At 61.2% G+C, this 219,705-nt stretch carries 206 protein-coding genes, 1 other RNA gene and 3 pseudogenes (1 of these 210 running past the window's edge); 111 read left to right on the forward strand and 99 right to left on the reverse strand.

Translation table 11 applies throughout. The annotated features are described in order from the left end of the window. The 4 genes from purE to JFU58_RS11775 all read left to right on the forward strand — a co-directional run. A protein-coding gene (gene purE / locus JFU58_RS11760; RefSeq protein ID WP_003195648.1) for a 5-(carboxyamino)imidazole ribonucleotide mutase crosses the window boundary here: on the forward strand, positions 1-243 show its end. It extends 249 nt beyond the left edge of the window; 243 of the gene's 492 nt are visible here — the last part of the coding sequence; its start codon lies beyond the left edge, outside the window; it ends in the stop codon at positions 241-243. A gap of 11 nt (positions 244-254) precedes the next feature. After that, complete coding sequence (locus tag JFU58_RS11765; RefSeq protein WP_017476761.1) at positions 255-1,340, forward strand: 5-(carboxyamino)imidazole ribonucleotide synthase; 1,086 nt, start codon at positions 255-257, stop codon at positions 1,338-1,340. 104 nt (positions 1,341-1,444) lie between these two features. Then, the gene (locus tag JFU58_RS11770) at positions 1,445-1,690 is read left to right on the forward strand and encodes a GlsB/YeaQ/YmgE family stress response membrane protein (RefSeq protein ID WP_003213408.1); all 246 of its coding nucleotides are present in this window, start codon (positions 1,445-1,447) and stop codon (positions 1,688-1,690) included. Between the two features lie 78 nt (positions 1,691-1,768). Continuing rightward, positions 1,769-2,302, forward strand: coding sequence for a DUF3299 domain-containing protein (locus JFU58_RS11775; RefSeq protein ID WP_201140735.1), 534 nt, complete (start codon positions 1,769-1,771; stop codon positions 2,300-2,302). A gap of 120 nt (positions 2,303-2,422) precedes the next feature. Here the strand turns inward: JFU58_RS11775 and JFU58_RS11780 are convergent, their stop codons facing one another. Both JFU58_RS11780 and JFU58_RS11785 read right to left on the reverse strand, forming a co-directional pair. Next, complete coding sequence (locus JFU58_RS11780; RefSeq protein ID WP_201140737.1) at positions 2,423-3,322, reverse strand: D-hexose-6-phosphate mutarotase; 900 nt, start codon at positions 3,320-3,322, stop codon at positions 2,423-2,425. A 58-nt stretch (positions 3,323-3,380) separates the two neighbouring features. Continuing rightward, entirely contained in the window at positions 3,381-3,785 is a 405-nt protein-coding gene (locus JFU58_RS11785; protein ID WP_003176975.1) for an acyl-CoA thioesterase, read from the reverse strand. A 456-nt stretch (positions 3,786-4,241) separates the two neighbouring features. Here JFU58_RS11785 and JFU58_RS11790 point away from each other — a divergent pair, with 456 nt between their 5' ends. The 8 genes from JFU58_RS11790 (at position 4,242) to JFU58_RS11825 (ending at position 14,588) form a co-directional block, all read left to right on the forward strand. Continuing rightward, positions 4,242-5,531: an MFS transporter gene (locus JFU58_RS11790; RefSeq protein WP_063033811.1), complete on the forward strand. Its 1,290-nt coding sequence runs from the start codon at positions 4,242-4,244 to the stop codon at positions 5,529-5,531. A 330-nt stretch (positions 5,532-5,861) separates the two neighbouring features. After that, positions 5,862-6,851, forward strand: a complete 990-nt coding sequence (locus JFU58_RS11795; protein ID WP_003213401.1) for a phosphate ABC transporter substrate-binding protein PstS — start codon at positions 5,862-5,864, stop codon at positions 6,849-6,851. A gap of 178 nt (positions 6,852-7,029) precedes the next feature. Continuing rightward, complete coding sequence (locus JFU58_RS11800) at positions 7,030-9,315, forward strand: ABC transporter permease subunit (RefSeq protein ID WP_201140739.1); 2,286 nt, start codon at positions 7,030-7,032, stop codon at positions 9,313-9,315. Positions 9,316-9,330: 15 nt separating this feature from the next. After that, on the forward strand, positions 9,331-11,001 hold the full coding sequence (pstA, locus tag JFU58_RS11805) for a phosphate ABC transporter permease PstA (protein WP_017476755.1): 1,671 nt from the start codon (positions 9,331-9,333) through the stop codon (positions 10,999-11,001). Positions 11,002-11,176: 175 nt separating this feature from the next. After that, positions 11,177-12,010 (forward strand): phosphate ABC transporter ATP-binding protein PstB, encoded by an 834-nt coding sequence (gene pstB, locus JFU58_RS11810; protein ID WP_017476754.1) that lies wholly within the window; start codon positions 11,177-11,179, stop codon positions 12,008-12,010. Between the two features lie 72 nt (positions 12,011-12,082). Continuing rightward, positions 12,083-12,844 (forward strand): phosphate signaling complex protein PhoU, encoded by a 762-nt coding sequence (gene phoU, locus JFU58_RS11815; protein WP_063033814.1) that lies wholly within the window; start codon positions 12,083-12,085, stop codon positions 12,842-12,844. 124 nt (positions 12,845-12,968) lie between these two features. After that, positions 12,969-13,868 (forward strand): response regulator, encoded by a 900-nt coding sequence (locus JFU58_RS11820; protein ID WP_201140741.1) that lies wholly within the window; start codon positions 12,969-12,971, stop codon positions 13,866-13,868. A gap of 69 nt (positions 13,869-13,937) precedes the next feature. After that, positions 13,938-14,588, forward strand: a complete 651-nt coding sequence (locus JFU58_RS11825; protein WP_201140743.1) for a M23 family metallopeptidase — start codon at positions 13,938-13,940, stop codon at positions 14,586-14,588. Between the two features lie 3 nt (positions 14,589-14,591). Here JFU58_RS11825 and JFU58_RS11830 read toward each other — a convergent pair whose 3' ends face one another. The 3 genes from JFU58_RS11830 to phoB all read right to left on the reverse strand — a co-directional run bounded on the left by JFU58_RS11830 (position 14,592) and on the right by phoB (position 18,112). Beyond that, a complete protein-coding gene (locus JFU58_RS11830) occupies positions 14,592-15,932 on the reverse strand; it encodes a hemolysin family protein (RefSeq protein WP_003213385.1) in 1,341 nt (446 codons plus the stop codon). 124 nt (positions 15,933-16,056) lie between these two features. Further along, complete coding sequence (gene phoR, locus JFU58_RS11835) at positions 16,057-17,379, reverse strand: phosphate regulon sensor histidine kinase PhoR (protein ID WP_063033817.1); 1,323 nt, start codon at positions 17,377-17,379, stop codon at positions 16,057-16,059. Positions 17,380-17,422: 43 nt separating this feature from the next. Further along, a complete protein-coding gene (gene phoB, locus JFU58_RS11840; RefSeq protein WP_003195617.1) occupies positions 17,423-18,112 on the reverse strand; it encodes a phosphate regulon transcriptional regulator PhoB in 690 nt (229 codons plus the stop codon). 152 nt (positions 18,113-18,264) lie between these two features. On the opposite strand from phoB, the gene JFU58_RS11845 reads away from it, so the two are divergent. Further along, complete coding sequence (locus JFU58_RS11845) at positions 18,265-18,645, forward strand: COG4315 family predicted lipoprotein (RefSeq protein ID WP_063033818.1); 381 nt, start codon at positions 18,265-18,267, stop codon at positions 18,643-18,645. 32 nt (positions 18,646-18,677) lie between these two features. On the opposite strand, the gene ubiA is transcribed toward JFU58_RS11845, so the two are convergent. Next, positions 18,678-19,568, reverse strand: coding sequence for a 4-hydroxybenzoate octaprenyltransferase (ubiA, locus tag JFU58_RS11850; protein WP_063033819.1), 891 nt, complete (start codon positions 19,566-19,568; stop codon positions 18,678-18,680). Further along, complete coding sequence (locus JFU58_RS11855) at positions 19,568-20,131, reverse strand: chorismate--pyruvate lyase family protein (protein WP_063033820.1); 564 nt, start codon at positions 20,129-20,131, stop codon at positions 19,568-19,570. Before JFU58_RS11855 ends, ubiA begins: the two co-directional genes overlap by 1 nt. A gap of 196 nt (positions 20,132-20,327) precedes the next feature. On the opposite strand from JFU58_RS11855, the gene JFU58_RS11860 reads away from it, so the two are divergent. The 3 genes from JFU58_RS11860 (at position 20,328) to JFU58_RS11870 (ending at position 22,159) form a co-directional block, all read left to right on the forward strand. Then, positions 20,328-20,495 carry a rubredoxin gene (locus tag JFU58_RS11860; RefSeq protein ID WP_017476746.1) on the forward strand — a complete coding sequence of 56 codons (168 nt, stop codon included), beginning with the start codon at positions 20,328-20,330 and terminating at the stop codon, positions 20,493-20,495. Between the two features lie 48 nt (positions 20,496-20,543). Beyond that, complete coding sequence (locus JFU58_RS11865; RefSeq protein ID WP_201140745.1) at positions 20,544-21,692, forward strand: NAD(P)/FAD-dependent oxidoreductase; 1,149 nt, start codon at positions 20,544-20,546, stop codon at positions 21,690-21,692. 191 nt (positions 21,693-21,883) lie between these two features. Then, on the forward strand, positions 21,884-22,159 hold the full coding sequence (locus tag JFU58_RS11870) for an HU family DNA-binding protein (RefSeq protein ID WP_003213368.1): 276 nt from the start codon (positions 21,884-21,886) through the stop codon (positions 22,157-22,159). 81 nt (positions 22,160-22,240) lie between these two features. Here JFU58_RS11870 and JFU58_RS11875 read toward each other — a convergent pair whose 3' ends face one another. The 12 genes from JFU58_RS11875 to tssA form a co-directional block, all read right to left on the reverse strand. Next, complete coding sequence (locus JFU58_RS11875; protein ID WP_063033822.1) at positions 22,241-22,810, reverse strand: hypothetical protein; 570 nt, start codon at positions 22,808-22,810, stop codon at positions 22,241-22,243. Positions 22,811-22,823: 13 nt separating this feature from the next. Continuing rightward, positions 22,824-27,218, reverse strand: a complete 4,395-nt coding sequence (locus JFU58_RS11880; RefSeq protein WP_201140747.1) for an RHS repeat-associated core domain-containing protein — start codon at positions 27,216-27,218, stop codon at positions 22,824-22,826. A 12-nt stretch (positions 27,219-27,230) separates the two neighbouring features. Next, the gene (locus JFU58_RS11885) at positions 27,231-27,665 is read right to left on the reverse strand and encodes a DcrB-related protein (RefSeq protein ID WP_063033824.1); all 435 of its coding nucleotides are present in this window, start codon (positions 27,663-27,665) and stop codon (positions 27,231-27,233) included. 15 nt (positions 27,666-27,680) lie between these two features. Beyond that, entirely contained in the window at positions 27,681-29,621 is a 1,941-nt protein-coding gene (locus JFU58_RS11890) for a type VI secretion system Vgr family protein (protein WP_063033825.1), read from the reverse strand. 158 nt (positions 29,622-29,779) lie between these two features. Further along, the gene (tssH, locus tag JFU58_RS11895; protein ID WP_201140749.1) at positions 29,780-32,452 is read right to left on the reverse strand and encodes a type VI secretion system ATPase TssH; all 2,673 of its coding nucleotides are present in this window, start codon (positions 32,450-32,452) and stop codon (positions 29,780-29,782) included. Continuing rightward, on the reverse strand, positions 32,445-33,488 hold the full coding sequence (gene tssG, locus JFU58_RS11900; protein ID WP_026077865.1) for a type VI secretion system baseplate subunit TssG: 1,044 nt from the start codon (positions 33,486-33,488) through the stop codon (positions 32,445-32,447). The genes tssH and tssG overlap by 8 nt, the downstream gene beginning before the upstream one ends. Further along, the gene (gene tssF, locus JFU58_RS11905) at positions 33,452-35,311 is read right to left on the reverse strand and encodes a type VI secretion system baseplate subunit TssF (RefSeq protein ID WP_093203629.1); all 1,860 of its coding nucleotides are present in this window, start codon (positions 35,309-35,311) and stop codon (positions 33,452-33,454) included. The genes tssG and tssF overlap by 37 nt, the downstream gene beginning before the upstream one ends. Continuing rightward, positions 35,308-35,823 (reverse strand): type VI secretion system baseplate subunit TssE, encoded by a 516-nt coding sequence (gene tssE / locus JFU58_RS11910; RefSeq protein ID WP_063034108.1) that lies wholly within the window; start codon positions 35,821-35,823, stop codon positions 35,308-35,310. Before tssE ends, tssF begins: the two co-directional genes overlap by 4 nt. 78 nt (positions 35,824-35,901) lie before the next feature. After that, the gene (locus JFU58_RS11915; protein WP_003213345.1) at positions 35,902-36,390 is read right to left on the reverse strand and encodes an Hcp family type VI secretion system effector; all 489 of its coding nucleotides are present in this window, start codon (positions 36,388-36,390) and stop codon (positions 35,902-35,904) included. A 174-nt stretch (positions 36,391-36,564) separates the two neighbouring features. Continuing rightward, complete coding sequence (gene tssC / locus JFU58_RS11920; protein WP_017476732.1) at positions 36,565-38,061, reverse strand: type VI secretion system contractile sheath large subunit; 1,497 nt, start codon at positions 38,059-38,061, stop codon at positions 36,565-36,567. Positions 38,062-38,063: 2 nt separating this feature from the next. Then, positions 38,064-38,570 (reverse strand): type VI secretion system contractile sheath small subunit, encoded by a 507-nt coding sequence (gene tssB / locus JFU58_RS11925; protein WP_010168268.1) that lies wholly within the window; start codon positions 38,568-38,570, stop codon positions 38,064-38,066. A 54-nt stretch (positions 38,571-38,624) separates the two neighbouring features. After that, positions 38,625-39,644, reverse strand: a complete 1,020-nt coding sequence (gene tssA, locus JFU58_RS11930) for a type VI secretion system protein TssA (RefSeq protein ID WP_063033829.1) — start codon at positions 39,642-39,644, stop codon at positions 38,625-38,627. Positions 39,645-40,048: 404 nt separating this feature from the next. On the opposite strand from tssA, the gene tagH reads away from it, so the two are divergent. The 13 genes from tagH to JFU58_RS11995 all read left to right on the forward strand — a co-directional run bounded on the left by tagH (position 40,049) and on the right by JFU58_RS11995 (position 57,587). Beyond that, positions 40,049-41,383, forward strand: coding sequence for a type VI secretion system-associated FHA domain protein TagH (gene tagH / locus JFU58_RS11935; protein ID WP_201140751.1), 1,335 nt, complete (start codon positions 40,049-40,051; stop codon positions 41,381-41,383). A 52-nt stretch (positions 41,384-41,435) separates the two neighbouring features. Next, on the forward strand, positions 41,436-41,942 hold the full coding sequence (gene tssJ, locus JFU58_RS11940) for a type VI secretion system lipoprotein TssJ (protein WP_063033831.1): 507 nt from the start codon (positions 41,436-41,438) through the stop codon (positions 41,940-41,942). Positions 41,943-41,956: 14 nt separating this feature from the next. Continuing rightward, complete coding sequence (gene tssK, locus JFU58_RS11945) at positions 41,957-43,291, forward strand: type VI secretion system baseplate subunit TssK (RefSeq protein WP_063033832.1); 1,335 nt, start codon at positions 41,957-41,959, stop codon at positions 43,289-43,291. 6 nt (positions 43,292-43,297) lie between these two features. Further along, positions 43,298-44,587: a DotU family type VI secretion system protein gene (locus tag JFU58_RS11950; protein ID WP_201140753.1), complete on the forward strand. Its 1,290-nt coding sequence runs from the start codon at positions 43,298-43,300 to the stop codon at positions 44,585-44,587. Next, positions 44,584-48,084 (forward strand): type VI secretion system membrane subunit TssM, encoded by a 3,501-nt coding sequence (gene tssM, locus JFU58_RS11955; protein ID WP_008439458.1) that lies wholly within the window; start codon positions 44,584-44,586, stop codon positions 48,082-48,084. The genes JFU58_RS11950 and tssM overlap by 4 nt, the downstream gene beginning before the upstream one ends. Continuing rightward, complete coding sequence (gene tagF / locus JFU58_RS11960) at positions 48,081-48,734, forward strand: type VI secretion system-associated protein TagF (RefSeq protein WP_063033835.1); 654 nt, start codon at positions 48,081-48,083, stop codon at positions 48,732-48,734. The genes tssM and tagF overlap by 4 nt, the downstream gene beginning before the upstream one ends. Continuing rightward, positions 48,735-49,454 carry a PP2C family protein-serine/threonine phosphatase gene (locus JFU58_RS11965; RefSeq protein WP_017476724.1) on the forward strand — a complete coding sequence of 240 codons (720 nt, stop codon included), beginning with the start codon at positions 48,735-48,737 and terminating at the stop codon, positions 49,452-49,454. Next, positions 49,451-52,480: a serine/threonine-protein kinase gene (locus tag JFU58_RS11970; RefSeq protein WP_201140755.1), complete on the forward strand. Its 3,030-nt coding sequence runs from the start codon at positions 49,451-49,453 to the stop codon at positions 52,478-52,480. Before JFU58_RS11965 ends, JFU58_RS11970 begins: the two co-directional genes overlap by 4 nt. Next, a complete protein-coding gene (locus JFU58_RS11975) occupies positions 52,480-53,184 on the forward strand; it encodes an ABC transporter ATP-binding protein (RefSeq protein WP_201140756.1) in 705 nt (234 codons plus the stop codon). The genes JFU58_RS11970 and JFU58_RS11975 overlap by 1 nt, the downstream gene beginning before the upstream one ends. Beyond that, entirely contained in the window at positions 53,184-54,368 is a 1,185-nt protein-coding gene (locus JFU58_RS11980; RefSeq protein WP_201140757.1) for an ABC transporter permease, read from the forward strand. The genes JFU58_RS11975 and JFU58_RS11980 overlap by 1 nt, the downstream gene beginning before the upstream one ends. Next, positions 54,361-56,073 (forward strand): formylglycine-generating enzyme family protein, encoded by a 1,713-nt coding sequence (locus tag JFU58_RS11985; protein WP_003213313.1) that lies wholly within the window; start codon positions 54,361-54,363, stop codon positions 56,071-56,073. The genes JFU58_RS11980 and JFU58_RS11985 overlap by 8 nt, the downstream gene beginning before the upstream one ends. An 84-nt stretch (positions 56,074-56,157) precedes the next feature. Further along, a complete protein-coding gene (tagQ, locus tag JFU58_RS11990; protein ID WP_093203668.1) occupies positions 56,158-57,081 on the forward strand; it encodes a type VI secretion system-associated lipoprotein TagQ in 924 nt (307 codons plus the stop codon). Positions 57,082-57,206: 125 nt separating this feature from the next. After that, a complete protein-coding gene (locus JFU58_RS11995; RefSeq protein WP_010168229.1) occupies positions 57,207-57,587 on the forward strand; it encodes a hypothetical protein in 381 nt (126 codons plus the stop codon). Positions 57,588-57,705: 118 nt separating this feature from the next. Here JFU58_RS11995 and JFU58_RS12000 read toward each other — a convergent pair whose 3' ends face one another. From JFU58_RS12000 to exbB, 9 genes are all read right to left on the reverse strand, one after another. Next, positions 57,706-59,106, reverse strand: coding sequence for an aminoacyl-tRNA deacylase and HDOD domain-containing protein (locus JFU58_RS12000; RefSeq protein ID WP_177025222.1), 1,401 nt, complete (start codon positions 59,104-59,106; stop codon positions 57,706-57,708). 78 nt (positions 59,107-59,184) lie between these two features. Continuing rightward, positions 59,185-61,260 (reverse strand): ATP-dependent DNA helicase RecG, encoded by a 2,076-nt coding sequence (gene recG, locus JFU58_RS12005; protein WP_201140758.1) that lies wholly within the window; start codon positions 61,258-61,260, stop codon positions 59,185-59,187. 8 nt (positions 61,261-61,268) lie between these two features. Then, positions 61,269-62,189, reverse strand: coding sequence for a hydrogen peroxide-inducible genes activator (locus tag JFU58_RS12010; protein WP_017476716.1), 921 nt, complete (start codon positions 62,187-62,189; stop codon positions 61,269-61,271). Between the two features lie 113 nt (positions 62,190-62,302). Beyond that, positions 62,303-62,833: an iron transporter gene (locus tag JFU58_RS12015; RefSeq protein ID WP_177069937.1), complete on the reverse strand. Its 531-nt coding sequence runs from the start codon at positions 62,831-62,833 to the stop codon at positions 62,303-62,305. Between the two features lie 20 nt (positions 62,834-62,853). Continuing rightward, complete coding sequence (locus JFU58_RS12020) at positions 62,854-63,672, reverse strand: FTR1 family iron permease (RefSeq protein ID WP_063033842.1); 819 nt, start codon at positions 63,670-63,672, stop codon at positions 62,854-62,856. 3 nt (positions 63,673-63,675) lie between these two features. Then, positions 63,676-64,011: a cupredoxin domain-containing protein gene (locus tag JFU58_RS12025; RefSeq protein ID WP_017476713.1), complete on the reverse strand. Its 336-nt coding sequence runs from the start codon at positions 64,009-64,011 to the stop codon at positions 63,676-63,678. 167 nt (positions 64,012-64,178) lie between these two features. After that, positions 64,179-64,928 carry a TonB family protein gene (locus tag JFU58_RS12030; RefSeq protein WP_003213297.1) on the reverse strand — a complete coding sequence of 250 codons (750 nt, stop codon included), beginning with the start codon at positions 64,926-64,928 and terminating at the stop codon, positions 64,179-64,181. Continuing rightward, positions 64,925-65,350 (reverse strand): TonB system transport protein ExbD, encoded by a 426-nt coding sequence (exbD, locus tag JFU58_RS12035; protein WP_017476711.1) that lies wholly within the window; start codon positions 65,348-65,350, stop codon positions 64,925-64,927. Before exbD ends, JFU58_RS12030 begins: the two co-directional genes overlap by 4 nt. Positions 65,351-65,356: 6 nt before the next feature. Further along, entirely contained in the window at positions 65,357-66,343 is a 987-nt protein-coding gene (exbB, locus tag JFU58_RS12040; RefSeq protein ID WP_177025220.1) for a tonB-system energizer ExbB, read from the reverse strand. Between the two features lie 189 nt (positions 66,344-66,532). Between exbB and JFU58_RS12045 the strand changes: the two genes are divergently transcribed. Beyond that, a complete protein-coding gene (locus tag JFU58_RS12045; RefSeq protein WP_201140759.1) occupies positions 66,533-67,384 on the forward strand; it encodes an SDR family oxidoreductase in 852 nt (283 codons plus the stop codon). Between the two features lie 43 nt (positions 67,385-67,427). Here JFU58_RS12045 and JFU58_RS12050 read toward each other — a convergent pair whose 3' ends face one another. From JFU58_RS12050 to JFU58_RS12075, 6 genes are all read right to left on the reverse strand, one after another. After that, positions 67,428-68,171, reverse strand: coding sequence for a hypothetical protein (locus JFU58_RS12050; protein ID WP_017476707.1), 744 nt, complete (start codon positions 68,169-68,171; stop codon positions 67,428-67,430). 63 nt (positions 68,172-68,234) lie between these two features. Beyond that, positions 68,235-68,615, reverse strand: coding sequence for a RidA family protein (locus JFU58_RS12055; RefSeq protein WP_003213288.1), 381 nt, complete (start codon positions 68,613-68,615; stop codon positions 68,235-68,237). Positions 68,616-68,639: 24 nt separating this feature from the next. Next, positions 68,640-70,745 (reverse strand): bifunctional GTP diphosphokinase/guanosine-3',5'-bis pyrophosphate 3'-pyrophosphohydrolase, encoded by a 2,106-nt coding sequence (gene spoT, locus JFU58_RS12060; RefSeq protein ID WP_008439435.1) that lies wholly within the window; start codon positions 70,743-70,745, stop codon positions 68,640-68,642. 60 nt (positions 70,746-70,805) lie between these two features. Beyond that, the gene (rpoZ, locus tag JFU58_RS12065; RefSeq protein ID WP_003176920.1) at positions 70,806-71,069 is read right to left on the reverse strand and encodes a DNA-directed RNA polymerase subunit omega; all 264 of its coding nucleotides are present in this window, start codon (positions 71,067-71,069) and stop codon (positions 70,806-70,808) included. A gap of 167 nt (positions 71,070-71,236) precedes the next feature. After that, complete coding sequence (gmk, locus tag JFU58_RS12070; protein WP_003213284.1) at positions 71,237-71,857, reverse strand: guanylate kinase; 621 nt, start codon at positions 71,855-71,857, stop codon at positions 71,237-71,239. 11 nt (positions 71,858-71,868) lie between these two features. Further along, on the reverse strand, positions 71,869-72,732 hold the full coding sequence (locus JFU58_RS12075; RefSeq protein WP_093203689.1) for a YicC/YloC family endoribonuclease: 864 nt from the start codon (positions 72,730-72,732) through the stop codon (positions 71,869-71,871). 217 nt (positions 72,733-72,949) lie between these two features. On the opposite strand from JFU58_RS12075, the gene rph reads away from it, so the two are divergent. Next, positions 72,950-73,672 carry a ribonuclease PH gene (gene rph / locus JFU58_RS12080; protein WP_201140760.1) on the forward strand — a complete coding sequence of 241 codons (723 nt, stop codon included), beginning with the start codon at positions 72,950-72,952 and terminating at the stop codon, positions 73,670-73,672. A gap of 22 nt (positions 73,673-73,694) precedes the next feature. After that, positions 73,695-74,063: a DUF4870 domain-containing protein gene (locus JFU58_RS12085; protein ID WP_017476705.1), complete on the forward strand. Its 369-nt coding sequence runs from the start codon at positions 73,695-73,697 to the stop codon at positions 74,061-74,063. Between the two features lie 58 nt (positions 74,064-74,121). Here the strand turns inward: JFU58_RS12085 and JFU58_RS12090 are convergent, their stop codons facing one another. Further along, positions 74,122-74,901, reverse strand: a complete 780-nt coding sequence (locus JFU58_RS12090; RefSeq protein ID WP_003176915.1) for an exodeoxyribonuclease III — start codon at positions 74,899-74,901, stop codon at positions 74,122-74,124. Positions 74,902-74,983: 82 nt separating this feature from the next. Here JFU58_RS12090 and pyrE point away from each other — a divergent pair, with 82 nt between their 5' ends. Then, entirely contained in the window at positions 74,984-75,628 is a 645-nt protein-coding gene (pyrE, locus tag JFU58_RS12095; protein WP_201140761.1) for an orotate phosphoribosyltransferase, read from the forward strand. Between the two features lie 67 nt (positions 75,629-75,695). On the opposite strand, the gene argB is transcribed toward pyrE, so the two are convergent. The 4 genes and pseudogenes from argB to coaBC form a co-directional block, all read right to left on the reverse strand. Further along, positions 75,696-76,601 (reverse strand): acetylglutamate kinase, encoded by a 906-nt coding sequence (gene argB, locus JFU58_RS12100; protein WP_003213275.1) that lies wholly within the window; start codon positions 76,599-76,601, stop codon positions 75,696-75,698. Between the two features lie 20 nt (positions 76,602-76,621). Further along, positions 76,622-78,025 (reverse strand): annotated as a pseudogene (locus JFU58_RS12105) (phosphomannomutase/phosphoglucomutase); the annotation flags it as partial. A 269-nt stretch (positions 78,026-78,294) separates the two neighbouring features. Then, positions 78,295-78,750: a dUTP diphosphatase gene (gene dut, locus JFU58_RS12110; protein ID WP_003213270.1), complete on the reverse strand. Its 456-nt coding sequence runs from the start codon at positions 78,748-78,750 to the stop codon at positions 78,295-78,297. A 5-nt stretch (positions 78,751-78,755) separates the two neighbouring features. Next, the gene (coaBC, locus tag JFU58_RS12115; RefSeq protein WP_017476702.1) at positions 78,756-79,964 is read right to left on the reverse strand and encodes a bifunctional phosphopantothenoylcysteine decarboxylase/phosphopantothenate--cysteine ligase CoaBC; all 1,209 of its coding nucleotides are present in this window, start codon (positions 79,962-79,964) and stop codon (positions 78,756-78,758) included. Positions 79,965-80,094: 130 nt separating this feature from the next. Between coaBC and radC the strand changes: the two genes are divergently transcribed. Further along, complete coding sequence (gene radC / locus JFU58_RS12120; RefSeq protein ID WP_201140764.1) at positions 80,095-80,769, forward strand: RadC family protein; 675 nt, start codon at positions 80,095-80,097, stop codon at positions 80,767-80,769. 28 nt (positions 80,770-80,797) lie between these two features. Here radC and JFU58_RS12125 read toward each other — a convergent pair whose 3' ends face one another. Then, positions 80,798-82,390 carry an ABC transporter substrate-binding protein gene (locus JFU58_RS12125; protein ID WP_063033851.1) on the reverse strand — a complete coding sequence of 531 codons (1,593 nt, stop codon included), beginning with the start codon at positions 82,388-82,390 and terminating at the stop codon, positions 80,798-80,800. Between the two features lie 458 nt (positions 82,391-82,848). Here JFU58_RS12125 and rpmB point away from each other — a divergent pair, with 458 nt between their 5' ends. Together rpmB and rpmG are read left to right on the forward strand one after the other, a co-directional pair. Beyond that, a complete protein-coding gene (rpmB, locus tag JFU58_RS12130; protein ID WP_003213263.1) occupies positions 82,849-83,082 on the forward strand; it encodes a 50S ribosomal protein L28 in 234 nt (77 codons plus the stop codon). An 11-nt stretch (positions 83,083-83,093) separates the two neighbouring features. Then, positions 83,094-83,249 carry a 50S ribosomal protein L33 gene (gene rpmG / locus JFU58_RS12135; RefSeq protein WP_003176906.1) on the forward strand — a complete coding sequence of 52 codons (156 nt, stop codon included), beginning with the start codon at positions 83,094-83,096 and terminating at the stop codon, positions 83,247-83,249. A gap of 71 nt (positions 83,250-83,320) precedes the next feature. Here rpmG and JFU58_RS12140 read toward each other — a convergent pair whose 3' ends face one another. Then, positions 83,321-83,683, reverse strand: a complete 363-nt coding sequence (locus tag JFU58_RS12140) for a cupin domain-containing protein (RefSeq protein ID WP_003213261.1) — start codon at positions 83,681-83,683, stop codon at positions 83,321-83,323. A 230-nt stretch (positions 83,684-83,913) separates the two neighbouring features. Here JFU58_RS12140 and JFU58_RS12145 point away from each other — a divergent pair, with 230 nt between their 5' ends. Both JFU58_RS12145 and JFU58_RS12150 read left to right on the forward strand, forming a co-directional pair. Next, positions 83,914-85,407 (forward strand): aldehyde dehydrogenase, encoded by a 1,494-nt coding sequence (locus JFU58_RS12145; protein WP_017476698.1) that lies wholly within the window; start codon positions 83,914-83,916, stop codon positions 85,405-85,407. Between the two features lie 156 nt (positions 85,408-85,563). Continuing rightward, positions 85,564-86,706, forward strand: coding sequence for an MFS transporter (locus JFU58_RS12150; RefSeq protein ID WP_093203702.1), 1,143 nt, complete (start codon positions 85,564-85,566; stop codon positions 86,704-86,706). 125 nt (positions 86,707-86,831) lie between these two features. On the opposite strand, the gene JFU58_RS12155 is transcribed toward JFU58_RS12150, so the two are convergent. Together JFU58_RS12155 and JFU58_RS12160 are read right to left on the reverse strand one after the other, a co-directional pair. Then, the gene (locus tag JFU58_RS12155) at positions 86,832-88,394 is read right to left on the reverse strand and encodes a phospholipase D family protein (RefSeq protein WP_063033853.1); all 1,563 of its coding nucleotides are present in this window, start codon (positions 88,392-88,394) and stop codon (positions 86,832-86,834) included. 62 nt (positions 88,395-88,456) lie between these two features. After that, complete coding sequence (locus tag JFU58_RS12160; protein WP_201140766.1) at positions 88,457-89,881, reverse strand: aminotransferase-like domain-containing protein; 1,425 nt, start codon at positions 89,879-89,881, stop codon at positions 88,457-88,459. Between the two features lie 166 nt (positions 89,882-90,047). Between JFU58_RS12160 and JFU58_RS12165 the strand changes: the two genes are divergently transcribed. After that, positions 90,048-90,284, forward strand: a complete 237-nt coding sequence (locus JFU58_RS12165; protein WP_093203711.1) for a DUF1127 domain-containing protein — start codon at positions 90,048-90,050, stop codon at positions 90,282-90,284. A 1-nt stretch (position 90,285) separates the two neighbouring features. Here JFU58_RS12165 and JFU58_RS12170 read toward each other — a convergent pair whose 3' ends face one another. Further along, the gene (locus JFU58_RS12170) at positions 90,286-91,578 is read right to left on the reverse strand and encodes an NAD(P)/FAD-dependent oxidoreductase (RefSeq protein ID WP_201140768.1); all 1,293 of its coding nucleotides are present in this window, start codon (positions 91,576-91,578) and stop codon (positions 90,286-90,288) included. Between the two features lie 115 nt (positions 91,579-91,693). Here JFU58_RS12170 and JFU58_RS12175 point away from each other — a divergent pair, with 115 nt between their 5' ends. Then, positions 91,694-92,047, forward strand: a complete 354-nt coding sequence (locus tag JFU58_RS12175) for a YkgJ family cysteine cluster protein (RefSeq protein ID WP_003208747.1) — start codon at positions 91,694-91,696, stop codon at positions 92,045-92,047. Positions 92,048-92,175: 128 nt separating this feature from the next. On the opposite strand, the gene JFU58_RS12180 is transcribed toward JFU58_RS12175, so the two are convergent. Next, positions 92,176-92,664: an Lrp/AsnC ligand binding domain-containing protein gene (locus JFU58_RS12180; RefSeq protein WP_003206849.1), complete on the reverse strand. Its 489-nt coding sequence runs from the start codon at positions 92,662-92,664 to the stop codon at positions 92,176-92,178. A 156-nt stretch (positions 92,665-92,820) separates the two neighbouring features. Between JFU58_RS12180 and dadA the strand changes: the two genes are divergently transcribed. The 6 genes from dadA (at position 92,821) to JFU58_RS12210 (ending at position 98,925) form a co-directional block, all read left to right on the forward strand. Further along, the gene (gene dadA / locus JFU58_RS12185) at positions 92,821-94,122 is read left to right on the forward strand and encodes a D-amino acid dehydrogenase (protein WP_063033857.1); all 1,302 of its coding nucleotides are present in this window, start codon (positions 92,821-92,823) and stop codon (positions 94,120-94,122) included. Then, positions 94,094-94,447, forward strand: a complete 354-nt coding sequence (locus JFU58_RS12190) for a RidA family protein (protein WP_003208752.1) — start codon at positions 94,094-94,096, stop codon at positions 94,445-94,447. The genes dadA and JFU58_RS12190 overlap by 29 nt, the downstream gene beginning before the upstream one ends. 79 nt (positions 94,448-94,526) lie before the next feature. Then, positions 94,527-95,603, forward strand: coding sequence for an alanine racemase (alr, locus tag JFU58_RS12195; protein WP_201140770.1), 1,077 nt, complete (start codon positions 94,527-94,529; stop codon positions 95,601-95,603). A gap of 116 nt (positions 95,604-95,719) precedes the next feature. Next, complete coding sequence (locus JFU58_RS12200; RefSeq protein ID WP_003208755.1) at positions 95,720-96,268, forward strand: cupin domain-containing protein; 549 nt, start codon at positions 95,720-95,722, stop codon at positions 96,266-96,268. 182 nt (positions 96,269-96,450) lie between these two features. After that, the gene (locus JFU58_RS12205) at positions 96,451-96,867 is read left to right on the forward strand and encodes a c-type cytochrome (RefSeq protein WP_003208757.1); all 417 of its coding nucleotides are present in this window, start codon (positions 96,451-96,453) and stop codon (positions 96,865-96,867) included. Between the two features lie 135 nt (positions 96,868-97,002). Then, on the forward strand, positions 97,003-98,925 hold the full coding sequence (locus JFU58_RS12210; RefSeq protein WP_201140772.1) for an acetyl-CoA hydrolase/transferase family protein: 1,923 nt from the start codon (positions 97,003-97,005) through the stop codon (positions 98,923-98,925). Positions 98,926-99,072: 147 nt separating this feature from the next. On the opposite strand, the gene JFU58_RS12215 is transcribed toward JFU58_RS12210, so the two are convergent. Next, positions 99,073-99,645 (reverse strand): xanthine phosphoribosyltransferase, encoded by a 573-nt coding sequence (locus tag JFU58_RS12215; protein ID WP_008439415.1) that lies wholly within the window; start codon positions 99,643-99,645, stop codon positions 99,073-99,075. A gap of 57 nt (positions 99,646-99,702) precedes the next feature. Then, positions 99,703-101,712 (reverse strand): DNA helicase Rep, encoded by a 2,010-nt coding sequence (gene rep, locus JFU58_RS12220; protein WP_017476688.1) that lies wholly within the window; start codon positions 101,710-101,712, stop codon positions 99,703-99,705. 267 nt (positions 101,713-101,979) lie between these two features. Here rep and JFU58_RS12225 point away from each other — a divergent pair, with 267 nt between their 5' ends. Continuing rightward, positions 101,980-103,650, forward strand: coding sequence for a putative bifunctional diguanylate cyclase/phosphodiesterase (locus JFU58_RS12225; protein ID WP_201140774.1), 1,671 nt, complete (start codon positions 101,980-101,982; stop codon positions 103,648-103,650). 43 nt (positions 103,651-103,693) lie between these two features. On the opposite strand, the gene JFU58_RS12230 is transcribed toward JFU58_RS12225, so the two are convergent. Further along, positions 103,694-105,097 carry a NorM family multidrug efflux MATE transporter gene (locus tag JFU58_RS12230; protein ID WP_093203731.1) on the reverse strand — a complete coding sequence of 468 codons (1,404 nt, stop codon included), beginning with the start codon at positions 105,095-105,097 and terminating at the stop codon, positions 103,694-103,696. A 152-nt stretch (positions 105,098-105,249) separates the two neighbouring features. On the opposite strand from JFU58_RS12230, the gene JFU58_RS12235 reads away from it, so the two are divergent. Further along, complete coding sequence (locus JFU58_RS12235) at positions 105,250-106,170, forward strand: LysR substrate-binding domain-containing protein (protein ID WP_026077860.1); 921 nt, start codon at positions 105,250-105,252, stop codon at positions 106,168-106,170. A gap of 178 nt (positions 106,171-106,348) precedes the next feature. Further along, positions 106,349-108,325 carry a methyl-accepting chemotaxis protein gene (locus JFU58_RS12240; RefSeq protein WP_177069944.1) on the forward strand — a complete coding sequence of 659 codons (1,977 nt, stop codon included), beginning with the start codon at positions 106,349-106,351 and terminating at the stop codon, positions 108,323-108,325. Positions 108,326-108,442: 117 nt separating this feature from the next. Here JFU58_RS12240 and JFU58_RS12245 read toward each other — a convergent pair whose 3' ends face one another. Beyond that, a complete protein-coding gene (locus tag JFU58_RS12245; protein WP_093203739.1) occupies positions 108,443-109,366 on the reverse strand; it encodes an ABC transporter six-transmembrane domain-containing protein in 924 nt (307 codons plus the stop codon). Positions 109,367-109,480: 114 nt separating this feature from the next. Between JFU58_RS12245 and JFU58_RS12250 the strand changes: the two genes are divergently transcribed. After that, positions 109,481-110,065: a TetR/AcrR family transcriptional regulator gene (locus JFU58_RS12250; RefSeq protein WP_093203743.1), complete on the forward strand. Its 585-nt coding sequence runs from the start codon at positions 109,481-109,483 to the stop codon at positions 110,063-110,065. On the opposite strand, the gene JFU58_RS12255 is transcribed toward JFU58_RS12250, so the two are convergent. Together JFU58_RS12255 and JFU58_RS12260 are read right to left on the reverse strand one after the other, a co-directional pair. Beyond that, positions 110,052-111,548, reverse strand: a complete 1,497-nt coding sequence (locus JFU58_RS12255; RefSeq protein ID WP_201140776.1) for a YifB family Mg chelatase-like AAA ATPase — start codon at positions 111,546-111,548, stop codon at positions 110,052-110,054. The genes JFU58_RS12250 and JFU58_RS12255 overlap by 14 nt on opposite strands. Before the next feature lie 97 nt (positions 111,549-111,645). Further along, positions 111,646-112,554, reverse strand: a complete 909-nt coding sequence (locus tag JFU58_RS12260) for a LysR family transcriptional regulator (RefSeq protein ID WP_063033866.1) — start codon at positions 112,552-112,554, stop codon at positions 111,646-111,648. Between the two features lie 234 nt (positions 112,555-112,788). Here JFU58_RS12260 and cfa point away from each other — a divergent pair, with 234 nt between their 5' ends. Then, positions 112,789-113,901, forward strand: coding sequence for a cyclopropane fatty acyl phospholipid synthase (gene cfa, locus JFU58_RS12265; RefSeq protein ID WP_081253239.1), 1,113 nt, complete (start codon positions 112,789-112,791; stop codon positions 113,899-113,901). 52 nt (positions 113,902-113,953) lie between these two features. Here the strand turns inward: cfa and JFU58_RS12270 are convergent, their stop codons facing one another. After that, positions 113,954-114,214 (reverse strand): accessory factor UbiK family protein, encoded by a 261-nt coding sequence (locus JFU58_RS12270; RefSeq protein ID WP_003208783.1) that lies wholly within the window; start codon positions 114,212-114,214, stop codon positions 113,954-113,956. A gap of 421 nt (positions 114,215-114,635) precedes the next feature. On the opposite strand from JFU58_RS12270, the gene glnK reads away from it, so the two are divergent. The 4 genes from glnK to sutA all read left to right on the forward strand — a co-directional run bounded on the left by glnK (position 114,636) and on the right by sutA (position 117,414). Next, on the forward strand, positions 114,636-114,974 hold the full coding sequence (gene glnK / locus JFU58_RS12275; protein WP_002555808.1) for a P-II family nitrogen regulator: 339 nt from the start codon (positions 114,636-114,638) through the stop codon (positions 114,972-114,974). Between the two features lie 34 nt (positions 114,975-115,008). Next, the gene (locus JFU58_RS12280; RefSeq protein ID WP_201140778.1) at positions 115,009-116,349 is read left to right on the forward strand and encodes an ammonium transporter; all 1,341 of its coding nucleotides are present in this window, start codon (positions 115,009-115,011) and stop codon (positions 116,347-116,349) included. Between the two features lie 209 nt (positions 116,350-116,558). Continuing rightward, positions 116,559-116,984, forward strand: coding sequence for a secondary thiamine-phosphate synthase enzyme YjbQ (locus JFU58_RS12285; protein WP_017476675.1), 426 nt, complete (start codon positions 116,559-116,561; stop codon positions 116,982-116,984). A 103-nt stretch (positions 116,985-117,087) separates the two neighbouring features. Next, on the forward strand, positions 117,088-117,414 hold the full coding sequence (gene sutA, locus JFU58_RS12290) for a transcriptional regulator SutA (protein ID WP_017476674.1): 327 nt from the start codon (positions 117,088-117,090) through the stop codon (positions 117,412-117,414). A gap of 186 nt (positions 117,415-117,600) precedes the next feature. On the opposite strand, the gene JFU58_RS12295 is transcribed toward sutA, so the two are convergent. The 6 genes from JFU58_RS12295 to lptM are packed head-to-tail and all read right to left on the reverse strand — an operon-like array spanning position 117,601 to position 122,178. After that, on the reverse strand, positions 117,601-118,296 hold the full coding sequence (locus tag JFU58_RS12295; protein ID WP_201140780.1) for an HAD family hydrolase: 696 nt from the start codon (positions 118,294-118,296) through the stop codon (positions 117,601-117,603). Then, on the reverse strand, positions 118,293-119,192 hold the full coding sequence (xerC, locus tag JFU58_RS12300; protein WP_201140782.1) for a tyrosine recombinase XerC: 900 nt from the start codon (positions 119,190-119,192) through the stop codon (positions 118,293-118,295). The genes JFU58_RS12295 and xerC overlap by 4 nt, the downstream gene beginning before the upstream one ends. Positions 119,193-119,194: 2 nt before the next feature. After that, a complete protein-coding gene (locus JFU58_RS12305; RefSeq protein ID WP_010168025.1) occupies positions 119,195-119,911 on the reverse strand; it encodes a DUF484 family protein in 717 nt (238 codons plus the stop codon). Positions 119,912-119,924: 13 nt separating this feature from the next. After that, positions 119,925-120,755 carry a diaminopimelate epimerase gene (dapF, locus tag JFU58_RS12310; protein WP_201140784.1) on the reverse strand — a complete coding sequence of 277 codons (831 nt, stop codon included), beginning with the start codon at positions 120,753-120,755 and terminating at the stop codon, positions 119,925-119,927. Positions 120,756-120,759: 4 nt separating this feature from the next. Further along, positions 120,760-122,007 carry a diaminopimelate decarboxylase gene (gene lysA / locus JFU58_RS12315; RefSeq protein WP_063033870.1) on the reverse strand — a complete coding sequence of 416 codons (1,248 nt, stop codon included), beginning with the start codon at positions 122,005-122,007 and terminating at the stop codon, positions 120,760-120,762. Positions 122,008-122,016: 9 nt separating this feature from the next. Next, positions 122,017-122,178: an LPS translocon maturation chaperone LptM gene (gene lptM, locus JFU58_RS12320; RefSeq protein ID WP_003208801.1), complete on the reverse strand. Its 162-nt coding sequence runs from the start codon at positions 122,176-122,178 to the stop codon at positions 122,017-122,019. Between the two features lie 239 nt (positions 122,179-122,417). Between lptM and cyaY the strand changes: the two genes are divergently transcribed. The 3 genes from cyaY (at position 122,418) to rnk (ending at position 123,513) form a co-directional block, all read left to right on the forward strand. Next, positions 122,418-122,750, forward strand: a complete 333-nt coding sequence (gene cyaY / locus JFU58_RS12325) for an iron donor protein CyaY (RefSeq protein ID WP_017476668.1) — start codon at positions 122,418-122,420, stop codon at positions 122,748-122,750. Between the two features lie 2 nt (positions 122,751-122,752). After that, positions 122,753-122,971, forward strand: coding sequence for a DUF1289 domain-containing protein (locus JFU58_RS12330; RefSeq protein WP_063033871.1), 219 nt, complete (start codon positions 122,753-122,755; stop codon positions 122,969-122,971). Between the two features lie 131 nt (positions 122,972-123,102). Continuing rightward, positions 123,103-123,513, forward strand: coding sequence for a nucleoside diphosphate kinase regulator (gene rnk / locus JFU58_RS12335; protein WP_017476667.1), 411 nt, complete (start codon positions 123,103-123,105; stop codon positions 123,511-123,513). On the opposite strand, the gene JFU58_RS12340 is transcribed toward rnk, so the two are convergent. The 3 genes from JFU58_RS12340 to JFU58_RS12350 form a co-directional block, all read right to left on the reverse strand. Next, complete coding sequence (locus JFU58_RS12340) at positions 123,510-126,350, reverse strand: class I adenylate cyclase (RefSeq protein ID WP_201140786.1); 2,841 nt, start codon at positions 126,348-126,350, stop codon at positions 123,510-123,512. The genes rnk and JFU58_RS12340 overlap by 4 nt on opposite strands. A 167-nt stretch (positions 126,351-126,517) precedes the next feature. After that, on the reverse strand, positions 126,518-126,766 hold the full coding sequence (locus tag JFU58_RS12345) for a TIGR02647 family protein (protein WP_063033873.1): 249 nt from the start codon (positions 126,764-126,766) through the stop codon (positions 126,518-126,520). A gap of 148 nt (positions 126,767-126,914) precedes the next feature. Further along, complete coding sequence (locus tag JFU58_RS12350) at positions 126,915-127,199, reverse strand: hypothetical protein (RefSeq protein WP_010168009.1); 285 nt, start codon at positions 127,197-127,199, stop codon at positions 126,915-126,917. A gap of 125 nt (positions 127,200-127,324) precedes the next feature. On the opposite strand from JFU58_RS12350, the gene JFU58_RS12355 reads away from it, so the two are divergent. Next, positions 127,325-127,984, forward strand: a complete 660-nt coding sequence (locus JFU58_RS12355; protein ID WP_177069948.1) for a glutathione S-transferase family protein — start codon at positions 127,325-127,327, stop codon at positions 127,982-127,984. A 110-nt stretch (positions 127,985-128,094) separates the two neighbouring features. Here JFU58_RS12355 and argH read toward each other — a convergent pair whose 3' ends face one another. After that, positions 128,095-129,489, reverse strand: coding sequence for an argininosuccinate lyase (gene argH, locus JFU58_RS12360; RefSeq protein WP_063033875.1), 1,395 nt, complete (start codon positions 129,487-129,489; stop codon positions 128,095-128,097). A 564-nt stretch (positions 129,490-130,053) separates the two neighbouring features. Here argH and JFU58_RS12365 point away from each other — a divergent pair. The 7 genes from JFU58_RS12365 (at position 130,054) to JFU58_RS12395 (ending at position 136,452) form a co-directional block, all read left to right on the forward strand. Further along, positions 130,054-130,800, forward strand: a complete 747-nt coding sequence (locus JFU58_RS12365) for a LytR/AlgR family response regulator transcription factor (protein WP_063033876.1) — start codon at positions 130,054-130,056, stop codon at positions 130,798-130,800. A gap of 138 nt (positions 130,801-130,938) precedes the next feature. Continuing rightward, the gene (gene hemC / locus JFU58_RS12370) at positions 130,939-131,880 is read left to right on the forward strand and encodes a hydroxymethylbilane synthase (protein WP_008439333.1); all 942 of its coding nucleotides are present in this window, start codon (positions 130,939-130,941) and stop codon (positions 131,878-131,880) included. Beyond that, positions 131,877-132,644 (forward strand): uroporphyrinogen-III synthase, encoded by a 768-nt coding sequence (locus tag JFU58_RS12375; protein WP_201140788.1) that lies wholly within the window; start codon positions 131,877-131,879, stop codon positions 132,642-132,644. Before hemC ends, JFU58_RS12375 begins: the two co-directional genes overlap by 4 nt. Before the next feature lie 18 nt (positions 132,645-132,662). Next, positions 132,663-133,781 (forward strand): uroporphyrinogen-III C-methyltransferase, encoded by a 1,119-nt coding sequence (locus JFU58_RS12380; protein ID WP_093203784.1) that lies wholly within the window; start codon positions 132,663-132,665, stop codon positions 133,779-133,781. A 5-nt stretch (positions 133,782-133,786) separates the two neighbouring features. Further along, positions 133,787-135,028, forward strand: coding sequence for a heme biosynthesis protein HemY (locus JFU58_RS12385; RefSeq protein ID WP_201140790.1), 1,242 nt, complete (start codon positions 133,787-133,789; stop codon positions 135,026-135,028). Between the two features lie 237 nt (positions 135,029-135,265). After that, positions 135,266-135,787 (forward strand): disulfide bond formation protein B, encoded by a 522-nt coding sequence (locus tag JFU58_RS12390; RefSeq protein ID WP_063033880.1) that lies wholly within the window; start codon positions 135,266-135,268, stop codon positions 135,785-135,787. A gap of 206 nt (positions 135,788-135,993) precedes the next feature. Beyond that, positions 135,994-136,452 (forward strand): Rsd/AlgQ family anti-sigma factor, encoded by a 459-nt coding sequence (locus tag JFU58_RS12395; RefSeq protein WP_008439329.1) that lies wholly within the window; start codon positions 135,994-135,996, stop codon positions 136,450-136,452. A gap of 53 nt (positions 136,453-136,505) precedes the next feature. Here JFU58_RS12395 and JFU58_RS12400 read toward each other — a convergent pair whose 3' ends face one another. Then, positions 136,506-137,171: an FKBP-type peptidyl-prolyl cis-trans isomerase gene (locus JFU58_RS12400; protein ID WP_177069952.1), complete on the reverse strand. Its 666-nt coding sequence runs from the start codon at positions 137,169-137,171 to the stop codon at positions 136,506-136,508. A 192-nt stretch (positions 137,172-137,363) separates the two neighbouring features. Here JFU58_RS12400 and JFU58_RS12405 point away from each other — a divergent pair. Then, positions 137,364-138,488, forward strand: a pseudogene (locus JFU58_RS12405) (AlgP family protein); the annotation flags it as partial. 194 nt (positions 138,489-138,682) lie between these two features. On the opposite strand, the gene JFU58_RS12410 reads toward JFU58_RS12405, so the two are convergent. Beyond that, entirely contained in the window at positions 138,683-139,144 is a 462-nt protein-coding gene (locus tag JFU58_RS12410; protein WP_201140794.1) for a TIGR02444 family protein, read from the reverse strand. Between the two features lie 50 nt (positions 139,145-139,194). Between JFU58_RS12410 and JFU58_RS12415 the strand changes: the two genes are divergently transcribed. The 3 genes from JFU58_RS12415 (at position 139,195) to JFU58_RS12425 (ending at position 142,412) form a co-directional block, all read left to right on the forward strand. After that, positions 139,195-141,105, forward strand: a complete 1,911-nt coding sequence (locus tag JFU58_RS12415; protein ID WP_201140796.1) for an ATP-binding cassette domain-containing protein — start codon at positions 139,195-139,197, stop codon at positions 141,103-141,105. Next, positions 141,105-141,668 (forward strand): mechanosensitive ion channel family protein, encoded by a 564-nt coding sequence (locus tag JFU58_RS12420; RefSeq protein ID WP_008439307.1) that lies wholly within the window; start codon positions 141,105-141,107, stop codon positions 141,666-141,668. The genes JFU58_RS12415 and JFU58_RS12420 overlap by 1 nt, the downstream gene beginning before the upstream one ends. 111 nt (positions 141,669-141,779) lie before the next feature. Beyond that, a complete protein-coding gene (locus JFU58_RS12425; RefSeq protein ID WP_003208844.1) occupies positions 141,780-142,412 on the forward strand; it encodes a LysE family transporter in 633 nt (210 codons plus the stop codon). Between the two features lie 138 nt (positions 142,413-142,550). Here JFU58_RS12425 and JFU58_RS12430 read toward each other — a convergent pair whose 3' ends face one another. The 5 genes from JFU58_RS12430 to JFU58_RS12450 all read right to left on the reverse strand — a co-directional run bounded on the left by JFU58_RS12430 (position 142,551) and on the right by JFU58_RS12450 (position 146,004). Continuing rightward, a complete protein-coding gene (locus JFU58_RS12430; RefSeq protein WP_063026324.1) occupies positions 142,551-143,294 on the reverse strand; it encodes a hypothetical protein in 744 nt (247 codons plus the stop codon). Positions 143,295-143,297: 3 nt separating this feature from the next. Continuing rightward, a complete protein-coding gene (gene lpoB / locus JFU58_RS12435) occupies positions 143,298-143,885 on the reverse strand; it encodes a penicillin-binding protein activator LpoB (protein WP_201140798.1) in 588 nt (195 codons plus the stop codon). Positions 143,886-143,920: 35 nt separating this feature from the next. Then, the gene (locus tag JFU58_RS12440) at positions 143,921-144,292 is read right to left on the reverse strand and encodes a YcfL family protein (protein WP_201140800.1); all 372 of its coding nucleotides are present in this window, start codon (positions 144,290-144,292) and stop codon (positions 143,921-143,923) included. 10 nt (positions 144,293-144,302) lie between these two features. Beyond that, positions 144,303-145,700: a COG3014 family protein gene (locus tag JFU58_RS12445; protein WP_063026326.1), complete on the reverse strand. Its 1,398-nt coding sequence runs from the start codon at positions 145,698-145,700 to the stop codon at positions 144,303-144,305. A 91-nt stretch (positions 145,701-145,791) separates the two neighbouring features. Continuing rightward, a complete protein-coding gene (locus JFU58_RS12450; protein WP_148666937.1) occupies positions 145,792-146,004 on the reverse strand; it encodes a hypothetical protein in 213 nt (70 codons plus the stop codon). 2 nt (positions 146,005-146,006) lie between these two features. Here JFU58_RS12450 and JFU58_RS12455 point away from each other — a divergent pair, with 2 nt between their 5' ends. Both JFU58_RS12455 and JFU58_RS12460 read left to right on the forward strand, forming a co-directional pair. Further along, positions 146,007-147,902, forward strand: a complete 1,896-nt coding sequence (locus JFU58_RS12455) for a cytochrome c/FTR1 family iron permease (RefSeq protein WP_201140802.1) — start codon at positions 146,007-146,009, stop codon at positions 147,900-147,902. Positions 147,903-147,904: 2 nt separating this feature from the next. Beyond that, a complete protein-coding gene (locus JFU58_RS12460) occupies positions 147,905-148,357 on the forward strand; it encodes a YaiI/YqxD family protein (protein ID WP_063026330.1) in 453 nt (150 codons plus the stop codon). Here JFU58_RS12460 and elbB read toward each other — a convergent pair. Further along, positions 148,354-149,019: an isoprenoid biosynthesis glyoxalase ElbB gene (gene elbB, locus JFU58_RS12465; RefSeq protein WP_017476644.1), complete on the reverse strand. Its 666-nt coding sequence runs from the start codon at positions 149,017-149,019 to the stop codon at positions 148,354-148,356. The two genes, JFU58_RS12460 and elbB, sit on opposite strands and share 4 nt — an antisense overlap. A 115-nt stretch (positions 149,020-149,134) precedes the next feature. Here elbB and JFU58_RS12470 point away from each other — a divergent pair, with 115 nt between their 5' ends. Continuing rightward, positions 149,135-150,370, forward strand: a complete 1,236-nt coding sequence (locus JFU58_RS12470) for a sterol desaturase family protein (protein WP_201140804.1) — start codon at positions 149,135-149,137, stop codon at positions 150,368-150,370. Here the strand turns inward: JFU58_RS12470 and JFU58_RS12475 are convergent. After that, positions 150,351-150,989: a DedA family protein gene (locus JFU58_RS12475; RefSeq protein WP_003214015.1), complete on the reverse strand. Its 639-nt coding sequence runs from the start codon at positions 150,987-150,989 to the stop codon at positions 150,351-150,353. The two genes, JFU58_RS12470 and JFU58_RS12475, sit on opposite strands and share 20 nt — an antisense overlap. Before the next feature lie 229 nt (positions 150,990-151,218). On the opposite strand from JFU58_RS12475, the gene hemB reads away from it, so the two are divergent. Beyond that, on the forward strand, positions 151,219-152,232 hold the full coding sequence (gene hemB / locus JFU58_RS12480; RefSeq protein WP_177025646.1) for a porphobilinogen synthase: 1,014 nt from the start codon (positions 151,219-151,221) through the stop codon (positions 152,230-152,232). Positions 152,233-152,250: 18 nt separating this feature from the next. Next, complete coding sequence (gene ppk1, locus JFU58_RS12485) at positions 152,251-154,479, forward strand: polyphosphate kinase 1 (RefSeq protein ID WP_063026336.1); 2,229 nt, start codon at positions 152,251-152,253, stop codon at positions 154,477-154,479. A gap of 186 nt (positions 154,480-154,665) precedes the next feature. Here ppk1 and ppx read toward each other — a convergent pair whose 3' ends face one another. Next, complete coding sequence (gene ppx / locus JFU58_RS12490; protein ID WP_063026338.1) at positions 154,666-156,168, reverse strand: exopolyphosphatase; 1,503 nt, start codon at positions 156,166-156,168, stop codon at positions 154,666-154,668. 491 nt (positions 156,169-156,659) lie between these two features. Between ppx and JFU58_RS12495 the strand changes: the two genes are divergently transcribed. The 4 genes from JFU58_RS12495 (at position 156,660) to JFU58_RS12510 (ending at position 161,152) form a co-directional block, all read left to right on the forward strand. Further along, entirely contained in the window at positions 156,660-157,313 is a 654-nt protein-coding gene (locus tag JFU58_RS12495) for a DUF1120 domain-containing protein (RefSeq protein WP_063026340.1), read from the forward strand. Between the two features lie 100 nt (positions 157,314-157,413). Then, positions 157,414-158,127, forward strand: coding sequence for a fimbria/pilus chaperone family protein (locus JFU58_RS12500; RefSeq protein WP_081253072.1), 714 nt, complete (start codon positions 157,414-157,416; stop codon positions 158,125-158,127). Between the two features lie 6 nt (positions 158,128-158,133). After that, positions 158,134-160,632, forward strand: a complete 2,499-nt coding sequence (locus JFU58_RS12505) for a fimbria/pilus outer membrane usher protein (RefSeq protein WP_242488262.1) — start codon at positions 158,134-158,136, stop codon at positions 160,630-160,632. After that, positions 160,604-161,152 carry a hypothetical protein gene (locus JFU58_RS12510; RefSeq protein ID WP_201140806.1) on the forward strand — a complete coding sequence of 183 codons (549 nt, stop codon included), beginning with the start codon at positions 160,604-160,606 and terminating at the stop codon, positions 161,150-161,152. The genes JFU58_RS12505 and JFU58_RS12510 overlap by 29 nt, the downstream gene beginning before the upstream one ends. 4 nt (positions 161,153-161,156) lie before the next feature. Here the strand turns inward: JFU58_RS12510 and JFU58_RS12515 are convergent, their stop codons facing one another. The 4 genes from JFU58_RS12515 to JFU58_RS12530 are packed head-to-tail and all read right to left on the reverse strand — an operon-like array spanning position 161,157 to position 164,003. Further along, a complete protein-coding gene (locus JFU58_RS12515; protein WP_063026347.1) occupies positions 161,157-161,894 on the reverse strand; it encodes an amino acid ABC transporter ATP-binding protein in 738 nt (245 codons plus the stop codon). After that, the gene (locus JFU58_RS12520; RefSeq protein WP_003213996.1) at positions 161,881-162,531 is read right to left on the reverse strand and encodes an amino acid ABC transporter permease; all 651 of its coding nucleotides are present in this window, start codon (positions 162,529-162,531) and stop codon (positions 161,881-161,883) included. The genes JFU58_RS12515 and JFU58_RS12520 overlap by 14 nt, the downstream gene beginning before the upstream one ends. Beyond that, on the reverse strand, positions 162,528-163,196 hold the full coding sequence (locus JFU58_RS12525; RefSeq protein ID WP_093203835.1) for an amino acid ABC transporter permease: 669 nt from the start codon (positions 163,194-163,196) through the stop codon (positions 162,528-162,530). The genes JFU58_RS12520 and JFU58_RS12525 overlap by 4 nt, the downstream gene beginning before the upstream one ends. A gap of 21 nt (positions 163,197-163,217) precedes the next feature. Continuing rightward, the gene (locus JFU58_RS12530; protein WP_201140808.1) at positions 163,218-164,003 is read right to left on the reverse strand and encodes a transporter substrate-binding domain-containing protein; all 786 of its coding nucleotides are present in this window, start codon (positions 164,001-164,003) and stop codon (positions 163,218-163,220) included. A gap of 254 nt (positions 164,004-164,257) precedes the next feature. Here JFU58_RS12530 and JFU58_RS12535 point away from each other — a divergent pair, with 254 nt between their 5' ends. The 6 genes from JFU58_RS12535 to JFU58_RS12560 all read left to right on the forward strand — a co-directional run bounded on the left by JFU58_RS12535 (position 164,258) and on the right by JFU58_RS12560 (position 171,565). Continuing rightward, on the forward strand, positions 164,258-164,953 hold the full coding sequence (locus tag JFU58_RS12535; RefSeq protein ID WP_063026349.1) for a FadR/GntR family transcriptional regulator: 696 nt from the start codon (positions 164,258-164,260) through the stop codon (positions 164,951-164,953). Positions 164,954-165,074: 121 nt separating this feature from the next. After that, positions 165,075-165,404 (forward strand): thioredoxin TrxA, encoded by a 330-nt coding sequence (trxA, locus tag JFU58_RS12540; RefSeq protein ID WP_003213989.1) that lies wholly within the window; start codon positions 165,075-165,077, stop codon positions 165,402-165,404. Between the two features lie 234 nt (positions 165,405-165,638). Beyond that, positions 165,639-166,898 carry a transcription termination factor Rho gene (gene rho / locus JFU58_RS12545; RefSeq protein ID WP_008438874.1) on the forward strand — a complete coding sequence of 420 codons (1,260 nt, stop codon included), beginning with the start codon at positions 165,639-165,641 and terminating at the stop codon, positions 166,896-166,898. A gap of 157 nt (positions 166,899-167,055) precedes the next feature. Beyond that, positions 167,056-169,041 carry an acyltransferase family protein gene (locus JFU58_RS12550; RefSeq protein ID WP_201140810.1) on the forward strand — a complete coding sequence of 662 codons (1,986 nt, stop codon included), beginning with the start codon at positions 167,056-167,058 and terminating at the stop codon, positions 169,039-169,041. Between the two features lie 89 nt (positions 169,042-169,130). Continuing rightward, positions 169,131-170,597 carry a 4-hydroxy-3-polyprenylbenzoate decarboxylase gene (ubiD, locus tag JFU58_RS12555; RefSeq protein WP_017476626.1) on the forward strand — a complete coding sequence of 489 codons (1,467 nt, stop codon included), beginning with the start codon at positions 169,131-169,133 and terminating at the stop codon, positions 170,595-170,597. Beyond that, positions 170,597-171,565, forward strand: a complete 969-nt coding sequence (locus JFU58_RS12560; RefSeq protein WP_003213981.1) for a CDP-6-deoxy-delta-3,4-glucoseen reductase — start codon at positions 170,597-170,599, stop codon at positions 171,563-171,565. The genes ubiD and JFU58_RS12560 overlap by 1 nt, the downstream gene beginning before the upstream one ends. A gap of 151 nt (positions 171,566-171,716) precedes the next feature. On the opposite strand, the gene JFU58_RS12565 is transcribed toward JFU58_RS12560, so the two are convergent. Next, entirely contained in the window at positions 171,717-172,193 is a 477-nt protein-coding gene (locus JFU58_RS12565) for a hypothetical protein (protein ID WP_063026355.1), read from the reverse strand. 329 nt (positions 172,194-172,522) lie between these two features. Here JFU58_RS12565 and JFU58_RS12570 point away from each other — a divergent pair, with 329 nt between their 5' ends. Both JFU58_RS12570 and JFU58_RS12575 read left to right on the forward strand, forming a co-directional pair. Then, positions 172,523-174,916 (forward strand): TonB-dependent receptor plug domain-containing protein, encoded by a 2,394-nt coding sequence (locus JFU58_RS12570; RefSeq protein WP_201140812.1) that lies wholly within the window; start codon positions 172,523-172,525, stop codon positions 174,914-174,916. 40 nt (positions 174,917-174,956) lie between these two features. Beyond that, on the forward strand, positions 174,957-175,610 hold the full coding sequence (locus JFU58_RS12575) for a gamma-glutamylcyclotransferase (protein WP_063026359.1): 654 nt from the start codon (positions 174,957-174,959) through the stop codon (positions 175,608-175,610). On the opposite strand, the gene glpT is transcribed toward JFU58_RS12575, so the two are convergent. The 3 genes from glpT to JFU58_RS12590 all read right to left on the reverse strand — a co-directional run bounded on the left by glpT (position 175,607) and on the right by JFU58_RS12590 (position 178,807). Continuing rightward, complete coding sequence (gene glpT, locus JFU58_RS12580) at positions 175,607-176,944, reverse strand: glycerol-3-phosphate transporter (protein ID WP_063026361.1); 1,338 nt, start codon at positions 176,942-176,944, stop codon at positions 175,607-175,609. The genes JFU58_RS12575 and glpT overlap by 4 nt on opposite strands. 196 nt (positions 176,945-177,140) lie before the next feature. Then, the gene (locus JFU58_RS12585) at positions 177,141-177,755 is read right to left on the reverse strand and encodes a flagellar basal body-associated protein FliL (protein ID WP_201140814.1); all 615 of its coding nucleotides are present in this window, start codon (positions 177,753-177,755) and stop codon (positions 177,141-177,143) included. Positions 177,756-177,829: 74 nt separating this feature from the next. Then, positions 177,830-178,807, reverse strand: coding sequence for an NADPH:quinone oxidoreductase family protein (locus tag JFU58_RS12590; protein ID WP_093203856.1), 978 nt, complete (start codon positions 178,805-178,807; stop codon positions 177,830-177,832). Positions 178,808-178,956: 149 nt separating this feature from the next. Between JFU58_RS12590 and JFU58_RS12595 the strand changes: the two genes are divergently transcribed. Continuing rightward, positions 178,957-179,364 carry a flagellar basal body-associated protein FliL gene (locus JFU58_RS12595; protein WP_063026367.1) on the forward strand — a complete coding sequence of 136 codons (408 nt, stop codon included), beginning with the start codon at positions 178,957-178,959 and terminating at the stop codon, positions 179,362-179,364. Positions 179,365-179,482: 118 nt separating this feature from the next. Here the strand turns inward: JFU58_RS12595 and JFU58_RS12600 are convergent, their stop codons facing one another. The 4 genes from JFU58_RS12600 to JFU58_RS12615 form a co-directional block, all read right to left on the reverse strand. Further along, positions 179,483-180,601, reverse strand: coding sequence for an ABC transporter permease (locus JFU58_RS12600; protein WP_201140816.1), 1,119 nt, complete (start codon positions 180,599-180,601; stop codon positions 179,483-179,485). 1 nt (position 180,602) lies between these two features. Continuing rightward, positions 180,603-183,323, reverse strand: coding sequence for a ribosome-associated ATPase/putative transporter RbbA (rbbA, locus tag JFU58_RS12605; protein ID WP_201140818.1), 2,721 nt, complete (start codon positions 183,321-183,323; stop codon positions 180,603-180,605). After that, complete coding sequence (locus JFU58_RS12610; protein ID WP_201140820.1) at positions 183,320-184,285, reverse strand: HlyD family secretion protein; 966 nt, start codon at positions 184,283-184,285, stop codon at positions 183,320-183,322. Before JFU58_RS12610 ends, rbbA begins: the two co-directional genes overlap by 4 nt. Before the next feature lie 139 nt (positions 184,286-184,424). Continuing rightward, a complete protein-coding gene (locus tag JFU58_RS12615) occupies positions 184,425-184,874 on the reverse strand; it encodes an EVE domain-containing protein (protein ID WP_063026375.1) in 450 nt (149 codons plus the stop codon). Between the two features lie 196 nt (positions 184,875-185,070). On the opposite strand from JFU58_RS12615, the gene JFU58_RS12620 reads away from it, so the two are divergent. Beyond that, a complete protein-coding gene (locus JFU58_RS12620) occupies positions 185,071-185,220 on the forward strand; it encodes a hypothetical protein (protein WP_003213959.1) in 150 nt (49 codons plus the stop codon). 7 nt (positions 185,221-185,227) lie between these two features. On the opposite strand, the gene JFU58_RS12625 is transcribed toward JFU58_RS12620, so the two are convergent. The 4 genes from JFU58_RS12625 to JFU58_RS12640 all read right to left on the reverse strand — a co-directional run bounded on the left by JFU58_RS12625 (position 185,228) and on the right by JFU58_RS12640 (position 186,646). Next, positions 185,228-185,857, reverse strand: a complete 630-nt coding sequence (locus tag JFU58_RS12625) for a 5-formyltetrahydrofolate cyclo-ligase (RefSeq protein ID WP_093203865.1) — start codon at positions 185,855-185,857, stop codon at positions 185,228-185,230. Between the two features lie 56 nt (positions 185,858-185,913). Continuing rightward, a non-coding RNA gene (gene ssrS / locus JFU58_RS12630) (6S RNA) lies at positions 185,914-186,092 on the reverse strand. Positions 186,093-186,122: 30 nt separating this feature from the next. Further along, a complete protein-coding gene (locus tag JFU58_RS12635) occupies positions 186,123-186,440 on the reverse strand; it encodes a cell division protein ZapA (protein WP_003213956.1) in 318 nt (105 codons plus the stop codon). Then, positions 186,437-186,646, reverse strand: a complete 210-nt coding sequence (locus tag JFU58_RS12640) for a TIGR02449 family protein (protein ID WP_003213954.1) — start codon at positions 186,644-186,646, stop codon at positions 186,437-186,439. Before JFU58_RS12640 ends, JFU58_RS12635 begins: the two co-directional genes overlap by 4 nt. Before the next feature lie 138 nt (positions 186,647-186,784). Here JFU58_RS12640 and JFU58_RS12645 point away from each other — a divergent pair, with 138 nt between their 5' ends. The 9 genes from JFU58_RS12645 (at position 186,785) to gcvH (ending at position 196,126) form a co-directional block, all read left to right on the forward strand. Next, entirely contained in the window at positions 186,785-187,342 is a 558-nt protein-coding gene (locus JFU58_RS12645) for a YecA/YgfB family protein (protein ID WP_003213952.1), read from the forward strand. A gap of 20 nt (positions 187,343-187,362) precedes the next feature. Then, positions 187,363-188,685: a Xaa-Pro aminopeptidase gene (gene pepP, locus JFU58_RS12650; RefSeq protein WP_017476610.1), complete on the forward strand. Its 1,323-nt coding sequence runs from the start codon at positions 187,363-187,365 to the stop codon at positions 188,683-188,685. Beyond that, positions 188,682-189,869, forward strand: coding sequence for a 2-octaprenyl-6-methoxyphenyl hydroxylase (gene ubiH, locus JFU58_RS12655; RefSeq protein ID WP_201140822.1), 1,188 nt, complete (start codon positions 188,682-188,684; stop codon positions 189,867-189,869). Before pepP ends, ubiH begins: the two co-directional genes overlap by 4 nt. Further along, positions 189,862-190,347, forward strand: a complete 486-nt coding sequence (locus tag JFU58_RS12660; RefSeq protein ID WP_063026385.1) for a DUF4442 domain-containing protein — start codon at positions 189,862-189,864, stop codon at positions 190,345-190,347. Before ubiH ends, JFU58_RS12660 begins: the two co-directional genes overlap by 8 nt. Before the next feature lie 9 nt (positions 190,348-190,356). Beyond that, entirely contained in the window at positions 190,357-191,574 is a 1,218-nt protein-coding gene (locus JFU58_RS12665) for a 2-octaprenyl-3-methyl-6-methoxy-1,4-benzoquinol hydroxylase (protein ID WP_201140843.1), read from the forward strand. Between the two features lie 96 nt (positions 191,575-191,670). Further along, on the forward strand, positions 191,671-192,675 hold the full coding sequence (locus JFU58_RS12670; protein ID WP_008438892.1) for an extracellular solute-binding protein: 1,005 nt from the start codon (positions 191,671-191,673) through the stop codon (positions 192,673-192,675). Between the two features lie 161 nt (positions 192,676-192,836). Further along, positions 192,837-194,453, forward strand: a complete 1,617-nt coding sequence (locus JFU58_RS12675; protein ID WP_063026389.1) for an ABC transporter permease — start codon at positions 192,837-192,839, stop codon at positions 194,451-194,453. Positions 194,454-194,608: 155 nt separating this feature from the next. Further along, positions 194,609-195,691, forward strand: coding sequence for a glycine cleavage system aminomethyltransferase GcvT (gene gcvT / locus JFU58_RS12680; protein WP_201140824.1), 1,083 nt, complete (start codon positions 194,609-194,611; stop codon positions 195,689-195,691). Positions 195,692-195,742: 51 nt separating this feature from the next. Then, a complete protein-coding gene (gcvH, locus tag JFU58_RS12685) occupies positions 195,743-196,126 on the forward strand; it encodes a glycine cleavage system protein GcvH (RefSeq protein WP_017476603.1) in 384 nt (127 codons plus the stop codon). Between the two features lie 39 nt (positions 196,127-196,165). Here the strand turns inward: gcvH and JFU58_RS12690 are convergent, their stop codons facing one another. The 7 genes from JFU58_RS12690 to JFU58_RS12720 all read right to left on the reverse strand — a co-directional run bounded on the left by JFU58_RS12690 (position 196,166) and on the right by JFU58_RS12720 (position 202,250). Then, entirely contained in the window at positions 196,166-197,308 is a 1,143-nt protein-coding gene (locus JFU58_RS12690) for a DegT/DnrJ/EryC1/StrS family aminotransferase (RefSeq protein ID WP_063026393.1), read from the reverse strand. 159 nt (positions 197,309-197,467) lie between these two features. Continuing rightward, positions 197,468-198,139: an outer membrane protein gene (locus tag JFU58_RS12695; protein ID WP_093203892.1), complete on the reverse strand. Its 672-nt coding sequence runs from the start codon at positions 198,137-198,139 to the stop codon at positions 197,468-197,470. Between the two features lie 160 nt (positions 198,140-198,299). Next, positions 198,300-198,617, reverse strand: coding sequence for a DUF2388 domain-containing protein (locus tag JFU58_RS12700; RefSeq protein WP_010167882.1), 318 nt, complete (start codon positions 198,615-198,617; stop codon positions 198,300-198,302). 69 nt (positions 198,618-198,686) lie between these two features. Then, positions 198,687-199,133 (reverse strand): NfeD family protein, encoded by a 447-nt coding sequence (locus JFU58_RS12705; RefSeq protein WP_017476600.1) that lies wholly within the window; start codon positions 199,131-199,133, stop codon positions 198,687-198,689. Positions 199,134-199,143: 10 nt separating this feature from the next. Continuing rightward, positions 199,144-200,064 carry an SPFH domain-containing protein gene (locus tag JFU58_RS12710; protein ID WP_003213925.1) on the reverse strand — a complete coding sequence of 307 codons (921 nt, stop codon included), beginning with the start codon at positions 200,062-200,064 and terminating at the stop codon, positions 199,144-199,146. A gap of 59 nt (positions 200,065-200,123) precedes the next feature. Continuing rightward, the gene (locus tag JFU58_RS12715; RefSeq protein ID WP_201140826.1) at positions 200,124-201,827 is read right to left on the reverse strand and encodes a GspE/PulE family protein; all 1,704 of its coding nucleotides are present in this window, start codon (positions 201,825-201,827) and stop codon (positions 200,124-200,126) included. Between the two features lie 84 nt (positions 201,828-201,911). After that, entirely contained in the window at positions 201,912-202,250 is a 339-nt protein-coding gene (locus JFU58_RS12720; protein WP_201140827.1) for a hypothetical protein, read from the reverse strand. A 127-nt stretch (positions 202,251-202,377) separates the two neighbouring features. On the opposite strand from JFU58_RS12720, the gene JFU58_RS12725 reads away from it, so the two are divergent. After that, positions 202,378-202,848: an Lrp/AsnC family transcriptional regulator gene (locus JFU58_RS12725; protein ID WP_063026401.1), complete on the forward strand. Its 471-nt coding sequence runs from the start codon at positions 202,378-202,380 to the stop codon at positions 202,846-202,848. Between the two features lie 57 nt (positions 202,849-202,905). Here JFU58_RS12725 and JFU58_RS12730 read toward each other — a convergent pair whose 3' ends face one another. Beyond that, the gene (locus JFU58_RS12730; RefSeq protein ID WP_003213918.1) at positions 202,906-204,273 is read right to left on the reverse strand and encodes a CYTH domain-containing protein; all 1,368 of its coding nucleotides are present in this window, start codon (positions 204,271-204,273) and stop codon (positions 202,906-202,908) included. A 158-nt stretch (positions 204,274-204,431) separates the two neighbouring features. Between JFU58_RS12730 and argE the strand changes: the two genes are divergently transcribed. Both argE and argA read left to right on the forward strand, forming a co-directional pair. Then, positions 204,432-205,580, forward strand: coding sequence for an acetylornithine deacetylase (argE, locus tag JFU58_RS12735; protein ID WP_026077852.1), 1,149 nt, complete (start codon positions 204,432-204,434; stop codon positions 205,578-205,580). A gap of 136 nt (positions 205,581-205,716) precedes the next feature. After that, a complete protein-coding gene (argA, locus tag JFU58_RS12740) occupies positions 205,717-207,015 on the forward strand; it encodes an amino-acid N-acetyltransferase (RefSeq protein ID WP_010167865.1) in 1,299 nt (432 codons plus the stop codon). Between the two features lie 51 nt (positions 207,016-207,066). Here the strand turns inward: argA and JFU58_RS12745 are convergent, their stop codons facing one another. Further along, a complete protein-coding gene (locus JFU58_RS12745) occupies positions 207,067-207,312 on the reverse strand; it encodes a hypothetical protein (protein ID WP_148666938.1) in 246 nt (81 codons plus the stop codon). 342 nt (positions 207,313-207,654) lie between these two features. Here JFU58_RS12745 and JFU58_RS12750 point away from each other — a divergent pair, with 342 nt between their 5' ends. The 8 genes and pseudogenes from JFU58_RS12750 to JFU58_RS12785 all read left to right on the forward strand — a co-directional run bounded on the left by JFU58_RS12750 (position 207,655) and on the right by JFU58_RS12785 (position 214,914). After that, positions 207,655-208,998: an OprD family porin gene (locus JFU58_RS12750; protein ID WP_201140829.1), complete on the forward strand. Its 1,344-nt coding sequence runs from the start codon at positions 207,655-207,657 to the stop codon at positions 208,996-208,998. 273 nt (positions 208,999-209,271) lie between these two features. Then, positions 209,272-209,910 carry a peroxiredoxin gene (locus tag JFU58_RS12755; RefSeq protein ID WP_003213910.1) on the forward strand — a complete coding sequence of 213 codons (639 nt, stop codon included), beginning with the start codon at positions 209,272-209,274 and terminating at the stop codon, positions 209,908-209,910. Positions 209,911-210,225: 315 nt separating this feature from the next. After that, a complete protein-coding gene (gene ssuE / locus JFU58_RS12760; RefSeq protein ID WP_017476595.1) occupies positions 210,226-210,819 on the forward strand; it encodes an NADPH-dependent FMN reductase in 594 nt (197 codons plus the stop codon). A 107-nt stretch (positions 210,820-210,926) separates the two neighbouring features. After that, complete coding sequence (locus tag JFU58_RS12765; protein WP_017476594.1) at positions 210,927-211,895, forward strand: sulfonate ABC transporter substrate-binding protein; 969 nt, start codon at positions 210,927-210,929, stop codon at positions 211,893-211,895. Positions 211,896-211,920: 25 nt separating this feature from the next. Further along, the gene (gene ssuD / locus JFU58_RS12770; RefSeq protein WP_010167857.1) at positions 211,921-213,069 is read left to right on the forward strand and encodes an FMNH2-dependent alkanesulfonate monooxygenase; all 1,149 of its coding nucleotides are present in this window, start codon (positions 211,921-211,923) and stop codon (positions 213,067-213,069) included. A gap of 9 nt (positions 213,070-213,078) precedes the next feature. After that, positions 213,079-213,867 (forward strand): aliphatic sulfonate ABC transporter permease SsuC, encoded by a 789-nt coding sequence (gene ssuC / locus JFU58_RS12775; RefSeq protein ID WP_010167854.1) that lies wholly within the window; start codon positions 213,079-213,081, stop codon positions 213,865-213,867. Continuing rightward, positions 213,864-214,669: pseudogene (ssuB, locus tag JFU58_RS12780) on the forward strand (aliphatic sulfonates ABC transporter ATP-binding protein). The gene ssuC and the pseudogene ssuB overlap by 4 nt, the downstream one beginning before the upstream one ends. A 29-nt stretch (positions 214,670-214,698) precedes the next feature. Beyond that, positions 214,699-214,914, forward strand: a complete 216-nt coding sequence (locus JFU58_RS12785; protein ID WP_003213899.1) for a TOBE domain-containing protein — start codon at positions 214,699-214,701, stop codon at positions 214,912-214,914. 138 nt (positions 214,915-215,052) lie between these two features. Here JFU58_RS12785 and JFU58_RS12790 read toward each other — a convergent pair whose 3' ends face one another. Both JFU58_RS12790 and JFU58_RS12795 read right to left on the reverse strand, forming a co-directional pair. Next, on the reverse strand, positions 215,053-215,691 hold the full coding sequence (locus tag JFU58_RS12790; protein WP_201140831.1) for a TetR/AcrR family transcriptional regulator: 639 nt from the start codon (positions 215,689-215,691) through the stop codon (positions 215,053-215,055). 252 nt (positions 215,692-215,943) lie between these two features. Next, positions 215,944-217,320 carry a glutamine synthetase family protein gene (locus JFU58_RS12795; protein ID WP_201140833.1) on the reverse strand — a complete coding sequence of 459 codons (1,377 nt, stop codon included), beginning with the start codon at positions 217,318-217,320 and terminating at the stop codon, positions 215,944-215,946. A 278-nt stretch (positions 217,321-217,598) separates the two neighbouring features. Between JFU58_RS12795 and JFU58_RS12800 the strand changes: the two genes are divergently transcribed. After that, positions 217,599-218,378, forward strand: a complete 780-nt coding sequence (locus JFU58_RS12800; RefSeq protein WP_201140834.1) for a gamma-glutamyl-gamma-aminobutyrate hydrolase family protein — start codon at positions 217,599-217,601, stop codon at positions 218,376-218,378. A 39-nt stretch (positions 218,379-218,417) separates the two neighbouring features. After that, on the forward strand, positions 218,418-219,705 hold a 1,288-nt coding region (locus JFU58_RS12805; RefSeq protein ID WP_201140835.1), incomplete at its 3' end, for a glutamine synthetase family protein.

Here is a 219,705-nt window from a genome sequence, read left to right on the forward strand (position 1 = left end):
CTGGGCGTTCCGGTGCAGTCGTCGATGCTCTCGGGCGTGGATTCGCTGTTGTCCATCGTGCAGATGCCCGCCGGTATTCCGGTGGCCACCCTGGCGATCGGCAAGGCCGGCGCGATCAACGCAGCCTTGCTGTCCGCCAGCATCCTCGGCGCCAAGCACCCGCAGTTCCACGCGGTGCTGAAAAAATTCCGTGCTGAACAGACAGACAGCGTCCTGGACAATCCAGACCCACGCATTGCCTGAGGTTGTTGACGATGAAAATCGGTGTAATCGGTGGCGGCCAACTGGGCCGCATGCTGGCCCTGGCGGGTACGCCGCTGGGGATGAACTTCGCTTTCCTGGACCCGGCGCCGGACGCCTGCGCGGCTGCGCTGGGTGAACATCTGCGGGCTGACTACAGCGACCCGGATCACCTGCGCCAACTGGCCGATGAAGTCGACCTGGTGACCTTCGAGTTCGAAAGTGTCCCGGCTGAAACCGTGGCCTTCCTGTCGCAGTTCGTGCCGGTGTACCCGAGCGCCGAAGCCTTGCGCATCGCTCGTGACCGCTGGTTCGAGAAGAGCATGTTCAAGGACCTGGGCATCCCGACGCCGGCCTTCGCCGACATCCAGTCCCAGGCCGACCTGGACGCTGCAGTCGCCTCCATCGGCTTGCCGGCTGTGCTGAAGACCCGCACCCTGGGTTATGACGGTAAGGGCCAGAAAGTCCTGCGCACCGCCGCCGATGTGGTCGGTACCTTCGCCGAATTGGGCAGCGTCGCCTGCCTGCTGGAAGGCTTCGTGCCGTTCACCGGTGAAGTCTCGCTGATTGCCGTGCGCGCACGGGATGGTGAAACCCGCTTCTATCCGCTGGTACACAACACCCACGACAGCGGCATCCTCAAGCTGTCCGTGGCCAGCACCGACCACCCGCTGCAAGCCCTGGCCGAAGATTATTCGAGCCGTGTGCTCAAGCAACTGGATTACGTCGGCGTGATGGCGTTCGAGTTCTTTGAAGTCGACGGTGGCCTCAAGGCCAACGAAATCGCCCCGCGCGTGCACAACTCCGGGCACTGGACCACCGAAGGCGCCGAGTGCAGCCAGTTCGAAAACCACCTGCGGGCGGTGGCGGGCTTGCCGTTAGGCTCGACGGCCAAGGTCGGTGAGAGCGCCATGCTCAACTTCATCGGCGTGGTGCCGCCGGTTGATCGCGTGATCGCGATTGATGACTGCCATCTGCATCACTACGGCAAGGCGTTCAAGGCCGGGCGCAAGGTCGGCCACGCCAACCTGCGCTGCAAGGACCGCGCGACGCTGCAAGCGCAGATCCTCAAGGTCGAAGCGCTGATCGCCGAGCAATAACCCAAGGCCGGGCGGGAACCATTGGTACCCGCCACCCTCTGATTGCAGGAAGCCAAAGTCTGACTAGGCTTTGACTTAGCTCACTTCAATCAGAGGGAAATGCCATGGGTATCATTGGAACCATCTTTATCGGTTTGATCGTCGGCCTGCTGGCGCGTTTCCTGAAACCAGGCGACGACAGCATGGGCTGGATCATGACCATCCTGCTGGGTATCGCCGGTTCGCTGGTTGCGACCTATGGTGGCCAGGCACTGGGCATCTATCAGGCGGGCCAAGGCGCAGGCTTCATTGGTGCGCTGGTGGGTGCCGTGGTGTTGCTGGTGATCTACGGTTTGCTGAAAAAGAAGTAATTTAGCGACCAAGCCCTCTGCGCTGCGCAGGCGCAGAGGGCTAGAATGCCGGCACTGTAATCCTTGCCGAGCTTCTCCATGCGCCGTCTCCTGTTATCCCTTCTTCTATGCACCGGGTTGGCCCACGCTGGCGAACTGCCGGAAACCGACTGGCTGGAACTGATGCCCAAGTCGGACCAGAAAGCCCTCGAAGAAATGCCGGAAATCGATCACAACTCCCCGGAAGCCCAAGGCACCTTCACCGAAAAGGGTGGCCTGAAGCAAAGCAAGGGGTTGCCGGCGGTGATGTATTCCACCAAGACTGTGGCTGCCATGAACGGCAAGAACATCCGCATCGGCGGCTACCCCGTGCCGCTTGAAACCGACGCGAAGGGCCGCAGTACGCTGTTCTTCCTGGTGCCTTACCCGGGCGCCTGCATCCACGTGCCGCCACCGCCGCCCAACCAGTTGGTGCTGGTGCGTTACCCCAAGGGTTTGAAGCTGGATGACATCTACACGCCGCTGTGGGTGACGGGCACGCTGAAGGTGGAAAAGGTCAACAATGACCTGGCCGATGCGGCGTATGCGCTGGATGCGGGGAAAGTGCGGGCGGTCAAAGAGTCGGATTTGTAAGCCGCGACACAATTCAAAATGTGGGAGCTGGCTTGCCTGCGATGAGGGCCTGACGGTCTGCATCTCTGTTGGCTGACACTGCGCAATCGCAGGCAAGCCAGCTCCCACATTGGAATGGGTTTACAGGGCAATACCGGCGATGCTCACGCCCAGGGTATGGCTCTCACCCGGCGCCAGTGTCACTGCATCATCCAGCACGTTCGCGGTCTCGATGCACAGCATCCCCTGCCAGCCGTCGTCGGCCATGTCGCTGAAAGCCTTGGCGCGTTCGGTCCACGGGTTCCAGATCACCGTCGAGCGCGAGCCTGTGCTGGTGAGTTGGACGCGGCGCTGCCAGTCTCTATCGACGATGTTCAGTTGCGCTGGCGTGTCGAGGTAGATGCGGTCGGTCTCGGCGGTGAAGTGCAGGAGCCCGGATTGCTGCTTGTGGGTCCAACCGTCGGCGGTGTCGATATAGGTTCGCCCGTCCAGGCCGTCGACCTGCACGTTGCGTACATCGCTGACGGCAAAGTAGCTGTGCAGTGCCTGGCTGAGGCTGACGGTCTCGGTACCACGGTTATGGCTGGTCAGGCGGATGTGCAGTTGATCATCCAGCAGGATGCTCATCTTCAGGTCAACTAGATGCGGCCAACCCGGGAAGCCGCCTTCAGGCACCGGCAGTTCCAGTTCAACCCGCAACGCCGTGCCTTCAGCTTCCACGCCAGCCAGCGTCCAGTCCGCGGTCCGTACGAAACCATGCGCCCCAGCCGGCTCGTCACCCTGGTACATCGCCTTGACGCTTTGCGGGTTGCGGTCGAACACGCCAAACCATGGCCAGCACACCGGCACGCCGGTACGAATGCCTTTGCCTTTCTTGTACACCACCTGATCGTTGGGCCAGATGATTGGCTTCTCGCCAGCGCTCTGGTAGCTGACGATATGCGCGCCTTGCTGGGCCACCACCAATTCGGCGCCGTTATGGCGGATGCGCCACGCGTTCAGCTCATCCAGTTTTACGGTTTCAACGTTGGGCGTAGACATAGGCGCGCGCTCTCAATGGCAGACAATGGGGCAATGGACCGTCAAAACGTCGCGATGTTTAACGCGCCCGTGACGGAACCGACCGGGTGCGACCGCTGCCATCAATGGCAACGAACACAAACACCGCCTCGGTGACTTTGCGCCATTCGCTGGACAGCGGGTCGTCGCTCCACACTTCGACCATCATCTGGATCGAGCTGCGGCCGATTTCCAGGGCCTGGGTATAGAAGGACAACTGCGCGCCGACGGCCACCGGCACCAGGAATGCCATGCGATCAATCGCCACGGTCGCGACGCGGCCACCGGCAACTTTGCTCGCCATGGCGGTGCCGGCCAGGTCCATCTGCGCGACCAGCCAGCCGCCGAAGATGTCGCCGAAACCGTTGGTTTCACGCGGGAGTGCGGTAATTTGCAGGGCGAGATCGCCTTGCGGGATAGGATCTTCTTGTTCGAGTTCGATCATGCCGGTGCCTCTGACCCGTGACGCTTTATGGGTATTTCAAGTGGATAGCCGTCTCTGGAAAAACGTTTCAGCACCAACATACACCGCTCGATGCGTTTCTCGTAAGGCGTACTAAAGGGAAACTCTGCCAAATCGGCTGGCGGGCAGCCAACGGCGTTTTGGCACAGCAGCCCCTCAAGGATGCGGGTCTGGCGCTTGCAATGGGCGAGTATATCGAGCCGTCGGCGCCACGACGACCTCCCGGCGCTCATTTGGTCGGTAAATAGAGGCTGTATCGCGGCTTTTTCCGGCAACTGTGCTCCTGCTCATGCTAATTGCGCTTCTGCTACGGGAATATTTCGCTTATCTGAACTGTTAACGGCCCAACGCTGTGCTTTTTCAAGCGATTTGCTATCTTGCCAAGCCTGCCGCAAGTCCCGGGCTTGCCGTCCTGACTACTATAAGAGAAGCCTTGCCATGTCCTCCGTGCCCGCAAGCAGTGCGCAACCCTCGCGCCCGCTGACCCGCAACGACTACAAAACCCTGTCGCTGTCTGCCTTGGGCGGGGCGCTGGAATTCTACGACTTCATCATTTTCGTGTTTTTCGCCACAGTGGTCGGGAAACTGTTTTTCCCTGCCGAGATGCCCGAATGGCTGCGCATGATGCAGACCTTCGGCATCTTCGCCGCCGGCTACCTGGCGCGCCCGCTGGGTGGGATCATCATGGCGCACTTCGGCGACCTGCTGGGGCGCAAGAAGATGTTCACCCTGAGCATCTTCATGATGGCCGTGCCGACCCTGATCATGGGCCTGCTGCCGACCTACGCGCAGATCGGCCTGTGGGCGCCGATCCTGTTGCTGCTGATGCGCGTGATCCAGGGCGCGGCGATTGGCGGTGAAGTGCCAGGCGCGTGGGTGTTTGTTTCCGAACATGTGCCACCCCGTCACATCGGTTATGCCTGTGGCACCCTGACCAGCGGCCTGACGGCGGGCATTCTGTTGGGTTCGCTGGTGGCCACTGCCATCAACACCCTTTATAGCCCGGAGCAGGTGTCGGATTACGCCTGGCGGATTCCGTTCCTGCTGGGTGGTGTGTTCGGCCTGTTGTCGGTGTACCTGCGTCGCTGGCTGCACGAAACGCCGATCTTCGCCGAGATGCAGCAGCGCAAGACCCTGGCGGCCGAGCTGCCATTGCGCGCCGTGTTGCGTGACCACCGTGGGGCCATCGTGTTGTCGATGCTGCTGACCTGGTTACTCTCGGCCGGTGTGGTCGTCGTTATCCTGATGACGCCGACCGTGCTGCAAACGGTCTACCACTTCAGCCCTACGGTGGCGCTGCAGGCCAATAGCCTGGCCATCGTCACCCTGAGCCTGGGGTGTATTGCCTCCGGGGCCCTGGCCGACCGATTCGGTGCCGGGCGTGTGCTGATCATCGGTTGCGCGCTGTTGCTGGCAACTTCCTGGACGCTCTATCACAGCCTGATGGCTCACCCGGACTGGCTGTTCCCGTTGTACGCCTTGACCGGCCTGTTTGTAGGCACCATCGGTGTGGTGCCCTATGTCATGGTGAAAGCGTTCCCGCCAGTGGTGCGTTTCAGTGGTTTGTCGTTCTCCTACAACGTCGCCTACGCCGTATTCGGTGGCCTGACACCCTTAGCGGTGTCGCTGCTGATGAAGGAAAGCCCGATGGGCCCCGCTTACTACGTGGCTGTCCTGTGCGTGATGGGGATGGCCGTGGGTGGGTACCTGTGGAAGCGTGGGCGCTGACACGTTTTTTGAAAACTGACGGATAACCTTGTGGCGAGGGAGCTTGCTCCCGTTGAACTGCGCAGCAGTTCCATTTTGGGGGCCGCTACTCGACCCAACGGGAGCTAGCTCCCTCGCCACAGATTTTGCCTTACAACGATTACAGATTGTTTCCACGAAATCGCTCCAGCCTCCTCGCAAGCCCCGGATTTATTGACGTTTCTCCTTCCTGTCAGCTTTTTCATAAATGCTGGCCTTTCATCTAATTGTCATATTCCAGACATAGAGTGTTCACACGGCCTACCGATACTTGGCCCCGATCCAACTATCCCTATCTGCTAGGAGCAAGGCATGAAACTGAAACGTTTGATGGCGGCAATGACTTTTGTCGCTGCTGGCGTTGCGACCGCTAACGCGGTAGCCGCTGGTGTTGACCCGGCAATTCCGGCTTACGTGAAGACCACTGGTGTGTCGGGCAACCTGTCCAGCGTTGGTTCCGATACCCTGGCAAACCTGATGACCCTGTGGGCTGAGGGTTACAAAAAGGAATACCCGAACGTCAACATCCAGATTCAGGCCGCCGGCTCCGCCACTGCACCTCCTGCGCTGACTGAAGGCACCTCCAACCTGGGCCCGATGAGCCGCAAGATGAAGGACACCGAACTGGCTGCCTTCGAGCAGAAGTACGGCTACAAGCCAACCGCTATTCCGGTTGCCGTGGATGCCCTGGCCGTGTTCGTGCACAAGGACAACCCGATCCAGCACCTGACCATGGAACAAGTCGACGCGATCTTCTCCTCGACTCGTCTGTGCGGCGCCAAAGCTGACGTCAAGACCTGGGGCGACCTGGGCGTGACCGGCGACCTGGCCAACAAGCCAGTGCAACTGTTCGGTCGTAACTCGGTATCCGGCACCTACGGCTACTTCAAGGAAGAAGCCCTGTGCAAGGGCGACTACAAACCTAACGTGAACGAACAACCTGGTTCGGCGTCGGTTGTGCAGTCCATCAGCTCCTCGCTGAACGGTATCGGTTACTCGGGCATCGGTTACAAAACCGCCAGCGTGAAGACCGTGGCCCTGGCCAAGAAAGGCAGCACTGACTTCATCGAAGACAGCGAAGAAAACGCCCTGAACGGCAAATACCCGCTGTCGCGCTTCCTCTACGTCTACGTCAACAAAGCCCCGAACAAGCCTCTGGCCCCGCTGGAAGCCGAGTTCGTGAAGCTGGTTCTGTCCAAACAGGGCCAGGAAGTTGTAGTGAAAGACGGCTACATCCCGCTGCCAGCCAAAGTTGCCGCCAAGGCACTGGCTGACCTGGGCCTGAAAGAAGGTGGCAAATAAGCCTCCGGTAAACCTGCCTTGAACCGGGGCTTACCCACGGTTCAAGGCCTGGGCGGGGTCTGTAAGACCTGGACCTCGCCTCCCATTTTTTAATCCGCTGCCAGCCCTGCTACGCGGCGGATTTCTTGCGTCACTGCATTGTCATCTTTCTGTCATACAGGATCGCTAGGGTGTGCGCATGAATGATCTGGCCAATTCCACCATGACGACGACTTCTCCCCCCAAGCGCATTGATTTCAATACGCCTGAACTGCAACGCAAGCGCCGCATGCGCGCGCTCAAGGATCGCCTGACCCGCTGGTATGTGCTGATTGGCGGCCTCGCCGTCCTGGGCGCGATCACCTTGATCTTCTTCTTCCTCGCCTATGTGGTCGCTCCGCTGTTTCACGGCGCCAACCTGACCAAGGAAGACGCCCTGGCGCCTGCCTGGCTGCAGGATGCCGGCAAACCGCTGATGATCTCCATGGAAGAACAGAACCAGGTCGCCATGCGGGTTTCCGACAAAGGCCAGGCGCTGTTCTTCAACGTTGACACGGGGGCTGAACTCAAGCGCGTTGACCTGCCGTTGCCGGCGGGTGTGACAGTCGCCTCTATTGGTGAAGATCAGCCCGGCAGCCCGCTGGTGATCCTCGGCCTGTCCAACGGGCAGTCTCTGGTGTTCCGTCACACGTATAAAGTGTCGTACCCGGACGGCAAGAAGAGCATCTCCCCAGCCGTCGAATACCCTTACGGCGAAACGCCGATCGTCCTCGACGAACAAGGCCGCTCCCTTGAGCACGTCGCCTTGAACGCGACCGACTCGACGCTGGTGGTGGCCGGTTCCAGTGGTGCCCATCTGAACGTGCTGTCCATCAGCCGTGAAGAAAACATGATGACCGAGGAAGTCACCACCGAGCAGAAGCGCATTGAACTGCCGCAAATGACCGAGCCGGTGAAAGCCATCTTCGTTGATCCACGCCAGCAGTGGCTGTACGTGATCAACGGCCGCGCCCAGGCCGACGTTTTCAGCCTGCGGGACAAGAGCCTCAACGGTCGCTACAAATTGTTGGACGACGGCGTGGCGCAAGTCACGGCCAGCACCCAATTGGTGGGCGGCATCTCGCTGATCATCGGTAACTCCAGCGGTGGCCTGGCGCAGTGGTTCATGGCCCGCGACCCGGACGGCGAACAACGCCTGAAGCAGATCCGTACCTTCCAGATGGGCACTGCGCCTATCGTTGAAATCACCGCTGAAGAACGTCGCAAAGGCTTCACCGCCCTCGACGCTTCCGGCAAGTTCGGCGTGTTCCACAGCACCGCCCACCGCACGTTGCTGGTGGACCAAGTGGTCGATGGCACCGGTATCTTCGGCATGTCGCCACGGGCCAACCGGGTGATCGTCGAAGCCGGTGGCAAGCTGCAACCGCTGCTGCTGGACAACCCGCACCCGGAAGTTTCCTGGAGCGCGCTGTGGAGCAAGGTCTGGTACGAAAACTACGACGAGCCTAAATACGTCTGGCAATCGACCGCCGCCAACACCGACTTCGAACCCAAGATGAGCCTGGCGCCCCTGACCTTCGGTACCCTGAAGGCCGCGTTCTACGCCATGCTGCTGGCCGCGCCACTGGCCGTCGCCGCTGCGATCTACACTGCCTACTTCATGGCCCCGAGCCTGCGCCGCAAGGTCAAGCCGGTGATCGAGTTGATGGAAGCGATGCCGACGGTGATCCTCGGCTTCTTCGCCGGCCTGTTCCTGGCGCCGTATGTCGAAGGGCATTTGCCGGGGATTTTCAGCCTGCTGATGCTGCTGCCGATTGGCATCCTGGTGGCCGGCTTCATCTTCAGCCGCCTGCCTGAGTCGATCCGCCTGCGGGTCCCGGATGGCTGGGAAAGCGCAATCCTGATCCCGGTGATCCTGTTTGTGGGCTGGCTCTCGCTGTACATGAGCCCGTACCTGGAAACCTGGTTCTTTGGCGGTGACATGCGCATGTGGATCTCCCACGACCTGGGCATCACCTACGACCAGCGCAACGCTCTGGTAGTCGGCCTGGCCATGGGTTTTGCGGTCATCCCGAACATCTACTCCATCGCCGAAGACGCCGTATTCAGCGTGCCGCGCGGCCTGACCCTGGGCTCCCTGGCCCTGGGCGCCACGCCATGGCAGACCATGACCCGTGTGGTGATCCTGACTGCCAGCCCGGGCATCTTCTCGGCGCTGATGATCGGCATGGGCCGCGCGGTCGGTGAAACCATGATCGTGCTGATGGCCACAGGTAACACGCCGGTGATGGAGATGAACCTGTTTGAAGGCCTGCGCACCCTGGCGGCCAACGTCGCGGTGGAAATGCCTGAATCGGAAGTGGGCGGCAGCCACTACCGCGTGCTGTTCCTCTCGGCGCTGGTGCTGCTGCTGTTCACCTTCATCATGAACACCCTCGCCGAGCTGATTCGTCAGCGTTTGCGCAAGAAATACTCGTCGCTTTAAGAAAGGTAGAAGTCTGTGAAACAGAACTCCCTGAATGGATGGTTCAAGAGCGGCGCCCCGGGCGTCTGGATCAGCGGTGGCGCGGTGTCCATCGCGGTCATCATGACCATTGGTTTGCTGGCCGTGATTGCCGTGCGTGGCCTGGGCCACTTCTGGCCGGCCGACCTGATCCAGGCCAGCTACAACGTGCCGGGCCAGGAAAATCACATCGTTGTCGGCGAAGTGGTGCAGAAAGAGGAAGTGCCTCGCGAGCGCCTGAAAAGCGCTGGCCTGCCGGTGCCAGACCAAGGGCCGGAGTTCATGACTCGCGAGCTGATCAAGGTCGGCAACCGTGACCTGAACGGCAACGACTTCACCTGGATCGTCGGCGAGTGGCTGACCAACCAGACCAAGCCGGTCGAGCTGATGGCCATCGAGCGTCGTGAGTGGGGCAATTTCTACGGCACCCTGGTCAACGTCAAGCAGGACGGCAAGGTCATCGCTGAAGGCGAAGCGGCCTGGCCGGAACTGCAAGCCCGTGTGGACCGCGTCAACAAGCTCGCGGCCCAGCTCAAGACCCTTGAGAAGTCCGACATCGGCGCCATCAACGCTGGCCTCGAACGCATCCGCCTGCACGGTCGCAAGCTGGAGCTGGAAGGCAAGCTGGACGCCACCGCCCAGGCCGACATGGACAGCGGCCGCGCCGAACTGAACAACCGCTACAAAGACATCGAAGCCCGCCTGGCGGACCTGCACACCCAGTTCAACCGCGACAGCCTCACCGCCCGCGATGCCAACGGCAAAGAAATCGAAATCGGCATCGGCAAGGTGGTGCATGCCTACCAGCCGAACGCCATGGGTTACATGACCAAGGTCGGCTTCTACTTCAGCAAGGTCTGGGAATTCCTCAGCGACGACCCGCGGGAAGCGAACACCGAAGGCGGGATTTTCCCGGCGATCTTCGGCACCGTGATGATGACCCTGATCATGGCGATGATCGTGACCCCGTTCGGCGTGCTGGCGGCGGTGTACCTGCGTGAATACGCCAAGCAGAACACCCTGACGCGGATCATCCGTATCGCTGTGAACAACCTGGCCGGTGTACCCGCCATCGTTTACGGCGTATTCGGCCTCGGCTTCTTTGTGTACGTACTGGGCGGCTCGGTCGACCGGTTGTTCTTCGCCGAAGCCTTGCCGGCACCGACCTTCGGTACGCCTGGCCTGCTCTGGGCGTCCCTGACCCTGGCGCTGCTGGCGGTACCCGTGGTGATCGTAGCCACCGAAGAAGGCCTGGCGCGGATCCCTCGCACCGTACGTGAAGGTTCTTTGGCACTGGGGGCGACCAAGGCGGAAACGCTGTGGAAGATCGTGCTGCCGATGGCCAGCCCGGCGATGATGACCGGCATGATCCTCGCCGTGGCCCGCGCCGCCGGTGAAGTGGCGCCGCTGATGCTGGTGGGTGTGGTGAAACTGGCGCCGTCGCTGCCGGTAGACGGCAACTACCCGTACCTGCACCTGGACCAGAAGATCATGCACTTGGGCTTCCATATCTATGACGTCGGCTTCCAGAGCCCCAACGTCGAGGCCGCGCGGCCGCTGGTGTACGCCACCGCGCTGCTGCTGGTGCTGGTGATCGCCACGCTCAACTTGTCGGCGGTGTGGATTCGTAACCACCTGCGCGAAAAATACAAAGCGCTGGACAGTTAAGCGGGCACCTGTGGGAGCTGGCTTGCCTGCGATGCCGGCGACTCGGTTGAACAGGTACACCGCGGTGATGCCATCGCAGGCAAGCCAGCTCCCACAGGGTTAGCGGTAGACACAGATTTTGAGTAAGCCGCTCCGGCGGTTCAACGAAACGAATTGGTAGCACAGGGAGCATCCCATGCAACATGAAACCCATTCCCACGGCATCAACATGTCGGCCCTGGGTCGCGACAAGCAGAGCCTGAGCCTGGCCCAGGAAACCGTGGCCATCGAAGTCCCTGGCCTGAGCCTTTACTACGGTGACAAGCAGGCGCTGTATGACGTCAGCATGAACATCCCGAAGCAGCGCGTGACCGCCTTCATCGGTCCGTCCGGTTGCGGCAAGTCGACCCTGCTGCGCACCTTCAACCGGATGAACGATCTGGTGGACGGCTGCCGCGTCGAGGGCGCGATCAACCTCTACGGCACCAACATCTACCGCAAGGGCGAAGACGTGGCCGAACTGCGTCGCCGGGTGGGCATGGTGTTCCAGAAGCCCAACCCGTTCCCCAAGACCATCTATGAAAACGTGGTCTACGGCCTGCGTATCCAGGGCATCAACAAGAAGCGCATCCTCGACGAAGCTGTTGAGTGGGCATTGAAAGGCGCGGCACTGTGGGACGAGGTCAAGGACCGCCTGCACGAGTCGGCCCTCGGTTTGTCCGGCGGCCAGCAGCAACGTCTGGTGATCGCCCGTACCATCGCCGTGGAGCCGGAAGTACTGCTGCTCGACGAACCCTGCTCGGCACTCGACCCCATCTCCACGCTGAAAGTCGAAGAGCTGATCTACGAACTGAAATCCAAGTTCACCATCGTCATCGTGACCCACAACATGCAACAGGCAGCGCGGGTTTCCGACTACACCGCGTTCATGTACATGGGCAAACTGGTGGAATTTGGTGACACCGATACCCTGTTCACCAACCCGGCGAAGAAGCAGACCGAAGACTACATCACCGGTCGCTATGGCTAGCAGGTAGCGGGTTGCTCACTGAACTGATGCTGCGGTCGACCGCACCTTACTGGACGTTCCAAGGACGCCAACATGATTAGCAAAGAAGGCCTTACCCATCACATCTCCGCGCAGTTCAACGCCGAGCTTGAGGAAGTGCGCAGCCACCTCCTGGCCATGGGCGGTCTGGTGGAGAAGCAAGTCAACGACGCGGTTACTGCGCTGATCGAGGCCGACTCCGGCCTGGCCCAGCAAGTGCGCGAGATCGATGACCAGATCAACCAGATGGAACGCAACATCGACGAGGAATGCCTGCGCATCCTGGCCCGCCGTCAGCCGGCGGCGTCCGACTTGCGTTTGATCATCAGCATTTCCAAGTCGGTGATCGACCTGGAGCGTATCGGCGATGAAGCCACCAAGATCGCTCGCCGCGCCATCCAGTTGTGTGAGGAAGGCGAAGCGCCGCGCGGTTACGTGGAAGTGCGCCACATCGGTGACCAGGTGCGCAACATGGTCCGCGATGCCCTCGACGCGTTTGCCCGCTTCGACGCCGAGCTGGCGTTGTCGGTGGCCCAGTACGACAAGATCATCGACCGCGAATACAAGACCGCCCTGCGCGAGCTGGCGACCTACATGATGGAAGACCCGCGCTCTATCTCGCGGGTGCTGAGCATCATCTGGGTGCTGCGTTCGCTGGAGCGCATCGGCGACCACGCGCGCAATATCTCGGAACTGGTGATCTACCTGGTCCGTGGTACCGACGTGCGGCACATGGGCCTCAAGCGCATGAAAGCAGAAGTTGAAGGCACAACCGATCAAATCCCTAATGTTCCGGGCGTTCCTGACGATAAGTAAGATTGCCCGAGAAATAAACGCCCGGCCTTTGGTCGGGCGTTTTCGTTTGTGGCGTTGGAATTTTTGGCAAAACGCCATCAGCGAAGCGTTATGCTTGCCGGGGTTTTTATAGGATGAAGGGTCGATGAGCAAAGTCAGTGTATTGGTGGTGGATGACGCCTCGTTTATTCGCGACCTGGTGAAGAAGTGCCTGCGTAACTACTTCCCGGGGATCAAGATCGAAGACGCGGTGAACGGCAAAAAGGCCCAGGCCATCCTGATGCGCGAAACCTTCGACATGGTGTTGTGCGACTGGGAAATGCCGGAAATGTCCGGCCTGGAACTGTTGACCTGGTGCCGTGAGCAGCCTCATCTCAAAGCCATGCCGTTTGTCATGGTGACCAGCCGTGGCGACAAGGAAAACGTGGTGCAGGCGATCCAGGCCGGGGTTTCCGGCTACGTCAGCAAGCCCTTCACCAACGAGCAGTTGCTAAACAAGGTCAAGCAGGCACTGAACAAGATCGGCCGCCTCGACGCGCTGATCGCCAGCGCGCCGACCAAGATGAACTCGGCGTTCGGCAACGACTCCCTGAGCGCCCTCACCGGCGGCAAGCCTGAAGCGCTCAAGCCGGCTCCGGTGGCCGCACCGAGCAAAGGCCTGCTCAACAGCCAGCCGGTGCAGGCTGCTGCGGCAGCGTCGCCAGCCGGTGGTCGTGGCCAGGGCCAGCTGCGCCTGTCCAGTGGCACCCAGCAATGTGTGATCAAAGCCCTGAGCATCAAGGAGGCGCTGCTGGTGGTGCGTCGCGGTGAAATCCTGCCTCAGGTACTGGAAAGCGCCGTGCTCGACCTGGAGCAGGGCGAAAACGCCGAGGTGGCCCGTCTTAACGGCTACCTGCACGCTGTTGTCGCCTACGAACCCAAGCCTGACAGTGACTGGCTGCAACTGACCTTCCGGTTTATCGACCAGGATGCGCAGAAGCTCGACTACATCTCGCGGCTGATCGCCCGCGGGACAGCACAGAAGCATTTTGTGCCGGGTGCGTGATAGGCCCACATAGCACTGTCATGATCCCTTGTTAGCCTGCCATTCAGTCGTCCCTGGCAGGCCAACCCGATGCTCGTGCGCTCACTGCTGTTCTGTGGACTGTTCGCCGTCGTCATGCCGGCGATGTCCATGACCCTCTACAAATCCATCGACGCTGACGGCGCTGTGGTCTTCAGCGACCGATACACGCCCGGAGCGCAGGCGTTTGTGTATCAGGAGCGGGTGATTCCCAAGCCTGTATTCCCTCTGCAGCCCGCATCCTATCGCTATCCATTACCCTGGCGCGGCGGGCCGTTCCGTCTCACCCAAGGCCCCAACGGCACCTTCAGCCACTCCGAGCTCAAAAGCCGCTATGCGATGGACATTGCCATGCCCGAAGGCACGCCGATCATTGCGGCACGCGCAGGTGTGGTGCTGAAAACCGAGAACACCCAATCCGGGCGCGGCAGCGATCCATCGGGCAATTTCGTGCGGGTACAGCACGATGACGGCACGCAGGGCGTGTACCTGCACCTCAAGCAAGGTTCGGTCAGCGTCAGGGAAGGGCAGCGAGTAGCGGTAGGCAGCCCGCTGGCACTGTCGGGCAATACCGGCAACAGCAGCGGGCCGCATCTGCATTTTGTGGTGCAGCGCACGACGGCGTTGGGGCTGGTGTCGATTCCCTATGAATTCAACCAGCCGGTGCAGGCGTTGCCCAATTTTGCATTGGGCACGCGGTAAGGCTTAATCCAGCAGCAGCACCTTGGCCAACACGATCTTCGGCCCTTTCATCTTCTTGATGATGATGCGCAGGCCTTCGACTTCCAGCACTTCTTCCTCTTCCGGCACCCGCTTCAGGGTGTCGTAGATCAGTCCGGCCAGGGTTTCGGCCTCGATGTGATCCAGGTCTACGCCCAACAGGCGCTCCACCTTGAACAGCGGCGTGTCGCCACGCACCAGCAATTTGCCCGGCTGGTAAGCGAGGATGCCGCGCTCGGCCTTGCGGTGCTCGTCCTGGATGTCGCCTACCAGCACTTCCAGCACGTCTTCCATGGTCAGGTAGCCGATGACCTTGCCGTCGGCTTCTTCCACCAGGGCGAAGTGCGCGCCGCCTTTACGGAACTGCTCGAGCAGTTGCGACAGCGGCATGTGGCGCGATACGCGCTCCAGTGGGCGGGTCAGCTCGGCCAGGTTGAACGACTCGGGAATGTGGTCCAGGGCCGCCAGTTCCAGCAGCAGGTCCTTGATGTGCAGCAGGCCGACGAACTCGTTGCGCACGGCGTCGTACACCGGGTAGCGGCTGAACTTGTGGCGACGGAACAGCGCCAGGATTTCCTTGAGCGGGGCGTTGAAGTCCAGGGTTACCAGGTCTTCCCGGGAGTTGGCCCAGTCCACCACTTCCAGTTCACCCATTTCCACGGCGGAGGCCAGTACACGCATGCCTTGGTCGCTCGGGTCCTGGCCACGGCTGGAGTGCAGGATCAGTTTCAGTTCTTCACGGCTGTAATGGTGCTCGTGGTGCGGGCCAGGCTCGCCTTGGCCGGCGATGCGCAGGATGGCGTTAGCACTGGCGTTGAGCAGGTAGATCGCCGGGTACATGGCCCAGTAGAACAGGTACAGCGGCACGGCGGTCCACAGCGACAGCAACTCGGGCTTGCGAATGGCCCAGGACTTGGGCGCCAGTTCACCGACCACGATGTGCAGGTAAGAGATGACGAAGAAGGCGGCAAAGAACGACACGCCCTTGATCACTTCCGGCGATTGCACGCCGATCGCGCCCAGCAACGGCTCGAGGATGTGCGCAAAGGCCGGTTCGCCGACCCAGCCCAGGCCCAGGGAGGCGAGGGTGATACCCAACTGGCAGGCCGACAGATACGCGTCGAGCTGGCTGTGTACGGTGCGCAGGATCTGCCCGCGCCAGCCGTTCTTGTGGGCGATGGCCTCGACCCGGGTCGAGCGCAGTTTGACCATGGCAAATTCCGCCGCAACGAAAAAGCCGTTGAGCAGTACCAGGATCAGTGCAAAAAGAATCATGCCGAAGTCGGCGAAGAGTGTCGCGAGGGTGATGCCAGGGGAAGGGTCCATGATGGGGTTTTGCGGGTTCCGTCTAATCAAAAAGGGTGAGCAGGTGGGCCTGAAAGGCAGGCGCAAGTCCGCCAATGTAGCGGCTGACGGGGCGCTTGCCTAGTGGCGGCTGCCGGGTGGAGGGTCACTCGTCCTGATGAATGACCCGTGAACGTGTCATCTGTGCCGGCGGGAAATGGCAGGTAAAGGTACTGCCATGGCCCAACACACTGCTGATTTCCAGTCGCGCGCGATGTCGCAGCAACACATGCTTGACGATGGCCAGGCCGAGCCCGGTGCCGCCGGTGTTGGAGTTGCGGCTGGAGTCGACACGGTAGAAGCGCTCGGTGAGGCGCGGCAAGTGCTTGGCGTCGATGCCCATCCCGGAGTCCTGCACACTGAGGTGCGCGCCCTGGTCGTCGGCCCACCAGCGGATGCGGATGTTGCCTTTGTCCTGGGTGTATTTGACGGCGTTGAACACCAGGTTGGAAAACGCGCTGCGCAACTCGCCCTCACTGCCTTTGAGCAGGATCGACGGGTCGGCTTCGAGGGTAATTTGCTGTTCACGCTGCCCGGACAATGCCTGGGCGTCGCTCTTGATGGTCTGCAACAGGCTTTGCACCGGTACCGGGTGGTTGTCCGAGGGGTAATCGGTGGCTTCCAGCTTGGCCAGTAACAGCAGGTCGTTGAGCAGGGTTTGCATGCGCGAGCCTTGCTGCTGCATCTGTTGCAGGGCGCGGGTCCAGCGCGGGTTCACGTCTTCAACGTTATCGAGCAGCGTTTCAAGATAACCGCAGATCACCGTCAGCGGCGTGCGCAGCTCGTGGGAGACGTTGGCGACGAAATCCTTGCGCATCTGTTCCAGCTGATGGATGCGCGTGACATCACGCACCAACATCAAATGTTCGTTATTGCCGTAGCGCGTCAGGTACAGCTGGATACGCACGCGGTCGTTGGTCGGTGACGGGATTTCCAGGGCTTCTTCGTAGTTGTCTTGCTCGAAGTATTCCTTGAAGCGTGGGTGGCGCACCAGGTTGGTCACCGGCTGGCCGCTGTCCTGGGGCGTTTTGAGGCCCAGCAGGGTTTCTGCGGCGCGGTTCCACCATTCCAGGTTGCCGTCGCTGTCGAGCATGATGACGGCGTCTTTCAGCGCGGCCGTGGACTCCTGCACCCGATCGATCACGGCTTGCAGGCGCCCGCGTACGCGTTGGTCGCGGCGCTGCAGATGGTAGATGCTGTCGAACACCTCGCCCCACAGGCCGTAACCGTCGGGTGGTGCTTCATCAGGTTTGTGCTGGCGCAGCCACTCGTGAAGGCGCAGCAATTGCTTGAGGGTCCAGCCCAGGTAGACGCCCAGGCCGACGGCCAGGCTCCAGCCGTAATAGCCGCTGACCAGGCCCACCAGCAGGCAGCCAGTGATCAACAGGAGCATGTGGCGGATCAGGGTGCCATACCAGTTTTGATTCACTTGAACACGCGTCCTTTCAGCTGTCTGTGCAGTTCAGTCTGGCTCAGCCTTTGGTTGAAAATCGGTAGCCGGTGCCGCGCACGGTTTGTACCAGATTCTCGTAAGCGTCGCCCAAGGCTTTGCGCAGGCGGCGGATATGCACGTCGACGGTGCGCTCCTCGACATACACGTTGCCGCCCCAGACCTGGTCCAGCAGTTGGCCGCGGGTGTAGGCGCGCTCCTGATGGGTCATGAAGAATTGCAGCAGGCGGTATTCCGTGGGGCCCATCTCGGCGGGTTTGCCGTCGATGGTCACACGGTGGCTGATAGGGTCCAGAATCAGGCCGTCGACTTCGATAGGCGCTTCGCCATCGGTTGGGCCGGCACGGCGCAGAACGGCTTTCAGACGGGCGACCAGTTCCCGTGGGGAAAAGGGCTTGGTGATGTAGTCATCGGCGCCGACTTCCAGGCCCTGGATCTTGTTGTCCTCTTCGCCCTTGGCGGTGAGCATGATGATCGGGATATCCCCGGTCAGCTCGTCACGCTTGAGGCGGCGGGCCAGCTCGATGCCGGAGGTGCCGGGCAGCATCCAGTCCAGCAGGATCAGGTCCGGCTTGCGGTCGACGATGATGGCATGGGCCTGCTGGGAGTTCTCCGCCTCCAGGCAGTCATAGCCGGCCATTTCCAACGCAACGGCGATCATCTCGCGAATGGGCGCTTCGTCGTCAACGATCAGAATGCTCCTGCCAACCATGCTAAATCCTCTTGTCATTTAACTGTCTTGCGCCGCATTAGATAACGGAATTATTGCAGTCGTGTGACAGTAATTTAGTCGCTTGGGCAATCCTTGCCTCTCTGGACTACGCTTTGGGTCCGAATCCTGACAACCACAAAAGGAAGGTTCCCATGACTCACAGTACTTTTTCCTGGAAAGCCCTGCTGGTAACGGCCGCGTTAACGCTGCCGACACTGGCGTTTGCGGCAGACCCGGCGATGACCAAGGACGGGATGCTGGTGGACCACAAAGGCATGACCCTCTACACCTTTGCCAAGGACGCTGATGGCAAATCCATGTGCAACGACAAGTGCGCCGCCAATTGGCCGCCATTGATGGCCGAATCCACCGACAAGCCCATGGGCAAGTGGACCGTCATCACCCGTGACGACCAGAAAAGCCAGTGGGCCTACAGCGGCAAGCCGCTCTACACCTTCGTCATGGACAAGAAGGCCGGTGACATGACCGGCGAAGGCAAAATGGACGGGGCCTGGAAGGTCGCCAAGCCCTGAGTCAACCCGCTAGCGGTGAGGGGCGTGGCCCTTCACCGAAACCCATAGTCCGCCACAATCCCGACGAAAATCGCCAACCCGGCCCAGTGGTTGTGCAAAAACGCCTTGAAGCATTTGAGGCGGTCCTTGTCCCGGGTGTACCAGAACTCCCAGGCAAAACACCCGGCCGCCGCCAGCAAACCGAGGTGGAACCAGCCCCCCAGCTCAAAACGCATGCCCGCCAGCCACAGGCAAACCAGTGCCAGGCTCTGCAACGTCAGGATGATCACCCGGTCTGCATCGCCAAACAGAATGGCGGTGGATTTGACCCCGATTTTCAAGTCATCGTCACGATCGGTCATGGCGTAATAGGTGTCGTACCCCACCGTCCATAAAAGGTTGGCGATGTATAACAGCCATGCCGCGGCTGGCAGGCTGCCCGTCTCGGCGGTGAACGCCATCGGCATGCCCCAGGAAAACGCCGCGCCCAATACCACCTGCGGGTAGTAGGTGTAGCGCTTCATGAACGGATAACTGGCCGCCAACGCAAGGCCGCCCAGGGACAGCCAGATCGTCATGGAATTGGTCAGCAATACCAGCAGGAAGCTGATGAACATCAGCACCGCGAAGAACACCAGCGCCTCTTTCGAGCTGATCTTGCCGCTCACCAGCGGCCGCTGTTCGGTGCGCTTCACGTGACCATCGACCTTGCGATCAGCCCAGTCATTGATGACGCAACCACCGGCCCGGGTGAGTATCACGCCGAGCACGAAGATCGCGATATTGAGCAGCGATGGCGAACCCTTGCCGGCAATCCACAGCGCCCACAGCGTGGGCCACAGCAGCAGATAGATGCCGATGGGCTTGTCCATGCGGGTCAACTGGATGAAGTCCCAGGCCCTCGGGTTCAAGCGATTCAGGGATTTGAGCAGGCGCTGGTACATCAGAAACGCTCCGGATGGTCGTGCACGGCTTGCCACAGGGTCGGCAGGAAGATTTCAGCCACCAGCACGCTCAGCGGCCCGCGATCAAAGCGCGAGCGGCGCGCCCACAGGTCATCGACCTGGTCCGCCACGGGCAGCCATTCCCGTGGGTAGCGGCACACCTCGATGGCCTGGCGAGTGAAGGCGTGGTCACAAAACAGCAACTCCCCCAACGACCGGCTGCCCAACTCGTCCATGTGCAAGCCGTCGCCCTGCAAGGCGCTGCGGGCGGCCACGCTGCGGGCAAACACCCACGGCTGGCCATGGCCACGCAAATACACCTCGCGCACCCAGCCGATGCTGGCGGCGGGCAAGTCCAGGGTGGCGCATTCGTCGTCACGCAGCGGTTGCCAGCCTTCGAACAGCGGCGTCACGCTGAAGCCATCGTTGGACAGGCGCGTCAGGCGCCGGGTCAGCGAACCTTCATCGAACAGCCAGTTGAGTGTCAGCGGCGCGGGCAGTGGGCTCAGAAGGCTCTGGGTCAGCCATCGGCAAGCATCGGAAAGGGCGTTTGAATGCGGCACGGAGGGTCATTATTGGCAGTTAATGAGGCGGCGAGCTTACCATGGTGCCCTGGACTTTTGCCGGAGCGCGCCAGGCCCATGCGTCGATCATGCTTGCATCTGCGCGTGCCGATCAGTACAAAACGCCCTGAGCCGCACGGCAAGGCTGGATCCATCGACCGTCGGCCAGTACGCCTGGACCCTGAGGAAGCGAGTAATGAAGAAGTGGCAATGTATCGTCTGTGGCTTGATCTACGACGAAAAAGACGGATGGCCGGATGACGGCATCGCCCCGGGCACCCTGTGGCAGGACGTCCCCGAAGACTGGCTGTGCCCGGACTGCGGCGTGGGCAAAATGGATTTCGAAATGATCGAAATCGGCTGATTGCTGATTTAAGACGCCATTAAAGAACCGTACTACAAGGAGAAAGGAATGAACGCACCTGTCGTGATCGTCGGCACGGGTTTGGCCGGTTACAACCTGGCTCGGGAGTTTCGCAAACTCGATAGCGAAACCCCGCTGTTGCTGATCACCGCAGATGACGGGCGCTCCTACTCCAAGCCCATGCTCTCCACCGGCTTTGGCAAGAACAAGGAAGCCGATGGCCTGAGCATGGCTGAACCGGGTGCCATGGCCGAGCAACTGAAGGCCGAAGTGCGCACCCACACCCGCATCAGCGGCATCGACCCGGGCCACAAGCGCTTGTGGATCGGTGAGGAAGCGGTGATCTACCGCGACCTGATCCTGGCCTGGGGCGCAGAAACTGTGCGGGTGCCGGTACAGGGCGACGCTGCCGACCTGATTTTCCCGATCAACGACCTTGAAGACTACGCACGCTTTCGTGCCGCTGCGGCCGGTAAGCGCCGGGTGCTGCTGCTGGGCGCCGGGCTGATCGGCTGCGAGTTCGCCAACGACCTGATCCTCGGCGGCTACGAGATCGACCTGGTGGCGCCGTGCGAGCAAGTCATGCCGACGCTGCTGCACCCGGCGGCGGCTGCGGCGGTGCAGGCCGGCCTTGAAGGCCTGGGGGCGCGTTTCCACCTGGGCCCGGTGCTCAATCGCCTGCAACGCACCGCTGACGGCCTGGAAGCCCACCTGTCTGATGGCGAAGTGATCCAGTGTGACCTGGTGGTGTCTGCCATCGGCCTGCGCCCGCGTGTCGATCTGGCCGCCGCTGCCGGCTTGCAGACCAACCGCGGGATTATGGTGGACCGCCACCTCAAGACCTCCCACGCCAACATCTACGCCCTGGGCGACTGCGCCGAGGTCGATGGCCTGAACCTGCTGTACGTGATGCCGCTGATGAGCTGCGCCCGCGCCCTGGCCCAGACCCTGGCGGGCAACACGACGGCCGTCAGCTACGGCCCGATGCCGGTCACGGTAAAGACCCCGATCTGCCCACTGGTCGTCTCGCCCCCGCCACGGGGTACCGAAGGCGTGTGGAGCGTCGAAGGGCAGGGCGGCGACATCAAGGCCCTGTGCCGCGACGCCAGCGGCCGCCTGCTGGGTTACGCCCTGACCGGCACAGCCGTGATGGAGAAACTGGCCCTTAACAAAGAACTTCCGCCGCTGCTGGCGTAAATGCTGGTCGTTCTGTCGGAATAAGCATCATTTTGACCGTAGAAAGGTCGCCGTGAGACTGGCGCAGGCCCCGATGGCATGCCATCCTCACTCCCGTCTGCCGCAGAGTAGAGCCTGCGGCGCCTTGGGCGCTGCTCCGAAAGAGAGCAGCACGGACATAACAACAAAAAACCGTCAAAGAGGCTTCACTTATGCGTAAACCAGAACTCGCAGCCGCTATTGCTGAAAAAGCAGACCTGACCAAAGAACAGGCCAACCGCGTACTCAACGCCGTACTCGAAGAAATCACCGGCGCGCTGCATCGCAAGGACAGCGTCACCCTGGTGGGCTTCGGCACCTTCCTGCAGCGCCACCGCGGCGCCCGCACCGGCAAAAACCCGCAAACCGGCGAGCCGGTGAAAATCAAGGCGAGCAACACCGTTGCGTTCAAGCCAGGCAAGTCGCTTAAAGACAGCGTCAATCCGTAAGTAAAGAAGCCTGCGCTACGCACATGCGAGTGTGAGCGCGGGATAAAAAATGGGCACGCCGACTGGGTCGGGTGCCCATTTTTATTTGTCGTCGAACAGTTCTTGCATGCTATGCGCTGCTTTATTTACACGTTCAAGTGCAACGTCGTTACCAACGCGCAAGTCCTCGGGTAACTCAAAGTGCCCCATACAGTCGTTCTCGTTCAGTGCATGGCGCAAATGAGCTATAACGCGGTAGATAATATGATCCATGCGCCAGCAGATAGAGGGTTCGACGCCGGAGAGTTGCTCAGGTGTTGCAGCTTGAATGTGGGCACCAATCCAGATTTTGGAGCCGAAGGCAAATTGGATGGACTCATAGTTGGAAGAAGTTTTTTTATAATCTGGATCGCTAAAGAGAATCTTCCAGCGCGGGATATCGGAAAAGCGCATGCTGCAGAAAATAGGTCTGAAGAGACGATGTGAAGTGTCTACTTCAGCGATAGAGCTGGGTATATGAGTATAAAACCGGGCGAACACCTCGACCAGATGGCCTAGCGCAGGTGGGATCAACTCAATATAACGGGCAATCACGAATCCCGGCGTCTCTGAAGCATCGACGGCAGGAATGTAGAAAAGATCGCCCGGTTTGGGTGACTTCAGGATCTTCATAGGGCGCTCTCCGTCATGAGCATGATTTGATTTTGCTGGGCTTGATTCCCAGCGCTTTGGCGGCGGCCCGATAGTGTTTGTAGTGGCTTTTTCCGCGTTTGTCCGTACGGTTTTTGTTAATAGGTTCGATCACGTTGTTCGGGAATTTACCCTTGGTTTTGTATTTTTCCCTATAAGCTTGTTCGTAACCTTTGGCTTGGCTGTAGGTCATCTTTCCGTCATGTCCTTCAAGCACTTCCAATCTAGCATTTCCGAGTCTTGTTGACCTTGCGTGCTGCCCTTCACGCGTCGCGGGCAGTTGTTCGGTATGGCCAATGTAGTAGGGTTTTTCTGCTCCGGGTTCGTAAAGCCCGTAAACATAGAATCCGGGCTTGTTCAGTGGGGTCGGTGCCCACCCCATCGGATCCAGCCAGGTGAGTGGGTTGTCTGCGTAGGCATAGAGATTGAGCCCACCTTGAAGGCCAATCGGGTCCGGCGTAGTAAACCGTCCCACATCCGGATCATAAAACCTGAACGTATTGAAATGCAGTCCGGTCTCCCTATCCAGGTATTGCCCCTGAAACCTTAGGTTCTGCTCCTCAATGTAATAAGGCTCGCGTACCTCTTCCAACGTATTGCCCCATACCCGATAAGTCGCCTGCCAAACGTTGTGCCCATCGGCCTCGGTCAGCTGTTCCGGCAGGCCATTCAGGTCATTGTGGTAGTAGCGAATCTTTTGCAGCGGTCCCATGCCGTCGATGCGGGCGAGCGGTTCGTAGCCGTTATCTTCGTAAACATAAAGGCTGGTCTGGCTGTGCTTGTGCTCCTGCAACAGGCGCAGGCCGTCCCACGTGAAGTGGGTTTCGCCTAGTGGGTACCCATCGCTGCCATGCTCGGTCTTTTCAATGCGACGGCCCAGGGGGTCATAGGTCATCCTGACCACGCTGCCGTTTTCATTGAGCACTTCAACCAATCGGCTTTCTGCGTCATAGGCGAAGCGCTGAACCCCTCGCTTGGCGCTACGTTTTTCGATCATCCGACCAAAGGCGTCGTAGCGGTAACGCTTGTCCTGATAGGTCAGCAGCTTGTTATGCACCACGAGCCCGGCACCCGGCTGCGGGCCATCCAGCAGGTTGGCTGCGGCGTCGTAGGCGAAGGTTTCGCGCTGGCCGTACAGGCTGTCCTGGCTGGCGATGATGCGGCCGGTGGCGTCGTAGTGCAGCAACTGACTGTGTTGCGCGGCGGGTTGCTGCTCAAGTTTGCCGATCAGGTTATCGGCGGGGTCGTACTCGAACCGCTTTTGCGCCGCCGCTGGCATTAACGATGGCTGACCTGTAAGGCGGCGTTGGCGTGAGCGTAGGCGGCCGCTGCGGTCGTATTCGCTGCGGGTACTAAGTTGGCCTTGGGTACGCAGCACTTCGCGGTGCAAGCGGTCTCGCTCGAAGTCGCTGATGGCCTGGCCGTCCAGGTTGACTTGGTGCAGATGGCCGCTGCCGTAATACAGGCGATTGAGCCAGCGACCGTCTGGTAGTTGGGTCTGGATCAGGTTGCCGAGTTCGTCGTAGTGGTGTTGCAGGTTGCCCGCCGAGCTCTGTTCTGCGAGCAACTGGCCGAGCGGATCGTAGGCGAAACCTAATGCCTGGGTGTTGCCTTGCAGGTCGGTGAAGGTGACGGCCGTGAGTTGGTCCACGGCATCGTAGCTGTACTCGGTGCGACCATCGTCTGTGGTTTTGGCCACCAATCGGCCGACCGCATCGCGCTCCATTTGATGGACGATAGGGGGCGGCGGTGCCTCGGGGACTAATGCCAGGCCACTGCCATAAGGCGCTGGAATGGCCGTCATCGCCGTGATGTTATCCAGCGTGTCGTAGTCGTAGCGTTTGGCACTGCCGTCGAGGTCCTGCTGTTCAACCAAGCGGTCGCCTGCATCCCACGCGAAGTGATAACGCTCGCCGTTCTCGTTGATCAGCGCCTGCAGTCGCCCGTAGCTGTCATATCCGAATTGCACCTGCCGACCATGAGTGTCGGTACGTTGGCGAATCTGGCCGCGGCGGTTGTGCTGGTAGAGCGTGGTATGCCCGGCCGGGTCGGTGTAACCCACCATTTGGCCGCTGGCGTTGCGTTGGTACTGTTGAGTTCGCCCATCTGGCAGGCGGGTTTCGAGCAAGCCTCCCCGGGCGTCGTAGCTGAATTGAGTTCGTTCACCAAGGGCGTCGGTGATGACCTGCAAATAGCCCCGCTCGTCGTAGCTGAAACGAGTTGGGTAACCCGAGCAATCTATATGCTCGACCAGTTGCCCGAATGGGCTCCAAAGCAGCTTTTTGCTTTTACCGGTGGCGTCGGTAATTTCCACGACCTGGCCGTGGTCGTCATAGCGGTAGCGAGTGACGTAGCCCAATGGATCAGTTTCGGCGATGCAGTTGCCGCGTGGGTCGTAGCGATACTGCCAGTTGTTGTCGGCGGCGTCGGTCTCCACCAGCGGCAACGCCCAATGCTCCAGCCACAACGTTGAATCGCTGCGGCCCAGCGGGTCGGTTTCGCCGATCAGGTTACCGACCTCATCGTAGCTGTATTCATAGCGGCCACCCTGCGGGTCAGTGGCGCTGAGCAACTGGCGTTCGTCGTTCCACTCGAACAGCCAGGTTTGGTCGAGGTTGTCGCTGTATCGGATGATCTGGTGCTGCGCGTTCCAATGCCGTGTGCTGACACGCTGCAAACCGTCGGTGATGCGTGTAGTACCGGTCTTCAAGTCATAGTCAAACTGGTAGGCGTCACCTTCATCGGTCCAGTGCCGGACTACGCGCCATTCCAAACCTTCAACCAAAGCCCATTCATAAAAGCAACGCAGCCCGGTGGACAGTTCATGCTCCACCATTCGCCGACCGCTGTCGTACCCGAAACGTCGCTGTATCTGCCCAGTGGCGTCGCGGACTTCAGCCAGATTGCCAGCCACGTCGTAGTCATAGCTGACCAGCACTTCACGGCGTTGATCGGGGTAGAGGCGTTCGATTCTCGTCAAGTTTCGCTGATGGCGGACCAGTTCGACTTGTACCAAATCGAACGTATCGCGCAGTCGGACCAAACGACCGGCTTCGTCGTAGTCAACGTGGATACGGTTGTCATTGCGGTCGCCGAGTTGGCTCAGACGTAGCAACGAGGCATTGGCGGGTGCAGGTTCGAAAAGGCGATATAGGCCGTCATCGCTCTCGATCAACAACTGCCCGTTGAGATGCCGCCGTACGGCAAGCCCTTCACCTGCGCTGAACACCGCGCCGCCCAAGGGAATCGAGCCCATGTCGATAGGCCGGCCCTGTTCGTCGGTATACACCAACGTTTCGCCGCCTTCGAGGTGGGGCAGGATCTCGACACAGACTTCGTAGGGCACGCGCCATCCCCTGCCGAACAGGCTGTCTGGACGCTCATCACGGCTGTTGTAGAAGCGCTGCCAGTCAATTGGCAAAATGCCGGGCAGTACAAAATCCAAATCATCGCTACCGCCCAGCACTTTCGCGCCCGTTGCAGCATGTACTGGATTAGACGAGCCCATTGCCGCGTTGGCCAGCGCGCCCATCGCACTGCTGACGGCCATCGAAGTCGCCCCACCGATCAGCATGCAAGGCAGCTTGCTAAAGAACTTGCCCTTGCCGCCCTTGAGCATCAACAGTGCTGTCACTGCCAGTCCAACGCCCGGCGTCTTGCCGCTGCGAATTTCACGCACGACCACTGAGCCGCCGCCAATGGTCACGTTGGATGAGATTAGCCCGGACGACACCACCGTTGCATCACAGGTACTGCGGTCACCGCTGCGCACAGCTGGCTGACCGTTGACCGTAACTTTTTCCGAACCCTCGGCAAGAAACTGCGGCGGCATCGGCGGATGCTTCATGCACACCACCAAATCCAGCGGCTTGGGCACGGCGCCCGGCGCCGGCGTCGCGACGGTGGGCCGCCACATCTGCGAAAAGAAGCCTGCGGCCATGTCCAGATAACTGGCTTCCGGTTCGGGTTCCGGTTTGGTTTCTTCCAGCTCGGTGCCGGCTGGTGTGACATGGGAGCTGATCGCCCCGGCGGCGCGGGCAGCGGGGATATTATTGGTGAGAGTGTTGGTGGAACCCGTGAGAATGTTCGCCTGCACCGTGGGCGGAAACAGAGCATTGCTGAAGCTGTCGCATAAATTCGTTAAGCCTTTGTCCGCCCCGCTCTTGCTCATGGCGAGGCCGACAATCGTGCCCACTACCGCGCCCAGCAGAAAGCAGCCGAGCCCGCCGGTGGCGACGGTAATGCCGGTAGCGGCAACCACCGCGGCGGTCGCCACGGCAGTGATCGCGATATTGGCCGCTATTTCCAGCACACCGCCTAGGATGTCCGCCATCATCGAGGTGTGGGAAAGCGCATCGCCCATGCGGGCCGCCCATAGCGCGTCAGACATGCAGGTAACTCATCAGGAAATGGCGTCAAACGATAGCGAGTTTTTAATGGTTGCCCAGTGCGCCGCCTCGGCATCACCGAGCATGTCCGCTTTCACATAACTCAACGCTATCATCTTGCGCGTTCCCGGCAAGACCAAGGCCAATTGGTATTGGAACACCTTGTCATTACCCTTGTTGAACTGGCTGCGCAGTTCGACACCTTCCACCTCTTGGGCGGCCCCCAAACATACGGTAACGCTCGGTTGGCAGCGTAAGTCCTGCACTTGTTTTTCCAAGCGCTTGAGCTGGTCGTCGAAGTTGCTGTGTAAGGTTTCGCCTTCGTTTAGCAAGCTGCGACTAATGATCAACGAAGTGCCCAACTCGGGGAACTTGAGGATATTGATCGACGCGTCCTGCAGCTCGCCTGCAGGCAGTTGAAACTGGAGTTCGTTGATTCGGTACGTCATGGCAAACACATCTCGTCAGGAGGTTTTGGGCGCGGGGAACACGGCTTTGATATTGGCGTCGATGCTGCCTTTGATTCCCTGGCCATCGGGCGTTGCGCCGGGGCCGTGGCCATTGTTCAGGTGCAGTACGCCCTTGGTGTTGAACTCGGCATCGCCGCTGGCATAGAAGCTGATATTCACGCCGGTCAGGTTGATTTGTCCGCTGGCATTCAGCTCCAGGATACTTTCTCCGCACACCAGGCGCAGGTTCTCACCCACTTCGATGACGTAGCTCTGGCTGATACTGTCGGTTTTGCGCTGGCCCACCAAGAGGACATCCTCCTGCTTGACGATGCGCGTTCGGTTATTACCAATCGTCACCGTCTCGTTATGCCCAATACTCTTGTTCCGGTCATGCCCCACCGAATGACTTTCATCCACCTCCACCACGATGTCCTGATTACGCTCGGCATGGATGTACAACTGCTCCAACCCCTTCTTGTCCTCCATGCGGATTTCATTGAAGTTGGCTGGCGTGCCGCCTTTGCTGGAGCGGCTTTTCATCCCGCTTTGGGTGGCGTTTTCCGGCAAGTCGTAAGGCACGGTCTGCTCGGCGTTGTACACCCGGCCGGTGATGATCGGCCGGTCCGGATCGCCTTCCAGGAAGCTCACGATCACTTCCTGGCCAATCCGTGGAATCTGCATTGAGCCCCAGTTTTTCCCGGCCCAGGACTGCGATACGCGAATCCAGCACGAGCTGTTTTCGTTGGACTGGTCGTGGCGGTCCCAATAGAAATGCACCTTGACCCGGCCATATTGGTCGGTCCAGATTTCTTCGCCCTTGGGCCCCACCACCAGCGCCGTCTGCGGACCTTTGACGATGGGCCGGTAGGTGTTGGCCAGTGGGCGGAAACTCTGTTGCGCGTCGATGCAGGTGAGGGTGCTTTCGAACTGGGCCGAAGGCGCGCCACCGCCGCTTTCGAGGCTTTCCTGGGAGATGTAGTAGCGGGCACCGACGATCAGGTATTCGCGGTTCTGGTCGCGGCGGCTGAAGCCGGTGAGGCTGAACAGGTGGCCAGAACCCAGGCCCCGTGCGTTGCCGCTGAACTCCACTTGTTCATGCAGGGTTTGCAGGGCTTCGATGCGGGTGCGGGCGTAGTGTTCGCCGTCTTCGCTTTTGACGTAGGTGCCGGGGTAGTCGTACAGCGGGTAGTCGCCGGCGGTGTGCGGGCGCGGCATGGCCGAGCGCACGTCGATGCTGGCGCTGGGGCGCTGGAAGTCGTAGTCGTTAAGCTCAAGGGAGCCGGGCTGTACTTCCTGTGCCAGGTGCCAGTTGTGCATATGGTCGCGTTCGCGCTGCTGCTCGTCCTTGGGGTAGTAAGGCACCGAGGCGTAGCCGGGCACGTTGGCGTGGGCACCGTAGGCATCGGCCAGCACCAGCACGTGGCGGTCCTGTTCGTGGCGGAAGAAGTAGTAGATGCCTTCCTGTTCCATCAGGCGACTGACGAAATCGAAGCTGGTCTCGCGGTACTGCACGCAGTATTCCCACTCGCGGTACGGCCGGCTCAGAGCGTCTTCGAAGTCGGAAAAGCCCAGGTCGCGGAACACCTGCTTGATGATCTGCGGGATGCTCAGGTTCTGGAAAATCCGGCAGTCGGAGGTGCGGCTCAGCAGCCACAACCATGGGCGCAGGGTCACCTGGTAACTGGCGAACTGGCCTTGGTCGATGTTCTGGCTGCAGCGGGCGACGATGCCGTGGAAGTGCCGCTCGCCACCGTCCGCCAGTTGCAGGTTCAGGCTCATGGGCTTGCCCAGCAACTGGTTGAGGTCGATGTTGGCGTCCAGCGAGGTCAGCTGCAGTTCAAAATTGAACAGCCGACCCAACTCTTCACCGCCGCCCATTTCATTGAGCAGCAGCACATCCGGCCCCAGGGGGCTGGTGATCTTGGCCAGGCGTGACGATTGGTTGAATAACATCGGTTAACCCGTAAATTGCGTAATAACTGTAGGAACCGGCTCCAACTGTGGGAGCGGGCTTGCTCGCGAACGCGGTGAATCAGTCACCGGATGCATCAACTGATACGCCGTCTTCGCGAGCAAGCCCGCTCCCACAGTTTTGATCGCATTCCGTCAGGTCAATCGTTGAAGTCGTAGTGCAATTCGTTATCCCGCGTGCTGATCCGCACGCCCGCCAGCGCCTTGCCTTCGAGCATGCGGGTGAGGAACTCGCGGCTCATGTCCGGCAGCAGGCTGTTGGTGAGGATGGTGTCGATCATCCGCCCACCGCTTTCGGTTTCGGTGCAGCGGGACACGATGAGGTCGACGACTTCGTCTTCGTAATCGAAGGCGACTTTGTGGGTGTTCTCCACGCGCTTTTTGATGCGGTTGAGTTGCAGGCGGGTGATCGCCTTGAGCATCTCGTCGCTCAGCGGGTAGTACGGAATGGTCACCAGGCGGCCGAGCAGCGCCGGCGGGAAAATCTCCAGCAACGGCTGGCGCAGGGCCTTGGCGATTTCCTCGGGCTCGGGGATGTTCGCCGGGTCTTTGCAGACCTGGGAAATCAGCTCGGTGCCGGCGTTGGTGGTCAGCAGGATCAAGGTGTTCTTGAAGTCGATCACCCGGCCTTCGCCGTCTTCCATCACGCCTTTGTCGAACACCTGGAAGAAGATTTCATGCACGTCCGGGTGGGCTTTTTCCACCTCGTCCAGCAGCACCACGCTGTAGGGTTTGCGCCGCACGGCTTCGGTCAGTACGCCGCCTTCGCCGTAGCCGATGTAGCCCGGTGGCGCGCCCTTGAGGGTGGACACGGTGTGGGCTTCCTGGAACTCGCTCATGTTGATGGTAATGACGTTCTGCTCACCGCCGTACATGGCCTCGGCCAGGGCCAGGGCGGTTTCGGTCTTGCCCACGCCGGAGGTGCCGGCAAGCATGAACACGCCAATCGGTTTGCTCGGGTTGTCGAGGCCGGCGCGGGAGGTCTGGATGCGCTTGGCGATCATCTGCAAGGCGTGGTCCTGGCCGATGATGCGTTTCTTCAGGTGCTGGTCGAGGTTGAGCACCGTTTCCAGTTCGTTGCGGGCCATGCGGCCCACGGGGATGCCGGTCCAGTCGGCGACCACCGAGGCCACCGCTTGGTAATCCACGGTCGGCAGGATCAGCGGGGTTTCGCCTTGCAGTGTGGAGAGGCGCTGTTGCAGGTCGACCAGTTTTGCACGCAGTTCGTCGCTCTCGTGGTTACCCGCATCACTGTCCACCACACCGGCTTTTTCGCGCAGGGTTGCACGGGTGGCGAGCAACTCATCCACCAGGGTTTTCTCTTCGGCCCAACGGGTTTCCAGGGTGGCCAGGCGCTCGCGTTCGGCGCTCAGCAGCGCTTCGCTGTTGGTCTGGCGCGCACCGATGGCGATGCCGATCGCATGCTCGCGAGCGATGATTTGCAGCTCGGTTTCCAGCGCCTCGATTCGACGGCGGCTGTCGTCGACTTCCGCCGGCACGGCGTGCAGGCTGATGGCGACGCGGGCGCAGGCGGTGTCCAGCAGGCTCACGGATTTGTCCGGCAATTGACGCGCCGGAATGTAGCGGTGGGACAGCTTCACCGACGCTTCCAAGGCTTCATCCAGGATCTGCACCTGATGGTGCTTTTCCATGGTCGAGGCCACGCCGCGCATCATCAGCAACGCCTTGTCTTCCGACGGCTCGGCCACTTGCACCACCTGGAAACGGCGGGTCAGGGCCGGGTCCTTTTCGATGTGCTTCTTGTACTCGGCCCAGGTGGTGGCGGCCACGGTACGCAAGGTGCCACGGGCGAGTGCGGGTTTAAGCAGGTTGGCCGCGTCACCGGTCCCGGCGGCGCCACCGGCACCTACCAGGGTGTGGGCTTCGTCGATAAACAGGATGATCGGTTTCGGCGAGGCCTGGACGTCTTCGATGACCTGGCGCAGGCGCTGTTCGAACTCGCCTTTCATGCTGGCGCCGGCTTGCAGCAGGCCGACATCGAGGCTGCGCAGTTCCACATCTTTCAGCGCTGGCGGCACGTCGCCGGCGACGATGCGCAGGGCGAAACCTTCGACCACGGCGGTCTTGCCGACGCCGGCTTCACCGGTAAGGATCGGGTTGTTCTGGCGGCGACGCATGAGGATGTCCACCAGTTGGCGGATCTCTTCGTCACGCCCGACGATCGGGTCGAGCTTGCCGCTGCGGGCCTGTTCGGTCAGGTCGACGGTGAAGCGCTTGAGGGCTTCCTGCTTGCCCATCGCGCTCGGGGCCATGGCGCCGCTGGCCTCGCCGGGTACGGCCCCGGCGTTGAAACCGTCGCTGGCACTCAGTGCATTTTCGGGCGAGTCGCCGACGTATTCGTCAAAGCGTTCGCTCAGGGCTTCGGCCTTGATCTTGTCGAATTCACCGGACAACCCCAACAGCGCATGGCGCAGGCTTGGCGTCTTGAGAATCCCCAGCACCAGGTAACCGGTGCGCACCTGGCTTTCGCCGAACATCAGGCTGCCATAGACCCAGCCACGCTCGACCGCTTCCTCCACATGGGATGACAGGTCGGTGATCGACGTCGAGCCACGGGGCAGGCGGTCCAGGGCTTCAGTCAGGTCACGGGCCAAGCGCGCGGGCTCGACGTTGAACTGCCGGATGATGCGGTGCAGGTCCGAGTCCTGCAGTTGCAGCAACTGGTGAAACCAGTGGGCCAGTTCCACATACGGGTTGCCCCGCAGCTTGCAGAACACGGTGGCGGCTTCGATGGCCTTGTAGGCCACGCTGTTGAGTTTGCCGAACAGTGCGGCGCGACTGATTTCACCCATGCTCTGGATTCCTTGAGGTGTTGGCGTGTTCGGCGTAATGCCGGGCCAGGATTAGGTCGTTGGCGTCATGCTCGGGTTGGCCGAGCCAGGTGTTGAAGCCCAGGCGGAACTGGCCGTTGAGTTGCAGGGCCGGCACTTCCGGTTGTTGCAGAATCAGGTTCAGGTCCCAGTCCAGTTCGTGGCCCAGGTACTCGGCGACCCACGCCACCAGCTCGTTGAAAGGCTGGCTGCCGGGCAGCATGCCCATGTAGTCATCGAGCTTCAGCGGGCCGAGGCGGATACGGAATTTGTGCTGGCGGTCCCACACGTGGCTGCCCAGGCAAAAGTCCACGCCCAGCTGGTTGGCGCTGACACTCACGCGGCTGCGCTCGGGCAGTTCCAGCCATTGGCCGACGTATTCTTCGATCTCCACCGGCAGGCCGAAGTACTCGCCAAGAATCGCTTTCAAGCCATCCGGGTAGCGGGTTTGCGCCGACAGGTGGCCGCTGTAATGCAGCTTCGCCGTGTCGGGGATCAGGCCCTGGTTGAGCAGGCTCGGTGTACCGCGACCGCTCAGTGCCGCGAGGCGCGCCGACCAGTAGTCATCGTCCGGGCGGTCATGGCTGACGGTAGGCCGCGCCTCGGCCCAGGCCCGATAAAACAGGGTCAGCAGGCGGTGGTGGAACACATCCAGGAAGCGCTTGCTGGTGCTGTCGGCGTTGTTGCGCTGGCGCTCACGCACGTACTCGGTGATGTGCAGCGGCAGCGGGCCGTTGGGGCCGCCGAGGCCGAAGAAGAACTGCTCCAGCCGTGCCGGCTGGCCTTCAGCCCCAGGTTCGACCGAGGCCAGTGTGGCCGGCGCAAAGGTACAATCGGCCTGCTGACCGAGACGCAGCGGATCATCCGCCAGGCGCAGGGAATGCCCCAGGCGTGGCAGCTCCGGCGATTCGCACTCGATACGACGCAGCGCCTGGAAGAAGTCATATTCCCAGGGCTCCTGATGCATCGCATCCAGGGTACTCACAGGGTCGGACGGCGTCCGGGCTTGGCTTTCCATCGCATGATCTCGCCGCGTTCGGTGGTACGGATCACCGTCTCGGTAAAACTGTTGATCGACACATAGCGTGCCAGGAACCGTTCAAACACCGCACCGAGCAGGAACACGCCGGTGCCGCGGAACGCGTTTTCATCAAATTCCAGAGTGATCTCAAGGCCCCGGCCAAACACGATCGGGCCGGGCATCGGCAGGCGGCGGGTCACCGCTTTGCTGCTGACTTCCCGCAGGCCTTCGATCTGCAATTGCAGGGCGGCGTCGTTGCTGTCGCCATACAGGCGCAGCAATTCGCGCAGGGCGGCGGCGCCCTGGCCTTGCTCGCTCAGCGACAGGTAGTTCAACGACAACTGGCTGATCAGGCGCCAGGCCTTGGCGTCATGGGCATGGCTGGCGCGCGGGCGACTTGGCCCGGCGACGCAACGCACGGCCAAGACCGGCGCACTGTCGGCCAGGGTGAAGTCGGTCTTGCCGTTGCCCACGCTCATGAACAACGGCAAATCGCGGTTGGTGCACAGTGCGGTAACGCCCAGTTGGCGCAGGTCATGGCGGTACGGCGCTTGCTGGGTGTCCACCAGGCTGACGAAGGTTTCGCTGCCTACATAGGTGGAGCGCGGCCCGTTGCGGCGCTGGTCGCTGGATAACACGCGAGGTTCGCGGCGCACCGTGTAGTAAGCCTGGTCACGGCCATAGCGCGACGGATCGCGTACTGCGTAGAACGGCAAGAACGGCTGCTCCGGTCCCGTGCCGTGGCCCGTGATGCCGCTCAAGGAGTGAATCTCGAAATCCATCGGCCGCGTGCGGTCGGCGATCACATGGTGTTCGTTGACCCGCTCGGACAAGTGGATTCGGTCCACGCGCTTGGGAAACAGGTTGATTGCCGGGGTGCAGAACGGCACGAATTGCGCCTTGCCGACGCTGCCTTCCAGGCTCGGATCGTGGCGGTCGAACAGCACGATCAGTTCCAGCTCCTGGCCGTCACAGCGCTTGACTGCGCGGCTCAGCTCAGCGAATTCAACGAACAGAAAACGGTGGGGCAGGGCGAAGTATTCCTGAAGCAAGCGATAGCCCTGGAATGCCCGAGGCACCACCGGCATTGCCGCATCGGCGTCGTCGAAACCCCGGGAGCGCAAGGCATCCGGCGGCAGGCGTTCCACCCAATCACCGCCGGGCTTGCGCGCGAACACCGCGCAGGCATTGCCCAGCAGTTGTTCGTAGAGGCGGAACGGTTGTTCGTCGGCACCGCTGAGGTACAGCGGCAAGTTATCCAGGGCGAGGCTGTTGAACGGCAGTTCGGCGCCGGTACGCAAGGTCAGGCGCAGGCCGGCCTTGGCCTTGGGTTCGCTGGCGGCCAACCGCCCGAGCACCGCGGACGGGTTGCCGAAGTACTCGGCCTGGGCGACCTGCAACGGCCACAGCGTCACCGGGTGCGCGGTGCGGTACTCGCAGCAGGTCTGGGTTTCGCGACCCAGCGCGGCGCGCAGGACGGTGTCGCGGGGCAGTGGAAAACCACTGGTCAGGGAGCCTTCATCGGGATCGGCCTGCAACTGCACCACGGTCATCGACGGGGTCGGCGCCAGGTAGTGCGGGTAGGCGATCTCCAGCAGGTTGTTGGTGAAGGTCGGGTACTCGGCGTCGAGCTTGAGCTGGACCCTGGCCGTGAGATACGCAAAGCCTTCGAGCAAACGCTCGACGTACGGGTCGGCGCAGTCCATGCCGGACAGGGTCAGCCGACTGGCGATCTTCGGGTATTCCTTGGCGAACTCGGCGGCGCTTTCGCGCACGTGGTGCAGTTCCTGGTTGTACAGCTCCAGCAGGCGCGGGTTCATGGGCGTCTCCGCTGGTCGGCGTTGACCACACGCACATGGCCGGATTCCAGGTCCAGGTCGGTTTGCAGCAACAGGCGCAACGGCACCGGCTGCGCCCACAGGTCGCCTTCGATCTCGAAACTCAGGGCGTTATGGTTCATCTCGCCATGGCCCACGCGTGCCTTGACCCGCAAGGTATGACGCAGGATACGCGGTTCGAAGGTGGCGATAGCTTGTCGAATCAAGGCCTCCAGGGCACTGACGTCGACACTGGAGACACTGTTGCCTGCCAGGGCAGGCAGCCCGTAATTGACCACCGAAGTACCGGCCGGTGTGTGCAGCGTGGCATCGGCGTTGAGCAGTGAAGTGGTGTTGAGCAGCCACGTCAGGTCACGCAGCACCGAGGCTTTCAATTGGCTCAGGGACAGCACGCGTTTGTCGGCGCTTTCCTTGGGATTGGTCGGGTCATCGTCGGTCAACCGGTCCAGCAGGGACGGTTGCAGGCGATCGCGGGAAGCAATTTCAGTTACCACCAAAGCAGCTCCACGGACGGGTTGCGAGAGGGACAGGGGGCTTGCAGCCGCCACTTGGGGTGGCGGCTACAGGGGCAATCAGCGTTTGGTGTTGGAGCGAATGTTCCAGCCAAACTTGATCGCGCCGCCGTCTTTGGTGCCGTCGGCTTTCTGTGGCTGGTAGTCCACCATCACCTGGGCAAAGTTCAGGGTCACGTTTTCGGTCAGGCGGTCATCGCTGCCCGAACCACCGGTGCTCAGGGAGGTAACCAGCACTTCTTCCAGGTTGATGATCATGTACTCGACCTGGCTTTCACCGCCGGCCTTGCGCACGGTCAGCGTGACCTTGTCGATGTGCTTGCCGCTGGCGCAGTGCATCATCAGGTTAGGCGAGGCCTTGTCGACGTACTTGGTCAGCGACAGGTCCTGGATGTTCACCTTGCCTGCGCCGCCACCACCGCCAACGTGCATGTTGCCGGACTGGGCCATGCCCCAGCTCCAGTTCAATACGTCGATTTCGTCCTTGTGGGCCTTGTCCATGGACTCGCCCTTGATGTCGCCGATCTTGATGAAAATATCAACAGCCATGTTTTCTCCCTGTGTGGACTCAGCCACGATATTTGGTTAACCCAAGGGCGGTGCTTTTCTGTGGGAGCCGGGCTTGCCCGCGATGGCATCACTGCGGTCTGACTGACAGACCGCGTCGCCTGCATCGCGGGCAAGCCCGGCTCCCACAAAAAGCCCGATCCCGGCGGATCTTTATTACGCGCCTTTCGCCGAAGGCAGTTTCGATACCAGGCGCAGCGACACGGTCAGCCCTTCAAGCTGGTAGTGCGGGCGCAGGTAGAACCGAGAGTTGTAGTACCCCGGGTTCCCTTCGACGTCTTCCACGATCACTTCGGCAGCCGCCAATGGGTGCTGGGCCTTGGTGGTTTCGGTGGAGTGCGCCGGGTCGCCGTCCACGTAGTTGAGGATCCAGTCCTGCAACCAGCGCTGCATCTCGTCCTTCTCTTTGAAGGAACCGATCTTGTCGCGCACGATGCACTTCAAGTAGTGAGCGAAACGGCAGGTGGCGAACAGGTACGGCAGGCGCGCGGCCAGGTTGGCGTTGGCGGTGGCGTCCGGGTCATCGTATTCGGCCGGTTTCTGCAACGACTGGGCGCCGATGAAGGCGGCAAAGTCGGTGTTTTTCTTGTGCAGCAGCGGCATGAAACCGTTCTTCGCCAGTTCCGCTTCACGGCGGTCGCTGATGGCGATTTCGGTCGGGCACTTCATGTCCACACCGCCGTCATCGGTCGGGAAGGTGTGGGCCGGGAGGTTCTCTACTTCACCGCCAGACTCCACGCCACGGATGCGCGAGCACCAGCCGAAGTGTTTGAACGAACGGTTGATGTTCACCGCCATCGCGTAGGCCGCGTTGGCCCAGGTGTATTTGGAGCTGTCGGCACCGTCGGTGTTTTCTTCGAAGGCGAAGGCTTCCACCGGGTCGGTCTTGGCGCCGTACGGCAGGCGCGCCAGGAAGCGCGGCATGGTCAGGCCGATGTAGCGCGAGTCTTCCGATTCACGCAGGGAGCGCCAGCCGGCGTATTCCGGGGTGGTGAAGATCTTGGTCAGGTCGCGCGGGTTCGACAGTTCCTGCCACGAGCCCATGCCCATTACGGTCGGCGAAGCAGCGGCAATGAACGGTGCGTGCATCGCGGCGCAGACTTTCGACAGCTCGCCCAGCAGTTCCACGTCGGGAGGCGACTGGTCGAAGTAGTAGTCGCCCACCAGGCAACCGTACGGTTCGCCGCCGAACTGGCCGTATTCTTCTTCGTACATCTTCTTGAAGATCGGGCTCTGGTCCCACGCGGTGCCCTTGAATTTCTTCAGGGTCTTGTGCAGGTCCGGCTTGGAGATGTTGAGCACGCGAATCTTCAGCTGCTCATCGCTCTCGGTGTTGTTCACCAGGTAGTGCAGGCCACGCCAGGCGCTTTCCAGTTGCTGGAAATCCTGGTGATGGATGATCTGGTTGACCTGGGCGGTGAGCTTGGCGTCGATGGCGGCGATGATCGATTCGATCGACTTGATCGCGTCGTTGGACACCAGGTCGGTCTGGGCCAGTGCCTGCTCGGCCAGGGTGCGCACGGCGGTTTCCACGGCTTCGCGAGCACGCTCGGTCTTGGGTTTGAATTCTTGCAGCAGCAGCGACGCGAACTCGCTGGTTTCTTCGGTAGCGCCCAGGTTCTGGGCGCCTTCGCGGGCGGTATTCTCGGTCATGATTACTGGTCCCCTGCCGGCTTCGGCGCGCTCGCAAGGGCCTGCAGCAATGCCGGGTCCTTGATCGCTTTCATGATGATTTCTTCAGCGCCGGTCTTGCCGTCCATGTAGGTCAGCAGGTTGGCCAGCTGCGTGCGGGCTTCGAGCAGCTTGTTCAGCGAGTCGACCTTGCGTGCCACGGCAGCGGGGCTGAAGTCGTCCATGCTTTCGAAGGTGATGTCCAGGCTCAGGTTGCCTTCGCCGGTCAGCTCGTTGGGTACGTGGAACGCGACGCGTGGCTGCATGGCCTTGAGGCGCGAGTCGAAGTTGTCGACGTCCACTTCAAGGAACTTGCGGTCGGCCACAGGCGCCAGAGGCTCCGCGGGCTTGCCGGCGAGATCGGCCATCACGCCCATGACGAAGGGCAGCTGGACCTTTTTCTCGGCGCCGTAGAGCTCGACGTCGTACTCGATCTGCACCCGAGGCGCACGGTTGCGCGCGATGAATTTCTGAGAACTTTGCTTCGCCACGTTGCTGCTCCTGGTCGCTTGAGCGACGGTGTTGTAACTGCGCGATCCGTACGCTTATTCGCTGTCCGGCCCGCGCAGATTTTCAAATTGGGACATGCCGTCGGGAATCAGGTTGCGCACGATGGCCGCAAAGTCGGCGTGCACCAGATTCTTCGCTCGGTTCAACAGCACCGGCAGCGGGCTCGAAGGCTCGTGGCGGGTGTAGTACGCAAGGATTTTGTCGAGGCTGCGCAGCACTTCATCGCGGCTCGCGATGTCCCCGGTCGGGCGTGCGGCAACGGGCGCGGCGGCGTATTCAACCGAGGGGGCATTGTCGTCACTGACAACCTCGGGCTCGCTGGCGGCGCCGCTGTGTGGGGCGTATTGGTTGAGTATCTGCACGGCCTGCTTGAGCAGTTGCCTCAAGGGGCCGAGGTCCACGCCCTGGGCGGAACCGACCTGGTCGCTGACGTATTGTTCGATGGCTTCACAGGCGGCGCGGGCGGCGTTCAGCGCGTCGTGGGTGGCCTGCAGTTGCTCGGCATCACTGTCGAGGAACGCGCCGTTGAGCTGTTCGGCGCCGAGGCTTTCGCCGGGGAAACTCTGCAGCCCGCTGGCATTCAGCGCAGCGCGCAGGCTGACGGGGCCGAAGGTACGCGAACGGGTCAGAATGGCTTCGCGCAGCAGGCGGATGTTTGCATCGCTGGTCACGCCGCTGAGGGCGTTGATGCGCACGGTGGGGTCGTTGTCGTCATCGGCATCCAGGCGCGGATGCAGGTCGGCCCAGTATTCGCGCAGCAGCGCGTTGATCAACGTGAGCGCGTCGGCAAGCCCTGCGATGCCTTGGAGGGCGAGGGCGCTTTGCAACAGGAAATGGGTGATGCGCAGGTCTTTGCTGCGTTGCAGGAGGTCGAGGCTTTGCTGCTGGATGCTGCGCCATTCCGGAGGTTCGGCAGGCAGGATCGAGTCGCCCATGCTGCGCTCGGGTTGACCCTGTGCGGCACGCTCAAGATGCAAATAATCGGCGTCATATTCCAAGTCTTCGCCACAAGGCGAAGTCGCGGAAACGGCGGCGAGCAACAGAGGCACATCCACTAAATTCGATCTCCCTATCAGCCCGTTAGATAACGGGCAACTCATGCATTAGTTGCGCGAGGAACTTTGCATGTTTTCTTGGTCATATTTAGCGCTTTGACATCGTGCTGATTTCAAAGTGCCATCATTGGTGTTCAAGAAGTTGTGCATTTTTGGTGTAGTACTTATGCCTTGTCAAGGTAAGCTATTCGCCCTCTATGACAGATGTGCGGTGCTTAACATCCTGCGCGACTGATCAGTCGAAGCAGGTGCCGAGGCAGGATTTTTGTCATACAGGCCGGTTAAGATCAGCAATTACGCGGGTTGAAGCAGGCTTTCAAGGTTTTGGAAGGATCTGTCGTGGATCCCTCGGGAGCAGTTCTCCCAGGGAACGGCCGCGCGTGAAGTATCAGCAAGGAGGCATGATGTCGCTGTGTTTGACTATCACTAGTTATCACAAGATTACCCCTGGCCAGTGCCCTGAAAAGTCCATGAATCAGGGAGCGATGGCTATTGGCCGTGGTCCCGAAAATGACTGGATACTGCCTGATCCCGAGCGCCTGGTTTCCACGCAGCATTGCGTTATTCAATACAAAGATGGTCGTTATTATTTAACCGATAACAGCACTAACGGTGTTGAGTTAGTCAACGCCGGCATCCGTTTGCGCCGTGGAAACAGTGAGCCATTGCAAGACGGTGAACTGATCCGCATCGGTGATTACGAAATCCAGGCGCGTATCGATTTCAACCTGAAAGTGACAGACACCCCGTCTTTCACTGGTGATGCCTCCAACAGTTTCGAAGCCCTGATGGGCGCCGCCGTGAAGGCCCCGACGCCACAACCGGTGATCGCGCCGCAGTTCCAGGGCGCCTCGTCGATGGACACCCTGCCGGACCTGTTCGACTTCCTCGCGCCCACCAGCGTACCGCCGGCCACCGTGCACGACCACGTACCGGCCGAGCAGCACGACTTTCGTCCGCCGACACCGCTGCCCGTGGCTGAACCGCCTGCGCCGGTGGTCTCGGGCTCAATCATTCCCGACGACTGGGATTTGTTTGGCGATGCCCCGGCACCCAAGCCTGTTGCGCCGCCGCCGCCGCCACCACCTCCTCCAACACCGATTATCGAGCCTCCCAAGGTTGAGCAGCCGCTCCCGGTGGCCGACGCCAACCAACCCGATTTGCTGCAAGCCTTCCTGCGGGGTGCCGGCCTCGATCAGTTGCGCCTGAACAAGGCCCAGGCCGAAGCCCAAATGGAAAGCATCGGCCGCAGCTACCGGTTGATGGTCGAAGGTTTGATCGACGTACTGCGTGCCCGCAGCAGCCTCAAGGGCGAGTTCCGCATGCAACAGACGGTGATTCAACCGGTGGAAAACAATCCGTTGAAATTCGCCCCCAACGCCGATGAAGCGTTACTGCTGCTCCTTCGTCACAGCAACCAGGCGTTTATGGCGCCGGACGTGGCGGTTCGCGACAGTTTCGACGATCTGCGCGCTCACCAACTGGCCGTCATGGCCGGGGTCGAAGCCGCCATCAAGCACCTGCTGACGCGCTTTGAGCCGGCGCAGCTCGAAGAGCGCATGGGCAAGCCCGGCGGGCTCTCGAGCATTTTCAACGGTTCGCGCCAGGCCCAGTACTGGCAGCAGTTCACCGAGCTCTACAGCAATATTTCCCGCGAGGCCCAGGAAGATTTCCAGGACCTGTTCGGGCGTGAGTTCAGCCGTGCCTACGAAGAGCACAGCAGCCGACAGCGTCACTAACAACGCAGTACATGGAACAACGGATAGCTAAGTACGTCATTGAGGACGCAGGATGATTCCCAGGTTTTTACTCGCAGCCGCCACCGCGCTTCTGCTGACGGCGTGTGCCAAGGATGCAGCCAAACCCGAGGCCCCCGAGGCTGAGGCAGACACCGCCGCCGTCGAACTGCATTTCCACGCCATCGCCGGGCTCAACCCCGGCGCCAATGGCCAGGCAGCCCCGGTACGGGTGCGGATTTTCGAACTGAAAAACGCCGCCACCTTCAGCCGTTCCGACTACTTCGCCTTGGCCGATCGCGCCCAGTCGACCCTCGGCCTCGACCTGCTCGACCAGGACGAAGTGGTGATCCAGCCCGGCCAGCAACTGAGCATCCAGCGCGACCTCGACCCGTCCACCCGCCAGATCGGCCTGCTGGTGGGCTATCGCGAACTGGACCGCGCCGTGTGGCGCACCGTGCTTAACGTGCCGGCGCGCCAATACACCGAATACCAGATCAGCCTCGATGTGCATGCCGTGCGTGCCGACGTCGTGGTTCCCCCATCCAGCCCTGCCCAATAAGAATCGGAGCCCCCATGTCCTGGAACAATCGCGTGGTCTGGTCGGAAGGCATGTTCATCGGAACGCAGCACTTCCAGCAGCATGACCGTTACCTGGAAAACCTGATCGATGCGCGCAGCCGCCCGTTGTCGGCAGGGGCCTGGGGCTTCTCCGAACTGTTGATTGACCAGGGTCTGCTGGCCCAGGGCAAGCTGGCGATCGTCTCGGCGCGCGGTTTGTTGCCCGACGGCACGCCGTTCAATATTCCGCAGGACGACCTGGCGCCGAGCCCCTTGAACATCGACGACCACCTGCGTGATGGCCTGGTCTACCTGGCGCTGCCCCTCAAGCGTGCCGGCGCCCGCGACACCGTCGACGAAGGCGAAGCCCTGGAAGCGGCGCGCTACGTCAGCCAGGTGCGCGAAGTGCGCGACGACAACGCCCCCTTTGAAAACCGTGCGCCGGTGGCGGTCGGTTCTCGTGCCCTGCGGCTGTTGACCGCCCAGGATGGCATCAGCGATTACGCGGCCATCGGCCTGGTGCGCATCAAGGAAAAACGCGCCGACCGCGCCCTGGTGCTGGACGACAGCTACATTCCGCCGGTCCTCGACGTGACGGCCAGCAAACCGCTGACCGCGTTTCGCAGCGAACTGCTGGGCCTGCTGCACCAGCGCGGCGAAGCGTTGGCCGGGCGCGTGGTGGCTTCGGGCGCCGGTGGTGCTTCGGAAATTGCCGACTTCATGCTGCTGCAACTGGTCAACCGCGCCCAGCCGCTGATCCAGCACCTGAGCCAGTTGAGCCCGCTGCACCCGGAGCGTTTCTTCAGTGAACTGGTGAGCCTGGCCGGCGAGTTCTCGACCTTCTCCACCACTGGCCGCCGCCCCCAGGAATACCCGCAATACCAGCACGACGACCTGGCCCTGAGCTTCACCCCGGTGATGCAGGCGCTGCGTGAAGCACTGTCGATGCTGATCGACAGCAAGGCCACGCCGATCCCGATTGTCGAGAAAGCCTACGGCGTGCACGTGGCGATGCTGGCCGACAAAACCTTGATCGACAGCGCCAGTTTCATCTTGGTGGTGCGTGCCGATGTGCCGGGCGAAACTCTGCGCGCGCGTTTCGGCCAGCAAAGCAAAGTCGGCTCGGTGGAACACATCCGCGACCTGGTCAACCTGCAACTGCCGGGCATCGGCCTGCTGCCGCTGCCGGTGGCGCCACGGCAGATTCCGTACCACGCAGGCAGCACCTATTACGAGTTGGACCGGGGCAGCGAGCACTGGCAGCAACTGAGTAATTCCGGCGGTTTTGCGTTCCACATCGCCGGCCAGTTCCCGGGGTTGAACCTGGCTTTCTGGGCCATCCGAGGATAATCCGCGATGCATCCCAATGATGATGACCGCACCCAGTTCATGCCGCGCCCGGGTGGCCGCGCACCGGAGCCTGTTCGTGCAGAGCCGGCGCCGCTGTCGATGCCCGCTGCGCCGATCCTGACCGGCAAGGCCCAGGGCCTGAACCCGCTGGAAAGCGCCGCCGGCCCGTTGCTGTCGCTGCTGACGCGCTTGCGCAACACGATTTCGCACCCGGCGCCGTCGAGCCTGCGCGCACAATTGCTGGCCTACCTGCGCCAGTTTGAAGAGCGTGCCGAGGCTGCCGGCGTGGCCCGCAATGACGTGCTGCTGGCGCGTTACGCGCTGTGCACCGCCCTCGATGAAGCTGTGCTGAGTACGCCGTGGGGCAGTGCCAGTGACTGGGGCAAGCAGAGCTTGCTGATCACCGTGCACAACGAAGCCTGGGGCGGCGAAAAGGTCTTCCAATTGCTGGATCACTGCCTGCAAAGCCCGCGGGAACGCCTGTACCTGCTGGAACTGCTGTACCTGTGCCTGTGCCTGGGTTTCGAAGGTCGCTACCGCGTGATGAACGACGGCCGTAGCCAGCTGGAAGCCTTGCGCGAGCGTACCGCGGCGGCGATTCGCAGTGCCCGTGGCGAACATGAGCGCGAGCTGTCGCCCCATTGGCGCGGCGTAACCGTGGCCCGTGATCGCCTGGCGCAGTTCATGCCGCCGTGGATCGCCGTGGCCATCGGCGTGGCATTGTTGCTGGCGTTGCTGTTCGGATTGCGGATGAAACTGGCGTCGGATGCCGAGCCGGTGTTCAAGAATATTCATGCCCTGGGCGAGATCCCGGTGCAGGCCATCGACCGTCCGGTCGCACAGCCGAAAATCATCGAGCGGCCACGCCTGGCGGGCTTCCTGGTGGATGACATCAAGGCCGGTCGCGTGGCGGTGGAAGATGCTGTCGACCGCTCCGTGGTGACCATCCGTGGCGATGAACTGTTCGCCTCGGCCAGCTCCAGCATCGTCGATGACTTCCAGCCACTGATGCTGCGCATTGCCGACGCCATCCGCAAGGTCAAGGGCCAGGTGCGGGTCACCGGCCACAGCGATAACCGCCCGATTGCGACCCTGCGGTTCCCGTCCAACTGGGCGCTGTCCGAGGCGCGGGCCAAGTCGGTGCTGGAGATTCTCGCGGCCAAGACCGGCCAGGCGGAACGCTTCAGTGCCGAGGGCCGTAGCGACACCGAGCCGGTGGCGACCAACGCCACTGCTGAAGGCCGTGCGCGCAATCGCCGGGTAGAAATCACCGTATTGGCGGAGGGGGTCGAGTGAAGGCGTTTTTCAGTTTTGTGATTCGCTGGGTGATCCCGTTGCTGGGCCTGATCGCCTTGAGCCTGATCATCTGGTTCGTGGGGCCGCTGCTCGATGTGCTGGTGCCGGAAGGACGCCGCTGGGCGCTGATCATCCTGGTGTTCGCGGTGTGGATTGCCTACCGCGTGTTCCGGATTATCCAGGCCCGCCGCCAGGCCGCCGAAGTGATGCGCAGCCTCGCCGCAGAAACCCCGCCAGACCCGGCCAGCGTTGCCACCGCCGAAGAGCTGGCGACCCTGCGCCAGCGCATGGACGAAGCCCTGGCCCTGTTGAAAAAGGCCAAGCTGGGCGGTGACGAGCGCCGCAACCTGTATGAGCTGCCGTGGTACGTGATCATCGGCCCGCCGGGTTCGGGCAAGACCACCGCGCTGGTCAATTCCGGGCTGCACTTTCCCTTGGCCGCGCAGTTGGGTGCCGGTGCTGTGCGGGGCGTGGGCGGTACGCGCAATTGCGATTGGTGGTTTACCGACCAGGCCGTATTGCTCGACACCGCCGGCCGCTACACCACCCAGGACAGCAACTCCACGGTGGATAAAGCCGCCTGGCTGGGCTTTCTCGACCTGTTGAAAAAGCAGCGTTCCCGGCGCCCGATTGACGGCGCATTTATCGCCATCAGCCTCTCGGACCTGCTGCTGGGCAGCGACGCCGAGCGCGCCGCCCATGCCGCCGCGATCCGCCTGCGCATCCAGGAGCTGTACACCCAGCTGGGCGTGCGGTTCCCGATCTACCTGATGCTCACCAAGCTCGACCTGGTACCGGGCTTCATGGAGTTCTTCGACAACCTGAGCAAGGAAGAGCGCGCCCAGGTGTGGGGCATGACCTTCGCCCTGGACGACGGCAAGAACAGCGACAGCCCGCTGGCCCATCTGCAAAGCGAGTTCGCCGGCCTGGAACAGCGCCTCAACGAGCGGCTGGTGGAGCGCCTGCAACAGGAACGCGACCCGGCGCGGCGCGACCTGATCTACGGTTTCCCGCAGCAGTTCGGCGCGTTGAAGGATTGCCTGCAAGGCTTCCTCGAAGGCGTGTTCAAACCCAACGCCTTTGAAGAGCGGGTCTTGCTGCGCGGTGTGTACTTCACCAGCGGCACCCAGGAGGGCAGCCCGATTGACCGCTTGATCGGCGCCATGGCCCAGAGCATGAACCTGGACCGCCAGCACCTGGCGCGTCAGACCGGCACCGGGCGTAGCTACTTCATCGAAAAACTGTTCACCGCCGTGGCGTTTGCCGAGCGTGGCCTGGTGGGCGTCAACCCGAAGGTCGAGCGCCGTCGCAAGTGGATTGCCCGTGGTGTGCTGGCCGCAACCGTGGCGTTGGTGCTGGTGGTCAGTACCCTGTGGTGGGTGAGTTATCGCGCCAACCAGGCCTACATCGCCCAGGTTGACCAGAAGGTCGCACCGCTGGGCCAGACCGTGCAGAACCTGAGCCCGGCGCAACGCGAAGTGCTCGCGGTATTGCCGTTGCTCAACGCCGTGAAGAACCTGGCGGGCGACTCGCCGAGCTGGTCCGAAGGCTTGGGCCTGTATCAGGGCGACATGCTTGAAGCCGAATCCGCCAGCGTCTACCGCAAGCTGTTGATTGCCGTGTTCGCGCCCCGTTTGGTGACGCGCATCGAAGAGCAACTGCACGGCGGTGGCAACTCCGACTTCCTCTACGAAGGCTTGAAGGCCTACCTGATGCTCGCTGACAGTGAGCATTACGACCCGGACTTCATCAAGGCCTGGATCGCCCTGGACTGGGACCGCAACCTGCCGCGCGACCTGCCGGCGGACCAACGCCAGGCTCTGATCGGGCACTTGCAGGCCTTGTTCGAGCGGCATCCGCCCAGCGCCCGGCTGGACCCGCGCTTGATTGACGATCTGCGCCGGCAACTGCAGCAACTGCCGGTGGCCCAGCGCGTCTACGACCGCATCAAGCGCCAGAAACTGCCGGAAGGCGTGCCGGACTTTCGCATCAACGAAGCGGCGGGCCGTGATGCCGCGCTGGTGTTCAGTCGCAAAAGTGGCAAGCCGTTGGGTGAGCCGTTGAGCGGCTTCTTCACCGCCAAGGGTTATCGCCAGGGCTTCCTGCTGACCAGCCTGAACCAGACCGGCACCCTCGCTGAAGAGCAATGGGTGCTGGGCCGCGAGCCGGCCGATCAACAGAACGTGGTCAGCCTCGCGGCGGACGTGCGTCGCCTGTACTTCCAGGACTATCAACGCCAGTGGGACGCCTTGCTGGCGGACATCGACTTTGTGCCGATCACCAGCGTGGCCCAGGCGGCCGACGTTTTGCGGGTGATTTCCGGGCCGACCTCGCCGCTGAAGAAGCTGCTGGTGGCAGTCTCCAAGGAGACCGACCTGCAGGCGGAAGAACGCTTGCTGGCCGCCAAGGGCGCGCCGGTGGAAGGTGGCGTGGACAAGCTCAAGGAACGCCTCGGCAGCCTGCTTGGCCAGGACCAGCCAACTGCGAATGCACCAGCGGCCAGTGAAGATCCGGTGACGGCGCACTTCGCCGAACTCAACAGCATCGTCAGCAAGAACGAAGGCGAACCGGCGGCCATTGATGGCCTGCTGGCGGACATGAATGCGTTGTATGTGCAGGTCAGCGCCATGGTCGGCGCCAGCGGCGATGCGTTGCTCGGCGAAGCGAAAAACCAGGCGGCGGCCGCGGCCACGCGGGTCAGCCTGAATGCCGAACGCCAGCCGCCGCTGGTGCAGGGCATGGTCAAGTCGGTGGTCAACTCCACCACCAACAGCATGATGGGCGGGGTGCGTAACCAGTTGAATGCGGCGTGGGTCAGTGAAGTGGTGAACGTGTATCGCCAGTCCCTGGCCGGGCGTTATCCGATGTCGCCTGGCAGTGCGCGGGACGCGACCCTGGATGACTTCGGGCAGTTCTTTGGGGTGGGCGGGGTGATGGACAACTACTTCCGCAAGTACCTGCAACCTTACGTCGACACCTCCACGCAAACCTGGCGCTGGCAGCCGGGCGCGGCGCAGAAACTCGGTATCGCGCCGGGTGTGCTGCAAACCTTCCAGCGCGCGGCGACCATTCGTGATGCGTTTTTCCGTGCCGGTGGCACCCAGCCGATCGTGCGCTTTGAGCTCAAGCCGGTGGCGATGGACGCGACCATCACCCAGTTCCTGTTGGACCTGGACGGCCAGCAGCTGAGCTACGACCACGGCCCGAGCCGCCCGGTTGCGATGCAGTGGCCGAATCCGGGCAGCATTGGCGTGGTGCGCATTTCCATCATGCCGCCGTCGGCCAGTGGGCGCTCCGGTGTGACACTGGATGGCCCGTGGGCGTGGTTTCGGTTGCTGGAACAATCAGACCTGACCGCCGGTAATTCGCCGGACCGTTTCAACCTACGCCTGCGGGTCGACGGCGCGAGCATCTCCTACGAGTTGCGGGCCAACAGCGCCTTCAACCCGTTCAAGAGCCGCGTGCTTAACGGCTTCAGCCTGCCGGAGCGGTTATGACCACGCTGGGCTTCTACGGCAAGTTGGCGTGCCGCGGCGACTTTGTCAGCCGTGCGCTGCCCCAGAGTTTTATCGGTCCTTGGGACAGCTGGCTGGCGTCCGGATTGCTCGCCAGCCAGACCCGCCTGGGGGCTGACTGGTTGAACGCTTACCTGGTCAGCCCGCTGTGGCGCTTTGTGTTGGCACCGGGTGTGTGCGGGCCGGACGCGGCGGTGGGCGTGGTGATGCCGAGCATCGACCGGGTGGGGCGCTATTTCCCGCTGACGGTGGCTGCGCTGTTGGATCATGACACCGACCCGGCCTCCATCATCGGCGGGCCGGATGCCTGGTTTGAGCAAGTGGAAGAGCTGCTGTTGAGCACCCTGGATGCCGGGGCCACTTTCGAAGGTTTCAGCGACGGGATTGAGTCCCTCGGTGCTCCGGCCTGCCGCCCACGCACCTTGGGTAGCCGATTTGCCGGCCTGCAACGCGTCGCTGCCACAGACCCGCAAGCGCGAATGACTGCGCTTGCCGAACAGGCCTGCGAAGGTGCAAGCCTGTGGTGGGGCCGTGGTTCGCAACAGATTTCCCCCGGTTTATTGCGGTGTCAGGGCCTGCCTGCCGCCGACGATTTTGCGCAATTTTTGCTTGGCCAAGAAGGTGTTGTGTAGATGCGGTCCACGTTCAAATCCGCCAGCAAAAGCCACGTCGGCATGGTTCGCCAAGTCAATGAAGACGCCTGCCTCGACCTGCCGGAAAACGGCCTGTGGGTGGTGGCCGACGGCATGGGCGGGCACGCAGCAGGGGATTACGTCAGCAGCCTGATTGTCGACAGCCTGCGCAGCATTCCTGTGGGCCGTTCCCTTGAGGAATACACGGCGGCATTGCGCAGCGACCTGCTGCGAGTCAACGGCGCGGTGCGCGAAGAAACCGCCAACCGTGGCGTGACCATGATGGGCAGCACCGTGGTGTTGCTTGCCACTCGCGGCTTGCGTGGCGTGTGCTTGTGGGCCGGCGACAGCCGCCTGTATCGCCTGCGGGACGGCGTGCTGGAAGGCATTTCCCGCGACCACAGCTACGTGCAGGACTTGCAGGACAGCGGCCTGCTCAGCGAAGCCGATGCCCGGGTGCATCCTCGGGCGAATATCGTCACCCGCGCGATTGGCGTGGAAGCACAGTTGGCGTTGTCGTCGGTCGACCTGTTGATCGCCCCCGGCGACAGTTATCTGCTGTGCAGCGACGGCCTGAACAAGACCGTCGAAGACCACGAGATCCGCGAAGTGCTGAGCCATGCCGAGCCGGATGAAATCGTCCGCAGCCTGGTGCACCTGGGGCTCAATCGCGGCGCGCCGGACAACATCACCGCCATTGTCGTGAAGGTGTCGACATGAACATCAGCATTCCCGGCTACGACATCGAAGGCGAAATCGGCGTTGGTGCCATGGCCAGCGTGTACCTGGCGACCCAGCGTTCCCTGGAGCGCAAGGTGGCGCTGAAGATCATGGCGGCAGCGCTGGCGGCCGACCCGAGCTTCTGCGAACGCTTCCTGCGCGAAGGCAAGACCCTGGCGCGGCTGTCCCATCCGCATACCGTGACCATCCATGACATCGGTAATGTCGGTGAGCTGTATTACATGGCCATGGAATACCTGCCCAACGGCACGCTCAAGGAGCGCATCGCCGCCGGCCTGACGCCGGAGCAGGGGCTGACGTATATCCGCCAGATCGCGTCGGCGCTGGGCTACGCCCACGCTCAGGGTCTGGTGCATCGCGATGTGAAGCCGGCGAACATTCTGTTCCGCGCGGATGGCACGGCGGTGTTGTCGGACTTTGGTATCGCCAAGTCCCTGGATGACCGCACGCAGTTCACCCAGGCCGGATTTGCCGTCGGCACGCCGAGCTACATGAGCCCGGAGCAGGCCCGGGGCCAGGAGATTGATGGGCGCGCCGACCTGTATGCGTTGGGCGTGGTGCTCTACGAAATCCTCGTGGGCAAGCTGCCTTATAACGGCACCGATGCGCTTTCCACTGCGCTGGCGCACCTGACTGAACCGCTGCCGGAGTTGCCGGTGCATCACGGGCGCTACCAGGAGGTGCTGCGCAAGCTGCTGGCCAAAGACCCGGCGGAACGCTTCCCGGATGCGGCGGCGTTGTTGCGGGCGTTGGATGAGTTGCCGAAGGAAGAGCAGGTCGAGGCGACGTTGATTCGGCCTCTGCCGATTCCGGTGGCGGTCTCGAATGACCTGGCCGGACTCACGCCGGTCTCCATCGAAATCCCGACCGACAAACCGCAGCCGCAACCGGTGCGTCAACCGGTGGTGACGCCGACGCAACACTCCGCCGTGTCCGAACAAAACCGTGGGCCGGTGCTGGCGTTGGCAGCGGTTGCCGTGGCGGTGGCGCTGGCGATTGGGGGCGCGAGTTACTGGTGGTTGAAAGATGATGCGCCCGCCGCGCCGCCGGTTGTCGAGGCGGCCAAGACCTCCACGCCGACTGCCACGCCGACTGCCACGCCGCCTGCCGCGCAACCTGTGGCGGCGCAGGCCGATGGTGGCCAGCGCCCGTTACTGATGGCTGGCAAGAAAACCCTGTTCCAGCGGGTACTGAGCAAGCCCGGCGCAAAACTGTCGAGTGACGCGGGCGGCGCGGCAGGCGAAGGTTTGCCGGCGTTTTCCGTGCTTTACGTCTACCAGCGCAAGGATGTCGACGGCAGCCCATGGCTGCGGGTTGGCGCCGCCACCGACGGGCGCAGCGACGGCTGGTTGCCGGCGGCGCAAGTCAGCGACTGGAAGCAGAGCCTTGTGCTCAAGTTCACCGAGCGTTCGGGCCGGGCGCCGGTGATGTTCCTGCGCCAATCTGCGGAAGTGGAAAAGCTGCTGGCCGATCCTGCCGCAGCGAAAAACCTGCTGCTCAAGGTGCAGAAAAACAGCGAGGACAACCAGCAAGTGCTGGCCTTGGAACCGGCCGCCAGTGCTGTGCCGCAGAACCAGTTTTACCTGCTGCCGATCTTCGACTCCAAAGAGAGCTTCGACGAAAACGGCCAGCCGGTGCAGTTGCTCAACGTTGCCTCCATCGACCCGGGCAACACGCCTAATGTCATCGCCAAGGCTGTCGGCCGAACGCCAGTGACCGATGCCAGCGCCGACGCCTTCCGCACCGCCGTGGTGCTGGTGGTCGACACCACGGTGTCGATGCAGCCCTACATCGACCAGGTTCGCGACGTGGTCCACGAGCTGCAAACCCGCATCGCCGAGCGTGGCGAGCTGGACAGTGTGAGCTTTGGGCTGGTGGGTTTTCGCAACAGCATCAAGAAAACCCCGGGCCTGGAATACGTGGCCAAGACCCTGATCACCCTCGACCAGGGCCGCGACCCGCAACGCTTCCTCGACATGGCCCGGCAGGTGAAGGCGTCCACTGTATCCAGCCACTCGTTCAACGAAGATGCGTTCGCCGGTGTGATGCAGGCGGTGGAGGGCATGGACTGGTCCGGCTACGGCGGGCGCCTGATCCTGCTGGTGACTGACGCCGGTGCGTTGCGCAAGAACGACCCGTTCGCCACCACCCAGATGAACGAAGCCGAAGTACGCCAGGCTGCATTGGGCAAGCAAATCAAGATCTACGCCCTGCACCTGCGCACCGACGCCGGCAAGAAAACCCACAGCGGCGCCGAAACCCAATACCGCACCCTCACCGCCGACGCCAACCCGCAGATCGGCGACCTGTACACGCCGGTGCCCGGTGGCGATGTGCGCAAGTTCGGCGAGCGGGTCGACGAGATCGGTACGGTGTTCGCCAACCTGGTGCATCAGGTGCGCAGCAACACGCCGCAGCCGGTGCCGCTGCTCAGTGCCGCGCCTACATTGGCGGACAAGTCTGCAGCCGTTGGCTATGCGATGCACATGGATTTCCTCGGGCGCAAAACCGCGAGCCAGGCGCCGCAACTGGTGAGCGCCTGGACTGCCGACCGCGACCTGACCAACACCGCGCTGCCGGCCTTCCAGGTGTGCGTGATGCTGACCAAATTGCAGCTCAACGATTTGCAGCAATCCTTGAAACTGATCGTCGACGCTGCGCGCAAAACCCAGACCTCACCGAAGGATTTCTTCCAGGAAATCGCCAGCGCCTCGGCCTATATGAGCCGCGATCCACAGGCCTTGAAAAAAGGCGGCAACCTGGCGGACGGCGGCATCCTTGGCGAATACCTGGAAGGCCTGCCTTATCGCAGCAAGTCGCTGAACATGACCCAGGACTTGTGGCTGTCGTTGAGCGTGGCCGAGCAGGAAGACTTTATCGACGAGCTGGATTCGAAGATCCGCCTCTACGAAACCTTCCACAATGACGTGGCGAATTGGGTCCGTTTCGGCGATGCCGAGCCGGGTGATGCGTTGTACCGCGTGCCGCTGTCGACGCTGCCGTAATGCTGAACTTGAGCGCAGTGCACAAGAGCCGGGGCGTTGGTGCCCAGCGCTATAGCCTGGTGATTCCGGGCCTGCAACTGCGTGCGGGTGAACAGTTGGCGGTGGTTGGGCCGAGCGGCTGTGGCAAGAGCACGTTGCTGGATTTGCTCGCGCTGGTATTGGCACCGGATCAGGTCGGGCAGTTCGAGCTCAACCGTGTCGACATCGCCGGACTCTGGCGCGGCAACCAGCAAAGCGCGCTGGCGGACCTGCGCAGTCGGCACCTGGGTTATGTGCTGCAAACCGGTGGCCTGCTGGGTTTTCTCGATGTGCGCGGCAACATTGCGTTGTCGCGGCAACTCCTGGGGTTGAAGGACGATGGCAGCGTGGCGCGGCTGGCCGAGCAGTTGGAGATCACGGATCAGTTGGATAAGAAGCCGGCGGCGTTGTCCGTCGGCCAGCGTCAGCGAGTCAGCTGCGCGAGGGCACTGGCCCACGGTCCGCAGCTGTTGCTGGCGGATGAACCCACCGCTGCGCTCGACCCGTTGAACGCCGAACGGGTGATGCAGGCACTGTTGGCCCAGGCCCGGAATAACGGCGCGTGCTGCGTGATCGCCACCCATGACGAACCCCTGGCCCGGGCCAGTGGCCTGCAGGTACGGCGCATCAGTTGCCGTCGCGACACCGACGGCGGCGTCACCGCGACCCTCGGGGAGGCCTGCTGATGCGTATCGCCCTGGTGGCTTCCCTGGCCTGGCAGGATTACCGCAACGACGCGTGGCTGTCGGTGTGTTCGGTGCTCGCGCTGGTGGCGGTGATCGCCCCGCTGCTGGTGTTATTTGGCCTGAAATATGGACTGGTTAGCAGTTTGACCGAACGTTTGGAAAACGACCCGGCCACCCGGGAAATTATTCCGTTGGGCGGTGGTCGATTCAGCAGTGAATTTGTCGAGCAACTGCGCCAGCGCAATGACGTGGCGTTTGCCTTGCCGCGCACCCGGCAGATTGCAGCGACGGCGCAGTTGGGCGCCGTGACGGTGGAGATGCTGCCGACCGCCGACAACGATCCATTGCTGGCCGGCATGCCGATGCCCAAGGGCCTGGATCAGATCGTGCTGAGCCAGACCGCCGCCGAGAAGCTCGGGGCGAAGGCCGGTGATTGGCTGGAGGCCAGTTTTGGTCGCCAAGTGGCGGGGCGGGTCGAGTCGCAGCGCACTCGGGTTCAAGTGCTGCACGTATTGCCGCTGGAAGCCTTCGCCCGGGATGGACTGTTTGCGCCCTTGGGCTTGCTGGAAGCGGCGGAAGATTATCGCGATGGCCGCGCGGTGCCGGCGTTTGGCTGGGACGGCGATGCGGTGGGTGTGAGCGAGCAGCGGGTATACCCGGCGTTCCGCTTGTATGCGCGGCGCCTGATGGATGTGGAACCGCTGCGGGTGTATTTCGCCGGACAGAATCTGCTGGTGTCGACCCAGGCCCAGACCATCGCCCAGGTGCAGTCGTTGAGCCGCAACCTGTCGATCGTGTTCTGGATCATCGCCGGGCTGGCGTTGGCGGGTGCGTTTGCCGCGATCTTTGCCGGTGCGCTGGCATCGGTTGCACGCAAGCGCCGGGAGTTGTCGGTGTTGCGGCTGTTGGGATTTTCCACCGCTGGGCTGTTGCTGTTCGTGGTGTTGCAGGCGCTCTACAGCGCGGGGTTTGCCGCTGTATTGAGTGGCGTGTTGTATGGCTTGGCGCAGTCAGGTCTGAATCAATTATTCGTGCAGGTGCCAGGCGAGTACGCCAGTCATCTGCTGGCGCGTCATTACGGCCTGGCCTTGGCAGCTGTCCTTGGCGTCAGCGCCGTGGCGGCGGCCTGTGGCGGTTGGCGTGTGGCGCGTATCCAGGCTTCTGAAGGAATCAGAGATGTATAAGTTACTGGGCGCCGCCATGGCGCTGACCCTGTCCTGCGTGGCCTGGGCCGATGAGGCCAGCGACAAGCTGGACAACCCCAAGCCGTTGCCGGACGACGTCAGCCTGCCGCTGCCCTGCGAAGGCAACATGGTGTTCCGCTACGCCTACGTGCTGGCCCAGGGCACCTTGGATGACCGCGAGATCAGCCTCGGCTACCCGTTCAGCGAGGGCGAGGCGGGCTACCAGCAGTCGTTTATTTCCGGTTATCGCCGGGACTTCATCAACGGCCAGTTCACCCTCAAGGACCTCCCCAAGGACTGGAACAAAGTCATCGCGCCGTTGATGCCCAAGACCGACGCCAAGACCCCGCTCAAGCCGATGCTGTACTTCATCGGCAAGTACGAAGTCACCGCGCGGCAATACGCGCAGGTCATGTCCCAGGCGCAATCCCTAGCCAGCGGCGAACCCGCCCCGGCCTGTGACGTTCCCACCGGCATGGCGGCGCGCCTGCCCAAGGTCAAGCTGTCGCGTTTTGAGGCGGAACGCTTCTCGGCGGTGTACAGCGCCTGGTTGATGAAATACCACCGCGAGCTGTTGCCGGTGAGTGGTCGCGGGGCTTCGGCGGATGACGGCGGTCTGGGTTTTGTGCGCCTGCCTACCGAAGTGGAGTGGGAGTTTGCCGCTCGCGGTGGCCAGGCGGTCAGCCGTCAGGACCTGGAAGGCCGGCTGTTCCCACGGCGCACCGAGGGCAGCGAAAGCGACGGCCCCCTCGCCGATTATGCGGTGTTCAACCAAGTCGCCGGTGGCACCGGCCAAGCGGCGCGGTTGATGCCCATCGGCACCAAACTGCCCAACCCGATCGGCATGTTCGATGTGATCGGCAACGCGGCGGAAATGGTCCAGGAATCCTTTCAACTGGTGCACGCCGGACGTCGTCAGGGCACCTATGGCGGGTTCGTGGTCAAGGGCGGCAACTACCTGGAAGGCGAGGGCACGCTGTTCACCGGCATGCGCCGCGAGTACCCGTTGTTCGCCGCTGACGGCACCGAACAAAGCAACGAGACCACCGGCTTTCGCGTGGCGATTGGCGCCTTGTCGGCGCCGCGTTCGCGCTACAAGGAGCTGTTCGCCCAGTGGCAGAAAGAAGGCCGCCTGGCCTCGCTGACCGACGCCATCGACGACGCCCAGGACCCGACCAAGCGCCTGGACAGCATCATCGCCGCCAGCGTCGACCCGCGCCTGCAAGCCGAACTCGGGCTGGTCAACGAAGAGCTCAAGCGCAACGTTTCGCTGATCGCCCAGCAGCGCGAAGAAGCGGCCGGGAACCTGATTCAGTCTGCGGCCCTGGTGGCCGAGACCATCAACAACTACAACATCCGCCTGATCAATTTGCAGAAGAGCCGCCAGCAGGCCATCGACGCCAAGGACGAAGCCAGCGCGCAGCTGTTCGCCACGGCGATCACCAATGGGCGCAGTGCGCTGGACGGCGCGGTGGCGATCTACATCGACAACCTGGCCACCGGCACGCGCTACACCGATGCGGTGATCCAGGCGCAGTTTCAACGGATCAAGGAAGAGTTGGATCGCAAGCCGGTACTGGGCAAGAGCCTGGTGACGCGTGCGACGTTATTCGTTCGCCATGTGGGCAACTACCGCAAGCAACAGCGGGCCGACCCGGCGACGATTTTGAAGGAATTGCTCGCAGCGAGCGGTCAGCGGTCTTGACCGCTGGTTGTATGGCGAGCTTGGAAGGGACTCAGGCGGCGGTGGGCCGTGCTGGGCAAGTCAAACTTAAAAGAGAACACAACGATGATTTTTTCCCGTAAGGCAGTTTCCAAGCGTCATCTGCTGTTGATTGCCGCTGGCTTCAGCACCGTGCTGACCGGTTGCGCAACGTCGCCGACCAACAAGGTCGCCTCGACCACCAAGGTCGAGTACTACCCGAACTGCTACGAGCCGGTGCAGCACCTGCGCGCTACTGATTCGGACCTGACCAAGTCAGTGGTTACCGGTGCCGCTCTGGGTGCAGCCGGTGGTGCCTTGCTGGGCGCCCTGACCGGTGACTCCGACAAGCGCGGCCGCAATGCTGCCATCGGTGCAGCGGGCGGCGCCCTGGCCGGTGGTGCTGCGGGTTACTACACCGAGCGCCAGAAGCAGATCACCGATGACAACCAGCGCATCGCGTCCTACGCCACTGACGTCAACAAGCGCGCTTCCGACATCGACCGTAGCACCGCGTACGCCAAGGCGTCCCAGCAGTGCTACCAAAGCGCATTCACCAAGCTGGTGGCTGACCGCAAGGCCAAGACCGTCAACGACGTCGAAGGTCGCAAGCGTCTGGCAGAAATCGTCTCGGGCCTGAAAGAGTCCAACGACCTGATTGTCGCGGTCAACGGCAAGGCCAGCGAAGACCTGAACAACTACACCCAGGCGTACGAGCAGGATCTGCAACAAGTGGGCGTACAACGTGCTGACGTAGTCACTGTTGCGACTGCCGATACCGCGCCGGTGGTGACGCCGACCAAAGGCAAGAAGCCGGTAAAAGTCGCGAAAAAGCCGGTACTGCCAACCGTGCCGAAAGAAGCCGTAGCCACCGAGAAAACCATCCAGACCGCCCAGACCAAGCAAGCTGAAAGCAAGCAGGTTGCCAGCGCTGGTAAAGCGCAGATCGAAGGCACTTGCCGTGATCCAAACCTGGCGGACTGGGCACCGGTTCCTTGCCCTAACGTCTAAGCCAAGTTGTTGCTATAAGCGGTAAACGCCAACCGATCTCCTGCTAAAACGGGAGATCGGTAGCGTTATTTGCACAAATCGTTAAACTGCTGCGGCCACCCAATAATTACACTGAGGCCGTGTGCATGAAATTTCGTTTTCTTCTCTGGATGCTTGGCCTGTTGATGGGCAAAGCCAGCCGCACCAACCCTGCGTTCCAGCAGCAGTTGGGTGACAAGGACCTGGCGTTCCAGCTGCAGACCCTCGACGGCAAGGTTGCCCGTCACTTCATCGTCAAAGACCAGCGCATTACCAGCCGTTCGGGTGTTCATCCCGCGCCTGCGTTCGCCATCGCCTTTAAAGACGCCGCCTACGGCTTCGCCACGATGCAGGCGAAGAACAAGCAACTGGCGTTCATGACGGGGATTCAGGACAAGTCGATCCAGATCAAGGGCAACCCGGCGCTGGTGATCTGGTTCCAGGGGTTGACCAAGTATTTGAAGCCGAAGAAAAAGCCGAAGGCTTAAGACCGAGGTGAATTCATCGCAGGCAAGCCAGCTCCCACATGTACCGCGTTTCTATAGGTAGAACTCGGTCAGTGTGGGAGCTGGCTTGCCTGCGATAGCGGTATCACAGGCGCCCGATTTATCCCTGACTGAACTGCGACGCCAACTCGCGCAACAACGTTTCCGCGTCCAGCACCTTGCTCACCACATCCTCTGCCTTGTCCCGGGCCAGCCCCAGGCGCTCAAGCAGTTCGTCCGGGATGGCTTCATCCGGTCCGGAGCCGATGCCACGGCTGCGCAACAAGCGCACGGCCAGGCACACCAGGTTCGGGTATTCCGCATATTGGCCGTCGTAGGTCGGATCGTGCTGGAAGCGCAGGGCCGTGGACAGTTCGTCCGGCATGTCCCAATAACGCATCAACCACGCACCAATCTGCTCGCGGCTGATGCCCAGCAGGTGCTGTTCGATGTAGCTGTGGCACAGGTGCGGATTGACCTCCAGGTGCCGGCAGATCAGCGAGAAATGCGGCGGGAAGACGTGGGCCAGCAACAGGTAGCCGAAGTTGTGCAGCAGGCCGGCCAGGTAGGTCAGGCCGGCTTCCGGGCGCTGGGCGCGGGGCATGGCGCGGGTCAGGCCTTCGATGACGGCGGCGGTGTAGATCGACTGGTGCCAGTACGGCGTGGCCTGTTGCGGGTGGTCCTTGGGCAGGCTCAAGGTCTTGCCCAGGGCCAGGCCCAGCGCGAGGTTGATCACCAGGTCAAAGCCCAGCACGCGAACGATGGCGTCTTCCACCGAGCGGATCTTGCCCGGCGAGGCGTAGTAGGGCGACGCAGCCCAGCTCACCACTTGGGCGGCCAGGGCTGGGTCGGTTTCGACGACGCCGGTGATGTCGTCGATGGTGGCGTTGGGGTCGACCCGCAGCTTGATGATCTTTTGCGCGGTATCGGCCAGCGGTGGAATCTCGATGGTCGCTTCCAGGCGCTGCTGGATACGGCGGGCGGTGAACGCCTGCATCGCCTGGGTGATTTCCTCGCGGTCGTCGTTGGGGCGATCGAGGTTTGGCCGGATGTTGCTCAGCGGTTCGCCGAAATGCGCGGCGCTGGCCTTGGTCAGCATGCTCTTGAAGGCCTCGCTGGAAATCTCCAGCAGCAGCCCGGCTTCGCCCGAGTGCACCAGCACGGTCGGCTCGCGCAACAGGCTTTCTTCGTACAGGCATGGGGAGCTGGTCAGCGGCGGCAGGCCGGGCAGCAGGCTCAGGCTGTGCTTGCCGAGCATGCGCTCGAGGCGCTCCGGCGATACGGCCGTGAGGCGGCGGCCGGTGAGTTCGGCCAGGCGGTTGAGGTCCAGCAGTTGGTTCTGCGGAAACAGCACCATGAGTGCACCCACGGCATCATCGAGCAGCACGGCCTGAACCTTCTGTGCCGGGTTCAGGCCAGGGCGTTCGGCAACTTCCGTGTAGCTGATAGCGAGCTTTGCAAGCAGCGTCCGAATCACCGAGGGTGCGGTCGGTGGGGCTGTGGCGAGGGCAACTTCTGACATGGCCTGAATCCAATTTCCTACAGTCATTGGAGTATAACCAGCTTGATACAAGTGAGGGTCGTCTAAGTGAGTCAGCCGTCACACTTGGCCGTATTGCTGCCCATGCCTGAGCCAGCGATCCAGCAGCGGGCTGACATGTTCAGGCCAGCGCTCGATCAACGCCTGGGCGGCATCGCGCACGGCGGGCAACAGGTCGGCATCGCGCATCAGGTCGGCGACCTTGAATTGCAGCAGGCCGGTCTGGCGGGTACCGAGCATTTCGCCGGGGCCGCGCAGTTCGAGGTCTTTTTCGGCGATCACGAAACCGTCGTTGGTCTCACGCATGATGCCCAGGCGCTGGCGGCCAATCTGCGACAGCGGCGGGTGGTACAGCAGCACACAATGGCTGGCAGCGCTGCCCCGGCCGACGCGGCCACGTAATTGGTGCAGTTGCGCCAGGCCCAGGCGCTCGGGGTTCTCGATGATCATCAGGCTGGCGTCGGGGACGTCCACGCCGACTTCGATCACCGTGGTCGCCACCAGCAATTGCAGGTTGCCGGCCTTGAACTCGGCCATCACCGCGGCCTTTTCCACCGGCTTCATGCGGCCGTGGATCAGCCCGACCTTGAGTTCGCCCAGGGCACTGGTGAGGTCTTCATAGGTGGTTTCGGCGGCCTGGCAAGTCAGCTCTTCCGACTCTTCGATCAGCGTGCACACCCAATACGCCTGGCGCCCTTCGGCACAGGCACCGCGCACCCGTTCGATCACTTCGACCCGGCGGGTATCGGTGACCAGCACCGTGTTGACTGGCGTTCGGCCCGGCGGCAGTTCGTCGAGGATTGACGTGTCGAGGTCGGCGTACGCGCTCATGGCCAGGGTGCGCGGGATCGGTGTGGCGGTCATGATCAACTGGTGCGGGCTCATGCGGCCGCCCACGCCTTTCTGGCGCAGGGCCAGGCGCTGCTGCACGCCGAAGCGGTGCTGTTCGTCGATGATCACCAGCGCGAGGTTCTTGAACTTCACTTCGTCCTGGAACAGCGCGTGGGTGCCCACCACCATCGGGGCGCCGGCGGCGATCTGTTCCAGGGCCGATACGCGGTTCTTGCCCTTGAGCTTGCCGGCCAGCCACGCGACTTCCAGGCCAAGTGGTTCGAGCCAGCGCTTGAAGGTGATGAAGTGCTGTTCGGCAAGAATCTCGGTAGGCGCCATCAGTGCAACCTGATAACCAGCTTCTAGGGCCTGCAACGCGGCGAGTGCGGCGACCACGGTTTTACCCGCGCCTACGTCGCCCTGGATCAGCCGCAGCATGGGTTCTTTCTGGCTCAGGTCGTAGGCGATTTCGTTGCCGACCCGTTGCTGGGCGCCCGTCGGTGCAAACCCCAGGTTGGCCAGATATTGAGCCGGAAGACGTGTGGCCTTGGGCATCGCCGGCGCGCGCAGGGAACGCATGCTCTCGCGCAGGCGTTGCTGGGACAGTTGGTGGGTCAGCAGTTCTTCGAACGCCAGGCGATGCTGGGCCCAGTGATGACCGAGGGCCAGCTCGTCGACATCGGCGTCGGCAGGTGGGTGATGCAGGTAACGGATCGCATCATCCAGCGGTGCGAGTTGATAGTCGCGCGCCAGTTCCTGAGGCAGCCAGTCGGGCAGGCTTTTTGGCCCGAGCATCGTCAGGGTTTGCATGCACAGCTGGCGCAGGCGCTGTTGGGTCAGGCCTTCGGTGAGCGGGTAGATCGGTGTGAGGGTGGTGTCCACTGGCGGCGGTTCGTCGCCGGTAATGGCGCGGTATTCCGGGTGGTAGATTTCCAGCCCCGACGCGCCGGGCCGGGCTTCGCCGTAGCAACGCACGCGGGTGCCACGCTTGAGGCCTTCCTTCTGGGCGTTGCTGAAGTGGTAGAAGCGCAGGCTCAGGCCGCCGGTGCCGTCTTGCAGGCGCACGACCAAGCTGCGGCGCTTGCCCATCACCACGTCGGCGCCGCTGACGGTGCCTTCAACCACGGCATCTTGCCCCGGGCGCAGTTGGCCGATGGGCACCACGCGGGTGCGGTCCTGGTAACGCAGGGGCAGGTGGAACAACACGTCCTGGAGATTTTCCAGGCCGACCTTGGCCAATTTCTCGGCCATGGCTTCCCCGACACCCTTGAGTGCCGTCACCGACACCTGCGACAGCTCAGTCATACCGTTACTTAGCTCGCAGCAGGCGGCTTGGCCACCGAACACAGGCGGATCGAGTCGGCGAGGATTTCAATCGCTTTCGGTCGCGGAAAGCTGGCCCGCCAAGCGATCGCCACGGTACGGAACGGCACCGGCGGCGTCAGTGGGCGCACCGCGATCACGCCGGGGGCGTAGTGATGGCTGTCCACCGCCGACAGCGGCAGGATCGAAATACCCAGGCCGGAAGCAACCATATGGCGAATGGTTTCCAGGGAGCTGGATTCCACGGTGGTGTGCTTGGCGCCGTCATTGCCCTTGGTCAGGGTCGGGCAGGCTTCCAGCACCTGGTCGCGGAAGCAATGGCCTTCGCCCAACAACAGCAGGCTCTTGTCGTTGAGCAGGGCGGCGTCGATGGTTTCTTTTTGCGTCCACGGGTGGGACGCCGGCATCAGCACGTAGAACGGCTCATCGTAGAGCGGCAGGGTCAGCACGTCTGCCTCGTTGAACGGCAGGGCGATGATGATCGCGTCCAGTTCGCCGTTACGCAGTTTGTCGCGCAGCACGTGGGTGAAGTTTTCTTCGATATACAGCGGCATCTGCGGCGCGACGCGGTGCAGTTGCGGAATCAAGTGCGGGAACAGGTACGGGCCGACGGTGTAGATGGCGCCGACTTTCAGCGGGGCGGTTAGCTGGTTTTTACCGGCCTGGGCCAGCTCGCGAATGCTTTGGGCCTGTTCCAGAACCTTCTGGGCCTGGGCAACGATGCCTTCGCCGACGGGCGTTAGGCGCACGGCGCTTTTGCTGCGCTCGAAAATCAGCACACCGAGTTCGTCTTCAAGCTTCTTCACACCCACCGACAGCGTCGGCTGGCTGACGTGGCAACGCTCGGCCGCGTGGCCGAAGTGCTGCTCTTGGGCGAGGGTAACGATGTAGCGTAATTCTGTAAGAGTCATAGCGGGCGTCCATGAGGTTGCGGGCCAAGCATACCGGCTGCAATCGATAGACGCACGTTATCAGACAGCATGGGGTTTACGACACCTGGTAATCAGGTATCGCATTCATGCTTTCAGCTTTGCGGGTATTTGAAGGTGAAGGTTTTGGTGAAGGGCCCCCACCATTCCGGTACGCCGGTTTCCTTGTCCACATGGTGGAAGAAGCCTTTGATTTGCGGGCTTTCATAGCGCAGCACCACGGTGTAGGTGCCGGGGCCGTCCATTTTCACGTTGTTGGCGTAGTGAGCGCCGTCTTTGGCCACCATCGGCAGCAGCGTGCCGATTTCCTTGTAGTCGGGCGAGCCTTGCTTGACCAGCGAGTAGGTGATGGTCAGGTAGGGCACCCACTCACCGTTGGACAGGCCGTACTTGTTGTCGGCGGTGGCGTGCACGTCCGTTTCAAGGTGCACCGAGTCCTTGCTCATCACCATGCCCGGTGGCATCGGGGCCATTTCGATGCCCACCAGATACGAGGAGGCGATTTCCATGTCGTTGACTTGGACGGGCCCGCCAATCGGGTATTCGCGGGCTTGGACCAGGGCGGAAGCGGCCAGGGCACTGACAAGTACCAGTGCGGTGGCCAAGGGGTTGCGCAGGTGTTTCATGGTGGGGCTCCTCGGGGACGTTAACGTGATTGCGTCGGGCGTGAATGCATCAAGCGGTTACCGAGCACCAGGAGCGCGAGGGTGACGGACCAGGCGACCAACTGGACCCCCAGCGGCCGGTCGGTGTAGCCCACCAGCGCGGTCAGTGCCCGGCCGGTAAGGCTGGCGTCGGAGACCAGCCAGGAGGTGTCCCAGAGCTGGTAGCCCCAAGCGGGAATCAGGTCGATACCGGCAAGGATCGCAGCGGCCCGGCCGGCCATGCCGGCGGCGAGCAAGGCGATCATCCAGCCGGTAATCGAGAACAGACGCTTGAGGCTGATGGCGACCAGGCCGCGGTACATCAGCCAGGACAACGCGGCCCCGGCGGCGATGCCGAGCACGCCGCCTGCCAGCATCGAAAGCGGGTCTGCCTGGCTCGACGCGGCGATGCCGTAAAGGAACAGCACGATTTCCGAGCCTTCGCGCAGCACGGCCACGGTGATGACCACGGCCAGGGCCCAGAGTGATTTTTCGCCAGTGAGTACCGCATTGCCGGCGCTGCGCAGTTGGGTTGCCAGCTCGCGACCGTGGCTGGCCATCCACAGGTTGTGCCAGCCCAGCATCACCACGGCGACCACCAGGATGGCCGCGTTAAAAATTTCCTGGCCGAAGCCTTGCAGTGCCTGGGTGATTGCGCCGGTAAACAGCGCCAAGATGCCGGCACCGAGTACGCCGGCTGCAATCCCTCCGCCGATAAACAGGCCACGCCGTGCCAGGCCCTGGGTGGCGGCCATCACGATGCCCACCACAATCCCGGCTTCCAGCACTTCTCGAAATACGATCAACAGACAGGCCAGCATGGCTTACTCCTTGGCCGCGACAGCAGTGACCGTGCCTTTGGCCTGGTCCGGGTGGTAGTCATCGAAGAAGGTGTAGGTGCCGGGATGCAACGGGCCGGCAAACACCGTGACGGTGTTGCCGGGGACGATGATTTTTTCGAATTTCATGTCGTAGCTTTCGAACTCATCGACGCTTTCGTCGTGGCTGGTGAGTTGAATGCGGAAACGCTCACCGGCCGGCACCTCGAACGTCGAGGGGCTGAAGGTGTGGTTTTGAATGACCAGGGTGACCAGCTGATCTGCCTGCGCTGCGACGGGAAAAACCAGTAGGAGGAGAGCCAGTCGGGCAAGGTTGGGCATGCCGAATGTCCGCTAATGAGAACGATTCGCGGATAATTGGCTTTGTCTTTAAATGTTACAAGTGAAGATCGTGTTAGGTGCCAGCTTGTTCAAGCCTGGTTCAGGTTGCGGGATGTGCGGGGGAGTGAGCAGCAACCGTAGGCACCCGAGGGTGCCTACGGTGAGGATTACCGGCGACGTTTTTCGATGTTGTAAACGAACGGCGCAACGATCTCGATGCTGCCGCCTTTCAACATGTCGGCCGGCGGCTTGGGCAGCGGCTGGGCGCGACGGATCATGTCGAGGGTGGCGCGGTCCAGATCGGCGTTGCCAGAGCGGCCCACCAGTTCATAGGACAGCACGTTGCCATCGGCATCCACCACGAAACGCAAGCGGTTCAGGCCTTCCTTGCCACGGGCCTGGGCGCCCGGCGGGTACTTCTTGTACTTCTGCAGGTGGCCCAGCAGGGTACTTTCCCAGGTGGCCTTGGCCGCGATCTGCTGCGGTGAAGGGCCCGGTTGTGGCTGAGCGGACTTCTCCGTAGGCGCGTTGTTCTGCGGAGTTTCGCTCGGCGGCTCTTCGGAAGGTTTTTCCTTGGGCGGATCGGGCTTCTTCTCCACAGGCTTGGGCGGCTGTGGTTTTGGCTTGGGCTTGACCGGCTTTGGCACCTGGATCGTCGGCTTCGGTGCCTCGGCCAGCTTCGGCAATGGCAGCTCTTCCACCGGAGCAGGCGGTTGTGGCGGCGTGATCACCTTCGGCGGGGCCGGAGGTGGTGGCGCCGGCATCGGTGCCAGGTCGATGACCATGGCAGCCGGAGGCAGCTGGACCATGTGTGGCGCCGACCACTGGAGCGCGATGATGATCGCGACGGCGTGGACGCCCAGCACGACGGCGAGGCTGGTGCCATAACGCGTCAGTTTGTGGCGCGTCGTGATCATTTCTTGGCTGCCGTCTCAAGTCCGACCAGGCCTACCTTGAGGTAGCCGGCTGCCCGCAGGGCATCCATCACGCTCATCAGGTCGCCGTAGTCCACGCCCTTGTCGGCCTGGAAGAAGATGGTCGTGTCTTTCTTACCCTGGGTCTTGGCGTCGAGCACCGCGCCCAGGGTTTCGGATTTGACTTCTTCTTCGCCCAGGAACAGACGCTGGTCCGCCTTGACGCTGAGGAATATCGGTTTCTCCGGCCGCGGCGCAGGTTTCGCGCTGGAAGCGGGCAGGTCGACCTTGATGTCCACAGTGGCCAGTGGTGCGGCCACCATGAAGATGATCAGCAGCACCAGCATCACGTCAATAAACGGTGTGACGTTGATTTCGTGGTTCTCGACGAGCTCGTCGTCGCCTTGATTCAAATGCAGGCCCATGGCCGATTACCCCACTTTCACCATATGCGGTTGCGAGCTGCGCTCGGTAGGCAGGTGATCGAGGTCACGGCTGACCAGCAACAGGACTTCTGCCGAAGCGTCCGACACCTGGGCCTTGTAGCCGGCGATCGAACGGGCGAAGACGTTGTAGATGACTACCGCAGGAATCGCGGCAACCAGGCCCAGTGCCGTTGCCAGCAGGGCTTCGGCGATGCCGGGAGCCACGACGGCGAGGTTGGTGGTCTGGGTTTTGGCGATGCCGATGAAGCTGTTCATGATGCCCCACACGGTACCGAACAGGCCGACGAAGGGCGCGGTGGAACCGATGGTGGCCAGCACGCCGGTGCCGTTGCTCATGTTGCGACCGCAGGCGGCAACCAGGCGCTCAAGACGGAAGCTGACACGTTCCTTGATGCCTTCTTTTTCACGGCTGTTGGCCGACAGGCGCATTTCTTCGAGTGCGTCGTGAACCAGCAGGTGCGCCAGGGTGCCTTTTTTCGCCGCGCTTTCGCTGGCTTCTTTAAGGGTGGTGGCTTTTTTCAGGTGGACGATTTCAGTACGCAGGCGACGCTTGGCGCCCAGCAGCTCGAAGCCTTTGGCGATCCAGATGGTCCAGGTGATGATCGAGGCGATGGCCAGGCCGATCATCACGATCTTCACGATGATGTCAGCGTTCTGGTACATGCCCCAGGGCGACAGGTCGTGGGCCATGCCCAGGCTGTTGTCTTCTTCCAGCACGACGCCGGAATCGTCAGCCGGTGCGCCTTCGGCGGCCAGGGCCGGGTCGGTAGCTGCCGGTGCGGCGGCTGGCGCAGCAGCGTTTTGCTCGTGGGCTGGCGCGGTCGCTGCAGGCGGGGCGGCCGGCGCGGTGTTGTCGGCGAAGGCGGCGGTCGGTGCCAGCAGAACGCTGAACAGCACTGCAGCAATCGCACGCCAGGCGCGGGATGGGCTGTGAGGCTTGGTTGGCGAAGCGGGGGATGTATTGCGTGTCATGCTGGCCGGACCTGAGATAAAAAAATGAGTGAGCGTCCTTCCAGACCGTAACGGGTCGAGGACAAATGGGCGGTTATTATTGCAAGTAATTCTTGTTAACAGAAGTAATACAGTTACTTTATTTGTCGTTTTGCTGGCCGCTGGTCATCTGCGGGGGCTAATCTTGACCTTTAAGAATGGAGTTTTGTGATGTCTGCGCCTTCTGTGGTGATTGCCGGTTGCGGCGATGTCGGTAGCCGTCTGGCCACCCAATTGCTGGCCCAGGGCTGGGAGGTTCATGGCCTGCGGCGGGATATCTCGCGCCTTCCCAAGGGCGTTATCGGGATTGCCGGCGACCTGTTCAATGAAGACTGCCCCGACACCTGGCCGGTGGGCGGAGTGGATTATCTGGTGTATTGCGCGGCGGCCACCGATCACGACGAAGCAGGCTATCGCGCCGCGTACGTGCAAGGGTTGCAGCATGTGTTGGAATGGTTGAACGACTACGGCCAGGAGCCTAAGCACTTGCTGTTTGTGTCCAGCAGCAGTGTGTATGGGCAGCAGAACGGTGAGTGGGTCGACGAAAGCTCCGAGACCAAGGCAGGCGGTTATTCCGGACAAGTGATGCTGGAAGCCGAGCAAGTGGCGTTGGATAGCGGCATTCCCGCGAGCGTGGTGCGCCTCACTGGGATCTATGGCCCGGGCCGGGAATGGCTGCTGAGCCAGGTGCGCCAGGGGTATCGCGTGGCGATTGATCCGCCTTTATATGGCAACCGGATCCACGCCGATGACGCAGCGGGCTTGCTCGCGTTTTTGCTGCAGCACGTGGAGCAGGGTGGGGTGCTGGATAAGTGCTACATCGGCGTTGACGATGCTCCGGCCCCGCTGGCCGAGGTGGTTGCCTGGTTGCGCGAATACCTGGGTGTGACCGAATGGGCCGAGAACGCCAGCGTCCGCCGTGCTGGCAGCAAACAATGCAGCAATGCCCGGGCCAAGGCGCTGGGCTGGGTGCCGCGTTATCCGAGTTATCGCGAAGGGTATGCGGCGATCCTGGAGGGTTGATCGCGGCGTGAAGAAAAAGGAGTTTAAGGGCTCCTTTTTTGCGTCACTGTTTTTCCAGCAACCACTGTCGTGGCCCGGGGGTAAACGAGGGCACCTCGTCGGCCTGGGCGGTGTTGATCGCCTGGAAAATCTCCAGTTGCTTGCCCTTGCGCGCAAAGATCCACGGGTTGCCCTGGCCGTTCAACTGCAACCAGATACTGTCGTAGCCGCCGCTCATGGAAGCGCAATCGCCCGCCAGGCACAGCGAGTACTGATCAGCACCCGGCAAGCCGGTCACCTGGCCATTGGCCTGGAACTGCACCGTCGCGCCTTCGCCATTACCGCTGCTGATTTTCCAGGTGCCGCCCATATAGGCGGCATACAGGGTGCGTTCGAAGTTGGCGCCCAGTGGCGCGCCTTCAGGGGCCGGGTCCTTGGCACGGGCGAACAGTTGCTCGGGCTCGTTATCATTGGCCCCTTGCAGCAATAGTTTGCCTTTACGCTTGAGTTCGGTGGCGGAGCCGCCGTAGAAATCGACGCTCCAGGCGCCGGATTTTTCACCCAGCAACTTGCCTTCAGCTACTTCAAAACCGTTGTAGTAGCGGGCCTGGGATGCTTTGGTGTTCACCTCCCATTCGAGGTTCGGACCGTAGCTCTGCAGGGCTTCACGCAAAGGGCCGCCCTTTGCTGCCGCGTCGATGGCGGCCTGGTTGATCCAGGTGCCGCTCACATCCAGGTCGGCGGGATTGCTGGCGCAGCCGCCGAGCAGCAGGGCGAGCAACGAAGAGGCAACGAGCGCTTTGCGCATTACGAAATCCTTCCAAGAACCAATTCGGCGCAGCCTTCCCGTGGAAGCGCTGCGCCGGATGTTTTACTCGATGACCAGAATGGCGTCCATCTCAACCTGCGCGCCCTTTGGCAGGGCGGCAACGCCGATGGCGGCGCGGGCCGGGTACGGCTGTTCGAAGTACTTGCCCATGATCTCGTTAACCTTGGCGAAGTGGCTCAGGTCGGTGAGGAAGATGTTCAGTTTGACGATGTCCTTGAACGAACCGCCCGCAGCTTCGGCAACCGACTTCAGGTTTTCAAAGACCTGGATGGTCTGGGCTTCAAAGCCTTCAACCAGCTCCATGGTTTTTGGGTCCAGTGGAATCTGGCCGGACATGTAGACGGTATTGCCCGCCTTGATCGCCTGGGAATAAGTACCGATTGCTGCTGGTGCCTTGTCGCTGGTGATAACAGTCTTGGTCATGAATGACTCCTTGTAATGGATGGGCTAGGCGCGCATGCGGGTGATGCGGATGACCCCGGTCAGGGCGCGCAGTTTCTTGATCACGCGGGCCAGGTGCACGCGGTCGTGCACGCTGACCACCAGTTGGACCACGCTGATGCGGCCATCGCGTTCGTCCATGCTGATTTTCTCGATATTGCCGTCGGCCGCATTGACGCTGCTGGCCAGCAAGGCGATCAGGCCGCGCTGGTGTTCCAGCTCGACCCGCAGCTCGACGTTGAATTCGCCGGTGACATCCTTGGCCCACGAAAGCTGGATGCATTTCTCGGGGTTGTGGCGGATTTCACTGATATTGCGGCAGTTGTCCAGGTGCACCACCATGCCTTTGCCGGCGGACAAGTGGCCGACAATCGGGTCACCCGGGATCGGCGTGCAGCACTTGGCGTAGCTGAGCACCAAGCCTTCGGTACCGCGAATCGCCAGCGGGCCTTCGGGGCTTGGCAGCTGTTCGCCTTCGCCCAGCAGGCGGCGGGCGACTACATAGGCCATGCGATTGCCCAGGCCGATGTCTTCCAGCAAGTCTTCGATCAGTTCCTGACGGTACTCGTGGAGCATCGCCTGCACGCGCTCGGCCGGGATCTTGTCCAGGGAGCTGTCGAAGCCGTTGAGTACCTTGTTCAGCAGGCGTTCGCCCAGGCTGATGGACTCGGAACGGCGTTGCAGTTTCAGGGCGTGACGTATATGGGTGCGGGCCTTGCCGGTGACCACAAAGTTGAGCCAGGCCGGGTTCGGGCGTGCGCCCGGTGCGCTGACGATCTCCACCGTGGAGCCGCTTTGCAGCGGTTCCGACAGCGGGGCCAGTCGACGATTGATCCGACAGGCTATGCAGCTGTTACCCACGTCGGTGTGCACCGCGTAGGCAAAGTCGACCGCCGTGGAGCCTTTTGGCAGCTCCATGATCCGGCCTTTTGGCGTGAACACGTAGACCTCGTCCGGGAACAGGTCGATCTTCACGCTTTCGATAAATTCCAGGGAGTTGCCGGCACGTTGCTGCATTTCCAGCACGCCCTTGACCCACTGGCGGGCGCGGGCGTGGGTGCCTTTTGGCTGCTCGTCGCCGGTGGATTTGTACAGCCAATGGGCGGCGATGCCGTTGTTGGCCATCTCTTCCATTTCGCGGGTGCGGATCTGGATCTCGATCGGCACCCCGTGCATACCGAACAGCGTGGTGTGCAGCGACTGATAGCCGTTGGCCTTGGGAATCGCGATGTAGTCCTTGAAACGACCCGGCAGGGGTTTGTACAAATTATGTACAGCGCCCAGCACGCGGTAGCACGTATCGACCTTGTCGACGATGATCCGGAACGCGTACACGTCCATGATCTCGTTGAAGGCCCGACGCTTGCCGCGCATCTTCTTGTAGATGCCGTAGATGTGTTTCTGCCGGCCGCTGACCTCGCCCTCGATCTCATCGATCGCCAGGCAATGGCTCAGGGACTCTTCGATCTTGTTGACGATTTCCTTGCGATTGCCCCGGGCGCGTTTGACCGCCTGATAAATGCGCGCGGAACGCATCGGGTGCATGGCCTTGAAGCCGAGGTCTTCGAATTCGATACGAATGGCGTGCATGCCCAGCCGGTTGGCGATGGGCGCGTAGATTTCCAGGGTTTCCTTGGCGATGCGCCGGCGTTTTTCGCCGGACAGCACCTCCAGCGTGCGCATGTTGTGCAGCCGGTCGGCCAGCTTGACCAGGATCACCCGGATGTCCCGGGCCATGGCCATGGCCATCTTCTGGAAGTTTTCTGCCTGAGCTTCGGCCTTGGTTTCGAAATTCATCTGGGTCAGTTTGCTGACCCCATCGACCAGTTCGGCCACGGTTTCGCCAAATTGCGCGCTGAGCGCTTCCTTGGCAATGCCGGTGTCTTCGATCACGTCATGCAGCATTGCGGCCATCAAACTCTGATGGTCCATGTGCATGTCGGCAAGAATGTTTGCCACGGCAAGAGGATGCGTGACATACGCCTCGCCACTGCGGCGGCGTTGGCCGTCGTGGGCTTGTTCGGCGTAGAAATACGCTCGGCGGACCAGGTTGACCTGGTCTGGGCCGAGGTAGGTCGATAAGCGATCGGCGAGGGCGTCTATGCTCGGCAAAGTATTAACTCCTGCCGTTGGCTGTGACCCCGCGCCGTGCTACGTCGACCAGGCATAGGCTTAGACGGCCTCGTTGGACTCGTCCTCGAACGCTGCAAACAGCGGTTCGTCTTCAACGATTTCGGCGTTGGCGATGAACTCGTAGCTCATCAGGCCTTCAGCGATTTCACGCAGGGCTACAACGGTAGGCTTGTCGTTTTCCCACTGGACCAGAGGCTCTTTGCCGCCAGTGGCCAGTTGACGGGCACGCTTGGTAGAGAGCATGACCAGCTCAAAGCGGTTATCCACGTGTTCTAGGCAGTCTTCAACGGTTACGCGGGCCATGGTATTCCTCGGAGCGAATGCAATATGCGCGCTGCCCGGTTGGGCGAGCGGACTGAACAGTTTAAAAAATCACCAGCGTTTAGGGAAGCGCTGATTTTTCGCAGGCCATCGCAAACGCGCTACAAGTGCCAATGTAAAGCCCTTGCAGCGGTTTTGGGAAGAGCCAATCAACCGAGCAGTTCGGCCAATAATTTGCCGAAACGCTGCTGCTGACGCTTTTGCTGGAGCTGATTGGCGCGGAAAATCGCCTTCAAGTCGTCCAGTGCGTGGGCGAAATCGTCGTTGATGATCAGGTAGTCGTAGTCGACGTAGTGGCTCATTTCACTGACGGCTTCGCGCATGCGACCTTCGATGATCTCGTCGCTGTCCTGGCCGCGGTTGGTCAGGCGCTGATGCAACGCTTCCAGCGACGGCGGCAGGATGAAGATCGAGCGGGCCTTGGGCATCAGTTGACGCACTTGCTCGGCGCCCTGCCAGTCGATTTCCAGGATCAGGTCGTGGCCTTCGTCCAGGGTCTGCTGCAGGTGGCTTTGGGAGGTGCCGTAAAGGTTGCCGAAGACTTCGGCGCGCTCCAGGAAATCACCGTGCTCGATCATCTTGACGAACTCGGTGCGCTCGACGAAGTGGTAGTGCACGCCGTTCACTTCACCCGGGCGCATGGCGCGGGTGGTGTGGGACACCGAGATACGGATCTGCTCGTCAGCGTCGGTCAGGGCTTTGACCAGGCTGCTTTTGCCCGCACCCGATGGGGCGGAAATGATGTAAAGGGTGCCGGTGCTGTGGGTCATGTCAGGGTGCCTTACTCGATATTCTGTACTTGTTCGCGCATTTGCTCGATCAGCACTTTGAGGTTGACCGCAGCCTGTGTGCTGCGCGGATCAAAGGCTTTGGAGCCCAGTGTATTGGCTTCGCGGTTGAGTTCCTGCATCAGGAAGTCCAGGCGCCGACCGGCGGCACCGGCAGACTTGAGCACGCGGCGCACTTCCAGGATGTGGGTGCTCAGGCGGTCGAGTTCTTCGGCGACGTCGCTCTTTTGCGCCAGCAGTACCATCTCCTGCTCCAGGCGCACCGGGTCCAGTTCGGCCTGCATGTCGGCGAAGCGGTCGAGGACCTTCTGGCGCTGGGTGGCAAGCATCTGCGGCACCAGTTCGCGCAGGGTCACCACGTCCTCTTCGATGGAGGTCAGGCGGTCGCTGATCAGGCGGGCCAGCTCGGCGCCTTCGCGTTCGCGACCGGCCTTGAGTTCTTTCAAGCCTTGGTTGAACAGGGCCAGGGCCTCGGCGTTCAGCGCCTGCGGATCAGTGGCGTCGGCCACCAGCACGCCGGGCCAGGCCAGAACTTCCAAAGGATTGATGGCGGCAGGCTGTTTGATCAGGCTGGCGATGGTTTCGGCGGCGGCGACCAATTGCGCGGCGCGCTCGCGATCCACCTGCAACGGCTTGCCGGTGGTTTCCTCGGTGAAGCGCAGGGTGCATTCCAGCTTGCCGCGGGAGATGCCCTGGCGCAGCGCTTCACGGACCGCGCCTTCGAGGTCGCGAAACGATTCCGGCAGGCGCAGGTGCGGCTCCAGGTAGCGGCTGTTGACCGAGCGCAATTCCCAGCTCAGGGTGCCTTGGACGCCGGCTTTTTCGACGCGGGCGAAGGCGGTCATGCTGTGCACCATGGAGGTACCTCGCGATGCAGTCCCGCAAACAGGCGGGCTGATGGGTAGATTGAAGCCGACAGGCTGCGAAGGCGCAGGATTGTAGCTCAACGGGACGGGTGGCCCCAAACAGTGGCTTCGGTGACCGGGTTTGTAACAGGATTTTTTAGAAGTGCCGATCAGGGCTGGCGGCTCTATAATGCTCGGCAGTTTTTCGTCCTCCGTACAGGTATCCCCTATGAAACGTCCAAGTGGTCGCGCTGCCGATCAGCTCCGCTCGATCCGCATCACCCGCAACTACACCAAACACGCCGAGGGATCTGTACTGGTCGAGTTTGGCGATACCAAGGTTATCTGCACCGTCAGCGTCGAAAACGGCGTGCCGCGTTTCCTCAAGGGCCAGGGCCAGGGTTGGTTGACTGCCGAATACGGCATGCTGCCGCGCGCCACTGGCGAGCGTAACCAGCGTGAAGCCAGCCGTGGCAAGCAAGGCGGGCGCACCCTGGAAATCCAGCGCCTGATCGGTCGTTCCCTGCGTGCTGCCCTGGACATGTCCAAGCTCGGCGACGTGACCCTGTATGTCGACTGCGACGTGATCCAGGCCGACGGTGGCACCCGTACTGCATCCATCACCGGCGCCATGGTTGCCCTGGTCGATGCGCTCAAAGTCATCAAGAAGCGTGGCGGCCTGAAAGGCGGCGATCCGCTCAAGCAGATGATCGCGGCTGTATCGGTAGGCATGTATCAGGGCGAGCCCGTGCTGGATCTGGACTATCTTGAAGATTCGGCTGCCGAGACCGACCTGAACGTGGTGATGACCAGCACCGGTGGTTTCATCGAAGTGCAGGGCACCGCCGAAGGCGCGCCATTCCAGCCGGCGGACCTGAATGCCATGCTGGCATTGGCCCAGAAAGGCATGACCGAGATCTTCGAACTGCAGAGCGCCGCCCTGGCCGACTGATTCAACCCCAAGGAGCTACGCCATGAGTGACAGTCAACTTCCGCTGCCGACACCGTCCAAGGAAGTTCGCCAGTGGGCGATGCTCTGTCACTTCGCGGCGTTTTTCGGCTTGATGTTCCCGTTCGGCAGCCTGCTGGGGCCTTTGATTCTCTGGCAGGTGAAGAAGGATACGGACCCGTTCATTGATGATCAGGGCAAGGAAGCGCTGAATTTCCAGATCACCGTGGGCATTGCCTGGGCGGTCTGCTTCCTGCTGGGTTTTATCGTGATCGGCTTCGTGTTGATGACCGTCCTGGTGATCGGCGCGGTGGTGATGACGATCATTGGGGGCATCAAGGCCAACAAGGGCGTGGCTTATCGTTATCCGTGGACGTTGCGGTTGATCAAATAACCACCGCCCACAAAAAAACCGACAGCGACGTCGGTTTTTTTGTGCCTGGAAAAAGACCTTAGATGGTCAATGTCCAGTCGTAGTCCACGATCAGCGGCGCGTGCTGCGAGAAGCGCGGCTGGCGTGGCAGGCGTGCGCTGCGCACAAAGCGTCGCAGGCCTGGCGTCAGCAACTGGTAGTCAAAACGCCAGCCGAGGTTGAGCATCTCGGCCTGTTCGTTATCCGGCCACCAGCTGTACTGGTCGCCTTCGCGGCTGACTTCCCGCAGGGCATCGACATAGCCCATGTTGCCGACAATCTCGTCCATCCAGGCCCGTTCCGGCGCCAGGAAACCCGGGGATTGCTGGCTGTCGCGCCAGTTCTTGATATCCAGCTTCTGTTGCGCCACGTACAGCGAGCCACAGTAAATGTACTCGCGACGTTTGCGCCGCTGTTTATCCAGATAACGGGCGAAATCGTCCATTAGCTTGAACTTCTGGTTCAAGTCTTCATCGCCATTCTGCCCTGATGGAAGCAGCAAGGTCGCGATGCTGACCTTGTCGAAATCGGCTTGCAGGTAGCGCCCGTAGCGGTCGGCTGTCTCGAAGCCGAGGCCGCTGATGACCGCCTTGGGTTGCAACCGCGAATACAAAGCCACGCCGCCTTGGGCGGGAACTTCGGCATCACAGGCATAAAGGAAGTAGCCATCCAGTTGGAAGGCTGGGTCGTCCAGTTCAAAGGCGGAGGCGCGGGTGTCCTGCAGGCAGATGACGTCGGCATTCTGGGCTTGCAGCCAACTGAGCAAACCACGCTCGACTGCAGCCTGAATACCATTGACGTTCACACTGATGATCCGCATAAATGGCCCCAAAAATCGCGTGCGTGTATGATACACGCCGTCTACCTAATTAGCTAAATCCGTGGTATCTGAGGCTTTTTTCATGCAGGCGTATCAACGCGACTTCATTCGTTTTGCCATCGATCGCGGCGTATTGCGCTTCGGTGAGTTCACCCTGAAGTCCGGGCGTACCAGCCCTTACTTCTTCAATGCCGGCCTTTTCAACTCAGGTTCTGCCCTGGCGCAGTTGGGTCGTTTTTATGCGGCCGCCATCGTTGAAAGCGGTATTTCCTTCGACGTGCTGTTCGGCCCGGCCTACAAGGGCATTCCCCTGGCCGCCGCGACTGCCGTGGCGTTGGCCGAACATCACGGGCTGGATTTGCCTTGGTGCTTCAACCGCAAGGAAGCCAAGGCCCATGGCGAAGGCGGTAGCCTGGTGGGCGCGCCGCTCAAGGGCAACGTGCTGATCATCGACGACGTGATCACTGCCGGTACGGCGATTCGCGAAGTGATGCAGATCATCGCTTCCCAGGACGGCGCCAAGGCAGCCGGCGTGCTGATCGCGCTGAACCGCCAGGAGCGTGGCAACGGTGAATTGTCGGCGATCCAGGAAGTGGAACGTGATTTCGGGATTCCGGTGGTGAGCATCGTATCCCTGAACCAGGTGCTGCAATTCCTGGAAGATGACCCGCAGCTCAAGCAGCACTTGCCAGCGGTCAAGGCCTACCGCGAGCAGTTCGGCGTTTGATCTAAACGCCGGACAAAAAAAGCCCCCGCTCAACCAGGTTGAGCGGGGGCTTTTTGTTTGCAGCGCTTTAAGGGCGCTTGCGATTGCTGATCAGCGTACCCACACCGGTGTCGGTGAAGATTTCCAGCAGGATCGCATTCGGAACCCGGCCATCCAGGATCAACGAGCTGCCAACGCCGCCTTGCACCGCTTCCAGCGCGCAGCGGATCTTCGGCAGCATGCCGCCGTAGATGGTGCCGTCGGCGATCAGGTCGTCCACTTGCTGGGTGGTCAGGCCGGTCAAGACCTTGCCTTCCTTGTCCATCAAGCCGGCGATGTTGGTGAGCAGCATCAGCTTCTCGGCCTTCAGCGCCTCAGCCACCTTGCCGGCCACCAGGTCGGCGTTGATGTTGTAGGACTCACCGTTGGCACCCACGCCGATTGGCGCGATCACCGGGATGAAATCGCCTTTCACCAGCAGGTTCAGCAGGTCGGTGTTGATGCCGATCACTTCGCCCACCTGGCCGATGTCGATGATTTCCGGCTGGGTCATCTCCGGGGTCTTGCGGGTCACGGTGAGCTTCTTCGCCCGGATCAGCTCGGCGTCCTTGCCGGTCAGGCCGATGGCGCTGCCGCCATGGCGGTTGATCAGGTTGACGATGTCTTTGTTCACCTGGCCACCCAGGACCATCTCCACCACGTCCATGGTCTGGGCGTCGGTGACACGCATGCCGTCTATGAAGTGACTCTCGATGGACAGGCGCTTGAGCAGGTCACCGATTTGCGGGCCGCCACCGTGTACCACCACCGGGTTGATCCCGACGGCTTTCATCAACACGATGTCGCGGGCAAAGCCGGTTTTCAGCTCGTCGCTTTCCATGGCATTGCCGCCGTACTTGATCACCAGCGTCTTGCCGACGTAGCGTCGAATGTAAGGCAACGCTTCGGAAAGGACCTTGGCGGTATTGGCGGCGGCTTCGCGTTCGAGGGTCATTCAGGGCTCCGGTACAAAAATCAGAACGGTAATTGGAGATCAGGGGCAACACGTTTCAACTGGGCGTGGAACACGTCCTTGATGCGCTGCAACTCAGCCTCGGAATCCGCCTCGAAACGCAGCACCAGCACCGGTGTGGTGTTGGATGCGCGAACCAGGCCCCAGCCTTTGGCGTAATCGACCCGCACGCCGTCAATGGTGGTCAGGTTGGCGCCTTCGCCCCATTGCGCATCGTGCAGTGCGTCAATGATGCTGAATTTGCTCTCTTCGGTCACATGGATATTGATCTCTGGCGTAGAAATATCATCCGGGAAGGTTGCAAACAGGTCTTCGGCGGTGGATTTTTCCTTGCTGAGGATCTCCAGCAGACGAGCGGCGCTGTAAATACCGTCGTCAAAACCGAACCAGCGTTCCTTGAAGAATACGTGACCGCTCATTTCGCCGGCCAACAGGGCGCCGGTTTCTTTCATTTTCTTTTTGATCAACGAGTGACCGGTCTTCCACATTAGCGGACGACCGCCGTATTCCTTGATCAGCGGCGTCAGGCGACGGGTGCATTTGACGTCGAAGATGATCTCGGCGCCCGGATTGCGCGCCACGACGTCACGGGCAAACAGCATCAACAGGCGGTCCGGGAACACGATATTACCGGTGTTGGTAACCACGCCGACGCGGTCGCCGTCGCCGTCGAAAGCCAGGCCCAGGTCGGCGCCGGTTTCCTTGACCTTGGCAATCAGGTCCACCAGGTTCTCAGGCTTGCCCGGGTCCGGGTGGTGGTTAGGGAAGTTGCCGTCGACCTCGCAGAACAGCGGGATCACTTCGCAATTCAGGGCTTCGATCAGTTGCGGGGCGATCACGCCGGCTGCGCCGTTGCCGCAGTCCACCACCACTTTCAGGCGGCGGGCGAGTTTGACGTCGCGGGTGATTTCGTCCGAGTAGCGCTCAAGGATTTGCACCTTGGTGATGCTGCCGGTGCCGCTGGTCAGGTCGTTGGTCTTCAGGCGGGTGTGCAGGGTCTGGATCTGTTCGTTGGCCAGGGTGTCGCCAGCGATGACGATCTTGAAGCCGTTGTAGTCCGACGGGTTGTGGCTGCCGGTGAGCATCACGCCCGACTTGCCGGCCAGCACGTTGGCCGCGTAGTACAGCGCAGGCGTCGGCACCAGGCCCACGTCGCTGACATGGCAGCCGCTATCGGCCAGGCCCTGGATCAGTTGCTCCACCAGCTCGGGGCCGGACAGGCGGCCATCACGGCCTACGGAAACATTGGGCTCGCCCTGGGCCAGGCTCTGGGAGCCAATGGCACGGCCGATCCAGTAGGCGGTCTCGGCGGTCAGGGTCTTGGGGACCACGCCACGGATGTCATAGGCGCGGAAAATGCTGTCGGGAAACGTCGGGGCGACTCGGGCTGCGTTGCTCATTGCGGGGGGAACTCCATCTGAAAGGGGCGGGGCTGGCCTCAGGGGTACTGACCGGCAGGCTCAAACTGAAGGGTAAGACGGCGTTTTTGGCATAGAGTTCGTGGTGCAAAAGTGCCATCGGCGCCGAAGCACCGCCCTTTCGCCCGCTTAATGCCCTGATTTCACTGGGGAAATCTTGCTGATAAGTTCCGCGCATTCTTCATCCTGAAAGGCCATGCGTTGGCGTCAGGCCGGGTGAGGCACCCGGCTTGTCCGGCTAAGTCATTTCAGCTTAGTCAGTGGCTGCCGGAATGTCCGAAGCCACCTGCACCGCGCTGGGTTTCGTCGAACTCTTCGACCAGCTCGAAGTGCGCCTGCACCACCGGCACAAGCACGAGCTGGGCAATGCGCTCGCCGACGGCAATGTTGAACGCGGTCTGGCCACGGTTCCAGCAGGACACCATCAACTCGCCCTGGTAGTCCGAGTCGATCAGGCCCACCAGGTTGCCGAGGACGATCCCGTGTTTGTGGCCCAGGCCGGAGCGCGGCAGGATCAGCGCCGCCAGGCCAGGGTCGCCCACGTAGATCGACAGGCCGGTCGGAATCAGAATGGTCTGGCCCGGCTCAAGCACGGTGTCCTGCTTGAGCATGGCGCGCAGGTCGAGGCCGGCGGAGCCTGGAGTGGCGTAGGCCGGCAGCGGGAATTCGTTGCCGATGCGTGGGTCGAGGATCTTGGCTTGCAAAGCGTGCATGGAAATTAAACCTGGTTCAGCCGTAGGGCGATAAAAGAGATCAGTTGGCGGGCAATCTTGCCCTTGCTGGTCTGGGCGAAAACAGTAGCGTGCAACTCGCGGTCGATCACGCTGATGGCATTTTCCTCGCTGTTGAAGCCGATGCTCGGGTTGGCGACATCGTTGGCGACAATCAGGTCGAGATTCTTGTCTTTCAATTTGCGTGCGGCATAGTCCAGCAAATGCTCGGTTTCGGCAGCGAAGCCGACGCTGAACGGGCGGTCTTCACGGGTGGCGATGGTCGCCAGAATGTCCGGGTTACGGACCATTTGCAGGAGCAGGCCGTCGCCGCTTGTAGGGTCTTTCTTGAGTTTCTGCGGTGCAACCACTTCCGGGCGGTAGTCCGCTACCGCAGCCGAGGCGATAAACAGGTCGCAGGGAATCGCCGCTTCACAGGCCGCCAGCATGTCGCGGGCGCTGACTACGTCGATTCGGGTGACACGATCCGGAGTCGGCAGATGCACCGGGCCGGTGATCAAGGTTACCCGGGCGCCTGCCTCGACCGCCGCTTCAGCCAGGGCAAAGCCCATTTTTCCTGAGCTATGGTTGGTGATGTAGCGCACCGGGTCGATGTTTTCCTGGGTCGGGCCGGCGGTAATCAGCACGTGCTTGCCGGTCAGGGCCAGGTGCTGGAAGCAGTCGGCGGCGCATTGGGCGAGGTCGGTGGCTTCGAGCATGCGGCCCAGGCCCACGTCGCCGCAGGCCTGGCTGCCGGAGGCCGGCCCGAAGACCTTGAGGCCACGGCTTTGCAGGAGTTGGGTGTTGGCCTGGGTGGCCGGGTCGCGCCACATGGCCTGGTTCATGGCCGGGGCGATGGCGACGGTGGCGTCGGTGGCCAGCACCAGGGTGGTCAGCAGGTCGTCGGCAATGCCTTGGGCCAGGCGGGCGATCAAGTCGGCGGTGGCCGGAGCGATCAGCACAAGGTCGGCCCATTTGGCCAGCTCGATGTGGCCCATGGCAGCTTCGGCTGCGGGGTCCAGCAGGTCGAGATGAACCGGGTGGCCGGACAGGGCCTGCATGGTCAGTGGGGTAATGAATTCACTGCCGCCCCGGGTCATGACCACGCGCACTTCGGCGCCCTGGTCGAGGAGCCTGCGAACCAGCTCTGCGCTCTTGTAGGCGGCAATGCCGCCGCCGACGCCGAGAACGATGCGTTTCCGATACAGACGCTGCATTGGCTTGCCTTTCCAGTTCAGTGATGGCGTTGCGATACCCCCTCCCCAGGTGAAATCGCACGCAAAAAGATGGCCTAAGATACCACAGCGTCCGCCATGCAACAGCGGCGCACATGCACACGGAGGTGCCATGAGTATTCGCGATTGGCCTGCGGCAGAGCGTCCGCGGGAGAAGCTGTTGGAGCTGGGCGCAGAGAATCTTTCCGACGCTGAATTGCTGGCGATTTTCCTGCGCACCGGGGTATCCGGTAAAAGTGCCGTGGACCTGGCGCGGCATCTGCTGGCGCAATTTGGCAGCTTGCGCGCGCTGATGGAGGCCAGGCAGACGGTGTTCAGCCAGCATCTGGGCCTGGGGCCGGCGAAGTTCGCCCAGCTTCAAGCCGTACTGGAAATGGCCCGCCGTCATTTGGCCGAGCGCCTACGCAGCGACTCGGTGCTGGAAAGTCCGGAGGCCGTGCGCGACTACCTCAAGGCGCTACTGCGCCATGAGCCTCACGAGATATTCGGCTGCCTGTTTCTCGACTCCAAACACCGGGTGCTGGGCTTCGAGAAGCTGTTTCAAGGCACCATCGACAACGCCATCGTCTACCCCCGGCAAGTGGTGAAGCGCGCGTTGGACTACGACGCTGCTGCGCTGATCCTGTGCCATAACCATCCTTCCGGCAGCGCCGAGCCCAGCATTGCTGATCGAAAACTGACCAGAGTGCTGCAAAAGGCGTTGGAGATGGTGGACGTGCGTGTGCTGGACCACATCATTGTGGGGGAGGGTGATCCGCTGTCGATGGCGGAATATGGGTGGATGTAGGGGCTGGCACGCCAGCCCCTGACAGGGTTCAGGGTTTGACGCTGACCTTGGAGTAATCCTGGCGCCCGAATGGGCTCACCTGATACCCCTCGACATTTTTGCGCGTCAGCGCAAACGCCGTCGGGTGCGCCAGTGGCAGCCACAGCGCCTGTTGCTGGATCTGCGCCTGGGCCTGCTGGTACAGCTTGCTGCGCACGCCCTGTTCGCTGGTGGTCTTGCCGGCGCTGATCAGCTTGTCCAGCGCCGGGTCGCAGTAGCGGGCGAAGTTGGTGCCGGACTTTACGGCCGCGCAGGAGAACTGCGGCGTCAGGAAGTTATCCGGGTCACCGTTATCGCCGGCCCAGCCCATGAACAGCAGGTCGTGCTCGCCGGCCTTGGCGCGGCGGATCAGTTCGCCCCATTCGATCACGCGGATTTCAGCCTGGATGCCGACCTTGGCCAGGTCCGCTTGCAGCAGTTGTGCGCCGAGGCTTGGGTTGGGGTTCAGCAGGCTGCCCGAAGGGCGGGTCCAGATGGTGGTCTTGAAGCCATCCTTGAGCCCGGCGCGATCCAGTAGCTGCTTGGCCTTGGCGATGTCCTGCGGATAGCCTGGCAAGTCCTTGGCATAGCTCCAGGTATTGGGCGGGTACGGGCCGTTGGCGGCTTCAGCGGTGCCTTCGAATACCGCCTTGAGGTAGCTGGCCTTGTCGAAGGCCAGGTTGATTGCCTGGCGAACTTCCGGTTTGTCCAGCGGCGGATGCTGGCTGTTGATGGCGACAAACGCGGTCATGAAGGCCGCTGTTTTTTCGATCTTCAGGTCGGCGTCTTTCTGTGCGGCATCGATATCCAGGGGCTTGGGCGACAAGGCGATCTGGCACTCATCGCGACGCAACCTTTGCAGGCGCACGTTGGCGTCCGGGGTGATCGCAAAGATCAGGTTATCCACCGCAGGCTTGCCGGCGAAGTAGTCCGGGTTGGCCTTGTAGCGAATCGTCGCGTCCTTCTGGAAACGCCCGAAAATAAACGGGCCGGTGCCGATAGGCTGGCTGTTGAGTTTTTCAGGTGTGCCCGCTTTGAGCAGTTTGTCGGCGTATTCTGCCGGGTAGATCGAGGCAAAGCCCATGCTCAACGCGGCGAGGAAGGTTGAATCGGCGTGGTCCAGGGTAAAGCGCACCGTCAGCGGATCGAGGGCGTCGATCTTCTTGATCAATGTGGGCAGTTGCAGCGACTGGGCGTGGGGGAAGCCGCTCTGGGCAATCTTGTGCCACGGGTTGGCCGGGTCGAGCATACGCTCGAAGCTGAAGCGCACGTCTTCGGCGGTCAGGGTACGGCTTGGGGTGAAGTATTCGGTGCGATGGAATTTCACATCCGGATGCAGCTTGAAGGTGTAGGTCAGGCCGTCCGGCGAGACGTCCCAGCTGTCCGCCAGGCTCGGGACCAGCTTGCCGCTGGTAGCGTCGAAGTCCACCAGGCGGTTCATCAATACGTCTGCCGAGGCATTGGTGGTGGTCAGCGAGTTGTATTGGACCACGTCGAAGCCTTCGGGGCTGGCTTCGGTACAGACGCTCAAGGTAGTGGCCGCCTGGGCGTGTGCAGCAATAAAAAGAGGGGCTAGCAGTAGCGGTAGGGCAGCGAGGCGCATATTCGGTTTCCTTTGCAGATCGAAGGCCCATCTGCGAGTGCAGTCTGGAAAAGTCCTACCGTAGTGGGCGGATTGACAAATGACTAGCCCATTTTTGCCTGTGCTTTTGCCTCAAATACTGTTTTGATGGCGCCTCAGGTCGTTTTGCCGAGCACTTTGCAGTGCGCGCGGGCGCTGTAAATCATTCTGTGCGACGAGCGGTTAGCTTCTATAGCAGCCCACCCTGGCAACGGTTCAGGCGTCCATGGCCTGGATTTACGCGTATAAAAGTACACGGCCTGTTGTTGCACTGGGGTCTTTCTGGTATAAAGCAGCGCTCTTTTCTAGGGGCCCGGTTCCTTCGCTAGTAGGTGTAGCCGGTAAGACCCTAAAGAAACGCGGCGCCTGGCGCCAAATGACTGAGAGATTAAGCGGCCAACCCATGCCGGGTTGGGCATGTGGTTTTAGAGGGCTGAGGCATGTCGAGAGTCTGTCAAGTTACCGGTAAGGGTCCGGTGACTGGGAATAACATTTCCCACGCAAACAACAAAACCCGTCGTCGTTTCCTGCCAAACCTGCAGCATCACCGCTTTTGGGTTGAAGAAGAGAAACGTTTTGTCCGTCTGCGCGTATCTGCCAAAGGCATGCGTGTTATCGACAAGCGCGGCATCACTGTCGTGCTGGCCGAACTGCGCCGCGACGGCAAAATCTAAGGAGCTAAATCATGCGTGAATTGATTCGAATGATCTCTAGCGCCGGTACTGGTCACTTCTACACTACCGACAAGAACAAGCGTACTACCCCGGACAAGCTCGAAAAGAAAATGTTCGACCCGCGCGTTCGCAAGCACGTGATCTACAAAGAAGGCAAAATCAAGTAATTGGTTTTCTTTCTTGTGAAAAAAAGCCCGTATCTCACGATGCGGGCTTTTTTTTGTGCCTGAAGAATTGATCAGGCCTTTTCTTCGAACACCACGTAGATCTTGCGGCAGGGTTCCAGCACTTCCCAAGTGCCGCTGAAGCCGGCCGGAATGACGAAGCGATCACCGGCCCGCAAGGTCTTGGCGTTGCCGTCGGCGTCGCGCAATACAGAGACGCCCTGCACGATCTCGCAGTACTCATGCTCTGTGTAATTGACCTTCCACTGCCCGACTTCACCTTCCCAGACCCCGGCGCTCATCTGGCCGCACGGACTGTTGTAGTGGTTGTAGACGGTTTGCTCAGGGTCGCCCTTGAGGATTTTCTCCGCGGCCGGACGGTAGCGGTCAGGCTCAGTCCTGGCCTGGCTGAAGTCGACGATATTCTGGATGTTCATGGGCGTGTCCCGTCTGGCCTGCGGTTGGAGAGCTCAAAGTCTATGTTTATTAAAATGAACATCGCAAGGGCGTTTGCTGCCGTTATGTCAAATATATTGAAACATCCATCGTCGCTGGTTTAGGGTGGCAGCTGCCTTGAGCCGAACAGCTGGCTGGCCGGGCAAGCATTCTTCGAAGGCGCTTGGGTACATCGCCCGGCCCTTGTATTCAATAAGAGGAGGACACTCGCATGACCACCCTGACCCGTGCCGACTGGGAACAACGCGCCAAGGATCTGAAGATCGAAGGCCGCGCCTACATCAATGGCGAATACACCGCCGCCGTTTCCGGCGACACGTTCGAATGCCTAAGCCCGGTCGATGGCCGTCTGCTGGCAACGGTTGCCAGCTGTGACGTCGCCGACGCCCAGCGCGCGGTTGAAAACGCCCGCGCCACCTTCAATTCCGGTGCCTGGTCGCGCCTGGCGCCAGCCAAGCGCAAAGCCACCATGATCCGTTTCGCCGGCTTGCTCAAGGCCAACGCCGAAGAGCTGGCACTCCTTGAAACCCTGGATATGGGCAAGCCGATCAGCGACTCCCTGAACATCGACGTCCCGGGCGCGGCGCAAGCCCTGAGCTGGAGCGGCGAGGCCATCGACAAGATCTACGATGAAGTCGCAGCCACTCCCCACGACCAGCTTGGCCTGGTGACCCGTGAGCCCGTCGGCGTTGTCGCGGCCATCGTGCCGTGGAACTTCCCGCTGATGATGGCCTGCTGGAAACTCGGGCCGGCGCTGTCCACCGGTAACTCGGTGATCCTCAAGCCGTCTGAAAAGTCGCCGCTGACCGCGATCCGCATCGCCGAGCTGGCGGTTGAAGCCGGTATCCCGAAAGGCGTGTTCAACGTGCTGCCGGGTTATGGCCACACCGTGGGTAACGCCCTGGCGCTGCACATGGACGTCGATACCCTGGTGTTCACCGGTTCCACCAAGATCGCCAAGCAACTGCTGATCCGGTCCGGCGAGTCGAACATGAAGCGCGTCTGGCTGGAAGCCGGCGGCAAGAGCCCGAACATCGTGTTTGCCGATGCCCCGGACCTGCAAGCCGCCGCCGAATCCGCGGCCGGCGCCATCGCCTTTAACCAGGGCGAAGTGTGCACCGCCGGTTCGCGCCTGCTGGTGGAGCGTTCGATCAAGGATAAATTCCTGCCGCTGGTGATCGAGGCCCTCAAGGCCTGGAAGCCGGGCAACCCGCTGGACCCGGCCACCACGGTTGGCGCGCTGGTGGATACCCAGCAGATGAACACCGTGCTGTCGTACATCGAAGCCGGGCATGCCGATGGCGCCAAGCTGGTGGCCGGCGGCAAGCGCACGCTGCAGGAAAGCGGTGGCACCTATGTCGAGCCAACGATTTTCGACGGCGTGACCAACGCCATGAAGATCGCCCAGGAAGAAATCTTCGGCCCGGTGCTGTCGGTGATTGCCTTCGACAGCGTGGAAGAAGCCATTGCGATCGCCAACGACACCCAATACGGCCTGGCCGCTGCGGTGTGGACGTCGAACATCTCCAAGGCGCACCTGACCGCCAAGGCACTGCGTGCCGGTAGCGTGTGGGTCAACCAGTACGATGGCGGCGACATGACTGCACCGTTCGGTGGTTTCAAGCAGTCGGGTAACGGCCGCGACAAGTCGCTGCACGCGTTCGACAAGTACACCGAGCTGAAGGCGACCTGGATCAAGTTGTAAGCTTCCAGAAACACCGCCGTAAAAAATGTGGGAGCGGGCTTGCTCGCGAATGAGGTAGCACAGTCGCCGATGTATTGACTGGTACACCGCATTCGCGAGCAAGCTCGCTCCCACACTGTTTTGTGTGATCTCCAAATCATCCACAGGAGCGTGGAAATGCGTTGGGCGACCTATTTCGCCGTGTTGGCGTCGGTCTTGAGCGTGGGCCTGGCCTTGGGCGTGAGCATGCCGCTGGTGTCCCTGCGCCTGGAAAGCTGGGGCTACGGCAGCTTCGCCATCGGCGTGATGGCGGCGATGCCGGCCTTTGGTGTGCTGTTGGGTGCCAAGGTCTCCAGCGGCCTGGCCTCGCGCCTGGGTACGGCGAACCTGATGCGCCTGTGCCTGTGGGCCGGGGCGATTTCCATCGGCTTGCTGGCGGTATTGCCCAGCTACCCGGTATGGCTGGTGCTGCGGCTGATGATCGGGGTGATCCTGACCATCGTGTTTATCCTCGGCGAAAGCTGGATCAACCAACTGGTGATCGAGCGCTGGCGCGGCCGTCTGGTGGCGCTGTACGGCTGTAGCTATGCCTTGAGCCAACTGTCAGGCCCATTGCTGCTGGGCGCGCTGGGTACGGATAACGACATTGGCTTCTGGGTGGGCGTTGGTCTGCTGACGTTCTCGCCGATCCTGCTGCTGGGCCGCACCGGTGCGCCGACTGCCGAGTCCTTCAGCGTGACCTTCGGCGACTTGCTGCGCTTCTGCCAGGGTTTGCCGGCGATTGCCTGGGCGGTGGCGTTATTCGCCGCGTTCGAGGCGATGATTCTGACGCTGTTGCCGGTGTATTGCCTGCAACAGGGCTTCACCGCCGAGATTGCCCTGGCGATGGTGAGTACGGTGGTGGTCGGTGATGCGTTGCTGCAACTGCCGATTGGCGCGCTGGCGGACTACCTGCCTCGACGCACACTGTTTCTCGGCTGCGCGCTGATGCTGCTGGCGACGAGCCTGGCAATTCCGCTGTTGCTGGATACGCTGCTGATCTGGCCGGTGTGGGTGCTGTTCGGGGCCAGCGCCGGTGGGTTGTTCACCTTGTCGCTGATCCTGATTGGCGAGCGCTACCGCGACGACGCACTGGTGCGCGCCAATGCGCATATCGCGCAGCTGTGGGGCATTGGCTGCCTGATCGGCCCACTGGTGGCTGGTGCCGGCAGCCAGTGGATCAGCGGGCATGCGTTGCCGCTGTTGATGGCAGCGGGGGCGCTGGGATTGGTGATTCTGCTGCTTCGCCAAGGTGCATTCGGCGGCGCCCAGCCGGCCTGAACTTGAAATGCGAACAACTGTGGGAGCTGGCTTGCCTGCGATAGCGGAGTGTCAGCTTGCGCATCCTGTGCCTGATACTCCGCAATCGCGGGCAAGCCCGGCTCCCACAGGGCTCTGCGCTGTTCTTAAAGCATGCGTTCCAGCCCGACGGATGTGGCAAACCAGGCATTGAACCGGCGCCACCAACTGCCCGGTTCGCGGGTCAGGGTGTGCAGTTGGCCGTTGTCTTCAGTCACCCACACCACCTGGCCATCCTGTAGTTTCGCCTGATAGCTCAACGGGGGCGCCATGCCCTCCAGTGCCAGGTTGCGCACGTGTTCCGCCAGTTCGGGACTGTCCACCAGCACCCCGACTTCGGTGTTCCACAGCACCGAGCGCGGGTCGAAGTTGAATGAGCCGATAAAGGATTTCTCCCGGTCAAAGATGATCGCCTTGCTGTGCAGGCTGGAATCCGAGCCGTGGAAAGTGCCTTTGCGGAACAGATGAGGGCCGCTGCCGCCGCCGTCTCCCGGCTGGCGGCGCAACTCGTACAGTTTCACTCCGTGCTCCAGCAATGCCTTGCGGTAGGGCGCATAGCCACCGTGGACGGCGGGCACGTCGGTAGCTTCCAGGGAATTGGTCAGCAGGCTCACCGAGACGCCGGCGTCCGCACGACCGGTCAGGTACACCAGGCCAGGCTGGCCCGGCACGAAGTAAGCCGAGATCATCATCAACTCGTGGCTCACCCCTTCCAGCTCAGGTGCCAGCTGGGTGGTCAGCAGCAGCCGTGGATCCGGATCGGCCTTGGCCAGCACCTTGCTCGGCGCATCCCACAGTGCCTGGTTCCAGGCCCAGATGAGTTCGCGGCGCCAGATGTCCATGCGCGGTTGGGTCTTGTAAGTGCGCAGGCGGTTGTACAGGGCATGGTTTTGCTGGCGAGACTCGGCAAGGGATTCTTCCAGGCGTACGCGGGCGCTGGCCAGGTCGCCTTTGGAGGCGCTGCTGACGAAATCGCCAATGGGCTTGCTCAACGCACTGTTCCAGTACTGATCGAAACTGTGGCCCAGTTGTTCGGCCACCGGGCCTACGCTGAGCATGTCGATATCGGTGAAGTTGAGGTTGGGCTCGGCGTCGAAATATTCATCCCCCAGGTTGCGGCCGCCGACGATGGCCACGCTGTTGTCCGCCAGCCACAGCTTGTTATGCATGCGACGGTGTTGCAGCGACAGGTCGAACAGCCGCGCCATGGCCCGGGTCACGCCGGTGCTGCGGCCCAGGTGCAGCGGGTTGAACAGGCGAATCTGGATCTGCGGGTGGGCGGCGAGGGTGGCGATGATCTGGTCCAGGCCGTCGCTGGTGGTGTCGTCCAGCAGGATACGCACGCGCACGCCACGGTCGGCGGCCTTGAGCAGTTCATCCACGAGCATGCGGGTGCTGATGCCGTCGTGGACGATGTAGTACTGCAAGTCGAGGCTGGTCTGGGCGTTGCGGATCAGTTCGGCGCGAGCCATGAAGGCCTCGCTGCTGTTGGGCAGCAGGCGGAAACCGGAGCGGCCTCTGTACGGCGCGGCCTGGGCCTGGATCGAGCGGCCGAAGGACGACTCGCTGGCCGGCAGCGCCTCGCTGGGCGTGCGCGGCTGGTCGATGGTTGCGCAGCCGCCCAGGGCCAGGATGCCCAGCAGGAAAAACGGTAATAGCCGTTGGGTCATCAATGACATGGGTTCCGAGTCAGGGCGATTGTCGGCATATGACGGCTATTTCCCGCAAAAGGTCAGTCCACCGCTTCGGCCAGCAACCTGATGGCGGTTGCGCCGACCTTGCGCACGGCCTCTTCAATCTGCGGCGTCGGTTTGGCAGCGTAGTTCATGCGCAAACAATTCCGGTACTTGCCGGAGGCGGAAAAGATACTTCCCACGGCAATCTGTACACCTTCATCCACTAGCAGCCGGTTGAGCTTCAGGGTGTCGAAGCCTTCCGGCAGCTCCACCCACAGCATGAAACTGCCCTGTGGACGACTGGCGCGGGTGCCGGCCGGGAAATAGCGGCTGACCCAATCGAGCATCAGGTCGCGATTACGCTGGTATTGCGTACGCATCCGCCGCAAATGCGGTTCGAAATGGCCATTTTTCAGAAACTCGGCAATCGCGATCTGCGGCTGGGTCGCGGTGGCGCCGGTGCTGATGTATTTCATGTGCAGGACGCGCTCGAGGTAACGACCGGGTGCTACCCAGCCAATCCGCAGGCCGGGCGCCAGGGTTTTCGAGAAGGAACTGCACAGTACGACGCGGCCATCTTCGTCGAAGGACTTGATAGTGCGTGGACGCGGGTAGCTGTAGGCCAGTTCGCCATACACATCGTCTTCGATGATTGCCACGTCGAAGCGCTGGGCCAGGGTCAGCAGCGCGCGTTTACGCGACTCCGGCATGATGTAGCCCAGTGGGTTGTTGCAGTTGGGGGTCAGCTGGATGACTTTGATCGGCCACTGCTCCAGCGCCAGTTCAAGCGCTTCCAGGCTGATACCCGTGAGTGGGTCGGTGGGGATTTCCAAGGCTTTCATGCCCAGGCCTTTCAGGGTCTGCATGGCGCCATGGAAGCTCGGCGAGTCGACGGCAACGATGTCGCCCGGCTCGCAGATGGCGTGGATGCTCGCGGACAGCGCTTCGTGGCAACCGGTGGTGATCACCAGATCCTGGGGCGTCAGTTGGCAGCCTGAATCGAGCATCAGGCGTGCGATCTGTTCGCGCAGCTCCAGGTTGCCGTGGATGGTGTCGTAATACAGCCCTGGCATGTCCTGGCGGCGGCTGATCCGGGCCAGGCTGCGCAACAGGGGTTTCATGGTCGGCGACAATACATCCGGCATGCCCCGACCCAACTGTATGGTGTCTTTGCGTGGCACTGCGCGGATCAGATCCAGCACCTGGTCCCACTGGGAAATCTCCACCGGGCGCTGGGCCGGGCGGCCGACGGCGGGCAGTGCGGGCAAGTCGCGGCCCACGGGTACGAAGTAGCCGGATTTGGGTTTTGGCATCGCCAGGCCGTTGTCTTCCAGCTTCCGATAGGCCTGCTGTACGGTGCTCAGGCTTACCCCGTGCTCCACACTCAAGGCCCGCACTGACGGCAATCGATCGCCCGGGCGATAGAAGCCCTGCTCAATGCGCGTGCCCAACAGTTCGGCGAGGTTGACGTATAGGGTCATGGCGATGCTTCCCGGCTACCAGTACAGATAGGCTGAAAATACAGGATTCAGCCGCCAATAGGCAGTATCTGTATGGATTTAATACTGGGTGGTTGAATCTGTCATGGTTTCGCGCACCGGCTCATCCTACGTACTCATGGCAATACGCAAATGAGGGGCAGGAAAAATGAGCGGGTTGAGCGATGTGCGGTTGGCGTTACACGGTCAGGAACTGGAAGCCGGGCAGGAGCGGCGCATGGCGGCGCGGACCACGGCCCCCGCACTCAGCTCATGGGCGTTGTTCTGGCACCGCATGCACACGCGCAAGACCTTGCTGGAGTTGACCCCTGAACAACTGCGTGACGTGGGCCTGAGTGTCGAACAGGCGCGCCAGGAAGGATTAAAACCCTTCTGGCGCGGTTGATTTAGACCAGTTCTTTCAACCGGTGCCAGAGCATTCCCAGCGCCAGCAGCGGCGAGCGCAAATGCTTGCCGCCCGGGAAGGTGATGTGTGGCACCTTCGCAAACAGATCGAACCGCCCGCTTTGCTGGCCGCTGATGGCTTCGCCCAGCAGTCTGCCTGCCAGGTGGGTGGCATTGAGGCCGTGGCCAGCATACGCCTGGGCGAAATACACATTGGGTTGGTCGGCCAGCCGGCCAATCTGCGGCAGGCGGTTGGCGCCGATGCCGATCATGCCGCCCCACTGGTAATCGATTTTCACGTTGGCCAGTTGTGGGAATACCTGCAGCATTTTCGGACGCATGTAGGCGCCGATGTCCTTCGGATCCCGTCCGGAATAATGGCAGGCACCCCCGAACAACAAGCGTCGGTCGGCGGACAGCCGGAAGTAGTCCACCGTCACCCGCTGGTCACACACCGCCATGTTCTGTGGCAGTAGCTCGGCCGCTTGGGCTTCGCTCAACGGCTCGGTGGCGATGATGTAGCTGCCGGCGGGCAGCACTTTGCCGCTCAGGTGCGGGTTGAGGCCGTTCAAATAAGCGTTGCAGCCCAGCACCAGGGTCTTGGCGCGTACATTGCCCTGAGCCGTGTGAACATTGACCTCCGGGCCGTAATCGATGCGCACCGCTTCGGAATGCTCGAACAGCTGGACGCCCAACTGTTGTGCAGCCGCTGCTTCACCGAGGGCCAGGTTCAGCGGGTGCAGGTGGCCGGAGCCCATGTCGATCATGCCGCCCACATAGCGGTTAGAGCCGATCACGCCGGGCATCTCGCTGGCTTGCAGCAGGCGTACTTCATGGCGATAACCGAGGCTTCGCAGTTCTTCGGCGTCGGCGGCCAGGTGTTCCAGGTCGCGGGGTTTGTTGGCCAGGTCGCAGTAGCCCCAGGTCAGGTCGCAGGCGATCTGCGAACGCTCGACCCGTTGGCGCACGATTTCCACGGCTTCCAGGCCCATCAGTTTCATCTGACGCACGCCCTCGGTGCCGATGACGTTGGTGAACTGATCCAGGCCGTGACCGACGCCGCGAATCAGTTGCCCGCCATTGCGCCCGCTGGCGCCCCAGGCGATCTTGCGGGCTTCCAGCAGGACCACGCTGAAACCCCGTTCTGCCAGTTCCAGGGCGGTGTTGAGCCCCGAAAAGCCGCCGCCGACCACGCACACATCGGCCACGATTTCACCTGTCAGCACCGGATAATCAGGCTGCGGGAAACTGCTGGCGGCGTAGTAGGAATTGGCGTGCCGGGCGCTGGCGGTCATGGGGAGCATCCCTGTTTGGAAAATTTGACGCAGGATACAGCGGTCGGGCGAAGCTGTCTCACCGGGGGCTTTTAGGGCAGAATCCACGCCTATTCGCCGTTCGGTCCCTGTGTCGATGAGTTGCAACAGTCAGAAAGTCAACGCGCTGCGCCGGCAGATTCCCTCGTTCGAGTGCGTCCCGGGTTGCCACGACTGCTGCGGGCCGGTGACCACGTCCCCCGAGGAAATGTCGCGCCTGCCGCGCAAGACCGCTGCCGAGCAGGAAGCGGCGATGGATGAACTCAACTGCGTGCACCTCGGCCCCAATGGCTGCACCGTGTACGACGAACGCCCGCTGATTTGCCGCCTGTTCGGCACCACGCCGACCTTGCCATGCCCCAACGACCGCCGCCCGGTGGAGTTGATCCACCCACGGGTGGAAAAGCAGATTCACGCGTACATGGCGTCGACGCGTCAGGTATTGGTCTAGCGGATGTCCCCGATCAACTAGTGTGGGAGCGGGCTTGCTCGCGAATGCGGTGGATCAGTGGATATAGGGTTGGCTGGCATGCCGACTTCGCGAGCAAGCCCGCTCCCACATTGGCCTGTGGTGCTGTCTTAATCCGGGATCGGCAGGTTCAGGCTCTCTTTCACCTCTTCCATCACGATGTAGCTCTTGGACTCCCTTACGTGGGGCAGCTTGAGCAGGATATCGCCGAGCAATTTGCGGTACGACGCCATCTCCGAGATTCGCGCCTTCACCAGGTAGTCGAAATCCCCCGACACCAGGTGGCACTCCAGCACGTGGGGTAGTTTCAGCACGGCGCGTCGGAATTCTTCAAAGGTGTCGCCGGACTTGTAGTCGAGGCTGATCTCGACAAACACCAGCAGGCTGCCCTTCAAATGCTGCGGATTGAGCCGGGCGTTGTAACCCATGATGATCCCTTCGCGCTCCAGGCGCCGGACCCGCTCGGTGCATGGCGTGGTCGACAGGCCGACCTTTTCCCCCAGCTCGGTAAACGAAATTCGCCCGTCTGCCTGCAGGATGCGCAGGATGTTGCGGTCGATCTTGTCCAGCTCCCGCTTGGTTTGAGTGTTGGTCCGCATAGGGGATGCTCCTCCGTGAAAAGGGTTTTTGCCGAGAATTGTCGCCAAATATAGGCAGTTATATAGTGAAATGCACTGGTGATTGCTTTTTATACTGCCCACATCTTTGTGCTGAACAACAAACGTCAGCGGTCAAGCCGTGATGAGGGAATAAAAATGCGCGTTCTGGTCTTGGGTAGCGGTGTCATTGGCGTGGCCAGTGCCTACTATTTGGCACGAGCTGGTTTTGAAGTGGTCGTGGTCGACCGTCAGCCGGCTGTAGCCATGGAGACCAGTTTCGCCAACGCCGGGCAGATCTCGCCGGGCTACGCCTCGCCATGGGCTGCGCCGGGTGTGCCGCTCAAGGCCATCAAATGGCTGCTGGAGCGCCACGCACCCCTGGCGATCAAGGCCACCGCCGATATCGATCAGTACCTGTGGATGGCGCAGATGCTGCGCAACTGCACCGCCAGCCGTTATGCGGTGAACAAGGAGCGCATGGTGCGCCTGTCCGAGTACAGCCGCGACTGCATCGATGAGCTGCGCGCCGAGACGGGCATTGCCTACGAAGGCCGCACCTTGGGGACCACGCAGTTGTTCCGTACCCAGGCCCAGCTGGACGGTGCCGCCAAGGACATCGCCGTGTTGAAAGAGTCTGGCGTGCCTTACGAGCTACTGGACCGCGCCGGCATTGCCCGGGTTGAACCAGCCCTGGCCAGCGTCACCGATATCCTCGCCGGTGCCCTGCGCCTGCCGAACGACCAGACCGGCGACTGTCAGATGTTTACTACCCGCCTTGCCGACATGTGCAAGCAACTGGGTGTCGAATTCCGCTTCGAGCAAGATATCCAGCGCCTGGACTACGCCGGTGACCGGATCAACGGTGTGTGGATCGACGGCAAGCTGGAAACCGCCGACCGCTACGTGCTGGCCCTCGGCAGCTACTCGCCGAAACTGCTCAAGCCACTGGGAATCAAGGCGCCGGTGTACCCGCTCAAGGGCTACTCGATGACCGTGCCGATCACCAACGCGGCGATGGCCCCGACTTCGACCATTCTCGATGAGACCTACAAGGTCGCGATCACCCGTTTCGACAACCGTATCCGCGTCGGTGGCATGGCTGAAATAGCCGGTTTTGACCTGTCGCTGAACCCGCGCCGGCGGGAAACCCTGGAGATGATCGTCAACGACCTTTATCCTCAGGGCGGCGATTTGAGCCAGGCCAGTTTCTGGACCGGCCTGCGCCCGACCACGCCAGACGGCACGCCGATTGTCGGTGCCACCCCGTTCAAGAACCTGTTCCTGAACACCGGCCACGGCACCCTCGGTTGGACCATGGCTTGTGGCTCTGGTCGCTTGCTGGCCGATTTGATGGCGAAGAAAACCCCGCAAATCAGTGCCGAAGGTCTTGATATTTCCCGTTATGGCAACCACCAGGAGTCCGCAAAACATGTCAATCCAGCGCCAGCTCACCAATGAGCGCATGAGCCAGATCGTTGTTCACAGCGGTACCGTGTATCTGGCAGGTCAGGTCGGCGACGACATGAGTGCCGGGATTGAACAGCAGACCCGCGAAACCCTCGTCAATATCGAGCGTTTGCTGGACCTGGCCGGTACCGACAAGACCAAGCTGCTGTCGGTGACCATCTACCTGAAAGACATCGACGCCGATTTCGCCGGGATGAACGCGGTATGGGACAAGTGGTTGCCAAAAGGCGTCGCGCCGGCCCGTGCCACGGTTGAAGCGAAACTCTGCGAACCGGAAATCCTGGTGGAGCTGTCGGTTGTGGCCGCTCTGCCTTAAGCAAAACTCCTCTCCCGGTTCCCGCGCAGTCAGTGGGTGCCGGTTTTTTCTTCTCACTGCCGCCTAGAAGCCTGCCGCCATGCGTCCTGCCCGTGCCCTGATCGACCTCCAAGCCCTGCGCCATAACTACCAACTGGCCCGTGAAGTCACGGGTGGGGCCAAGGCCCTCGCCGTGATCAAGGCCGATGCCTACGGCCATGGTGCCGTGCGCGTTGCCCAGGCGCTGGAAGCCGAGGCGGACGGGTTTGCCGTCGCCTGCATCGAGGAAGCGCTGGAACTGCGGGCCGCCGGGATTCGCGGGCCGGTGCTGTTGCTGGAAGGTTTTTTCGAAGCCGACGAGCTGCCGCTGATCATCGAGCATGATTTCTGGTGCGTGGTGCATTCGCTGTGGCAGCTGGATGCAATTGAACAGGCGCAGCTCAGCAAGCCGCTGACCGTTTGGCTCAAGCTTGATTCGGGCATGCACCGTGTCGGCTTGTACCCCAAGGATTATCACGACGCTTACCAGCGCCTGCTGGCCAGCGGCAAAGTCGCGAAGATCGTGCTGATGAGCCACTTCGCCCGTGCCGATGAGCTGGACAGCACCAGCAGCGAAGAGCAAGTCGCGGTGTTTGAAGCGGCGCGCCAGGGCTTGTCGGCCCAGGTCAGCCTGCGCAATTCGCCGTCGGTGCTGGGCTGGCCGAACGTGTCCAGTGACTGGGTACGCCCGGGTATCATGCTTTACGGCGCCACGCCGTTTGGCGAGGACCAGGCCATCGCCGCGCGCTTGCAGCCGGTGATGACCCTTGAGTCGAAAGTCATCTGCGTACGTGAACTGCCGGCCGGCGAGCCGGTGGGCTACGGCGCCAAGTTCATCACCCCGAAACCGATGCGCGTCGGCGTGGTTGCCATGGGTTATGCCGACGGCTACCCGCGCCACGCGCCCACCGGCACCCCAGTGCTGGTGGCCGGCCAGCGCAGTCAACTGCTGGGCCGTGTGTCGATGGACATGCTGTGTATCGACCTGACCGACGTACCTCAGGCCGGGCTCGGCTCCACCGTCGAGTTGTGGGGCAAAAACATCCTCGCCAGTGACGTTGCCACCGCCGCCGACACCATTCCCTACCAGATCTTCTGCAACCTGCGCCGGGTGCCACGGCTCTATTCCGGCGCTTGAGCGGCACCCACGAATGGCAGATCCCGGGATTTAGGCCAAAGTGTTGTAAATACTGAACGCTGTCGCCATGATAACGCTCAATTACAACAACGCCTGAATCCTAGGAGGCTCCTGCATTGGACGTCGGCGAACGACTGCAATCCATCCGTAAACTGAAAGGTCTTTCCCAGCGTGAGCTAGCCAAGCGCGCGGGCGTCACCAACAGCACCATTTCGATGATCGAAAAAAACAGTGTCAGCCCCTCCATCAGCTCCTTGCGCAAGGTGCTGGGCGGCATTCCCATGTCGATGGTGGAGTTCTTTTCCGAGGAGATCCTCCAGGAAAAACCGACCCAGATCGTCTATAAAGCCAATGAGCTGATCGATATCTCCGACGGCGCCGTCACCATGAAACTGGTGGGCCGCGCGCATCCGAGCCGGGCGATTGCGTTCCTCAACGAGATCTACCCGCCAGGTGCTGATACCGGCGAAGAGATGCTCACCCATGAGGGCGAGGAAACCGGGATTCTGGTGGAAGGCCGCCTGGAGCTGGTAGTCGGTCTTGAAACTTTTGTGCTCGAAGCCGGCGATAGCTACTACTTTGAAAGCACCAAGCCGCACCGTTTTCGTAATCCGTTCGAAGTGCCGGCGCGACTAATCAGCGCAGCCACACCCGCGAACTTTTAAGAAAAGAGGCGTCCTGCCTATGTCGCAGAGACTCCCATAGCAGCATTCCGCCCTGCTGAATCTCCCCTTGGCTAATAGGGTTGTTTCGGCGCGGCGGGCTAACCGTTATACTTTCGCCGCCTGCGAAACCGTGGCCGCAGGCGTGAATAGCCACCATTGAGGGTGAACGCGTGAACCTAATTATGAAAATGCTGGCTGCACCAGCAACCGTACTGGCCCTATGGGCTGTCAGCGCTCAAGCTGCGACCAATGATGAAATTGCCAAACGCCTTGAGCCTGTCGGCCAGGTGTGCGTCCAGGGGCAAGAGTGCAAGGGGATGGAAGTGGCAGTGGCTGCGGGCGGCGGCGGTGGCGCGAAATCGCCGGATGACGTGATCGCCAAGCACTGCAACGCTTGCCACGGTACCGGTCTGTTGGGCGCCCCGAAAATTGGTGACACCGCCGCCTGGAAAGACCGCGCGGACCACCAGGGTGGCCTCGACGGCCTGCTGGCCAAGGCCATCACCGGCCTGAATGCAATGCCACCCAAAGGCACCTGCGCCGACTGCTCGGATGCCGAGCTTAAAGGCGCGATCGAGAAGATGTCGGGTCTTAAATAAACCGATCTTCGCCAAAAAAGCCGCTGACCAGCGGCTTTTTTGTGCCCGCGATTTGCCTTTTTAGGCTGTTCTTTGCAGCAAAGACCCGGCAAGCTCGGTCCAACCCCAATTCATGGAATGTTCGGGAGAAGTCGGATGGTGCAGTTGTGTTCAATCGAGCAAGCGGTCGACGACGTACTGGCACGGCTGCCGGCGCATATTCACATGGGAATGCCCCTGGGCCTGGGCAAACCCAACCTGTTCGTCAACGCGCTGTACCGGCGTGTCGCCAAGCTGCCGGATCGGGCGCTGACCATTTACACCGCCCTGGTCCTGGGCCGCCCCACCTTGGGCGATGGCTTGCAGAAGCGCTTCCTCGAACCTTTTATCGAACGGGTTTTCGGCGACTATCCCGAGCTGGATTTCCTCGCCGCCCTGCACAAGGACAATCTGCCGGCCAACATTCACGTGCAGCAGTTCTTCATGCAGCCCGGCAGTTTGTTGCACAGCGCCTCGGCTCAGCAGGATTACGTCAGCAGCAACTACAGCCACGCCGCCCGTGATATCAACGCCGCCGGCCTGAACCTCGTTGCGCAGCTGGTGGCCAGCAGCGCCGAACACCCGGATCGCCTGAGCCTGAGCTGCAACCCCGACATCACACTCGACCTGTTGCCGATGATCGCCAAGCGCCGCGAGGCCGGTGAAACCATCCTGGTGGTGGGCCAGGTTCACAGTGATTTGCCCTACATGCCCGGCGACGCCGAACTGGGCATGGACGAATTCGACTTCCTGATCGACGAGAAGGACAGCACCACGCTGTTCTCCACGCCGAACATGCCTGTAGGTTTCCAGGACCACTTTATCGGTTTGCACGCCAGCACCCTGGTGCGCGACGGCGGCACCCTGCAGATCGGCATCGGCTCCATGGGCGACGCACTGACCGCCGCCTTGCTGGCGCGTCAGGCGGACAACGAGGCGTATCGCCTGTTGCTCACCGACCTGGATGTGTACCAATGGGCGCCGCTGATCAGCCATGAAGGCGGCGTCGCACCCTTCGCCTGTGGCCTGTACGGTTGCAGCGAAATGTTCGTCAACGGCCTGCTGGTGCTGGCCGACGCCGGGATTGTGCGGCGCAAGGTGTACCCGGACGTGGCGACTCAGGAGCGGGCTAACGCCGGCACCCTGGACGAAGCCGCACAGACCGACGGCATTTCGGTGCACGGCGGCTTCTTCCTCGGCCCGCAAAGTTTCTACGAGCGCCTGCGGGATTTGCCCCAGAGCAAGCGTCTGGAATTCAACATGACCCGCATCAGCTATATCAACGAGCTTTACGGGCAGGAAGAACTCAAGCGTTTGCAGCGCCTGGATGCGCGGTTTATCAACAGTGCATTTACGGTGACCCTGCTGGGCGCGGGCGTGGCCGACCAGTTGGAAGACGGCCGGGTGCTCAGCGGCGTTGGCGGGCAATACAACTTCGTCGCCCAGGGCCATGCGCTGGAAGGCGCGCGCTCGATCCTGATCCTGCGCAGCTGGCGCGAATCGGGGGGCGAGGTCAGTTCCAATATCGTCTGGGAATACGGCCACTGCACCATTCCCCGGCACCTGCGGGACATCGTCATCACCGAATACGGGATCGCGGATTTACGTGGGCAGACCGATGCCAAGGTAATCGAGGCGCTGCTGAATATCACCGACTCACGGTTCCAGGAAGACTTGATCGAACAGGCGCAGAAGGCCGGGAAGTTGCCGAAGGATTTCCAGCTGGATCCGCGGTTTACCGACAACACGCCGGAGCGTTTGCAGGCGATTCAGGCCCGGCATCCGAGGTTGTTCCCGGAGTACCCGTTGGGCTGTGATTTCACCGATGAAGAGCGGGATTTGCTGCGGGCGTTGAACTGGCTCAAGAGCAAATTCAAGCTGACGGAGATTCTGGAACTGGGCAAGGCGGCGCTGGATGCACCGGAGCCGGAGGCGTTTCCCGAGCATTTGGTGCGGATGGGGTTGGATAAGCCGGAGGGGTTGAAAGAGGACCTGTACCAGCGGCTGCTGCTAGCGGGCCTACAAGCCACCGCGCACTAACAAACACCACAAATCAAATGTGGGAGCTGGCTTGCCTGCGATGAGGGCCTGACAGTCGACATCTCTGTCGACTGACACTCCGCTATCGCAGGCAAGCCAGCTCCCACATTTTGAATTGTGTTCACTCGGGATTTGCAGTGCTGCAAATTACTCGATAAAGGTCACAACCCCACCCGCCAACGACTGCACCCGCGCCAGCGACTCAACCCGATAACCCTGTGCATCCAGCTCCGCACGGCCACCCTGGAACGACTTCTCGATCACAATCCCCAAACCTGCAACGGTCGCGCCGGCCTGTTTGATGATCGAAATCAGCGCCTGGGATGCCTTACCGTTAGCCAGGAAGTCATCAATGATCAGCACGCGGTCGCTGCTGGTCAGGTGGCGCGGCGAGATCGCCACGGTGCTTTCGGTTTTCTTGGTGAAGGAATACACCGTCGCCGACAGCAGGTTTTCAGTCAGGGTCAGGGACTGTTGCTTGCGCGCGAAAATCACCGGTACGCCGAGGTTCAGGCCGGTCATGATCGCCGGTGCAATGCCCGAGGCTTCGATGGTGACGATCTTGGTGATGCCCGAATCCTTGAACAACGCAGCGAATTCGTCACCGATCAGTTTCATCAGCGCCGGGTCGATCTGGTGGTTCAGAAAGGCGTCGACCTTGAGTACCTGATCGGAAAGCACGATGCCTTCTTCGCGAATTTTCTTGTGCAGTGCTTCCACGAAAGCTTCCTCTGTTGGCGCAACACGCGCCGAAAGTAGATTAAAAAGTAGTCGATTCTAGCGCTTTAACATCGCGCGTATATCCGCCAGGGCGGTATTGCCGCGAACGGCTTTGACTTCGGTTGGTGTGTCGTCGTTGCCTTCCCATGCCAGGTCATCCGGCGGCAGTTCGTCAAGGAATCGGCTGGGGGCACAATCAATGATCTCGCCGTACTGCTTGCGCTTGGCGGCAAAGGTGAAGGCCAGGGTCTGACGCGCGCGGGTAATGCCCACGTAGGCCAGGCGCCGTTCTTCTTCGATGGTGTCGGCTTCGATGCTGGAGCGGTGCGGGAGGATTTCCTCTTCCATTCCCATGATGAACACGTAGGGGAACTCCAGGCCCTTGGACGCATGTAAGGTCATCATCTGCACGCCTTCGGCGCCGTCTTCCTCTTCCTGCTGGCGTTCAAGCATGTCCCGCAGGACCAGCTTGCCGATGGCGTCCTCGACGGTCATCTCGCCTTCTTCGTCCTTCTCGAGGGTATTTTTCAACGCCTCGATCAGGAACCACACGTTGCCCATGCGGTAATCGGCGGCCTTGTCGCTGGAGCTGTTGGTGCGCAGCCAGTTCTCGTAGTCGATGTCCATGACCATACTGCGGAGGGCGCTGATCGGGTCTTCGCCGGCGCACTGCTCGCGCACCTTGTCCATGAAGCGCTTGAAGCGCGCCAGGCGATCGGTGAAGCGGGTATCGAGGTGTTCGCCCAGGCCGATTTCGTCGGTGGCGGCGTACATCGAGATCTTGCGTTCGGTGGCGTAGTTGCCGAGCTTTTCCAGGGTGGTCGAACCGATTTCCCGGCGCGGGACGTTGATTACCCGCAGGAACGCGTTGTCGTCGTCCGGGTTCACGATCAGCCGGAAGTAGGCCATCAGGTCTTTCACTTCCTGGCGTCCGAAAAAGCTGTTGCCGCCCGACAGACGATAAGGAATCTGGTGGTGCTGCAGCTTCAGCTCGATCAGCTTGGCCTGGTAGTTGCCGCGGTACAGGATCGCGAAATCGCTGTAGGGCCGGTCGGTACGCAGGTGCAGGGTGAGCAGTTCGACGGCCACGCGCTCGGCTTCGGCGTCTTCGTTGCGGCAGCGGATCACGCGGATCTCGTCGCCGTGGCCCATCTCGCTCCAGAGTTGTTTTTCAAACTCGTGGGGGTTGTTGGAGATCAGTACGTTGGCGCAACGCAGGATGCGGCTGGTGGAGCGGTAGTTCTGCTCCAGCATCACCACTTTCAGGGACGGGTAGTCGTCCTTGAGCAGCATCAGGTTTTCCGGGCGGGCACCGCGCCAGGCGTAGATCGACTGGTCGTCGTCGCCCACCACGGTGAACTGGTTGCGCTTGCCGATCAGCAGCTTCACCAGCAGGTATTGGCTGGCGTTGGTGTCCTGGTATTCGTCCACCAGCAGGTAGCGGACTTTGTTCTGCCACTTTTCGAGGATGTCGGCGTGTTCCTGGAACAGCTTCACCGGCAGCAGGATCAGGTCGTCGAAGTCCACCGCGTTGAACGCCTTGAGCGTGCGCTGGTAGTGGGTGTAGACGATGGCGGCGGTCTGTTCCTTGGGGTTGCGCGCGTTTTCCAGGGCTTCGGCGGGCAGGATCAGGTCGTTTTTCCACGAGCCGATCATGTTCTTGATCTCGTCGACGCCGTCGTCGCCCGCGTATTCCTTTTGCATGATGTCGGTCATCAGCGCCTTGACGTCAGTCTCGTCAAAGATCGAGAAGCCCGGCTTGTAGCCCAACCGCACATGCTCCTTGCGGATGATGTTCAGCCCCAGGTTGTGGAAGGTACACACGGTGAGGCCACGGCCTTCGCCACCCTTGAGCAGGGTGCCGACGCGCTCTTTCATTTCCCGCGCCGCCTTGTTGGTAAAGGTCATGGCGACGATGTACTGGGCGCGGATGCCGCAGCTCTGGATCAGGTGCGCGATCTTGCGGGTGATCACGCTGGTCTTGCCGGAACCGGCACCGGCGAGCACCAATAGAGGGCCGCCGACGTAGTTCACGGCTTCTTGCTGCCGGGGATTGAGTCGGGACATACAGAATTCAGGGAGTCATTGATCAAAAGGGCGGGCATTTTAACAGGCTGGCAAGATTCTGCTGCCTCTGAACGACAGTGTGACGTACCACTCGATCTAAATTTGCCGGTTTTGTTACTTTGCCGCAGGATGTGCAGGGCATTTAGGACTATTGTTCGGTCTAGCGCCGCACAGTGTGTATTTGATAACCCATATCATTGGTCATTATCAGGTCGCACGTCATAATGCCCGCCGCCAACGAAATTTTGCAGAGTCTAGGGAGCTAGCTTGTCTACGCCTGTCGAACCCTTGCGTTTGCTGCTACTGGCCGATGAGCCAGCGTGGGCAGCGTTATTGCGCGAGTGCCTGGCGCCGATGGGCGACGGAGCTGTGCTGATCAGCGCGCCAAACTGGGAGTCTGTGAGCAATCTGTTCGACGACGATCACAGTGCGGTGTTGTTGACCACGGCCAGTCTTCAGCCCGGCCCCGGTCGTTGCAGCTTGCCAACGGTATTGCTGTTGGAAGAGGAACCTCTGGTTTCGCCCCTTGGCGTCAGCGACTGGCTGATTCTGAATGCACTGGATGTCGATACATTGCGCCGGTGCCTGCGGCATGTGCGCGAGCGCGGTGTGCTGGAAAACACCCTGCAACGCCTGGCCGAGCAGGACCCGCTGACCGGCATCGCCAACCGCCAGGGCTTCCAGACCCTGTTGACCGCCCGCCTGGCGGAAAACGAAGGCCGTGGCGTCGCCCTCGGTCACCTCGACCTGGACAACTTCCGTCACGCCAACGATGCCCTCGGTCACCAGGCCGGTGACCGGCTGATCCTGCAAGTGGTCTCGCGGCTCAAGAGCCAATTGGAGGCCGGCGATCAACTGGCACGCCTGGGCAGCGATGAATTCGCCCTTCTGATCGACACCCGCCGTGCGCCCCAGCGCGCCGAATGGATGGCCGAACGCATCATCGAAGCTATGGCCGAACCGTATTGGGTCGATGGCGAAAGCCTGCTGATCGGCTGCAGTCTCGGCGTGGCACATGCCCGCGCCAGGGCCGGCGCCGACCCGCTGATGTGGCACGCCCATATCGCCATGCAGCAAGCCAAGAGCACCCAGGGCTGTACTTTTCATATCTTCAACGAACGCATCAACCGCAATGCCCGCAGCCTCGCCGACCTTGAAAGCGAACTGCGCCGGGCGTTGCGCCGTGACGAGCTGGAACTGCATTACCAACCCCGCCTGGACCTCGACGACGGGCATATCGTCGGCCTCGAAGCGCTGGTGCGCTGGCGCCACGGCGAGCGCGGTTTATTGCCGCCGAGCGAGTTCGTGCCCCTGGCCGAGCAGAGCGGCTTGATCGTGCCGCTGGGCTACTGGGTGATTTCCCGGGCGCTGCGCGACATGCAGGACCTGAGCGAACGCGGGATTGCGCCGTTGCACATGGCGGTCAACCTGTCGTTTCGCCAGTTCCAGGACAGCCAATTGCTCAGCACCCTCAGCCGGCTGATTGCCGAGCGTGGCGTGGAAGCCCAGTGGCTGGAATTTGAACTGACGGAAACCGCCGTGATGCGCCGCAGCGACCTGGTCAAGCAGACCATGGACGCCCTTGGCCGCCTGGGCGTGCGCTTTTCCCTGGATGACTTTGGCACCGGCTTCTCGTCGTTCGTGCACCTCAACAGCCTGCCGATTGCCTTGCTGAAGATCGACAAGAGCTTTGTCGGCGGCATGGAAGAGCGCGAAGAAAATCGCAAGTTGGTCCACGCGATGATCAACCTGGCCCACAACCTGAACCTGGAAGTAGTAGCCGAGGGCGTGGAAACCGCAGAGCAACTGGCGTTGCTGCGGTTGTTCGGCTGCGATCAGGCTCAGGGTTACCTGATCAGCAAGCCGTTGCCGCTGGCGGAACTGGTGGACTACCTGACGTTTGGTGACAGCCAGGAGTTGTTGGGCGGCGTGATCTGATGGTGTGAGCCCGATCTAAAAAATGTGGGAGCGGGTACAGCCGTTACTCAGGCTGCGCGGCTTGAAATCCGCGTTGGGTTTCAGGCTCCTGGCGAATCATCCGCTTCATCTTCCGTTCAAACGCCCAGGTCAGGCTGATTGCCGCGCACGCCAGGCCCAGCGCCAGGCCCCACCACACGCCAGTCGGCCCCCAGCCGAGGTTGAACGCCATCAACCACGCAGCCGGTGCGCCGATCAGCCAGTAGCATCCCAACCCGACCAGGAAGGTGGTCTTGGCGTCCTTGAGCCCGCGAATGCAGCCCATGGCGATGGTCTGCACACCGTCGAACAGCTCAAACCACGCGGCCACCGCCAGCAAGCTCACGGCGAGGTTGATCACGTCGCGAAACGCCGGGTCATGCTGGTCGAGGAACAAGCTGATCAACTGATGCGAGAACAACCACAGCACTGCTGCAAAGCCCAGCATCACCAATGCGCCAAAGCCGATGCCCACCCGCCCGGCCAGCCGTGCTTCCAGCAGGTTCCCGGCCCCGTAATGCTGGCCGATGCGCATAGTGATTGCGTAGGACATGCCCGCCGGGACCATGAACGCCACTGACACAATCTGCAGGGCAATCTGGTGCGCAGCCAATTGCGTACTGCCCATGGTGCCCATGCACAAAGCGGCGAACGCAAACAGCCCGACTTCCACCGCGTAGGTGCCCCCAATCGGCAGGCCCAGGCGCCACAGTTCCCGCAGGTAATGCAGGTTCGGCCGCAGCAGGCCCTTGCGCAGCGGGTAGGCGTCGTAAGCACGGTTGTATTTGATGTACCAGATCAGCGCCAGTGCCATGCAGTTGGCGACGATGGCCGTGACCAGGCCAATGCCTACCAGGCCGAGTTTCGGCAGGCCGAACATGCCTTCGATCAACGCGTGGTTGAGCAGGTAGTTGATCACTGTGCCGCAAAGGCTGATAACCATCACCGGTGTGGCCTTGCCGATGGCACTGGTGAAGCCGCGCAAGGCCATGAACGTCAGGTAGCCGGGCAGGGCGAACGGCAGGATGGTCAGGAACTGGCCGGCGGACGCGACGTTGGTTTCGGTCTGGCCGAACATCAGCAACACCGGCTTGAGGTTCCACAGCAACAAGCCGGCCACCAGCGCCATCAACCAGGCCAGCCACAACCCGGCCTGGGTCAGGCGGGTGGCGCCTTCAATATCGCCGGCGCCCTGGCGGATCGCGACCAGTGTGCCCACGGCGGCAATCACGCCGATGCAGAAAATCGACACGAACGAATAGCTCGCCGCACCCAGGCCGCCGCCGGCCAGGGCCTCGGGGCTCAGCCGCGCCATCATCAGGGTGTCGGTCAGCACCATCAGCATGTGGGCCAACTGTGAGGCAATCAACGGCCCTGACAGCCGCAGAATGGCCCAGAGTTCGGTACGTGCCGGATGCTGCATGATCATCACGCTCAAAAAGTCAGGGAAGGGTGGAAGGGTTGATTCTCGGCGCCCACAGCGCATTGCACAAAGGGATAAATCCGATGGCGCGCATGATTAAAACTCATGCCTGAGTGATTCTGGTAGGGTTTCGAGATTGCGCCGTCGGAGCTTTCGCCATGTCTCGTCGTCTTCCTCCTCTTTACGCCTTGCGGGCGTTTGAAGCGGCTTCCCGCTACAACTCGTTCACCCGGGCGGCGGAAGAGTTGTCGATTACCCAAAGTGCGGTAAGCCGGCACATTCGCACCCTGGAAGAGCACTTCGCCTGCCGCCTGTTCCAACGCAGCGGCCGCACCTTGCAGCTCACCGAGGCGGCGCGCCTGTTGCTGCCGGGCGTGCGCGAAGGCTTTGCGGCCCTGGAGCGCGCCTGCCATACATTGAATGCGGAGGACGACATCCTGCGCATGAAGGCGCCGTCCACCCTGACCATGCGTTGGCTGCTGGCACGGCTCAGTCGCTTCCGGCATTTGCAGCCGGGCAATGAAGTGCAACTGACCAGCGCCTGGATGAGTGTCGATGAGGTGGACTTCAATCAGGAGCCGTTCGATTGCGCGGTATTGCTAAGTAACGGTCATTTCCCGCCGGACTGGGAAGCCTGCTACCTGTTTCCTGAACTACTGATTCCAGTGGGCGCGCCGAACCTGTTGAGCGACGGGCCCTGGGACGTCACGCGGCTGGCCTCTGCCGAATTGCTGCACCCGACGCCGGACCGACGTGACTGGCGCTATTGGCTGGAGCGCATGGGGCTGTCATCCCAGGTATCGCTCAAGGGCGGGCAGGTGTTCGACACATTGGAGCTGGGCATGATTGCCGCCGCGCGGGGGTACGGCGTGTCCATGGGTGACTTGCTGATGGTGGCTGAAGACGTGGCCCAGGGCCGCCTGAGCCTGCCATGGCCCACCGCGGTGGCCAGTGGGGAAAATTACTATCTGGTGTGGCCAAAGACCCGGCCCGGCGGTGAGCGTTTGCGACGGCTGGGTGACTTTCTCCAGAGCGAGGTGCAGGCCATGGAATTGCCCCAGGTAGAGCGCCTCGCCTGAGCGGATTGCGCACCGGGCAGCAATCGTTTGCGTGATACCCCTGCGAATCGCTCAAGTATTCAGCCTGCCCGCCGAAGTAGGGTTGTTGGAACTACCGTTCTACAACGTTTCCCCTATTAGAATTTTGCCGAGCAGCGCTATGAGATCAGGATGATCCTGGCCTCGGCCAGGAGCCTTCATGTCTCAACCTCGCGCCCGGATCGCCTCTCAACTGGGGCTTGCCCTCGCCGTGATACTGGCTGTCGTCATCAGCGGCAGCACAGTGTTCGCCTTGCGTTCGCTGGACTCCGCCAACCTCGACACCCGCGAGGAGCATCTGGCCAGCGAGGCTCGCTTGCTGGCTGACCAACTCAATACCTTCCACAGCACCTTGCGCGAAAGTACCCAGCGTTTGAGCGGGCTGTTTGAAAAGCGCTTCAGCGCTGGCTTGAGTGTGCGGCCTGGGCAGCCGGTGACGGTAGCGGGTGTGCAGACGCCGGGCCTGTACCTGGGCGAGGAAGTGCTCAACAACAATTTCGCTGAAGTTGATGAGTTCAAGCAGATGTCGGGCGGCGTGGCGACCTTGTTCGTACGCAGCGGCGAAGACTTTGTCCGTGTCAGCACCTCCCTGACCAAGCAGGACGGCAGCCGCGCCATCGGTACGGCGCTGGATCACCAGCATCCGGCCTATCAACGTTTGCTGGGCGGGCAGGGCTACGTCGGCCGCGCGGTGCTGTTCGATCGCTCCTACATGACCCAATACAGCCCGGTGCGTGATGCCAGCGGCAAAGTGATTGCGGTGCTGTTTGTCGGCTTCGACTACACCGACGCGCAGAACGCCCAGTTCGACAACCTCAAGCGCTTCCGCATCGGCCAGACCGGCTCCCTTGCGCTGCTGGATGAGCAGAAGCATTGGCTGGTACCGCCCGCTGGCGTGCAGGCGCTGGATCAGTCGATTCCGGTCATGCTCGACCTGGCCGCCAAACCTGGAAAAGGCCGTTTCTGGAGCGACAAGAACGAAGATTTCTACAGCGTCGCGGTGCCGTTTGAAGGCGGCCCGTGGTCGGTGGTGGCGAGCATGCCGAAAGCCGAAATTCGCGCGGTGACCTGGTCGGTGGGGATTCGCCTGGCGATCGGCAGTTTGCTCGCGATGCTGCTGGCGGTGGGCGCAGCGGTCTGGCTGCTGCGCAGCAAGTTGCAGCCGTTGGGCGACCTGGTACGTCAGGCAGAAGCCCTGGGCGCCGGTGATTTGAGCGCGCGCTTGAACGTTTCCAGCCATGACGAAATCGGCCAGTTGGCCCGCAGTTTCAACCAGATGGGCGAAGCGCTGTCGACCATGGTGTCGCACATTCGCAAGGCGGCTGAAGACGTAAACAGCCGCGCCCAGGCGCTGTCGGGTTTGTCCGGCGGTGCGTACGAAGGCATGGAGCAGCAGTCCGGCGAAATCACCAGCATGGCCGGCGCGGTAGAAGAGTTCAGCGCCACCTCGCTGAACATTGCCGACAACATGGGCAACACCGAGCGCCTGGCCCAGGACAACGCCCAGCAAACCAAGATCGGCCGCACCTCGATGCAAGAAGCGTCGTCGTCCCTGGAACACATCGCCACCGCGCTGAACAGCACGGCCACGGTGATCAATACCTTGGGCCAGCGCTCCCAGGAAATTGGCGGGATCGTCGGTGTGATCACCGCGATTGCCGAACAGACCAACCTGCTGGCGCTCAACGCCGCCATCGAAGCGGCGCGGGCCGGTGAGCAAGGGCGCGGGTTTGCGGTGGTGGCGGATGAAGTACGCAACCTCGCGTCGCGTACTCGTCAGGCCACGGACGAAATTTCCGGGATGATACAGAGCATCCAGCAGGAAACCGGCAACGCCATCAGCACCATGGAACAAGGCAACGTGCTGATGCAGGAAGGCCTTGCGCGCAATGCTGACGTGGCTTCTGCGCTGGCGCGGATCGATGAGCAAAGCCGCTCGGCGGGCCAGCAGTTTGCGGCCATTACCACCGCAACCCAGGAACAGAGCAGCACCGCGACCTTGCTGAGCAGCAACTTGCAGAGCATTGCCCTGGCCAACAGCGAGCAGCGTGAAGTGGTGTCGAACCTGGCAATCACCGCCAAGGAACTGGAGACCCTGGCGGCGAGCTTGCGGCATGAGGTTGACCGGTTTCGTTGATTGACTGTTCGGGCGTCATCGCGGGCAAGCCCGCTCCCACCGTTGACCGTGCTCAATTGAAGAAACCGGTTCAATGTGGGAGCCGGGCTTGCCCGCGATAACGGACGATTCGACGCCTCAAACGTCGGATCGGTCGCCCAGCCCCGGGTCCACACGCTTGCCAATGTCCTTGAGTCGCGCCAGTTGGTCGACCATCCCTGGTGCTTCATCCAGGCTGCTGACAAAGGTCCACAGGTAAGTCATCACCGCATACACGTGGCCGGCCTTGACCGCCGGCGACAGCGCCAACTGGCTGATGGCGACCACAAACAACAGCGCGGCCAGCGTACCGATAAACAGGAACGCTGCAGCTTCGCGGTCCGACAGCCAGATCCGCAGGCGTGACAGCACCTGGTAGTGGCGCTGCAAGGTCTGCGCGCCGACCTTTTCCACCAGGCCGATTTCCTTTTCCAGGCGGTCATTCAAGCGCTCGTGCAGCTCCTGATTGCGCCGGGCGAAACGTGGCAACAAGGTTGTGCACAGCACCAGCGCCGTCAGGCAGGCCAGGCCGATCCACGGCTCGATTACCAACAGCATCACTGCTGCACCGACGATCGACACCAGCGCCGTCGCGATGATCGGCACATGTTTTTCGAAGAAATCCACAAAGTCCCGCGCCAACACCACCCGCGCCGCTGCCCTTGAGGTGCTGTGGTTTTGCAGGCGCTGGTTGAGAATCACCGGTACCGCCAGGTCCGCGTAGATACGGGTGAAGGTGCGCGTATCCAGCGCCCTTCGCGCTGCCCCGACCACCCAGAACGCCAGCACCACGGCGGCGTAGAACAGCGCGCTGCCGGCGTCGCCGCGGATAATTGAGTCCACTGCGAACCCGGCAAACAGCGGGTAGGCCAGCAGCAACGCGTTTTCCAGGGCCACCAGCGACAAGGTGCAGAACAGCTTGCCGGGGTAAGCCCTGGCGATCGCCTTGAGGGTTTGGCTGGCGGATTGTTGCCCGATCTTTTTGCTTTCTTCGATCAGGATTTGCGGTGTTACGGATGACATGGGGTGCACCAAGGGTGAGATAAGCGCTAGTATTGAGCGACTGCTCAAGTATCCTTGAGCGATCGCTCAAAAAGCAAGCGCCGTCGATCTGCCGGTGCCTGAAGGAAAAGCCTCATGTCGCGTATCGACCGTAAAGACCAGATCATCGCCGCCGCCCTGGAGCTGTTTCGCAGCAAAGGCTTCGCCGATGTCTCCACCCGCGACTTGGCGGAGCACGCCGGGCTGTCCCGCAGCCACGTCTATCATTACTTCAGCGACTGGAAAGATCTGCGCCGCGAAGCGTTTGTGCGGTTTGCCAACGAGCAACTGGACGAGGTGCGGGTGCCGCTGGAAGGTCTGTCTCCACTGAGAGCGCTCGAAGGTTTCCTGCGTGACTGCTTGCCCTCCACGGCAGATGCCGGTTGGGCGCTGTGGCTGGATGCCTGGGATGAAGCCATGCATGACGAGCCTTTGGCCCAGGCTTACCTGGTGATCAACGCCCAATGGCAAGCGATGCTCGCCGAGATCATCGAGCAAGGTGTGTCGGCCAAAGTTTTCCACTGTGAGTCGCCCAAACGCGCCGCGCGGCAGCTCTTCGCCGTCGCCATGGGCTATGCCGATGACTTGATGCTCAAACCCTCCGTTGAATCCGCTGAGGCGGTAATGGATGAGGTGATGGAAGTGGCGGGGCTGCTCCTGGCGTTGCCTAAGAAGCGCTAGCGGGCCGGTACTGCAAAGCTTCCGCCAGATGATGGCGGGCGATGGCTTCCACCTGTTCCAGGTCGGCCAGAGTGCGGGCGACCTTGAGCAAACGATGCGCCGCCCGCAGCGACAGCGTCAGCCGTTCGCACGCACTCTCCAGCCAGCCTTCATCGGCCTTCGCCAGCTTGCAGTGCTGGCGTAGCCCCGGCAGATCAAGAAAGGCATTGGCGCAGCCCTGGCGCCGTTGCTGACGCTCCCGGGCCTCGGCCACGAGGGCGGATGCACTGGCGGTATCGTCGCCTGACTGTTTGCCGGGGTTCAGCGCAGTGCTTTCCCGGGCGACGGTTACGTGCAGGTCAATCCGGTCCAACAGCGGACCCGAGAGCTTGTTGCGATAGCGCTGGATCTGCTCCGGCGTGCAGCGACAGCGCCCGCTGGGCTCGCCCACATAGCCGCAAGGGCAGGGGTTCATCGCCGCCACCAACTGAAAGCGCGCCGGGAAACTCACCCGGTCGCGGGCGCGGGCAATCACGATATGCCCGGACTCCAGCGGCTCACGCAGCACTTCCAAGACCTTGCGATCAAACTCCGGCAGTTCGTCGAGAAACAACACACCATGATGGGCGAGGGTGATTTCCCCCGGCTGCGGTTTCGAGCCGCCGCCCACCAGCGCCGGGCCTGATGCCGAATGGTGCGGCTGGCGAAACGGCCGGTGCGGCCAATGGCTCAGCGGCGCCAGGCTGACCACTGATTGAATCGCCGCCACCTCCAGCGCTTCCTGTTCACTCAAGGGCGGCAACAGCCCCGGCAGACGGCTGGCGAGCAAGGTTTTGCCCGTGCCCGGTGGCCCGCTGAGCAACAGGTTGTGGGCGCCCGCCGCAGCGATCAACAGCGCACGCTTGGCCGCCAGTTGGCCCTGTACTTCACTCAGGTCGGGATAGGGTTTATTCAGGTACATCAGGCCACTGGAAACGAAGGGCTCGATCGGGACGTGACCGTTCAGGTGCGCCACCACTTGCAGCAGATGATCCACCGCAATCACCTTCAATCCCGAGGCCAGACACGCCTCTTCGGCATTGGCCCGAGGCACTATCAAGGTGCGCCCGGCCTTGCGCGCCGCCAGCGCTGCCGGCAACACACCTTTCACCCCACGTACCTCACCGGACAGCGCCAGCTCACCGAGGCATTCCACGTTATCGAGGGTCAACGTCGGCACCTGCACACTGGCGGCGAGAATCCCCAACGCAATCGCCAAATCAAAACGCCCACCGTCCTTGGGCAGGTCGGCGGGCGCGAGGTTGAGGGTGATGCGGCGGGATGGATATTGCAGCGCGGAGTTGAGAATCGCGCTGCGTACGCGGTCTTTGCTTTCCTTGACGGCGGTCTCGGGCAGACCCACCAGCGTCAGCGACGGCAAGCCGTTGGCCATGTGCACCTCGACAGTGACGGCGGGGGCTTCAACGCCAATCTGGGCGCGGCTGTGGACGATGGCGAGGGACATGCTCGTTCCTTGAAATGAGTGGCCGCTTCCTGCGGTTTTTCAAGGGTAGTCCAGCGCTGGCGCAACGCAGCGGCGAGGTTTTACAGAACGTATCGGGCTACTGGCTGGGCGGTGGCACACACAAAAACTCCTTCGCCAACGTCAACCACGCCTGCGCCGCAAACGACAGCTTGCACTGCCGACGCCACGCCAGCATCAGCCGCCAGTTCAGGGCCGGCGACTGTATTTCCGCGATGCTGAATTGGTTGGCATCAAGGGTGTCGCAGAACGCCCGGGGCAGCAGGGTGATGCCCACACCCAGGCGTACCAGGGAGGCGATAAAGTCCCATTGGCTACTGCGCCCGCTGATACGCGGCTCAAAACCGGCCAGGGCGCAGGCGTCGAGTACGAATTGGTTCAGGGTGAAGGTGTCATCGTAAAAGATGAATTCGCAGGCTTGCAGTTCGCTCAGCTCCACCGAGCTGCGTCCCTGCCAGGGCGAATCATGGGGCGCGAGCAGGCACAGCGGCGATTCGAACAAGGGCATGGATTCGAATTCGGACCAGATATCCGCCACGCGCGGCGAGTCCAGGATGGTGCCGAACTCCAGGGTGCCTTGGCGCAGGTCCTGAATGGTGACGTTGCCGCCGCTTTCGAACAGTTTCAGTTCGATCTTCGGGTAGCGGGCGTGATATTCCGCAAAGATCGGTGCCAGTGCGAGGTGGGTAGAGGGCGACAGTCCCATGCGCAGGGCACCGCGTTCGACGTGCTGCAAGTCTTGCAGCTCCACGGTCATTTCATCGTGCAGTGCGATCATTTCCTTGGCGCGCTTGAGCACAATTTCACCGGCGTCCGTCAGGGTGAAGCGTTTTCCCATGCGGTCCAGCAGCCTCAAGCCAAGGCTCGTTTCAAGTTGCTGCACCATTTTGCTGACCGTTGGCTGGGTCAGGTGCAGCTTTACTGCGGCTTTGGTAAAGCTCTGCTGGTCCACGACTTCTACGAAATAACGAAGCGCCCTGATGTCCATTTTGCATTCCAATTTCGCATGGTTTTCATAAGATTAATTCATTATATCTTTAAAAAATGGCTGGATAAGATTTGTTACATCTGTTCCCAGCCAGCGTACCCGGTGATGCCTTGAGGGCCTTGCCAGACGCTTCCATGGCCAGATTTCTCGCAGTGTATGAATCAAAGGCAACGCTATTTCTGGAGAGCAATTGTGCTTAACAAAACGCGTCATTCTTTTTCCGGTTCTGATGAGATGTCTCAGGGAGCGCGCTTCGTTAAGGAGTTGCTGGCGCAGGCGCAGATTGAGGTAAACGGGCCGTCGGCTGCGGATATGCAACTGCACCACAGTGCTACGTTCGACCTGGCCCTGGCCAAAGGCAACCTTGGCCTTGGCGAGGACTACATGGATGGCGGTTGGGACGCCGAGGCGCTGGATGAGTTTTTCTACCGCCTCATGCGCTCTGGGGTGATCGACCAGGCCAACCCGGCCACCTTGTTGTTTCACGCGTTCAGCTCCCGCTGGCTGAATCTGCAAAACAAGAAGCGCGCCTGGCAAGTCGGCGAGGCGCACTACGACCTTGGCAATGACTTCTACGCGCGCATGCTCGACTCGCGCATGACGTACACCTGTGGCTACTGGAAAGATGCCACCACCCTGGAGCAGGCGCAGTTCGCCAAGCTGGACCTGATCTGTAAAAAGCTCGGTCTCAAGCCGGGCATGCGCGTGCTGGATATCGGCTGTGGCTGGGGCAGTTTCATGAGCCATGCGGCCGAGCACTATGGCGTGGAGTGCGTGGGTGTGACCATCTCCAAGGAGCAGGCGGAGTGGGGTCGGGCCAAGTATTCACATCTGCCGATCGAGTTTCGTCTGCAGGACTATCGGGATATCGACGAGCAATTCGACCATATCGCCAGCGTCGGCATGTTTGAGCATGTGGGGCGCAAGAACCATCGGGCGTATATGGAGGTGGCCAACCGCTGCCTGAAGGACGACGGCCTGTTCCTGTTGCACACCATCGGGAAGAACCAACGCAACAGCACGCCGGACCCGTGGATCGACAAATACATCTTTCCCAACGGTGATTTGCCCTCGATCGGGCAGATCGGCGACGCCATGGACGGGCTGTTTGTTGCCGAGGATTTGCACAACTTTGGCGCCGATTACGACAAGACACTGATGGCCTGGTGCGAAAACTTCGAACTGGCTTGGCCGGACTTCGCCGAAACCTTCGGGCGGCGTTTCTACCGGATGTGGCGCTATTACCTGCTGTCGTGTGCAGGGGCGTTTCGCGCGCGGGATATCCAGTTGTGGCAGTGGGTATTGTCGAAGAAGGGCGTTGTCGGCGGGTATCAGCGGGTGAGCTGAGGGTTACAACGGTTTAACGGGGACAGGCGAAACCTGCCCCGGTTGGGCCGCTTTATTCGGCGGCCGGCGTCAATCGCGCTTCCAGTTCCGCCACCTTGGCCTCAAGGCTTTCCAACCGCGCCCGAGTGCGCGCCAGCACCACCATCTGGCTATCAAACTCTTCCCGGCTTACCAGGTCCAGCTTGCTGAAACCGCTTTGCAGCAGCGCCTTGAACTGGCTTTCAATTTCATTGCGTGGCAGCGGCGTGTCGCTGCTGAACAGGCGGGAGGCGTGGCCGCTCAGGGCGTCGAGGAGGTCTTTGGGCGCGAGCATGGGAAATCGTCCGGAAAATCTGTTGGCCGGCAGTGTATCACGCAGCGTCTATAGTCTTTTCGCCGGCAGAGGCGCACGCTTTTCGCGCATGTGGTCGGGCGGTCACGCACCGTTTTCGTGCGTATCTTCGCGGCAACGGCGCCCGGGAGGTGGGCACAGGCGAACAAAGGACTGATTTCAGTGATTTTTACGGAGCTGGCAAGCTTTCTGCTTAGACGATCATGACCCATGCACTGATGCAGTCGCTGTGACGATGCAGTGCGCCGACGGACCAGCGGTACATGTTTCGTCACCAGTGGTTAGCGAGCGTCGCAATGGCAAATGCCAAGGCGACGAAGCGTTACAAAGCCAGGCACTGCGCTTAGACTTGAGACGGGTTTGTTTTCCTGGGGCAAGTCCACCAATTCGGGAGAGAGTTTTCATGAAGCTAGTCACTGCCATCATCAAGCCGTTCAAGTTGGACGATGTACGCGAGTCACTGTCCGAGATCGGCGTGCAGGGCATTACCGTTACTGAGGTCAAAGGCTTCGGTCGGCAGAAGGGTCACACCGAGCTGTATCGCGGCGCGGAATACGTGGTCGATTTCCTGCCAAAGGTGAAGATTGATGTCGCCATTGACGACAAGGATCTTGACCGGGTTATCGAGGCGATAACCAAGGCCGCCAACACCGGCAAGATCGGTGACGGCAAGATCTTCGTGGTCAATCTGGAACAGGCTATTCGCATCCGTACCGGCGAAACCGATACCGACGCAATCTAAGCCGCCAAACCCCAACGCCCCAGGAGAAAACAATATGACTCTGCGTAAATTCGCAGGGCTAGGAGCCCTGTTGTCCCTCGTAATGCCGGCCCTGGCCATGGCGGCGGACCCAGTACCTGCTCCAGTCCTCAATTCCGGCGACACCGCGTGGATGCTTACGTCCACCGCGCTGGTACTGTTCATGACCATTCCAGGCCTCGCGCTGTTCTACGGCGGCATGGTTCGCTCCAAAAACATTCTTTCCGTGATGATGCAGTGCTTCGCCATCACCGGCCTGATCACCATCCTGTGGTTCGTCTACGGCTACAGCATGGCGTTCGATACCACCGGTATGGAAGCAGGCGTCGTCAACCTCAACTCGTTTGTGGGTGGCTTGTCCAAACTGTTCCTTTCGGGTGTGACCCCGGCCAGCATCACCGGCCCGGCGGCGTTGTTCCCTGAAGCCGTGTTTGTGACCTTCCAGATGACCTTCGCGATCATCACCCCGGCGCTGATCGTCGGTGCGTTCGCCGAGCGTATGAAGTTCTCCGCGATGCTGATCTTCATGGGCGTCTGGTTCACCCTGGTCTACGCACCGATTGCCCACATGGTATGGGGCGGTCCGGGTTCGTTGCTGGGCGACTGGGGCGTACTGGACTTCGCTGGCGGCACCGTGGTGCACATCAACGCCGGTGTTGCCGGCCTGGTAGCGTGCCTGGTACTCGGCAAGCGTAAAGGCTTCCCAACCACCCCAATGGCACCGCACAACCTCGGTTACACCCTGGTGGGCGCGGCCATGCTGTGGGTTGGCTGGTTCGGCTTCAACGCCGGGTCCGCTGCTGCGGCCAACGGCACTGCCGGCATGGCGATGCTGGTGACCCAGATCGCTACCGCTGCGGCGGCGCTGGGCTGGATGTTCGCCGAGTGGGTCACCCACGGTAAGCCAAGCGCGCTGGGCATTGCCTCGGGTGTGGTTGCTGGCCTGGTGGCAATCACTCCAGCTGCGGGCACCGTGGGCCCGATGGGCGCCCTGGTGATCGGCCTGGCTGCCGGTGTGGTGTGCTTCTTCTGCGCCACTACCCTGAAACGCAAACTGGGCTACGACGACTCCCTGGACGCCTTCGGCGTGCACGGTATCGGCGGTATCCTCGGCGCGATCCTGACCGGCGTGTTCGCTGCACCGTCGATGGGTGGCTTCAACGCCGCTACCACTGACATCGCCGCTCAGGTCTGGATCCAGGCCAAAGGCGTCGGCTTCACCGTCATCTACACCGCCATCGTGACGTTCATCATCCTCAAGGTGCTGGACGCTGTGATGGGCCTGCGGGTGACCGAAGAAGAAGAGGCGGTTGGCCTCGACCTGGCGCAACACAACGAGCGCGGCTACAACTTGTAAGTACGCGAAAAAAAGATGCCCGGCTTGCCGGGCATTTTTTTGCCTGGGGTTTGTCTGTGGCTAAAGGTGTATGGGTTTTTTGGCGACTTTGTGATGGGATCCACACCGCACTTTTCAGCGTGCGAATGTCTTACAGGCATGTAGGCGTATTCGGCACTTTGTTTTTTCCCTGAGCGCGCTAGAATGCGCGCCGATAGGCGGAGAACTGTATGTGGCAACAGACCCTGATAACCCTGCGGGCCAAGCCCCGGGGCTTTCATCTGGTGACGGACGAGTTGCTCGCCGGCTTGCCTGAATTGAAGGCCTGTCGGGTGGGCCTGTTGCATTTGTGGCTGCAGCACACCTCGGCTTCGTTGACGGTCAACGAGAATGCCGACCCGGCGGTTCGCCGTGACTTCGAGCGTTTTTTCAATGCGCTGGTGCCGCAAGGCATGGCGGGATATGAACACAACGACGAAGGTCCGGATGATCTGCCGGCGCACTTCAAGGCCAGTCTGCTGGGCTGTCAGTTGAGTTTGCCGGTAAGGGCCGGCCGCTTGGCGATGGGGACCTGGCAAGGTGTTTATCTGGGCGAGCACCGTGATCATGGCGGTGCTCGTAAAGTCCTCGCCACCTTGCACGGTGATGGGGCATAAGCCACTGGTGATCCGGTGGATGTTGATTTTTTTCCGGCGGCCGTCGACAGGCGGCGAAGCTGGGCTATAACTAATCTGCTTTTCGCAAGTCATGAGGTAGAACATGAGCGACGATGATCTGGAAAACGACGACCTCGAAGTAGGCGACGACGACGAAACCGAAGAAGGTCTTGAGGCGGCTGCCGAAGACGTGGCTGACGACGACGGTGGCGACGATGCACCGGTCCCGGTAGCCAAGGGCAAAGCCAAGGCTGCGGTGTCGGTTGACGAACTGCCGAGCGTAGAAGCCAAGAACAAAGAGCGCGATGCGTTGGCCCGTGCGATGGAAGAGTTCCTCGCTAAAGGCGGCAAAGTGCAGGAAGTCGAGGCTAACGTGGTGGCAGATCCACCGAAGAAGCCTGATAACAAGTACGGCAGCCGGCCTATCTAAGGCTTGCTGTTTGCTTGCTGAAAAAGCCCGCCGTCGCTGCGGGCTTTTTCATGAGCGCTACAAAATGGGATTCCGTCCGTTCTCGTAGCAGCTGTCGAGCCTTGGCGAGGCTGCGTTGGCGGCCTGCCTGACACACCGCAAACGCAGCCTCGCCAAGGCTCGGCAGCTGCTACGGTAAGTTCGGGGTCACTTCCAGCGGGTCAGGAGTGCTGGCAACTCGGTCAGGCTGCGAATCTCGGCATCCGGCAACTTCTCGGCCTCCCAGGCCTTGCCCGCCGGGTTGAACCACACCGCCCGCAGCCCCGCCTGCTGCGCACCGGCTATGTCATCCCCTGGATGATCCCCGACATGCACCGCCGCGCCCGGCGCTACGCCACCGCGCTGCAAGGCCTCCTGGAACAACCGTGCATCTGGCTTGGCGATACCGATATCCTCGGCCCGCAGGGCAAAGTGAAAGTAATCCGCCAGCCCCACACGCTGCACATCGGCATTGCCGTTGGTAATCACCCCCAGCAGATAGTCGCGGCGCAGCGCTTGCAGCATCGGTTCCGCTTCGGGGAATACGGTGAGTTGATGCCGGGCGTGGATGAACGCTTCAAAGCACACGTCCGCCATCTGCGCCGCTTCCGGCAACGGGTATCCAGCTTCCTCGAAAGCATGTTGCAGCACCTTTTGACGCAACACGCTGATGCGGTATTTCAGCTCCGGATGTCGCTCCAGCACCTGTTGGCGCAGGCTGGCAAACTTCTCCAGGGGCAAGTCGCCTACCTTGGTGGCATGGGTCGCCAGCCACTCGCGCATCGACGCCTCGGCGCTGATGATGACCGGCACGTTATCCCAGAGCGTATCGTCCAGGTCGAAGGTGATCAGCTTGATGCTCATGAGTCACTGCCCTTAATGCGTTTGGCCCGTGGATGGGCGCTGTCGTACACCGTTGCCAGATGCTGGAAGTCCAGGTGGGTGTAGATCTGGGTGGTCTTGATGTCTGAGTGGCCAAGCAGTTCCTGCACTGCGCGCAGGTCCTGGGATGACTCCAGCAAGTGGCTGGCAAAGGAGTGCCTGAGCATGTGCGGGTGCAGGTTTTGCCCCAGCTCACGCTCGCCGGCGGCCTTGACCCGTACCTGAATGGCCCGGGGTCCGAGGCGGCGGCCTTGCTGGCTGATAAACACGGCGTCATCCGCCGGGTTGGCCAGGGCACGCAGGGGCAGCCACAGCAGCAGGGCTTCGCGGGCCTTCTTGCCCACCGGTAATACGCGGGTCTTGCTGCCTTTGCCGAGCACCTGCACCAGGCCATCCGCCAGGTCCAACTGATCGAGGTTGAGCCCGGTCAACTCCGACAGGCGCAGGCCCGAGGAGTAGAACAGTTCGAGGATCGCCTGGTCGCGATGAGCCAGGAAGTCGTCCTCCACGGCGCCGTCGAGCAATTGCAGGGCACGGTCGGTGTCGAGGGTCTTGGGCAGGCGGCGTTCACCCTTGGGCGGCGCCAGGCCGTTGGCCGGGTCGTGGTCGCACAGGCCTTCGCGGTTCAGGTAGTGATAGAGGCCGCGTACCGCCGACAGCAGGCGCGCCAGGCTGCGGGAGGATTGGCCTTGCTGGTGCAGGCGGGCGATCAGGCTGCGCAGACCCTGGATATCCAGGGCCTTCCAGCTGTCGATGTGTTGCTTCTCGCAGAACGCCAGGACCTTGTTCAAGTCCCGACGGTAGGCTTCCAGGGTATGCGGCGACACCTGGCGCTCGCTGCGCAGGTGAGCGCAGTAGGCGTCCAGTTGTCGTTCCATGGTTAGCGCACCGCGCGCAAGGCGGTGGTAAAGCGCGGCAGGACGCGGCCCAGCACTTCGGCGATGTAGCTCAGGAACAGCGTGCCCACCGAGCTTTTGTAGTGCTGTGGATCACGGCTGGCGATGGCCAGCACACCGTGCAAACCTTGATGACTCAGGGCGACCACGGCAGTGGAGCCGATCTGCTGGCGCTGTTCGGCGCCAAACAGGAAGTCCAGCTCATGTTCGCGCAGGGTGCCGCTGATGGTCTTGCCTTCGGACAGCAAGCCGCCAATGGCGGTCTGGGCATCGCTGCCGCTGACCCAGCGCCCTACCGGCATCGGGTTGTCGCTGAACAGGATCAGGCTGACAAAAGGCACCTGGAAGTCCTGGCGCAGGCTGTCTTCGACGGCAATAACCGCTTCTTCCAGGCTGGCGGCGTCCATCAGGGTCAAGACCAGGCGGCGGGTCTTGTCGAACAGGCGGTCGTTATCGCGGGCCACGTCCATCAGCTGCGAGAGCCGATGGCGCATCTCGATATTGCGCTCGCGCAGGATCTTCATCTGCCGCTCCACCAGCGACACGGTATCGCCGCGCTGGTGGGGAATGCGCAGGGCCGGCAGCAGCTCCTCGTGTTCTACGAAGAAGTCCGGATTAGCCTCCAGATACGCCGCAACGGCTGCGGCCTCCAGACTTTCGCTTGGGGATGCTTTCGCGGGTACTTGAGGCTTATCAGTCATTAGGTTTGCTCACTCATAGACGGACCTGTCCTTCGTAGACGCGGGTGGCCGGGCCGGTCATTTTCACCGGTTGGCCAGGGCCTGCCCATTCGATGGACAGACTTCCGCCGGGCAGGTCGATCAGCAGTGGCGAATCCATCCACCCCTGGCTGATCGCGGCAACGGCAGCGGCACAGGCGCCGGTACCGCAAGCCTGGGTTTCGCCGGCACCGCGTTCCCAGACGCGCAATAGCGCACGGGAACGGTCGATGACCTGCAGGAAACCCACGTTAACCCGCGCCGGAAAGCGCGGGTGGTTTTCGATCTTCGGCCCCAGTTCGTGAACCGGTGCGCTGTTGATGTCATCGACCCGCAGCACGGCATGGGGGTTGCCCATGGACACGGCGGCCAGGTTGACGGTCTTGCCGTCCACGTCCACGGCGTAGCTCAGCGCTTGTTCGGTGGCCTGGAACGGAATGTCCGCCGGCACCAGCCGTGGGGCGCCCATGTTGACGCCGATCTGGCCGTCGCTGCGAATATCCAGCTCGATAATGCCGCTTTTGGTCTCGACGCGAATCTGCCGCTTGGCGGTCAGGCGCTTGTCCAGCACAAAACGGGCGAAACAACGGGCACCGTTGCCGCACTGTTCCACTTCGGAGCCGTCGGAGTTGAAGATCCGGTAACGGAAATCCACTTCCGGGTTGCTCGGTGCTTCCACCAGCAACAATTGGTCGAAGCCGACACCGGTGTGCCGGTCGCCCCACAGCTTGGCGTGCTTGGGCAGGATGTGCGCGTGCTGGCTGACCAGGTCGAGAACCATGAAGTCATTGCCCAGCCCGTGCATCTTGGTAAAACGCAGCAACATGGCCTTACTCCGGCAGCAGGCTTTCGCCAGCAAACAACTCGGCTACCGTCTCGCGGCGACGCACTTCAAACGCTTGATCACCGTCCACCAGCACCTCGGCGGTACGCCCGCGGGTGTTGTAGTTGGAGCTCATGACAAACCCGTAGGCACCGGCCGAATGCACGGCCAGCAGGTCGCCTTCTTCCAGGGCCAGCTGACGTTCCTTGGCCAGGAAGTCGCCGGTCTCGCAGATCGGGCCGACCACGTCGTAGCTGCGGCCTTCGCCAGCACGTGGCTTGACGGCCGTCACATCCATCCAGGCCTGATACAGCGCCGGGCGGATCAGGTCGTTCATCGCCGCATCGACGATGGCGAAATCCTTGTGTTCGGTGTGCTTGAGGTACTCGACCTGGGTCAGCAGCACGCCAGCATTGGCGACGACGTAGCGGCCCGGCTCGAACATCAGCGTCAGGTCGCGGCCTTCGGTGCGCTCGCGCACGGCCTTGATGTAGTCGGAAACCAGCGGCGGCTCTTCATCGCGATAACGCACGCCCACGCCGCCACCGAGGTCGATGTGGTGCAGGTAGATGCCGCATTCGCCGAGGCGGTCGATCAGCGCCAGCAGGCGGTCGAGGGCGTCGAGGAACGGTGGCAGGCTGGTCAGTTGCGAGCCGATATGGCAGTCGACGCCCAATACTTCCAGGTTTGGCAGTTGGGCGGCACGGATGTACACGTCCTCGGCGTCGGCAATGGCGATGCCGAACTTGTTCTCTTTGAGACCGGTGGAAATGTACGGGTGAGTGCCGGCGTCTACGTCCGGGTTGACCCGCAGGGAGATCGGTGCGCGAACGCCCATCTCGGCGGCCACCACTTGCAGGCGCTCCAACTCGTCGGTGGACTCGACGTTGAAGCAGTGCACGCCAACTTCCAGGGCGCGGCGCATGTCTTCGCGGCTCTTGCCGACGCCGGAGAACACGATCTTGTCAGCTTTGCCGCCAGCGGCCAGCACACGCTCAAGCTCGCCCCGGGACACAATGTCGAAACCGGCGCCAAGGCGCGCCAGGACATTGAGTACACCCAGGTTGGAGTTGGCTTTTACCGCGTAGCACACCAGGCTTGGCGTGCCTTCCAGCGCGTCGGCAAAGGAGCGGTATTGCGCTTCGATGTGGGCACGGGAGTACACGTAGGTCGGGGTACCAAAGCGCTCGGCAATGGCGGACAGCGCGACACCTTCCGCGAACAGCTCGCCGTCCCGGTAGTTAAAAGCGTCCATGATGTTCCCTTAGTAGGTGTCGTGCTTGTGCGCTTTGGTTTGCGACGATTGCGCCTGTTCATTCGGGTCTTTGCTGTCATCGGGCAGATACAGCGGGCCTTTTTGACCACAGGCACTAACGAGGCAAGCGACCGCGACGAGCGCAGCAAGGGAAGAGATCAGGCGCTTCATGGCGAAATCCTTGAATATGCATTAATTGCGCCCGAGTATACCGACCACCCGCCGGATTGCCTATGCGCCGAAATACCCGTCCGGCGGGGCTTTGCCGAGTTTGTCGCGATTGCGCTTACACCAATCAGGGATAATTCACGCAGCTGCGGGTAATGAAATCGGTATCCTTTGCAATCATGATGGCGCGTCCGTATTGTGCGGCGCTTGAGCGAGACCAGACACTTTTCGAGGTTCCCACAATGAGTTTGACCGAAGCCCGTTTCCACGACCTGGTGGATTCGACCCAGCAAGCGCTGGAGGATATTTTCGACGACAGCGGCCTGGATGTGGACCTGGAGAACTCGGCCGGTGTGCTGACCGTCAAGTTTGAGAGTGGCCAGCAACTGATCTTCAGTCGCCAGGAACCGCTGCGTCAGCTGTGGCTGGCTGCGCGCTCCGGTGGCGTTCACTTCGACTACGACGAAGAAAGCGGCAAATGGCAGTGCGACAAGAGCGAAGAGTTGTTGGGCGAGATGCTCACGCGCCTGATTCATGAATATACCGGCGTCGAGCTGGACTTCGACGAGATCTGATCGTGACGCAGCCCGTACCCGTACGCCCGCCCAAGCCGCTGTTCAGCAATGTCAGCCCGGCGGTGCCGTCACCTTGTATCAGTTTATGTCGGCTGGATGAGCACAAAGTCTGCCTCGGCTGCTTTCGTCATGTAGAAGACATCCGTGAATGGCGCTCCGCCGATGATGCGCGGCGCCGCGTGATCGTCGCCCAGGCCGAGCAGCGCAAGGCCTCCGCCTGAGGCCGTCTTGTTTATTTATTGTGCTGTGGTAGTGTCCGGATACACCTCAACTCATCGAGGTCCGTGAGAACCCCGCCTTTTCCTGGCGGGGTTTTGCTTTTTTGTGCAGAAAAAAGGAGTCTGCCTGAATCATGACCGCACCTTCCATCATCCTCACCCGTCTTGACGTGCAGCGTCTTGAGCAACTGATCGACCGTGTAGGCGAGGCGTCGCCGGGCGTTGAAGCCCTGCAACACGAACTCGACCGCGCCGAAGAAGTGGTTGGCCACGATGAAGTGCCTGCAACTGTCGTGACCATGAACTCCAGCGTGCATTGCCGTGAACAAGGCAGTGGCAAGGACTATCACCTGACCCTGGTCTACCCCAAGGACGCGAACGCCGACGAAGGCAAAATCTCGATCCTGGCGCCGGTGGGCAGCGCTTTGTTGGGCCTGCAAGTCGGCCAGCACATCGACTGGCCAGCACCAGGCGGCAAAACCCTCAAGCTTGAATTGCTCGGCGTCGAAGGCCAGCCGAAAGACGGTGGTGCCTTTCCTCTCTAAACCTGGTTCAGCGCTTCATTGAGCGCCAGTTCCAGATCAGCCTTGTAGCGTAGGTACAGATTGCTCGGGCTTTGAACATCACCGAGCAGGCCGGACAGGTCCAGATCGGTGATGTAGCAGCGGTAGCGCTCGGCCTCCCGGCGTTGCCCGACGATTTGCTGGGCGACCACCGCAAACAGTTGGTCGCCAAATTCCAGCTCGGAAAACTCCCGTTGATTGCAGTACAAGGTGATCCCCACCTGGCCCGGTGCTGCCTTGCCGATAATCGCCTGCACGTCGTAGAACGGTTTATTGGCCGGGGTTTGCGGCGCTGGGCGCGGTTCGGCCCGGCGTGCGCGGCCGCTGCCTGACGGCAACAGCTGGTAATACAGGATTTGCACCGCGCAGAGTGGCTGTTGCGGGTCCAGCGGCAGCAGCGCGTCGCGCCGATAAATAATCGATTGCAGGAAGCGCTGCAGCGGCACCAGAAGGCTTTGCTCGTCGTGAAACGGCAGGCGCTGCTGCCAGAGCGCGTTGAATTCATCCAGCACGTACAGCTCGGCAACCCCTTCGTTGATCCGGTAGAACACCTGCACACAGTCGGGCAGGCCCATGGGCAGCAACAGCGCCAGGTCGTGGTCTTCGAGGGCCATGGTGTCCAGGTGCAGCGGGCTGTAGCTGGCCAGTTCTTCACTGAGGTAGGCGATCAGCGCGTCCTGGGTCGCCAGTGACACATGGTTGGCTTGGCCGGGTGTCAGTTCCATCACGTGGTAGTGCTGCTGCACCTGCACCAGGTAGCGGTGGTTTTCCTGGCTCAGCATCAGGTTTTGCGCGGTGTCGAAGATTTCTTCCACGCGCTGGGCAATGAATTGCGCACGGTTGTGGCAGAAGCAACGCACCCGCAATCGCGGCAGGTGATTGGCCGGCAGCTGGTTCAGGTAATCCCGCAGGCAGTCGAGCAGCGCGTGGGGGCCGTCGTAGCGGTTGACCATCACCTCGTTCCAGCTGTTGAGTGTGACCTGGTCCAGGGTTAGCACCAGGTTTTCCCGTACGCCGGCGTAACTCAGGGAGTCGGTGCGCTCGGTGGTCATCAGGATGTTCAGGTCGCGGTGGTGCTTGAGCGGGTCGACGCCGACGTTGATCAGCAGCAGCACTTCCTCGGGCACCGCCGAGCGCAACAGGCGTTCTTCATCGACGCTGGCCAAGGGCAGGGCGACGGTCTGTTGCAGGCTGCCCAGCAGGTTGAACAGCTCGAATTCGGTCATGTCGCTGCTGCCGGGGTGCAAGGCCAGGCGGGTGCTGCTGTCGATCACGCCGTTGCGGTGGCACCAGGTGAGCATTTCCAGCAGGTCGCGGCTGCGCTTGATCGGTGCGAAGTGCTCCCATTCCAGGGCGGTCAGGCTGCCGTTGTACAAGCCCCAATGGTGCTGACCCGGCTCTTTACGGTTGGGCGATTGCACCAGGGTCAGGGTGTCTTCGGCCAGGTCCGGGGCAATGCCGGGGTTGATGAACTCAACCTTGCCGGCCTTGCGCTCGAAGGCGGCATACAGGCGCCGGCCGAGCACATTGAGGTCGCGCTTGTTGATCAGGCTGACGGTCTGTTCGGTGCGGGCAAACTGGGTCAGGAAGCGATAGCTATAGTTCAGCTCGTTGACCAGTGCCCGGCGCTCGGAGGCCACTTGGCGGACTTTCCATTGGCTGCGGCTGTCCAGCAGGGCCAGTTGGCGCTGGTCCCAACCCCATTCATGGGCCAGGCGCTCCAGCAGCAAACGTTGCCAGCGGTCGGTGCGCTGGCCGGCCGTGAGCTTGCGGTTGACCTTCAGGTACAGGGCGCGCCGCACCAGTTCCAGGCGCTCCGGTTCGTTGCGGGCCTTGAGGTATTCCTCGATGCGGCGGTAGACCACGATGTACGGATCCAGCTCGTCGAGGTCCATCTGGTTGGCAAACACCGCCCGCTTGAAGCGCAGGCTCAGGCACTGCACCTTCGGGTGTTCGCTGGCGTAGACCTCGGTCAGTAGGAGCTTGAGTACCGACTTGTAGGGCGATTCGATGCCCTTGAACAACTGCCACAGGCCGGCGCCGATAAATTCACCCGGCGGGATGTGGGCCAGATGGCCCAGGTCGAGGGTTTCATCGGCGCGGATAAAGCGCTTGGAGATCAACGCGTGGGTGAATTCGGCGTAGCGGGTTTCTTCATACACCGGCACCAGCCACCAGATCGGCGTGCGCCCTGCCAGCCAGATGGCGGTGCGGTAGAACTCATCCAGCAGCAGGTAATGCTGGCTGGTGCCGCAGTCTTCCGAGCTCAGTTGGGTGTCGCGGTCACCCTGGATAAACCGTGTCGGCTCGATCAGGAAAAAATGCGCCTCGGCGCCCATGGTCAGAGCCCAGGTTTCCAGCAATTGGCATTTTTTTCGTAGCTCGGCCAGCTCATTCTCACTGAGATCGGCAGCGTGGCAGACCCACACGTCCATATCACTTTGATCGGCCTGGGCCAGGGTGCCCAGGCTACCCATCAGGAACAGGCCATGAATAGGGCGCGGTGGGTTGCCGTGCCGGGGCTTGTAGGAAAACGTGCGGGTCAGGCGCTGAGCTTCTGCCAACGCTTGCGCGTCGGGTTCAAAGTTCGACAGGCCGGCCGGTGTGCTGCCCGACACATAACCCGGCAGCAGCGGGTGATTGACGTGGAAAAACAGCGGCAGCAGCGTCAGTACGCTTTGCTGGCGCGGCGTCAGCCCTTCAACGGCCCGGGCCATGCGGCCCTCGTTCAGGGCCAGAAATCGCGCGCGCAACTGGGTCAGCACCTTGCGGTCGATGCCTTCGTCCAGGTCGGGGCGGATTTCGTGGGTGCGGGTCATGTCGAACTCGGTGGCTCGCAGGGCCCGACGTGGGCGGCCGTGTGGGAGTTTACAGCCAGTAGCGTAGGAGGTTTAGCGGGATTTTGTTTTTGGCGCCAGAATTTTATCCCGGGCGCAGGAATGCCCGCGGAATCCGTGAAAGAGGATCCCGTGGGCGATACGAGGTGTCAGGCGGCTTCTTTGCTGGTCGTCAGAATAGTCAGCAGGCTTTGTGCGTGTTCGGCAGCATCCCGGCCAAGGCTGGTGAGGTAGCCACCATCTGGCTGGTCGATCAGGTCTTTTTCAAACAGGCGCCGGGCAGCGGCAATGGCAGTGGGAGCGGCGGTCTGATGAACTTTCAGACCTTCCTGGGAGCTGCCCAGGTTGAAGAGTGCAAGGATTTCCAGTTCGGCAACCAACTCAGGGGTATACGACATAAGGACTCCAGACTTTCTAGGAATTTTTAGACGCTAGCAGCCATAAGGTGAACGCACTTGGGCGAGCTGTCCAGTCGGAACTCATGCAGTGTTGATGTGGGGCAGGATTGTGGCCAGCAAGCGCTTGCTGGCCAGTGCGGTGTCGGGCTTATTGCTTCTCGGGCGGCAGCTCTGGCAGGGCGCGCAAGGCAGTTTCATACCATTCGGTATTGAAGGCGCGGTCTTCTTCGAGCAGGGCGTCGATTTCGACGGCGAGCACGTGGGCCATCATTTGCAGGATGTCTTCGCGCTCGTAGCCCACCAGGGTCAGCTTGTTGAAGGTGGCCTTGGCGGCGGGCGGGTTGTCGCTTTCGATCTGGTTTTCGATCGCTTCAATCAAGGTGGTCTCGGCGAACTCTTCTTCGTCGTTGTCGATATCGGTTGGCTCGCTCATGGCAGGCTCCTGGAGGAAAGGGCGCCAGTCTACCCCCATTCACTCGGCTGATGCTGCTGGTCAGGCGTGGCATCCCGTTCTATAACCACTGCTGCCAACCCCGTACACGGCCTGGAGGCTTTGTGATGCTCAAGCTTTATGGATTTTCGGTCAGCAACTACTACAACATGGTCAAACTGGCGCTGCTGGAGAAAGGGCTGCCCTTCGAAGAGGTGCCGTTCTACGCAGGCCAGAGCCCTGAAGCCTTGGCCGTGAGCCCCCGGGGCAAGGTGCCGGTGCTGGGTGTCGAGCAAGGCTTTATCAACGAAACCAGCGTGATCCTCGAATACATCGAACAGACCCAGGGCGGGCGATCGCTGTTGCCGAGCGATCCGTTCCAGCGTGCCCAGGTGCTGGCGTTGTGCAGGGAAATCGAGTTGTACATCGAGTTGCCGGCCCGGGCGTGTTTTGCTGAGGCGTTCTTCGGGATGCCGGTACCGGAGGCGATCAAGGAGAAATCCAAGGCGGAGTTATTGCTGGGAATCGCATCGCTGGGGCGGCACGGGAAGTTCGCGCCGTATGTGGCGGGGGACAGTTTCACGATTGCGGATTTGTATTTTGTGTACAGCGTGGACCTGGCCTGTGGGGTGGCCGGGAAGCTGTTCGGGCTGGATCTGTTGGCTGAGTTGCCGGAGGCCAAGGCGTTGCTGGAACGCTTGCAGGCGTTGCCGAATGCCCAGCGGGTGGCGGCGGACAAGGAAGCGGCGATGCCGGCGTTTATGGCGATGGTTGCTGCCAAGAAATAAATCTTGGGTGTTTGTGATGACGCTTTCGCGAGCAAGCCCGCTCCCACATTTGACCGAGTGCCACCTTTGGAATGCAGTCGAATGTGGGAGCGGGCTTGCTCGCGAAGCTTTTAGCGGCTGGCGAGCAATGCCTGGCCGCGAACCACGGCAGCCTTCACCTGCGTCGGCGCAGTCCCGCCGATATGGTTACGGGCATTCACCGACCCTTCCAGGGTCAGCACCGCAAACACATCCTGCTCGATCTGGTCGCTGAACTGGCGCAGTTCTTCCAGGCTCATTTCCGCCAGGTCCTTGCCGGTGTCCACGCCGTATTTCACGGCATGGCCGACGATTTCGTGGCAGTCACGGAACGGCAGGCCGCGGCGTACCAGGTAGTCGGCCAGGTCGGTTGCGGTGGAGAAGCCACGCAGGGCCGCTTCACGCATGATGGCGTGCTTGGGCTTGATCGCCGGGATCATGTCGGCAAAGGCCCGCAGCGAGTCACGCAGGGTGTCGGCGGCGTCGAACAGCGGTTCCTTGTCTTCCTGGTTGTCCTTGTTGTAGGCCAGCGGCTGGCCTTTCATCAGGGTCAACAGGCCCATCAGCGCGCCGAATACACGGCCGCTTTTGCCACGCACCAATTCCGGTACGTCGGGGTTTTTCTTTTGCGGCATGATCGAGCTGCCGGTGCAGAAGCGGTCCGGCAGGTCGATGAACTGGAATTGCGCACTGGTCCACAGCACCAGCTCTTCGGAGAAACGCGACAAGTGCATCATCGCGATGCTGGCCGCAGCGCAGAATTCGATGGCAAAGTCACGGTCCGACACGCCGTCCAGGGAGTTGCCGCCCACGGCGTCGAAGCCCAGCAGCTGCGCGGTGTATTCGCGGTCGATCGGGTAGGTGGTGCCGGCCAGTGCGGCGCTGCCCAGGGGCATGCGGTTGGCGCGCTTGCGGCAGTCCACCAGGCGCTCGTAGTCGCGGCTGAGCATTTCGAACCAGGCCAGCAGGTGGTGGCCGAAGGTCACAGGCTGTGCGGTTTGCAGGTGGGTGAAGCCGGGCATGATGGTGCCGGACTCACGCTCTGCCTGCTCCAGCAGGCCTTTTTGCAAGCGGGTGATTTCGGCCAGGATCAGGTCGATCTCGTCCCGCAGCCACAGGCGGATATCGGTGGCCACCTGGTCGTTACGGCTGCGACCGGTGTGCAGTTTCTTGCCGGTCACACCGATGCGGTCGGTGAGGCGGGCCTCGATGTTCATGTGCACGTCTTCCAGGTCGACGCGCCAGTCGAAGGTGCCGGCTTCGATCTCGCCACGGATGGTGGTCAGGCCGTCGATGATGCTGTCGCGCTCGGCATCGGTCAGTACGCCGACCTTGGCCAGCATCGTGGCGTGGGCGATCGAGCCCATGATGTCGTGTCGGTACAGGCGCTGGTCGAAGGTGACGGAGGCGGTGAAGCGCGCGACGAAGGCGTCGACGGGTTCACTGAAGCGGCCGCCCCAGGACTGGTTGGTCTTGTCGGTGCTCATGGATTCGCTCGTGATCTGCTGGAAAGAGGGCATGAAAGTGTGGCGCCGATAATAACAGGGTTGCCCCCGGAGGCGATGATACCGGGGCGGGGCATTTTTATTTGTTTCCAAGATGGCTAAGTGCCTTGCCGCCGGCCTCGCGCAGGACGAGACTGGAGCCAGGACCGAACGGGGGTTTGAAACTAACGGTCCTTGGATAAACAAAGCGTGTTTATTGAAACGATATTTGACGATTGAGCAATATCATCTTCGCGAGCGTCTACAGTTGCACAGATAGAGCGTCGCGCTGACAGACGGTGTACTGCACCAATGCCGGGCGATGAGGTCGAACTCCAGGCTATCCATTAGAAAGGGGGTGTTCATATTGTGTATCAGCAAACCCTACGACGATGCCCGAAGGCAGCAGGCTTTGGGCGCGATTGAACAGGTCCGGGTAAATATTGGTGCCACTCTCGGGGCACTTTTTGCCGCTCGCGCTAGTCTTAGCGTGGATCGCCGTGACGGAAGTCACCGCACCTGTCTACGCTATCCTTGTGCGAGACTCACGCAGGAATCCAGCGCAATATGAATGTCCTGATCGTTGATGACGAACCCCAAGCCCGCGAGCGACTGAGCCGTTTGGTCAGTGAACTCGAGGGTTACAGTGTCCTTGAGCCGAGCGCCACCAGTGGCGAGGAAGCCTTGGCCCTTATTGACAGCCTCAAGCCGGACGTCGTGTTGCTCGACATCCGCATGCCGGGCCTTGATGGTTTGCAGGTTGCTGCCCGCCTGAGCGAGCGAGAATCGCCGCCTGCGGTGGTGCTGTGCGCCTCCCAGGATGAGTTCTCTTCCGAGGCTCTGGATGCCAGCGGCGCCAGTTTCCTGGTCAAGCCGATCAATGCCGATGCGTTGCTACGCGCCTTGAAAAAGGCCGAGCGTCCCAATCGCGTCCAACTGGCCGCCTTGACCCAGCCCGCAGCCCAGGGCGGCAACGGGCCGCGCAGCCATATCAGCGCCCGCACCCGCAAGGGCATCGAACTGATTCCCCTGGATCAGGTGGTCTATTTCATCGCCGATCACAAGTACGTGACCTTGCGTCACGAGGCCGGTGAAGTGCTGCTCGATGAGCCACTCAAGGCGTTGGAAGATGAATTTGGCGACCGCTTTGTGCGCATCCACCGCAACGCGCTGGTGGCACGTGAGCGCATCGAACGTCTGCAGCGCACGCCGCTTGGGCACTTTCAACTGTTCCTGAAGGGCCTCAATGGCGACGCCTTGATCGTCAGCCGGCGCCATGTCGCCGGTGTGCGCAAGATGATGCAGCAGCTTTAGCCCAAGGGCTGATGCGAGCTTCACCGCCCATATCCCGGTGCGACGCGGCCAGGGAGGCCCTGCACTTGCTGATTCAAATCAAAGCGCATTTGCCTGAGCTGTTATTATCTGCCGTATCTATTCAGTACGGATTGATCCATGTCCTCTCGCGAAATCCGCATCGCCACCCGTAAAAGCGCCCTGGCCTTATGGCAGGCCGAATACGTCAAAGCACGCCTCGAGCAGGCTCATCCCGGCCTGAAGGTGTCCCTGGTACCCATGGTCAGTCGCGGCGACAAGCTGCTTGATTCGCCATTGTCGAAAATCGGCGGCAAGGGCCTGTTCGTCAAGGAACTGGAAACCGCTCTGCTGGAGAACGAAGCCGACATCGCCGTGCATTCGATGAAAGACGTGCCCATGGACTTCCCCGAAGGCCTGGGCCTGTTTTGCATCTGCGAGCGCGAAGACCCGCGCGATGCTTTCGTTTCCAATACCTATGCCTCTCTTGATGAACTGCCGCTGGGCAGTGTCGTCGGCACATCCAGCCTGCGTCGCCAGGCACAGTTGCTGACCCGTCGCCCAGACCTGCAAATTCGTTTCCTGCGGGGCAACGTCAATACCCGCCTGGCCAAGCTGGATGCCGGTGAATATGACGCGATCATCCTCGCGGCAGCCGGCCTGATCCGCCTGGGTTTTGAAGACCGCATCACCTCGGCCATCAGCGTTGAAGACAGCTTGCCGGCTGGCGGGCAGGGCGCCGTGGGTATCGAATGCCGCACCGCCGACAGCGAAATTCATGCGCTGCTCAAGCCGCTGGATCACCAAGACACTGAAATTCGCGTCACCGCCGAACGCGCTCTGAACAAGCACCTCAACGGTGGCTGCCAGGTGCCGATCGCCTGTTACGCCGTGCTTGAGGGCGAAAACCTCTGGCTGCGTGGCCTGGTGGGCGACCCGAGTGGTGGGCTGCTGCTCACTGCAGAGATTCGCGGGCCGCAAAGCGAGGCGACCAGCCTGGGTATCAAAGTCGCCGAAGAACTGCTGGAAAAAGGCGCCGGTGCCATCCTGCAGGCGGTGTACGGCGAGGCCGGCCCGCAGTGACGCAATGGCGTGTGCTGCTGACGCGGCCCGCCGAGGAGTCGGCGGCCCTGGCGGCGACGTTATCTGAGGAAGGTATTTTCAGCAGCAGCCTGCCGTTGCTGGAGATCGAAGCGCTGCCCGTCACGCTTGAGCAACACGCGATCTTTCACGAGCTGGACCGTTATTGTGCGGTGATCGTGGTGAGCAAGCCGGCGGCGCGCCTGAGCGTGCAGTTGTTGGCGCAACACTGGCCGCAATCTCCGGCGTTGCCATGGTTCAGCGTCGGCGCCGCTACGGCGAAGGTGTTGGCCGACCACGGCCTTGACGTCAGTTGTCCTAAGGAAGGTGACGACAGTGAGGCCTTGCTTGAATTGGCTGCCCTGCGCGAGGCTATTGCACAGCCCGGTGCCCGGGTGCTGATCCTGCGGGGCGAGGGCGGTAGAGAGCTGCTGGCTGAGCGTTTACGCGAGCAAGGTGCTAGTGTCGACTATCTGGAGTTGTACCGCCGTTTCCTGCCGGATTACGACAGTGCGACCCTGACCCAACGCATAAACGTGGAACGCTTGAACGGCGTGGTGGTCAGCAGTGGGCAGGGTTTTTTACACCTGCAAGCCCTGGCCGGCACAGATTGGCCCCTGGTGGCACAACTGCCGTTGTTTGTGCCTAGCCCGCGAGTCGCCGAAATGGCGCGTGCCGCTGGCGCGCAAAAAGTTGTGGATTGTCGTGGCGCCAGTGCCGCGGCTTTGTTAGTGGCGTTACGGAGTTTCTCCGTTCCCACTCTCTAATACGCAAAGGATGGATACGTGAGCGAAACAGCCTTGCCTAAAGATGAAGCTCAGCCCGCGCTTGATGCGCCTGTTGAGACACCGGTCACCACCGCCCCGCGCCGTGGCAACGGCCTGGCTATCGTGGCCTTGTTACTTGGCGCAGCCGGTGTTGCAGCCGGTGGCTGGGGGATCTGGCAGGTCCGCGCACTGCAGGCGAGCAGCCAGCAACAGCTGGGCCAAGTGCAAAATCTGGACGATCAATCCCAGAGCCTCAAGCAGAGCCAGCAGCAGTTGTCTGCGCGCCTGGGGCAACTGCCGGGTGCTGACGAACTCGAAGAGCGCCGTCGGCTGGTGGCGCAATTGCAGGGCGATCAGCAGCGCTTGAGCCAGCGCCTGGAAACCGTCCTGGGCGCCAGCCGCCAGGACTGGCGCCTGGCTGAGGCCGAGCACTTGATCCGCCTGGCCAGCCTGCGTCTTTCCGCCTTGCAGGACATCAACAGCGCCCAGGCGCTGGTCCAGGGCGCTGACGAAATCCTCCGCGAACAAAGTGACCCCGGCTCGTACGCCGCCCGTGAGCAGTTGGCCAAGAGCCTCGCCGCGTTGCGCAATATCGAACAGCCCGACCGTACCGGGTTGTACCTGCAACTGGCGGCATTGCGCGATCAGGTCGTGCAACTGGCAGCCATCGCTCCGGAATACCAACTCCCGGAAGCGGCCAACGAGGGGCGTCCGACGACTGATACGGACAACCGCTGGAGCCAGTGGTGGGAGCAGATCTCGCGGTATTTCCGCATCGACTTCAACCCCGATGACAACATTCGTCCGCTGCTGGCAGGGCAAGGCCTGAACCAGGTGCGCCTGGCCCTGAGCCTGGCGCTGGAGCAGGCGCAGTGGGCGGCGCTCAATGGCGAGCCGGCGGTGTACAGCCGCTCCCTGGGCGAGGCCCGCAGCGTGTTGCAGGACAACTTCAATCAAGACAACCCGCAAAGCAAAGCCATGCTGGCGCGTATTGCCGAGCTCGAGCCCAAGGCCGTCTCGGTGGTAACGCCGGACTTGGCCGCGAGCCTGGCTGCCGTGCAGGCTTACCTTGACCGTCGCCACCTGTCTGCCGAAGAAGCCAAGGCTTCCGCTGGCAAGCCGGCGACCCAGGAGTAAGGCCGATGAAGCGCTTCTATGTGATCCTGGTGCTGGCGATTGCGATCGCCCTGGCACTGGCCGTGGGCATTTCGAAACACACCGGTTATGTGCTGATTACCTATCCCCATGTGCTGCATTACGAGTCAGGGCTGTGGTCGACGCTGGTGGCGCTGTTTGCCATCGGCCTGGCGATCTATCTGGTCAGGGTGCTGCTTAGCCTGGTGCTGACTTCGGGGGGTGTGGTCAACCCGTGGTCGCGGCGCAATCGCAGCCGTCGGGTGCAGGTCGCCATTGAACAGGGCCAGATGGACCTCGCCGAAGGGCGTTGGGCCAGTGCCGAGCGTCACTTGCACCGAGCGGCCGAAGCGGAACGCCAGCCATTGCTCTACTACCTCGGCGCCGCCCGCGCGGCTAACGAGCAGGGGCGTTATGAGGAGGCGGACGGCCTGCTGGAGCGCGCGCTTGAGCGCCAGCCACAGGCCGAACTGGCGGTGGCCTTGAGTCATGCGCAGTTGCAGATGGACCGTGGCGACACTGATGGCGCCCTGGTCACCTTGCAGGCGATGCATGAACGTCATCCGCATAACGTCCAGGTATTGCGCCAGCTACAACGGCTTTATCAACAGCGTGGTGATTGGTCTTCGGTAATCCGGCTGTTGCCGGAGCTGCGCAAGGACAAGGTGTTGCCACCCGCCGAGCTGGCCGACCTGGAGCGTCGCGCCTGGGGCGAGAACCTTACCCTGGCGGCCCAGCGCGAAGAGCAGGGCGAGGCCGGTCAGCAATCCCTTGAGCGAGCCTGGCAACAACTCACTTCCGCCCAGCGCCAGGAACCGCAACTGGTGCTGGCGTACGCCGAACAACTGCGCCAATTGGGCGCGGATGGCAAGGCTGAAGAAGTGCTGCGCGGTGCGCTCAAGCGCGAGTATGACAGCCATCTGATCAGGCTCTACGGCCTGCTGCGTGGCAGCGATTCGGCGAAGCAACTGAAGTTTGCCGAAGGCTGGCTCAAGGATCATCCAGGCGATGCCAGCCTGTTGCTGACCCTGGGACGCCTGTGCTTGCAAAACAGCCTGTGGGGCAAGGCGCGGGACTACCTGGAAAGCAGCCTGCAGGTGCAGCGCAACCCCGAAGCCTGTGCCGAGCTGGCGCGCCTGCTGGCGCAGTTGGGTGACACCGAGCGCAGCAACCAGTTATTCCAGGAAGGCCTGGGCCTGCTGGACAAGCGTCTGCTGGCGTCACCGCTGCCGGTGCCGGCACGGGTTTGACGTAGGAAACAGTGTAAGGGTTGCCTCAGGATTTTCTGGTGGCCAACCCTTCAATAGCGCCCTATAGCTGTAGTCAATACGGCTTGTAGTAAACTCCTACGTAGACGCGCGTTTAATCGCTCATCTTCTGACGGGATATCCCTACGCTCTCGCGGAATCGTCTGCTCTGGCGCGTATTGAAAGGGGTAAGGCCTTTCCTCTACCGTAACTACCTATCTCTTGCGTTGCGGATAAACAATGTCTTTGGCCCCCTCACGCTCCCTGTTCCTTCTGGCGTTCCTGGCTGGTGCGCTGACGCTGGGCGCGTCCTTTTACCTGGAATATGCCGCGCTTTTGCGGCCTTGTTTCCTGTGTCAGGTGCAACGAATTCTTGTAGCTGCCTTCACGCTGATCAACCTGGTGGCGGCGATTCATGGGCCCAAGCGGTCCGGGATCTACCTGTATTGGGCATCCAGCATGGGCTGTGCAGTGTTGGGCGCCATCACCGCCGTACGCCAGGTGCTGCTGCAAAATACGCCGCCGGAACAGCTGCCTGCCTGTTGGCCAGGCCTTCAATCCATGATCGAAAACCTGTCGCTCCGGGAGGCGTTGGCGTTGATCTTCAAGGGCACCGTCGACTGCGTGGAAATCAACTGGACGCTATTCGACTTGAGTATTCCCGAGTGGAGCCTGCTGTTCTTCGTGGCCATGCTGATCCTTGGCGTAGCGCAGTTCTCGCGGTTGCTGCTGAGCCAGCGTTTTGGCCTTGCACGGCACTGAGAGGTGCCCGCAGGTTGTAGGAAGGGATTAAACACTTGTATGAACTTTCTCTCCTGCGTACCTTGATGCCATAGTCATGCGGGCATAATCTGGCCCGCACGCGTTATTGAAACAGACTGTTCGATGCACCGTTGCCCGGTTGCCGCTTTAACCTTGAAGTGTTGCGCGGGCAGTGTGCGGCGCCCCTATAGGGAAGAGAGATCATCATGCTGGAAAGTTGTCAGAATGCTCAGGAACGCTGGGGTGGGGTGCATAAACTGATCGATGGTTGGTTGAAAGCGCGTCACGAACTGGTTCGGGCCTTTGATGCTCTCGGTGCCAAACCCGAAGCGCTAAGCGAGAACCGCAAGCCGTTGCAGGAATTCTGTGGGGTATTGGTGGATTACGTCTCGGCGGGGCACTTCGGTGTCTACGAGCAGTTGACCAAAGAGGCCGAGGCTTTCGACGATCAACGTGGCCTGGACTTGGCAGAGACGATTTACCCGCGCATCGATGTCATCACCGAGAAGCTGCTGGCGTTCAACGACCTGTGTGATGCCGGCAAGTGCGTTGCAGAAAAATTCAAAGAGCTGGGCGGTTTGCTTCACGAGCGTTTCGAACTGGAAGATTGCCTGATCGAAGTGCTGCACAACGCTCACAAGGAAGAGTTGACGGCTAAAGCCTGACCCGCCGCAACACAAAAAAACGGTGCGCATTGCGCACCGTTTTTCGTTTGGGTTCAGGCACCCGCGCCAAGCAATTCGATCTCGAATACCAGCGGCGTATAAGGTGGGATCAACTCGCCCGCACCATCAGCGCCATAGGCTTGGTCGGATGGAATCACCAGCCGCCATTTCGCGCCTACCGGCATCTGCTGCAATGCGCTGCGCCAGCCGCTGATCACACTGTCCAGGCGAAACCACTGGGGTTGTGTGCTCTTGTCGAAGACCGTCCCGTCGGGTAACCGCCCAACATAATTCACTTGCACGCGATCATCGGCCGCCGGTTTTTTTCCGCTGCCAGGGGTCAGTTCTGTCAGCAGGATGCCGTCTGCCAATTCGCGCACACCACTTTTGGATTTCTCACTGGCTAAAAACTGTTGTTCGGCAGCGAGTGCCTTTTCACTTTGTGGGGCTCGATTGTCTGGTGCGTTTTGCGCTTCATGCTGGGCAAGGATCTGTTCGATGCGTGTGTCGTCCAGAGCCAGCGGCTTACCTTGATAGGCGTGTTTGAGTCCGTCGATCAGTGCCTCGATTTGCAGGCCCGGCATCTCCTGGCGCAGTCGCTCACCCAGGCTTGCGCCCAGGCTGTAGGCCAGGTCGTGGTCATCTTTGGACAGGGATTTCTCACTCGCATTGGCCACTGAAAGCGCCACGCTCAACACTAAAAAAAGGTAACGCGACATGGGCGTTCTCCAGCCGAAAGTGCGATGGATTATGCCAGTGTGAATGCTTAAAAAGTGGCGTGGATTTTCGTTATATCAATAAGAATTTTCGTGCGGTGCAACGCAAGCCAATCGATACTGTCAACATGCCCTAGCGGCGGTAAGAGCAGAGGGCTAGTATGAGCCGCACCCACGTCAGCCAGGAGGTAAACCATGTCGGCCAAACAGAAGCCTGTAAATACCCCGTTGCATTTGCTCCAACAACTTTCGGGCAGCCTGCTCGAACATTTGGAAAGCGCCTGTTCACAAGCCTTGGCTGATGCTGAGAAGTTGCTCGCCAAGCTTGAAAAACAACGCGGCAAAGCTCAGGAAAAACTGCACAAATCCCGCACCAAACTGCAAGGTGCAGCGACCGCTGGCAAAGCCAAGGCACAAGCCAAGGCCAAGGACGCCGTCAAAGAACTTGAGGACTTGCTCGACGCCCTCAAGGATCGTCAATCCGAAACCCGCACCTACATTTCCCAACTCAAGCGTGATGCTTCCGAGAGCCTGAAACTGGCTCAGGGTGTTGGTCGTGTGAAGGAAGCTGTAGGCAAAGTGCTGAGCACCCGTGCTCCGGCCAAAGCTGTTGCAGCCAGCGCAGCGAAGAAGCCAGCCAGCAAAGCAGTCGCCGCCAAGGCACCTGCAAAAGCTGCGGCCAAGCCTGCGGCAAAAGCACCGGCTAAATCAGCTGCCAAGAAGCCAGCTGCTAAAACCGCTGCTGCAAAACCAGCCGCCAAACCAGCGGCTAAAACCGCTGCTGCAAAACCAGCTGCCAAGCCAGCCGCTAAAACCGCTGATGCAAAACCAGCTGCCAAACCAGCCGCTAAAACCGCTGCTGCAAAACCAGCTGCCAAACCACCCGCTAAAACCGCTGCTGCCAAACCAGCCGCCAAGCCTGCTGCTAAAACCGCTGCTGCAAAACCAGCTGCCAAGCCTGCTGCTAAAACCGCTGCTGCAAAACCAGCCGCCAAGCCTGCTGCTAAAACCGCTGCTGCAAAACCAGCCGCCAAGCCAGCTGCTAAAACTGCTGTTGCAAAACCAGCCGCCAAGCCTGCTGCTAAAACTGCTGCTGCAAAACCAGCCGCCAAGCCAGCTGCTAAAACTGCTGCTGCGAAACCAGCTGCCAAGCCAGCCGCTAAACCTGCTGCTGCGAAACCAGCTGCCAAGCCAGCCGCTAAACCTGCTGCTGCGAAACCAGCTGCCAAGCCAGCCGCTAAACCTGCTGCTGCAAAACCCGCTGCCAAGCCAGCCGCTAAACCTGCTGCTGCAAAACCCGCTGCCAAACCGGCCGCTAAGCCTGCTGCTGCGAAACCAGCCGCGAAGCCAGCTGCTAAACCAGCAGTCGCCAAGCCTGCACCGGCCAAACCAGCTACCCCAGCTGCAAAGCCTGCAACACCGGCCGCACCGGCTGCCAGCACCGCAGCGCCAACCGCTCCGGCCAGCAGCACGCCTGCACCGGCAGCGCCAAGCGTCACCCCAACCAGCGTTTCCTAAGTGCTGGTGACTGCGGCGCGCAGCTGATGCAGCGCGTCGTGGTCAAGGTTGGCGGCTCCGGCCGCCAGTCCTTCAAGCCATGTTTGATCTTTCACCTCGGCCATCGGCCACCCTTGCGCCACACCTTCCAGACGCGATAACAGCAGCCGTTCGGCTTCCAGCTCCAGGGCCTTGACCCGCTCCCTTAACGCTCCCAGCTCAGCATCCTGCTGCGCCAGGGCCCGCCATTGCGTGCGTACTTGTCGCAGCGGTTCAACCACCTCGGCCTGCCACGGCCCGGCGATCTGCCGCAGTGCTTGCAAACGCGCCAGTTCCGGCGCCACACCACGTTGCTCCAACCACAACCCGCATAACATCAGGCACACGTCGGCCCCTTGCGTCTGCAAGTGCAGGCACGCGTTCTCGACGCCGGGGCGGGCGTAAGTCGAAAGGGCAAAGCTCCACAGGTCAGCGCACATATTCACACCCAAGCCAGCGGCCAACGAAGCTGGTAGACTCCGCCGCCATTATGATCCGACTTCAAAGCCTAACATTACAGCGTGGCCCGCAACGTCTTCTCGAAGACGCCGAGCTGACCCTGCACGCCGGTCACAAAGCCGGCCTGATCGGTGCCAACGGCGCCGGCAAATCCACGTTGTTCGCCTTGCTGCTGGGTGAGCTGACGCCTGATTCCGGGGACTGTCTGCTGCCGGCCGACTGGCGCATTGCCCATATGCGCCAGGAGATCGACACCCTCGATCGTATTGCGATCGACTACGTGCTCGATGGCGACCTGCGCCTGCGCCAGGTGCAACACGACCTCGCCGAGGCCGAGAAAGCCCAGGACGGTGCCGCACAGGCCCGCCTGCACTCGGAACTGGACAGCGCCGACGGCTATACCGCCGACGCCCGCGCCCGCAAGATGCTGGCCGGCCTTGGCTTTACCAACGAACAGATGGACCGCCCGGTCGCCGACTTCTCCGGCGGCTGGCGCATGCGCTTGAACCTGGCCCAGGCACTGATGTGCCCCTCGGACCTGTTGCTGCTCGATGAACCGACCAACCACTTGGACCTCGATGCGATCCTGTGGCTGGAAGACTTCCTGAAAAGCTACCCGGGCACCTTGCTGCTGATTTCCCACGACCGGGACTTCCTCGACGCCGTGGTCGACAACATCGCTCACGTCGACCAGAAGAAAATCACCCTGTACCGCGGTGGCTACAGCGCCTTCGAACGCGCCCGCGCCGAACGCCTGGCCCAGCAACAGCAGGCGTACGAGAAGCAGCAGGCGCAACGCGCGCACATGGAAAGCTACATCGCCCGGTTCAAGGCCCAGGCCACCAAGGCCCGTCAGGCCCAGAGCCGGATCAAGGCCCTGGAGCGCATGGAAGAACTGTCGGCGGCCCACGTCGATTCACCGTTCGACTTTGTGTTTCGCGAGTCGGTGAAAATCTCCAGCCCGCTGCTCGACCTGTCCGACGCCCGCCTGGGTTATGGCGACAAGACCATCCTCGAGAAGGTCAAGTTGCAGCTCACCCCCGGCGCGCGGATCGGCCTGCTCGGCCCCAACGGTGCGGGCAAGTCGACCCTGATCAAAAACCTCTCGGGCGAATTGCAGCCTTTGGCCGGTCGCCTGGTACGCGGTGAGAACCTGGTGGTGGGCTATTTCGCCCAGCACCAGTTGGACTCCCTCGACGCCAAGGCCAGCCCGCTGCTGCACTTGCAGCGCCTGGCGCCGACTGAGCGCGAACAGACCCTGCGGGACTTCCTCGGTGGTTTCGACTTCCGTGGTGCGCGCATCGACGAGCCAGTACTGAATTTCTCCGGCGGCGAAAAGGCCCGCCTGGCCCTGGCGTTGATTGCCTGGGACCGGCCAAACCTGCTGCTGCTCGACGAACCGACCAACCACCTGGACCTGGAAATGCGCCTGGCGCTGACCATGGCGCTGCAGGAATTCAGCGGCGCGGTATTGGTGGTGTCTCACGATCGGCACCTGCTCAAGAGCACTACGGATAACTTCCTGCTGGTGGCTGACGGCAAGGTCGAGGAGTTCGACGGCGACCTGGAAGACTACGCCCGTTGGCTGTCGGACTACCGCCTGCGCAACGCGCCGGTCAGCAACACCCCGGTCAACCCGGACAAGACCGACAAGAAGGCCCAGCGCCAGGCCGCTGCTGCCCTGCGACAGCAGTTGGCACCGCACAAGCGTGAAGCCGACAAGCTGGAAGCCGAGTTGGGCAAGATCCACGAGAAGCTGGCGAAGATCGAAGCCAGCCTCGGTGACAGCGCCGTGTACGAGCCGGCCCGCAAGGATGAATTGCGCGACCTGCTGGCCGAACAGGCCAAGCTCAAGGTACGTGAAGCACAGTTGGAGGAGACCTGGATGGAAGCCCTCGAACTGTTGGAATCCTTGCAAGCGGAGTTGGAGGCGTTGTCCTGATGGAGGCGCTGCAACTGCCACTGCCGGCCCAATGGATCGCGCCGATCTGGGTGGCCGTACAGATTTTGCTGATCCTGCTGGCCGGCTATCTCGCTCAGCGTTTCGTCGCCAAATGCCTGAACCGCCTGGGGGAACGTTATCCGTTCCCGCCGCAGTTGCTGATGCCCCTGCGCGGCGGCCTGCGCTGGCTGATCATGGGCAGTGCGCTGATCTTTGTGCTGGAGCGCTTGGGCGTGTCCGCCACGGTGCTGTGGACGGCGTTGTCGGGCTTTGTGGCGGTGGCCGCGGTGGCGTTCTTCGCCATGTGGTCGGTGTTGTCGAACCTGCTGTGCGCCATTCTGATCTTCACCGTCGGGCCGTTCCGCTTGGGCGACGTGGTCGAGTTGGTGGACACCGTCGACAAGCCCGGCGTCAAAGGCCGGGTGGTGGCGATCAATCTGCTCTACACCACGCTGATCGAAGTGGAAGAGGCCGGTACCGGCAGTGTCATGGTGCAAGTGCCCAACAGCCTGTTCTTCCAGCGCTCGGTGCGCCGTTGGCGCGGCAGCGACGTACTGCCTTAACCTGTAGCAAGCTCCCTCGCCACAAAGGCGCACCCCAAAATTTTTGTAGCCATTTCTCGGCCAGCAGCGTTAGTTTAGAAACATTCAGCAAACTCAGCTCTGAGGTGTGTAATGGCGCTCGACACATGGCTGGCCTTTTTTCTGGCCAGTTGGATCATCAGTCTTTCTCCTGGCGCTGGCGCCATTGCCTCGATGTCCAGCGGCCTGCAATACGGTTTTCTGCGCGGTTACTGGAATGCCTTGGGCCTGCAACTGGGCCTGGCGATGCAAATCGCCGTGGTTGCTGGCGGCCTGGGTGCGATTCTCGCGGCATCTTCCACCGCGTTCTATGCGATCAAGTGGTTCGGTGTGGCGTACCTGGTGTACCTGGCCATCAAGCAATGGCGCGCACTGCCAACCGACCTGAGCGATGACGCGGCGATTCGCCCGATCGGCAAGCCGATGGCGATGATGTTCCGTGGGTTCCTGGTCAACGCCAGCAACCCCAAGGCCCTGGTGTTCATGCTGGCGGTGTTGCCACAGTTCGTGAACCCGCAGGCGCCGTTGCTGAACCAGTACCTGATCCTGGGCGCGACGATGATCTGCGTGGACATGATCGTGATGGCTGGCTACACCGGGCTGGCGTCGAAAGTGTTGCGTTTGTTGCGCACACCGAAGCAGCAGAAACGCATGAACCGTACGTTTGCTGGCTTGTTCGTTGGGGCGGCGGGGTTCCTGGCCAGCTTGCATCGCGCAACGGCGTAATTGACGAAACCGGATCAAAAATGTGGGAGCGGGCTTGCCTGCGATAGCATCACCCTGGTGTAACTGATACACCGAGGTGTCTGCATCGCAGGCAAGCCAGCTCCCACATTGGTTTTATGTCGGTAGCGTGATTTTCGTTCAGCGCAGGATCTTCGGCGCTTCATCCCGTGGCAGGTTATTGCGCAATGCAGGCTGCCCGGGTGCTTCCTGATAACCACCGCCAAGCTGCTCGGCCAACTGCCGCGCAACATCCTCGCCCAACGCCTTCGACACTTCCCGCACCACGCGAGGCCGGTTCAGGCTCACGCGCACGTCACGGTTGTTCACCAGCTTGGTGTCCTGGCCTTCGCCCATGGCGGTAAACGCCGAGGTGATCTCAAAGGTGCGGGTGTTGATCAGGCTGAAATCCGCCACCAGCGTCAGGCCCAGCACCGCCGAATAACTGTTGGTGTGGTCCAGGGCGTTGACGTCCTGGGTGAAGTCGATGTCCGACAAGGTGCCGAACAACACGTAGTCCGCGCCCTTGAAGTTACCGGCCTTGATCCGCTTGATCACGTCATACACATCGCCCTTGGCGTCAGCGGTGTAAGGCGTGCCCTGCACCAGTTGGAACTGCCGCGACTTGAGGATTTCACCCTTGATGTCGCCGCTGAACTTGCGCAGTTCGGTCTGCTCGATGTAGCTGTTGCGGCTCTCGTACTCGCTGTAGCTCGAGCCGCCGCTGGCGTTGTAGGCGCTGGCCTGGAAGTTGTTGCTGGCCGCGACCTGGTGGATGTACTCCTCCACCCGGGCCTCGTAGGCCAGGTCGGTCACCGCGATCTTCGGTGCGGCCGAGGCGCCAAAGGCGCACAGCAGGCCGATCATGCCGATCCATGCACGCATTGTTTAGCGCTCCGTGGTCTTGCGGATTTCTTTTTCGTCCATCCATTCGGCCAGGCCGCTTTCAACGTTAATCAGTTGCAGGCTGAACTTGTAGAACACGTCCTTGTAGTCCGAGCTGCGCTTGACGATGGAGCTGATTGAGCCTTCCAGACGGTATTTGGCGGCGACCATGTTGCCGGTCTTGCTGACGGTCGACTTCTTGTACAGGCCGCTCTGGTTCTGCAGCTTCAGCTGGTCGACCTGGCTTTGCATGTCGGTGTTGTCGCTGGCGAAGCGGGCGGTCCCGGTCTTCATCAGCTGGGTCTTGATCGAGGTGGTGATCTCGCGGGTATCGATGTACTCGCTGGTCTTGTTCTTCACGTCATACACCTGCACCACCGGGCGGCCCTGGAGGATGCCGGACTGGGCCAGGGAGCGGGTCATGCTTTCTGCGATCATCTGCAGGTCGGTGGAACCGAACTCGTTGGTCACCAGTTCCACGGCTTTGGTGTCGCCGTAGCTGATGTTTTTACCGCCCAGTACCGGCGAGGTGTTGGCGCAGCCGCTGGCCAGAACGGCGACCACGGCGAGGAACGAGAAGCGTGCAAACATGGGGATGTCTCTCTGAAACTGAATGAGTGGGCGGATCAAGGCGTTTTAACTTCCAGGCGGAAGTCGGCGGCCTGGGGCAGATTGGCGATGGCCGGCAGGAAGGTCGCCTGGTTGGCGTAGAGGTTCAGCACTTTCCAGGTCTCTTCGTCGCCCACCGGGAAGCCGTCGGCACCCAGCCAGGCGAAGCGGTAATACATCATCTGGTTGCTGCTGGTGATATTGCTCAACTGCACCTTGGCGGTCAGGAAACCGTTTTCCCGGGCGACGCGGATGGCGCCCACTGCGATGCCCTTGAACTTGCCCATCACCACGATTTTGTTCGCGGCGCTGCCGGGTTCCGGCGGTGGCGGGGTGGCGCAACCGGCCAGCAGGATCAGCGCCAGGGCGCCGAGGATGAAATGACGCATAGCGTGCTCCTTAAGGTTGTTTGAGAGTGGCGACGGCCTGGGGCGGATTGCTCTGCACCACATGGGCCGCAAGACCGCCGGCGAAGACCTGGTTGCCGACCACCCGCAGGGTGATCACCTGGTAGCGCTGATCGGCCTTGACCGTCACCAGCGTGCCGCCCAGGGCGTTGGGCAGGCTGACCTGGTGTTCGCCGTGCTTGAGGCGCAGGCGAGTCACCTGGGTCATGTCCGGCAGGGTGCGCCAGGTGCGGGTGTCGGCGCCTTCGGTGACGGCCGAGGCGATGCCGAGTACCAGGCCCGCCATGGGGTTGGTCTTGTTCAGGTTGTTCTGGGTGATGCCGCGGGTGACGGCGCGCACGGTGGTGCGCAGGATGATGCCCGGCATGTCATCCCGCAGGGCGCGGCGGGACATGACGGTGGTGCTGTTGAGGGCCGTGAGGTTCTGCTGCTGACCGTCGACACCGATCTGGGCGAAGGTCGCGGTGGAGGTGTCGGGCTTGATCACCGGGAACGACAGCGGGGTGATCACCAGGTGGCCGTCGATGGGGATCGGCAACGGCAGGCGAATCGAGTCGCGAGCCGGTGCCAGGCCGCTTTGCACCACGATCAGCACGTCGGTCTCGTCGGCGCCGACTTTGGACTTGTCCAGGTTGAGCAGGGCCTGTTCCAGCAGTGGGGTGTTGGGGCGCAGCTCGGCAGCCTTGCGATAACCCGGTGCGGCCAGGTCTTTTTCGCCCAGGGCTTCGTAGACGAAGCCGGCGAGGTAATGGCTGAACGCGCTCTGGTAGCTGTTTTTCAGGCCGACCACTTCCGGGGCGTCGAGGCTTTCCACCGGGTAGCCGCGCAGGTCCTTAAACTGGGTGCTGATGCCCTGGCGCTCGGCTTCGTTCTCGCTCTTGAGGTATTCCTTGTCCCGCAGGTCGGCGATCACTGCCTCGCGTTCGTGGGTTTTCTTGATCTCGGTACGGGCACCGTCGAAGTCGTTCAGCGCCAGCAGGTTCAGGGCCATCTGGGTGGTGAGCATGACTTTTTCGTAGTCGTAGCCTTCGTAGCGGCGGACCTTGTCATTGACCAGGAAGGCACCGAACTGCGCGAGGTACTTGTCGGTGTCGAACTTGACCGACTCTTCCCACTTGTAGACTTGCAGGTCGGCACTGCGCCAGGCGGTCTGGCTGCCGGTCAGGTCGCCCTTGGCCCGCAACAACTCGCCCTTTTCGAAGTAGTAGAGAAGGTCCTTGTCGTCGCCGGTGTTGTTCTTTTCAAGCAGGGTCAGCGCGCCGTCGACATTGCCGGTGGCCAACTGCTGATTGGTGGCTTGCAGCTCAGTGTCGTAGCTGCGAAACATCGAACAACCGGACAGCAAGGTGACTGCTGCGAGCGCGAGCGAGGTAAAGGCGCGAGATACCATTGAGGAGCTTCTTCCCTGAACGTAATCGGCCGAATGTGCTGGTCGGGCCGAATCACCAATGGCAGGAAGGTGTCGCAATCCTGCCAATTCCTCATAAAAAGAGGAGCCAAAATGCCATTTCGCAATAACGAAGGCGCGGCATTATAAGCTGCATTGCTGGCAAAACAATGGCCTTTTGGATCCTATTTCCAGAGAGGATGCCAGCATCCGCCCCTTGGTAATCCCAACCCAGATCACTAACACCTTGAGTCAAAACCCGTAAGGTTTGACAATGTGTTACTTCGTATTTCCATTTGAGATTCATTCATGATTGCCCCCTTCCGTTTTCTTGCCTGGCTGGTGCTGCCGGCGTTGATGTCGTGCAGTTTCAACCTGCTGGCCGCAACGGCCGAGGGCGCCCCCCAAGCCCTGCATTTACTGGACTACATCGGTGCGGACTATCCCCCGACGGTGGAGGCGGGCAAGGTTATCGATGATTCGGAATACCGCGAGCAGGTGGAGTTTCTCGGGGTCCTGCAAGGCTTGGTGGCTGAACTGCCGGAAAAGCCCGAGCGCGCCGAGTTGATAAAAGGCGTGGATGAACTGCTGGCCGCCGTAACGGCTCATCAGGACGGCGCGGTGGTTGCGCACCAAGCCCGGCAGTTGGTCGCCAAGCTGGCGGTGGCCTATGAAGTCAGCCAGGCACCAGCCATTACGCCCGACCCAACACGTGGTGCGCCGCTGTACGCCCAGAACTGTTCGGTCTGCCACGGCGCCACGGGTGCCGGCGATGGCCCCGCAGGCGTTGGCATGACCCCACCGCCCGCCAACCTTCGGGATGCTGCACGCCTCGACCGCTTGAGCCTCTACGCGATCTACAACACCCTTGGGCTGGGCGTGGAAGGCACCGACATGCCGTCGTTTGCCGATCAGCTGGACGACCGCCAGCGCTGGGACCTGGCCACCTATATTGCGGGCTTCACCGCCGACCCGGCTGCAGCGAAAAGCGAAAAGTCCTTCAACCTCGCCGACCTTGCGCGCCAGACCCCCAACGAAGTGCTGGCCGCCGAAGGCCCGGACGCAGTCGCGACGTTCCGTGCCCAGCGCGCCCAGCCGCCGCAGGTCAAGCGTGGCCCGGCGCAGTTGCTCGATTACACCGCCGCCACCCTCGACAAAAGCCTCGCCGCCTTCCGCAATGGCGAACATGAGCAGGCCTACGACCTGTCGGTAGCGGCGTACCTGGAAGGTTTCGAGCTGGTTGAAAGCTCCCTCGATAACGTCGACGCCAGCGTGCGCAAGGACACCGAAAAAGCCCTGATGGCCTACCGGCAGTCCTTGCAGGACGGGTTGCCGATCGAGCAGGTGCAGCAACGCCTGGACGTGGCCAAAGGCAAGCTCACCGAGTCGGCCGGCCTGTTGGGCAGCGATGGCTTGAGCTGGTCCCTGAGTTACATCTCCGGTTTGCTGATCCTGCTGCGCGAGGGCCTGGAGGCGATCCTGGTGTTGGCGGCGATCCTCGCGTTCCTGCGTAACACCGGCCAGCAATCGGCGGTGCGCAGCGTCAACGTCGGCTGGGGCCTGGCGCTATTGGCCGGCTTGGCCACCTGGGCGTTGGCGGCTTATGTGATTGACGTCAGCGGCGCCCAGCGCGAGTTGCTGGAAGGCTGCACGGCGCTGTTTGCCAGTGTGATGGTGCTGTGGCTCGGGGTCTGGATGCACGACCGCCGCCACGCGGCCGCCTGGCAGGACTACATCAAGAGCAGCCTGGTGGGCGGTGGCGGGCGTTTTGGCTTTGCGATGCTGGCGTTCTTCTCGGTGTACCGCGAACTGTTCGAAGTGATCCTGTTCTACGAAACCCTGTGGTTGCAGGCAGGCCCCGCCGGGCACAACGCGGTATTGGCCGGTGGTGCCACGGCGCTGGTGCTGTTGGTGGGCCTGGCCTGGGTGATTCTGCGGGGCTCGGCGAAACTGCCGCTGGCGCTGTTCTTCGGCATCAACGCGGCGTTGCTGTGTGCGCTGTCGGTGGTGTTTGCCGGGCATGGCGTCAAGGCGTTGCAGGAAGCCGGGATCTTCGGCACCCGGCCGGTGGCGTTCTTTGACTTCGACTGGCTGGGCATTCACGCCGACGCTTATTCCCTGAGTGCCCAGGCCGTGGCCATCCTGGCAATTGTGGTGCTGTACGGCCGCAGCCGGCTGGCTGAAAAGCGCCGGGTGGTGGCGTAACCATGCGCGTGTGGATCGATGCAGACGCCTGCCCGCGGGCGGCCAAGGACCAGGTGGTGAAGTTCGCCCTCAAACGCCAGTTCGAAGTGGTGCTGGTGGCCGGGCAGAGCCAGATCAAACCGAGCTTCTCGTGTGTGAAGCTGATTGTGGTGCCCAGCGGCCCGGACGCGGCCGATGACTACCTGGTGGAACACGCGGTGCCTGGCGAGCTGGTGATCTGCAGCGATGTGCCGCTGGCCGACCGCTTGGTAAAAAACGGCGTGGCGGCGCTGGACCCGCGAGGCAAGGAGTTCAGCCCGCAGAACATGAGCGAGCGGCTGGCGGTGCGTAACCTCTTCACCGATCTGCGGGAGCAGGGGCAGATGGGCGGTGGCCCGCCACCCCATGGGGACAAGGACAAACAGACGTTTGCCAACTCACTGGATCGGATCCTGACCCGATTGATGAAGGCTTAATCGTTCTGGTGGGTCAGTTCCAGCACTCGGTCCACCAGCTTGTTGATGCCTGAAGCCACTTCACTGATGCGCTTGCCCAGCATGTAGGCCGGGGTGCTCACCAGCTTGCGCGCCTTGTCTTCGACGATGTCGTCTACCGCGCATTCCTGGTGAGTGGCGCCCATCTTGTCCATGGCGGCTGCGGTGTCGGCATCGTTACCGATGGTGCACGTCACGCCGGGGCCATAGATCTTTGCCGCCAGGGCCGGCGAGATGCAGATCAGGCCGACGGGCTTGCCTGCTTCGGCAAACGCCTCGGCCAGTTCCAGCACCTGCGGGTTGACGCTGCACCCGGCGCCTTCCACGGCAAAGTTCGACAGGTTCTTCGCCGCGCCAAACCCGCCGGGCACGATCAGTGCGTCGAAATCCTCGGCGTTGGCCTCACGAATGTCCTTCACCTCGCCACGGGCAATACGCGCCGACTCCACCAGCACATTGCGCGACTCAGGCATTTCCTCGCCCGTGAGGTGATTGATCACGTGCAGTTGGGCAATGTTCGGCGCAAAACACTGCACCTCGGCGCCGCGCTGGTCCAGGCGCAGCAGGGTGATCACGCTCTCATGAACCTCAGCCCCGTCGTACACGCCACAGCCGGAAAGGATCACTGCAATCTTTTTGCTCATGGGCATTTCTCCTGATTCATGGCGTTAAATGTCTACTCATTTGTCACTCATTGCCAATGGGATATCCAGCCGCTACACCTACTCTAGATGTAACAATAATTGACCGGACTTGCCCATGGACTTCGTCCCTTACGCGGTACCGTTTTTCATTGCCTTGATCGTGGTGGAGCTGCTGGCCGACTACCGGCGCGGCCAACGCAACTACCGGGTGGCCGATGCCATCAACAGCCTCAGCACCGGCGTGTTGTCCACCACCACCGGGCTTTTGACCAAAGGCGTGGGCGTCCTCACCTATGCCTTCGCCCTCAAGCACCTGGCGATCATCGAGCTGTCGGCCCAGAGCGTCTGGACCTGGGTGTTCGCCTTTGTCTTCTACGATTTCTGCTATTACTGGCTGCACCGCATGGGCCATGAGCGCAACATCCTCTGGGCGGCCCACTCGGTGCATCACCAGAGCGAGGACTACAACCTCAGCACCGCCTTGCGCCAGACCAGCACCGGCTTTCTGCTGAGCTGGATTTTCTACTTGCCGCTGGCCGTACTCGGCGTGCCGCTGGTGGTGTTTATCAGCGTGGCATCCCTCAACCTGCTGTATCAATTCTGGGTGCACACGCGCCATGTGCCGAAGCTCGGCTGGTACGAGTGGTTCTTCGTCACGCCGTCCAATCATCGGGCCCACCATGCACAGAACGCTCTCTACATGGATCGCAACTACGGCGGCGTGTTCATTATTTGGGACCGCCTGTTTGGCTCCTTCCAGGAAGAAGACGATAACGAACCGGTGATCTTTGGCGTGACCACACCCTTGGCCAGTTGGAACCCGCTGTGGGCCAACCTGCAGTTTTATGCACAGTTGTGGAGTGATGCACGGCGTACCGAAAGTGGGTGGGACAAGCTGCGGATCTGGTTCATGCGCACCGGCTGGCGCCCGGCGGACGTGGCGGCGAAGTACCCGGTGGCCAAGCCGGACTTGAGCCAGTTCCGCAAATTCGAGGTGCCGTTGGATGGGCGCCAACAAATTTACATCGCCCTGCAGTTTGCCGTGTACGTGGGTTTTGGCAGCTATTTGATGAATTTCGGCGAGGGCTTGCCGACCGCCGCCCTGGTATTGGGCTGGAGCGCGATGGCATTGGGGTTGTTCACCCTGGGGGTGGCGCTGGAGAATCGCCCGTGGGCGTTGAAGGCTGAGCTGGTGCGCCTGGCACTGAATGTGCCTTTGGTATGGCTGGCGCCGCTGGTGGGGCTGTGGCCGGCCAGCTCGTTGGGCTGGCTGGGCCTGGTCAGTTACAGCTTGCTCAGCGGCATCGGCCTCTACTGTTGCAGAAACCGGCTTACTCGACTGGCGTCGTAGGCTTTTCGGCTTTTTCAGGTTCGCCGGCCGCCAGGCGAACCTTCTCGGCGGCACAGGCTTCGCGGGTCAGGCGGGCGTTCTTGACGCGCCGGCGGATCCACAAGCCCAGGCCCAGCACCAGCAGTGCGCCCAGTACCCACAGCTCATATTTCTTGACGCTGCCCAGCATGCCTTCCAGTACCGCGCCGAAATGGTAAGCCGCAGCCCCCAGCGCCGCGGCCCACACGGCGGCGCCGATCCCGTTCAGCAACAGGTAGCGGCCCGGCGGGTAGCCCGACAAACCAATGGCCACCGGCATCACCGTGCGCAAACCGTAGACAAAGCGGAAGCTCAGCACCCAGATGTCCGGGTGCTTGCGGATATGCTCCAGGGCCTTGTCGCCCAGCAGTTGCCAGCGCGGCTTGCGCGCCAGCAGTTTGCGGCCGTGCTTGCGCCCCAGGAAGTACCACAGCTGGTCGCCGGCGTAGCTGCCGAAAAAGGCAACGACCACCACCAGGTTGATATCCATGTATCCACGGAACGCCAGGAAGCCTGCGAGAACCAAGATGGTTTCGCCTTCGAAGAAGGTGCCGAGGAACAGCGCAAAGTAGCCGAAGTCATGCAGAAATTGTTGAAGCATGGTCTGGGTGCTGGCGAAATGAACGCGCAGCCTACGCCTTCGTGAACATTCATGAAAGTATCGAGATGTGTCACGAAGTGAGCAATTCCTACATAAACGACGAATGCGACTACAGGTCACATGCCGGTTGGCTTACGGTGCATGAGGTAACCACAACTGTAATTCCTTCGTCATAATGGCCGCTTATAACTGTCACGCTCGCCCGTCAACCCGGGCTCAGGAGTCTGCCGTGAGCTTTACCCCCGCCAACCGCCTGTTTCCCGCCACCCGTTTGCGTCGCAACCGTCGCGATGATTTTTCCCGTCGCCTGGTGCGTGAAAACGTCCTGACGGTGAATGATCTGATCCTGCCGGTGTTTGTGCTGGACGGTGAAAATCGTCGGGAAGCGGTGGCGTCGATGCCGGGTGTGGAGCGCTTGACCCTTGATTTGCTGCTCGAAGAGGCGGCGAACTGGGTTGAACTGGGGATTCCGGCGCTGGCGCTGTTCCCGGTCACGCCGTCTGAACTCAAGTCCCTGGACGCCGCCGAAGCCTGGAACCCGGACGGTATTGCCCAGCGCGCCACCCGTGCCTTGCGTGAGCGTTTTCCGGAACTGGGAGTGATCACCGACGTGGCGCTGGACCCGTTCACCACCCACGGGCAGGATGGCATTCTCGACGACGAAGGCTATGTTCAGAACGACATCACCGTTGATGCACTGGTCAAGCAGGCCTTGTCCCACGCCGCAGCGGGTGCCCAGGTGGTGGCGCCGTCAGACATGATGGACGGTCGCATCCAGGCGATTCGCGAAGCCCTCGAGCTGGCCGGCCACGTCAACGTGCGCATCATGGCTTACTCGGCCAAGTACGCCAGCGCCTATTACGGGCCGTTCCGCGATGCGGTGGGCTCGGCGCTGAACCTGGGCAAGGCCAACAAGGCCTCGTACCAGATGGACCCGGCCAACAGCCACGAAGCCCTGCACGAAGTGGCGGCGGACCTGGCTGAAGGTGCCGACATGGTCATGGTCAAGCCCGGGATGCCGTACCTCGACATCCTTTATCGGGTCAAAGATGAATTCAAGGTGCCGACTTTTGTCTATCAGGTCAGCGGTGAATACGCCATGCACATGGCCGCGATCCAGAATGGTTGGTTGAGTGAAGGGGTGATCCTTGAATCCCTGACTGCCTTTAAACGCGCGGGTGCTGATGGCATCCTGACTTACTTCGCCGCCCGCGCCGCCCAATTGCTTAGAGAGCAACACTAGCCCTCACAGGAACACTCGATGAATACCGAAGGACTCACAGAAGTTGCCGTAAAAGACGCTCACCCGGTGGTCGAACAAGTCACCGAGACCCCGCCGGAGCTGGAGCCGGCACCGCCTGCCGTGGTGGTCGAAACGCCCGCTGCCGCACCGGCGCCGGTGGTCGCGATTACCAACCTGGATGACAGCAGCCTGTACATCCATCGCGAGCTGTCACAACTGCAATTCAACATCCGCGTGCTGGAACAGGCACTGGATGAGTCCTACCCGTTGCTGGAGCGGCTGAAGTTCCTGCTGATCTTCTCCAGCAACCTGGACGAGTTCTTCGAGATTCGCGTCGCCGGCCTAAAGAAGCAGATCACCTTTGCCCGTGAACAAGCCGGCGCCGACGGCCTGCAACCGCACCAGGCCCTGGCCCGTATCAGCGAGCTGGTGCACGGCCATGTGGACCGCCAATACGCGATCCTCAACGACATCCTGCTGCCGGAACTGGAAAAGCATCAGGTCCGCTTCATCCGGCGCCGTCACTGGACCGCCAAGATCAAGACCTGGGTACGCCGCTACTTCCGCGACGAAATCTCGCCGATCATCACCCCTATCGGCCTCGACCCGACGCACCCGTTCCCGTTGCTGGTGAACAAGAGCCTGAACTTCATCGTCGAGCTGGAAGGTATCGACGCCTTCGGTCGCGATTCCGGCCTTGCGATCATCCCGGCACCGCGCTTGCTGCCACGGATCATCAAGGTACCGGAAGAGGTGGGGGGCGCTGGCGATAACTATGTATTCCTTTCGTCGATGATCCACGCCCATGCCGATGACTTGTTCCAGGGCATGAAGGTCAAGGGCTGCTACCAGTTCCGCCTGACCCGTAACGCTGACCTGGCGCTGGACTCCGAAGACGTCGAAGACTTGGCCCGCGCCCTGCGCGGCGAGCTGTTCTCCCGTCGCTACGGTGATGCGGTACGTCTGGAAGTGGCAGACACCTGCCCGAAACACCTGTCCGACTACCTGCTCAAGCAGTTCAACCTGAGCGAGACCGAGCTGTACCAGGTCAATGGCCCGGTGAACCTGACGCGCCTGTTCAGCATCACCGGCCTGGACAGCCACCCGGAGCTGCAATACACGCCGTTTACCCCGCAGATCCCGAAACTCCTGCAAAACAGCGAGAACATTTTCAGCGTGGTGAGCAAGCAGGACATCTTGCTGCTGCACCCGTTCGAGTCCTTCACGCCGGTGGTCGACCTGCTGCGTCAGGCCGCCAAGGACCCGCATGTATTGGCTGTACGTCAAACCCTGTACCGCTCCGGCGCCAACTCCGAAATCGTCGATGCGCTGGTAGATGCCGCGCGTAACGGCAAGGAAGTGACGGCGGTGATCGAACTGCGGGCGCGGTTCGACGAAGAATCCAACCTGCAACTGGCCAGCCGCCTGCAAGCGGCCGGTGCGGTGGTGATCTATGGCGTGGTCGGCTTCAAGACCCACGCCAAGATGATGCTGATCCTGCGCCGTGAAGCCGGCGAGATCGTGCGTTACGCCCACTTGGGCACCGGCAACTACCACGCCGGCAACGCCAAGCTCTACACCGACTACAGCCTGCTGACCTCCGATGACGCTTTGTGTGAAGACGTCGGCAAGCTGTTCAGCCAGTTGATCGGCATGGGCAAAACCTTGCGCATGAAGAAGCTGCTGCACGCGCCGTTCACCCTGAAGAAGGGCATGCTCGACATGATTGCCCGCGAGACCCAGTTCGCCCTCGAAGGCAAGCCGGCGCACATCATCGCCAAGTTCAACTCGCTGACCGATCCGAAGATCATCCGTGCGTTGTACAAGGCCAGCCAGTCGGGCGTACGTATCGACCTGGTGGTGCGTGGCATGTGCTGCCTGCGTCCGGGCATCGCAGGGGTCTCCCATAACATCCACGTGCGTTCGATCATCGGGCGCTTCCTGGAGCACACGCGGGTGTTCTACTTCCTCAATGGCGGCGAGGAGCAGATGTTCCTCTCCAGTGCCGACTGGATGGAGCGCAACCTCGACAAGCGTGTGGAGACTTGCTTCCCGGTGGAAGGCAAGAAACTGATCATGCGGGTGAAGAAGGAGCTGGAGAGTTACCTCACCGACAACACCCACAGCTGGAGCCTGCAGTCGGACGGGCGCTATGTGCGCAATACTCCGACCGGCAACCAGAACCCGCGCAGCGCCCAGGCGACGTTGCTGGAGAAGCTGGGCAGCCCGATTCTGACGGTGAACTAAAAGCCGACGCGGTCAAAAATGTGGGAGCGGGCTTGCTCGCGAAGGCGGTGGACCAGTCGATGAATCTGTTGACTGACACTCCGCCTTCGCGAGCAAGCCCGCTCCCACATTTGTTTTGTGGCGTTAGATTGTTCCCACGCTCTGCGTGGGAATACATCCTGTGACGCTCCGCGTCACTCACCCCTATCAGCGCACGTTCAGCGTGAACCCAACCCGCGTCAGCCACTCGGCTTCCTGGGCGAAATCCGCCTGGGTCAGCTGGTTTTCATCCAGCCAGTTTTTCGGGAATACCACGTCCAGGCTGTCGGCATTGGCCCGCAGCACCACTTGTGGCATTTCCTGGGTACCACGGATGTGGTGGAACAGGATCGCAAAACGCAGCAGCGCGCACAGGCGAATCAGCTTGATGCCTTCGTCACCGAACTCGGCAAACTTGTCCTTCGGAATGTTGCGCCGGTGGCCGCGTACCAGCAACGCGAGCATCTGTTGGTCTTCCCGGGAGAAACCCGCCAGGTCCGAGTGCTCGATCAAGTAGGCGCCGTGCTTGTGGTAATGGTAGTGGGCGATGTCCAGCCCCACTTCATGGACCTTGGCCGCCCAGCCCAGCAGTTCACGCCAGACGCCGTCTTCCAGGTCCCAATCCGCGGCGACCTGATCGAAAGCATGCAGCGCCTTGCGTTCAACCCGAGCGGCTTGCTCCAGGTCGACGTGGTAACGCTCCATCAGCGAGCTGAGGGTGCGTTCACGCACGTCTTCGTGGTGATGGCGGCCCAGCAGGTCGTACAGCACGCCTTCACGCAGGGCACCGTCGCAGTGGTCCATGCGTTGCAGTTCCAGGGCATCGAAAATCGCTTCGAGGATTGCCAAACCCGCCGGGAAAATCGTGCGGCGGTCAGGCTTGATGCCATCGAAGTCGATCTTCTCGGCATCCCCCAGCTTGAACAGCTTGCGCTTGAGCCAGGCCAGGCCTTCGGCATTGACTTCGCCAGTGCCGTGGCCGCCGGCCTTGAGGGCCAGGCCGATGGCGCGGATGGTGCCGGACGAGCCGATCGCCTCATCCCACGTCAGGCGGTGCAGGGCGTGCTCGATACTCATGATCTCCAGCCGCGCCGCCGTATACGCCTGGGCGTAGCGGGCCGGGGTGATCTTGCCGTCCTTGAAATAGCGTTGGGTGTAGCTGACGCAACCCATCTGCAGGCTTTCGCGCAGCAGCGGTTCGAAGCGCTGGCCAATGATGAATTCGGTACTGCCACCGCCGATGTCGGCCACCAGGCGCTTGCCCGGGGTGTCGGCCAGGGTGTGCGACACGCCGAGGTAGATCAGGCGCGCTTCCTCACGGCCGGAGATGACCTCTACGGGGTGGCCGAGAATCTCCTCGGCACGGCGGATGAATTCGCCGCGGTTGCGGGCTTCGCGCAGGGCGTTGGTGCCGACGATCCGCACGGCGCCAGGGGGCATGCCGTTGATCAGTTGGGCAAAGCGCTTCAGGCAATCGAGCCCGCGCTGCATGGATTCTTCATTGAGCTGACGCTCGTCGTCGATCCCGGCAGCCAGTTGCACTTTCTCGCCGAGCCGCTCAAGGATGCGGATTTCGCCGTTCTGGGCCTTGGCCACGACCATGTGAAAGCTGTTGGAGCCCAGGTCGATGGCGGCGATCAGGGACAGATTCTTGGCTTGGGATTGCGGCATGGTTAAGGGGTCTCGGTCGATAACCTCGCCATCGTGCCACGATCAACCGCTGACGCCAACGCGTAGTGCCAGAGTAATTTTTCCAGCACCGCCATGGGACCGTTGACTTGCCGTTGTAGGAAATGTTCGCTCGTCTCGTATTGCCAAGTTAATAGTTAATGTAATCCATATTTATGCAACCCAGCACTTACTGGGGTAACTGATAGGTCCTACACGTTTTCGTATTCATCCTGAACGATTTTGTACTCACTCGCACGGCGGCGCCGGAAGCTTCAAGGCAATAGCGTTGGTGGTTCATACGAGGATTGCAATTTTTTCCGGCTTTATTGTGGACTCGATATGCCGATACTTCGGTTCGGCATTTGTGCCGTGGCGGTATTTATTTATGGATCAGAACGTCATGTGGCATGAACTTGTCCGCGCGGACGGGGCAATGATCGTTTCTGTCCATCTGTAATTAGCCGTATCTCTCATTGAAAGGTAACTATCTGATGAAGAAAAATATTGCTGTATGGGTGGGCATGTTTCTAGCTGTTGCAGGTCTGAGCGCGCAAGCCGCCGATCTTCGTGTCAAGGGCACCATTGCGCCCAGCAGCTGCAGTTTCACAATCACCAACTCTGTTATTGATTACGGCGCTATCAATCCGAGTACCTTGAGCCCCACCAACTATACCAAGTTGGCCGCCAAGACCACGCCTTACGCAATCAGGTGTGCCAGCAGTGTAAAGACCAAGGTGGGTATCAAGGCCGTGGATAACCGGGCCAGCAGCCGTATCCCGAACCTGATGGTCAGCCAGTTCGGTGCGCCTTACACCGATACCTATAACTACGGTTTGGGCACTACCGCGAGAGCGCAGAAAATAGGCGGTTACGTTGTGCATCTGCGTAATTCTGTCGCTGATGGCCGGGCGGTAAACGTTCTTACCAGTAGCAACAATGGCACCAGTTGGGTGCAGGGCGGGCCGGCTTTGGGGCAAGGCGCGAATATTGCGGCATGGCACATTGGAACCAATACGCCACTCCAACTGAATACACTGGCCGGGAATCTGGAAGTTCAGGCAGTTATCAATAGAACTTCTGAGCTTGATATGACGAGTCAAATCGCTCTTGATGGTCAGGCGACTTTGGAACTGCGTTACCTCTAAGAACCATTTGAATTGGGTCGATGCAGGTTAGGGCTGGAAGTTAATTGCCAAAACCTGCGTCGACTGGTTTGTAATCTTGAGGTAATGGGAAGGTTGGTCAATGACTAAGTTGAGATTCAAAGTTCTTGCGCCTTTGTATGTTTGTTTGAGTCTGGTGTTTGCTGCTGATGTATGGGCAGATGGTATGCGTCCTGAAACAACTGTTATTGTGCTGAACGAGTCGGAGGGTGAAGTAAGCATCAACGTAACCAATACCGATAAAGGACCCGCCTTACTTCATTCGACGATCGAAGATATTCCTGAAGACCTTGAGCCGCTGGTGCTTATAACGCCGCCTGTTGCGCGAGTCGATGCAGGGGAGCAGCAGATGGTCAGGTTCCTGGCAATTGGCAAGGAGCCGCTCAAGACTCAGCGTTTGAAGCGTGTGTCTTTCGAGGGCGTTCCTCAGACGCGACCCGGTTCGGGTGCGACGATCGGTATCAGCCTTCGGCAGAATTTGCCCCTGATCCTGCACCCCAAAGGCTTGCCTCGAAATGAAGCACCCTGGGAGCTACTGACCTGGCAACTGCAGGCCAGCACGCTGATCGTGCGCAACGACAGTCCGTATGTGGTCCGACTGGGCACTGAAGTGAAGGTCAACCCGCAAAACATTCAAGCCAACCTTCCTCGCGCCTACATCTTGCCGGGCGAAGTGTTGAGGGTTGACCTGAAGAAGGCCGTACCGGACGCCACTTCAGTGACCCTCGAGCCGGCCACCATCTATGGATTTACCGTCGACAGCTACGACGCATTACTCCTAGCTAATGCGCCTTGACCGGTCATGAGAAAAGTCAAAAGAGTTCCCGGTGCAGTCAGTAAAAAGCTATCTAAAACCAAGCGTGACGATGAGCGATTCAGGCGTAATGGCCTGGTGTGTGTGGCGATCCTGTCGGGGATGACTGAGCAGGCTTACGCTGCCCAGCCCGGCACCCAGTTGCTGGGGTTCGACCTGGCGACCTTACAGGCTCGCGGCATTGACCCCGGCGTCGCTCGTTATTTCCGTAGCGCTGCGCGTTTCACCGAAGGCGTGCGGGTTGTCGGGCTGACGGTGAATGGTGACCGGGTAGGGCTGGCGGATGTGCGTTTCAATCATGAAGGCGAGTTGTGTTTCACCCGTGGTTTGCTCGACCGAGCGGGCTTGCAGGTGCCTTCCCGGGTACTGAACAAAGACGCAGCGGGTGACCAGGCTTGCCATGACTTCCTCTCTGAGTATCCCAATACGGTCGCAACGTTACGCCCGGGAAGCGAGGAAGTATTCCTGGTGGTGCCTACCCAGGCATTGCGCGAACTGCAACGCGGGTCTGGCCACTATTCCCGGGGCGGTACCGCAGGGATGCTCAACTATGACCTGCAGGGCAGTAATAGCCATTCGCGAGAGGACACCAGCCGTTATTTCTCCGCTTCGACAGAAGCAGGGTTCAACTTCGGAGACTGGATTGCGCGTAGTCGCCAGCTGTACGTCTCCAGCGACGGGCGCTCCACCACCGAGCATCTGTTTGCCTATGCGCAACGTGATTTAGTGCCGTTGGCTTCTACGTTCCAATTGGGGCAGATATCCGGCATCAGCCCGGTATTTGGCGGTGTGCAACTGTTGGGCGCACAGTTGTTTCCCGACGGGATCGCGAGCAGTTCGAGCGGCGGTGGCGTGGTGGTCGAGGGCGTAGCCGTCAGCCAATCACGGGTTGAAGTGCGTCAATCAGGCGCCCTGATTTACACCACGGTGGTGCCCGAAGGCCCCTTTTCATTGAGCAATTTACCGTTGCTCAATGGCACAAGTGACCTTCAGGTCAGCGTCATCGATACACGAGGGGCACAACGTAGCTTCGTGGTACCGGCGGCGTCTTTTCGCGCGGCGGTACCGGTAAGGGCGGGTTATACGGCTGGGCTGGGCAAGGTGCGTGATGTGGACCGCAGTGGCGCCAAAGAGCCTGTGCTCGGAATGGCCAGCGGAACCTGGGCGTTTGGCAAGAGCAGCGCCTTCAGCTCCGGGGTGCAGGGCACCGACAACTACAATTCGGTGGGCTTTGCGCTGGACACCGGCTTTGGCGAACGTTTTTCCCTGGGGCTGCGTAACAACCTTGCGCGGGACCGTAAAAAAAAGCGCCAGGGCGCGCGCAATAGCGTTTCCGTGGGAAGCACGTTGCCTGGCAACGTACAGGTTTCGCTGAGCGCCACTACTCAAACCCCAGGCTATCGTGAGGTGCTCGAAACCCTGCGTACTGCCGCCGGCGAGGCTCGGGACGCACGGTTTAAAAGTCAGTACACCGCGGGCTTCAGTTGGGCTGCACGGGAGTTTGGCGAGTTTTCGCTGGGCTATTCCCGAGCGGCTCATTTCAATAGCAGGACCACCCAAAACATCTACGGCTCTTGGAGCAAGGACTTCAGGTACGCGAACGTGGGTGTGACGGTGGACTCGCAGGTGGGTACGTCGGGTGCTACCCGCGGCGATAAGGATGGCGTCGGGTTTCGCTTGCAGGTCGCCGTTCCGCTGGGCCGCGAGCGGTCCCTCACCTCTGTTGCACGACACCAAGGTCGTCGATCCAGTATTGGTACCACGTATACCGAACGTGTGGATGAGACCCTGAACTATGAGCTTCGTGGCGAGAGAGACTTGAGGGGCGATCATGAGCAGGCTGTGGGCGGTTGGGTTAATACGTTGTCGCGTTATACCCAGGTCGGTGCGGGCATTGACCGGGATGGATCGAGTACACGCTACAGCGGGCAATTGCAGGGCGCCGTGGTGGCCCATGATCGAGGCGTGACCTTTACGCCGTACCGGGTCGAAGATACGTTCGGCGTTGCCTCGGCCGGGGATATTACGGGGGCTCGTATCAGTACTCCCCAAGGGCCTGTGTGGACCGATCGCTGGGGCATGGCGGTGCTTCCCGGGCTGCCCGCCTATCAAGTCAGCCAGCTTGAAATCGAAGGCAAGTCCTTGCCGCGGCAGGTGGATATCAAGAACGGTACGAAAGTGCTGGAGGCCGGGCGAGGTTCATTCAGCAAGGTCGACTTCGAGGTGGTTAAAGTTCGACGCGTGCTACTGAGGGCCACGGATACGACGGGCGAGCCTCTGCCTCAGGGGGCATCGGTGCTTGGCGCAGGTAATGCGTTCCTGACCAACGTGGTGGCAGACGGCATGATTTTCCTGAGCAATATCGATAGCGCGCAAACCCTCACGGTGTCATCGCCGAGCGGGGCCTCGTGCACACTCCAACTCGACCTGGCGGAGCAATCCTATGATGAGCGACCCTATGAAACCGCTTCCGCGACCTGCCGTTAAGGTAGGCGCTGCGGGCGCGCTGTTATCCGGCCTGTTGATGGTGGGGGAGGTCCATGCCGCAGAATGTCGTCTCTCGTTGAGCCGGCCAGAAGTTGATCTTGGCGCGTTACGCCAAGGTGGGCAGGTTGCTGCCCAAGGCGTACTTTTTGGTAAGCGCACGGTGCATTTGAATGTGGTGTGCCAACAAGACACGGTCATCGCCGTGCGTTTTCGAGGCGTGCCCGCTGTGGGCCAAGGCTTCAGGTTTGGCCACCAGGGGTATTTCACCCTGAGCCTCCAGCAGCCAGTGCTGAACGGCAGGCCTGTCGAGTTGGCCCCTTTGCGTCATCGGGCCGAGCGGAACAGCCAATTGTTGCCGGACCAGGCCATGGTGGTGCTGGCTGCCGGGCTGCCCGCCGTGGGTCGCGTGTTTTCAGCTCAGGTGCAGGTCGACACTTATCTCTTCAACACGGCCACCGCCGTTCGCGATAAGACCGTGTTGGAGGGCAGAGGGCGTTTTGAGCTGGTGCCTGCTGGTTGACGACTCAGTCCGGGGCCTCTGTCGAGCCAATAAAGTTGGCCAGCTCGGCGGTCTGCGGGTTGGCAAACAGCACTTTTGGATCACCCACTTCATGCACCTTGCCCTGATGCATGAACACCAGCTTGTCGCCCACTTCCCGGGCAAAACGCATCTCATGGGTGACCATGATCAGCGTCATGCCATCCTTGGCCAGTTGGCGCACCACGCTGAGCACTTCGTTGACCAGTTCCGGGTCCAGGGCCGAGGTGATTTCATCGCACAGCAACACCTTGGGTGACATGGCCAGCGCCCGGGCGATGGCCACGCGCTGCTGCTGGCCGCCGGATAACCGATCGGGGAAAGCGTCGAACTTCTCCCCCAGCCCGACCCGTTCCAGCATCTGCCGCGCCAGTTGCGCAGCCTTGGCCTTCGGCACTTTCTGCACCACTTGTGGCGCGAGCATGACGTTTTCGCCCACCGTCAGATGCGGGAACAGGTTGAACTGCTGGAACACCATGCCGACTTTCTGCCGCAAGGTGCGTAGGTCGGCACGGGCGGCGTCGAGGTATTCACCGTCGACTTCAATCACCCCGTCATTGATCGACTCCAGGCCATTGAGGGTGCGCAGCAAGGTGGATTTACCCGAGCCGCTGCGGCCGATGATCGCCACCACCTGGCCTTCTTCGACCGTCAGGTCGATGCCCTTGAGTACATGGTGATCGCCGTAATACTTATGCAGGGCAGAAATTCTAAGCAGAGGCATGCAGTCTCCTTTCCAGGTAGCGCGCACTGAGGGACAAGGGGTAGCAAAGCAGGAAGTAACCGAGCGCCACCAGGCCGTAGACCATGAAGGGCTCGAAGGTTGCGTTGGCGAGCATGCCGCCGGTCTTGGTCAGCTCGGTGAAGCCGATGATCGAGGTCACGGCAGTGCCTTTGACCACTTGCACCGAGAAGCCCACGGTCGGCGCCACGGCAATGCGAAGGGCTTGGGGCAGGATCACGTAGCGCAATTGCTCAAGCGGGTTGAGGGCCAGGCTCGCGGACGCCTCCCATTGCCCGTGGGCAATGGAGTCGACGCAGCCACGCCAGATTTCGGCCAGATAGGCGCTTGTGAACAGGGTCAAGGCAATCGCCGCCGCCAGCCAGGGCGAGATGTCCACGCCGAGCAAGGCAATGCCGAAGAACACCAGGAACAGCTGCATCAACAGCGGCGTGCCCTGGAACAGCTCGATATAGGTACGGGCGACGTTGCGCGGGAAAGCCTTGGTGCTGATGCGCATGGTCATCACCAGCAAGCCGATCACGCCGCCGCCGATAAACGCCACCAGCGATAGCAGCAAGGTCCATTGCAAGCCGGTGAGCAGGTTGCGCACGATGTCCCAGAAGGAAAAATCACTCATCGGGCGTTCCTCATGACATAGCGACGGCCGATCCAGTTCAGCAACTGGCGGATCATCAGCGCCATGCACAGGTAGACCAAGGTGGTCAGTGCATAGGTTTCAAACGCACGGAAGTTGCGTGACTGGATAAAATTGGCGGCGAAGCTCAGCTCTTCTGTGGCGATTTGCGAACAGACCGCCGAACCGAGCATCACGATGATGATCTGGCTGCTCAGGGCCGGCCAGACCTTGCCCAGTGCGGGCAATAACACCACGTGGCGGAACGCTTCGAAACGCGTCATGGCCAGCGCGGCCGCGGCCTCCAGTTGCCCCCGCGGGATCGCCTGGATCCCGGCGCGGATGATCTCCGTGGAGTACGCCCCCAGGTTGATCACCATCGCCAGCACCGCCGCCTGCCATTCGGTGATTTTCAAACCGAGGGACGGCAGGCCGAAGAAGATGAAAAACAGCTGCACCAGGAACGGCGTGTTGCGGATCAACTCGACGTACACCCCGAAGATCCAGCTGAACGGCTGGATCTTCCACGCCCGCACCACGGCGCCGACGACTCCCAGCGCCACGCCCAGTACTGCACCGATGGCGGTCAGCTCAAGGGTGAACAGCGCGCCGCGCAGCAACAGATCGGTATTGGCCAGAACCGGCACAAAGTCGAATTGATAGGCCATAGCTAACCCTCGTTACCGCGATCAGAGATCAGCCGGCAGCGGCTCTTTGAGCCACTGCATTGCGTTCTTTTCCAGGCTGCCGTCGGCTTTGGCCGCGACCAGGATCTGGTTGACCTTGTCCAGCAGCGCCGGCTCGTTCTTGTTTACGCCCACGTACACCGGCGAGTCCTTGAGCTTCACTTTCAGTGTCGGCACGCGCTTGGGATTGCGTTCGCTGATGGCCACCATCACCACGTTGCCGCTGGCGATCAGGTCCACTTGGCCCGCGAGGTAGGCGGCGATGGTCGAGTTGTTGTCTTCAAAGCGCTTGATCGTCGCCTCTTTAGGCGCAACGGCGGTCAGCTCGATGTCTTCGATGGCGCCGCGGGTCACGCTGATGGTTTTGCCCTTGAGGTCGTCAACGGTACTGATTGGCGCATCTGGCGGGCCGAACACGGCGAGGTAGAACGGCGCGTAGGCCTTGGAGAAGTCGATGACCTTCTCGCGCTCGGGGTTCTTGCCCAGGCTGGAAATCACCAGGTCGACCTTGCCGGTGGTGAGGAACGGGATGCGGTTGGTGCTGTTGACCGGGGTCAGTTCAAGCTTGACCTTGAGCTGGTCGGCCAGCAGTTTTGCGGTGTCGATGTCCAACCCGCGGGGCTTCATGTCCGGGCCGACCGAGCCGAACGGCGGGAAATCCTGAGGCACGGCCACCTTGAGGGTGCCACGGGCGACGATATCGTCCAGACCGTTGGCCTGGGCGGGCGCCTGGCTCAGCATCAGGCTGGCAAACAGGGCAGTGAGCAGGGCGCTGCAACGCTTGGTCATGGCAACTCTCCGAAAAGGACGAAAGGATTTTCTGAGTTTTGCCAGTGCACAGCCCATGCCAGTAGCGCATTAATCAGCTGGGAGGCCGGTGGCCGTTGAGTTCTGGCGGTCTTACTGGTCTGAACAGTTAAAGGGCTTTTTGCACCTTTTTCGAGCGCCTCCAAAACCTTGCGAGCCCCTTTGGGGCGTGGCTTGCCGGGCGTCACGAATAGCTTTACAACTAGCCGTTCAGTTGACTGGAAACTTGAGTTTTTATGAATTCCATCGCCCAAGGTGTACCGGAAGTGGCGCTACAGGCCATCCGCAAACTGATCGCTGACGGGGGCTTCGGGCCGGGCGATGCGTTGCCCTCCCAGCGCGATTTGGCGCTGCAATTGGGCGTGAGCCGGGCCTCATTGCGCGAAGCCTTGTCGTCCCTCAGTGCGTTGGGCGTGGTGAGTGTGCAGCCGGGCAAGGGCGTGTTCGTGCAAGCGGCGGAAGAACTCCCTGGGTTGGCCTGGCCGTTTACGGCGCAGGCGACGCCGCTGGATATCTTTCAGCTGCGCTACGCCCTGGAAGGCTTTGCGGCGGGGCTGGCGGCGGTGACGTTGACCACCGATGAGCTGGACCTTCTGGAAGATAACGTCGAGGCGATGCGCAAGGAGCTCAAGGCCGGTGACTTTGAGGCAGCGGCCCGGCTGGACTTCGAATTCCACCAGCGCATCCTGCTGGCCAGCGGTAATCAGGCGATGGTGAGCATCCTCAGTGCCAGTGCCGAGGTGTTTCTGGAGAGTCAGAAGCTACCGTTCATCCGGCCGGAGCGGGCCATGGAGACCTGGCAGGAGCACCGCAAGATCCTCCGTGCACTGGCCCGGCGCGCCAGCGGGGCTGCGCAGAAAAGCATGCAGGAACATGTGCGTAACGCGGCGTTGCGTACAGGCATCGCCTTCATCACTCCGGTAACGCCATGAGTTGGGCTATACCCAAACTCATGCGGCGCCATAGCAAGAGTCAATCAGCTGCGGCTTCCTGAACGCGGGAAGGGCGGCTATGATGGGCAACGTTTTTTTTGCTTACAACCCGGAGACATCCATGAGCAACGATCTTATCAAGCACGTCACCGACGCGACCTTTGAGGCCGAAGTACTGAAGGCCCAGGGCCCGGTGCTGGTTGACTACTGGGCTGAGTGGTGCGGTCCTTGCAAAATGATCGCTCCGGTCCTGGACGACATTGCCACCACTTACGAAGGCAAGTTGACCATTGCCAAGCTGAACATCGACGACAACCAGGAAACCCCGGCCAAGCACGGCGTGCGTGGTATTCCTACGCTGATGCTGTTCAAGAACGGCAATGTCGAGGCCACCAAGGTCGGCGCGCTGTCGAAGTCCCAGCTGCAAGCTTTCCTCGACGCCAACATCTAAGCGTCCTTAAAAAGCCCCGCAAATTGCGGGGCTTTTTCGTGAAACAGGGCTAGACGCTCTGAAATTCAGGTGGTACATTCGGCCCCGCACTGGTTTCTCCACTGCCCCCTGCAAGCCGTCGCCGACGCTCTCCTTTTCGATTAGTACGCGATCCTGTCGCCTTCTCTGCGGCGCGGCCTCATTAAGCCAAAAGCTTAATTTCCCCCCCTCCATAAATGATTACGTCATTCCTATATGAATCTGACTGAACTCAAGCAAAAGCCGATTACCGAACTGCTCGAATTGGCCGAACAGATGGGCATAGAAAATATGGCCCGTTCGCGCAAGCAGGACGTGATTTTCTCCCTGCTGAAAAAGCACGCGAAAAGCGGCGAGGAAATCTCCGGTGATGGCGTGCTGGAGATTCTCCAGGACGGCTTCGGCTTCCTCCGCTCTGCAGACGCTTCCTATCTCGCCGGCCCAGACGATATCTACGTCTCTCCGAGCCAGATCCGTCGCTTCAACTTGCGCACCGGTGACACCATCGTTGGCAAGATCCGCCCTCCAAAGGAAGGCGAGCGTTATTTCGCCCTGCTCAAGGTCGACACGATCAACTACGATCGTCCCGAGAACGCGAAAAACAAGATTCTCTTCGAGAACCTGACCCCGCTGTTCCCGACCGTGCGCATGAAGATGGAAGCCGGTAACGGTTCCACCGAAGACTTGACCGGTCGTGTCATCGACCTGTGCGCCCCGATCGGCAAAGGCCAGCGCGGCCTGATCGTGGCCCCGCCGAAAGCCGGTAAGACCATCATGCTGCAGAACATCGCAGCGAACATCGCCCGTAACAATCCTGAAGTTCACCTGATCGTGTTGCTGATCGATGAGCGTCCGGAAGAAGTAACCGAAATGCAGCGCACCGTGCGCGGCGAAGTGGTTGCCTCGACGTTCGATGAGCCACCAACCCGCCACGTGCAGGTTGCCGAAATGGTGATCGAGAAGGCCAAGCGCCTGGTCGAACACAAGAAAGACGTGGTGATCCTGCTCGACTCCATCACCCGTCTGGCCCGTGCCTACAACACCGTGATCCCAAGCTCCGGCAAGGTGCTCACCGGTGGTGTCGATGCCCACGCCCTGGAGAAACCGAAACGTTTCTTCGGCGCCGCGCGGAACATCGAAGAAGGCGGCTCGCTGACCATCATCGCCACCGCGCTGGTTGAAACCGGTTCGAAGATGGATGAAGTGATCTACGAAGAGTTCAAGGGTACCGGCAACATGGAACTGCCTTTGGACCGCCGTATCGCTGAAAAACGTGTGTTCCCGGCTATCAACATCAACCGTTCCGGCACACGTCGCGAAGAGTTGCTGACCGCCGATGACGAACTGCAGCGCATGTGGATCCTGCGCAAGCTGCTGCACCCGATGGACGAAGTGGCTGCCATCGAGTTCCTGATTGACAAGCTGAAAACCACCAAGACCAACGACGAGTTCTTCCTGTCGATGAAGCGCAAGTAACACGACGCTTCGGTCAAAAAGGATGGCGCCCCATGGGGCGCCATTTTTTTTTGTTTCTGGAAAAGGAGGTTTGGCTTTAGTGTGTGTCTGTTTAGAAACAAATTCGCGTGTGTGACTACACTCGCTGTCCATCCGATCAGGCAAATTACAAGATTTTATGACCATTCTCGCTTATCGCAGGGACATTGACGGCCTGCGTGCCATAGCTGTGCTCGCTGTTGTGCTGTTTCATTTTGGTGTACCGGGCTTTACCGGCGGCTTTGTCGGCGTCGACGTGTTTTTCGTGATCTCCGGCTACTTGATCACCTCGATCATCTGGCGCGAGCGTGAGGCCGGACGTTTCAGTTTTGTCAGCTTCTGGGCCCGTCGAGCGCGGCGCATCCTGCCGGCACTGTTCGTGATGATGCTCGGCACGCTGGTGGTGGGCTGGTTTCTGCTGGCGCCCAAGGATTACAGCGAGTTGGGGCGCTCGATACATAACCAGGTGGTGTTTATCTCCAACCTGTTTTTCATGCGCCAGGACGGTTACTTTGATGTGGCTTCCGATATCAAGCCGTTGCTGCATACCTGGTCATTATCGGTTGAAGAACAGTTCTACATCCTCTTCCCACTGCTGCTGACACTGCTGTCGAGCCGGCTCAAATATTGGCGTACGGCGCTGTTCGTGTTGCTACTGGTGTCGTTCGGCATGAGTACATGGGCGGTGGCCCACTCTCCGGAAAGAGCCTTTTTCCTGCTGCAGATGCGTGCCTGGGAGCTGTTGGCGGGCGCAATGCTGGCCGTGATACCGGTACGCGAGTACCGCGCGAGCCCGGCCTTGGCGCAGGCCGTCAGCCTTGCCGGCCTCGGCCTGATCCTGCTGGCGGTCTTCGCGTATGACCCGAGCACGCCGTTTCCCGGCGCCGCAGCGCTGTTGCCAGTGGTGGGCGTGGTCTGCCTGATTTGGGCCAACGGCCAGCAAACTACTCTGACGAGCAAGCTGCTGGGTAGCCGCTTGCTGGTGGGGATTGGCCTGATCTCCTACTCCTGGTACCTGTGGCACTGGCCGGTGTACGTGTTTGGCAAGTACGCCAGTGTCGACGGGCTGGGCACGTGGGAGCTTGGTGCACTGTTTGTATTGAGCCTGGTGCTGGGTTATGCGTCCTGGCGGTTTGTCGAGGCCCCGTTCCGTGAGCGTCGGCTGTTGGCAGGACGCAAGCAAATCCTGGTGGCGGCGGGTATCGCGTTGCTTGGGGTGGGACTGCTCGGCAAAGGCCTGGTCTTGACGAAGGGCTTGCCTTGGCGCCTGTCGCCCGAGGCGCTGCAATTTGCCCAGGCGCGCGAGTGGAGCCCGGACCTTATGGCCTGCCTGGTGGATGGTGGGAAAAATCGCCATCATGGATTTTGTCATTTCGGACCTCAGTCCGCGCCGACACGCGCGCTGGTCTGGGGCGATAGCCATGCCACGGCGCTGGTTCCGGCATTGCAAGACGGCGCGAGCAAATACGGTGTCAGCGTCACTCAGGCAGGGTATGCCGGCTGCCTGCCGTTTAATCGCAAGGAAAGCGTTCCAGGTTGCTTGAGCTTTAACCAGCGAGTCACCCAACTGCTGGGTCAGGAAACCTTTAGCGACGTAGTGCTGGCAGCGCGCTGGAGTCTTTATGTCTATGGGCAGCTCGATGGCGACACCGAGGCTTCACTGCTCAACCCGGCGACCGGTACTTATGATCGTGCTATCGCCGAGCAGCGTTTCGCCGAAAGCGTGCGCGCCCTTGTGCAGCAATTGCGCGCCAGCGGCCATCGTGTGTGGCTGGTCAAGGAAGTCCCGCTGCAGGAATTCAGTCCGCCTTACCGCCTCAGCCGGTTGGCGATGCTCGGTCGGCCCACCGACAAAGAAGGCATGCCCCTGGCTGAACACCTTCAGCGTCAGGCCTATATCAGTCAGGTATTCGAGCAAATCGCGGCGGCGGATCCCGGGGTAAAGATAATGGATCCGGCGCCCAAGCTATGCAGTGCGAATGACTGGTGTCGCGTGGAACTGGACGGTCAGTCGCTGTACACCGACGACAATCACCTCTCGGCGGTCGGTTCGCGGTATGTCGAGGCGTTCCTTGAACCGTTGTTCAAGGCCTTGCGCAATGAAACCCAGGCCTCGGCTCTTTGAGTCATTGTCGTCGGCAATGCTGCTCAATAAGCTGCCAGCGACCGTAAGAGCAGGTAGGATGTACGCCTATTTTACGGGTGGCATGGTTAATGAAATTCAAGGATCTTCGGGATTTCGTGCAGCAACTTGAGCAGCGCGGAGAGTTGAAACGTATCCAGGTGCCGATTTCCCCGGTCCTGGAGATGACTGAGATTTGCGACCGCACCTTGCGTAACAAGGGCCCGGCGCTGCTGTTCGAAAACCCGGTGGGCTTTGATATTCCGGTGCTCGGCAACCTGTTCGGCACCCCCGACCGCGTTGCGTTCGGCATGGGCGCCGAGTCCGTCAGCGAACTGCGGGAGATCGGCAAGCTGCTGGCCTTCCTCAAGGAGCCCGAGCCACCCAAGGGTCTGAAGGACGCCTGGTCGAAGCTGCCCATCTTCCGCAAGATCATCGCCATGGCCCCCAAGGTCGTAAAGGACGCGGTCTGCCAGGAAGTGGTCATCGAAGGCGATGACGTCGACCTCGGCATGCTCCCCGTGCAGACCTGTTGGCCTGGGGACGTCGGCCCGCTGATCACCTGGGGCCTGACCGTCACCAAAGGTCCGAACAAAGACCGCCAGAACCTCGGCATCTACCGTCAGCAAGTGATCGGCCGTAACAAGGTCATCATGCGCTGGCTGAGCCACCGTGGCGGCGCGCTGGATTTCCGTGAATGGTGCGAAAAACATCCCGGCAAGCCATTCCCTGTTTCGGTGGCCCTGGGCGCCGACCCGGCGACCATCCTCGGCGCCGTCACGCCAGTGCCCGACAGCCTTTCCGAGTACGCTTTCGCGGGCTTGTTGCGCGGTAACCGCACCGAGTTGGTGAAATGCCGTGGTAATGACCTGCAAGTGCCGGCCACCGCCGAAATCATCCTCGAAGGCGTGATTCACCCCGGCGAGATGGCCGATGAAGGCCCCTACGGCGACCATACCGGCTACTACAACGAAGTCGACAGTTTCCCGGTGTTCACCGTCGAGCGCATCACCCACCGGATCAAGCCGATCTACCACAGCACCTACACCGGCCGCCCGCCGGATGAGCCGGCGATCCTCGGCGTGGCGTTGAACGAAGTGTTTGTACCGATCCTGCAAAAGCAGTTTCCGGAAATCACCGACTTCTACCTGCCGCCCGAAGGCTGCTCGTACCGCATGGCCATCGTGACGATGAAGAAGTCGTACCCCGGCCACGCCAAGCGGGTAATGCTGGGTGTGTGGTCGTTTTTGCGACAGTTCATGTACACCAAGTTCGTTATTGTCACCGACGACGACATCAACGCCCGCGACTGGAACGACGTGATCTGGGCCATCACCACGCGCATGGACCCCAAGCGCGACACGGTGATGATCGATAACACGCCGATCGACTACCTCGACTTTGCCTCGCCGGTATCGGGCCTCGGCTCGAAAATGGGCCTGGATGCCACCCATAAATGGCCGGGTGAAACCACCCGCGAATGGGGCCGTGTGATCGTCAAGGACGAAGCGGTAACTGCCCGTGTGGATGCGCTCTGGAAAGAATTAGGAATAGATTGATGCGTGTAACCCTGCAGCCTTCCGGTGCGGTACTTGAACTGACGCCTGGCGAGCGGATTCTCGAAGGCGCGCGCCGCCTGGGCTACGATTGCCCTCAGGCGTGCCGCAATGGTGTGTGCCACGTATGTGCAGCGCTGCTGGTAGAGGGCCGGGTGCAACAAGCCGGTGAGGTGCGTGACCATGGCGAGTTCTATACCTGCATTGCCGAACCGCTGGAAGATTGCATTGTGTTGTGGGATGGCGTGCTGGCGCCGGGAGAGTTGCCGGTGCGCAAATTGTCTTGCCAACTGAGTGAATGTGTTGAAGTGGGCGGTGACGTGTGGCGCGTGCGCCTGCGGGCTCCCGCCGGCAAGGCTGTGCGTTACCACGCCGGGCAATACCTGATGATCGAACGGGAAAACGGCGAGAAGTCGGCGTTCTCCCTGGCCTCCGCACCCCACGCCGGGCGCGAGCTGGAACTGCACGTACTGGCCCGGGAAGACAGTGCTCGCAGCCTGCTTGAGCAGTTGCAGCGTAACCAGATGGCTCGCATCGAGATGCCGTTTGGCGACACCCACTTGGCCGAACTGCCCGACGGGCCGCTGGTGCTGATCGCCGCCGGTACCGGTATGGCGCAGATGCACAGCTTGATCGAACACTGCCGCGCCAGTGGTTTCAAGCACCCGGTGCACCTGTATTGGGGTGTACGTCGACCGGAAGACTTCTACGACATCGAGCACTGGGACCAGTGGCTGCAACTGCCCAACCTGTTCCTGCACAAAGTGGTCAGCGACCTGTGCGGGTGGGAAGGGCGCTGCGGGTTATTGCATGAAGCCGTGTGCGAAGACATCAGCGACCTCAAGGCCGTGCACGTCTACGCCAGCGGTTCACCGGCGATGATCTACGGCACCCTGGATGCGCTGGTCGAAGCCGGCATGGATGCACACCAGATGCGTGCTGACGTATTTGCCTACGCGCCCCGCCCGTAACGTGTGGCGAGGGAGCTTGGTCCCGCTGGGCTGCGCAGCAGCCCCAAAGCAGTCGCTGTGTTCTATCTGAAAGACCGCATGAACTTCAGGGGCCGCTTCGCGACCCAGCGGGAGCAAGCTCTCTCGCCACAGAAGCCCTTCAGCGGCTCAATCAGAAACGAACGCCCGTCGTCACCATCGCCGCATTGAACCCCAGCAACACCAACTCGGCGGCGACCGGCCCATAGTGAGTGCCCACCGAGGGTATGATCACTGGCGCCACCCCGAGCCCATTCAGTGGAATCTTGTCGCGGTACTTGCCGCGATAGCCCTGGATCACGCCGCCCGTCAGCTTCAAGTACACCGGGTAAGCGGTCATGTCGTAGCGTTTGCCGGCATAGGCGTAGTACGAACGCTGGCTGAACGAGTTGCGAAACGTCGCCCCGCCATACACCAGGCCTGACGCTTCATTGCGCTCCAGGCCGATCAGGTCCTGATTGTTGTTGTGGTCCTTGTCCGGCGAAAAATGCCGGGTGTAGACGCTCGTCTGGGCGTACCAGAAGCCTTTTTCGTCCTGGGGCGGCGCTTCCACCGCCAGGGCGGTGGTGGCCTGTGCCAGGAACAACAGGCTGGGAAGTCGGTATTTCATGGTGTGACCTCGATAGTCGGTTCGGTTGGCGGCTAAGTGGGTCGTGACAGGCGCCTATTTTGAAGGCTCGGCGTGCCTCCAGGCTGAACCTGCGCTGAAACTACAGGGATTGAGGCGGCCAATCCTGATGAGCGGAGCGGACCGGGCTTATGCATTCGCTTATTCTTTAAAGGTATTTAATTTGTTACATAAATATCATTAAGCTATATAACAACGGACTACCGACTTTCTGCCAATAACCAATAAATGACCGCCACCGTCCGCCACACGGATCGATCGTATGAGCTCAGAGCATTGACGTTCTGGCTTTTGATTCCAAGGGGAGCGGTATGGGGAGCAACAAGCAGCACCTGCTGTACACGGCGATTTTGTCGGCTAATTTGCTGACCGCTGTGGGATTCAGTCCAGTGGTAGCCGCTGAAACGGCCACTGGCGATGTACCCAAACTCGATACAGTCATCGTGACCGGCACTCGCGCCCAAGAGCGCACCGCCAGTGCTTCACTGTCACCCATCGATGTGATTTCCGGCGACACCTTGCGCAGCACCGGCTCAGATGAATTGGGCGCGGTACTTGCTCGTTTGATCCCGTCCATCAACTTTCCACGTCCGAGCCTGGTAGACGGCGCCGAACTGGTACGCCCGGCCCAGCTGCGCGGCCTTTCGCCGGACCAGGTATTGGTGCTGGTCAATGGCAAGCGCCGCCACACCAGCGCCTTCGTCAACCTCGGCGGCGCAGTGGGGCGCGGCTCGGCACCGGCGGATTTGAATGCCATCCCGTTGTCGGCGGTGGATCACATCGAAGTGCTGCGTGATGGCGCATCGGCCCGTTACGGCTCCGATGCGATTGCCGGGGTGATCAACGTGATCCTCAAGCATGACGACCACGGCGGCTCGATCACCAGCAAGTTTGGTGAGTACAAGAAGGGCGACGGTATCCAGCGCAATCTCAGCGGCAACACCGGTGTTGCGCTGGGCGATAACGGGTTTATCAACATCTCTGCCGAAGGCGCCGACAACGATTACACCAACCGCGCCGGCAAGGACCTGCGTCCGGGCAGCGTTGGTTCGACGACCTACGGCCAGCGGGTGTTCCGCCAGGGCGAGCCGGCCACCGACCAGGGCAAGCTGTTTCTCAACTCGGAATATTCCTTCAGCGATGCGGCCGAGTTCTATGCGTTTGGCGGCTACAGCAAGACCCGCGGCGAGACGGCGGCGTTCTACCGGGCCAGCAACGCGAGTAACAACATTCCAGCGCTCAACCCCAACGGCTACTTGCCGCTGATTCGCGGCGACGTGGAAGACACGTCCCTGGCGGTCGGTCTGCGCGGCCTGTTGGCCTATGACTGGCACTACGACGTGTCGGTGAACTACGGCAAGAACCAGTACCAGATCGGCACCGAAACCATCAACACTTCGCTGGGCCTGGCGACGCCGCGCAAGTTCGACAACGGCACCCTGGTCAATGACCAGAAGCAACTCAGCCTGGACCTGTCGCGGGAATTCAGCCTGGGCTGGTTGCCGTATCCGGTGTCGGTAGCGTTTGGTGGCGAATACCTGGACCAGGGTTATCAGATCAAGGCGGGTGACCCGGCGTCCTACTACCAGACCGGCAGTTCGGGCCTGGGCGGCTTCCGTGATTCCGACGCAGGCACCAGCACGCGCCATAACTGGGCGCAGTACCTGGACCTGGAAACCAACTTCACCGAAAAACTCAGCGCCTCGGCTGCCGTGCGTCATGAGGACTACAGTGATTTTGGTTCCAACGTCAGCGGCTCGCTCTCGGCGCGCTACGACTTCACCCCGCAAGTGGCGTTGCGCGGCAGTGTTTCCAACGGCTTCCGCGCGCCGTCCCTGGCGCAGCAGAACTTCGCCTACACCTCGTCGCAGCTGATCGGCAACACCATCCAGGAAGCCGGTACGTTCCCGGCCAACAGCCAGGTGGCGCGCCTGCTCGGTGCGGAGGACCTGAAAGCCGAGAAGTCCCGCAACTACAGCCTCGGCCTGGTGCTGGAGCCGACCGACAACCTGACCGTGACCGCCGACGTCTACCGTATCGACATCAGCGACCGCATCAGCCTGTCCTCCAACCTGGACCTGAGCAAAAACCCGGCTGCGCTGGCGTACCTGCAGGCCAACGGCGTCGGCAACATCAACTACACCACCGTGCGTTACTTCACCAACGCCACCGACACCACCACCAATGGCGTCGACCTGGTGGCCAACTATCGCTACCAGCTGGATAACGGTGTGCGCTGGAACAGCACCGTGGGCTACAACTACAACCACACCAAGGTCACCGACGTAAAAGCCAACCCGTCTGTACTGGATAGCCTGGGTGCGAGCCTGGTCCGGGTGGATCGTCGCGAACGCATCGGCCTGTTGGGCGACACCACACCCCAGCACAAGTTGAGCCTGGGTAACGACCTGAGCTTCGGCAATTGGGCGCTGCACAGTAATTTGGTGCGCTATGGTTCATTTACCAGCTACCAGGCGGACCCGGCCAACGACCAGAGCTTCAAGGCCGCTTGGTTGTTGGACCTGTCAGCCGACTACAAGCTGAAAAACTGGACCTTCACCGTTGGCGGCGACAACGTCACCGACAAGTACCCGGAAAAACTCAATGCCTACGCCAGCAGTGGTGGCAATTTGGCCTATAGCACTTTTTCGCCGTACGGTTACAGCGGCGCGTTCTATTACGGTAAAGTTGCTTACAACTGGTAACAGCTTCTCGTAACAACAAAGGAGACCTAAGCGATTTGCCATGACCGCCATTGAATCTGATCTTTTGCAATTGGCTTACCCTCCGCGGCTCGATCTGGGGCCGCAACTCACTCACGAACAGTTGATGAGCTCGATGCAAGCCACCATGGCTTTGCATAAGGGTGGGCCGGTCTGGCTATTCGCTTATGGTTCGCTGATCTGGCGGCCTGAATGTTCGTCGACACAACGCATGCGGGCGCGGGTCCATGGTTATCACCGCGGCTTGTACCTGTGGTCCCATGAGCACCGGGGCACGCCGGAAACACCGGGGTTGGTGTTTGGCCTGGATCGCGGTGGCTCGTGCAGCGGGTTTGCCTACCGCTTGCCGGAAGATCAGCTGGAGGCCTCGCTTTATGCCCTGTGGCAGCGCGAGATGCCTTACCCGTCCTACCGGCCACACTGGCTCACCTGCCGTCTTGAAGATGGCAGCCAGGTGCAGGCGTTGGGATTTGTTCTGGAACGGCACCTGCCCAGCTATGCCGGTAACTTGCCCGACATCGTGCTGAATCACGTGTTGCAAAGCGCTTGCGGGCGTTACGGGACCACTCGCGATTATGTCGAGCAGACCGTTAACGCCCTGCGTAGCCACGCCATGCCAGACAAGAATCTGGAGGCGCGGCTCAAGCGGTGTTCCAAAGGCACTGCTGGCGATTAACGCGCAGCACTGACGCTATTGGTGTGCCACAAGGTGGGGATCAGGAACGCGATTGCCAGCAGGCACGCGCCGATCAGCAGCACGAAACCACCGTCCCAACCGAAATGGTCAACGGTGTAGCCCATGGCCGCACTCGCTGCCACCGAACCACCCAGGTAACCGAACAGGCCCGTGAAGCCCGCTGCAGTACCGGCGGCTTTCTTCGGTGCCAGCTCCAGCGCCTGCAGGCCGATCAGCATCACCGGGCCGTAGATCAGGAAGCCGATGGAGAACAGCGCGATCATGTCGACCATCGGGTTGCCCGGCGGGTTGAGCCAGTAAACCAGGGTCGCGACGGTCACCAAGCCCATGAACACAATGCCCGTCAGGCCACGGTTGCCACGGAAGATCTTGTCCGACATCCAGCCGCACAGCAGTGTGCCCGGAATGCCTGCCCATTCGTAGAAGAAGTACGCCCACGAGGTTTTATCCACGTCGAAGTGCTTGGCTTCCTTGAGGTACGTCGGGGCCCAGTCCAGTACGCCGTAGCGCAGCAGGTAGACGAAGACGTTGGCGAAGGCGATGTACCACAGCATTTTGTTGCGCAGCACGTACTTGACGAAGATTTCCTTGGCGCTGAATTCGTCTTCGTGGCTGGCGTCGTAGCCTTCCGGGTAATCGTTCTTGTATTGCTCGATCGGTGGCAGGCCCACCGATTGCGGGGTGTCGCGCATGGTGATGAAGGCAAATGCCGCCACCAGCAGGGCCACGGTGGCCGGGACGTAGAACGCCGCGTGCCAGTCGTTGAACCACGCCATGCCCAGCAGGAACAGCGGGCCGATCAAGCCGCCGCCGACGTTATGCGCCACGTTCCATACGGAAACCACGCCGCCGCGTTCCTTCTGCGACCACCAGTGCACCATGGTCCGCCCACTTGGCGGCCAGCCCATGCCCTGGGCCCAACCGTTGATGAACAGCAAAATGAACATCATGGTCACGCTGGACGTTGCCCAAGGCGCGAAACCGAAAATGAACATCACCCCGGCGGACACCAGGAGGCCGAAGGGCAGGAAGTAGCGCGGGTTGGAGCGGTCGGACACCAGGCCCATGAGGAACTTGGACAGGCCGTAGGCAATTGCAATCGCCGACATCGCCAGGCCCAACTGGCCACGGGTGTAACCCTCGTCGATCAGGTACGGCATGGCCAGGGAGAAGTTCTTGCGCAGCAGGTAGTACCCGGCGTAACCGAAGAAAATACCGGCGAAGATCTGCCAGCGCAGGCGTCGGTACGTGCTGTCTATTTTTTCTTCAGGCAGGGGCGCCTGGTGTGCGGCAGGGCGGAAGAAAGCAAACATTCAAGAGCTCCAAATTTCTTGTTTTGACTGCGGATGCGAATGTTACAGTTTCGTTACCGAAAATAGCACCGCCTCTTATCTGCGGGCATAGGAATTGAGTGCAATTGCATGTTCTTTTACGAACATGTCGCTTGCAGGCAAGTGAGGGGCGCTTTCAGGTTTGGATGTGTCTGGATGTAACTAGATTGGCCAATGATCAGGGGCCGATGGCCGCCACGTCGCCCGGAAGCAGGTGTTCCTGGACTTTCTGGCTGCGGGACTCCACCAGTTGGCCCTGTTCGTCGAAGCGCAACACGATCAGCCAGTCATATACATTTTCCGGCCATTTCTTCATGCCGGTGAGCGCCGGGCCGTCACCGCCAAAGGCTTCGATCAACTTGTCGATATGCCCGTGGTGCCAGGCGATCAATACGGTCTGGGCTTGGTTGGACTTGCGCAGGGACTTCACCAGCTTGCCGACTTGGTCGTCGGAGTAGGGTGTTTCAAGCGGGAGCTGCAGGCGCTGGGCCAGCGGTGTCAGGGTCAGGCGAGGGCGGGAGCTTTCCTTGCTGTCGCTGGTAGCGATCAGCCGCTGGGGCACTACGGAGATGCCGTTCAACAGCAGCGGGTCGAAATAGCTGGCATAGGCTGCCGCCCTTTGTTCGCCTTTGGGGCTTAGCAACGGGCCTTCATCGGGTTTTTCCGCGTGGCGCACGATCAGCACCGTCACATTGCTCAGCCCACGTACATCCTGGTCTTCTTTATGGGCAAGGGCTTGGGCCGACACCACCATCAAGACCCCCAGAAACAGTGCGCGCAGCCGTGTGACCATTTTTCTTCCTGCCAATGAATAGTGCCTCGGCCGATCATGGGCCCAGGCACCCCGTGGACAAAATGAAACAATCGTCAGCGTAGCTGTACCACGACCTTGCCGACGGCCTTTCGCTGGCCGAGGTCATTAATCGCCTGCGCGGCCTGCTCCAACGGGTACACCTGGGACACCAACGGCTTCAGCTTGCCTTCCGCAAACCAGCCGAACAGTTGCTGGAAGTTGGCAGCATTGTCCTGCGGCTGGCGCTGGGCAAACGAGCCCCAGAACACACCGACCACTGCCGCGCCCTTGAGCAGCGCCAGGTTCACCGGCAACTCCGGAATGCGCCCGCTGGCAAAGCCCACCACCAGCAGCCGGCCATTCCAGGCGATGCCGCGAACGGCCTGGTCAAACAGGTCGCCGCCCACCGGGTCGTAAATCACATCCACGCCGTTGCCGCCGGTCAGGCGTTTGATTTCGTCCTTGAGGCTGGCTTCGCTGTAGTTGATCAACTCATCGGCTCCGGCCGCCTTGGCCACCGCCAGTTTGTCGGCGCTGCTGGCAGCGGCGATCACCCGGGCGCCCATGGCCTTGCCGATCTCCACTGCGGCCAGGCCGACACCGCCGGAAGCACCGAGCACCAACAAGGTTTCCCCAGGTTGCAGGTTGGCCCGCTGCTTCAATGCGTGCATCGACGTGCCGTAGGTCATGCTGAACGCGGCGGCAGTGTTGAATTCCATGCTCGGCGGGATCGGCAGCACGTTGTAGCCCGGCACGGCGACCTGCTCGGCGAAGCTGCCCCAGCCGGTCAACGCCATCACCCGGTCACCGACCTTCAGGTGGCTGACGTTCTCACCGACCTGGCTGACCACGCCCGCCGCTTCACCGCCCGGCGAAAACGGGAAGGGCGGCTTGAACTGGTATTTACCCTCGATGATCAGGGTGTCCGGGAAATTGACCCCGGCGGCATGCACGTCCAACAGGATTTCGTTCTTCTTGATCGCCGGGCTTTCGACGTCTTCCAGCACCAGGGTTTCGGCGGGGCCGAAGGCTTTGCACAGCACAGCTTTCATCGGACTATTCCTTTTGGCGTGTTGGCCGATAAGTGTAGGTGGGCAGGGCGACGGGTCAACGAGCATGCCCCGGCCTGATAAGTCGCCATAAGCTTGTGCTCAGGGCTGCTAGCGTTATGCTACTGGGCAACCGAATTGAGGAATGAATTGTGAAAGCGTGGATCCTGTTGATGCTGGCCCTGACACTGCCGACGGCAGCCCTGGCCGAAGAAGCCAAAGAAGGCGACGCGCCGAAGGTCAGCTATATCAGCCTGAGCCCGCCGTTTGTCGGTAACTACGGCCTGGATGGCACCGCGAAGCTGAAGGTATTCAAGGCGGATATCGCCCTGCGTGTCACCGGCCCTGAGGCGGCGGCCGCCGTCAAAGCCAACGATGCGTTGATTCGCAACCAGTTGGTGGCGCTGTTTACTCAGCAAACCAGCGACGCTATGAGCAGCGTTGATGGGAAGGAAAAACTGCGCCAGGAAGCCCTGAAGCAGACCCAGCAAGTAATGAACGACGAGACCGGCAAGCCGCAGGTTGAGGATTTGTTGTTCAACAACCTGATCATCCAGTAAGCCGGTCTCTTCGCGCCCTTCGCGAGCAAGCCCGCTCCCACACTTGACCGAGTTCTAACATGAGAATGCGGTTGAATGTGGGAGCGGGCTTGCTCGCGAAGAGGCCCTGACAGGCAACTCAGGAAGCCAGGCTCTTCCTGAACCGCGCCAACGCCACCGCAAAGAACAACAACCCAATCCCCGCCAGCGCCAGCAAGTCCGGCCACACCACGCTCAAGCCGGCATCGCGGAACAGAATCGCCGCACTCAAACTCACGAAGTGTGTCGACGGCGAGCCCTGCATCACCCATTGCAACCACTGCGGCATGCTGTCCAGCGGCGTGCTGCCGCCGGACAACAACAGCATCGGAATAATCACCGGGATCGCCAGCAGTCCGAACTGCGGCGTCGAGCGGGCGAGGGTGGCGAGGAAGATGCCCAAGGCGGTGCTGGCAAACAGGTACAACGCCGTCACCAGCAAAAACAACGTCAGCGACCCGGCCAGCGGCACACCGAGCAAACCTTTCACCACCACCTCCAGCGACAGCCATGTGCACAGCACCACCACCAGCATGTTGCTCCAGATTTTCGCCAGCATGATTTCCAGCGCCGTCAGTGGCAGCACCAGCAGATGGTCGAGGGTGCCGTGTTCCCGCTCACGCAGCAGCGCGGTGCCGGTCAGCACGATGGCGAGAATGGTGATGTTGTTGACGATCTGGATTACGGCGAGAAACCAGCCACCTTCCAGATTGGTATTGAACAGCGCCCGGGTGGTCAGCAGCGCAGGGCTCTTTTGGGCTGCATCAGCCTGGCCGCCATAGGTCAGCAATTCCCGCTGGAAAATCCGCCCGATATACCCGGCGCCCATGAATGCCTGGCTCATGGCCGTGGCATCGACGTTGACCTGTACCCCCGGCTGGCGCCCGGCCAACAGGTCGGCCTGGAAGTTCGCCGGCACGTTGATCACGAAGGTGTACTGGCCGCTGTCCATCACCTTGTCCAACTGGTCGTAGGGCAATGGTACCGCGGCCTGGAACTCCGGCGGTTGCAGGGCTTCGGCCAGTTGCCGGGACAGCGCGCTGTGATCCTCATCCACAAAGGCCACGCTCGCGTTGTGCACGCCGATCACCGAACCGGCGGCGGGCATATAGATGGCGACGGTGAAGGCGTAGAACAGGAACAGCAGCAACACGCTGTCGTGGCGCAGGCTGGTCAGTTCCTTGATGCCGAGGCGCAGGATATGGGCGAACTTGTGCATCTCAGGCCTCCTGCTTCTTGAGCATGATCAGGCTAAGCCCGGTGAACCCCAGGAAGAACCCGAACAGCGCCAGGCACTGCGGCCACAACTGGCGCAGGTCGAGGGCCTTGGTAAAGGTGCCCACGGCAATGTCGAGGAAGTAGCCCGCCGGGAACAGCATGCCCATCAACGCGGCGGCGCCTTCCAGGGACGAGCGCGGCACGATCAGCCCGGAGAACTGAATGGTCGGCAGACTGGTGATGATCATGGTGCCGAGGATCGCCGCGATCTGGGTGCGGGTGAACGCGGAAATCAGCAGGCCCATGCTGGTGGTGGCCAGCACATACAGCAGGCCGCCGAAGGCCAGGGTCACGCCGCTGCCTTTGAACGGCACGCCGAACAGCCAGCGGTTCATCGCCACCAGCAGCCCCAGGTTGATCAGGCTCACGGCCAGGTACGGCGCCTGCTTACCCAGCAGAAACTCCAGGCGGGTCAGCGGCGTGGCGTAGAAGTTGGTGATCGAGCCCAGTTCCTTTTCGCGCACGATCCCCAGGGCCGTAAGCATCGCCGGGATGAAGGCGAGGATCAGCGCCATCACGCCCGGGCCGATGGCGTTCACGCTGACCACGTCCTGGTTGTAGCGAAAGCGGGTTTCCAGTTTGGCGGCGGCCTGTTGGTTGAGAGGTGTGCTGTTCAGTTCGGCCAGTTGTTGGAGATTGGCTTGGTGCACGGCCTCGACATAATTGCGGCTGGTTTCCGCGCGAAACGGCATGCCGCCATCGAGCCAGGCGGCCACGGCGGGTTGGCGGCCGGCGTAGAGGTCACGGCCGAAACCCGGTGGGATTTCCAGCGCCAGTTTGATTTCCGAGCGTTGCAGGCGTTTGTGCAGCTCGTTGGAATCGGTGATCGGCGGCTGTTCGGCGAAGTAACGGGAACTGCGAAAGGATTCCAGGTAGGCGCGGCTTTGCGGCGTTTGATCCTGGTCGTAGACAGCGAAGGCGAGCTTTTCCACGTCCAGGGAAATGCCGTAGCCGAAGATCACCATCATGAAAATCGCGCCCAGCAGGGCGAAGGCCATGCGCACTTTGTCCCGTAGCAGTTCCTTGCCTTCGCGGCTGGCCACGGCCAACAGGCGGGCGAGGCTGAACCCGCGTTTGCTGACGGGCGGCGTCATGGGTTCGCTGACGGTTTCGGTGGGCGCGGTTGCCGCTTCGGGCGCACCTTGGGCCTGTTCCAGGCAGGTGACGAACGCCGCTTCCAGGGTCTCGCCGTGGAATAGCTGTTGCAGCGCGTCCGGTGTGTCGCAGGCCAGTACCTTACCCGCGTGCATCAGCGAGATCCGGTCGCAGCGCTGGGCCTCGTTCATGAAGTGCGTGGACAGGAAGATCGTCACGACCTGCTCCCGGGACAGCTCGATCAGCAATCGCCAGAAATCATCCCGCGCGGCCGGGTCGACACCCGAGGTCGGCTCATCGAGGATCAGCACTTCCGGGCGATGCAGCACCGCCACCGCCAGGGACAAACGCTGACGCAAACCCAATGGCAACTCGCCGGAAGGCTGTTCGGCAACATCGCCCAGGTCAAAACGCTCGATCAACTCATCAATGCGCTGGCCGCTTTCAGCCTTCGGCAGGTCGAACAACTGCGCATGCAACACCAGGTTCTGGCGCACGCTGAGCTCGCCGTACAGCGAGAAGCTTTGCGACATGAAACCCACGCGCTTGCGGGTCGCCAGGTCCTTGGCGTTGACCGGGTTGCCCAGCAGCGTGGCGGTACCCTCGGTGGCGGGCATCAGGCCGGTGAGGACTTTCATGGTGGTGGTCTTGCCGCAGCCGTTGGAGCCGAGGAAGCCGAAGATCTCGCCCCGGCCAATGGCGAAGCTGACCTTGTCCACCGCCGTGAAATCGCCGAAGCGCAAGGTCAGGTCGTGGGCTTCAATGGCGATGTCGGTGTTGTCGCTTTGCCGTGGCGGAATCACCAGCGGTTCGTTGTTATGGGTACTGTCGCCCTGGAAATGGGTGAAGGCTTCGTCCAGTTTGCCGCTGGGTGTCGCAGCGGCCAGTTCACTGCTCAGTCCGTCGGCGATCAGCTTGCCGCGGTCGAGCATCAGGCAGTGTTCGAACTGCTCGGCTTCCTCCATGTAGGCCGTGGCCACCAGCAGTGTCAGTTGCGGGCGTTCGCTGCGTACGGTTTCCACCAGCTCCCAGAAGCGCCGACGGGACAGCGGGTCGACGCCGGTGGTGGGTTCGTCGAGGATCAACAAATCCGGGTCGTGGATCAGTGCGCAGCACAGGCCGAGTTTCTGTTTCATGCCGCCGGAGAGTTTGCCGGCGGGGCGCTCGGCGAAGCGCGCGAGGTCGGTGGCCAGCAGCAGGTTGTGCATGCGCTGGTCGCAATCGGCTTTCGACAGGCCGAACAGCGTGGCGAAGAAGCGGATGTTCTCGCTGATGGACAGCTCGGGGTACAGGTTACCGCCCAGGCCTTGGGGCATGAAGGCGATGCGCGGGTACAGGCTGTTGCGATGGCGGCGGTCTTCGATGGAGCCGCCGAGCACGTCCAGTTGACCTTCCTGAAGCTTTTTAACCCCGGCAATCAATCCCAGCAAACTCGACTTGCCGGCGCCGTCCGGGCCGATCAGGCCGCAGCGGGTGCCCGCGGGCAGGCTGAAGGCGATGTCGATCAGCGCCTGTTGCTTGCCGTAGCGATGGTTGATCCCCGTGGCGTGCAGCGCCAGGCCGCTCATTGCAGGTTGGCCGGCCAGTCCAGGTCAGCGGTGCGCACGTAACCGGCGCCGGGCATGCCCGGTTTGGCTTGGGGCACGGCGCTCGGTTGGGTCAGGCGCAGTTTGACCCGGAACACCAGCTTCTGGCGCTCGTCGCGGGTTTCCACTTCCTTGGGGGTGAACTGCGACTTGGCCGCGACAAAGCTGATTTTCGCCGGCAGCGGTTGCTTCGGCAGGGCGTCGAGGACGATCCGCGCTTCACTGCCGACGGTCAGGGCGCCGGTTACCGAAGCGGGCAGATACAGGTTCATGTATTGGTCGTCGGGGTCTATCAGCAGCAACACTCGGCCACCGGCACCGAGCACTTCGCCGGGTTCGGCCAGGCGTAGCTGGATGATGCCGTCGATGGGCGCCCGCAGGCTGCTGTCTTCGATTTCGCTGGTGAGCTGGGCGACTTGGGCCTGGGCGGCGCCGATGGCGGCCTTCACCGAATTGACCTGGGCTTGGGCGGCGACCACGGCGGCGTTGCCGGTGTTCTGTCGGGCTTGCTGCTGGTCGATCAACTGTCCGCTGGCGAAGCCGCGTTTGTACAGTTCCTGGGTGCGCTTGAGTTCCTGGCTGGCCAGCAGTTGTTCGCTCTGGCGCAGTTGCACATTGGCTTGGGCGGCAGCGAAATTCTCTTTGGCCCGCAACACTTCGGCTTCGGCCTGGGCGCGCTGGGCTTCCAGGGTGCGGGTGTCCATGCGCGCCAGCAGTTGGCCCTTGAGCACCTTGTCGCCTTCGTCCACCCGTACCTCGGCGAGGCGCCCAGGGATCTTGGCGGCGATCTGCACTTCAGTCGATTCCAGCCGGCCATTGCCCATGCTCAAGCCTTCGGGCAGGCGGTCCTGGGTGGATTGCCAATAGCCAAAGCCGCCGGCGGCCAGGAGCAAGACAATCAATGGAATGGCGAAAAGATGGGAGGTGCGGTGGTTCGTCGACATGGGTGCATCCTGCGGCGTTAGCGTCCTAGTTTGACCGATCCTGCCCGAAGGCCCTTGATGCGGGTCAAATGAAGCGCCAGCCTAACCCGGTTGGCGCACAGATGCATGCGCCATGGGCGTGACCGCAGGGTTCTGCTGTTCAGCGCAGGCCGAGTACGGCGGCCCACTGCTCCGCGGTGACAGGCATCACCGAAAGGCGGCTGCCTTTTTGCACCAGGGGCAACTCGGCGAGGGCGGTTTGCTGTTTCAGATAGCCCAGCCCCAGGACTTTCGGGAAGGTCTCGACGTGGGCGACATTGATCGCGCTCCACGGGTTTTTTTCAGGGCTGGCCTTGGCGTCAAAGTAATGGCTGTCAGGCTCCAGCGCGGTCGGGTCCGGGTACGCCGCCTCGATGATTTTACCGATGCCGGCAATCCCTGGCTCCGGGCAGCTGGAGTGATAAAAGAAGAACTGGTCACCCACCGCCATCGCGCGCAGGAAGTTACGCGCCTGATAGTTGCGCACCCCATCCCAACGGGCTTCGCCGAGCTTTTCCAGGCCCTTGATGGACAGTTCATCGGGCTCGGATTTCATCAGCCAATAGGCCATGTTTTCGCTCCTCAAAAGTCGATTGGGAAAGTTGTCCGGCAATTTTATGACAAACCGACGGTCGGTTGACGTCAAGGTTTGCGTGTTGGTTCACGTTAACGCAGAATGCCGGGGTTTTGAGCTTGACGCAGCTGGCACGGACTACTTATGGAACGTTGCTGTCATCGTGTGCAAGATGCCTGAAGGGGGGCAATCGATGAAACGCAAACCGGATTTACTATGGATATTGGTCATTTTGTTTGGTCTTGGTGTCGTGACCACCGGCTATGCGCAGAGCTTGTGGTCGAACAAGACTGACGCACCGATTGAACTCGCACAGCAACAGCCGCAACCGTTCAAGCGCTGACCCGTCTTCAAGGCGCTGCTGATTCCAGTAGCGTCTCTGCTATATACCAATCCTTATCGGTGACTGTGCCCTCAAGCGGTACATCCCAGCTTGCCTGCGCCAATCGTTCAACCTTCTGGCATTCATGGGCCAGGCCCAATAGCGTCGGCTTGCGCCAGGATTTCCGGCGGGCCATGTAGGCCAGGCTGCGGTCATAGAAACCGCCGCCCATGCCCAGCCGTCCGCCCACGTCATCGAAGCCCACCAGCGGCAACAGCACCAGGTCCAGCGCCCAGACCTTGCGTTGCCGGCTGACATTCACCTGTGGCTCAAGGATGCGAAAACGGTTAGGGCTCAGCTTTTCGCCGGGCCGTACGCGCTGGAACACCATCTTGGTTCGCGGCCACGCGCTGAGCACCGGCAGGTACGTCGCCTTGCCGCGGCGCTGTGCAGCGCGCAGCAGCAGGCGCGGATCGATTTCACCGTCCGTCGGTAGATACAAGGAGATGTGTTTGGCCCGGCGAAACAGCGGGTGCTGGGCCAGTTGCCGATACAGGCCCAGGGCGGCCTGGCGTTGCTCGCTGGGCGTCAGGGCGCGGCGGGCTTTGCGCAGCATGCGTCGAAGTTGCGGGCGGGAAAGCGGCGCAGGTTCGGTCATGGTTTTCGGCTCATAAAACAATGCCAGTCCTAGGACTGGCATTGGATTTGGGAATCAGGCTCCCCGACAGAACCGCTGTCGACTTAGCCCTTGAACCCGAAAGTTCAAGGTGGAAGAAACAGTAGGCTTTAAGGCTTTCCGTCTAGCGGACATGCACACCAGCCCAACGTGTAACTTCCAGGGTAGTGCGAATCGGCTCAGGGACATCGCCGACTGGCAAGCACGCCAGGGAGTGGGGCGAGTATACCCGAAACCGACGCCGCAATCAGCCCTTGGGTGGCTCTGGATCGGTAGAAAGTACCAGATCAACCCGCTCCAGCAGGTCGCGCACCTGCTCGCGCGTCGAGCCGCTGGCCTGCACGTCAGGCCGTTCCTGCTTATGCAGTAAATCGTGAGTAATGTTCAGGGCGGCCATCACCGCGATGCGATCGGCGCCGATGACTTTGCCGCTGCTGCGGATTTCACGCATCTTGCCGTCCAGGTAGCGGGCAGCGCTCACCAGGTTGCTGCGTTCTTCCTGTGGGCAGATGATCGAATATTCTTTGTCGAGAATCTGCACGGTGACGCTATTGCTTGAACTCATGAGTCTTGCTCCAGGGCCTTCAGGCGCGAAATCATCGATTCGACCTTACGCCGGGCGATTTCGTTTTTTTCAATGAGGTGAGCGCGTTCCTCGCGCCAGGTCTTTTCCTGAGCTAATAGGAGTCCGTTTTGGCTCTTAAGTTGCTCGACCCGGTTAATTAGCAGCTCGAGTCTGGCCATCAGCGCTTGCAGGTCGGTGTCTTCCATTGGGTTCCACTGGATTTGTCTGATGAATGGCAACTGCTGGATAAACGATCTGACGCCCTCGATAGTCTTGGTACGTCTGCCGATGCTAGGATACAGCGCTTCATTCTAGACATTGCGCCGCCTGGCGCCTAGCTCACCATGCCTATTCAGAATTCCCCGTACGATGCTTTTTCCAAACTGCTGAGCTCCAGCGGTCATCCTTGCTCGCCTGCCGAGTTGCACGGCGTGCTGCTGGGTCGCAGTTGCACCGGTGTCGGCTTTGATGCCGACAACTGGCTGGCCGACGTCGCCGAGCTGCTGGAAACCGAGCCCACCGAGAACGTGCGCAACGCCCTCATCGGCTTGCAAGAGATGGTCAAAGGCGAGCTGACCGGTGATGACGTCACCGTCGTGTTGCTGCTGCCGACCGATGACGCGCCGCTCACCGAGCGCGCCGCAGCGCTGGGCCAATGGTGCCAAGGCTTCCTCCATGGTTTCGGCGTGAACGCCGGCGGCCTGGACCTGAGCACCGATGCCCAGGAAGTGCTGCAAGACCTGGCCGCCATCTCCCAGGTGCAAGACGCCCTGGAAGAGTCCGAAGACGGCGAAAGCGACTACATGGAAGTCATGGAATACCTGCGCGTCGCGCCGCTGCTGCTGTTCACCGAGACCCGTAAATCGGCTGAGCCCGCTGCACCCAAGCCGTCGCTGCACTAAGAAAGGAAGCCCATCTGCCCATGATCCATATCCCCAAAGCGGAATACACCCGGCGCCGCAAGGCGCTCATGGCGCAGATGGAACCCAACAGCATCGCCATCCTGCCGGCGGCTGCGGTGGCCATCCGCAACCGTGACGTCGAGCACGTCTACCGCCAGGACAGCGACTTCCAGTACCTGAGCGGCTTCCCCGAACCGGAAGCGGTCATTGTGCTGATGCCCGGCCGCCAGCACGGCGAGTACGTGCTGTTCTGCCGCGAACGCAATGCCGAGCGCGAACTGTGGGACGGCCTGCGAGCGGGCACCGAAGGCGCGATCCGCGATTTTGGCGCCGATGACGCATTCCCGATTACCGATATCGACGACATCCTGCCCGGCCTGATCGAAGGCCGCGACCGGGTGTATTCAGCCATGGGCAGCAATGCCGAATTCGACCGGCACCTGATGGAGTGGATCAACGTGATCCGCTCTAAAGCGCACCTCGGCGCCCAGCCGCCGAATGAATTTGTTGCCCTGGATCATCTGCTTCACGACATGCGCCTGTATAAATCGGCGGCAGAAGTGAAGGTGATGCGCGAGGCGGCGCGGATTTCCTGTGCGGCCCATGTGCGGGCAATGCAAGCCAGTCGCGCCGGGTTGTATGAGTTCAGCCTTGAGGCGGAGCTCGACTACGAGTTTCGCAAAGGCGGGGCGAAGATGCCGGCCTATGGCTCCATCGTCGCCTCGGGGCGCAACAGCTGCATCCTGCATTACCAGCAGAATGACGCGGTGCTCAAGGATGGCGATCTGGTACTGATTGACGCCGGTTGCGAGATCGACTGCTACGCCAGCGACATCACCCGTACCTGGCCGGTGAGCGGAAAGTTCTCTGCTGAACAAAAGGCGATTTACGAAATCGTGCTGGCTTCCCAGGAAGCCGCCTTTGCCGAAATCGCCCCGAACAAGCATTGGAACCAGGCCCATGAGGCGACGGTGCAAGTGATCACTGCCGGGCTGGTGAAGCTGGGATTGTTGCAGGGTGACGTCGACGAGCTGATCGCCAGCGAAGCCTATAAAGCCTTCTACATGCACCGCGCTGGCCACTGGCTGGGGATGGATGTGCACGATGTGGGCGAATACAAGGTAGGCGGTGAGTGGCGGGTGCTGGAAGTCGGCATGGCGCTGACCGTGGAGCCGGGGATTTACGTGTCGCCGGACAACCAGAACGTGGCGAAGAAATGGCGTGGCATTGGCGTACGCATCGAGGACGACGTGGTGGTGACCAAGCAAGGCTGTGAAATTCTGACCGGTGGCGTGCCCAAGTCCGTCGCCGAGATCGAAGCGCTGATGGCGGGTGCCCGATGAGCCGGGTCAATCTGGCGATTATCGGCGGCGGCCTGGTGGGCGCCAGCCTCGCGTTGGCGTTGCAGGCCGGGGCCAAGGCCCGTGGCTGGAAGATCGTGCTGATCGAGCCGTTTGCCCCCGGCGACAGTTACCAGCCGAGCTATGACGCGCGTTCTTCGGCACTGTCTTTTGGCGCGCGGCAGATTTATCAACGGTTGGGCGTCTGGCAGGAAATCTCCCGTCGCGCCGAGCCGATCAAGCAGATTCATGTGTCGGACCGTGGCCGCTTCTCCACTGCGCGCCTGTCGGCGATGGAAGAAGGCGTGCCCGCCCTCGGCTACGTGGTGGAAAACGCCTGGCTGGGCCAATGCCTGTGGCAAGGCCTGGACAAGGAGGTGGTCAGTTGGCGCTGCCCGGCGGAAGTCACCCGCATGGAGCCGCTTGCCGATGGCTACCGCCTGACCCTCAATGACGAAACCGTGCTGGAGTGCGACCTCGCGGTGCTGGCCGATGGCGGCCGTTCCGGCTTGCGCGAACAACTGGGCATCGGCGTTAAAAAGCGGCCGTACAACCAGAGTGCGCTGATCGCCAACATCACCCCAAGCGAAGCCCACAACGGCGAGGCGTTCGAGCGGTTCACCGAAGAAGGGCCGATGGCCTTGCTGCCGTTGCCGGACAACCGTTGCGCGCTGGTCTGGACCCGCATCGGCATGGACGCCAAGCGCCTGGCCGAGCTGGACGAGCGCAGCTTCCTGAGTGAGTTGCAGGGCGTGTTCGGTTACCGCCTGGGTACCCTCAAGCAGGTCGGCGCACGTCACTTGTACCCGCTGACCCTTGTGGAAGCCGAAGAGCAAGTGCGCTCCCATCTGGCGGTGCTCGGTAATGCCGCCCACAGCCTGCACCCGATTGCCGGTCAGGGCTTCAACCTGTCCCTGCGGGATGCCTACGCGCTCGCCGAGGCGCTGCTGGCCGGGCCTGCGATCCCTGGCGACCTGGCGACACTGCAGGCGTACCGCGAGCGTCAGCGCATGGACCAGAAACTCACCGTCGGCTTCTCCGACCAAGTCACCCGTCTGTTTGGCAGTGCGCAACCGTTGGTAGCGCTGGGCCGCAACATGGGGTTGTTGGGTCTGGACCTGCTGCCGCCGGCCAAGCGCTGGTTCGCGCGTCAGGCCATGGGCCTGGGCACTCGTCCCGATGCGTGAGTGGCTGACCCAACGCCTGGGCAAGGCGCGGCTGTTGCGCTGGATCATGACCTTGTACCCGCCGTACCTCGGGGCCGGAGTCCGGGTGTTGCACATCGGCAGCGATTTTCGCGAGGTCAAGGTGCGCATGGGCCTGGGCTGGTACAACCGCAATTACGTCGGCACGCAGTTTGGCGGCAGCCTGTATTCGATGGTCGACCCGTTCTACATGCTGATGCTGATGGAGAATCTGGGGCGCGATTACATTGTCTGGGACAAGGCTGCGGCCATCGATTTCATCTCGCCGGGCAAAGGCCCGGTGTTTGCCGAATTTTCCATCGACCAAGGGTTGCTGGACGAGATTCGCCAGCACACCGCCGGCGGCGAGAAATACTTGCCGCAGCTCAAGGTGCAGATTCATGACGGCTCCGGCACCCTGGTGGCGCGGGTCGACAAAACCCTTTACGTGCGGCGCAAGCCGCAAGCGAGACAGGCTTAAAGCATGGACATGCGCGCAGATGTGCTGATTGTCGGGGCCGGAATGGTCGGAAGCGCCCTGGCGCTGGCGTTGCAGGGCAGTGGCCTGCAGGTGCTGCTGCTGGACGGCAGCCCGCTGAGCGTCAAACCGTTCGACCCTCATGTTGCGTTCGAGCCGCGGGTCAGCGCTTTGTCGGCCGCCAGCCAGCGTATCCTCGAGCGCCTTGGCGTGTGGGACGGCATCGTCGAGCGGCGTGCCAGCCCTTACAGCGAGATGCAGGTATGGGACGGCAGCGGCACCGGGCAGATCCACTTCTCGGCAGCCAGTGTGCATGCCGAGGTGCTGGGGCATATCGTCGAAAACCGTGTGGTTCAGGATGCGTTGCTCGATCGGCTGCACGACTGCGACCTCGGCCTGCTGGCGAATGCGCGCCTGGAGCAGATGCGCCGCTCCGGCGATGACTGGCTGCTGACCCTGGCCGATGGCCGCACCTTGCGCGCGCCGCTGGTGGTCGCGGCGGACGGTGCCAACTCTGCCGTGCGCCGCCTGACCGGCACCACCACCCGTGAGTGGGATTATTTGCACAACGCCATCGTCACCAGTGTGCGCAGCAGTCAGTCGCATCAGCGCACGGCGTGGCAGCGTTTTACCGACAACGGCCCGCTGGCGTTCCTGCCGCTGGTGCGGGACGGGCAGGAAGACTGGTGCTCGATCGTCTGGTCGACCACCCCGAGTGAGTCCGAGCGCTTGATGGCACTGGACGATGAAAGCTTCTGCCGTGAACTGGAACTCGCCTTCGAAGGGCGCTTGGGCACAGTATTAAGCGCTGATCCACGGGTGTGCGTGCCGTTGCGTCAGCGCCATGCCAAACGTTACGTGGCAGAAGGCCTGGCATTGATTGGCGACGCAGCCCACGTCATTCACCCGTTGGCGGGGCAGGGCGTGAACCTGGGCTTCCTCGATGCGGCGGTGCTGGCCGAAGTACTGCTGGCGGCCAACGAGCGTGGCGAGCGCCTGGCGGATGCGAAGGTGCTCAGCCGTTACGAGCGCCGGCGCATGCCGCACAACCTGGCGTTGATGGCGGCGATGGAAGGCTTTGAGCGGTTGTTCCAGGCCGATCAGCTGCCGTTGCGTTGGCTGCGTAATGCCGGACTGAAGGTGGTTGAGCAGATGCCGGAGGCCAAAGCGTTGTTTGTGCGTCAGGCCTTGGGCTTGTCCGGGGATTTGCCGGAACTGGCCAAGGCCTGAGAGGGGCTGCGCAACATTTGGTAACGGCTCCGTCGAGCGTTACCAAATGTGAGTCCTTATCATTTGCGCTCTTTTCGCAAATGAGAGACCGCACCCATGTTGGCACCCAAGCGCCTCCTGACTGCCCTGGCACTCACACTGATCGGCAGCACCACCGTGCAGGCGGCCGACGAAGTCGTGGTCTACTCCTCGCGCATCGACGAACTGATCAAACCGGTGTTCGATGCCTACACCAAGAAGACCGGCGTGCAGGTGAAGTTCATCACCGACAAGGAAGCGCCGCTGATGCAGCGCATCAAGGCCGAAGGTGAAAACGCCACCGCCGACCTGCTGCTCACCGTCGATGCCGGCAACCTCTGGCAGGCCGAGCAGATGGGCATCCTGCAACCGTTCACCTCCGCGGTGATCGACAAGAACATCCCCCTTCAATACCGCTCTTCGGCCCATGCCTGGACCGGCTTGAGCCTGCGTGCGCGGACCATCGCCTATTCCACCGATCGCGTAAAGCCGGGCGACCTGACCACCTACGAGGCGCTGGCCGACAAACAATGGGAAGGCCGCCTGTGCCTGCGCACTGCGAAGAAGGTCTACAACCAGTCGCTGACCGCCACCCTGATCGAAACCCACGGCGCGGCCAAGACCGAAGAAATCGTCAAGGGCTGGGTCAACAACCTGTCCACCGACGTGTTCTCCGATGACATCGCCGTGCTCGAGGCCATCAACGCCGGGCAGTGCGACGTTGGCATCGTGAACACCTACTACTACGGCCGCCTGCATAAGCAGAAGCCGGACCTGGCAGTGAAGCTGTTCTGGCCGAACCAGGGCGACCGTGGGGTTCACGTCAACCTGTCGGGCATCGGCCTGACCAAACACGCACCACACCCGGAAGCGGCCAAGGCGCTGGTGGAGTGGATGACCACGCCGGAAGCGCAGAAAATCTTTGCGGATGTGAACCAGGAGTTCCCGGCCAACCCGGCCGTGCCGCCGTCGGCTGAAGTCGCGACCTGGGGCAAGTTTGTGGCCGATACGTTGCCGGTGGAAGTGGCGGGCAAGCGTCAGGCTGAAGCTATTCGCTTGATGGATCGGGCTGGCTGGAACTAAGTACACGCTTAAAAACACCGCAAGACAGTGAGGGAGCTGGCTTGCCTGCGATAGCATCACTGCGGTGTGACTGACACACCGAGGTGCCTGCATCCCGGGCAAGCCCGGCTCCCACACTGTTTTGTGGCGAGTTAAAAATATTATCCCCAGAGATCTGTTCCTTGGCCCATCCCGCCCAACGCCGCTGGTACCTGCCGGTCTTCACCGTCGCCGCCTTGGTGCTGCTGCCGCTGAGCGTGCTGTTGCTGTCGTGGCAGACCATTGACCATCAAATCTGGTCCCACCTGTGGGAAACCCAGATGCCGCGCCTGCTGGGCAATACCTTGACCCTCGTGCTGGGCGTCGGTGTGGGCGTCACGCTGCTGGGCGTCAGCCTGGCCTGGCTGACCAGCCTCTGCGAATTCCCCGGCCGGCGTTGGCTGGACTGGGCGTTGATGCTGCCTTTCGCGATTCCCGCCTATGTGCTCGCCTTCGTCTTCGTTGGCTTGCTGGACTTCTCCGGTCCGGTGCAAACCCTGCTGCGTGACTGGTTCGGCATGGGGCTGCGCCTGCCTCGCGTACGGTCCACCAGCGGCGTGATCATCGTGCTGGTGCTGGTGTTCTACCCCTACGTTTACCTGCTGGCGCGCACCGCGTTTCTCGCCCAAGGCAAGGGCCTGATGGAGGCGGCGCGGGTATTGGGGCAGTCGCCGTGGCAAGCGTTCTGGCGTGTGGCCTTGCCCATGGCGCGCCCGGCCATCGGTGCGGGTGTGGCCCTGGCGCTGATGGAGACGTTGGCTGATTTTGGCGCCGTCTCGGTGTTCAACTTCGACACCTTTACCACCGCCATCTACAAGACCTGGTATGGCTTTTTCAGCCTCTCCAGTGCGGCGCAACTGGCCAGCCTGTTGCTCCTGGTGGTGATGCTGGTGCTGTACGGCGAGCGCCGTGCCCGAGGCGCCAGCCGACCGAGCAATGAGCGGCCTCGCGGCAAGGCGCTGTACCACCTGCGAGGGTTCAAGGCAGCGGCGGCCAGCGGTTGGTGCGGATTGGTGTTTGCCTGCGCGTTTGTGATTCCGATGCTGCAACTGGTGGCCTGGTTCTGGCAGCGTGGCCGCTTCGATCTGGACGAGCGCTACGCCGGCTTGATCGTCCATACCCTCTATCTGGGTGGCATGGCGGCCCTGATCACCGTCAGCGTGGCCCTGGTGCTGGCGTTCGCCCATCGTTTGGCGCCCACCCGGGCCATCCGCTCCGGCATCAGCCTGGCCAACGTGGGTTACGCGCTGCCGGGCTCGGTGCTGGCGGTGTCGATCATGTTGGCGTTCAGCTACCTGGATCGGGAACTGGTGATCCCGGTATCAGGCTGGCTGGGGGGCGCCGGCAAACCGCTGTTACTGGGCAGTTTGTCGGCCTTGCTGCTGGCGTATCTGGTGCGCTTCATTGCGGTGGCCTACGGGCCGCTGGAAAACAGCCTGGCGCGAATCCGACCGTCCTTGCCGGAAGCCGCCCGCAGCCTGGGCGTCAGCGGGCCGCGACTGTTTTGCAAAGTGTATCTGCCGCTTTTGCTGCCGGGCACCCTGAGCGCGGCGCTGCTGGTGTTTGTCGATGTGCTCAAGGAAATGCCTGCGACCCTGCTGATGCGCCCGTTCGGCTGGGACACACTGGCGGTGCGGATTTTCGAGATGACCAGCGAAGGGGAGTGGGCGCGGGCTTCGCTGCCTGCCTTGACGCTGGTGTTGGTGGGCCTGTTACCGGTCATCGGGTTGATCCGACGTTCGGCGAGACGAATCGGTTAGGTGCCAGTCCTACGGCTTGAGGCTACAATGCGCGGCATTCGGTGCGGTCGATCTTTCAGATCGGGTTGCTGAACGCGGCTACAGGCCTTGTATTTCAAGGCGTGCGGCCCGAAGGCGACCGTCCGCACCTTCGCCACGCCCGGAAGGAGAAACCCATGGGACAGCGCACGCCTCTGTATGACCTGCATCTCGCCCTTGGCGCGAAAATGGTCGATTTTGGCGGTTGGGATATGCCGTTGCACTACGGCTCGCAGGTTGAAGAGCACCATCAGGTGCGACGCGACTGCGGGGTGTTTGATGTATCCCATATGACCGTGATCGATATCACAGGCCCCCAGGCCAAGGAATGGCTCCAGCATTTGCTGGCCAATGATGTTGACCGATTGCACGGCTGCGGCCGTGCGTTGTACAGCGCCATGCTCAACGAGCAGGGCGGCGTGGTGGACGACATGATCGTGTACCGCACCGAGAGCGGTTACCGGCTGGTGGTCAACGCCGCCACCCGTGACCAGGACATGGCCTGGATGCAGGCTCGGCTTGGCAGCTTTCAGGCCCAGATCCACGAGCGGCCAGAATTGGCCATGCTCGCTATTCAGGGCCCCCATGCCCGGCAGAAGATCGCCGAGCTGGTCAGCCAATCACGCGCCACCTTGATTCACCAGCTCAAGCCCTTTGAAGGCCTGGCCGACGGCGACTGGTTTATTGCGCGCACCGGTTACACCGGCGAAGACGGCCTGGAAATTGTCCTGCCGGCCAACCAGGCCCCGGCGTTTTTCAACGATCTGGTGGGCGCAGGTATTTCACCCATCGGCCTCGGCGCCCGCGACACGCTGCGCCTTGAGGCCGGCATGAACCTCTACGGTCAGGATATTCATCAGGACGTTTCGCCCCTGGCAGCCAACATGGCCTGGAGCATCGCCTGGGAACCGGCCGAGCGCAATTTCATCGGCCGCGCCGCCCTGGAGGCCGAAAAGGCTGCCGGTGTGAAGTCCAAGCTGGTCGGCCTGGTACTGGAGGAACGTGGGGTTTTACGTGCTCATCAGGTGGTTCGCATCGCCAATGTTGGCGAAGGAGAGATCACCAGTGGTAGTTTCTCTCCTACGCTAAGCAAATCCATTGCCCTGGCGCGTGTGCCGTCGGCGACTGCTGACCGGGCCGAGGTGGAAATCCGCGGCAAGTGGTACCCGGTTCGGGTGGTCAAACCGACCTTCGTGCGTCATGGCAAAACATTGATTTAACGTTTCCGGCGGGCCAATGGCCGCTGACATTTTTTCTTGAGGACACAGACTATGAGCGATATCCCTGCCGACCTGCGTTTTGCCGAAAGTCACGAATGGGCCCGTCTGGAAGCTGACGGCACCGTGACCGTCGGGATCTCGGACCATGCCCAGGAAGCATTGGGGGATGTGGTGTTTGTCGAGTTGACTGAAGTCGGCAACGTCTTTGAAGCGACTCAGCAGGCGGGTGTGGTTGAGTCGGTAAAGGCCGCTTCGGATATCTACTCGCCAATTGCTGGCGAAGTGATCGCGGTGAACGACGCCTTGAGCGGCGAGCCAGAGCTGTTGAACTCCGACCCTTACGGCGCCTGGATCTTCAAGCTCAAGCCAAGCAACCCGGCTGAGCTGGACAAGCTGCTGGACGCTGCCGGTTACAAGGCAGCCATCGGCGAGTGATCCCGCTGCGGGAGCCGGCAACCGGCTCCCGCAAAGGTTTTATCCGCGCTTCAATACCGCTTTGACCGCCGCCACAGAACGCTCTACATCTGCCTTCGTCATCGCCGTGAACATCGGCAACGACACAATCAAACGACCCACTTTTTCCGCTACCGGGAACATGCCTTCCTTGAATCCCTGCGCCTTGTACAAGCTCAGCAGGTGGATCGGCGGGTAGTGATAGCCAATGCCGACGCCATGGGCCTGCATCTGCTCCATGAACGTGGCACGTGCCGGCAAACCGTCCTGGCGTTCCGGCAGTACCAGTTGGAACAGGTGCCAGTTGCTGTTTTCGAAGTCTGCTGGCGGCAATTGCGCACCGTACTGCTCTTCGAAATCACTGCCGAAACATTCGAAATAGTGCCGCGCCAGTTCCTGGCGATGAGCGGTGATCTTCTCGATATGGGCAAATTGGCCCAAGCCGATGGCCGCTGCGATGTCGGTCATGTTGAACTTGCCACCGAGTACATCCACGTCCAGGCCGTCGAAGCCGGTACGGGTAACGCCTTGCAGGCGATATTTTTCCGCCAGGCGCGCTTCTTCAGCGTTGTTCAATACCAGGCAGCCGCCTTCGGATGACGTGATGTTCTTGTTCGCCTGGAAGCTGAACGACACGAAATCGCCGGTAGCACCAATGCGCTGACCATCCCAACTGGAACCCAGGGCCTGGGCCGCATCTTCGACGATGCGCAGGTTGTACTTGTTGGCCAGCGCGTAGAGCAAAGGCATGTCCAGCGGCAGACCGGCCAGGTATACCGGGATGATTGCCTTGGTGCGCGGCGTGATCGCGGCTTCCACCTGGGCCAGGTCGATATTGCGGGTTACCGGGTCGATATCGGCGAACACCGGTGTGGCGCCGACTTCCAGAATCACGTTGGCTGTGGCTACCCACGAAATCGGGGTGGTGATGACTTCGTCCCCAGGCCCGATACCGGCGATGCGCAAGGCGATCTCCATGGTGCAGGTGCCGGAGTTGAAGGTGCGTACCGGGCGGCCGCCAAAGTATTCCGACAGCTGCGCTTCGAACGCCTGCACTTTGGGCCCGCTGGTGATCCAGCCGGAGCGCAGTACGTCGCCCACCGCCGAGATGGTGGCTTCATCAATGGTGGGCTTGGAGAACGGCAGAAAGGGCAGTTGGCTCATGACGTTGAAGGCATCCGTTTCAGAAGGCGATGAGAAAAAAGCATATCAATGCCGGGCATGGTTGCACGGCTCGACTGAATATAGCCTGTCATCTGTGAATGAATCGTCCCCCCCTTAAACAAAAATGCCGCCTTGGGAGCGGCATTTTCAGCATCGGTGTCAGAAGGCGACGCGTGCCTCAAGAAACACATTCTGTTCCTTGAGCTTGCCTTTGAGCTGTTCGTCCAGGGCATTTATCCGGTTGGCGAAGGTGTTGTAGCCGGTTTCGATCCGGCCCATGTCCACGTAACGCCAGCCGGTGCCCAGGGTCAGGGTTTCGCTGACCTTGGCATCCAGCCCCAGGCCCACGCTGTAGGCGAAGTTGTGTTGGCGATGGCTGGCGAAGCGACGGGTTTCGTTGGTCTGATAACCCTTGGCGTCAATTTGGGCCAGGCCCACCCCCGCCATACCGTAGAACGACAGCCATTCATTGATCGGGATATTTTTATAACCGTTTAGCATCAAGCGCTGGCTGTCGGTCTGCAGGCTGTTGACGTTGACATTGAACGGTGCCCAATGGGATTTGAAGTTCGAGTGGCTGGGCGTGGTGTATTCACCTTCAAGGCGCCAGCCATCAGCCAAGGCATAACCGACGGCAAATGAACCGGTGAATGTCTTGCTGCTGTCAGGCGCCTCTACCCGGTGGGTTACCCGCGGGCTGGTCAACAGGGAACTTGAGAGATTCTGGCGGGCGCTGTTGAGCTTTGCCGACCCGTACCAGCCTTCTGCCTGGGCATACGGGGCGGCAATGGCGGCGAGTATCAGGGCGTAAGAGAGTTTTTGCATGGTCATCGATTCACTCGGTCTAAAGGGAATCGATAGCTTGTTGCCGGGCGCGCAGGCAGCTCGACAGGACTTTTCCTGTTCGAATGTTGAATCGCCAATGTCGGGTGTAGGAAGTCTGGGCAAAAAAATGCCGCTCTCGAAGAGCGGCATTTTTTACGCGACGGTATTACTCGGAAGCAATGGCGTTTTTCGCCAGGATCGCGTTGGCCAGGTCCATGTCCGTGGCCTTGAGGCCAGGGTTGTCGGCGCGGACCTTCTGCATCGCAGCTTCCAGGTAAGGGCCACGGATGCTGCCGTCGCTGGCAACGAAGCTACCGGCGTCGTCTTGAGCGGCGACTACCATTTTGTGGTCCTTGAAGGTCAGGTACGTCGAGCCGGTCGTGGCACCCGATGAGATGACATTACGCCAGAAGCTGTCGGCCATGGCTGAACCGACAGGAAGGGAAAGCACAGCGAGGGTTGCGACAGCATATTTTAGACGCATGATGGGTGACTCCGACTGGGTTATCTGAACAGTTTGATTGTAGATAGCCCAGCCGAGTTCCATGGATGACTAAACAGTTTCAACCTGCAAAATCACGCCTTCCTGACCAATGACACGTACGTGTGCCCCAACTGGCGCGTCAGGCCCGGAAGCCATCCACACGCCGTCGCCAACCTTGATCTTGCCCCGGCCCTCGATAATGGCCTGATGCACCACAAAGGTGCGGCCGATCAGCTCAGAACCGCGCATGTTCAGCCCCGGCTGGTCGCTGACCTTGGCGCTGCTGCGCTGGCGTCGCCACCAGTACACCGCCGTCAGGATCGACAACACCGCGAACAACAGCAGTTGCCATTCAAGGCCCAGGTTCGGGATCAGGAACTTGATCACGCCTACAGCTGCTGCAGCAATGCCCATCCACAGCAGATAACCACCGGCACCGAACACTTCAAGGATCAACAGCACCGTGCCCAGTGCCAGCCAGTCCCAAAACGACAGGTGCTGCAGGAATTCCCACATGGTGCGTGCCTCAGGCTTTCTTGTTGTCGAAGGTTGCCTTGACGATCTCGCCGATGCCCCCGACCGCACCAATCACCTGGCTGGCTTCCAGCGGCATCAGGATCACCTTGCTGTTGTTGGCCGATGCCAGCTTGCCCAGTGCGTCGATGTATTTCTGGGCGACAAAGTAGTTGATGGCTTGCACGTTACCGGTGGCGATCGCTTCGGATACCACTTGAGTGGCGCGGGCTTCAGCTTCAGCCTGACGTTCGCGGGCTTCGGATTCCAGGAAGGCGGCCTGACGACCACCTTCAGCTTCCAGGATCTGCGCCTGCTTCTTGCCTTCGGCGGTCAGGATTGCGGAGGCTCGCAGGCCTTCGGCTTCCAGGATCTGTGCACGCTTGATCCGCTCGGCCTTCATCTGGCCGGACATGGCAGCCATCAGGTCGGCAGGCGGGCTGATGTCCTTGATCTCGATCCGGGTGATCTTGATGCCCCACGGTGCGGTAGCTTCGTCGACGGTGCGCAGCAGTTTTTCGTTGATGCCGTCACGCTGGCTGAGCATCGCATCCAGCTCCATGGAGCCGAGCACGGTACGGATGTTGGTTTGCAGCAGGTTGCGGATGGCGTGTTCGAGGTTGTTCACCTCGTAGGCGGCCTGGGCGGTATTGACCACCTGGAAGAAGCACACGGCGTCGATCTGCACCGTGGCGTTGTCGGCGGTGATGACTTCCTGGGGTGGAATATCCAGCACGCTTTCCATCACGTTGATTTTGCGACCGATGCGGTCCATGACCGGAATAATGATGTTGAGGCCCGGCTTGAGGGTGTTGGTGTAGCGGCCGAAGCGCTCGACCGTCCACTGGTAACCCTGGGGGACCACTTTGAAACCCATGAAGAGGATGGCGACGGCCAAGCCTACGAAAAGAAGCAGTACGGTTCCGATCTGCATAACGATTCCCTATCTGGTGTTGGCGGTAACGCGAGGTTTAACCGATTGTAACGGTGTTGTCAGGGATAAGGACGGTTTACCGGCCCATCAATCAAAGGATTTGTTTCTGAATCCCCAGGCGTCACTCGCAGTACTTCTTCCAGGGTCGTCAGCCCTGCCATTACCTTGCGCGTGCCGGCAGACCGCAAGCTGCACATTCCTTGGTCAAGGGCCGCGTGACGCAGGACCTGAAGGTCGGTGCCCGGGGTGACCAGCGCCTTGAGGCGGTCGTTCATCAGCATGATCTCGTAGATCCCGGCTCGCCCTCGGTAACCACTTTCCCGACAGTCCCCGCAACCCACTGCCTGATAGACCTGCCCGCTGGGTCGCTTGCAGTGCGGGCACAACAGCCGCACCAGGCGCTGGGCCATCACCCCCAGCAACGTCGCATTGATCAGGTAATGGGGAATACCCAGTTCCTGCAGGCGGCTGATGGCGCCGGGTGCGTCGTTGGTGTGGAGTGTCGACAGCACCAGGTGCCCGGTCAGGGCGGCCTGGATCGCCATTTCTGCGGTCTCCAGGTCGCGAATCTCGCCGATCATGATGATGTCCGGATCCTGGCGCATCAGGGCGCGGATGCCGCTGGCGAAGGTCAGGTCGATGTTGTGCTGGACCTGCATCTGGTTGAAGGCCGGCTCGACCATCTCGATCGGGTCTTCGACGGGGCACAGGTTGACCTCGCGGGTGGCCAGTTGCTTGAGCGTGGTGTACAGGGTACTGGTCTTGCCCGAGCCCGTGGGGCCCGTGACCAGAATGATGCCGTTGGCCTGGCCGGTCATGGACTGCCAGCGTTGCAGGTCGTCGTCGGAGAGCCCCAGTTGCTGGAAGTCCTTGTGTAGCACCTGTGGGTCAAAAATGCGCATCACCAGTTTTTCACCGAAGGCTGTGGGCAAGGTCGAAAGACGCAGTTCCACTTCGCCGCCCGCCGGGCTTTTGGTCTTCACCCGGCCGTCCTGGGGTTTGCGTTTTTCCGCCACGTTCATCCGGCCGAGACTTTTCAGGCGGCTGACCACCGCCATCATGACCTGGGATGGGAACTGATAGACGTCGTGCAGCAGCCCATCAATACGGAAACGCACATGGCCCTGATCGCGTCCGGGTTCGATATGGATATCACTGGCCCGTTGGCCGAAGGCGTATTGCAGCAGCCAGTCGACGATGTTGACGATGTGCGCGTCGTTGGCGTCGGGTTCCTGGTCGCTGGCGCCGAGGTTGAGCAGTTGCTCGATGTTGGGAGCGCCGGATGTTTTTTGATCAACCGCACCGCTGACCGATTTTGCCAGCCGGTAAAACTCCACGGTGCAGCGCTGGATATCCTGGGGGTTGGCCACCACCCGCCTGATGGAACGCTTCAACACTTGAGCCAGGCCCGCTTCCCAACTGCTCACGTAAGGCTGGGCACTGGCGACGGTAACGCTGTGGGCGTCGACCGCAACCGCCAGGATTTTGTGGCGCTGGGCAAAGGCGTATGACATCAGCGGCACCACTGCGGCGACATCGATTTTCAACGGGTCGATACGCAGGTAAGGCTGCCCGCAGTGACGGGCCAGCCATTCGGTCAGGATTTCCAGCGGCGGCCCCGAGCCGGCAATGCATTCCAGGGGATGCAGCCCGCTGTTTGCCGGTACGGTCAGGTCGGCGGGCACCAGGCCCTGGTCGATCAAGGCAGGTAGCAGCTGGTGGATTTCCAGCCAGCGATCCTGGGTATTTGGCGCAACGGGCATGGTGACGTTCCTGGGCAACGATTAGGCGTAGTCCTCAGGCTAGTCACCCTTTGCGCGTCGGCCTCCAGGGTTTATTACAGGCTTTTACTGACTGGCCGCCTGCACCGCCAGAGACCGCACAGCATCAGCCGGGTGCAGTTCCAGCGAGCACACATTGATCAGGTTACGAAGTTTTTCGCCGATCACCTGGGCCCGGTGCCAGCTCAGACCATCCATCACGATATCGATCGCCAGCAGGTCGTCTTCGCGCTGCACGTTCACCTGGCGAGGAACCAGGAACTGCAGGGCAAAATAGTTGAGCACCCGGCACAACACATCGGGTTCAGCCTCGGCGAGGATTTGATAGTGCGCCTGGCAGTGAGCGTTGCTGGCGGCCCAGGCATCGACACGTGGGGCGGGGTTGGCGGATTCGACGACGTGCATGATGATTCTCCGGATTCGACTGGAGAAATTTTTACATTCGGTGCGGGAGATTTCTTATCTAAAAAAGCCCGTATTGGCTTATAAGGGAATCATCTTATTCCAGAAAGTACGATTAACGGGTATTTCTATGCACAGTGAGTTGGACCTGTACGACCGGCGCATCCTGGCGCTGTTGCAGGAGGACGCTTCGCTTTCCAGCGCGCAGATTGCCGAACAGGTCGGCCTGTCGCAATCGCCCTGCTGGCGCAGGATTCAGCGGCTGAAAGAGGAGGGCGTGATTCGCGGCCAGGTTACCTTGCTGGATCGTAAGAAAATCGGCCTCAACACGCAGATTTTCGCCGAGGTGAAACTCAACGCCCACGGCCGTTCCAACTTCACTGAGTTCACCGAGGCGATTCGCGGTTTTCCGGAAGTGTTGGAATGCTATGTGCTGATGGGGGCGGTGGACTTTTTACTGCGGATCGTCACGTCGGACATTGAAGCGTATGAGCGGTTTTTCTTCGAAAAACTCTCGATGGTGCCGGGGATTCAGGAGGTCAACTCGATAGTGGCCTTGTCGGAGATCAAGTCCACCACGAGTTTGCCGGTGTTGCGCTGATAGTTGTCATGGCCTGACTTTAGTGGCGAGGGAGCAAGCTCCCTCACCACAAGGGGTTTACAGGCGCAGCAGGGTTTTCCAGGCGCGATTCTGATACACCGCGATTGCCTGATGCATCCGCGCATCCAGCGACTCATCGGTGATCGGCTGGTTGGCAAGGTGCGCCAGCTTGTTCAACTCGCCATACAGACGGTCCAGCTCGGCGATATCCAGCACCTGGCGTGCATGGTGCAGCCAGGCCAGGATGCGTTCGATACGCGGCAGTTGCTCGGCCAGGTCTTCCGGCTGTTGCTGGTAGCGCGGCAGTTGCAGGGCGACGGCGTCGTCGGCCAACAGGCGAGGTAGCCAGTTGGCGAGCTGTGCCGCGCCTTGGCGATTGCCACGCACGTTGCGATCCGCCGCCCAGGTACGAGCCAGCAGCCAGCGGGAAGTGGTCAGCGAGAACAGGCCCCAGCGCACGTCTTCCAGTTCTTCGGCGAACTGTTCCGGCGCGGCCTTGCGGATGTCTTCATCGTCGTCACCGGCCTGAACCAGCGGACGCCAGTCTTCCAGCAAGGCGTCCAGTGCGGCGCGCAGTTCGCTGGTGGATTGGCGTGGCGCGGCCTGGCCGAGACTGCCGAGCAGGGCACGCAGTTCGCCGAGGTTTTCCACCCAGTCCTGCAGCAGACGCCAGTGGCCATTGAAACGGTATTGCTCGGCCAGGCGCTGGCTGCTGCCCAACAGGTGCCACATCACGGCGGCAAACGCGTCGTCCAGCGGCATTTCGGCGTGTAGTACTGGTGCCGGCAGGCTCAGGGAATAGCTGTTGGCGTCGAACAGGCGATAGCCACGCTCGGCCTTGCTGATATCACATGGCATCAGCGCCAGAGTCGCGGCCAGTTCAGCGGCCAGTTCCAGCAGGGCGGCCGGGTCGCCTTCGCGCAGTTCCAGTTCCAGCTCGCAGATTTCTTCTTTCTGCTTGCCGGCGACCACGTGGCCCAGGTCCAGGGCGGCTTCGATCACGACCTTGGCCTTGCCGCGGCCCCAGGCGATTTCGGCGCGTTCGCGAACGAAATCGGTGGTGAAGATGGGTTTGAGGGTCTTTTTGTCCAGCTCGGCCAGTTGCTCGGGCCAGCATTCGCCGTCGAGTTTCTTCACGTCGAGCTTGGCTTTGGCCAAGTCCCAGTTGTACTCATTGCGTTCCGACAAGCCGGCGACGCTCTGGCCACGGGTCTTGAGGGTCTGGATCACTTCGTCGCCGTCTTTGCGCAGGCGCAGGGCCACTTTGGCCTGGGCCAGGTCGCGTTCCGGGGTGTCGAAGTACTGGTTCATCAACTCACGGCGTTCCCAGCCACTTTTGTTGCGTTTTTTCAGTAACGGATGCTCACGCAGCGCGGCGAGGGTTTCGCGGCTGACGCGGAGCTTGATTTCGGTTTCTTTCTGCATGGCCGGAAAATCCAGGATCGGGAGCGCAGCCGGGGAAAAGAGTGGCTGCCAAGGTCGTGCAGTGTACAGGACTGAGCCCGGCAACGCGCCGCAACGGTTTATTGTGTCACTCAGATAGCTCTATGATGGGCTTCGTCCGGGAAGTTGAGAGACAGCGCATGCCTTTACCGTCCATGAAAGAACAATTCGCCGCGCTGATTGCCGCGCCTTCGGTCAGTTGTACCCAGGCCTCTCTCGACCAATCCAACCGCCCGGTCATCGATTTGCTCGCCACCTGGCTGGGGGACCTGGGATTTGCCTGCGACATCCAGCAGGTCAGCCCCGGCAAATTCAACTTGCTGGCCAGTTTCGGCAGCGGCCCTGGCGGCCTGGTGTTGGCGGGACACAGTGACACCGTGCCCTACGACGGCGCGTTATGGCAGACCGATCCGCTCAAGCTGACGGAAGTCGACGGCCGCTGGGTAGGACTGGGCAGCTGTGACATGAAGGGCTTTTTCGCCCTGGTGATCGAAGCCGTCCAGCCGTTGCTCGACCAGCCTTTCAAGCAACCGCTGCTGATTCTTGCCACCTGCGATGAAGAAAGCTCCATGGCCGGCGCCCGGGCGCTGGCCGAGGCGGGCCGTCCTTTAGGCCGCGCGGCGGTGATCGGCGAGCCGACTGGCCTCAAACCGATCCGCCTGCACAAGGGCGTGATGATGGAGCGCATCGATATCCTCGGGCGCAGCGGCCATTCGTCCGATCCAAGCCTGGGCCACAGCGCGCTCGAAGCCATGCACGACGCCATTGGCGAACTGCGTGGCCTGCGCCTGGCCTGGCAGCGCGAATACCGCAATCCGCAATTCAGTGTGCCGCAGCCGACCATGAACTTCGGCTGCATCCACGGTGGCGACAACCCCAACCGCATCTGCGGCCAATGCTCCCTGGAATTCGACCTGCGGCCCTTGCCGGGCATGGATCCCCAGGTGCTGCGCGCCGCCATCCGGCAGAAGCTTGAACCCTTGGCCGAGCGCCATCAGGTGAAGATCGACTACGCGCCGCTGTTCCCCGAAGTGCCGCCGTTCGAGCAGGCCGAGGACGCGGAGTTGGTGCGGGTAGCTGAACGACTTACCGGTCATCGCGCCGAAGCAGTGGCGTTCGGCACCGAAGCGCCTTATCTTCAGCGCCTTGGTTGCGAGACCCTGGTGCTTGGCCCTGGCGATATCGCCTGCGCCCATCAGCCCGGCGAGTACCTTGAAATGTCACGCTTGACGCCTACAGTGCGTCTATTGCGGGAACTGATTCAACATTACTGCCTGACATCTGCATAAATTAACCCCTGCCTATCCGTACATAGAAGGAGAGCGAGCGTGTCGCCAAGCCTGTTCCGACGATAACCAACAGCCCGCTGTGCGTTTCCACGATTCATCCTTTATTTGGCTGCTTTTTATTACAGGCCCAGGTTTTATGCCCGAATACGTCAATTGGCTTCGTCACGCTTCGCCTTACATCAATGCCCACCGGGATTGCACCTTTGTCGTCATGCTGCCGGGCGACGGTGTGGAGCACCCGAACTTCGGCAATATCGTCCACGACCTGGTGCTGCTCCACAGCCTGGGCGTGCGGCTGGTGCTGGTCCATGGGTCGCGCCCACAAATTGAAACCCGCCTCGCTGCCCGTGGCTTGACTCCGGCTTACCACGAAGGCTTGCGCATCACCGATGCCGCGACCCTGGAGTGTGTGATCGACGCAGTCGGCCATCTGCGCATCGCCATCGAAGCGCGCTTGTCCATGGACATGGCGTCCTCGCCGATGCAGGGCTCGCGCCTGCGGGTGGCCAGCGGCAACCTGGTGACGGCGCGCCCGATCGGTGTACTTGAAGGTGTCGACTATCACCATACCGGCGAAGTGCGCCGGGTCGACCGCAAGGGCATCAACCGCCTGCTGGACGAGCGTTCCATCGTATTGCTGTCGCCGCTGGGTTATTCGCCTACCGGTGAAATCTTCAACCTCGCCTGCGAAGACGTCGCCACTCGCGCCGCCATTGACCTGGGCGCGGACAAATTGCTGCTGTTTGGCGCCGATCTTGGTTTGATCGATGAACATGGCCGGCTGGTGCGTGAACTGCGGCCGCAACAGGTGCCTGCGCACCTGCAACGCCTGGGCAGTAATTACCAGGCCGAGCTGCTGGACGCGGCGGCTGAAGCTTGCCGTGGCGGCGTGGGCCGCAGCCATATTGTCAGTTATGCCGAAGATGGTGCCTTGCTGACCGAACTGTTCACCCGGGACGGCGGCGGTACGCTGGTGGCCCAGGAGCAGTTCGAACTGGTGCGCGAAGCGGCGATTGAAGACGTCGGCGGTTTGCTGGACCTGATCAGCCCGCTGGAAGAACAGGGGATTCTGGTGCGTCGTTCCCGTGAGGTGCTGGAGCGGGAAATCGAGCAGTTCAGCGTGGTGGAGCGTGAGGGCATGATCATCGCCTGCGCGGCGTTGTATCAGATCGCCGACTCGGACGCAGGGGAGCTGGCGTGCCTGGCAGTGAACCCGGAGTACCGTCATGGCGGTCGCGGTGATGAACTGCTGGAACGCATCGAGACCCGTGCCCGGGCCCAGGGTTTGAAAACGTTGTTCGTGCTGACGACCCGCACCGCCCACTGGTTCCGCGAGCGTGGGTTTGTGCCGAGTACGGTGGATCGCCTGCCGTCGGCGCGGGCGTCGCTGTACAACTATCAGCGTAACTCGAAGATTTTCGAAAAGGCGTTGTAAGCGTGACTGGACGAGAGGGCAAACCTCTCGTCTGTCAGTTCTGCGTGTTTTTCAATCGCGACTATGCTGACCGGTCTTCCAGCCGGATTGTCGATTTGTCGATACGATCGACATTAAAGTGACATCATTTCTGCCGATACTCTGAAACATGCCGATACGGTAACCGTCATGATCGCCCGTTAGGGTGAGGTGGTTCGGTGAAATGACAAAAGAAAGTTTCATCGATACAAAAACTGTAACAAATTGACGAGACGATAGGCATTTGGCCATGATGGCGTCGCGTTTTTGATCGCGCATGACGTATGACCCGTCTGGGGAATACAAAACGATCTAAAAAAGCGTGGAGAAATACTCTTCAGGAATACCCCAATGGAGTTTTACCGCCTCTTCGGCTTGATAGCCCATGGACAGTCTTATTCCTGAATCGTATGAAAAAGGATGAAACAATTCTTTTTGGGTGTATGAAAAACTCATTACCCTGCAAGGACCAAATCAACTGCGGTTAGACGAAGGTAGTAGACACACAAGGTTACGATTGACTTGTCAGTCACTATCTGGCGCTAATCGCGCATCTGTGGATCGAGGGCGTCAGACCCGAGACCTAAGAAATACAAAAATTAGAAATGAGAGGAGCGGTACATGAAGAAGTCGACATTGGCGTTGGCTGTGACCCTGGGTGCAATCGCCCAGCAAGCAGGCGCCGCAGGTTTCATCGAAGACAGCAAGGCAACACTGGGTCTGCGTAACTTCTACATCAACACGGATAACCGTGATGGTGCTCCAACAGCCAGCAGCCGCAGCAAAAACGCCGAATGGGGCCAAGGCTTCGATCTGCGTTTCATCTCGGGTTTCACCCAAGGTACTGTTCAGTTCGGTGTTGACGCTATTGGCCTGTACGGCCTGCGTCTGGACTCCAGCCGCGCGGATCACGGTAACTACAGCGGCACCGCTTCGGGCGGCACGGTGTTCCCGAGCGACGGCAATAAGGCAGTCAATGATTTCGCCAGCCTGGGTGTGACCGGCAAGGTCAAAATCTCCCAGACCGTGGCAAAATTGGGCACCCTGCAGCCAAACAACCCGGTGATCAAGACCAACGACGGTCGCCTGTTGCCTCAGACCTTCCAGGGCGGCGAGATCGTTTCTAACGAAATCAAAGACTTGACTCTGACTGCTGGTCAAATCGAGTCCGCCAAGGGCCGTAACTCCAGCAACAACGAAAACCTGTCGATTGCTGGCGCGAACAAAAGCTCCAACTATGACACCGGCAAATTCAGCAACAAGTTCTACTACGCCGGTGCTGACTACAAGATCACCAAGGATCTGACCGCTTCGTACTACTTTGGCGAGCTGAAAGACTTCTACTCCCAGAACTTCCTGGGTCTGGTACACAACTGGGCAATCGGCCCGGGCGTGCTGAAAAGCGACCTGCGTTACTACCGCAGCCGCGATAACGGCGCGAATGCCAATACCACTGGCTACTACACCTCGGGTTACTACACCGACGGTGCCCGCCCTGCGACCAGCGGCAAGGTTGACAACGATCTGTACAGCTACCTGGCGCTGTACTCGGTTAACGGCCACACCTTCGGTGGCGGTTACCAGTACACCAAGGGCGACAGTGACTTCCCTTGGCTGAACCAAGGTGACGGTTCGTCGAATAGCACCACCACCGACATGCAGATCCAGAAGTTTGCCCGTGCTGGCGAACGTACCTGGCAAGCTCGTTACGCGTATGACTTCGCCAAAGTCGGCCTGCCAGGCCTGACCGCTGGTGTTGTCTACCTCAAGGGCAGCAACATCCAAACTACCGCCGGTGACAAAACCGAGTGGGAGCGCGACTTGACTCTGGCTTACGTTGTTCCAGAAGGCCCGCTGAAAAACCTCGGCGTTGCGTGGAAAAACGCAATGTGGCGTACCGATGTTGCGACTCGCGACCAGGACGAAAACCGCCTGATCGTCAGCTACTCGATCCCGCTGTTGTAAGAGCGTAAAACCTTGCCCGGCGCAACGCCGGGCAGGGTGCTTTACTTTTCAAGTCGGGCTCAACCCCCGCAAGCCCGTCCTGAACCCCTCTTTGTACAGCGTCTCAAGGCCTTCTCGAACCTTGAAGCCGATGTTGATCCACGCCTGTCGCCAAGTCCAATGAACAGATTTTTAATATTCCTTTATCGTCTAGATAAATCGATATTTATTCTTTTTAAATAATCCGCGACGCAGGCACAGTGGGCTCCATAAGCACTCATCAGGAGCCACACCATGAGCCTCAGACTGGGCGACATCGCCCCCGACTTTGAACAGGATTCCAGCGCCGGCAAGATTCGCTTCCACGAGTGGCTGGGCGATAGCTGGGGCGTGCTGTTTTCCCACCCGGCGGACTTCACCCCGGTGTGCACCACCGAGCTGGGTTTCACCGCCAAGCTCAAAGATGAATTCGCCAAGCGCGGCGTCAAGGCCATTGCCCTGTCGGTGGACCCGGTGGACTCCCACCACAAGTGGATCGAAGACATCAACGAAACCCAGAACACCATCGTCAACTTCCCGATCCTGGCCGACGCAGACCGCAAGGTCTCCGATCTGTACGACCTGATCCACCCGAATGCCAGTGACACCCTCACCGTGCGTTCGCTGTTCGTGATCGATCCGAACAAAAAGATTCGCCTGACCATCACCTACCCGGCCAGCACCGGGCGCAACTTCCACGAAATACTGCGGGTAATCGACTCGCTGCAACTGACCGATAACCACAAAGTCGCGACCCCGGCCAACTGGCAGGATGGTGATGAGGTGGTGATCGTGCCGTCGCTGAAGGACGAGGAAGAGATCAAGAAACGCTTTCCGAAGGGTTACCGGGCGGTGAAGCCGTACCTGCGACTCACCCCCCAACCGAATCGTTAAGGCTGATATCGCCATCGCGGGCAAGCCCGCTCCCACAGTTGACCGCATTCCCCTGTGGGAGCGGGCTTGCCCGCGATAGCGGCCTGACAGCAACAGAGAGTTCAAGTTGTAAACCGTCTCACACAGCAGGGGTTTTAAGGCCGTTTCGACGGCCTTTTTTTATGCCTGGAATTGAGTCGACGACATATGCATTTAAAGAATAAACAAATGAAAAAATAAGATTTATAGATATATAAATTGGCTGATATGGTCTGTCCCATCTTGGCGCCATCGCCACATAGCGAACCGCCGACACTTTCCAAAGGAATTGCCTACATGCTGGTCGTAACACTTGGTGGTAGCCCCAGCCAACGTTCCCGGTCCGGGGTCTTGCTGGATCACACCCGCAACTGGTTGCAGCAACAAGGCGTGGAAGTGGTGAGTTATCAGATACGGGACTTCCCGGCCGAAGACTTGCTGCACGCGCGGTTCGACAGCCCGAAAATCATCGACCTGCTGCAGCAAGTGGCAAACGCCGACGGCCTGGTGATCGCCACGCCGGTGTACAAGGCTTCGTTTTCCGGTGCGTTGAAAACCATTCTCGACCTGCTGCCCGAACGCGCCCTGGCCCACAAAGTGGTATTGCCGATGGCCACCGGCGGCAGCATCGCCCACATGCTCGCGGTGGACTACGCCTTGAAGCCGGTGCTGTCGGCCCTGAAAGCCCAGGAATTGCTCCACGGGATTTTCGCCGAAGACAGCCAGATCGCGTACGGCGAAGGCAGTGCCCAGGCGCAACTGGTGCCGGTGCTGGAACAACGTTTGAGCGAGGCCCTGGAAACCTTCTACAGCGCCATGGCCCGCCGCCCGAAACCCCTTGATCCCAATGTGTTGAATGAACGTTTGTTGAGTGCTCGCTGGAGCATTTAAGCCTCACCCAGCTTTACCTGGATTCAACAAGTACTACTCACCTTACTCAGCCGCCAACGGCCAAGCAGGTGCAGCCAACCCCCTCATCGTATTTTGGAGAGAGCGCCATGCGCACTGTCATCTTGCGTCGTGGTCTGGTCGCACTGTTTGCTGCGGCTGTGTCCTTCGGCGCCATTGTTCAAGCCCAGGCCGCCGAGACCCTGCGGATCGGCTATCAGAAATACGGCACCCTGGTGCTGCTCAAGGCCAAGGGCTCGCTGGAAAAGCGCCTGGCCGAGCAGGGCGTGCAAGTGCAGTGGACGGAGTTTCCCGGCGGCCCGCAGCTGCTGGAAGGACTGAACGTCGGTTCCATCGACTTCGGCGTGACGGGTGAAACGCCACCGGTGTTCGCCCAGGCCGCCGGTGCCGATCTGGTCTACGTCGCCTACGAACCACCAGCGCCGACCAGCGAAGCGATCCTCGTACCGAAAGACTCGCCGATCAAATCGGTGCAAGACCTCAAGGGCAAGAAAGTCGTCCTCAATAAAGGCTCCAACGTGCACTACCTGCTGGTACGTGCCCTGGAAGATGCCGGCCTGAAATACACCGACGTGCAGACCGTATTCCTGCCGCCCGCCGATGCCCGCGCCGCGTTCGAGCGTGGCAGCGTCGATGCCTGGGTGATCTGGGACCCGTACCAGGCAGCCGCCGAAAAACAACTGCAAGCCCGCACCCTGCGTGACGGCACCGGCATCGCCGACAACCATCAGTTTTACCTGGCCACCAAGCCCTACGCTGAAAAACACCCTGAAGTGATCAAGGCATTGGTGGAAGAAGTGCGCGCTGTGGGCGAATGGTCCAAGGCCAACCCGGAGCAAGTCACCGAACAAGTTGCACCGCTGCTGGGCCTGCCGGCCGACATCACCCTGACCTCGGTAAAACGCCAGGGCTACGGCGCGCTGTTCCTGACCCCGGAAGTGGTCGCCGCGCAGCAGAAAATCGCCGACAGCTTCTACCAACTTAAATTGATCCCCAAACCCTTGAGCATCAAGGACGTGATCTGGACGCCACCCGCCGCCGTTGCCAAAGCGCCGTAATCCGACTTCTTCAGGAGACAACTCCATGAGCCTCAATATTTTCTGGTTCCTGCCTACCCACGGCGACGGCCATTACCTTGGCACCGCCGAAGGCGCTCGCGCCGTTGATCACGGTTACCTGCAGCAAGTGGCCCAGGCGGCCGACCGCCTTGGCTTCGGCGGGGTGCTGATCCCCACCGGCCGCTCCTGCGAAGACTCGTGGCTGGTGGCAGCGTCGCTGATCCCGGTGACCCAACGTTTGAAATTTCTTGTCGCGCTGCGCCCCGGGATCATTTCCCCGACGGTGGCGGCGCGTCAGGCCGCGACCCTGGATCGTCTGTCCGGCGGCCGGGCGTTGTTCAACCTGGTGACCGGTGGCGACCCGGATGAATTGGCCGGCGACGGCTTGTTCCTGAGCCATGAAGAGCGTTACCAGGCGTCGGTGGAATTCACCCGCATCTGGCGCCGCGTACTGGAAGGCGAAACCGTCGATTACGACGGCCAGCACATCAGCGTCAAAGGCGCCAAGTTGCTCTATCCGCCGATCCAGCAACCGCGTCCGCCGCTGTATTTCGGGGGCTCCTCCGAAGCGGCCCAGGACCTGGCAGCCGAACAGGTGGAAATGGTCCTGACCTGGGGCGAGCCGCCGGCTGCGGTGGCGGAAAAGATCGCCCAGGTTCGCGCCAAGGCCGCCAAGCTCGGGCGTACCGTGCGCTTCGGCATTCGCCTGCATGTGATCGTGCGTGAAACCAACGCCGAAGCCTGGCAGGCCGCCGACAAACTGATCTCCCACGTGGACGATGAAACCATTGCCCGCGCCCAGGCCTCGTTGTCACGCTTCGATTCCGTAGGCCAGCAACGCATGGCCGCCTTGCACGGCGGTAGTCGCGACAACCTGGAAGTCAGCCCCAACCTGTGGGCCGGTGTAGGCCTGGTACGTGGCGGAGCCGGCACTGCCTTGGTGGGCGACGGCCCGACCGTGGCTGCACGGGTGAAGGAATACGCTGACCTTGGCATCGACACCTTTATCTTCTCCGGTTATCCACACCTGGAAGAGTCGTATCGCGTGGCCGAGTTGCTGTTCCCGCATCTGGACATCGAGCGTCCCGAGCTGCCGAAAGGCGCCGGCTACGTCAGCCCGTTCGGCGAAATGGTCGCCAACGACATTCTTCCCAAAGCTGCGTCCCAGAGCTGAGGCGCCGCCATGAACCTTGAAAAATTAAGTCATCGATTGGCGCCCTGGGCGCTGCCGATCCTGTTGCTGGCGGTATGGCAGTTGTCCGTGTCGGCCGGCTGGTTGTCGACGCGTATTCTGCCGGCGCCCAGCGCGGTGATCGAAGCGGGTATCAGCCTGGTGCGCAGCGGCGAAATCTGGACGCACCTGGCCATCAGTGGCTGGCGTGCAGGCCTGGGTTTTGTGATCGGCGGCAGTATCGGCCTGGCCCTGGGCTTTATCACCGGTCTGTCGACCTGGGGTGAACGTCTGCTGGACAGCTCTGTGCAGATGATCCGCAACGTGCCGCACCTGGCGCTGATCCCGCTGGTGATCCTGTGGTTCGGCATCGACGAGACCGCGAAGATATTCCTGGTCGCCCTCGGCACGCTGTTCCCGATCTACCTCAACACTTACCACGGCATCCGCAACGTCGACCCGGCGCTGGTGGAAATGGCCCGCAGTTATGGCCTGTCCGGTTTCAGCCTGTTTCGCCAAGTGATTTTGCCGGGCGCCTTGCCTTCGATTCTGGTGGGCGTGCGCTTTGCGCTGGGTTTTATGTGGCTGACGTTGATCGTCGCGGAAACCATCTCCGCCAGTTCCGGCATCGGCTACCTGGCGATGAACGCCCGGGAATTCCTGCAGACCGATGTGGTGGTACTGGCGATCGTGCTGTACGCGGTCCTCGGCAAGCTGGCAGACCTGGCGGCGCGCGGCCTGGAGCGTGTCTGGCTGCGCTGGCACCCGGCTTATCAAGTGAATAAAGGAGGTGCGGCATGACCGCTCAACAACCTCCACGCCTGCTGCGGGGCATTCCCCTGGCCGTACGCAAGTTGCGCAAGGCTTTCGGCGCGCGGGAAGTGCTGAAGGAAATCGACCTGCATATTCCCGCCGGTCAATTCGTTGCGGTCGTGGGCCGCAGCGGCTGCGGCAAAAGTACCTTGCTGCGCCTGCTGGCCGGCCTGGACAAAGCCAGCGGCGGCGAACTGCTCGCCGGCTCCGCGCCGCTGAGCGAAGCGATTGAAGACACGCGGTTGATGTTCCAGGAAGCGCGCCTGCTGCCGTGGAAAAAGATCATCGACAACGTGGGCCTTGGCCTCAAGGGCAACTGGCGCCCGCAGGCACTGGAAGCGCTGGAAGCGGTCGGCCTGGCCGAGCGCGCCAATGAGTGGCCGGCGGCGTTGTCCGGTGGCCAGAAGCAGCGCGTGGCCCTGGCCCGCGCCCTGATCCACCAACCGCGTCTGTTGCTGCTGGACGAACCGCTAGGGGCGCTGGATGCCCTGACCCGGATCGAGATGCAGCAACTGATCGAGAACCTCTGGCAGAAGCACGGCTTCACCGTGTTGTTGGTGACCCACGACGTCAGCGAAGCCGTGGCCATTGCCGACCGGGTGATCCTGATCGAAGACGGCGAAATCGGCCTCGACCTGCACGTGGAACTCCCCGCCCGCGGGTGCGTGGCTCCCACCGCCTGGCGGCGCTGGAAACCGAAGTGCTTAACCGTGTGTTGTCGCTGCCCGGCACCCCGCCGGAACCCGAACCTGTTTCACCGCTGCCTACGCAATTGCGTTGGGCTCAATAACTCACTTGTCTTACACAGGAAGAACGACCATGACTATTAAAGCCATCAACGTGCGTAACCAGTTCAAAGGCACCATCAAGGAAATCGTCGAAGGCGACGTGCTGTCGGAAATCGACGTGCAGACCGCGTCCGGCATCGTCACTTCCGTGATCACCACGCGTTCGGTGAAAGAGCTGGAGCTGGTGATTGGCAGCGAAGTGATTGCCTTCGTTAAATCCACCGAGGTGTCGATCGCCAAGCTGTGATCGTTCCCACGCTCCGCGTGGGAATGCATCCCGTGACGCTCCGCGTCACTCATGCGCAGGGCTCAAGTCTTGTGCTGGCTGGCGGGACGCGGAGCGTCCCCTGAGACATTCCCACGCAGAGCGTGGGAATGATCAAAATCAGAGCGCAGCCACCCGCTTGGGCAAGAACGCCGGCAGATAAAGCCCCACATACGCATCAAACACCCGCATGCCTTCCTCGGCCATGCGCGGGGTGATTTGCCCATGCTGATGCACCGAGCGCGCGTAGACGCGGTCGCTCAGTTCCAGGGCCAGGGCAAACACGTCCACATCGGCGGGCAGGCTCGGCACCTCGAAGTGCCGGTTGAACACCTCATACATCAGGTTTCCCAACTCCAGATCGTGCTGGCGGTCGGCCTGTGTCACTTCGGTCAACCCGTGCTGGGCCAGGATCAATTGCCGGGCGGCGGCGTCGTTGCTGTAGATGCTGAGCATGCGCTGCTCCACCACGCTGGACAGGTCGCGCCAGTGCTTGAGTGAATCATGATCGATGGGCGCCTGAATGGCTGCGCGGAAGGCTGCATGGACATCAGCGGTCAGCGCCTCCAGCAGGGCAGGCACGCTGGCGAAGAAGTGATACACCGATGACGGCGGAATCTGTGCCCGCTCGGCCACGCTGTAGATCGACAGGCTGGCCACGCCTTCGGCCGCCAGCAAGGTGCGGGCGGCGTCGAGGATCGCGTCGATCCGAGCCTGGCTGCGGGCGCGGGGTTTGCGAGGGGTGGCAGGGCGATTCATTGAAGTCTCCTACAGGGCAGCGGGCATTGTACGCAGAGCCACTGGATGATCCATACCTTGTGGCGAGGGAGCTTGCTCCCGCGGGACTGCGCAGCAGGCCCAAGACCTGCGCCTCGGTTCTGCCTGAGAGAACCCGGTGTTCTTATTGGGGCCGCTTCGCAGCCCGGCGGGAGCAAGCTCCCTCGCCACAACAGCCATAAAAAAACGCCGCAAGCCAAAAGCCTGCGGCGTTCTTTTTAACCCGGCAACCGCTTACACGGTATGCAGGTACCAGTTGTACTCAAGGTCGGAGATGGAGTGTTCAAACTCTTCCAGCTCACTTTCCTTACAGGCGACGAAGATATCGATGTATTTAGGATCGATGTACTTGGCCATCACCTCGCTGTCGTCCAACTCACGCAGGGCATCACGCAGGTTGTTCGGCAGGCTCTGTTCGTTCTGCTCGTAGCTGTTGCCTTCCACGGGTGCGCCAGGCTCGATCTTGTTGGTCAGGCCGTGATGCACGCCCGCCAATACCGAAGCCATCAGCAGGTAAGGGTTGGCATCAGCCCCGGCCACACGGTGTTCGATACGTACGGCGTCGGACGCGCCGGTCGGTACGCGAATCGCCACGGTGCGGTTATCCAGGCCCCAGCACGGCGAGTTCGGCACGTAGAACTGTGCGCCGAAACGACGGTAGGAGTTGACGTTAGGGCACAGGAACGCCATTTGGGCGGGTAGGGTCTCCAGCACACCGCCGATCGCGTGACGCAATGCGGCGTTCTGCTCGGGATCCTCGCTGGCAAAGATGTTCTTGCCGTCCTTGTCCAGGATCGAAATGTGTACGTGTAAGCCGTTGCCTGCCTGGCCTGGGTAAGGCTTGGCCATGAAGGTGGTGTCCATCTCATGGTCGTAGGCGATGTTCTTGATCAAGCGCTTGAGCAGTACCGCATAGTCGCAGGCCTTTATAGGGTCGGCAACGTGGTGCAGGTTCACTTCGAACTGCGCCGGGGCACTTTCCTTGACGATAGCGTCGGCAGGGATGCCTTGCTCTTTTGCACCTTCCAGAATGTCCTGGAGGCAGTCGACATATTCGTCGAGGTCGTCGATCAGGTAGACCTGTGTCGAATGCGGGCGTTTGCCGGAGATCGGCGAGCGGGGCGGTTGTGGCCGGCCATTCACGTTCTCCTGGTCAATCAGGTAGAACTCCAGCTCGAATGCGGCGCAGATGGTCAGACCGAGGTCGTCAAATTTGCTTACAACTTGGCGGAGTACTTCGCGAGGATCGGCGAAGAAAGGTTCACCTTCGAGTTCGTGCATGGTCATCAGCAGTTGCGCGGTTGGGCGCTTTTGCCAGGGTTCATTGCACAGGGTGTCGGGGATTGGATAACAGATTCGGTCAGCATCACCGATGTCCAGACCCAGGCCGGTGCTTTCCACCGTTGAGCCATTGATATCCAGGGCAAATAGAGAGGCAGGCAGATTAATGCCCTTCTCGTAAACCTTGTGGAGGCTGGTGCGTTCGATGCGCTTGCCGCGCACCACACCATTCATATCCGCAATTAGAAGGTCTACGTACAGAACCTCAGGATGATCCTTAAGGAACGCGTTCGCTTCGTTAAGCTGAACGGCACGCGGGGGTACCGACATGATGCAACACCTTTGTTGTTAAAAATATCAATCATTGATCTCTTCGGGTTTCAGTCAACCCGAACGGCATGCCGAAGTCAAGCGAGGCCTTTTTTGCCCTAAAAAAGCGCCTTGAGGGCTTTTTTGGGGCTTTTTGGGGCGATTTTTTGGGATTGGTGCTCTTGGAACCAGCACGTTTGAGCGGGCCGTGTTGTATTTTTTACGGGGGTGTTGTGTAAAAAAATGAACAAGGCTAAGCTCGATTCAAACCCATAACAGCAATAATACCGGGGTGCTTCATGTCTCGCCTGCCGTTAATCGGCGTCACCGCCTGCTCCAAACAGGTCGGTCTGCATGCTTATCACATCAGTGGCGACAAATACGTCCGTGCAGTGGCCACCGCTGCCAAGGGCTTGCCGTTGATTATTCCGTCCCTGGCGGATGTGCTCGACCCGGCCAATATTCTTGACGGTCTGGACGGCATTCTTTTTACCGGCTCACCTTCCAATATCGAACCCTTTCACTACGACGGTCCGGGCAGCGCGCCCGGGACTGATCACGATTCTGCACGGGACCAAACCACGCTACCGCTGCTGCGTGCCGCGATTGCGGCAGGCGTTCCGGTGCTGGGGATTTGCCGTGGCTTCCAGGAAATGAACGTGGCGTTTGGCGGCAGCCTGCACCAGAAGGTTCACGAAGTGCCGGGCATGATGGATCACCGCGAAGACGACACCCAGCCGCTGGATATCCAGTATGGCCCGGCGCACGCAGTGGCCATCTCCCCGAATGGGGTATTGGCAAGCCTGGGCTTGCCGTCGACGATCCAGGTCAACTCGATTCATTCACAGGGCATCGATCGCCTGGCGCCAGGTTTTCAGGTCGAGGCCACCGCGCCGGACGGCCTGATCGAAGGCTTTTCGGTTCCCGCGGGCAAGGCTTTTGCTTTAGGAGTGCAATGGCACCCCGAATGGCAGGTAAGCTCTAACCCGCACTACCTCGCAATCTTCCAGGCATTTGGCAATGCTTGTCGAAAGCGGGTGATGCAACGCGACGCGGATGCTGCGTCAACTTACGCCTGACCTTTAATGGATGTCAGGAAACACAGCCCAGAGGCATTTATGAGTAACAACCTCGACCAGCTCACCGATTGGTTGAAAGACCACAAGATCACAGAAGTCGAATGCATGATTGGCGACCTCACCGGCATCACCCGGGGCAAGATCTCGCCGACCAACAAGTTCATCGCCGAAAAAGGCATGCGCCTGCCCGAAAGCGTTCTGTTGCAGACCGTGACCGGCGACTATGTCGAAGACGACATCTATTACGAATTGCTCGACCCGGCCGACATCGACATGATCTGCCGCCCGGACGAGAACGCGGTGTACCTCGTGCCCTGGGCCATAGAGCCTACGGCCCAGGTGATTCACGACACCTACGACAAGCAAGGCAACCCGATCGAACTGTCGCCGCGCAACGTGCTCAAGAAAGTCCTCAAGCTCTACGCCGATAAAGGCTGGCAGCCCATCGTGGCGCCGGAGATGGAGTTCTACCTGACCAAGCGCTGCGAAGACCCGGACTTCCCGCTGCAACCGCCGATTGGCCGTTCCGGTCGCCCGGAAACCGGCCGCCAGTCCTTCTCTATAGAAGCAGCCAACGAATTCGACCCATTGTTCGAAGACGTCTACGACTGGTGCGAGCTGCAGGAGCTGGACCTCGACACGCTGATCCACGAAGACGGCACGGCGCAGATGGAAATCAACTTCCGTCACGGCGATGCCCTGTCCCTGGCCGACCAGATCCTGGTGTTCAAGCGGACCATGCGTGAAGCGGCGCTCAAGCACAACGTGGCGGCCACCTTTATGGCCAAGCCCATGACCGGCGAGCCCGGCAGCGCGATGCACCTGCACCAGAGCATCATCGACATCGCCACCGGCAAGAACGTGTTCTCCAATGAAGACGGGACCAAGAGCGAGCTGTTCCTGCACCACATCGGTGGCCTGCAGAAATTCATCCCTGAGCTGTTGCCGCTGTTCGCGCCTAACGTCAACTCGTTCCGCCGCTTCCTGCCCGACACCTCGGCGCCGGTCAACGTGGAGTGGGGCGAAGAAAACCGCACCGTAGGCCTGCGGGTACCGGACGCCGGCCCACAAAACCGTCGGGTGGAAAACCGCCTGCCGGGTGCCGACGCCAACCCGTACCTGGCGATCGCCGCCAGCCTGCTGTGTGGCTACATCGGCATGGTCGAAGGCATCAGCCCAAGCGCACCGGTGGTGGGTCGTGGTTACGAGCGCCGCAACCTGCGCCTGCCGCTGACCATCGAAGACGCCCTGGAACGTATGGAAAACAGCAAGACCATCGAGAAATACCTGGGTCACAAATTCATCACAGGCTACGTCGCGGTCAAGC

Origin of the sequence: Pseudomonas sp. TH34 (assembly GCF_016650865.1) — a bacterium.
In the GTDB taxonomy this organism is placed as follows: domain Bacteria; phylum Pseudomonadota; class Gammaproteobacteria; order Pseudomonadales; family Pseudomonadaceae; genus Aquipseudomonas; species Aquipseudomonas yamanorum.

Bases quoted from the DNA above. Each gene is read 5' to 3' on its own strand.
- elbB (WP_017476644.1), bottom strand. From the start codon at position 149,019: ATGAGCAAAAAGATTGCAGTGATCCTTTCCGGCTGTGGCGTGTACGAC.
- JFU58_RS11790 (WP_063033811.1), top strand. From the start codon at position 4,242: ATGTCCTCCGTGCCCGCAAGCAGTGCGCAACCCTCGCGCCCGCTGACC.
- ssuD (WP_010167857.1), top strand. From the start codon at position 211,921: ATGAGCCTCAATATTTTCTGGTTCCTGCCTACCCACGGCGACGGCCAT.
- JFU58_RS12025 (WP_017476713.1), bottom strand. From the start codon at position 64,011: ATGCCCAACCTTGCCCGACTGGCTCTCCTCCTACTGGTTTTTCCCGTC.
- JFU58_RS12365 (WP_063033876.1), top strand. From the start codon at position 130,054: ATGAATGTCCTGATCGTTGATGACGAACCCCAAGCCCGCGAGCGACTG.
- dapF (WP_201140784.1), bottom strand. From the start codon at position 120,755: ATGTTGCTGCGTTTTACCAAGATGCACGGGCTGGGCAATGACTTCATG.
- argH (WP_063033875.1), bottom strand. From the start codon at position 129,489: ATGAGCACCGACAAGACCAACCAGTCCTGGGGCGGCCGCTTCAGTGAA.
- JFU58_RS11860 (WP_017476746.1), top strand. From the start codon at position 20,328: ATGAAGAAGTGGCAATGTATCGTCTGTGGCTTGATCTACGACGAAAAA.
- JFU58_RS11770 (WP_003213408.1), top strand. From the start codon at position 1,445: ATGGGTATCATTGGAACCATCTTTATCGGTTTGATCGTCGGCCTGCTG.
- JFU58_RS11965 (WP_017476724.1), top strand. From the start codon at position 48,735: ATGCGGTCCACGTTCAAATCCGCCAGCAAAAGCCACGTCGGCATGGTT.
- cfa (WP_081253239.1), top strand. From the start codon at position 112,789: ATGTCTCAGGGAGCGCGCTTCGTTAAGGAGTTGCTGGCGCAGGCGCAG.
- JFU58_RS12270 (WP_003208783.1), bottom strand. From the start codon at position 114,214: ATGCTCGCGCCCAAAGACCTCCTCGACGCCCTGAGCGGCCACGCCTCC.
- recG (WP_201140758.1), bottom strand. From the start codon at position 61,260: ATGACTGAGCTGTCGCAGGTGTCGGTGACGGCACTCAAGGGTGTCGGG.
- pstB (WP_017476754.1), top strand. From the start codon at position 11,177: ATGCAACATGAAACCCATTCCCACGGCATCAACATGTCGGCCCTGGGT.
- JFU58_RS11845 (WP_063033818.1), top strand. From the start codon at position 18,265: ATGACTCACAGTACTTTTTCCTGGAAAGCCCTGCTGGTAACGGCCGCG.
- JFU58_RS12030 (WP_003213297.1), bottom strand. From the start codon at position 64,928: ATGATCACGACGCGCCACAAACTGACGCGTTATGGCACCAGCCTCGCC.
- rpmB (WP_003213263.1), top strand. From the start codon at position 82,849: ATGTCGAGAGTCTGTCAAGTTACCGGTAAGGGTCCGGTGACTGGGAAT.
- JFU58_RS12515 (WP_063026347.1), bottom strand. From the start codon at position 161,894: ATGCCTCTGCTTAGAATTTCTGCCCTGCATAAGTATTACGGCGATCAC.
- JFU58_RS12730 (WP_003213918.1), bottom strand. From the start codon at position 204,273: ATGCAGAAAGAAACCGAAATCAAGCTCCGCGTCAGCCGCGAAACCCTC.
- cyaY (WP_017476668.1), top strand. From the start codon at position 122,418: ATGAGTTTGACCGAAGCCCGTTTCCACGACCTGGTGGATTCGACCCAG.
- JFU58_RS12205 (WP_003208757.1), top strand. From the start codon at position 96,451: ATGAAAATGCTGGCTGCACCAGCAACCGTACTGGCCCTATGGGCTGTC.
- lysA (WP_063033870.1), bottom strand. From the start codon at position 122,007: ATGGACGCTTTTAACTACCGGGACGGCGAGCTGTTCGCGGAAGGTGTC.
- JFU58_RS12230 (WP_093203731.1), bottom strand. From the start codon at position 105,097: ATGATCATGCAGCATCCGGCACGTACCGAACTCTGGGCCATTCTGCGG.
- JFU58_RS12535 (WP_063026349.1), top strand. From the start codon at position 164,258: ATGAATTCCATCGCCCAAGGTGTACCGGAAGTGGCGCTACAGGCCATC.
- JFU58_RS11885 (WP_063033824.1), bottom strand. From the start codon at position 27,665: ATGACGTACCGAATCAACGAACTCCAGTTTCAACTGCCTGCAGGCGAG.
- JFU58_RS12250 (WP_093203743.1), top strand. From the start codon at position 109,481: ATGTCGCGTATCGACCGTAAAGACCAGATCATCGCCGCCGCCCTGGAG.
- JFU58_RS12510 (WP_201140806.1), top strand. From the start codon at position 160,604: ATGAAACCGCTTCCGCGACCTGCCGTTAAGGTAGGCGCTGCGGGCGCG.
- JFU58_RS12400 (WP_177069952.1), bottom strand. From the start codon at position 137,171: ATGTCGCGTTACCTTTTTTTAGTGTTGAGCGTGGCGCTTTCAGTGGCC.
- JFU58_RS12645 (WP_003213952.1), top strand. From the start codon at position 186,785: ATGCCTATTCAGAATTCCCCGTACGATGCTTTTTCCAAACTGCTGAGC.
- JFU58_RS12575 (WP_063026359.1), top strand. From the start codon at position 174,957: ATGACCGCCATTGAATCTGATCTTTTGCAATTGGCTTACCCTCCGCGG.
- JFU58_RS12635 (WP_003213956.1), bottom strand. From the start codon at position 186,440: ATGAGTTCAAGCAATAGCGTCACCGTGCAGATTCTCGACAAAGAATAT.
- JFU58_RS12700 (WP_010167882.1), bottom strand. From the start codon at position 198,617: ATGCGTCTAAAATATGCTGTCGCAACCCTCGCTGTGCTTTCCCTTCCT.
- JFU58_RS12495 (WP_063026340.1), top strand. From the start codon at position 156,660: ATGAAGAAAAATATTGCTGTATGGGTGGGCATGTTTCTAGCTGTTGCA.
- JFU58_RS12450 (WP_148666937.1), bottom strand. From the start codon at position 146,004: ATGAATCTCAAATGGAAATACGAAGTAACACATTGTCAAACCTTACGG.
- JFU58_RS12015 (WP_177069937.1), bottom strand. From the start codon at position 62,833: ATGAAACACCTGCGCAACCCCTTGGCCACCGCACTGGTACTTGTCAGT.
- JFU58_RS12570 (WP_201140812.1), top strand. From the start codon at position 172,523: ATGGGGAGCAACAAGCAGCACCTGCTGTACACGGCGATTTTGTCGGCT.
- JFU58_RS11890 (WP_063033825.1), bottom strand. From the start codon at position 29,621: ATGTTATTCAACCAATCGTCACGCCTGGCCAAGATCACCAGCCCCCTG.
- argA (WP_010167865.1), top strand. From the start codon at position 205,717: ATGCCCGAATACGTCAATTGGCTTCGTCACGCTTCGCCTTACATCAAT.
- JFU58_RS12000 (WP_177025222.1), bottom strand. From the start codon at position 59,106: ATGTCAGAAGTTGCCCTCGCCACAGCCCCACCGACCGCACCCTCGGTG.
- JFU58_RS12620 (WP_003213959.1), top strand. From the start codon at position 185,071: ATGAAACGCAAACCGGATTTACTATGGATATTGGTCATTTTGTTTGGT.
- JFU58_RS12470 (WP_201140804.1), top strand. From the start codon at position 149,135: ATGGACTTCGTCCCTTACGCGGTACCGTTTTTCATTGCCTTGATCGTG.
- JFU58_RS12745 (WP_148666938.1), bottom strand. From the start codon at position 207,312: ATGCGCGATCAAAAACGCGACGCCATCATGGCCAAATGCCTATCGTCT.
- JFU58_RS12565 (WP_063026355.1), bottom strand. From the start codon at position 172,193: ATGAAATACCGACTTCCCAGCCTGTTGTTCCTGGCACAGGCCACCACC.
- JFU58_RS12695 (WP_093203892.1), bottom strand. From the start codon at position 198,139: ATGACCATGCAAAAACTCTCTTACGCCCTGATACTCGCCGCCATTGCC.
- exbD (WP_017476711.1), bottom strand. From the start codon at position 65,350: ATGGGCCTGCATTTGAATCAAGGCGACGACGAGCTCGTCGAGAACCAC.
- JFU58_RS12640 (WP_003213954.1), bottom strand. From the start codon at position 186,646: ATGGAAGACACCGACCTGCAAGCGCTGATGGCCAGACTCGAGCTGCTA.
- gcvT (WP_201140824.1), top strand. From the start codon at position 194,609: ATGGGACAGCGCACGCCTCTGTATGACCTGCATCTCGCCCTTGGCGCG.
- rep (WP_017476688.1), bottom strand. From the start codon at position 101,712: ATGTCCCGACTCAATCCCCGGCAGCAAGAAGCCGTGAACTACGTCGGC.
- JFU58_RS11915 (WP_003213345.1), bottom strand. From the start codon at position 36,390: ATGGCTGTTGATATTTTCATCAAGATCGGCGACATCAAGGGCGAGTCC.
- JFU58_RS12525 (WP_093203835.1), bottom strand. From the start codon at position 163,196: ATGGCCTATCAATTCGACTTTGTGCCGGTTCTGGCCAATACCGATCTG.
- JFU58_RS12355 (WP_177069948.1), top strand. From the start codon at position 127,325: ATGCTCAAGCTTTATGGATTTTCGGTCAGCAACTACTACAACATGGTC.
- JFU58_RS11950 (WP_201140753.1), top strand. From the start codon at position 43,298: ATGCATCCCAATGATGATGACCGCACCCAGTTCATGCCGCGCCCGGGT.
- lpoB (WP_201140798.1), bottom strand. From the start codon at position 143,885: ATGTTTGCACGCTTCTCGTTCCTCGCCGTGGTCGCCGTTCTGGCCAGC.
- JFU58_RS12260 (WP_063033866.1), bottom strand. From the start codon at position 112,554: ATGGACATCAGGGCGCTTCGTTATTTCGTAGAAGTCGTGGACCAGCAG.
- JFU58_RS11865 (WP_201140745.1), top strand. From the start codon at position 20,544: ATGAACGCACCTGTCGTGATCGTCGGCACGGGTTTGGCCGGTTACAAC.
- coaBC (WP_017476702.1), bottom strand. From the start codon at position 79,964: ATGCAGCGTCTGTATCGGAAACGCATCGTTCTCGGCGTCGGCGGCGGC.
- JFU58_RS12665 (WP_201140843.1), top strand. From the start codon at position 190,357: ATGCGCGCAGATGTGCTGATTGTCGGGGCCGGAATGGTCGGAAGCGCC.
- JFU58_RS12190 (WP_003208752.1), top strand. From the start codon at position 94,094: ATGTCAATCCAGCGCCAGCTCACCAATGAGCGCATGAGCCAGATCGTT.
- JFU58_RS12475 (WP_003214015.1), bottom strand. From the start codon at position 150,989: ATGCTTCAACAATTTCTGCATGACTTCGGCTACTTTGCGCTGTTCCTC.
- JFU58_RS11775 (WP_201140735.1), top strand. From the start codon at position 1,769: ATGCGCCGTCTCCTGTTATCCCTTCTTCTATGCACCGGGTTGGCCCAC.
- xerC (WP_201140782.1), bottom strand. From the start codon at position 119,192: ATGGAACGACAACTGGACGCCTACTGCGCTCACCTGCGCAGCGAGCGC.
- JFU58_RS12350 (WP_010168009.1), bottom strand. From the start codon at position 127,199: ATGAGCGAGCCAACCGATATCGACAACGACGAAGAAGAGTTCGCCGAG.
- ppk1 (WP_063026336.1), top strand. From the start codon at position 152,251: ATGAATACCGAAGGACTCACAGAAGTTGCCGTAAAAGACGCTCACCCG.
- JFU58_RS11980 (WP_201140757.1), top strand. From the start codon at position 53,184: ATGCGTATCGCCCTGGTGGCTTCCCTGGCCTGGCAGGATTACCGCAAC.
- JFU58_RS12455 (WP_201140802.1), top strand. From the start codon at position 146,007: ATGATTGCCCCCTTCCGTTTTCTTGCCTGGCTGGTGCTGCCGGCGTTG.
- JFU58_RS12345 (WP_063033873.1), bottom strand. From the start codon at position 126,766: ATGTCGTATACCCCTGAGTTGGTTGCCGAACTGGAAATCCTTGCACTC.
- JFU58_RS12085 (WP_017476705.1), top strand. From the start codon at position 73,695: ATGAGTGACAGTCAACTTCCGCTGCCGACACCGTCCAAGGAAGTTCGC.
- JFU58_RS12155 (WP_063033853.1), bottom strand. From the start codon at position 88,394: ATGACCCAACGGCTATTACCGTTTTTCCTGCTGGGCATCCTGGCCCTG.
- rph (WP_201140760.1), top strand. From the start codon at position 72,950: ATGAAACGTCCAAGTGGTCGCGCTGCCGATCAGCTCCGCTCGATCCGC.
- JFU58_RS11985 (WP_003213313.1), top strand. From the start codon at position 54,361: ATGTATAAGTTACTGGGCGCCGCCATGGCGCTGACCCTGTCCTGCGTG.
- JFU58_RS12055 (WP_003213288.1), bottom strand. From the start codon at position 68,615: ATGACCAAGACTGTTATCACCAGCGACAAGGCACCAGCAGCAATCGGT.
- dadA (WP_063033857.1), top strand. From the start codon at position 92,821: ATGCGCGTTCTGGTCTTGGGTAGCGGTGTCATTGGCGTGGCCAGTGCC.
- gmk (WP_003213284.1), bottom strand. From the start codon at position 71,857: ATGACCCACAGCACCGGCACCCTTTACATCATTTCCGCCCCATCGGGT.
- JFU58_RS12530 (WP_201140808.1), bottom strand. From the start codon at position 164,003: ATGACCAAGCGTTGCAGCGCCCTGCTCACTGCCCTGTTTGCCAGCCTG.
- argB (WP_003213275.1), bottom strand. From the start codon at position 76,601: ATGACCCTCGAACGCGAAGCCGCCGCCAATACCGCCAAGGTCCTTTCC.
- JFU58_RS11780 (WP_201140737.1), bottom strand. From the start codon at position 3,322: ATGTCTACGCCCAACGTTGAAACCGTAAAACTGGATGAGCTGAACGCG.
- JFU58_RS12720 (WP_201140827.1), bottom strand. From the start codon at position 202,250: ATGCACGTCGTCGAATCCGCCAACCCCGCCCCACGTGTCGATGCCTGG.
- JFU58_RS12050 (WP_017476707.1), bottom strand. From the start codon at position 68,171: ATGCGCAAAGCGCTCGTTGCCTCTTCGTTGCTCGCCCTGCTGCTCGGC.
- JFU58_RS12385 (WP_201140790.1), top strand. From the start codon at position 133,787: ATGAAGCGCTTCTATGTGATCCTGGTGCTGGCGATTGCGATCGCCCTG.
- JFU58_RS12140 (WP_003213261.1), bottom strand. From the start codon at position 83,683: ATGAACATCCAGAATATCGTCGACTTCAGCCAGGCCAGGACTGAGCCT.
- ubiD (WP_017476626.1), top strand. From the start codon at position 169,131: ATGAAATTCAAGGATCTTCGGGATTTCGTGCAGCAACTTGAGCAGCGC.
- tssG (WP_026077865.1), bottom strand. From the start codon at position 33,488: ATGGAAAGCCAAGCCCGGACGCCGTCCGACCCTGTGAGTACCCTGGAT.
- tssK (WP_063033832.1), top strand. From the start codon at position 41,957: ATGTCCTGGAACAATCGCGTGGTCTGGTCGGAAGGCATGTTCATCGGA.
- alr (WP_201140770.1), top strand. From the start codon at position 94,527: ATGCGTCCTGCCCGTGCCCTGATCGACCTCCAAGCCCTGCGCCATAAC.
- JFU58_RS11830 (WP_003213385.1), bottom strand. From the start codon at position 15,932: ATGGACCCTTCCCCTGGCATCACCCTCGCGACACTCTTCGCCGACTTC.
- JFU58_RS12150 (WP_093203702.1), top strand. From the start codon at position 85,564: ATGCGTTGGGCGACCTATTTCGCCGTGTTGGCGTCGGTCTTGAGCGTG.
- JFU58_RS12670 (WP_008438892.1), top strand. From the start codon at position 191,671: ATGTTGGCACCCAAGCGCCTCCTGACTGCCCTGGCACTCACACTGATC.
- trxA (WP_003213989.1), top strand. From the start codon at position 165,075: ATGAGCAACGATCTTATCAAGCACGTCACCGACGCGACCTTTGAGGCC.
- JFU58_RS12710 (WP_003213925.1), bottom strand. From the start codon at position 200,064: ATGCAGATCGGAACCGTACTGCTTCTTTTCGTAGGCTTGGCCGTCGCC.
- JFU58_RS12390 (WP_063033880.1), top strand. From the start codon at position 135,266: ATGTCTTTGGCCCCCTCACGCTCCCTGTTCCTTCTGGCGTTCCTGGCT.
- rho (WP_008438874.1), top strand. From the start codon at position 165,639: ATGAATCTGACTGAACTCAAGCAAAAGCCGATTACCGAACTGCTCGAA.
- JFU58_RS12600 (WP_201140816.1), bottom strand. From the start codon at position 180,601: ATGCACAAGTTCGCCCATATCCTGCGCCTCGGCATCAAGGAACTGACC.
- JFU58_RS12280 (WP_201140778.1), top strand. From the start codon at position 115,009: ATGACTCTGCGTAAATTCGCAGGGCTAGGAGCCCTGTTGTCCCTCGTA.
- rnk (WP_017476667.1), top strand. From the start codon at position 123,103: ATGACCGCACCTTCCATCATCCTCACCCGTCTTGACGTGCAGCGTCTT.
- ppx (WP_063026338.1), bottom strand. From the start codon at position 156,168: ATGCCGCAATCCCAAGCCAAGAATCTGTCCCTGATCGCCGCCATCGAC.
- rpmG (WP_003176906.1), top strand. From the start codon at position 83,094: ATGCGTGAATTGATTCGAATGATCTCTAGCGCCGGTACTGGTCACTTC.
- JFU58_RS11765 (WP_017476761.1), top strand. From the start codon at position 255: ATGAAAATCGGTGTAATCGGTGGCGGCCAACTGGGCCGCATGCTGGCC.
- JFU58_RS12430 (WP_063026324.1), bottom strand. From the start codon at position 143,294: ATGCGTGCATGGATCGGCATGATCGGCCTGCTGTGCGCCTTTGGCGCC.
- JFU58_RS12170 (WP_201140768.1), bottom strand. From the start codon at position 91,578: ATGACCGCCAGCGCCCGGCACGCCAATTCCTACTACGCCGCCAGCAGT.
- tagQ (WP_093203668.1), top strand. From the start codon at position 56,158: ATGATTTTTTCCCGTAAGGCAGTTTCCAAGCGTCATCTGCTGTTGATT.
- JFU58_RS12020 (WP_063033842.1), bottom strand. From the start codon at position 63,672: ATGCTGGCCTGTCTGTTGATCGTATTTCGAGAAGTGCTGGAAGCCGGG.
- tagH (WP_201140751.1), top strand. From the start codon at position 40,049: ATGTCGCTGTGTTTGACTATCACTAGTTATCACAAGATTACCCCTGGC.
- JFU58_RS12295 (WP_201140780.1), bottom strand. From the start codon at position 118,296: ATGAGCATCAAGCTGATCACCTTCGACCTGGACGATACGCTCTGGGAT.
- gcvH (WP_017476603.1), top strand. From the start codon at position 195,743: ATGAGCGATATCCCTGCCGACCTGCGTTTTGCCGAAAGTCACGAATGG.
- hemC (WP_008439333.1), top strand. From the start codon at position 130,939: ATGTCCTCTCGCGAAATCCGCATCGCCACCCGTAAAAGCGCCCTGGCC.
- JFU58_RS12550 (WP_201140810.1), top strand. From the start codon at position 167,056: ATGACCATTCTCGCTTATCGCAGGGACATTGACGGCCTGCGTGCCATA.
- JFU58_RS12160 (WP_201140766.1), bottom strand. From the start codon at position 89,881: ATGACCCTATACGTCAACCTCGCCGAACTGTTGGGCACGCGCATTGAG.
- ubiH (WP_201140822.1), top strand. From the start codon at position 188,682: ATGAGCCGGGTCAATCTGGCGATTATCGGCGGCGGCCTGGTGGGCGCC.
- pyrE (WP_201140761.1), top strand. From the start codon at position 74,984: ATGCAGGCGTATCAACGCGACTTCATTCGTTTTGCCATCGATCGCGGC.
- JFU58_RS12785 (WP_003213899.1), top strand. From the start codon at position 214,699: ATGACTATTAAAGCCATCAACGTGCGTAACCAGTTCAAAGGCACCATC.
- JFU58_RS11825 (WP_201140743.1), top strand. From the start codon at position 13,938: ATGCTCGTGCGCTCACTGCTGTTCTGTGGACTGTTCGCCGTCGTCATG.
- JFU58_RS12590 (WP_093203856.1), bottom strand. From the start codon at position 178,807: ATGAAAGCTGTGCTGTGCAAAGCCTTCGGCCCCGCCGAAACCCTGGTG.
- JFU58_RS12010 (WP_017476716.1), bottom strand. From the start codon at position 62,189: ATGACTCTTACAGAATTACGCTACATCGTTACCCTCGCCCAAGAGCAG.
- JFU58_RS12440 (WP_201140800.1), bottom strand. From the start codon at position 144,292: ATGCGTCATTTCATCCTCGGCGCCCTGGCGCTGATCCTGCTGGCCGGT.
- JFU58_RS12180 (WP_003206849.1), bottom strand. From the start codon at position 92,664: ATGCGGACCAACACTCAAACCAAGCGGGAGCTGGACAAGATCGACCGC.
- JFU58_RS11795 (WP_003213401.1), top strand. From the start codon at position 5,862: ATGAAACTGAAACGTTTGATGGCGGCAATGACTTTTGTCGCTGCTGGC.
- JFU58_RS12340 (WP_201140786.1), bottom strand. From the start codon at position 126,350: ATGACCCGCACCCACGAAATCCGCCCCGACCTGGACGAAGGCATCGAC.
- JFU58_RS12500 (WP_081253072.1), top strand. From the start codon at position 157,414: ATGACTAAGTTGAGATTCAAAGTTCTTGCGCCTTTGTATGTTTGTTTG.
- JFU58_RS12165 (WP_093203711.1), top strand. From the start codon at position 90,048: ATGAGCGGGTTGAGCGATGTGCGGTTGGCGTTACACGGTCAGGAACTG.
- pepP (WP_017476610.1), top strand. From the start codon at position 187,363: ATGATCCATATCCCCAAAGCGGAATACACCCGGCGCCGCAAGGCGCTC.
- phoU (WP_063033814.1), top strand. From the start codon at position 12,083: ATGATTAGCAAAGAAGGCCTTACCCATCACATCTCCGCGCAGTTCAAC.
- tssJ (WP_063033831.1), top strand. From the start codon at position 41,436: ATGATTCCCAGGTTTTTACTCGCAGCCGCCACCGCGCTTCTGCTGACG.
- JFU58_RS11785 (WP_003176975.1), bottom strand. From the start codon at position 3,785: ATGATCGAACTCGAACAAGAAGATCCTATCCCGCAAGGCGATCTCGCC.
- JFU58_RS12625 (WP_093203865.1), bottom strand. From the start codon at position 185,857: ATGACCGAACCTGCGCCGCTTTCCCGCCCGCAACTTCGACGCATGCTG.
- JFU58_RS11970 (WP_201140755.1), top strand. From the start codon at position 49,451: ATGAACATCAGCATTCCCGGCTACGACATCGAAGGCGAAATCGGCGTT.
- JFU58_RS11820 (WP_201140741.1), top strand. From the start codon at position 12,969: ATGAGCAAAGTCAGTGTATTGGTGGTGGATGACGCCTCGTTTATTCGC.
- JFU58_RS12715 (WP_201140826.1), bottom strand. From the start codon at position 201,827: ATGCCCGTTGCGCCAAATACCCAGGATCGCTGGCTGGAAATCCACCAG.
- JFU58_RS12255 (WP_201140776.1), bottom strand. From the start codon at position 111,548: ATGTCCCTCGCCATCGTCCACAGCCGCGCCCAGATTGGCGTTGAAGCC.
- JFU58_RS12175 (WP_003208747.1), top strand. From the start codon at position 91,694: ATGAGTTGCAACAGTCAGAAAGTCAACGCGCTGCGCCGGCAGATTCCC.
- JFU58_RS12145 (WP_017476698.1), top strand. From the start codon at position 83,914: ATGACCACCCTGACCCGTGCCGACTGGGAACAACGCGCCAAGGATCTG.
- glnK (WP_002555808.1), top strand. From the start codon at position 114,636: ATGAAGCTAGTCACTGCCATCATCAAGCCGTTCAAGTTGGACGATGTA.
- JFU58_RS12245 (WP_093203739.1), bottom strand. From the start codon at position 109,366: ATGTCATCCGTAACACCGCAAATCCTGATCGAAGAAAGCAAAAAGATC.
- tssC (WP_017476732.1), bottom strand. From the start codon at position 38,061: ATGACCGAGAATACCGCCCGCGAAGGCGCCCAGAACCTGGGCGCTACC.
- JFU58_RS12610 (WP_201140820.1), bottom strand. From the start codon at position 184,285: ATGTCGACGAACCACCGCACCTCCCATCTTTTCGCCATTCCATTGATT.
- glpT (WP_063026361.1), bottom strand. From the start codon at position 176,944: ATGTTTGCTTTCTTCCGCCCTGCCGCACACCAGGCGCCCCTGCCTGAA.
- JFU58_RS12445 (WP_063026326.1), bottom strand. From the start codon at position 145,700: ATGGTATCTCGCGCCTTTACCTCGCTCGCGCTCGCAGCAGTCACCTTG.
- JFU58_RS12585 (WP_201140814.1), bottom strand. From the start codon at position 177,755: ATGGTCACACGGCTGCGCGCACTGTTTCTGGGGGTCTTGATGGTGGTG.
- JFU58_RS12210 (WP_201140772.1), top strand. From the start codon at position 97,003: ATGGTGCAGTTGTGTTCAATCGAGCAAGCGGTCGACGACGTACTGGCA.
- JFU58_RS11800 (WP_201140739.1), top strand. From the start codon at position 7,030: ATGAATGATCTGGCCAATTCCACCATGACGACGACTTCTCCCCCCAAG.
- JFU58_RS12750 (WP_201140829.1), top strand. From the start codon at position 207,655: ATGAAGAAGTCGACATTGGCGTTGGCTGTGACCCTGGGTGCAATCGCC.
- JFU58_RS12425 (WP_003208844.1), top strand. From the start codon at position 141,780: ATGGCGCTCGACACATGGCTGGCCTTTTTTCTGGCCAGTTGGATCATC.
- JFU58_RS12415 (WP_201140796.1), top strand. From the start codon at position 139,195: ATGATCCGACTTCAAAGCCTAACATTACAGCGTGGCCCGCAACGTCTT.
- JFU58_RS11880 (WP_201140747.1), bottom strand. From the start codon at position 27,218: ATGTCTGACGCGCTATGGGCGGCCCGCATGGGCGATGCGCTTTCCCAC.
- JFU58_RS12705 (WP_017476600.1), bottom strand. From the start codon at position 199,133: ATGTGGGAATTCCTGCAGCACCTGTCGTTTTGGGACTGGCTGGCACTG.
- JFU58_RS12795 (WP_201140833.1), bottom strand. From the start codon at position 217,320: ATGTCGGTACCCCCGCGTGCCGTTCAGCTTAACGAAGCGAACGCGTTC.
- rpoZ (WP_003176920.1), bottom strand. From the start codon at position 71,069: ATGGCCCGCGTAACCGTTGAAGACTGCCTAGAACACGTGGATAACCGC.
- JFU58_RS12125 (WP_063033851.1), bottom strand. From the start codon at position 82,390: ATGCGCCTCGCTGCCCTACCGCTACTGCTAGCCCCTCTTTTTATTGCT.
- JFU58_RS12615 (WP_063026375.1), bottom strand. From the start codon at position 184,874: ATGGCCTATTGGCTGATGAAATCCGAGCCCGATGAACTGTCCATCAAG.
- JFU58_RS12075 (WP_093203689.1), bottom strand. From the start codon at position 72,732: ATGGTGCACAGCATGACCGCCTTCGCCCGCGTCGAAAAAGCCGGCGTC.
- dut (WP_003213270.1), bottom strand. From the start codon at position 78,750: ATGCACGCTTTGCAAGCCAAGATCCTCGACCCACGCATCGGCAACGAA.
- tagF (WP_063033835.1), top strand. From the start codon at position 48,081: ATGACCACGCTGGGCTTCTACGGCAAGTTGGCGTGCCGCGGCGACTTT.
- JFU58_RS12410 (WP_201140794.1), bottom strand. From the start codon at position 139,144: ATGTGCGCTGACCTGTGGAGCTTTGCCCTTTCGACTTACGCCCGCCCC.
- JFU58_RS12090 (WP_003176915.1), bottom strand. From the start codon at position 74,901: ATGCGGATCATCAGTGTGAACGTCAATGGTATTCAGGCTGCAGTCGAG.
- exbB (WP_177025220.1), bottom strand. From the start codon at position 66,343: ATGACACGCAATACATCCCCCGCTTCGCCAACCAAGCCTCACAGCCCA.
- JFU58_RS12235 (WP_026077860.1), top strand. From the start codon at position 105,250: ATGTCTCGTCGTCTTCCTCCTCTTTACGCCTTGCGGGCGTTTGAAGCG.
- phoB (WP_003195617.1), bottom strand. From the start codon at position 18,112: ATGGTTGGCAGGAGCATTCTGATCGTTGACGACGAAGCGCCCATTCGC.
- ssuC (WP_010167854.1), top strand. From the start codon at position 213,079: ATGAACCTTGAAAAATTAAGTCATCGATTGGCGCCCTGGGCGCTGCCG.
- JFU58_RS12755 (WP_003213910.1), top strand. From the start codon at position 209,272: ATGAGCCTCAGACTGGGCGACATCGCCCCCGACTTTGAACAGGATTCC.
- rbbA (WP_201140818.1), bottom strand. From the start codon at position 183,323: ATGAGCGGCCTGGCGCTGCACGCCACGGGGATCAACCATCGCTACGGC.
- JFU58_RS11975 (WP_201140756.1), top strand. From the start codon at position 52,480: ATGCTGAACTTGAGCGCAGTGCACAAGAGCCGGGGCGTTGGTGCCCAG.
- JFU58_RS12240 (WP_177069944.1), top strand. From the start codon at position 106,349: ATGTCTCAACCTCGCGCCCGGATCGCCTCTCAACTGGGGCTTGCCCTC.
- radC (WP_201140764.1), top strand. From the start codon at position 80,095: ATGAGTATTCGCGATTGGCCTGCGGCAGAGCGTCCGCGGGAGAAGCTG.
- JFU58_RS12305 (WP_010168025.1), bottom strand. From the start codon at position 119,911: ATGACTGATAAGCCTCAAGTACCCGCGAAAGCATCCCCAAGCGAAAGT.
- JFU58_RS12420 (WP_008439307.1), top strand. From the start codon at position 141,105: ATGGAGGCGCTGCAACTGCCACTGCCGGCCCAATGGATCGCGCCGATC.
- argE (WP_026077852.1), top strand. From the start codon at position 204,432: ATGCCTTTACCGTCCATGAAAGAACAATTCGCCGCGCTGATTGCCGCG.
- JFU58_RS12395 (WP_008439329.1), top strand. From the start codon at position 135,994: ATGCTGGAAAGTTGTCAGAATGCTCAGGAACGCTGGGGTGGGGTGCAT.
- JFU58_RS12765 (WP_017476594.1), top strand. From the start codon at position 210,927: ATGCGCACTGTCATCTTGCGTCGTGGTCTGGTCGCACTGTTTGCTGCG.
- lptM (WP_003208801.1), bottom strand. From the start codon at position 122,178: ATGAAGCGCCTGATCTCTTCCCTTGCTGCGCTCGTCGCGGTCGCTTGC.
- JFU58_RS12285 (WP_017476675.1), top strand. From the start codon at position 116,559: ATGTGGCAACAGACCCTGATAACCCTGCGGGCCAAGCCCCGGGGCTTT.
- JFU58_RS12690 (WP_063026393.1), bottom strand. From the start codon at position 197,308: ATGAGCCAACTGCCCTTTCTGCCGTTCTCCAAGCCCACCATTGATGAA.
- JFU58_RS12560 (WP_003213981.1), top strand. From the start codon at position 170,597: ATGCGTGTAACCCTGCAGCCTTCCGGTGCGGTACTTGAACTGACGCCT.
- JFU58_RS12725 (WP_063026401.1), top strand. From the start codon at position 202,378: ATGCACAGTGAGTTGGACCTGTACGACCGGCGCATCCTGGCGCTGTTG.
- JFU58_RS11995 (WP_010168229.1), top strand. From the start codon at position 57,207: ATGAAATTTCGTTTTCTTCTCTGGATGCTTGGCCTGTTGATGGGCAAA.
- JFU58_RS12790 (WP_201140831.1), bottom strand. From the start codon at position 215,691: ATGAATCGCCCTGCCACCCCTCGCAAACCCCGCGCCCGCAGCCAGGCT.
- ubiA (WP_063033819.1), bottom strand. From the start codon at position 19,568: ATGTACCAGCGCCTGCTCAAATCCCTGAATCGCTTGAACCCGAGGGCC.
- sutA (WP_017476674.1), top strand. From the start codon at position 117,088: ATGAGCGACGATGATCTGGAAAACGACGACCTCGAAGTAGGCGACGAC.
- JFU58_RS12460 (WP_063026330.1), top strand. From the start codon at position 147,905: ATGCGCGTGTGGATCGATGCAGACGCCTGCCCGCGGGCGGCCAAGGAC.
- JFU58_RS12660 (WP_063026385.1), top strand. From the start codon at position 189,862: ATGCGTGAGTGGCTGACCCAACGCCTGGGCAAGGCGCGGCTGTTGCGC.
- JFU58_RS12045 (WP_201140759.1), top strand. From the start codon at position 66,533: ATGTCTGCGCCTTCTGTGGTGATTGCCGGTTGCGGCGATGTCGGTAGC.
- tssH (WP_201140749.1), bottom strand. From the start codon at position 32,452: ATGGGTGAAATCAGTCGCGCCGCACTGTTCGGCAAACTCAACAGCGTG.
- JFU58_RS11870 (WP_003213368.1), top strand. From the start codon at position 21,884: ATGCGTAAACCAGAACTCGCAGCCGCTATTGCTGAAAAAGCAGACCTG.
- JFU58_RS11875 (WP_063033822.1), bottom strand. From the start codon at position 22,810: ATGAAGATCCTGAAGTCACCCAAACCGGGCGATCTTTTCTACATTCCT.
- JFU58_RS12505 (WP_242488262.1), top strand. From the start codon at position 158,134: ATGAGAAAAGTCAAAAGAGTTCCCGGTGCAGTCAGTAAAAAGCTATCT.
- tssF (WP_093203629.1), bottom strand. From the start codon at position 35,311: ATGAACCCGCGCCTGCTGGAGCTGTACAACCAGGAACTGCACCACGTG.
- JFU58_RS12520 (WP_003213996.1), bottom strand. From the start codon at position 162,531: ATGAGTGATTTTTCCTTCTGGGACATCGTGCGCAACCTGCTCACCGGC.
- ssuE (WP_017476595.1), top strand. From the start codon at position 210,226: ATGCTGGTCGTAACACTTGGTGGTAGCCCCAGCCAACGTTCCCGGTCC.
- JFU58_RS12800 (WP_201140834.1), top strand. From the start codon at position 217,599: ATGTCTCGCCTGCCGTTAATCGGCGTCACCGCCTGCTCCAAACAGGTC.